This window comes from Rhodococcus sp. Z6_132 (genome assembly GCF_058133635.1).
The window spans coordinates 678,450-905,503 of record NZ_JBYUNP010000002.1; the positions used below are offsets into that span (position 1 = coordinate 678,450).

217 protein-coding genes and 3 pseudogenes (2 of these 220 cut by a window edge) are annotated in these 227,054 nt (G+C 72.7%); 124 read left to right on the top strand and 96 right to left on the bottom strand.

Annotation, left to right across the window (positions count from 1 at the left end):
- The 10 genes and pseudogenes from AC3YO9_RS09860 to AC3YO9_RS09905 form a co-directional block, all read left to right on the top strand.
- Positions 1-565 carry the final stretch of an acyl-CoA dehydrogenase family protein gene (locus tag AC3YO9_RS09860; RefSeq protein WP_489983010.1) on the top strand. 581 nt of this gene lie to the left of the window's left edge, so the window shows 565 of its 1,146 coding nt (coding positions 582-1,146); its start codon lies beyond the left edge, outside the window; it ends in the stop codon at positions 563-565.
- A complete protein-coding gene (locus AC3YO9_RS09865) occupies positions 555-1,796 on the top strand; it encodes a CaiB/BaiF CoA transferase family protein (protein ID WP_489983011.1) in 1,242 nt (413 codons plus the stop codon). Before AC3YO9_RS09860 ends, AC3YO9_RS09865 begins: the two co-directional genes overlap by 11 nt.
- Positions 1,793-3,064 (top strand): CaiB/BaiF CoA transferase family protein, encoded by a 1,272-nt coding sequence (locus AC3YO9_RS09870; RefSeq protein WP_489983012.1) that lies wholly within the window; start codon positions 1,793-1,795, stop codon positions 3,062-3,064. The genes AC3YO9_RS09865 and AC3YO9_RS09870 overlap by 4 nt, the downstream gene beginning before the upstream one ends.
- A gap of 10 nt (positions 3,065-3,074) precedes the next feature.
- Positions 3,075-3,578 (top strand): MaoC family dehydratase, encoded by a 504-nt coding sequence (locus AC3YO9_RS09875; protein WP_489983013.1) that lies wholly within the window; start codon positions 3,075-3,077, stop codon positions 3,576-3,578.
- 20 nt (positions 3,579-3,598) lie between these two features.
- Positions 3,599-4,054 (top strand): MaoC/PaaZ C-terminal domain-containing protein, encoded by a 456-nt coding sequence (locus AC3YO9_RS09880; protein WP_489983014.1) that lies wholly within the window; start codon positions 3,599-3,601, stop codon positions 4,052-4,054.
- A complete protein-coding gene (locus tag AC3YO9_RS09885) occupies positions 4,054-5,256 on the top strand; it encodes a thiolase family protein (RefSeq protein ID WP_127783173.1) in 1,203 nt (400 codons plus the stop codon). The genes AC3YO9_RS09880 and AC3YO9_RS09885 overlap by 1 nt, the downstream gene beginning before the upstream one ends.
- A gap of 3 nt (positions 5,257-5,259) precedes the next feature.
- Complete coding sequence (locus AC3YO9_RS09890; protein ID WP_489983015.1) at positions 5,260-5,727, top strand: Zn-ribbon domain-containing OB-fold protein; 468 nt, start codon at positions 5,260-5,262, stop codon at positions 5,725-5,727.
- A gap of 245 nt (positions 5,728-5,972) precedes the next feature.
- Positions 5,973-6,947: pseudogene (locus tag AC3YO9_RS09895) on the top strand (DUF222 domain-containing protein); the annotation flags it as partial.
- A gap of 1 nt (position 6,948) precedes the next feature.
- Positions 6,949-7,245 carry an HNH endonuclease signature motif containing protein gene (locus tag AC3YO9_RS09900; RefSeq protein WP_489983456.1) on the top strand — a complete coding sequence of 99 codons (297 nt, stop codon included), beginning with the start codon at positions 6,949-6,951 and terminating at the stop codon, positions 7,243-7,245.
- On the top strand, positions 7,242-7,775 hold the full coding sequence (locus AC3YO9_RS09905; RefSeq protein ID WP_489983016.1) for a hypothetical protein: 534 nt from the start codon (positions 7,242-7,244) through the stop codon (positions 7,773-7,775). Before AC3YO9_RS09900 ends, AC3YO9_RS09905 begins: the two co-directional genes overlap by 4 nt.
- On the opposite strand, the gene AC3YO9_RS09910 is transcribed toward AC3YO9_RS09905, so the two are convergent.
- The 3 genes from AC3YO9_RS09910 to AC3YO9_RS09920 all read right to left on the bottom strand — a co-directional run bounded on the left by AC3YO9_RS09910 (position 7,772) and on the right by AC3YO9_RS09920 (position 11,199).
- Positions 7,772-8,338 carry a hypothetical protein gene (locus AC3YO9_RS09910; RefSeq protein ID WP_489983017.1) on the bottom strand — a complete coding sequence of 189 codons (567 nt, stop codon included), beginning with the start codon at positions 8,336-8,338 and terminating at the stop codon, positions 7,772-7,774. The two genes, AC3YO9_RS09905 and AC3YO9_RS09910, sit on opposite strands and share 4 nt — an antisense overlap.
- Positions 8,339-8,544: 206 nt before the next feature.
- A complete protein-coding gene (locus tag AC3YO9_RS09915) occupies positions 8,545-10,230 on the bottom strand; it encodes an FAD-dependent oxidoreductase (protein ID WP_489983018.1) in 1,686 nt (561 codons plus the stop codon).
- A gap of 57 nt (positions 10,231-10,287) precedes the next feature.
- The gene (locus tag AC3YO9_RS09920) at positions 10,288-11,199 is read right to left on the bottom strand and encodes an AurF N-oxygenase family protein (RefSeq protein WP_127783168.1); all 912 of its coding nucleotides are present in this window, start codon (positions 11,197-11,199) and stop codon (positions 10,288-10,290) included.
- 256 nt (positions 11,200-11,455) lie between these two features.
- Between AC3YO9_RS09920 and AC3YO9_RS09925 the strand changes: the two genes are divergently transcribed.
- Positions 11,456-12,949, top strand: coding sequence for a UDP-N-acetylmuramoyl-L-alanyl-D-glutamate--2,6-diaminopimelate ligase (locus tag AC3YO9_RS09925; RefSeq protein WP_489983457.1), 1,494 nt, complete (start codon positions 11,456-11,458; stop codon positions 12,947-12,949).
- On the opposite strand, the gene AC3YO9_RS09930 is transcribed toward AC3YO9_RS09925, so the two are convergent.
- The 4 genes from AC3YO9_RS09930 to AC3YO9_RS09945 form a co-directional block, all read right to left on the bottom strand.
- Positions 12,946-14,727, bottom strand: a complete 1,782-nt coding sequence (locus AC3YO9_RS09930) for a choline/carnitine O-acyltransferase (protein WP_489983019.1) — start codon at positions 14,725-14,727, stop codon at positions 12,946-12,948. The genes AC3YO9_RS09925 and AC3YO9_RS09930 overlap by 4 nt on opposite strands.
- 3 nt (positions 14,728-14,730) lie before the next feature.
- Entirely contained in the window at positions 14,731-15,600 is an 870-nt protein-coding gene (locus AC3YO9_RS09935) for a HalD/BesD family halogenase (RefSeq protein ID WP_127783166.1), read from the bottom strand.
- 97 nt (positions 15,601-15,697) lie between these two features.
- Positions 15,698-17,299, bottom strand: a complete 1,602-nt coding sequence (locus AC3YO9_RS09940; RefSeq protein ID WP_489983020.1) for a flavin-containing monooxygenase — start codon at positions 17,297-17,299, stop codon at positions 15,698-15,700.
- Positions 17,299-18,273, bottom strand: coding sequence for an alpha/beta hydrolase (locus AC3YO9_RS09945; protein ID WP_489983021.1), 975 nt, complete (start codon positions 18,271-18,273; stop codon positions 17,299-17,301). The genes AC3YO9_RS09940 and AC3YO9_RS09945 overlap by 1 nt, the downstream gene beginning before the upstream one ends.
- Before the next feature lie 212 nt (positions 18,274-18,485).
- Between AC3YO9_RS09945 and AC3YO9_RS09950 the strand changes: the two genes are divergently transcribed.
- Both AC3YO9_RS09950 and AC3YO9_RS09955 read left to right on the top strand, forming a co-directional pair.
- Positions 18,486-20,225 carry an N-acyl-D-amino-acid deacylase family protein gene (locus AC3YO9_RS09950; RefSeq protein WP_489983022.1) on the top strand — a complete coding sequence of 580 codons (1,740 nt, stop codon included), beginning with the start codon at positions 18,486-18,488 and terminating at the stop codon, positions 20,223-20,225.
- A complete protein-coding gene (locus AC3YO9_RS09955; protein ID WP_489983023.1) occupies positions 20,222-20,956 on the top strand; it encodes an SDR family NAD(P)-dependent oxidoreductase in 735 nt (244 codons plus the stop codon). Before AC3YO9_RS09950 ends, AC3YO9_RS09955 begins: the two co-directional genes overlap by 4 nt.
- Positions 20,957-21,029: 73 nt before the next feature.
- On the opposite strand, the gene AC3YO9_RS09960 is transcribed toward AC3YO9_RS09955, so the two are convergent.
- Together AC3YO9_RS09960 and AC3YO9_RS09965 are read right to left on the bottom strand one after the other, a co-directional pair.
- Positions 21,030-21,584, bottom strand: coding sequence for a TetR/AcrR family transcriptional regulator (locus AC3YO9_RS09960; protein WP_489983024.1), 555 nt, complete (start codon positions 21,582-21,584; stop codon positions 21,030-21,032).
- Positions 21,581-23,080 carry an MFS transporter gene (locus AC3YO9_RS09965; protein ID WP_489983025.1) on the bottom strand — a complete coding sequence of 500 codons (1,500 nt, stop codon included), beginning with the start codon at positions 23,078-23,080 and terminating at the stop codon, positions 21,581-21,583. The genes AC3YO9_RS09960 and AC3YO9_RS09965 overlap by 4 nt, the downstream gene beginning before the upstream one ends.
- A gap of 182 nt (positions 23,081-23,262) precedes the next feature.
- Here AC3YO9_RS09965 and AC3YO9_RS09970 point away from each other — a divergent pair, with 182 nt between their 5' ends.
- The 13 genes from AC3YO9_RS09970 to aroQ all read left to right on the top strand — a co-directional run bounded on the left by AC3YO9_RS09970 (position 23,263) and on the right by aroQ (position 38,600).
- Positions 23,263-24,750, top strand: a complete 1,488-nt coding sequence (locus AC3YO9_RS09970) for a long-chain-fatty-acid--CoA ligase (protein WP_489983026.1) — start codon at positions 23,263-23,265, stop codon at positions 24,748-24,750.
- 301 nt (positions 24,751-25,051) lie between these two features.
- Entirely contained in the window at positions 25,052-26,830 is a 1,779-nt protein-coding gene (gene aspS, locus AC3YO9_RS09975) for an aspartate--tRNA ligase (protein WP_489983027.1), read from the top strand.
- 112 nt (positions 26,831-26,942) lie between these two features.
- Positions 26,943-28,091 (top strand): protein kinase family protein, encoded by a 1,149-nt coding sequence (locus tag AC3YO9_RS09980; RefSeq protein ID WP_489983028.1) that lies wholly within the window; start codon positions 26,943-26,945, stop codon positions 28,089-28,091.
- Position 28,092: 1 nt separating this feature from the next.
- Complete coding sequence (locus AC3YO9_RS09985; protein ID WP_489983029.1) at positions 28,093-29,460, top strand: replication-associated recombination protein A; 1,368 nt, start codon at positions 28,093-28,095, stop codon at positions 29,458-29,460.
- Between the two features lie 139 nt (positions 29,461-29,599).
- On the top strand, positions 29,600-29,758 hold the full coding sequence (locus AC3YO9_RS09990; RefSeq protein ID WP_164860626.1) for a hypothetical protein: 159 nt from the start codon (positions 29,600-29,602) through the stop codon (positions 29,756-29,758).
- A 62-nt stretch (positions 29,759-29,820) separates the two neighbouring features.
- The gene (gene alaS / locus AC3YO9_RS09995) at positions 29,821-32,481 is read left to right on the top strand and encodes an alanine--tRNA ligase (RefSeq protein WP_489983030.1); all 2,661 of its coding nucleotides are present in this window, start codon (positions 29,821-29,823) and stop codon (positions 32,479-32,481) included.
- A complete protein-coding gene (ruvX, locus tag AC3YO9_RS10000; RefSeq protein ID WP_489983031.1) occupies positions 32,478-32,999 on the top strand; it encodes a Holliday junction resolvase RuvX in 522 nt (173 codons plus the stop codon). The genes alaS and ruvX overlap by 4 nt, the downstream gene beginning before the upstream one ends.
- Positions 32,996-34,420, top strand: coding sequence for an endolytic transglycosylase MltG (locus tag AC3YO9_RS10005; RefSeq protein ID WP_489983032.1), 1,425 nt, complete (start codon positions 32,996-32,998; stop codon positions 34,418-34,420). The genes ruvX and AC3YO9_RS10005 overlap by 4 nt, the downstream gene beginning before the upstream one ends.
- Positions 34,417-35,232: a shikimate dehydrogenase gene (locus AC3YO9_RS10010; protein ID WP_489983033.1), complete on the top strand. Its 816-nt coding sequence runs from the start codon at positions 34,417-34,419 to the stop codon at positions 35,230-35,232. Before AC3YO9_RS10005 ends, AC3YO9_RS10010 begins: the two co-directional genes overlap by 4 nt.
- A gap of 35 nt (positions 35,233-35,267) precedes the next feature.
- The gene (aroC, locus tag AC3YO9_RS10015) at positions 35,268-36,452 is read left to right on the top strand and encodes a chorismate synthase (RefSeq protein ID WP_206517984.1); all 1,185 of its coding nucleotides are present in this window, start codon (positions 35,268-35,270) and stop codon (positions 36,450-36,452) included.
- The gene (locus AC3YO9_RS10020; RefSeq protein ID WP_489983034.1) at positions 36,449-37,003 is read left to right on the top strand and encodes a shikimate kinase; all 555 of its coding nucleotides are present in this window, start codon (positions 36,449-36,451) and stop codon (positions 37,001-37,003) included. Before aroC ends, AC3YO9_RS10020 begins: the two co-directional genes overlap by 4 nt.
- Positions 37,000-38,109 carry a 3-dehydroquinate synthase gene (gene aroB / locus AC3YO9_RS10025; RefSeq protein ID WP_127783152.1) on the top strand — a complete coding sequence of 370 codons (1,110 nt, stop codon included), beginning with the start codon at positions 37,000-37,002 and terminating at the stop codon, positions 38,107-38,109. The genes AC3YO9_RS10020 and aroB overlap by 4 nt, the downstream gene beginning before the upstream one ends.
- Entirely contained in the window at positions 38,106-38,600 is a 495-nt protein-coding gene (aroQ, locus tag AC3YO9_RS10030; protein WP_127783151.1) for a type II 3-dehydroquinate dehydratase, read from the top strand. The genes aroB and aroQ overlap by 4 nt, the downstream gene beginning before the upstream one ends.
- Before the next feature lie 35 nt (positions 38,601-38,635).
- On the opposite strand, the gene AC3YO9_RS10035 is transcribed toward aroQ, so the two are convergent.
- The 5 genes from AC3YO9_RS10035 to AC3YO9_RS10055 form a co-directional block, all read right to left on the bottom strand.
- Entirely contained in the window at positions 38,636-40,717 is a 2,082-nt protein-coding gene (locus AC3YO9_RS10035; RefSeq protein WP_489983035.1) for a xanthine dehydrogenase family protein molybdopterin-binding subunit, read from the bottom strand.
- Complete coding sequence (locus AC3YO9_RS10040) at positions 40,714-41,706, bottom strand: FAD binding domain-containing protein (protein WP_489983036.1); 993 nt, start codon at positions 41,704-41,706, stop codon at positions 40,714-40,716. Before AC3YO9_RS10040 ends, AC3YO9_RS10035 begins: the two co-directional genes overlap by 4 nt.
- Positions 41,703-42,203, bottom strand: a complete 501-nt coding sequence (locus AC3YO9_RS10045) for a 2Fe-2S iron-sulfur cluster-binding protein (RefSeq protein WP_489983037.1) — start codon at positions 42,201-42,203, stop codon at positions 41,703-41,705. Before AC3YO9_RS10045 ends, AC3YO9_RS10040 begins: the two co-directional genes overlap by 4 nt.
- Before the next feature lie 112 nt (positions 42,204-42,315).
- Positions 42,316-42,459 carry a hypothetical protein gene (locus AC3YO9_RS10050; RefSeq protein ID WP_489983038.1) on the bottom strand — a complete coding sequence of 48 codons (144 nt, stop codon included), beginning with the start codon at positions 42,457-42,459 and terminating at the stop codon, positions 42,316-42,318.
- A 160-nt stretch (positions 42,460-42,619) separates the two neighbouring features.
- The gene (locus AC3YO9_RS10055; RefSeq protein ID WP_489983039.1) at positions 42,620-43,069 is read right to left on the bottom strand and encodes a B-4DMT family transporter; all 450 of its coding nucleotides are present in this window, start codon (positions 43,067-43,069) and stop codon (positions 42,620-42,622) included.
- Positions 43,070-43,148: 79 nt separating this feature from the next.
- Here AC3YO9_RS10055 and AC3YO9_RS10060 point away from each other — a divergent pair, with 79 nt between their 5' ends.
- The 3 genes and pseudogenes from AC3YO9_RS10060 to nusB form a co-directional block, all read left to right on the top strand.
- Positions 43,149-44,240, top strand: coding sequence for a M24 family metallopeptidase (locus AC3YO9_RS10060; protein ID WP_489983040.1), 1,092 nt, complete (start codon positions 43,149-43,151; stop codon positions 44,238-44,240).
- A gap of 100 nt (positions 44,241-44,340) precedes the next feature.
- Complete coding sequence (gene efp, locus AC3YO9_RS10065) at positions 44,341-44,904, top strand: elongation factor P (protein WP_127783145.1); 564 nt, start codon at positions 44,341-44,343, stop codon at positions 44,902-44,904.
- 69 nt (positions 44,905-44,973) lie between these two features.
- Positions 44,974-45,483, top strand: a pseudogene (gene nusB / locus AC3YO9_RS10070) (transcription antitermination factor NusB); the annotation flags it as partial.
- A gap of 195 nt (positions 45,484-45,678) precedes the next feature.
- Here the strand turns inward: nusB and AC3YO9_RS10075 are convergent.
- On the bottom strand, positions 45,679-46,167 hold the full coding sequence (locus AC3YO9_RS10075) for a helix-turn-helix domain-containing protein (protein ID WP_489983041.1): 489 nt from the start codon (positions 46,165-46,167) through the stop codon (positions 45,679-45,681).
- A 142-nt stretch (positions 46,168-46,309) separates the two neighbouring features.
- On the opposite strand from AC3YO9_RS10075, the gene pyrR reads away from it, so the two are divergent.
- The 31 genes and pseudogenes from pyrR to secG all read left to right on the top strand — a co-directional run bounded on the left by pyrR (position 46,310) and on the right by secG (position 78,202).
- A complete protein-coding gene (pyrR, locus tag AC3YO9_RS10080; protein ID WP_127783143.1) occupies positions 46,310-46,924 on the top strand; it encodes a bifunctional pyr operon transcriptional regulator/uracil phosphoribosyltransferase PyrR in 615 nt (204 codons plus the stop codon).
- Positions 46,921-47,907: an aspartate carbamoyltransferase catalytic subunit gene (locus AC3YO9_RS10085; protein ID WP_127783142.1), complete on the top strand. Its 987-nt coding sequence runs from the start codon at positions 46,921-46,923 to the stop codon at positions 47,905-47,907. The genes pyrR and AC3YO9_RS10085 overlap by 4 nt, the downstream gene beginning before the upstream one ends.
- Positions 47,904-49,220 carry a dihydroorotase gene (locus tag AC3YO9_RS10090; RefSeq protein ID WP_489983042.1) on the top strand — a complete coding sequence of 439 codons (1,317 nt, stop codon included), beginning with the start codon at positions 47,904-47,906 and terminating at the stop codon, positions 49,218-49,220. Before AC3YO9_RS10085 ends, AC3YO9_RS10090 begins: the two co-directional genes overlap by 4 nt.
- The gene (locus tag AC3YO9_RS10095; protein WP_346773844.1) at positions 49,217-49,741 is read left to right on the top strand and encodes a PH-like domain-containing protein; all 525 of its coding nucleotides are present in this window, start codon (positions 49,217-49,219) and stop codon (positions 49,739-49,741) included. The genes AC3YO9_RS10090 and AC3YO9_RS10095 overlap by 4 nt, the downstream gene beginning before the upstream one ends.
- Entirely contained in the window at positions 49,738-50,850 is a 1,113-nt protein-coding gene (gene carA, locus AC3YO9_RS10100) for a glutamine-hydrolyzing carbamoyl-phosphate synthase small subunit (RefSeq protein ID WP_127783140.1), read from the top strand. The genes AC3YO9_RS10095 and carA overlap by 4 nt, the downstream gene beginning before the upstream one ends.
- The gene (gene carB, locus AC3YO9_RS10105; protein ID WP_127783139.1) at positions 50,850-54,182 is read left to right on the top strand and encodes a carbamoyl-phosphate synthase large subunit; all 3,333 of its coding nucleotides are present in this window, start codon (positions 50,850-50,852) and stop codon (positions 54,180-54,182) included. Before carA ends, carB begins: the two co-directional genes overlap by 1 nt.
- Positions 54,179-55,018 carry an orotidine-5'-phosphate decarboxylase gene (gene pyrF / locus AC3YO9_RS10110; protein WP_127783138.1) on the top strand — a complete coding sequence of 280 codons (840 nt, stop codon included), beginning with the start codon at positions 54,179-54,181 and terminating at the stop codon, positions 55,016-55,018. The genes carB and pyrF overlap by 4 nt, the downstream gene beginning before the upstream one ends.
- 180 nt (positions 55,019-55,198) lie before the next feature.
- Positions 55,199-55,516 carry an integration host factor, actinobacterial type gene (gene mihF / locus AC3YO9_RS10115; RefSeq protein ID WP_127783137.1) on the top strand — a complete coding sequence of 106 codons (318 nt, stop codon included), beginning with the start codon at positions 55,199-55,201 and terminating at the stop codon, positions 55,514-55,516.
- Positions 55,517-55,524: 8 nt separating this feature from the next.
- Positions 55,525-56,088: pseudogene (gene gmk, locus AC3YO9_RS10120) on the top strand (guanylate kinase); the annotation flags it as partial.
- Positions 56,089-56,198: 110 nt separating this feature from the next.
- Complete coding sequence (gene rpoZ, locus AC3YO9_RS10125) at positions 56,199-56,486, top strand: DNA-directed RNA polymerase subunit omega (RefSeq protein ID WP_127783135.1); 288 nt, start codon at positions 56,199-56,201, stop codon at positions 56,484-56,486.
- The gene (gene coaBC / locus AC3YO9_RS10130; protein ID WP_489983043.1) at positions 56,483-57,739 is read left to right on the top strand and encodes a bifunctional phosphopantothenoylcysteine decarboxylase/phosphopantothenate--cysteine ligase CoaBC; all 1,257 of its coding nucleotides are present in this window, start codon (positions 56,483-56,485) and stop codon (positions 57,737-57,739) included. Before rpoZ ends, coaBC begins: the two co-directional genes overlap by 4 nt.
- A gap of 57 nt (positions 57,740-57,796) precedes the next feature.
- Positions 57,797-59,011: a methionine adenosyltransferase gene (gene metK, locus AC3YO9_RS10135; RefSeq protein ID WP_127783133.1), complete on the top strand. Its 1,215-nt coding sequence runs from the start codon at positions 57,797-57,799 to the stop codon at positions 59,009-59,011.
- A gap of 165 nt (positions 59,012-59,176) precedes the next feature.
- Positions 59,177-61,153 carry a primosomal protein N' gene (locus AC3YO9_RS10140; RefSeq protein ID WP_489983044.1) on the top strand — a complete coding sequence of 659 codons (1,977 nt, stop codon included), beginning with the start codon at positions 59,177-59,179 and terminating at the stop codon, positions 61,151-61,153.
- Positions 61,154-61,213: 60 nt separating this feature from the next.
- Positions 61,214-61,762, top strand: coding sequence for a peptide deformylase (def, locus tag AC3YO9_RS10145; RefSeq protein ID WP_127783131.1), 549 nt, complete (start codon positions 61,214-61,216; stop codon positions 61,760-61,762).
- 1 nt (position 61,763) lies between these two features.
- Positions 61,764-62,759 carry a methionyl-tRNA formyltransferase gene (gene fmt / locus AC3YO9_RS10150; RefSeq protein WP_489983045.1) on the top strand — a complete coding sequence of 332 codons (996 nt, stop codon included), beginning with the start codon at positions 61,764-61,766 and terminating at the stop codon, positions 62,757-62,759.
- Positions 62,756-64,168 carry an RsmB/NOP family class I SAM-dependent RNA methyltransferase gene (locus AC3YO9_RS10155; protein ID WP_127783129.1) on the top strand — a complete coding sequence of 471 codons (1,413 nt, stop codon included), beginning with the start codon at positions 62,756-62,758 and terminating at the stop codon, positions 64,166-64,168. The genes fmt and AC3YO9_RS10155 overlap by 4 nt, the downstream gene beginning before the upstream one ends.
- A 172-nt stretch (positions 64,169-64,340) precedes the next feature.
- Positions 64,341-65,018, top strand: a complete 678-nt coding sequence (rpe, locus tag AC3YO9_RS10160) for a ribulose-phosphate 3-epimerase (RefSeq protein ID WP_489983046.1) — start codon at positions 64,341-64,343, stop codon at positions 65,016-65,018.
- A gap of 81 nt (positions 65,019-65,099) precedes the next feature.
- Complete coding sequence (gene ribD, locus AC3YO9_RS10165; RefSeq protein WP_489983458.1) at positions 65,100-66,119, top strand: bifunctional diaminohydroxyphosphoribosylaminopyrimidine deaminase/5-amino-6-(5-phosphoribosylamino)uracil reductase RibD; 1,020 nt, start codon at positions 65,100-65,102, stop codon at positions 66,117-66,119.
- A gap of 1 nt (position 66,120) precedes the next feature.
- Positions 66,121-66,768, top strand: coding sequence for a riboflavin synthase (locus tag AC3YO9_RS10170; RefSeq protein WP_489983047.1), 648 nt, complete (start codon positions 66,121-66,123; stop codon positions 66,766-66,768).
- Entirely contained in the window at positions 66,765-68,060 is a 1,296-nt protein-coding gene (locus AC3YO9_RS10175) for a bifunctional 3,4-dihydroxy-2-butanone-4-phosphate synthase/GTP cyclohydrolase II (RefSeq protein ID WP_127783126.1), read from the top strand. The genes AC3YO9_RS10170 and AC3YO9_RS10175 overlap by 4 nt, the downstream gene beginning before the upstream one ends.
- A complete protein-coding gene (gene ribH, locus AC3YO9_RS10180) occupies positions 68,057-68,560 on the top strand; it encodes a 6,7-dimethyl-8-ribityllumazine synthase (RefSeq protein WP_489983048.1) in 504 nt (167 codons plus the stop codon). Before AC3YO9_RS10175 ends, ribH begins: the two co-directional genes overlap by 4 nt.
- Before the next feature lie 5 nt (positions 68,561-68,565).
- Positions 68,566-69,072 carry a PH domain-containing protein gene (locus AC3YO9_RS10185; protein ID WP_489983049.1) on the top strand — a complete coding sequence of 169 codons (507 nt, stop codon included), beginning with the start codon at positions 68,566-68,568 and terminating at the stop codon, positions 69,070-69,072.
- Positions 69,069-69,533, top strand: a complete 465-nt coding sequence (locus tag AC3YO9_RS10190; protein WP_127783123.1) for a Rieske (2Fe-2S) protein — start codon at positions 69,069-69,071, stop codon at positions 69,531-69,533. The genes AC3YO9_RS10185 and AC3YO9_RS10190 overlap by 4 nt, the downstream gene beginning before the upstream one ends.
- A 9-nt stretch (positions 69,534-69,542) precedes the next feature.
- A complete protein-coding gene (gene uvrC, locus AC3YO9_RS10195; protein ID WP_489983050.1) occupies positions 69,543-71,645 on the top strand; it encodes an excinuclease ABC subunit UvrC in 2,103 nt (700 codons plus the stop codon).
- The gene (gene rapZ / locus AC3YO9_RS10200; RefSeq protein WP_127783121.1) at positions 71,642-72,568 is read left to right on the top strand and encodes an RNase adapter RapZ; all 927 of its coding nucleotides are present in this window, start codon (positions 71,642-71,644) and stop codon (positions 72,566-72,568) included. Before uvrC ends, rapZ begins: the two co-directional genes overlap by 4 nt.
- Positions 72,565-73,638, top strand: a complete 1,074-nt coding sequence (locus AC3YO9_RS10205; protein ID WP_127783120.1) for a gluconeogenesis factor YvcK family protein — start codon at positions 72,565-72,567, stop codon at positions 73,636-73,638. The genes rapZ and AC3YO9_RS10205 overlap by 4 nt, the downstream gene beginning before the upstream one ends.
- Positions 73,629-74,612 (top strand): DNA-binding protein WhiA, encoded by a 984-nt coding sequence (whiA, locus tag AC3YO9_RS10210; RefSeq protein WP_127783119.1) that lies wholly within the window; start codon positions 73,629-73,631, stop codon positions 74,610-74,612. The genes AC3YO9_RS10205 and whiA overlap by 10 nt, the downstream gene beginning before the upstream one ends.
- Positions 74,613-74,822: 210 nt before the next feature.
- Positions 74,823-75,839 (top strand): type I glyceraldehyde-3-phosphate dehydrogenase, encoded by a 1,017-nt coding sequence (gap, locus tag AC3YO9_RS10215; protein ID WP_127783118.1) that lies wholly within the window; start codon positions 74,823-74,825, stop codon positions 75,837-75,839.
- Positions 75,840-75,847: 8 nt separating this feature from the next.
- Positions 75,848-77,053, top strand: coding sequence for a phosphoglycerate kinase (locus AC3YO9_RS10220; protein ID WP_277601694.1), 1,206 nt, complete (start codon positions 75,848-75,850; stop codon positions 77,051-77,053).
- Positions 77,053-77,853 carry a triose-phosphate isomerase gene (gene tpiA, locus AC3YO9_RS10225; protein WP_489983051.1) on the top strand — a complete coding sequence of 267 codons (801 nt, stop codon included), beginning with the start codon at positions 77,053-77,055 and terminating at the stop codon, positions 77,851-77,853. Before AC3YO9_RS10220 ends, tpiA begins: the two co-directional genes overlap by 1 nt.
- A 112-nt stretch (positions 77,854-77,965) precedes the next feature.
- Positions 77,966-78,202 carry a preprotein translocase subunit SecG gene (secG, locus tag AC3YO9_RS10230; protein WP_127783115.1) on the top strand — a complete coding sequence of 79 codons (237 nt, stop codon included), beginning with the start codon at positions 77,966-77,968 and terminating at the stop codon, positions 78,200-78,202.
- A gap of 93 nt (positions 78,203-78,295) precedes the next feature.
- On the opposite strand, the gene pgl is transcribed toward secG, so the two are convergent.
- The 5 genes from pgl to tkt are packed head-to-tail and all read right to left on the bottom strand — an operon-like array spanning position 78,296 to position 84,917.
- Positions 78,296-79,075, bottom strand: coding sequence for a 6-phosphogluconolactonase (pgl, locus tag AC3YO9_RS10235; protein ID WP_489983052.1), 780 nt, complete (start codon positions 79,073-79,075; stop codon positions 78,296-78,298).
- Complete coding sequence (gene opcA / locus AC3YO9_RS10240; RefSeq protein ID WP_489983053.1) at positions 79,072-80,046, bottom strand: glucose-6-phosphate dehydrogenase assembly protein OpcA; 975 nt, start codon at positions 80,044-80,046, stop codon at positions 79,072-79,074. Before opcA ends, pgl begins: the two co-directional genes overlap by 4 nt.
- On the bottom strand, positions 80,043-81,602 hold the full coding sequence (zwf, locus tag AC3YO9_RS10245; protein WP_241248874.1) for a glucose-6-phosphate dehydrogenase: 1,560 nt from the start codon (positions 81,600-81,602) through the stop codon (positions 80,043-80,045). The genes opcA and zwf overlap by 4 nt, the downstream gene beginning before the upstream one ends.
- Positions 81,603-81,660: 58 nt before the next feature.
- Positions 81,661-82,827, bottom strand: a complete 1,167-nt coding sequence (gene tal / locus AC3YO9_RS10250; RefSeq protein ID WP_241248873.1) for a transaldolase — start codon at positions 82,825-82,827, stop codon at positions 81,661-81,663.
- Positions 82,824-84,917 (bottom strand): transketolase, encoded by a 2,094-nt coding sequence (gene tkt / locus AC3YO9_RS10255; protein ID WP_489983054.1) that lies wholly within the window; start codon positions 84,915-84,917, stop codon positions 82,824-82,826. The genes tal and tkt overlap by 4 nt, the downstream gene beginning before the upstream one ends.
- Before the next feature lie 323 nt (positions 84,918-85,240).
- Here tkt and AC3YO9_RS10260 point away from each other — a divergent pair, with 323 nt between their 5' ends.
- The gene (locus AC3YO9_RS10260; RefSeq protein WP_127783111.1) at positions 85,241-86,206 is read left to right on the top strand and encodes a heme o synthase; all 966 of its coding nucleotides are present in this window, start codon (positions 85,241-85,243) and stop codon (positions 86,204-86,206) included.
- On the opposite strand, the gene AC3YO9_RS10265 is transcribed toward AC3YO9_RS10260, so the two are convergent.
- Positions 86,203-87,189 carry a quinone oxidoreductase family protein gene (locus AC3YO9_RS10265; RefSeq protein ID WP_489983055.1) on the bottom strand — a complete coding sequence of 329 codons (987 nt, stop codon included), beginning with the start codon at positions 87,187-87,189 and terminating at the stop codon, positions 86,203-86,205. The genes AC3YO9_RS10260 and AC3YO9_RS10265 overlap by 4 nt on opposite strands.
- A 51-nt stretch (positions 87,190-87,240) precedes the next feature.
- On the opposite strand from AC3YO9_RS10265, the gene AC3YO9_RS10270 reads away from it, so the two are divergent.
- The 3 genes from AC3YO9_RS10270 to AC3YO9_RS10280 all read left to right on the top strand — a co-directional run bounded on the left by AC3YO9_RS10270 (position 87,241) and on the right by AC3YO9_RS10280 (position 88,787).
- Entirely contained in the window at positions 87,241-87,570 is a 330-nt protein-coding gene (locus AC3YO9_RS10270; protein WP_127783109.1) for a hypothetical protein, read from the top strand.
- Positions 87,571-87,585: 15 nt separating this feature from the next.
- A complete protein-coding gene (locus AC3YO9_RS10275; RefSeq protein ID WP_127783108.1) occupies positions 87,586-88,356 on the top strand; it encodes a VOC family protein in 771 nt (256 codons plus the stop codon).
- 62 nt (positions 88,357-88,418) lie between these two features.
- Positions 88,419-88,787: a hypothetical protein gene (locus tag AC3YO9_RS10280; RefSeq protein WP_127783107.1), complete on the top strand. Its 369-nt coding sequence runs from the start codon at positions 88,419-88,421 to the stop codon at positions 88,785-88,787.
- Between the two features lie 30 nt (positions 88,788-88,817).
- Here the strand turns inward: AC3YO9_RS10280 and AC3YO9_RS10285 are convergent, their stop codons facing one another.
- The 4 genes from AC3YO9_RS10285 to mptB are packed head-to-tail and all read right to left on the bottom strand — an operon-like array spanning position 88,818 to position 93,146.
- Entirely contained in the window at positions 88,818-89,792 is a 975-nt protein-coding gene (locus tag AC3YO9_RS10285) for a COX15/CtaA family protein (RefSeq protein ID WP_489983459.1), read from the bottom strand.
- 11 nt (positions 89,793-89,803) lie between these two features.
- Positions 89,804-90,610 (bottom strand): ABC transporter permease, encoded by an 807-nt coding sequence (locus AC3YO9_RS10290; RefSeq protein ID WP_127783106.1) that lies wholly within the window; start codon positions 90,608-90,610, stop codon positions 89,804-89,806.
- Positions 90,607-91,551: an ABC transporter ATP-binding protein gene (locus AC3YO9_RS10295; protein WP_489983056.1), complete on the bottom strand. Its 945-nt coding sequence runs from the start codon at positions 91,549-91,551 to the stop codon at positions 90,607-90,609. The genes AC3YO9_RS10290 and AC3YO9_RS10295 overlap by 4 nt, the downstream gene beginning before the upstream one ends.
- A complete protein-coding gene (gene mptB, locus AC3YO9_RS10300) occupies positions 91,548-93,146 on the bottom strand; it encodes a polyprenol phosphomannose-dependent alpha 1,6 mannosyltransferase MptB (RefSeq protein ID WP_489983460.1) in 1,599 nt (532 codons plus the stop codon). The genes AC3YO9_RS10295 and mptB overlap by 4 nt, the downstream gene beginning before the upstream one ends.
- Before the next feature lie 237 nt (positions 93,147-93,383).
- On the opposite strand from mptB, the gene AC3YO9_RS10305 reads away from it, so the two are divergent.
- The 7 genes from AC3YO9_RS10305 to AC3YO9_RS10335 all read left to right on the top strand — a co-directional run bounded on the left by AC3YO9_RS10305 (position 93,384) and on the right by AC3YO9_RS10335 (position 99,932).
- On the top strand, positions 93,384-94,130 hold the full coding sequence (locus AC3YO9_RS10305) for a helix-turn-helix transcriptional regulator (protein WP_489983057.1): 747 nt from the start codon (positions 93,384-93,386) through the stop codon (positions 94,128-94,130).
- A gap of 56 nt (positions 94,131-94,186) precedes the next feature.
- Positions 94,187-95,593: a Fe-S cluster assembly protein SufB gene (sufB, locus tag AC3YO9_RS10310; RefSeq protein WP_489983461.1), complete on the top strand. Its 1,407-nt coding sequence runs from the start codon at positions 94,187-94,189 to the stop codon at positions 95,591-95,593.
- Positions 95,594-95,595: 2 nt separating this feature from the next.
- The gene (gene sufD / locus AC3YO9_RS10315) at positions 95,596-96,783 is read left to right on the top strand and encodes a Fe-S cluster assembly protein SufD (protein WP_127783104.1); all 1,188 of its coding nucleotides are present in this window, start codon (positions 95,596-95,598) and stop codon (positions 96,781-96,783) included.
- A 77-nt stretch (positions 96,784-96,860) separates the two neighbouring features.
- Positions 96,861-97,676, top strand: a complete 816-nt coding sequence (sufC, locus tag AC3YO9_RS10320; protein WP_127783103.1) for a Fe-S cluster assembly ATPase SufC — start codon at positions 96,861-96,863, stop codon at positions 97,674-97,676.
- Positions 97,677-97,678: 2 nt separating this feature from the next.
- Positions 97,679-98,959: a cysteine desulfurase gene (locus tag AC3YO9_RS10325; protein ID WP_489983058.1), complete on the top strand. Its 1,281-nt coding sequence runs from the start codon at positions 97,679-97,681 to the stop codon at positions 98,957-98,959.
- A 5-nt stretch (positions 98,960-98,964) separates the two neighbouring features.
- Positions 98,965-99,453: a Fe-S cluster assembly sulfur transfer protein SufU gene (sufU, locus tag AC3YO9_RS10330; protein ID WP_127783101.1), complete on the top strand. Its 489-nt coding sequence runs from the start codon at positions 98,965-98,967 to the stop codon at positions 99,451-99,453.
- On the top strand, positions 99,450-99,932 hold the full coding sequence (locus AC3YO9_RS10335; RefSeq protein ID WP_489983059.1) for a metal-sulfur cluster assembly factor: 483 nt from the start codon (positions 99,450-99,452) through the stop codon (positions 99,930-99,932). Before sufU ends, AC3YO9_RS10335 begins: the two co-directional genes overlap by 4 nt.
- Before the next feature lie 49 nt (positions 99,933-99,981).
- Here AC3YO9_RS10335 and AC3YO9_RS10340 read toward each other — a convergent pair whose 3' ends face one another.
- Together AC3YO9_RS10340 and AC3YO9_RS10345 are read right to left on the bottom strand one after the other, a co-directional pair.
- A complete protein-coding gene (locus AC3YO9_RS10340; RefSeq protein ID WP_489983060.1) occupies positions 99,982-101,133 on the bottom strand; it encodes a lycopene cyclase family protein in 1,152 nt (383 codons plus the stop codon).
- 2 nt (positions 101,134-101,135) lie between these two features.
- On the bottom strand, positions 101,136-101,927 hold the full coding sequence (locus AC3YO9_RS10345; protein ID WP_489983061.1) for an SDR family oxidoreductase: 792 nt from the start codon (positions 101,925-101,927) through the stop codon (positions 101,136-101,138).
- 115 nt (positions 101,928-102,042) lie between these two features.
- Here AC3YO9_RS10345 and AC3YO9_RS10350 point away from each other — a divergent pair, with 115 nt between their 5' ends.
- The gene (locus tag AC3YO9_RS10350; RefSeq protein ID WP_127783097.1) at positions 102,043-103,674 is read left to right on the top strand and encodes an ABC-F family ATP-binding cassette domain-containing protein; all 1,632 of its coding nucleotides are present in this window, start codon (positions 102,043-102,045) and stop codon (positions 103,672-103,674) included.
- 36 nt (positions 103,675-103,710) lie between these two features.
- On the opposite strand, the gene AC3YO9_RS10355 is transcribed toward AC3YO9_RS10350, so the two are convergent.
- Positions 103,711-105,063, bottom strand: a complete 1,353-nt coding sequence (locus AC3YO9_RS10355) for a DUF2254 domain-containing protein (RefSeq protein WP_489983062.1) — start codon at positions 105,061-105,063, stop codon at positions 103,711-103,713.
- Between the two features lie 190 nt (positions 105,064-105,253).
- Here AC3YO9_RS10355 and AC3YO9_RS10360 point away from each other — a divergent pair, with 190 nt between their 5' ends.
- On the top strand, positions 105,254-105,460 hold the full coding sequence (locus AC3YO9_RS10360) for a helix-turn-helix domain-containing protein (protein ID WP_206517981.1): 207 nt from the start codon (positions 105,254-105,256) through the stop codon (positions 105,458-105,460).
- Between the two features lie 88 nt (positions 105,461-105,548).
- A complete protein-coding gene (locus AC3YO9_RS10365; RefSeq protein ID WP_489983063.1) occupies positions 105,549-107,402 on the top strand; it encodes an ABC transporter ATP-binding protein in 1,854 nt (617 codons plus the stop codon).
- Between the two features lies 1 nt (position 107,403).
- Here the strand turns inward: AC3YO9_RS10365 and AC3YO9_RS10370 are convergent, their stop codons facing one another.
- Positions 107,404-107,970, bottom strand: a complete 567-nt coding sequence (locus AC3YO9_RS10370; RefSeq protein ID WP_127783094.1) for a TetR/AcrR family transcriptional regulator — start codon at positions 107,968-107,970, stop codon at positions 107,404-107,406.
- A gap of 126 nt (positions 107,971-108,096) precedes the next feature.
- Between AC3YO9_RS10370 and egtA the strand changes: the two genes are divergently transcribed.
- Genes egtA through egtD form a run of 4 tightly spaced genes read left to right on the top strand, consistent with a single transcriptional unit; the run spans position 108,097 to position 112,406 of the window.
- The gene (gene egtA, locus AC3YO9_RS10375; RefSeq protein WP_489983064.1) at positions 108,097-109,329 is read left to right on the top strand and encodes an ergothioneine biosynthesis glutamate--cysteine ligase EgtA; all 1,233 of its coding nucleotides are present in this window, start codon (positions 108,097-108,099) and stop codon (positions 109,327-109,329) included.
- A complete protein-coding gene (gene egtB, locus AC3YO9_RS10380; protein ID WP_489983065.1) occupies positions 109,326-110,666 on the top strand; it encodes an ergothioneine biosynthesis protein EgtB in 1,341 nt (446 codons plus the stop codon). Before egtA ends, egtB begins: the two co-directional genes overlap by 4 nt.
- Before the next feature lie 8 nt (positions 110,667-110,674).
- A complete protein-coding gene (gene egtC / locus AC3YO9_RS10385; RefSeq protein WP_489983066.1) occupies positions 110,675-111,418 on the top strand; it encodes an ergothioneine biosynthesis protein EgtC in 744 nt (247 codons plus the stop codon).
- Between the two features lie 16 nt (positions 111,419-111,434).
- Positions 111,435-112,406, top strand: coding sequence for an L-histidine N(alpha)-methyltransferase (gene egtD / locus AC3YO9_RS10390; RefSeq protein ID WP_489983067.1), 972 nt, complete (start codon positions 111,435-111,437; stop codon positions 112,404-112,406).
- A 94-nt stretch (positions 112,407-112,500) separates the two neighbouring features.
- Here the strand turns inward: egtD and AC3YO9_RS10395 are convergent, their stop codons facing one another.
- The 3 genes from AC3YO9_RS10395 to acnA all read right to left on the bottom strand — a co-directional run bounded on the left by AC3YO9_RS10395 (position 112,501) and on the right by acnA (position 116,635).
- A complete protein-coding gene (locus AC3YO9_RS10395; protein ID WP_489983068.1) occupies positions 112,501-113,001 on the bottom strand; it encodes an Rv0361 family membrane protein in 501 nt (166 codons plus the stop codon).
- 95 nt (positions 113,002-113,096) lie between these two features.
- Positions 113,097-113,642, bottom strand: a complete 546-nt coding sequence (locus AC3YO9_RS10400; protein WP_489983069.1) for an Rv0361 family membrane protein — start codon at positions 113,640-113,642, stop codon at positions 113,097-113,099.
- Positions 113,643-113,839: 197 nt separating this feature from the next.
- The gene (acnA, locus tag AC3YO9_RS10405; protein ID WP_489983070.1) at positions 113,840-116,635 is read right to left on the bottom strand and encodes an aconitate hydratase AcnA; all 2,796 of its coding nucleotides are present in this window, start codon (positions 116,633-116,635) and stop codon (positions 113,840-113,842) included.
- Between the two features lie 166 nt (positions 116,636-116,801).
- On the opposite strand from acnA, the gene AC3YO9_RS10410 reads away from it, so the two are divergent.
- The gene (locus AC3YO9_RS10410; protein WP_489983071.1) at positions 116,802-117,737 is read left to right on the top strand and encodes an alpha/beta hydrolase; all 936 of its coding nucleotides are present in this window, start codon (positions 116,802-116,804) and stop codon (positions 117,735-117,737) included.
- Here the strand turns inward: AC3YO9_RS10410 and AC3YO9_RS10415 are convergent.
- Positions 117,725-119,200, bottom strand: a complete 1,476-nt coding sequence (locus AC3YO9_RS10415) for a bifunctional phosphatase PAP2/diacylglycerol kinase family protein (protein ID WP_489983072.1) — start codon at positions 119,198-119,200, stop codon at positions 117,725-117,727. The genes AC3YO9_RS10410 and AC3YO9_RS10415 overlap by 13 nt on opposite strands.
- Positions 119,201-119,346: 146 nt before the next feature.
- Between AC3YO9_RS10415 and AC3YO9_RS10420 the strand changes: the two genes are divergently transcribed.
- From AC3YO9_RS10420 to AC3YO9_RS10465, 10 genes are all read left to right on the top strand, one after another.
- Complete coding sequence (locus AC3YO9_RS10420) at positions 119,347-120,888, top strand: class I adenylate-forming enzyme family protein (RefSeq protein ID WP_489983073.1); 1,542 nt, start codon at positions 119,347-119,349, stop codon at positions 120,886-120,888.
- Positions 120,889-121,218: 330 nt separating this feature from the next.
- The gene (locus AC3YO9_RS10425; protein ID WP_489983074.1) at positions 121,219-122,808 is read left to right on the top strand and encodes an NlpC/P60 family protein; all 1,590 of its coding nucleotides are present in this window, start codon (positions 121,219-121,221) and stop codon (positions 122,806-122,808) included.
- 271 nt (positions 122,809-123,079) lie between these two features.
- Positions 123,080-124,141, top strand: a complete 1,062-nt coding sequence (locus tag AC3YO9_RS10430) for an AAA family ATPase (protein WP_489983462.1) — start codon at positions 123,080-123,082, stop codon at positions 124,139-124,141.
- 50 nt (positions 124,142-124,191) lie between these two features.
- Positions 124,192-125,148, top strand: a complete 957-nt coding sequence (locus AC3YO9_RS10435) for a DUF58 domain-containing protein (RefSeq protein ID WP_489983463.1) — start codon at positions 124,192-124,194, stop codon at positions 125,146-125,148.
- A complete protein-coding gene (locus AC3YO9_RS10440; protein WP_489983075.1) occupies positions 125,145-126,122 on the top strand; it encodes a VWA domain-containing protein in 978 nt (325 codons plus the stop codon). Before AC3YO9_RS10435 ends, AC3YO9_RS10440 begins: the two co-directional genes overlap by 4 nt.
- A 24-nt stretch (positions 126,123-126,146) precedes the next feature.
- Positions 126,147-126,941, top strand: coding sequence for a metal-dependent transcriptional regulator (locus tag AC3YO9_RS10445; RefSeq protein ID WP_127783082.1), 795 nt, complete (start codon positions 126,147-126,149; stop codon positions 126,939-126,941).
- Positions 126,942-127,088: 147 nt separating this feature from the next.
- Positions 127,089-128,147, top strand: a complete 1,059-nt coding sequence (locus tag AC3YO9_RS10450; protein ID WP_489983076.1) for a sodium:calcium antiporter — start codon at positions 127,089-127,091, stop codon at positions 128,145-128,147.
- A gap of 66 nt (positions 128,148-128,213) precedes the next feature.
- Complete coding sequence (gene fabG, locus AC3YO9_RS10455; RefSeq protein ID WP_489983077.1) at positions 128,214-128,942, top strand: 3-oxoacyl-ACP reductase FabG; 729 nt, start codon at positions 128,214-128,216, stop codon at positions 128,940-128,942.
- A gap of 49 nt (positions 128,943-128,991) precedes the next feature.
- A complete protein-coding gene (fabI, locus tag AC3YO9_RS10460; RefSeq protein WP_489983078.1) occupies positions 128,992-129,759 on the top strand; it encodes an enoyl-ACP reductase FabI in 768 nt (255 codons plus the stop codon).
- A gap of 33 nt (positions 129,760-129,792) precedes the next feature.
- Positions 129,793-130,854 carry a ferrochelatase gene (locus AC3YO9_RS10465; protein WP_489983079.1) on the top strand — a complete coding sequence of 354 codons (1,062 nt, stop codon included), beginning with the start codon at positions 129,793-129,795 and terminating at the stop codon, positions 130,852-130,854.
- 31 nt (positions 130,855-130,885) lie between these two features.
- Here the strand turns inward: AC3YO9_RS10465 and AC3YO9_RS10470 are convergent, their stop codons facing one another.
- Positions 130,886-131,704 (bottom strand): Rv1486c family protein, encoded by an 819-nt coding sequence (locus AC3YO9_RS10470; RefSeq protein WP_489983080.1) that lies wholly within the window; start codon positions 131,702-131,704, stop codon positions 130,886-130,888.
- A gap of 67 nt (positions 131,705-131,771) precedes the next feature.
- Here AC3YO9_RS10470 and AC3YO9_RS10475 point away from each other — a divergent pair, with 67 nt between their 5' ends.
- The 4 genes from AC3YO9_RS10475 (at position 131,772) to AC3YO9_RS10490 (ending at position 134,995) form a co-directional block, all read left to right on the top strand.
- A complete protein-coding gene (locus tag AC3YO9_RS10475; protein ID WP_489983081.1) occupies positions 131,772-132,638 on the top strand; it encodes a DUF3097 domain-containing protein in 867 nt (288 codons plus the stop codon).
- Between the two features lie 65 nt (positions 132,639-132,703).
- Entirely contained in the window at positions 132,704-133,135 is a 432-nt protein-coding gene (locus tag AC3YO9_RS10480) for an NfeD family protein (RefSeq protein WP_127783075.1), read from the top strand.
- Positions 133,135-133,701: an SPFH domain-containing protein gene (locus AC3YO9_RS10485; RefSeq protein WP_489983082.1), complete on the top strand. Its 567-nt coding sequence runs from the start codon at positions 133,135-133,137 to the stop codon at positions 133,699-133,701. Before AC3YO9_RS10480 ends, AC3YO9_RS10485 begins: the two co-directional genes overlap by 1 nt.
- Positions 133,702-133,738: 37 nt before the next feature.
- Positions 133,739-134,995 (top strand): SPFH domain-containing protein, encoded by a 1,257-nt coding sequence (locus tag AC3YO9_RS10490; protein WP_489983083.1) that lies wholly within the window; start codon positions 133,739-133,741, stop codon positions 134,993-134,995.
- Between the two features lie 18 nt (positions 134,996-135,013).
- Here AC3YO9_RS10490 and AC3YO9_RS10495 read toward each other — a convergent pair whose 3' ends face one another.
- The 5 genes from AC3YO9_RS10495 to AC3YO9_RS10515 form a co-directional block, all read right to left on the bottom strand.
- Complete coding sequence (locus tag AC3YO9_RS10495; protein WP_489983084.1) at positions 135,014-136,420, bottom strand: NAD(P)/FAD-dependent oxidoreductase; 1,407 nt, start codon at positions 136,418-136,420, stop codon at positions 135,014-135,016.
- Between the two features lie 73 nt (positions 136,421-136,493).
- Entirely contained in the window at positions 136,494-137,063 is a 570-nt protein-coding gene (locus tag AC3YO9_RS10500) for a hypothetical protein (RefSeq protein WP_489983085.1), read from the bottom strand.
- Complete coding sequence (locus AC3YO9_RS10505) at positions 137,060-137,641, bottom strand: hypothetical protein (protein ID WP_489983086.1); 582 nt, start codon at positions 137,639-137,641, stop codon at positions 137,060-137,062. Before AC3YO9_RS10505 ends, AC3YO9_RS10500 begins: the two co-directional genes overlap by 4 nt.
- Before the next feature lie 119 nt (positions 137,642-137,760).
- A complete protein-coding gene (locus AC3YO9_RS10510) occupies positions 137,761-138,474 on the bottom strand; it encodes a TVP38/TMEM64 family protein (RefSeq protein ID WP_489983087.1) in 714 nt (237 codons plus the stop codon).
- A gap of 54 nt (positions 138,475-138,528) precedes the next feature.
- Positions 138,529-140,655 carry an MMPL family transporter gene (locus AC3YO9_RS10515; RefSeq protein ID WP_489983088.1) on the bottom strand — a complete coding sequence of 709 codons (2,127 nt, stop codon included), beginning with the start codon at positions 140,653-140,655 and terminating at the stop codon, positions 138,529-138,531.
- A gap of 104 nt (positions 140,656-140,759) precedes the next feature.
- Between AC3YO9_RS10515 and AC3YO9_RS10520 the strand changes: the two genes are divergently transcribed.
- Positions 140,760-141,218 (top strand): MarR family winged helix-turn-helix transcriptional regulator, encoded by a 459-nt coding sequence (locus AC3YO9_RS10520; protein ID WP_489983089.1) that lies wholly within the window; start codon positions 140,760-140,762, stop codon positions 141,216-141,218.
- A gap of 93 nt (positions 141,219-141,311) precedes the next feature.
- Here the strand turns inward: AC3YO9_RS10520 and AC3YO9_RS10525 are convergent, their stop codons facing one another.
- Positions 141,312-141,875, bottom strand: coding sequence for a 2'-5' RNA ligase family protein (locus AC3YO9_RS10525; RefSeq protein ID WP_489983090.1), 564 nt, complete (start codon positions 141,873-141,875; stop codon positions 141,312-141,314).
- A 102-nt stretch (positions 141,876-141,977) separates the two neighbouring features.
- Between AC3YO9_RS10525 and AC3YO9_RS10530 the strand changes: the two genes are divergently transcribed.
- The 5 genes from AC3YO9_RS10530 to AC3YO9_RS10550 all read left to right on the top strand — a co-directional run bounded on the left by AC3YO9_RS10530 (position 141,978) and on the right by AC3YO9_RS10550 (position 149,213).
- Positions 141,978-144,182 carry a WS/DGAT/MGAT family O-acyltransferase gene (locus tag AC3YO9_RS10530; protein WP_489983091.1) on the top strand — a complete coding sequence of 735 codons (2,205 nt, stop codon included), beginning with the start codon at positions 141,978-141,980 and terminating at the stop codon, positions 144,180-144,182.
- 120 nt (positions 144,183-144,302) lie between these two features.
- Positions 144,303-145,304 (top strand): PfkB family carbohydrate kinase, encoded by a 1,002-nt coding sequence (locus AC3YO9_RS10535; RefSeq protein WP_489983092.1) that lies wholly within the window; start codon positions 144,303-144,305, stop codon positions 145,302-145,304.
- Between the two features lie 106 nt (positions 145,305-145,410).
- Positions 145,411-146,712: an EAL domain-containing protein gene (locus AC3YO9_RS10540; protein ID WP_489983093.1), complete on the top strand. Its 1,302-nt coding sequence runs from the start codon at positions 145,411-145,413 to the stop codon at positions 146,710-146,712.
- A 150-nt stretch (positions 146,713-146,862) separates the two neighbouring features.
- On the top strand, positions 146,863-148,608 hold the full coding sequence (locus AC3YO9_RS10545) for a PHP domain-containing protein (RefSeq protein WP_489983094.1): 1,746 nt from the start codon (positions 146,863-146,865) through the stop codon (positions 148,606-148,608).
- Positions 148,605-149,213 (top strand): hypothetical protein, encoded by a 609-nt coding sequence (locus AC3YO9_RS10550; protein WP_127783062.1) that lies wholly within the window; start codon positions 148,605-148,607, stop codon positions 149,211-149,213. Before AC3YO9_RS10545 ends, AC3YO9_RS10550 begins: the two co-directional genes overlap by 4 nt.
- 45 nt (positions 149,214-149,258) lie before the next feature.
- On the opposite strand, the gene AC3YO9_RS10555 is transcribed toward AC3YO9_RS10550, so the two are convergent.
- On the bottom strand, positions 149,259-151,109 hold the full coding sequence (locus AC3YO9_RS10555; protein ID WP_489983095.1) for an acyltransferase family protein: 1,851 nt from the start codon (positions 151,107-151,109) through the stop codon (positions 149,259-149,261).
- A gap of 150 nt (positions 151,110-151,259) precedes the next feature.
- Between AC3YO9_RS10555 and AC3YO9_RS10560 the strand changes: the two genes are divergently transcribed.
- The gene (locus AC3YO9_RS10560) at positions 151,260-151,814 is read left to right on the top strand and encodes a DJ-1/PfpI family protein (protein ID WP_489983096.1); all 555 of its coding nucleotides are present in this window, start codon (positions 151,260-151,262) and stop codon (positions 151,812-151,814) included.
- Here AC3YO9_RS10560 and AC3YO9_RS10565 read toward each other — a convergent pair.
- Complete coding sequence (locus AC3YO9_RS10565; protein ID WP_489983097.1) at positions 151,811-152,725, bottom strand: matrixin family metalloprotease; 915 nt, start codon at positions 152,723-152,725, stop codon at positions 151,811-151,813. The genes AC3YO9_RS10560 and AC3YO9_RS10565 overlap by 4 nt on opposite strands.
- Positions 152,726-153,028: 303 nt before the next feature.
- Here AC3YO9_RS10565 and AC3YO9_RS10570 point away from each other — a divergent pair, with 303 nt between their 5' ends.
- The 4 genes from AC3YO9_RS10570 to cydC all read left to right on the top strand — a co-directional run bounded on the left by AC3YO9_RS10570 (position 153,029) and on the right by cydC (position 159,709).
- On the top strand, positions 153,029-153,478 hold the full coding sequence (locus AC3YO9_RS10570; RefSeq protein ID WP_489983098.1) for a hypothetical protein: 450 nt from the start codon (positions 153,029-153,031) through the stop codon (positions 153,476-153,478).
- 99 nt (positions 153,479-153,577) lie between these two features.
- A complete protein-coding gene (locus AC3YO9_RS10575; RefSeq protein WP_489983099.1) occupies positions 153,578-155,176 on the top strand; it encodes a cytochrome ubiquinol oxidase subunit I in 1,599 nt (532 codons plus the stop codon).
- Positions 155,177-155,255: 79 nt separating this feature from the next.
- Positions 155,256-156,266, top strand: coding sequence for a cytochrome d ubiquinol oxidase subunit II (gene cydB / locus AC3YO9_RS10580; RefSeq protein WP_489983100.1), 1,011 nt, complete (start codon positions 155,256-155,258; stop codon positions 156,264-156,266).
- On the top strand, positions 156,263-159,709 hold the full coding sequence (gene cydC / locus AC3YO9_RS10585; protein WP_489983101.1) for a thiol reductant ABC exporter subunit CydC: 3,447 nt from the start codon (positions 156,263-156,265) through the stop codon (positions 159,707-159,709). The genes cydB and cydC overlap by 4 nt, the downstream gene beginning before the upstream one ends.
- Here cydC and AC3YO9_RS10590 read toward each other — a convergent pair.
- The 10 genes from AC3YO9_RS10590 to AC3YO9_RS10635 all read right to left on the bottom strand — a co-directional run bounded on the left by AC3YO9_RS10590 (position 159,610) and on the right by AC3YO9_RS10635 (position 169,884).
- Positions 159,610-161,484 carry a putative bifunctional diguanylate cyclase/phosphodiesterase gene (locus tag AC3YO9_RS10590; protein WP_127783054.1) on the bottom strand — a complete coding sequence of 625 codons (1,875 nt, stop codon included), beginning with the start codon at positions 161,482-161,484 and terminating at the stop codon, positions 159,610-159,612. The genes cydC and AC3YO9_RS10590 overlap by 100 nt on opposite strands.
- A gap of 79 nt (positions 161,485-161,563) precedes the next feature.
- The gene (locus AC3YO9_RS10595; protein ID WP_489983102.1) at positions 161,564-162,043 is read right to left on the bottom strand and encodes a hypothetical protein; all 480 of its coding nucleotides are present in this window, start codon (positions 162,041-162,043) and stop codon (positions 161,564-161,566) included.
- Positions 162,043-162,399 carry a response regulator gene (locus AC3YO9_RS10600; RefSeq protein WP_489983103.1) on the bottom strand — a complete coding sequence of 119 codons (357 nt, stop codon included), beginning with the start codon at positions 162,397-162,399 and terminating at the stop codon, positions 162,043-162,045. The genes AC3YO9_RS10595 and AC3YO9_RS10600 overlap by 1 nt, the downstream gene beginning before the upstream one ends.
- The gene (locus AC3YO9_RS10605) at positions 162,396-163,001 is read right to left on the bottom strand and encodes a chemotaxis protein CheX (RefSeq protein WP_489983104.1); all 606 of its coding nucleotides are present in this window, start codon (positions 162,999-163,001) and stop codon (positions 162,396-162,398) included. The genes AC3YO9_RS10600 and AC3YO9_RS10605 overlap by 4 nt, the downstream gene beginning before the upstream one ends.
- 1 nt (position 163,002) lies before the next feature.
- Positions 163,003-163,389, bottom strand: coding sequence for a response regulator (locus AC3YO9_RS10610; RefSeq protein ID WP_127783050.1), 387 nt, complete (start codon positions 163,387-163,389; stop codon positions 163,003-163,005).
- A complete protein-coding gene (locus AC3YO9_RS10615) occupies positions 163,386-164,246 on the bottom strand; it encodes a CheR family methyltransferase (protein WP_489983105.1) in 861 nt (286 codons plus the stop codon). The genes AC3YO9_RS10610 and AC3YO9_RS10615 overlap by 4 nt, the downstream gene beginning before the upstream one ends.
- Positions 164,243-165,415, bottom strand: a complete 1,173-nt coding sequence (locus tag AC3YO9_RS10620; RefSeq protein WP_489983106.1) for a protein-glutamate methylesterase/protein-glutamine glutaminase — start codon at positions 165,413-165,415, stop codon at positions 164,243-164,245. The genes AC3YO9_RS10615 and AC3YO9_RS10620 overlap by 4 nt, the downstream gene beginning before the upstream one ends.
- 11 nt (positions 165,416-165,426) lie before the next feature.
- Positions 165,427-167,082, bottom strand: a complete 1,656-nt coding sequence (locus AC3YO9_RS10625; protein ID WP_489983107.1) for a methyl-accepting chemotaxis protein — start codon at positions 167,080-167,082, stop codon at positions 165,427-165,429.
- 88 nt (positions 167,083-167,170) lie between these two features.
- Positions 167,171-167,593, bottom strand: a complete 423-nt coding sequence (locus AC3YO9_RS10630; protein ID WP_127783046.1) for a chemotaxis protein CheW — start codon at positions 167,591-167,593, stop codon at positions 167,171-167,173.
- On the bottom strand, positions 167,590-169,884 hold the full coding sequence (locus AC3YO9_RS10635) for a chemotaxis protein CheW (RefSeq protein WP_489983108.1): 2,295 nt from the start codon (positions 169,882-169,884) through the stop codon (positions 167,590-167,592). Before AC3YO9_RS10635 ends, AC3YO9_RS10630 begins: the two co-directional genes overlap by 4 nt.
- Before the next feature lie 201 nt (positions 169,885-170,085).
- Here AC3YO9_RS10635 and AC3YO9_RS10640 point away from each other — a divergent pair, with 201 nt between their 5' ends.
- Genes AC3YO9_RS10640 through csrA form a run of 5 tightly spaced genes read left to right on the top strand, consistent with a single transcriptional unit; the run spans position 170,086 to position 173,604 of the window.
- Positions 170,086-170,589: a flagellar protein FlgN gene (locus AC3YO9_RS10640; RefSeq protein ID WP_127783044.1), complete on the top strand. Its 504-nt coding sequence runs from the start codon at positions 170,086-170,088 to the stop codon at positions 170,587-170,589.
- The gene (flgK, locus tag AC3YO9_RS10645) at positions 170,586-171,941 is read left to right on the top strand and encodes a flagellar hook-associated protein FlgK (RefSeq protein WP_489983109.1); all 1,356 of its coding nucleotides are present in this window, start codon (positions 170,586-170,588) and stop codon (positions 171,939-171,941) included. Before AC3YO9_RS10640 ends, flgK begins: the two co-directional genes overlap by 4 nt.
- A 2-nt stretch (positions 171,942-171,943) precedes the next feature.
- Positions 171,944-172,822, top strand: coding sequence for a flagellar hook-associated protein FlgL (flgL, locus tag AC3YO9_RS10650; RefSeq protein WP_489983110.1), 879 nt, complete (start codon positions 171,944-171,946; stop codon positions 172,820-172,822).
- A gap of 14 nt (positions 172,823-172,836) precedes the next feature.
- Entirely contained in the window at positions 172,837-173,298 is a 462-nt protein-coding gene (fliW, locus tag AC3YO9_RS10655) for a flagellar assembly protein FliW (protein ID WP_489983464.1), read from the top strand.
- Positions 173,299-173,346: 48 nt separating this feature from the next.
- The gene (gene csrA / locus AC3YO9_RS10660) at positions 173,347-173,604 is read left to right on the top strand and encodes a carbon storage regulator CsrA (RefSeq protein ID WP_127783040.1); all 258 of its coding nucleotides are present in this window, start codon (positions 173,347-173,349) and stop codon (positions 173,602-173,604) included.
- A 175-nt stretch (positions 173,605-173,779) separates the two neighbouring features.
- Here the strand turns inward: csrA and AC3YO9_RS10665 are convergent, their stop codons facing one another.
- From AC3YO9_RS10665 to AC3YO9_RS10855, 39 genes are all read right to left on the bottom strand, one after another.
- Positions 173,780-173,998, bottom strand: coding sequence for a hypothetical protein (locus tag AC3YO9_RS10665; protein ID WP_489983111.1), 219 nt, complete (start codon positions 173,996-173,998; stop codon positions 173,780-173,782).
- A gap of 57 nt (positions 173,999-174,055) precedes the next feature.
- Positions 174,056-175,369 carry a hypothetical protein gene (locus tag AC3YO9_RS10670; RefSeq protein WP_489983112.1) on the bottom strand — a complete coding sequence of 438 codons (1,314 nt, stop codon included), beginning with the start codon at positions 175,367-175,369 and terminating at the stop codon, positions 174,056-174,058.
- A gap of 1 nt (position 175,370) precedes the next feature.
- Entirely contained in the window at positions 175,371-177,425 is a 2,055-nt protein-coding gene (gene flhA, locus AC3YO9_RS10675; RefSeq protein WP_127783037.1) for a flagellar biosynthesis protein FlhA, read from the bottom strand.
- Between the two features lie 173 nt (positions 177,426-177,598).
- Entirely contained in the window at positions 177,599-178,693 is a 1,095-nt protein-coding gene (locus AC3YO9_RS10680) for an EscU/YscU/HrcU family type III secretion system export apparatus switch protein (RefSeq protein ID WP_489983113.1), read from the bottom strand.
- Positions 178,693-179,454, bottom strand: coding sequence for a flagellar biosynthetic protein FliR (locus tag AC3YO9_RS10685; protein ID WP_489983114.1), 762 nt, complete (start codon positions 179,452-179,454; stop codon positions 178,693-178,695). Before AC3YO9_RS10685 ends, AC3YO9_RS10680 begins: the two co-directional genes overlap by 1 nt.
- A 29-nt stretch (positions 179,455-179,483) precedes the next feature.
- Positions 179,484-179,753 (bottom strand): flagellar biosynthetic protein FliQ, encoded by a 270-nt coding sequence (locus AC3YO9_RS10690; protein WP_127783034.1) that lies wholly within the window; start codon positions 179,751-179,753, stop codon positions 179,484-179,486.
- A 59-nt stretch (positions 179,754-179,812) separates the two neighbouring features.
- Positions 179,813-180,709 carry a flagellar type III secretion system pore protein FliP gene (fliP, locus tag AC3YO9_RS10695; protein WP_489983115.1) on the bottom strand — a complete coding sequence of 299 codons (897 nt, stop codon included), beginning with the start codon at positions 180,707-180,709 and terminating at the stop codon, positions 179,813-179,815.
- Complete coding sequence (locus AC3YO9_RS10700; RefSeq protein WP_489983116.1) at positions 180,706-181,182, bottom strand: FliO/MopB family protein; 477 nt, start codon at positions 181,180-181,182, stop codon at positions 180,706-180,708. The genes fliP and AC3YO9_RS10700 overlap by 4 nt, the downstream gene beginning before the upstream one ends.
- On the bottom strand, positions 181,179-181,976 hold the full coding sequence (gene fliN / locus AC3YO9_RS10705; RefSeq protein ID WP_489983117.1) for a flagellar motor switch protein FliN: 798 nt from the start codon (positions 181,974-181,976) through the stop codon (positions 181,179-181,181). Before fliN ends, AC3YO9_RS10700 begins: the two co-directional genes overlap by 4 nt.
- Positions 181,973-182,887, bottom strand: coding sequence for a flagellar motor switch protein FliM (locus AC3YO9_RS10710; protein ID WP_127783031.1), 915 nt, complete (start codon positions 182,885-182,887; stop codon positions 181,973-181,975). The genes fliN and AC3YO9_RS10710 overlap by 4 nt, the downstream gene beginning before the upstream one ends.
- 159 nt (positions 182,888-183,046) lie before the next feature.
- The gene (locus tag AC3YO9_RS10715; protein WP_127783030.1) at positions 183,047-183,547 is read right to left on the bottom strand and encodes a flagellar basal body-associated FliL family protein; all 501 of its coding nucleotides are present in this window, start codon (positions 183,545-183,547) and stop codon (positions 183,047-183,049) included.
- A gap of 67 nt (positions 183,548-183,614) precedes the next feature.
- On the bottom strand, positions 183,615-184,553 hold the full coding sequence (locus AC3YO9_RS10720) for an OmpA/MotB family protein (RefSeq protein WP_127783029.1): 939 nt from the start codon (positions 184,551-184,553) through the stop codon (positions 183,615-183,617).
- The gene (locus AC3YO9_RS10725; protein WP_127783028.1) at positions 184,553-185,347 is read right to left on the bottom strand and encodes a motility protein A; all 795 of its coding nucleotides are present in this window, start codon (positions 185,345-185,347) and stop codon (positions 184,553-184,555) included. The genes AC3YO9_RS10720 and AC3YO9_RS10725 overlap by 1 nt, the downstream gene beginning before the upstream one ends.
- Positions 185,347-185,661, bottom strand: a complete 315-nt coding sequence (locus AC3YO9_RS10730; RefSeq protein ID WP_127783027.1) for a flagellar FlbD family protein — start codon at positions 185,659-185,661, stop codon at positions 185,347-185,349. Before AC3YO9_RS10730 ends, AC3YO9_RS10725 begins: the two co-directional genes overlap by 1 nt.
- A gap of 135 nt (positions 185,662-185,796) precedes the next feature.
- On the bottom strand, positions 185,797-186,585 hold the full coding sequence (locus AC3YO9_RS10735; protein WP_489983118.1) for a flagellar hook-basal body complex protein: 789 nt from the start codon (positions 186,583-186,585) through the stop codon (positions 185,797-185,799).
- Between the two features lie 44 nt (positions 186,586-186,629).
- Positions 186,630-187,094, bottom strand: coding sequence for a flagellar hook assembly protein FlgD (locus tag AC3YO9_RS10740; RefSeq protein ID WP_206518153.1), 465 nt, complete (start codon positions 187,092-187,094; stop codon positions 186,630-186,632).
- Positions 187,095-187,134: 40 nt separating this feature from the next.
- Entirely contained in the window at positions 187,135-188,334 is a 1,200-nt protein-coding gene (locus AC3YO9_RS10745; RefSeq protein WP_489983119.1) for a flagellar hook-length control protein FliK, read from the bottom strand.
- A complete protein-coding gene (locus AC3YO9_RS10750; RefSeq protein WP_489983120.1) occupies positions 188,334-189,413 on the bottom strand; it encodes an NlpC/P60 family protein in 1,080 nt (359 codons plus the stop codon). The genes AC3YO9_RS10745 and AC3YO9_RS10750 overlap by 1 nt, the downstream gene beginning before the upstream one ends.
- Positions 189,410-189,844, bottom strand: coding sequence for a flagellar FliJ family protein (locus tag AC3YO9_RS10755; protein ID WP_489983121.1), 435 nt, complete (start codon positions 189,842-189,844; stop codon positions 189,410-189,412). The genes AC3YO9_RS10750 and AC3YO9_RS10755 overlap by 4 nt, the downstream gene beginning before the upstream one ends.
- Positions 189,841-191,202, bottom strand: a complete 1,362-nt coding sequence (locus AC3YO9_RS10760) for a FliI/YscN family ATPase (RefSeq protein WP_489983122.1) — start codon at positions 191,200-191,202, stop codon at positions 189,841-189,843. The genes AC3YO9_RS10755 and AC3YO9_RS10760 overlap by 4 nt, the downstream gene beginning before the upstream one ends.
- Positions 191,199-191,840 carry a FliH/SctL family protein gene (locus tag AC3YO9_RS10765; RefSeq protein WP_489983123.1) on the bottom strand — a complete coding sequence of 214 codons (642 nt, stop codon included), beginning with the start codon at positions 191,838-191,840 and terminating at the stop codon, positions 191,199-191,201. The genes AC3YO9_RS10760 and AC3YO9_RS10765 overlap by 4 nt, the downstream gene beginning before the upstream one ends.
- Positions 191,833-192,942, bottom strand: coding sequence for a flagellar motor switch protein FliG (gene fliG, locus AC3YO9_RS10770; RefSeq protein ID WP_489983124.1), 1,110 nt, complete (start codon positions 192,940-192,942; stop codon positions 191,833-191,835). Before fliG ends, AC3YO9_RS10765 begins: the two co-directional genes overlap by 8 nt.
- A 2-nt stretch (positions 192,943-192,944) precedes the next feature.
- Positions 192,945-194,540, bottom strand: a complete 1,596-nt coding sequence (fliF, locus tag AC3YO9_RS10775) for a flagellar basal-body MS-ring/collar protein FliF (RefSeq protein ID WP_489983125.1) — start codon at positions 194,538-194,540, stop codon at positions 192,945-192,947.
- Positions 194,541-194,544: 4 nt separating this feature from the next.
- Positions 194,545-194,865: a flagellar hook-basal body complex protein FliE gene (gene fliE / locus AC3YO9_RS10780; protein WP_127783020.1), complete on the bottom strand. Its 321-nt coding sequence runs from the start codon at positions 194,863-194,865 to the stop codon at positions 194,545-194,547.
- Between the two features lie 2 nt (positions 194,866-194,867).
- Positions 194,868-195,281: a flagellar basal body rod protein FlgC gene (locus tag AC3YO9_RS10785; protein ID WP_127783019.1), complete on the bottom strand. Its 414-nt coding sequence runs from the start codon at positions 195,279-195,281 to the stop codon at positions 194,868-194,870.
- Between the two features lie 4 nt (positions 195,282-195,285).
- On the bottom strand, positions 195,286-195,600 hold the full coding sequence (locus AC3YO9_RS10790; RefSeq protein ID WP_489983465.1) for a flagellar basal body rod protein FlgB: 315 nt from the start codon (positions 195,598-195,600) through the stop codon (positions 195,286-195,288).
- A 162-nt stretch (positions 195,601-195,762) separates the two neighbouring features.
- On the bottom strand, positions 195,763-196,071 hold the full coding sequence (locus tag AC3YO9_RS10795) for a hypothetical protein (RefSeq protein WP_489983126.1): 309 nt from the start codon (positions 196,069-196,071) through the stop codon (positions 195,763-195,765).
- Positions 196,064-196,495, bottom strand: coding sequence for a flagellar export chaperone FliS (locus AC3YO9_RS10800; protein WP_489983127.1), 432 nt, complete (start codon positions 196,493-196,495; stop codon positions 196,064-196,066). The genes AC3YO9_RS10795 and AC3YO9_RS10800 overlap by 8 nt, the downstream gene beginning before the upstream one ends.
- Before the next feature lie 47 nt (positions 196,496-196,542).
- A complete protein-coding gene (gene fliD / locus AC3YO9_RS10805) occupies positions 196,543-197,868 on the bottom strand; it encodes a flagellar filament capping protein FliD (RefSeq protein WP_489983128.1) in 1,326 nt (441 codons plus the stop codon).
- 96 nt (positions 197,869-197,964) lie between these two features.
- Positions 197,965-198,834, bottom strand: coding sequence for a flagellin N-terminal helical domain-containing protein (locus tag AC3YO9_RS10810; protein ID WP_489983129.1), 870 nt, complete (start codon positions 198,832-198,834; stop codon positions 197,965-197,967).
- Between the two features lie 183 nt (positions 198,835-199,017).
- The gene (locus AC3YO9_RS10815; RefSeq protein WP_489983130.1) at positions 199,018-199,971 is read right to left on the bottom strand and encodes a hypothetical protein; all 954 of its coding nucleotides are present in this window, start codon (positions 199,969-199,971) and stop codon (positions 199,018-199,020) included.
- Between the two features lie 40 nt (positions 199,972-200,011).
- Entirely contained in the window at positions 200,012-200,944 is a 933-nt protein-coding gene (locus tag AC3YO9_RS10820) for a sigma-70 family RNA polymerase sigma factor (RefSeq protein ID WP_489983131.1), read from the bottom strand.
- 629 nt (positions 200,945-201,573) lie between these two features.
- Positions 201,574-202,977, bottom strand: a complete 1,404-nt coding sequence (locus tag AC3YO9_RS10825) for a GGDEF domain-containing protein (RefSeq protein ID WP_489983132.1) — start codon at positions 202,975-202,977, stop codon at positions 201,574-201,576.
- Positions 202,978-203,098: 121 nt separating this feature from the next.
- Positions 203,099-203,428, bottom strand: a complete 330-nt coding sequence (locus AC3YO9_RS10830; RefSeq protein WP_489983133.1) for a universal stress protein — start codon at positions 203,426-203,428, stop codon at positions 203,099-203,101.
- On the bottom strand, positions 203,353-203,538 hold the full coding sequence (locus AC3YO9_RS10835; protein WP_489983134.1) for a universal stress protein: 186 nt from the start codon (positions 203,536-203,538) through the stop codon (positions 203,353-203,355). Before AC3YO9_RS10835 ends, AC3YO9_RS10830 begins: the two co-directional genes overlap by 76 nt.
- A gap of 25 nt (positions 203,539-203,563) precedes the next feature.
- On the bottom strand, positions 203,564-203,956 hold the full coding sequence (locus AC3YO9_RS10840) for an SRPBCC family protein (RefSeq protein ID WP_489983135.1): 393 nt from the start codon (positions 203,954-203,956) through the stop codon (positions 203,564-203,566).
- 4 nt (positions 203,957-203,960) lie between these two features.
- Positions 203,961-205,301: a Na+/H+ antiporter NhaA gene (gene nhaA, locus AC3YO9_RS10845; protein ID WP_489983466.1), complete on the bottom strand. Its 1,341-nt coding sequence runs from the start codon at positions 205,299-205,301 to the stop codon at positions 203,961-203,963.
- Positions 205,302-205,336: 35 nt separating this feature from the next.
- Positions 205,337-206,800, bottom strand: coding sequence for a SulP family inorganic anion transporter (locus tag AC3YO9_RS10850; RefSeq protein WP_489983467.1), 1,464 nt, complete (start codon positions 206,798-206,800; stop codon positions 205,337-205,339).
- Positions 206,801-206,956: 156 nt separating this feature from the next.
- A complete protein-coding gene (locus tag AC3YO9_RS10855) occupies positions 206,957-207,958 on the bottom strand; it encodes a LacI family DNA-binding transcriptional regulator (protein WP_489983136.1) in 1,002 nt (333 codons plus the stop codon).
- A 200-nt stretch (positions 207,959-208,158) separates the two neighbouring features.
- On the opposite strand from AC3YO9_RS10855, the gene AC3YO9_RS10860 reads away from it, so the two are divergent.
- The 10 genes from AC3YO9_RS10860 (at position 208,159) to AC3YO9_RS10905 (ending at position 219,260) form a co-directional block, all read left to right on the top strand.
- Positions 208,159-209,205, top strand: a complete 1,047-nt coding sequence (locus AC3YO9_RS10860; protein ID WP_489983137.1) for a formamidase — start codon at positions 208,159-208,161, stop codon at positions 209,203-209,205.
- Positions 209,206-209,376: 171 nt separating this feature from the next.
- Positions 209,377-210,030 carry a flavin reductase family protein gene (locus AC3YO9_RS10865; protein ID WP_489983138.1) on the top strand — a complete coding sequence of 218 codons (654 nt, stop codon included), beginning with the start codon at positions 209,377-209,379 and terminating at the stop codon, positions 210,028-210,030.
- Positions 210,027-210,830: a carbon-nitrogen hydrolase family protein gene (locus tag AC3YO9_RS10870; protein WP_489983139.1), complete on the top strand. Its 804-nt coding sequence runs from the start codon at positions 210,027-210,029 to the stop codon at positions 210,828-210,830. The genes AC3YO9_RS10865 and AC3YO9_RS10870 overlap by 4 nt, the downstream gene beginning before the upstream one ends.
- A 167-nt stretch (positions 210,831-210,997) precedes the next feature.
- A complete protein-coding gene (locus AC3YO9_RS10875; protein WP_127783005.1) occupies positions 210,998-212,029 on the top strand; it encodes a 2,5-dihydroxypyridine 5,6-dioxygenase NicX family protein in 1,032 nt (343 codons plus the stop codon).
- 25 nt (positions 212,030-212,054) lie between these two features.
- Entirely contained in the window at positions 212,055-213,323 is a 1,269-nt protein-coding gene (locus tag AC3YO9_RS10880) for an FAD-dependent monooxygenase (protein ID WP_489983140.1), read from the top strand.
- A gap of 83 nt (positions 213,324-213,406) precedes the next feature.
- Positions 213,407-214,795, top strand: coding sequence for an MFS transporter (locus AC3YO9_RS10885; RefSeq protein ID WP_489983141.1), 1,389 nt, complete (start codon positions 213,407-213,409; stop codon positions 214,793-214,795).
- Between the two features lie 10 nt (positions 214,796-214,805).
- Positions 214,806-215,693, top strand: a complete 888-nt coding sequence (locus tag AC3YO9_RS10890) for an FAD binding domain-containing protein (protein WP_489983142.1) — start codon at positions 214,806-214,808, stop codon at positions 215,691-215,693.
- Positions 215,690-218,092, top strand: a complete 2,403-nt coding sequence (locus AC3YO9_RS10895; RefSeq protein WP_489983143.1) for a xanthine dehydrogenase family protein molybdopterin-binding subunit — start codon at positions 215,690-215,692, stop codon at positions 218,090-218,092. Before AC3YO9_RS10890 ends, AC3YO9_RS10895 begins: the two co-directional genes overlap by 4 nt.
- Positions 218,089-218,592: a (2Fe-2S)-binding protein gene (locus tag AC3YO9_RS10900; protein WP_489983144.1), complete on the top strand. Its 504-nt coding sequence runs from the start codon at positions 218,089-218,091 to the stop codon at positions 218,590-218,592. The genes AC3YO9_RS10895 and AC3YO9_RS10900 overlap by 4 nt, the downstream gene beginning before the upstream one ends.
- Positions 218,589-219,260: an SRPBCC family protein gene (locus AC3YO9_RS10905; RefSeq protein WP_489983145.1), complete on the top strand. Its 672-nt coding sequence runs from the start codon at positions 218,589-218,591 to the stop codon at positions 219,258-219,260. The genes AC3YO9_RS10900 and AC3YO9_RS10905 overlap by 4 nt, the downstream gene beginning before the upstream one ends.
- Before the next feature lie 4 nt (positions 219,261-219,264).
- Here the strand turns inward: AC3YO9_RS10905 and AC3YO9_RS10910 are convergent, their stop codons facing one another.
- Entirely contained in the window at positions 219,265-220,599 is a 1,335-nt protein-coding gene (locus AC3YO9_RS10910) for an HNH endonuclease signature motif containing protein (protein WP_489983146.1), read from the bottom strand.
- 165 nt (positions 220,600-220,764) lie between these two features.
- Here AC3YO9_RS10910 and AC3YO9_RS10915 point away from each other — a divergent pair, with 165 nt between their 5' ends.
- Positions 220,765-221,559 (top strand): nuclease-related domain-containing protein, encoded by a 795-nt coding sequence (locus AC3YO9_RS10915; RefSeq protein WP_489983147.1) that lies wholly within the window; start codon positions 220,765-220,767, stop codon positions 221,557-221,559.
- 49 nt (positions 221,560-221,608) lie between these two features.
- Here the strand turns inward: AC3YO9_RS10915 and AC3YO9_RS10920 are convergent, their stop codons facing one another.
- The gene (locus AC3YO9_RS10920) at positions 221,609-222,148 is read right to left on the bottom strand and encodes a hypothetical protein (protein WP_489983148.1); all 540 of its coding nucleotides are present in this window, start codon (positions 222,146-222,148) and stop codon (positions 221,609-221,611) included.
- Positions 222,149-222,473: 325 nt separating this feature from the next.
- On the opposite strand from AC3YO9_RS10920, the gene AC3YO9_RS10925 reads away from it, so the two are divergent.
- Positions 222,474-222,959, top strand: coding sequence for a VOC family protein (locus AC3YO9_RS10925; protein ID WP_127782995.1), 486 nt, complete (start codon positions 222,474-222,476; stop codon positions 222,957-222,959).
- Positions 222,960-222,980: 21 nt separating this feature from the next.
- Here the strand turns inward: AC3YO9_RS10925 and AC3YO9_RS10930 are convergent, their stop codons facing one another.
- A complete protein-coding gene (locus AC3YO9_RS10930; RefSeq protein WP_489983149.1) occupies positions 222,981-223,406 on the bottom strand; it encodes a nuclear transport factor 2 family protein in 426 nt (141 codons plus the stop codon).
- A 280-nt stretch (positions 223,407-223,686) separates the two neighbouring features.
- Between AC3YO9_RS10930 and AC3YO9_RS10935 the strand changes: the two genes are divergently transcribed.
- On the top strand, positions 223,687-224,373 hold the full coding sequence (locus AC3YO9_RS10935) for a hypothetical protein (RefSeq protein WP_127782993.1): 687 nt from the start codon (positions 223,687-223,689) through the stop codon (positions 224,371-224,373).
- Here AC3YO9_RS10935 and AC3YO9_RS10940 read toward each other — a convergent pair whose 3' ends face one another.
- Positions 224,374-225,000, bottom strand: coding sequence for a uracil-DNA glycosylase (locus AC3YO9_RS10940; protein WP_489983150.1), 627 nt, complete (start codon positions 224,998-225,000; stop codon positions 224,374-224,376). It lies immediately after the preceding gene.
- A gap of 22 nt (positions 225,001-225,022) precedes the next feature.
- Complete coding sequence (locus tag AC3YO9_RS10945) at positions 225,023-225,481, bottom strand: pyridoxamine 5'-phosphate oxidase family protein (protein ID WP_489983151.1); 459 nt, start codon at positions 225,479-225,481, stop codon at positions 225,023-225,025.
- Positions 225,482-225,619: 138 nt separating this feature from the next.
- On the opposite strand from AC3YO9_RS10945, the gene AC3YO9_RS10950 reads away from it, so the two are divergent.
- Both AC3YO9_RS10950 and AC3YO9_RS10955 read left to right on the top strand, forming a co-directional pair.
- Positions 225,620-226,912 (top strand): acetamidase/formamidase family protein, encoded by a 1,293-nt coding sequence (locus tag AC3YO9_RS10950; RefSeq protein WP_127782990.1) that lies wholly within the window; start codon positions 225,620-225,622, stop codon positions 226,910-226,912.
- Between the two features lie 68 nt (positions 226,913-226,980).
- Positions 226,981-227,054: the start of an amidase gene (locus AC3YO9_RS10955; protein WP_489983152.1), read on the top strand. The gene runs 1,465 nt beyond the window's last position; the window shows 74 of its 1,539 coding nt (coding positions 1-74); the start codon lies at positions 226,981-226,983; its stop codon lies off the right edge, out of view.

Below are 227,054 nucleotides of genomic sequence, written 5' to 3' on the forward strand. Positions count from 1 at the left end.
GGCGCAGGCGCTGGAGACCATGTCGGGGGAGCGGGTGAGCCGGGTGGTGCTCATCGACGTGCTGGTGCCCGCCACCGCCGTGCTGGCGGGCCAGGACGGTCGCGGCCTCAGCACCGACGACCTTCGCTGGGTGGCCAACGCCGCGGTCGCGCTGCAGTGCATGGAGATGGTGGGCGGCACCGCAGCGGTGCTGGACCAGACCGTCGCCCACATCAGCACCCGTGAGCAGTTCGGCCGCCCCATCGGCAGCTTCCAGGCAGCCCAGCACCTGGTGGCCGACATCCACATCGCCCTGGACGCCGCGCGCCTGGCCGCGCACAGCGCCGTGTGGTGGCTGGGTCGCGGCGAGTGCGCCACCCGGCCGGTGGCCATCGCCACCATGCGGTGCAACGAGGCCTACAAGTGGGCCACCCTCAACGCCCACCAGCTGCACGGCGGCATGGGGTACGTGCGGGAGACCGACCTGCACCTGTGGTCCGAGCGCGCCAAGACCACCGAGGTCTGGGGCGGCACCGCCGACGTCGCGGCCCGGTGGCTGCAGGAGGAGCTGGGTCTTGTCCACTGACGAAGCTCTCACTGACGATCAGTCCACCCAGGACCGAACCCGTCCGCGCCAGGCCCTGCAGGACCTGCGGGTGCTCGACCTGTCCCGCTGGGTGGCGGGGGAGTACGCCACCAAGCTGTTCGCCGACTTCGGCGCCGACGTGGTCAAGGTGGAGAAGCCCGGCCAGGGCAGCCTCACCCGGCACTGGGGACCCTTCCCCGACGACGTGCCCGACCCGGAGCGCAGCGCGCTGTTCCTGCACCTGAACACCAACAAGCGCTCCGTGGCGCTCGACCTCACCGACGCCGGCGACCGGGAGCTGCTGCTGGAGCTGGTGGCCAGCTCCGACGCGGTGGTGGAGTCCTTCCGCCCCGGCCACCTGGAGCGCCTCGGGCTGGGTCCGGACGTGCTGCGGGCGCGCAACCCCAAGCTGGTGCTCACCCGGATCAGCGCCTTCGGCCAGACCGGTCCCCACCGCGACCGCGAGGCCACCGGCCTGGTGCTGCAGGCCGCGGGTGGTCCGATGAACGCCACCGGCGCTGCCGACCGCGCCCCGCTGCGCAAGCCCGGCCTGCTGGAGCACTACACCGTGGGCCGCACCGCCGGGGAGGCCACCATGGCGGGCATCTTCCAGGCCCGCCGCACCGGCACCGGCTCGGTGATCGACGTCTCCGGCCAGGAGGTGCTGCTCTCCGGCGCCGACCGCCGCGCGTCCTACCTGGTCTCTGCGGCCTACTCCGGGATGGTCGCCCCGCGGGGGGTGCGCAGCCCGCACCGCCACGGCGCCACCTTCACCGGGCCGTTCCGCACCAGCGACGGCTTCGTGATGGTCTACGTCACCAACCAGGCCTTCTGGAACCGTCTGGTCGACCTGATCGGCGCCGACGCCCCGGAGTTCCACGCCCGCTTCCACGGCCGCCAGACCGTGATGGGTGCCGATCGGGAGGACTTCCTGGCCCACGTGGCCGCGTGGTGCGCGGTGCGGACCAAGCTGGACGTGATGGAGCGGGCCGAGGCCGCCCGCATCCCGGTGACCGCCTACCTGCAGGTCTCCGAGCTGTTGCAGCACGAGCACTTCCGCGGGCGGGACGCCTTCGTCCGCGCCGAGCACCCGGTGGCCGGGAGCCTGGAGTACACCGGGGCGCCGTGGCGGATGCGCCACGGGTTCCGGCTGCGCACCACCGCGCCGCTGCTGGACCAGCACGGTGCTGACATCAGGAGCGCCGACATCAGGAAGCAGGTGCAGGCATGAGCGGCCCGTTGGACGGCATCCGGGTGATCGACCTGACGGTGGTGTGGTCCGGACCCGGCGCCACCGCGCTGCTGGGCGACCTGGGCGCGGAGGTGATCCGGCTGGAGGGCAACAACCGCACCAGCCGACAGGTCTCCGCGCGCACCACCAAGGAGCTCATCGCCCAGACCGGCTACCACGGCGGCACCTACCCGGAGAAGGACCCCGGCGAGCGTCCCTACGACCGCACGGCGCTGTTCACCTGGCACTCCCGCAACAAGCTCTCCGCGTGCATGAACCTGGAGACGCCCGAGGGGCACGCGGCGGCGCTGGAGCTGCTGAAGATCAGCGACGTGCTGGTGGAGAACAACACCAACGGCACGCTGGAGAAGCTGGGGCTGGGCCACGAGCAGCTGCTGGAGCTCAACCCGCGGCTGGTGGTCGCCCGGATGCCCCCGCTGGGGATGACCGGTCCGATGAGCGGCTACCTCGGCTACGGGCCCAACTTCAACTCCCTGGTGGGCATCGCCGCGATGGACGGCTACGAGGGCGAGGAGCCGGACTCCGCCGGGGAGAACTACCACATGGACGAGGCCGCGCCGGCGGGGCTGGCGTTCGCGGTGATGGCCGCGCTGTGGGACCGGGAGAGCACCGGCGAGGGCGGCCTCATCGAGTTCGCCCAGGCGGAGAACGTGATGGCCGAGATCGGCGAGCACGTGCTGGACCAGCAGGTGAACGGCCGTGACCCGCAGGTGCTGGGCAACACCGACCCGCACGTGCTGCAGGACGTGTTCCTCAGCGCCGACCACGACCGGTGGGTAGCCATCAGCGTCCGCGACGACGCCGACTGGGCCGCCCTGGTGGGGGTGCTCGAGCTGGACGATCTCGCCGAGCTGGGGTCCACCGCGGCGCTGCGCACGGAGCACTCCCGAGCCATCCGCGACCGGATCGCGGAGTGGGCCCGGGCGCGCTCGGCGGTGTCCATCGTGGACGAGCTGCAGGCGGCGGGGGTGCCGGCCGGTGAGGTGATGGCCGAGGACCGGCTGCTCGTCGACGAGCACCTGGCGGCCCGCGGCTTCTTCCAGGAGCGCAGCCACCCCTCGGTGGGCACCTACCGCTACCCCGGACACCCGTGGCGCGCCGAGGGCCTCGACCTGGCCTTCGGCCGGGTGGTGCCCGGCTTCGGCGAGGACAACGCCTACGTCTACCAGACCTTGCTGGGCTACTCCGACGACGACTACGCCGACCTGGTGCGGCGCGGACTCGTCACCGACCACCAGATCGCTTGAAGGGCAGCACATGTCAGAGCACGATTCGTTGATCCCCGACGAGGTGGCCGCCCGCGTGGGCACCGTCGCCTCCACCGCCACCGGAGCCGTGGTGCGCCGCGACTGGCAGCGCTGGGCCGTGGCGGTCAAGGACCAGAACCCGCTGTACTTCGACGCTGAGCACGCCCGCGCCAACGGGTACGCCGACGTCATCTGCCCGCCGCTGTACGTGCAGTACGCCATCCTCGGCGTCACGCCCATCGAGACCCTGCGCGTGGACGGCTCCTCCGGAGCGGCCTCGGGCAACCTGGCCTTCCCGAGGTGCCCCAAGCGGATGGCCGGCGGGGAGAACACCACCTTCCTGCGGCCCTGCTACGACGGCGACGTCATCACCAGCGTCCGCACCATCGACTCCATCGTGGAGAAGGCCGGGCGCTCGGGTCGCTTCGTCCTGGTCACCTGGAAGACCACCTACACCAACCAGCGCGCCGAGCTGGTGGCCGAGGCCACCACGTCCATGATCGCGCGCCCGTGAGCACAGCAGAGGTGAACCCCATGGCAGACGCCCCGTCCCAGCTCTTCTTCGAGGACGTCGAGGTGGGCACCGTGGTGCCACCGCTGTCCGTGACCGTCGACCCGCTGCAGATGTTCCTGTTCAGCGCCGCCACCTACAACGGCCACCGCATCCACTACGACCGCAGCTGGGCGGTGGACAAGGAGGGCTACTCCGACATCGTGGTGCAGGGTCCGCTGCAGGCGGCGCTGCTGGCCCGTGCGGTCACCGACTGGATCGGTGGCGCCGGGACGCTGGTCACCTACGCGGTGCAGAACCGGGCGTCGGCGTTCCCGGGGGAGGAGCTGGTGTTCACCGGCACCGTCACTGGACTGGGCGAGTCCTCCGGCGGGCGGGGCGTGGTGGAGCTGAGCATCCAGGGGCTGCGCGGCGACGAGGTGCTCATGCCGGGAACTGCCACCGTGTCGCTGCCGCTGCGCGCCGGGACGGGCTCCTGATGGCGGGGCTGCGCGGCGAGGCGGCCATCGTCGGCATCTGCGAGCTGCCGGCGCAGAAGAAGCAGACCCGGCCGGCGATGTTCACCCTGGAGCAGTACGCACTGCTGGCCAAGATGGCGGTGGACGACGCGGGCATCGACGCCTCGCTGGTCAACGGCATCGTGGCGCACGGGCTGGCGGAGTCGGACATGTTCGTGCCGGCCACGCTGTCGGAGTACCTGGGTCTGCCGCTGAACTTCGGTGAGCGCGTCGACCTGGGTGGGGCCACCTCGGCCGGCATGGTGTGGCGCGCGGCGGCGGCGGTGGAGCTGGGCCTGTGCGAGGCGGTGCTGGTGATCGTGCCGGGCTCGCTGATGCTGCCGCGCTCGAGCACCCGGCCGGGCAAGGACCCCGGCTACTTCGGCGCCTCCAGCAACAACTTCGGCTCGCCCCAGGCGGAGTTCGAGATCCCCTACGGCAACCTCGGGCAGAACGCGCCCTACGCCCAGATCGCGCAGCGCTACGCCGCGGAGTTCGGCTACGACGCCGAGGCCACCGCCAAGATCGCGGTGGACCAGCGCACCAACGCCTGCGCGCACCCGGACGCGGTGTTCCACGGCAAGCCCATCACCGTGGCCGACGTGCTGGCCAGCCCGATGATCGCCGACCCCATCCACATGCTCGAGGTGGTGATGCGGGTGCAGGGCGGGTGCGGGGTGATCGTGGCCAACGCCGACGTCGCCGCCCGCAGCAAGAACCGTCCGGTGTGGATCAAGGGCTTCGGCGAGCACCTGTCGTTCAAGACGCCCACCTACGCCGAGGACATGGTCCGCACGCCCATCGCCAAGGCCGCCGACATGGCGTTCACCATGGCCGGGCTGGACCGCTCTGCCGTGGACGTGGCATCGATCTACGACTGCTACACCATCACCGTGCTGATGAGCCTGGAGGACGCCGGCTTCTGCCCCAAGGGCACCGGCATGGAGTGGGTGCGCAACCACGACCTCACCTTCCGGGGCGACTTCCCGGTGAACACCGCCGGTGGGCAGCTGTCCTTCGGCCAGGCCGGCATGGCCGGCGGGATGCACCACGTGGTGGACGGCGCCCGCCAGGTGATGGGCCGGGCCGCGGCCGCGCAGGTGAACGACTGCAACACCGCGTTCGTCACCGGCAACGGCGGAATCATGAGCGAGCAGGTCGCTCTCGTGCTGCAGGGAGACTGAGTCATGACAAGCACTGCCGTTCCCGACGCCCAGGGCGACCGCGTTCCCGACGGGCCGGTGAAGCCGCTGCCGGAGCCCACCCCGGTGTCGGCGCCGTTCTGGGACAGCCTGCGCCAGGGCACCATTCGCATCCAGTACTCGCCGTCGGCGCAGCGCTACGTGTTCTACCCGCGGCTGCTGGCGCCAGGCACGCTCGCCGACGACCTGGAGTGGCGGGAGATCAGCGGGCTGGGCACGCTCTACACCTTCACGGTGGCCGACCGTCCGACGGCGCCTCCGTGGGCCGGAGACCTGCCACAGCTGCTGGCCGTGGTGGAGTGGGACGAGGGCCCGCGGCTGAGCACCGAGCTGGTGGACGTCGATCCGGCGGACATCCACGTGGGCATGCGGGTGAAGCCGGTGTTCTGCGACGTGCCGCCGAGCCCGGGTGCGCCGGAGGGCATCACGCTGCTCAGGTACACCAAGGCCTGAGGCTGGGCCAGGTCGCGAGCAGGTAGGGGCGAGCCCGGTGGGCCGCCCGGCAGGACGTGCACGGCCGGATCCAGCTCGGCGGGCGCCACTGTCGCTGGTCAACCTAGTCGGGCGAGATCGCACGAGCTCCGGAAGTTGTCGGGGGTCGCTCGTACTATTCGAACATGAGTTCGAGTGGTGCAGCGGTGGCAGTGGAGGACCTCCCCGACGAGGTCGCCCTCCTGCTGGCCGAGCACGCCGCGGTGATGGGGCGACTGCAGCAGGTTCCGCTGGCCGGGCTGTCGGATGCTGGGGTGCTCACGGTGGTGCGCGAGGTGGAGCGGGTGCACCGGATGAAGCCGACGGTGGATCATCGGTTGATCGTGGAGATGGAGTGCCGTTCCTTAGCCACGGTGTTCCTGGCGCGGGGCACGGCGGGGTTGTTGTCGGAGCTGCTGCACCTGGACGTGCAGGAGGCCCGCGCTCGTGTCCGCGCAGCGGAGGTTCGTGGTCCGCGGACGTCCTTTACCGGGGAGGATCTCGGTCCGCTGCAGCCCGCTACGGCCGCAGCCGAAGCCGCTGGTGAGATCTCGCCGCGCCACGCCGAGATCGTCGCCAAGACGATGCACGACCTACCCGCCTCGCTGGACGCCGAGACTGTTGGTCTGGCCGAGCAGACTCTGGCCGCGCAGGCTTGTGCGTTGCGCCCGTCGGAGCTGGCGAAGGCGGCGGAGCGGCTGGTGGCCTACCTCGATCCCGACGGCCGTGAGACCTCTGACGTGGACCGGGCGCGGCGGCGGGGTTTCACCATCGGCCGGCAGCGCCCGGACGGGATGAGCCGCATCAGTGGTGAGCTGGATCCGATGACGCGAGCGCTGGTGGACGCGGCGTTCTCCGCCGCTGCGCGGCCGGTCACCGAGGACGGGGTGGCGGACCCGCGCAGTGCCGCCCAGCGCAACCACGACGCGCTGGCCACGCTGTGCCGCAACGCGCTGGCGGGCGGTGAGCTGCCCAGCAACCGCGGATTACCGGCGACGGTGGTGGTCACCATGGGGCTGGCCGACCTGGAGCGCCGGGCGGGTACCGCCTCCACCGCCTCAGGTGGCACCGTGCCGGTGCGTGACCTGCTCCGCATGGCCGCCGACGCGAAGTGGCTGCCCTGCGTGCTCGACTCCGCCGGACAAGTCCTCCACCTCGGCACCGGGCAACGCCTGGCCTCCCCGGCGCAACGGTTGGCCCTGTATGCCCGCGACCGTGGCTGCACGCGACCCGGCTGTGAGATGCCCCGCCCAGTGGACCCAAGTCCACCACCTCACCGAGTGGCAACACGGCGGACCGACAGACCTGCAGAACCTGGCCCTGGTGTGCCCGTTCGACCACCGGCTCATCACCCACGAAGGCTTCACCGTCCGTATGGGCACTCACGGCCGCATCGAGTGGATCGCGCCCAGACACCTCGACCCCGACCAGCAACCCAGGCTGAACCCGATCCACCACCCACCCGACCTGACTCACCCACCCGAAGGACGTGACCCATGACCCCCACCCACGAGCCAGCCCCGGCCGACCAGACGATGGCCGCCATCACCGATGCTGTCCAGCTGGGGTTCGCCGGCGATCCGGATGCTGCCCGCGCCGCTCTCGCCGCAATCTGGGCGGAAGTGGGCCCGGGCGGTGACCCGCTGCACCGGTGCACGCTGGCCCACTACCTGGCCGACCTGCACGACGACCTTGCCGAGGCGCTCGTGTGGGACGTCCGCGCCCTCGACGCCGCCGACAGCCTCACCAACGCCCGTGCCCAGCAGCACCACGCCTCCCTCGACGTTCGCGGCTTCTACCCCTCGCTGCACCTCAACCTCGCCGACAACTTCCGCCGGCTCGGCTCGTTCGGCGCGGCCCAGCGTGAGCTGATGGCAGCTCGCGAACGACTGGACGCACTGCCCGACGACGGCTACGGCGCGACGATCCGATCTGCCCTCGACGGCGTGGAGGTTGCGGTGCAGGCGCGGTCCACGGGGCGCAGAGTGTCAGCGCCAGACGGAGCGGGGGAGAAGCAGGGACGGGGCTAGCTCCGGCTTTCTGCCTGGGCTGTCCAGTCACGGTCGGTGCACCCGAGAACCTCGAACACCTGACGGTAGCGTCGCGGCTGCAGCCAGGCGGCGCGGGCGAAGACCACCGCGCCGAGCAGCCACACAGTCGCCGACAGCACGTGCAGGCCGGTGGGCTCAGCCACGAGCAGCGCCGCGTAGGCCACACCCAGTACCGTCCATACGACGGCGAGGAGGCGCTGCGCCCGCAGGAGGCGTTGCTGGTAGCTGGTGTAGCGACGAGCCAGCTCCCGCTGGGTGTAGGTGTCGGTGGGGGCTCGGCCGGCCTCTACCTGGCGACGCACGACGTCGAGCTGGTCGAGGTCGCCGACGAAGCCGATGGCGTCGGCCAGCTTGGCCCGTCTGCGGTGTGCCGTGAGCTGCCCGGCACCCCCGATCACTGCACCTACCGCCATCCACAGCACAGCCCGGTCCGCGGGACCCGTGGCGAGGCCGCAACCCGCACCCAGCGCCGCGCCCCCGACCACCGAGCACAACACCCGCACCCACAGCGGCAGCCCGGCATACCGCTCAGTGACGCTCACCCACCCAGTGAACACGACAAATGCCTTGTACCGCAGCATTTCTGGAACATCGGACCATCGCGGAGGGGGCCTTGCCACCCGCATCTACCCACCGTCGTCGGGGCACCCCAGCGGGCGTCGCCGTGCCGGTGGACGACGCCACGCCCCAGCTGATCCTGCCTGCGCTGGTGCCAGCTGATCCAGCACCACCTGGAGAGCCGGCCGAACTAGCGGCGCAGCGGCTTCTTGACCGCAGCCAACAGCTCCTCGGTGCTGGCCAGCTTGACCCGCGGCCGACCCACCTTGGCACCGAGCTCGCGCTCAGCCTGGTCGATGGCCAGCGCCTGTTGGCGGGTGATCACCTGCGGCTGCCGCTGGCGCACCAGCCGGGCGAACGCCCTGGCGGAGCTGCGCGGGGACGGCAGCGCACCGGCAGCAGCGTCGTCGATGATGGAGTCCACCGTCTCCTCCGCGCAGGTGCGGTTGGCGCCGATGCCACCGGAGGGTCCGCGCTTGATCCAGCCCACCACGTAGGTGCCGTCCAGTCGAGCACCCCCGGGGGAGTCCAGCACCCGCCCGGCCTCGTGCGGCACGGTGGCGGTCGTGGAGTCGAACGGCAGCCCCGGCAGCGGGCGGCCGCGGTAGCCGGTGGAGCGCAGCACCAGCCCGGTGGGCAGCTCGTCCCGGTCGCCGGTCGCCGTCACCGCCACCTGGCCGTCCCGCTCCTCCAGGATGTTGCGGCTCAGCGCGATTCCCTCGACGCGGTCGTCCCCGGTGAGCTCCAGCGGCGACGACAGGAAGCGGAACACGATGCGCTTGCCTGCCGGCGGCGGTGACTGCCAGTCGACCTCCTCGGCGTCGACGTCGCTGAACAGCGCCGTCTTGCTGCCCGGCGCGGCCGCAGCCACGTCGTCGGCGGTGACCGTGGTGGAGTCGAGCACCAGCCGCACGCCGGGCAGGTGCTTGAGCGCGAGCAGCTCGGGGCGGGTGAACGCCGCCTGCTCGGGACCGCGGCGCGCGATGAGCACCACCTCGCGGATGTTGCTGGCGCGCAGCGCCTCCAGCGCGTGGTCGGCGATGTCGGTGCGGGCCAGATCCTCGGGGTCCGACGCCAGGATCCGCGCCACGTCCAGCGCCACGTTGCCGTTGCCGACGATCACGGCCCGCTCGGCGGAGAGGTCGATCGGGGTGTTCGACACGGTGGGGTGCGCATCGGGGTATGCGTTGTACCAGGCCACGAACGCGGTGGCGGAGATGCTGCCCGCCAGGTCCTCGCCGGGCACGCCCAGCGGGTTGTCGGCCGCGGCGCCCACCCCGTAGACCACGGCGTGGTGGTGCGCCGCCAGCTCCTCGTGGCTGACGTGCGTACCCACCTCCACGTTGAGGTGCATCTGCAGGCGCGGGTGCTGGAACAGGCTGGCGAAGCTGTCGCCGATCTTCTTGGTGGACGGGTGGTCGGGTGCGACGCCGAAGCGGACGAGCCCGCCGGGCACCGGCTGACGGTCGATCATGGTGACGTTGGCGCCGATGCGCAGCAGCGACTCGGCGGCGTAGCAGGCGGCCGGTCCGGTGCCCACCACGGCGACCCGAGCGGGGCCCTCCGGGGTGCGCGGCAGCGATCGGGGGAACCGCGGCGCCGACCACTCGTTGTCGGTCGGCCGGTCGGCGTAGTACTGCTGGTTCAGCTCGGCGAACACCGTGTCGCGGCCCATGAGCCGGTCGACCGGGAAGATCGCGTCCACCGGGCAGGCGTCGGCGCAGGCCCCGCAGTCGATGCAGGTCTGCGGGTCGACGTAGAGCATCTCCGTGGTCCCGAAGTCAGGCTCTTCGGGAGTGGGGTGGATGCAGTTGACCGGGCACACCGACACGCAGGTGGCGTCGTTGCAGCAGGTCTGGGTGATCGCGTAGGCCATGGCCGGTGGAGGTCCCTGTGTGTGAGGTCCGGAGAGACGGAAGGTGGGTGGCTCGGCTCAGAGCATGTTGGCGCGCTGGTAGATGCGCATGGCCGGGCGGCTGAGCAGCCCGCACTGGGCGAGGAAGTCCATCAGGTGGGCGCAGCTGGACCGCATCATCGCCTTGTGGTGCTCGTTGTTCTTGGCCTCGCGCACCGCGCGGTCGGTGTCCAGCCCCGCCGCGGCGTAGACGCCCTTGTTCACCATGTTGGAGACGATGACGTAGGCGGCGATGGCGATGACCAGGCTGCTGGTGCGGCGGCGCGTGGCGCTCGCACCCTCCATCTGCTCGCGGATCTCCTGGCGGGCGAACTTCATGTGCCGGGACTCCTCGACGACGTGGATCTTGCTCGTCGTCCGGACCATCGGCAGCACGTTCTCCCCGCGCATCCAGTCACGCTGCATGACGTCGAGGACCTCCTCGGCCACCAGGATCCCGCCGTAGGCGACCTCGGCGTTGGCCACGCTCTTGAAGGCGCGGCCCAGCTCCACGCTCAGGCGGGTGGGGAAGTAGGACGAGGCGCCCATCTTCTCGCAGGCCCGGGCGAACATGATGGAGTGCCGGCACTCGTCGGCGATCTCGGTGAGGGCGAACTGGAAGTCCGAGCGCGCGGTGTCGGTGACGTACATGTCCCGCAGCACCATCTGCTGCAGGATCATCTCGAACCAGATGCCGGTGCTCATGATCGAGCACACCTCGTGGCGAGTGAGCGTGATGCGCTGCTCCTCGGTCATCTCGTCCCACAGCGCCGTCCCGTAGAGGGTGCTCCACTCCGGGTTGAGGCCGTGCAGCGTGGGGTCCAGCGGGGACTCCCAGTCGACCTCCTCGGCGGGGTCGTAGGACAGGGCCGCGGCCGACTCCAGGAGCCTGCGGGACACGTCCTCGTCGGCAGTGGTGCGCTGGTCGGTGATGGCCGGTGCGGTGGTCATGTCTTCCCCCTGGGGAGTCTGGTTGGTCGCGTCGTAGATTGTGTCAATGACCGTTGGTGAGATTGACGGTAACAGTAACTCACGCCACGTTCCACCCCCCTGGCGGAAATTCTCACCTGGCGGTGTGCGCTCGCTCGTGCTCGTCCCACCGACCGGGACCAGCTCAGCCGACGATGCGCGTTGTGCCCGTGGGAGTGTCACGATGAACCGTGACTTCTGGCTGGCAGTGGACTTCTGGCTGGCAGCGTCGGTGCCGATGACTCGCCCCCCTGCGGCCCCCGCTGCGCTGGGCCGCACCGTGTGCGACGTCGCAGCCCACCTGGGCCTCGCCGCCACGGGGACGACCAGGGAGCTCGCTCGGTCGGTCACCGGCGTCAGCGACGACTCCCGGACGGTCACCGCCGGAGACCTCTACGTGGCACTGCCGGGCGAGCGGGAGCACGGGCTCACCTTCGAGGCCGAGGCGGCGGCCCGCGGTGCGGTGGCCGTGCTCAGCGACCGGCCCGCCACGGCCCTGCCCTCCCTCGTCGTGGCCGATCCCCGTCGTCACGTCGGCCCGCTGGCCGCCTGGATCCACGACCACCCCTCCGCCCGGCTGGACGTCTACGGCGTCACCGGGACCAACGGCAAGACCAGTGCCACCTACCTGGTTGACGCGGGCCTGTCCGGTGCGGGTGTGCGCAGCGCGATGATCACCGGCATCGCGATCCGCAGCCCCGCCGGCTCCTGGCCGGCCCAGCGCACCACCCCGGAGGCGGCGGTGCTCCAGCGGCTGCTTGCCGGGTTCCGGGACGAGGGCGCGCTGGCGGCGGCCATGGAGGTCTCCTCGCACGCGGTGAGCCAGCGGCGGGTGGACGGCACCCGCTTCCGGGTGGTGGCCTTCACCAACCTGGGCCGCGACCACCTGGACTACCACCGGACCATGGAGGAGTACTACGCCGCCAAGGCCGCCCTGTTCACCCCCGAGCGGGCCGGCGCGGCCGTGGTGAACGTGGACGACCCGTACGGCCGCCGGCTCTGCGCCAGCACCGACCTGCCGGTGTGGACCCACTCGACCCGCGACCCCACGGCCGACGTGTACGCCGACGGCATCGCCTGCGACGCCGAGGGCACCCGGTTCACCGTGCACACCCCGCTCGGGCGGCTGCCCGTGTCGCTGGCGCTGCTGGGTCCGCACCAGGTGGCCAACGCGCTCACGGCGCTCACCTCGCTGGCGCTGGCGGGGGTGGACCTGCGGGGCGCGGTCCACGGGATGGAACAGCTGGCCCGCGTCCCGGGGCGGCTGGAGCGCGTCGACGTCGGGCAGCCGTTCCTGGCCCTGGTGGACTACATGCACAACAGTGCCGGGCAGCGCTCGCTGCTGCCGTTCCTGCGCTCGCTGACCACCGGCCGGCTGCTGGTCGTGCTGGGGGCCACCGGTGACCGCGACCCGGGCAAGCGCTTCCGCCTCGGTGCCACCGCCGCCGAGCTGGCCGACGTGGTGGTGGTCACCGACGAGAGCCCGCGCTCCGAGCCTGCCGACCGCGTCCGGGAGGCGGTGGCCGCCGGGGCCCGCTCGGTGCGTGGCGGCGAGCTCGTGGTGGAGCCCGACCGTCGCCGGGCCCTCGAGCAGGCCGCGGCTCGCGCCAGGCCGGGCGACGTGCTGGTGGTGGCCGGCCGCGGCGCCGACGGCCACCAGGTCTACGGCGAGCAGGTGCGTCCGTTCGACGACCGCGAGCAGCTGGCCCAGGTGCTGGACCGGCGGCGCTAGCCCCCCGCGAGCAGGGACTGCAGCTCGGGCACCACGGTGCGCAGCTGTGCGGCGAAGGCCTGCATCTGCTGGTCCACCGCCCGAGGGGTGCTCAGGTGCAGGTGGAAGCGCTCGGGCAGCAGCACGTAGCCCACGCCGATGCACCGGTCGCTGGTGGAGCCGAAGCCGAAGTACTGGGTGAACTGCGACGGCGCCGAGCTGGTGCTGAGGTAGTCCTGGCGCAGCACCACCCAGCCGGGGCTGTGGTACAGCGCCAGCGGCTCGGTGGCGCCCAGCTCCGCACCGCGACGCTGCTGGGTCAGCTGCAGCTCCCACAGGTGCTGCTCCGGGGCGAGGCCCTGCTTGCACTCCCGGGCCCGCGCGGTGTGCGCCGCCAGCGCTGCCCGCAGTGCCGCCACCCGGTCGGCCGGATCGACCGCGGGGTCGTCCATCGCCGCCACGAAGGTGAGCACCTCCGGCGTGACCACCCGCATGGCCTCGGTGCGGCCGTGCCAGAACTGCCGGGTGGCCACCGACTCGTAGGTCGATCCCACCAGCCCACGAGCGCGCTGGTGGGCCAGCTGGAAGGCCATCTGCACGAACGCGTCGGGGGAGACCCCCAGCGACTTCAGCTGCGCCGAGCCGAGGTGGTCGAAGCTCACCAGCTCGGTGGCGCAGCCGGCGGTGAAGTCGGCGAAGGACTCCGCCGCGGCCACCACCCGCTCGGCCAGCGCTGCGGTCAGCCGGACGTCCAGCGCGGCGACACCGGGCTCGCCCTCGGCCGCCGGAGCTGTCTCCGTGCCGCCCGGCGCGAGCAGCGCGTCGATGAGGCCGACCACGGTGGTGCCATCGAGGTGGGTGTGCTCGCCGTTGAGTCCCGCGGTCCCGTCGGCCGCCACGATCAGCGAGAACGACTTGTCGTACCAGCGGTTGGCGCCGCTGCCGGCCAGCAGCTGCCAGCACGCCGCGTGGGCGTCGGCCGGCGCCACGTCGTCCAGGCACAGGCAGAACAGTGCCGTCTCCACCTGGTCGAGGAACGCGGCGTTCTCCGGTGCACCCGCCAGCAGCTCGGCGCGGTCGGTGGCCCACTGGGCCCGGTCCTGGGTGGTGAGGTGGCCCAGCGCCCGGCTCGGAGGCGCCCAGTCCTGCGACTGCGCGAGCACGCGCTGCAGCCCCGCCGCCAGCTGCTCCACGGGGTAGGGCCGGTCGTGGTGGTCGAGCACCTCCAACCGGAACGCGTGGCCGCGGCTGAGCACCAGCACGTGGCGGTGCCGGGACGGGCCGGGCTCGGTGGCGCTGTAGGCGGTGCGGTCGGTGTCGTGCTCCGTGCCGGGGATGCGGGTGGCGGAGAACAGGTACTTGTTCTGCTCCATCGACTGCACCTGGTCGCGCTCGCGCACCGGGGCCACCGCCTCGGCGTCCAGGCGCTGCTTGTGGTCGACCGCGGCGCGCGTGAGCGCCGCCGCCCGCTCCACCTGGCCCAGCGGGGAGTCCCCCAGCAGGAAGAAGTAGTTGGCGTTGACGGCGATGCGGTCCCGACGACCCAGGTAGCGACTCGCCCAGAACCCCTCCAGCCAGCCAGCCCCCTCGTCCTGCTCGCGCTGCAGCGCCGCCTGCAGCCGGTGCGCGGGGGAGCCCGGCCGCAGGAACGCCACCACCGCGGCCTGGGTCTCCGCCAGCTGCTCGGCGTCCAGCAGCGGGGCGCTCCACTGCAGCAGGCGGTCGCAGCTGTCCTGCAGGCTGGGCAGCGGGGCCCGGGGCAGGCCCTCCTCGGCGGCGTAGGTCGTGGTGGCGGCCACCGGTCAGTCCATCAGCTGGTCGAGCCGCACCGCGCGGCCCTCGGCGGCGAGGTGCTCGGGCAGCACCCGGCCGAACAGCTGGCGGGTGCGCGCCACCGAGCCCACCACGCCCGGTCGGGCCGAGTACGCGAAGATCGCGGAGTGCCGCTCGGTGCCGCCCCGCACCGCGGTGACCCGGTGCAGGGAGTAGCGGCCGCGGAACAGCTGCAGGTCGCCCACCCGTGGCTGCAGCCGCGACACCCGGTGCTCGCCCTCGCCGGCGAGCACGGCGGCGACGTCGGCGAGGTGCTCGTCCTCGGCGGTGCGGATGTCGGGGCAGTACTCGAAGGTGCCGCCGGCCTCGGGCGCCTGGGTGAGCATGCTGATGGCCAGCTCGTTGGTGTCGAAGTGCCACGGGTGCGAGTGGCCCTCGCTGAGCACGTTGAGCACCAGCCCGGCCAGCGGATCGGCCAGCTCGTGGATCTCCGGCAGCTCGAAGCACGCGGCGAGGAACCGTTGCAGCAGGGGGCTGGCGTAGAGGCCCTGGACGAGCAACCCCGGGTCCAGCTGGTCGCGGGCGACGAAGGCGTTGCCGCGCGGCAGGAGCACCTGCGCCGGGTGCTCCGGGGGCAGGTGGGGATCAGGCGGGGTGTTGTAGACGTTGGCCAGCTCCACGTCGTGGTGGGCCAGCGGCGCCGCCAGCGCGGACTCCGCCTGCAGCCGAGCAGTCAGCTCCGGGCGGACGAAGCCGGTGAGCACGCAGCAGCCGTCGGCGTGCAGCCGCTCGCGGGCGGCGAGCACGGCCCGGTCCCAGGCGGGGGAGTCCGGGGCGGACAACGGGTACCGATCGGTGTCCACCACCTCGTCGATCACGTCGGCATCCGCAGTGGTCATCAGCACCTCCCGCACCCGCACGGCGCGTGCTCCACGTGGAGCAGGGCCGTCCCCTGGAGGGTAGTCAGGCTGGGCCGAGGCGCCACTCCGAGCGCGGTCAGGCGGTGAGCACGAACCCCGGGTAGCCGTCGTCGGCGACCTGCTGGCACTTGTCCCGGTACAGCCCGACGCCGCCGAGGTAGGGCATGAAGACCCGCGGCTTGCCCGGCACGTTGGACCCGGTGTACCAGGAGTCGGTCTCCGGGTACAGCGTGTAGGAGGCGACCTCCTGCACGTGCTGGGTCCACTCCTGCTGGGCCTGCGGGTCGGCCTCGATGGCCGCCACGCCGTGGTCGCGCAGGTAGGCCACCGCGTCGGCGACCCACTCCACGTGCTGCTCGATGGAGACCGCCATGTTGGTGATCACCGAGGGGCTGCCCGGGCCGGTGAGGTGGAACATGTTGGGGAAGCCGGCGGTGGCCAGGCCCAGGTAGGTGATCGGGCCCGACGCCCACTCCTCCCGCAGCGTGGCACCGTCGCGGCCGGTGATGTCGATGGCCAGCAGCGGGCCGGTCATCGCGTCGAAGCCGGTGGCGAAGACCAGCGAGTCCAGCTCGTGCTCGCCGTCGGTGGTGGCGATGCCGCGCTCGGTGATCGCCACCAGCGGTGTCTCGCGCAGGTTCACCAGGGTGACGTTGTCCCGGTTGTAGGTCTCGTAGTAGCGGGTGCCCAGGCACGGCCGCTTGGTGCCGATGGCGTAGCCCTGCGGGCACAGCGCCTCCGCGACCTCCGGGTCGGTGACCGCCTCGCGGATCCGCTCGCGGACGTACTCCGCCGCGGTCTCGTTGGCGGCCCGGTCCACCATGATGTCGTGGAAGGCCTGCAGCGGGCCGCTCAGCAGGCCCAGGCGCCACCGCTCGCCGTAGCGACGCTGCCGCTCCTCGGGGGTGACCTCCAGCGCCGACGTCGGCGGGTTGGTCGGCGGGATGCCGCCGTAGGAGGAGCGGATGTTCGCCACCACGCTGGGGTAGTCGGACTTGATGGTGCTGACCTTGTCCTGGTCCGCGGGGCCGTTGAAGGCCGCGAAGGCGAAGTTGGCCGTGCGCTGGAAGACGGTGAGCTGCTCAGCCTGCTCGGCCACCAGCGGGATCACCTGGATGCCGGAGGAGCCGGTGCCGATGACGCCCACCCGCTGCCCGGTGAAGTCCACCCCCTCGTGCGGCCAGTGGGCAGTGTGGAAGGTGCGCCCGCGGAACTGCTCCAGGCCGGGGATCTCCGGCAGCTTGGCCGAGGACAGGCAGCCCACCGCGAGGATGCAGTAGCGGGCGCTGACCTGGTCGCCGTCGGAGGTGGTCACCGTCCACCGCGACGACGCCTCGTCGTAGGCGGCGGCGGTGACCTGGGTGTTGAAGGTGAAGTCGCGCCGCAGGTCGTGGCGGTCGGCCACGTGCTGCAGGTAGCGCAGGATCTCCGGCTGGGCCGAGTACTTCTCCGACCACTCCCACTCCTGCACCAGCTCGCGGTCGAAGGAGTACGCGTAGTACATGCTCTCCACGTCGCAGCGAGCGCCCGGGTAGCGGTTCCAGTACCAGGTGCCGCCCACGTCGGCCCCGGCCTCGAAGCCACGCACCGACAGCCCGAGCCCGCGCAGCTTGTGCACCATGTAGAGCCCGGAGAACCCTGCTCCCACCACGACGGCGTCGACCTCTGCTGGTGCCATCAGTGCTGCGCTCCTGTGCTCTCGGGGGTGGGGGCGGTGCCGGCCTGGTCCAGGTGCGCGCCGACCTGCTCGGCCACGAAGTCGATGGCCGCGGCGCTGCCGGGCAGCAGGTTCACCATGGTGAAGAAGCCGTGCATCTGGCCGTCGAAGCGGCGGTGGGTCACGTCCACGCCGGCCTCGGCCAGCGCGGACGCGTAGGCCTCGCCCTCGGTGCGCAGCACGTCGTGCTCGGCGGTGACCACCACCGCCGGCGCGAGCCCGGCGAGGTCGGCGGCGCGCAGCGGGGAGACGTCGGGGTGGGTGCGCTGCTCGTCGGTGACGTAGTGGTTCCAGAACCAGGCCATGGTGTGGCGGTTGAGCATCCCCTGGTTGGCCGGGTCCACGTAGGACTCGCTCTCCAGGTCGCAGTCGGTCACCGGGTACACCAGCACCTGCAGCGCCACGTCCGGTCCGCCGGCGTCGCGGGCGTGCCGGCTGACGATGGCGGCGAGGTTGCCCCCGGCGCTGTCGCCGGCCACCACCAGCGGCAGGCCGGCCGGGCCCGACCCCGCGCTGGCCAGCGTGGCGGAAGCCCACTGCAGCGCAGCCCAGGCGTCACCGACCGCGGCCGGGTAGGGGTGCTCGGGGGCCAGGCGGTAGTCCACCACCGCCACGGTGCACCCGGTGCGGGCGGCGAGCTGACGCCCGAGAACCTCGTACTCGGGCAGGCTGCCCAGCACCCAGCCACCGCCGTGGAAGTAGACGAGGACGCCGCGTGGGCGTCCGTGCGGGACCAGCACCCGGACCGCGAGGTCGCCGCCGGGGCCGGGCACCTGCTCGGTGCGAGCCTCGGCGACGTCCGGGCCGGTGCCGAACATCGGGACGAGGCCGGCCAGCTTGGTGCGGGCCTCGGCGGGGGAGAGCTCGTGCAGCGGGGGGCCGCCGGCCTGGGCCATCAGGCCGATGAAGTCGGTGGTCGCGGCGTCCAGCGCCATGGGTGGGTCCTCTCGGGTGGGGTCCCGTCGCCACGAGCCGGTCACAGGTACGGGGCGAACTATGCAATTTCGGCATAGTCGCACCAGTTCCACCAGTGGTCAAGCACTGCCGCGCCGCCGTCCGGCACCCTTGACGCGCACCAGGCGGTCTGTTCCACTGCTGCCTATGTCTAACCGGCATAGTCGAGCTAGTTGATCAGAGGAGCAGGCCAGTGTCCGAGCACGATCTCGTCATCCGAGGTGGCAGCGTCGTCGACGGCACCGGGGCGCCTGCCTTCACCGCCGACGTTGCGGTGCGCGACGGCATCGTGGTGGAGGTCGGCGCCGTCTCGGGGACCGGCCGGCAGGAGATCGACGCCGACGGCGCCGTGGTGGCGCCCGGCTTCGTGGACGTGCACACCCACTACGACGGCCAGTCCACCTGGGACGACCGGATGCAGCCCTCCTCCTGGCACGGCGTCACCACCGCCGTGATGGGCAACTGCGGTGTCGGCTTCGCCCCCGTGGTGCCCGCCGACCACGACCGGCTGATCGAGCTGATGGAGGGCGTGGAGGACATCCCCGGTGTCGCGCTGGCCGAGGGTCTGGCCTGGGACTGGCAGTCGTTCCCGGAGTACCTCGACGCGGTGGAGCGCCGCCCGCACGACATCGACCTCGCCGCGCAGGTTCCGCACGCCGCAGTGCGGGTGCGGGCCATGGGTGCCCGTGCCGCTGCGCACGAGATGGCCACCGGCGAGGAGATCGCCCTGATGGCCAAGCTGGCCGCGGAGGGCATCGAGGCCGGCGCCCTGGGCTTCAGCACCTCGCGCACGCTCAACCACAAGAGCATCTCCGGCGAGCTGACCCCCACCTACGACGCAGGCCTGGAGGAGCTCACCGCGATCGCCGCCGCCATCGGGCGCACCGGCAAGGGGGTGCTGCAGCTGGTCACCGACTGGGACGACGACCTGGGCCCGAACGCACGCCTGGTGCGCGCCATGATGGAGGCCTCCGGACGCCCCATGTCGCTGTCCCTGGCGCAGAGCACCACCAACCCGCAGAAGTTCCGGGAGATCCTCCGGCTGATCGAGCAGGTCAACGAGGACGGCTACCGGTTGCGCGCGCAGGTCGCTGCCCGCGGCATCGGGATCATCCTCGGCCTGGACTGCACCCTCAACCCCTTCATGTACAACCCGGTGTGGCAGAGCGTGTCCCACCTGCCGCTGGCGGAGCAGGCGGCCCAGATGGCGAGCTCGGACTTCCGGGCCCGGGTGCTCGCCGCGCAGTCCGGCGAGGAGAACCTCACCCGCATCGGCGGTCGCATCATCGGCAAGTTCGACCTGATGTTCGAGCTGGCCGACCCGCCGAGCTACGAGCCCGACCCGGAGGACACCGTCGCCCGCCGGGCCGCCCGCATCGGCTGCACGCCGGAGGAGCTGGCCTACGACCTCCTGGTGGCCGACCACGGCCGCGGGCTGCTCTACAGCCCGTTCGCCAACTACAACGCAGGCTCGCTGGACGCCGTCCAGGAGATGATGGCGCACCCCTACACCGTGCCCGGGCTCTCCGACGGCGGCGCCCACGTGGGCACCATCTGCGACGGCAGCTTCCCCACCACGCTGCTGCAGCACTGGGTGCGCGACCGCGACCACGGCACCTTCGAGCTGCCCTACATCGTCGCTCGGCAGTCCCGCGCCACCGCCGAGCTGGTGGGGCTGCTCGACCGCGGCCTGCTCAAGCCCGGCTACAAGGCCGACGTCAACGTCATCGACATGGCCGGCCTCCGGCTGCACAAGCCGGAGATCCGCCACGACCTGCCTGCGGGCGGGCGCCGGATGGTGCAGCGCGTGGACGGCTACCGGCACACCGTGGTCAGCGGTCAGGAGACCTACCGCGACGGTGAGGCGGTGGGGCCGCTGCCCGGGCGGCTGATCCGGGGGGCCCAGCCCGGCCCGGCTGCTCGCGCCCAGTGACCGCGGCAGCGCCACTGGTCCGACTCGAGCACAAGGTCGCCGTCATCACCGGCGCGGCCCAGGGGCAGGGGGCAGCGGAGGCCGAGCTGTTCGTCGAGCTCGGGGCCACCGTGGTGCTCACCGACGTCAACGAGTCCGCCGGCCGCGAGGTGGCGCAGCGCCTCGGGCCGTCGGCCACCTTCCTCGCCCACGACGTGACCGACAGCGCCGCCTGGCAGCGGGTGGTGCGGGAGACGGTGCAGCAGCACGGGCGGGTGGACGTGCTGGTGAACAACGCGGGGATCTACCGCAAGCAGCCGCTGGCCAGCTGGTCTGACGCCGATCTGCGGAGGCTGCTGGAGGTGAACCTGCTCGGTCCCGTGCTGGGTATGCGCGAGGTGGTGGACGCCATGCCCGACAGCGGTGGCGCCATCGTCAACGTCGCCTCCATCTCGGGGATGCGCGGGCACGGCGGAGCGCTGGCCTACGCCTCGTCCAAGTGGGGGTTGCGCGGAGCCAGTCGCTCGGCTGCACAGGAGCTGGCACCGCGGCACGTCCGGGTGAACTGCGTGTGCCCCGGCTCGGTGGACACCCCGATGGTGGACCTGGCCGTGCTGAACCTCTCGCACCTGCCGATACCGCGGGCGGGCACCACCGGGGAGGTCGCCGCGATGGTGGCGTTCCTGGCCAGCGACGCCAGCAGCTACTGCACCGGCGCCGACTTCGTGGTCGACGGCGGAGCCACCGCCTAGCCGGCCCCGCGGCCGGTCTCGGAGGTGATGGACCTGGCCGAGCAGCTCGCGGCCGAGGGCGGGACCGGGCTGCTCAGCCGTCGCGGAGGGCGGCGAGCACGGCCGTGGTCACCGCGGCCAGCTCGTCGTCCGAGGCGGCGCTGAGCGCTGGGAAGGCGCCGGAGCCCAGGCCCAGCGCGATGCCCGCGAGCGCCGCGATGGCCACCTCGGCGCGCAGGGCGGCGTCGGTGTGGCCGGCCTCGGCCAGGCGCTCGGTCAGCGGGGTGGTCAGGCGCAGCGCCAGCGTCTCCCGCGCCGCCTCCTGCACGTCCGGGTCGTCGTGCGGGCGCAGCGCCGCCTGCAGCAACGGCGCCGAGCCGGACCGGCGGATGCCGCGCAGCACCTCCGCCACCCGCCCCGGCTGCAGCAGGTCGGGCACCCCGTCCTGGGCCGAGGCCTTCAGGGTGGCGACGTACAGCGCCACCTTCCCGCCGAAGTAGCGCGCCACCAGCGCCGGGTCCACCCCGGCGCGCTCGCCGACCTCGCGCAGCGTCGTCCGGTCGTAGCCGCGCTCGCTGAACAGCTCGGCCGCCGCCCGCAGCAGCTCCTGCCTGCTCCGGGCGGAGTCGCGCTTGCGTGCCTCGCTCATGGTGTCCCCAGCCTCGCCGCGGGTGCCTCCGCGTCGGTGGGGGCTTGGGCGTCGGCGGGAGCCTGCGCGTCGGTGGGTGCCGGCGTGCGCAGCGACCGCCCGAGCAGGACGTAGCCGAGCACCCCGACCAGCACCCAAATGCCGATGCACAGCACCGCGCCCACCGAGTAGCCGCTGTTCTCCGGGTAGCGGGCGCCGGCCAGGGTGTGCGAGGCCAGCACCCCCGAGGCCAGCGCGCTGCCCATCGAGCCACCCACCGTCTTGAGCACCTGGTTGACGCCGAGCGCGCTGCCGGTCTCGTGCACCGGCACCGAGCGCACGATGAGCGCGGGCATGGCCGCGAAGGTGCAGCCGACGCCCAGGCCGGCCAGCCCCATCACCACGCACACCTGCCACACGCTGTGCCGCAGGAACAGGAACATCAGCATGGCCAGCAGGAAGAACCCCGCCCCGACGGGGATGACCAGGCGCTCGCCGACGCGGCGGCCGATCAGCACCGCCAGCCGGCTCGCCGCCACGCTGCACAGCGAGAACGGCACCAGCACCAGCGCACCCACCACCACCGACTGGCCCAGCCCGTAGCCGGTGGAGGTGGGGGACTGCACGAACAGGATGATCGTGGCCATCAGGAAGTACATGCCGACCCCGGAGATGACCGCGCTGACGTCGGCCGTGAGCACCGCGCGGTTGCGCAGCAGGCGCAGGTCGACCAACGGGTGGGCCACCCGCAGCTCCCACCATGCCCACGCTGCGCCGAGGAACACCGCCACCACGAGCAGGCCGAGCACGCGGCCGGAGAACCAGCCCCACTGCCCGCCGGTGCTCACGGCGACCAGCACCGCGGCCAGGCTCAGGCTCATCAGCGTGGCGCCGAGGACGTCCAGGCGGTGGCGGGTGCGGGTGGTGCTGGGCGGCACCACGGCGATCACGGCGACGAGCACCAGCGAGGTGGCGGCGGCGGCGCACCAGAAGGCGGCGTGGAAGCCCAGGTGCTGCGCGGCGAGCGCGGTGAGGGGGTACCCCAGTCCCACGCCGGCCGCGGTGGTCACCGACAGCGTCGCCACCGCCGACCGGGCCCGCGCCCCGGTGAGGTGGTCGCGGGCCACCGCCATGGCCAGCGGGGTGAGGCCCAGGCCCACGCCCTGCAGGGCCCGCCCCACCAGCAGCAGGGGGTAGCTGCCGGGGACGGCGGCCAGCACGCAGCCGAGCACGATCAGCGCGAGCGCACCGATGATCACGGCGCGGCGGTGCGGGCCGTCCCCGAGCCGGCCCAGGACGGGGGTGGACACCGCGCCGGCCAGCAGGGTGATGGTGAGCGACCACTGGGCACTGGGCAGTGACACCGCGTAGTCCACCGCCACCGTCGGTACCAGGGGAGCGCCCAGGCTGCTGACCACCGCCACCAGCGCCCCCAGAAAGACAAGGGCGGGAACGAGACCGGGGTGTCGCGCGGCCTCGGTCGCCTGCGGAGCGGCGGCGGTGGGGCGGGCAGGCATGGCGCTCCTCAGCAGAAGTCAACGCGTGATGTCTCCGAAGGATGACATACCTGGCCTCGGCGTCGCCGGACTGGCCCTGACCTCGCGTTGCTACCGTGCGCGGAAACACGTGCCAGCGGGGCAGGTGTGCGCGGATCGCCCGTCTGCGGCGATCGCGCCCGAGGCAGACGCGAGGAGAAGCCTTGACGAACATCGCGGAGAACCTGGCCAGGAGCGTGCAGCGCGACCCGTCGCACCCGGCCGTGAAGCTGGACGACCTGGTGCTCGACTACGCCGCGCTCGACGGTGCGACCGCCCACCTGGCCGGGTTGCTCAAGGCCAAGGGACTCAAGCCCGGTGACGCCGTGGGTGTCTCGCTGCCCAACGTGCCGCACTTCCCGATCGTCTACTACGGCGTGCTGCGCGCCGGCGGTGTCGTCGTCCCGCTCAACCCGCTGCTCAAGCAGCGCGAGGTCGCTTACCACCTGGCCGACTCCGGGGCCAAGTGGCTGTTCGCCTGGCAGGACTTCGCCGAGGCCGGCGAGAAGGGTGCGGCGGACGCGAACGCCGAGTGCATCGTGGTCACCGTGGAGGGCTTCACCGCCCTGGTCGGGGCGGCCGAGCCGGCCCCCGAGGTGGTGGAGCGGGCCGACGAGGACACGGCCGTCATCCTCTACACCTCCGGCACCACCGGAAAGCCCAAGGGCGCCGAGCTGACCCACCACAACCTGAACAGCAACAGCGAGCTGAGCGCGTCCACGCTGCTCAACCTCGGTCCCGACGACGTGATGCTCGGCGCCCTGCCGCTGTTCCACGCGTTCGGCCAGACCTGTGCGCTGAACACCGTCATCCGGGCCGGCGCCACCCTCACCCTCATCCCGCGCTTCGACGCCACCAAGGCGCTGGAGGTGCTGCAGCGCGACAAGGTGACCGCCTTCGCCGGCGTGCCCACGATGTACGCGGCGATGCTGCACCACCCCGAGGGCGACTCCTACGACCTGTCGAACCTGCGGGTGTGCGTCTCCGGCGGGTCGGCCATGCCGGTGGAGGTCATGCGCGGGTTCGAGGAGAAGTTCGGCTGCACGGTGCTGGAGGGCTACGGCCTGTCCGAGACCAGCCCGGTGGCCACGTTCAACCTGCCCGACCGGGAGCGCAAGGCCGGCTCCATCGGCGTGGCCGTCAAGGGTGTCGAGGTCACGCTGCTCGACGAGGACGGCAACGAGGTCGGCAAGGACGAGGTCGGCGAGATCTGCATCCGCGGCGAGAACATCATGAAGGGCTACTGGAACAACCCCGAGGCGACCGCCGCCGCGATCGTCGACGGCTGGTTCCACAGCGGCGACCTCGCCCGCGTGGACGACGAGGGCTACTACTACATCGTCGACCGCAAGAAGGACCTCATCATCCGGGGCGGGTTCAACGTCTACCCCCGCGAGATCGAGGAGGTGCTCTACGAGCACCCGGCGGTGGCCGAGGCTGCGGTCATCGGCATGCCGCACGACGACCTGGGCGAGGAGATCTGCGCGGTGGTGGCGCTCAAGGCGGGGGCCGAGGCCACGCCCGAGGAGCTCATCGCCCACGTCAAGCCCCTGGTGGCGGCCTACAAGTACCCGCGCAAGGTGCTCATCGTGGACGAGCTGCCCAAGGGAGCCACCGGCAAGATCCTCAAGCGGGAGATCAGCGCGGGCTGAGCCCAGCTCCCCCCGAGATGAGTGTTGGCCGTCCGGCTGGATCACAGCCGGACGGCCAACGGGGCGGTGCCCGCCAGTGCGCCTCTCGGCACGGGGTCGCTCGTAGCGACTATTTTTGGGGCCCGGGGCATGGATCGAGCACCGCCAGTCGTACAAACTACCGACCGGCGCCCAGTGTTCCCGCACGCTCGAGCTGAGATCACTGTCACGACGCGGCACCGGGGCGCGACGCGGCTCGGGCGCCGCCGGGCCGCTCCGTAGGATCAGCAGCGAATCCCAAGATCACTACGAGAGGACCATCGTGCTGCGCACCCACTCCGCCGGCTCGCTTCGTGCCGAGCACGCCGGACAGACCGTCACGCTCTCCGGCTGGGTGGCCCGCCGGCGCGACCACGGCGGAGTGATCTTCATCGACCTGCGCGACGACAGCGGGGTCGCCCAGGTGGTGTTCCGCGAGGGCGAGATGGCCGAGCGCGCCCACCGGCTGCGCGCGGAGTTCGTCGTCCAGGTCACCGGCACGGTGGAGCGCCGCCCGGAGGGCAACGCCAACCCGGAGATCGCCTCCGGCGACATCGAGGTGACGGTCACCGAGCTGACCGTGCTCAACGAGAGCGCCCCGCTGCCGTTCCAGCTCGACTCCACCCCGGGCGAGGAGGCGCGGCTGCGCTACCGCTACCTGGACCTGCGGCGCGAGGCCCCGGCCGCCGCGCTGCGGCTGCGCAGCCGGGTCAGCCGGGCCGCGCGCGGCGTGCTGGACGAGCAGGGCTTCGTGGAGGTGGAGACCCCCACGCTCACCCGCTCCACGCCGGAGGGCGCCCGCGACTTCCTGGTCCCGGCCCGCCTGCAGCCGGGCAGCTTCTACGCCCTGCCGCAGAGCCCGCAGCTGTTCAAGCAGCTGCTCATGGTCGCCGGGGTGGAGAAGTACTACCAGATCGCCCGCTGCTACCGCGACGAGGACTTCCGCGCCGACCGCCAGCCCGAGTTCACCCAGCTGGACGTGGAGATGGCCTTCGTCGAGCAGGACGACGTGATCGCCGTGGCCGAGCAGGTGCTGCGCGCGCTGTGGTCGCTCATCGGCGTGGACCTCAGCCTGCCCCTGCCGCGGATGACCTACGCCGACGCCATGCGCCGCTTCGGCACCGACAAGCCGGACCTGCGCTTCGGCCTGGAGCTGGTGGAGTGCACCGAGTACTTCGCCGACACCACCTTCCGGGTCTTCCAGGCGCCCTACGTGGGCGCGGTGGTGATGCCCGGCGGGGCGAGCCAGCCGCGCAAGCAGCTCGACGCCTGGCAGGAGTGGGCCAAGCAGCGCGGTGCGAAGGGCCTGGCCTACGTGCTGGTGGGCGCGGACGGCACCTTGGGCGGTCCGGTGGCCAAGAACCTCACCGACGCCGAGCGGGAGGGCCTCGCGGCGCACGTGGGTGCGCAGCCGGGTGACTGCATCTTTTTCGGCGCCGGTGCGGTCAAGTCCACCCGCGCCCTGCTGGGTGCCGCCCGGGTGGAGATCGCCAACCGCGGTGGGCTGATCGACCCCGACGAGTGGGCGTTCACCTGGGTGGTGGACGCACCAATGTTCGAGCCCGCGTCGGAGGCCGTGGCCAGCGGCGACGTGGCCGTGGGCTCGGGTGCCTGGACGGCGGTGCACCACGCGTTCACCTCGCCCAAGCCCGAGCACCTGGACACCTTCGACACCGACCCCGGCTCCGCGCTGGCCTACGCCTACGACATCGTCTGCAACGGCAACGAGATCGGCGGCGGCAGCATCCGCATCCACCGCCGCGACGTGCAGGAGCGGGTCTTCGCGGTGATGGGGATCAGCCAGGAGGAGGCGCAGGAGAAGTTCGGCTTCCTGCTCGACGCGTTCGCCTTCGGCGCGCCCCCGCACGGTGGCATCGCCTTCGGCTGGGACCGCATCGTGGCGCTGCTGAGCCACTCCGACTCCATCCGCGAGGTCATCGCCTTCCCCAAGTCCGGGGGCGGCATCGACCCGCTCACCGACGCGCCGGCGCCCATCACGCCCCAGCAGCGCAAGGAGTCCGGCATCGACGCCAAGCCGGAGCGCAAGCCGGAGGCGTCCTAACCGACACTCGTGTCGGCTCCCGGACCCCGGTGCGGGGGCCGACACGAGGCATCGGTGCAGGTCAGCGGCTCGGCGCGGTGCTGGACCGCTGACCCAGGTACCCTTTGGAACAATGCGAGCTGTGGCGACGGACCCGGTGACCGAGGTGGTGCAGGCGGCGCAACGCCTGCTCACTCGGCGTACCGGCGCTCCCGTGACGTTGGTGGATCCGGTCGACCTGGGAGGTAGCGACCGGACCCTGGTGCTCCGTGTCCGAGCGGAGGAGAACCCGTTCTCCCTCCCCAAGACCATGGTCGTCAAGCGGATGCTCGAGGGTCCGCTCGGTGACTCGGCGCAGAGCGCGGACGCCCGCGGCGCCTTCCTGCGCGAGGCCGTGTCCTACCAGTTCGGCAACTCCCTGCGCCCGGAGCACCGCCCCGGCGCGGAGATGTTCGCCCACGACGTGGACGACGGCCTGCTGGTGCTCTCCGACCTGGGCAACGGGCCCACCCTGGCCGACGTGCTGCTGCGCGGGGACGGCTCCGGCGTGCAGCACGGGCTGATGGCCTGGGCGCAGGCGCTGGGCCGGATGCACGCCGCCACCGCCAACGGCGAGGACGACTTCCGCACCCTGCTGCGCCGGGCGAACCGCCAGGCCTGGCCCGACCCGATGGCCAAGGTGGCCACCACGGCGCTGAACACCCTGCCCGACCTGCTCGCCGCGCAGCTGGGCGTCAGCACGCCGCCCGCCGTCGCCGCCCGCGCGACCGGGGCGCAGCGACTGCTGGGCCAGGACGCGCTGCGCGCGTTCAGCCCGTCGGACCTGTGCCCGGACAACGCCATGATCACCGACGGCGGGGTCCGGTTCCTGGACTTCGAGTGGGGCGGCTTCCGCGACGTCACCCTGGACGCGGCGTACGCGCTGGTGCCGTTCCCGTCCTGCTGGTGCATCCACGAGGTGGGGGAGTCCCAGGCCGAGAAGCTGGTGCAGGCGTGGCGCTCGGAGGTGGTCGGCGTGTGGCCCGAGCTGGCCGACGACGCCGTGCTCTGGCCGCGGATGCTGGACGCGCAGCTGCTCTGGGTGTGGCTGAGCACCTACTGGTTCCTGCCGGCCAGCCCGCACCGGGCCAACCCGGGCGGGCACCACCCGCTGACCTACACCCGCCAGGGCGCCCTGCGGGTGCGCTGGCAGCAGCTGGCGCGCGCCGCCGAGCGGGGCGGGGACGCCGACGTGGCCGAGCACGCCCTGGCCGTCGCCGCAGCGCTGCAGGTCACCGGCTGAAGTGTCCCACCCAGAACCGGGGCTGTTCGGCGACGAGGCCGAGCAGCCGTCCGCGGCGTCCGGCCCCGCTCGCCCCGTCGCGTCCCGTCCCCACGCCCCCCTGCCCGTGCGGATGCGGCCCAGCTCGCTGGAGGAGGTGCTCGGCCAGGAGCACCTGCTGGGCCCGGGCGCGCCCCTGCGCCGCCTGATCGAGGGCGCCGCACCCGCGTCGCTGCTGCTCTACGGCCCGCCCGGCACCGGCAAGACCACCCTGGCCACCCTGGTGTCGCAGGCCACCGGTCGCCGCTTCGAGGCGCTGTCGGCGCTGTCCGCCGGGGTGAAGGAGGTGCGCGCGGTCATCGACGTGGCCCGCCGCCGGCTGGCGCACGGTGAGCAGACGGTGCTGTTCATCGACGAGGTGCACCGCTTCTCCAAGACCCAGCAGGACGCGCTGCTCGGGGCGGTGGAGGACCGCATCGTGCTGCTGGTGGGCGCCACCACCGAGAACCCGTCGTTCTCCGTGGTCGCACCGCTGCTGTCGCGCTCGCTGGTGCTGCAGCTGCGGCCGCTGGGCGCCGAGGACGTCCGCTCCCTGCTGCGCCGGGCCGTCACCGACCCGCGCGGGCTCGCCGGCGTGGTGACCCTCAGCGCCGACGCCGAGGACCACCTGGTGCGGCTGGCCTCCGGCGACGCCCGCCGCGCGCTCACCGCCCTGGAGGCCGCCGCCGACGCGGTGTCCAGCGAGGGCCGCGGCGAGATCGACCTGCCGGCCGTGGAGGCGACGGTGGACGAGGCGGCGGTGCGCTACGACCGCAGCGGTGACCAGCACTACGACGTCACCAGCGCGTTCATCAAGTCCATCCGCGGCTCCGACGTGGACGCCGCCCTGCACTACCTGGCCAGGATGATCGCCGCCGGGGAGGACCCGCGCTTCATCGCTCGCCGGCTGGTGGTGCACGCCAGCGAGGACGTCGGCATGGCCGACCCGACGGCGCTGCTCACCGCGACCGCCGCCGCGCAGGCGGTGCAGCTGATCGGGATGCCCGAGGCCCGCCTGGCGCTGGCCCAGGCCACCATCCACCTGGCCACCGCGCCCAAGTCCAACGCGGTGCTCGCCGGGCTCTCCGCCGCGCTGGCCGACGTGTCCGCGGGCAAGGCCGGGTCCGTGCCGCCGCACCTGCGCGACGGGCACTACGCGGGGGCGGCCAAGCTGGGCAACGCCCAGGGCTACCGCTACCCGCACGACCACCCCGACGGCGTGCTCACCCAGCAGTACCCGCCCGAGGAGCTGGTGGGCCGGGAGTACTACCGGCCCACCAACCACGGGGTGGAGCGCACGCTGCGCGAGCGGCTGGCCAAGCTGCGCTCCATCGTGCGCGGGCGAGGCTGATCGACAGCCCCGACCGGCAGGCCCTGATCGGCGGGTCCCGGAGCTTGTGGGCGGCCCGGTAACCTGACCGCCGTGCCAGCAGAGCCTGGGAGGAACGAGGATGGACGTGCGGCGAGACCGGGCAGCGCGACCAGGGCGCGTGACGGCGCCCCGGCTGCTGCTGACGGCCGGGACCGGCGTCGCCGTCGGGGTGCTGCTCGCCCGGTGGCTGCGGCGGCCCACCTCGCCCTCGGCCACCAGCCCGCCCCGGGTGCCGGCCGAGCTGCTGCCTGACGACGAGCCCGCCGCCACCGGCTGAGACCGGCACCTCCCACAGACCCGGGCCGACAGGCCGCTTCCCCGCGTATTGAGGACACCCCCGTGCAGACCCACGAGATCCGCCAGCGATTCATCGACCACTTCGTGCGCAACGGCCACACCCTGGTCCCCAGCGCGTCGCTGATCCTGGACGACCCGAACCTGTTGTTCATCAACGCCGGCATGGTGCAGTTCGTGCCGTACTTCCTGGGTCAGGCCCCCGCGCCGTGGCCGCGGGCGGTCAGCGTGCAGAAGTGCGTGCGCACCGGTGACATCGAGAACGTGGGCATCACCACCCGGCACAACACCTTCTTCCAGATGGCCGGGAACTTCTCCTTCGGCGACTACTTCAAGCGCGAGGCGATCACCTTCGCCTGGACCCTGATCACCGCGCCGGTGGCTGACGGCGGCTACGGCCTGGACCCCGAGCGGGTCTGGGTGACGGTGTACCTCGACGACGACGAGGCGTTCGGGCTGTGGCAGGAGATCGCGGGTCTGCCGGCCGAGCGCATCCAGCGCCGCGGGATGGCCGACAACTACTGGTCCATGGGCATCCCCGGCCCGTGCGGGCCCTGCTCGGAGATCTACTACGACCGCGGCCCGGAGTACGGCGTCGAGGGCGGCCCCATCGCCGACGAGGACCGCTACATCGAGATCTGGAACCTCGTGTTCATGCAGAACGAGCGGGGCGCGGGCACGTCCAAGGACGACTTCGAGATCCTCGGCCCGCTGCCGCGGCGCAACATCGACACCGGTCTCGGCGTGGAGCGGGTCGCCTTCCTGCTGCAGGGCGTGGACAACGTCTACGAGACCGACCTGGTGCGCCCGGTGATCACCAAGGCCGAGGAGCTCTCCGGGCGTCGCTACGCGGTGGGCAACGAGGCCGACGACGTGCGCTTCCGGGTGGTCGCCGACCACGCCCGCACCGCGGTGATGCTCATCGCCGACGGCGTCACCCCGGGCAACGACGGCCGCGGCTACGTGCTGCGCCGCCTGCTGCGCCGCATCGTGCGCTCCGCCCGGCTGCTGGGCGTGGACAAGCCCAGCATGGCCGAGCTGGTGGCCGTGGTGCTGGACACCATGGGGCAGAGCTACCCGGAGCTGGTCACCGAGGGCGCACGCATCGAGCGCATCGCGGTGGGGGAGGAGACCACCTTCCTGCAGACGCTGAGCTCGGGCTCCAAGCTGTTCGACAACGCCGTGGCGGAGATCCGCGCCGGGGGTGGCTCGGTGATCGGCGGTGACAAGGCCTTCGCCCTGCACGACACCTACGGCTTCCCCATCGACCTCACCCTGGAGATGGCCTCCGAGGCTGGGCTCACCGTGGACGAGCCGGGCTTCCGCGCGCTGATGACCGAGCAGCGCCAGCGCGCCAAGTCCGACGCCGCCAGCCGCAAGCACGCCCACGGAGACCTGTCGGTGTACCGCGAGCTGCTCGACGCCGGCCCCACCCAGTTCACCGGCTACGACGAGCTCGCCACCGAGGCTCGGGTCATCGGCATCGTCGCCGACCACGGGCGGGTGGGCTCCGCCGGCGAGGGCGAGGTGGTGGAGGTGGTGCTGGACCGCAGCCCGCTCTACGCGGAGTCCGGCGGCCAGGAGAGCGACGCCGGCGTCATCACCGGCACCGACCTCGACCTGGAGGTCCTCGACGTCCAGAAGGTGGCCAAGCGGCTGTGGGTGCACCGGGTGCGGGTGCGCGGTGGCGAGGTCACCGAGGGTGCCCAGGTGCTCGCCCAGGTCGACCCGGTGTGGCGAGCCGGTGCCCGGCAGGGCCACTCCGGCACGCACCTGGTGCACGCCGCGCTGCGCGAGGTGCTCGGCCCGACGGCGCTGCAGAGCGGCTCCTACAACAAGCCCGGCTACCTGCGCCTGGACTTCGCCTGGCAGGGCGGGCTGTCCGCCGCCACGCGCAGCGAGGTGGAGGAGGTCACCAACCGCGCGGTGCTCGAGGACCTGCCGGTGCGCGTGCTGCACACCAGCATGGCGGGCGCCCGTGAGATGGGGGCGCTGGCGCTGTTCGGCGAGACCTACGACGAGGAGGTCCGCGTGGTGGAGATCGGCGGCCCCTGGTCGCGCGAGCTCTGCGGCGGCACGCACGTGCTGCACTCCTCGCAGGTCGGTCCGGTCACCCTGCTCGGGGAGTCCTCGGTGGGCTCGGGCGTGCGCCGCATCGAGGCCTACGTCGGCATGGACGCCTACCGCTACCTGGCCAAGGAGCGCGCGCTGGTACAGGGCCTGGCCGCCACGCTGAAGACGCCCGACGCCGACGTGCCCGCCCGGGTGGCGGACCTGGTCGAGCGCCTGCGGGTGGCGGAGAAGGAGCTGGAGCAGACCCGCGCGGCGGCCGTGCTGTCCTCGGCCGGCACCCTGGCGGAGTCCGCCGAGCGGGTCGGCGACACCCTGCTCGTCGCCACCCAGGCTCCGGCGGGCACCAGCGGCAACGACCTGCGGGCACTGGCCGGCGACGTGCGCGGCAAGCTCGGCCAGCAGCCCGGCGTGGTGGCGCTGTTCAGCACCAACGGTGACAAGGTCAGCTTCCTGGTGGCGACCACCGCGGCGGCCCGCGACGCCGGTCTGTCGGCCGGTGCGCTGGTGCCCAGCTTCGCTGCCGCCATCGGCGGCCGTGGCGGCGGCAAGCCGGACATGGCGCAGGGCGGGGGCACCGACCCGGCCGGGATCCCGGCCGCCATCGCGGCCCTGCGCGGGGCGCTCGCGCCGTGACCGAGCGCGCCCGGCCCGACCGGCCGGACGACACCGACCCCGGCCGGGGGCGGCGGATCGGCATCGACGTGGGCAGCGTTCGCATCGGAGTGGCCTCCTGCGATCCGGACGGGATCATGGCCACTCCGGTGGAGACGGTGGCCAGGGCCGGGGGACGCGCCGGTCTCGACAGCCCCGACGTGCGCCGCATTCGTGAGATCGTGACGGAGTACGAAGCGGTCGAGGTCGTGGTGGGGCTGCCGCAGACCATGCGCGGCGAGCACGGCAAGGCCGCCGCACTGGCCACTGAGTACGCTGATCGACTGCGTCAGGTGCTCGCCCCGGTTCCGGTGCGGCTCAGCGACGAGCGGTTGACCACGGTGACGGCCAGCCGGGTGCTGGCCGAGCAGGGGGTGAGAGGCAAGCGCCAGCGCTCGCTGGTGGACCAGCTTGCGGCCGTGGCGATCTTGCAGGGCTGGCTCGATGAACGGGCCAGCAGGACCAGGGGAGACAACGCGACCACGGAGGAAAACCGGTGAGTGACAGCTTCGACGGTGGCCCCACCAGGCCAGGAGCACCCCGCACGCCTGGCCACGACGATGGTGGCGACGGGTGGGGTCGCCGCTCGGTCGGGCCGCGGTTCGTGGCCCCACCACCGGGTGCCGCCACCGGCGACTCCGTGCTGGAGCCGGACTCCCTGCTGGACGACCCGCTGCTCGACCCCGACGGCTACTACGACTCCGACCACGCGGGCGAGCCCGACTGGGCCGACGAGCACGACTACGACGCCGGCCCGGCGCGCTCGCGGCGCACCGGCCCGTCGCGGGTGCACGCCACCCGACGCCGGGTGGGCGTCGCCGTGGCACTCGTGGTGCTGCTGGTGCTCGGCGGCGTGGTGTACCTCGGCGGCAAGGCGCTCTTCGGGCAGTTCTCCAGCTCCGAGACCGAGGACTACGCCGGTGGGGGCGAGTCCGACGTGGTGTTCCGCGTGATGGAGGGCGACACCGCCGGCGCCATCGGTGCCGCGCTGGTCAGGGACGACGTGGTCAGCAGCGCGTCGCTGTTCACCAAGGCGGCTGCCAACGACACCCGCATGGCGTCGGTGCAGCCGGGCTTCTACAAGCTGCGCACCAAGATTCCCGCCGCCACGGCCGTGTCCCGCCTGGTCGACCCCAAGTCCCGCGTCGGCGGCCTCGTCATCCCCGAGGGCCGCCAGCTCGACGACGTCCGCGGCAAGGACGGCTCGGTCACTCCCGGCATCCTGTCCACCCTGGCCAAGGCCTCCTGCGTGGAGCTCGACGGGGAGCGGCGCTGCACCAGCGAGGCCGACCTGCGCACAGCCGCGGCCACCGCCGACCTGGACGACCTCGGCGTGCCCGACTGGGCCAAGACCGAGGTGCAGGCCGCCAGCTCGGAGAAGGAGAAGCGCATCGAGGGCCTCATCCGGCCCGGCAGCTACGACGTGGAGCCGGGGGCACCGGCCACCACGCTGCTGCAGCGGATGATCAGCAGCTCGGCCACGGCGCTGCAGCTGGCGGGCCTGCCGGAGGCGAACGTGGACGGCCTGACGCCCTACCAGGTGCTCGTGGTCGCCTCGCTCAACGAGCGCGAGGTCAAGCCCGGGGAGTACGACAAGGTCACCCGGGTGATCCTGAACCGGCTCAAGATCAGCCAGAAGCTCGAGTTCGACTCCACCGTGAACTACCCCCTGGACCTGCAGTACATCGCCACCACGCCCAAGGACCGGGCCACGGTCACGCCGTGGAACACCTACGCCAGCCCGGGCCTGCCGCTGACCCCCATCGCCTCCCCGGGCGAGGAGGCCATCACCGGGGCGATGAACCCGGCGGAGGGCACCTGGCACTACTTCGTCACCTGTGGCACCCAGGGCGCCACCTGCTTCTCCGACACCTACGACCAGCACCTGGCGATTATCGCCGGCGGGGGCGGGCCGCCGTGACCGCTCGCCGGGCCGCGGTGGTCGGCACGCCGATCGCGCACTCGCGCTCCCCGCAGCTGCACCTGGCCGCCTACGCGGCGCTCGGGCTGCCGGAGTGGACCTACGAGCGCATCGAGTGCGACGCGGACGGCGTGGCGCCGCTGGTGGCCTCGCTCGGCCCCGAGTGGGTGGGGCTGTCGGTGACCATGCCGGCCAAGCTCGCCGCGCTGGCGGTGGCGGACGTGCGCACCGCGCGCGCCGAGGCGGTGGGCGCGGCCAACACCCTGGTGCGCACCGGGGACGGCTGGCTGGCCGACTGCACCGACGTGGACGGCGTGCTCGGTGCGCTGGGGGTGACCCCGGGCGACGAGCAGCTGGCCGGCACCCGCGCGGTGGTGGTGGGCGCCGGGGGCACCGCCCGCGCCGTGGTGGTGGCCCTCGCCGCCGCCGGGGTGCGCGAGCTCGACCTGGTGGTGCGGGAGCCGTCCCGGGCCGTGGGCACCGTGGAGTGCGCGGAGGCTGCCGGCCTGCACACCGCGATCGTCCCGTTCGACCCGGCTGCGGTCGCCGCCGCCTGCGCCCAGGCCGCCGTGGCGGTGAGCACGGTGCCTGCCGCCGCTGCCGCCGGGTTGGCCGAGGCGCTGGCCACGGTGCCCAGCGTGCTCGACGTCATCTACGACCCGTGGCCCACCCCGCTGGCCGAGGCCGTGCAGCGCGCTGACGGCCAGCTGGCCAGCGGGCTGGACATGTTGCTGCACCAGGCCTTCGGGCAGGTGCAGCTGTTCACCGGCCGCGCGGCCCCGCGCACGGCCATGGCTGCCGCCCTGGACTGAGCGCGGTGCGCGGGCGCCGGTAGCCGCATGGGAAGATGGCTGCCGTGCTGCGCTGGATCACTGCCGGAGAGTCCCACGGACCTGCCCTGGTCGCCGTCCTCGAGGGGATGGTCGCCGGGGTCGAGGTCACCACCAACGACATCGCCGGGGAGCTGGCTCGTCGCCGCCTCGGCCACGGGCGGGGCGCCCGGATGAAGTTCGAGGCCGACGCCGTGGACATCCTCGGCGGGGTGCGCCACGGCGTCAGCATGGGCGGGCCCATCGCCATCCGGGTGAACAACACCGAGTGGCCCAAGTGGGAGACCGTCATGTCGGCGGACCCGGTGGACCCCGACGTGCTGGCCAGCCAGGCCCGCAACGCCCCGCTCACCCGTCCGCGGCCCGGACACGCCGACTACGCCGGCATGCTCAAGTACGGCTTCGACGACGCCCGTCCGGTCCTGGAGCGCGCCAGCGCCCGGGAGACCGCGGCGCGGGTGGCGCTGGGCACCGTGGCCAAGGCACTGCTGCAGCAGGTGCTCGGCGTGCACGTGCTCTCCCACGTCACCGCCCTGGGCTCGGTGGACGCCCCCGAGGGGCTGGTTCCGGGTCCGGACGACCTCGCCGCCATCGACGCCAGCCCGGTGCGGGTGTTCGACCCCGCCGCCTCCGAGGCCATGGTGGCCGAGGTCGACCTGGCCAAGAAGGAGGGCGACACCCTCGGCGGCATCGTCGAGGTGGTCGTGCACGGCCTGCCCATCGGCCTCGGCTCCTACGTGGCCGGCGACCGTCGCCTGGACGCTCGGCTCGCCGAGGCGCTGATGGGCATCCAGGCCATCAAGGGAGTGGAGGTCGGTGACGGCTTCGCCACCGCCCGCCGCCGCGGCAGCCTGGCCCACGACGAGATGCGGCCCGGCCCCGACGGCGTGCTGCGCTCCACCAACCGCGCCGGCGGCATCGAGGGCGGCATGACCAACGGTGAGCCGCTGCGGGTCAAGGCCGCCATGAAGCCCATCTCCACCGTGCCCCGCGCGCTGGCCACGGTGGACATGTCCACCGGCGAGGAGGCCGTCGCCATCAACCAGCGCTCCGACGTCTGCGCGGTGCCCGCGGCCGGCGTGGTGGCCGAGGCCATGGTGGCGCTGGTGCTGGCCCAGGCCACCCTGGAGAAGTTCGGTGGCGACACCGTGCGTGAGACCACCCGCAACGTCACCAGCTACCTGCAGGACATCGCCAGGTGAGTCCGGTCGTCGTCCTGGTCGGGCCGCCAGGAGCCGGCAAGACCACCGTCGCCCGCCGGGTGGCGCAGGCGCTGGCGGTGCCGGTGCACGACACCGACCACGCGGTCGAGGAAGCCGCCGGGCGGTCGATCTCCGACATCTTCACCGACAGCGGCGAGGAGGCCTTCCGCGCGCTGGAGGAGGCGGCCGTCGCCGCGGCGCTGCAGGAGCAGACCGGGGTGGTGGCCCTCGGCGGGGGAGCGGTGCTGTCCGCGGCCACCCGCGCCCGGCTCACCGGGCACCCCGTGGTGTTCCTCAACGTCGGCCTGGCCGAGGGTGTGCGCCGCGCCGGCCTGGCCAGCAACCGGCCGCTGCTGGCCGGCATCAACCCGCGCGCCACCTTCAAGGCCCTGCTCGACGCTCGGCTGCCGCTGTACCGGGAGGTGGCCACCGTGGAGGTGTCCACCGACAGCCGCGACGTCGCCGACGTCGTGGCCGAGGTGCTCGACACCGTGGGCACGCCGTCCGGCCCGAGCCCCAGCACCACCGACACGGGAGACCAGCAGGCATGAGCGAACCCACCCGCATCCGGGTCAACGCCGAGAACCCCTACGACGTGATCGTGGGCCGCGGCCTGCTCGGGGAGCTGACCCAGGAGCTGCGCGGCACCACCACCGCGGCGATCATCCACCAGCCGTCGCTGATCGCCACCGCAGAGGCGATCCGCGAGGCCCTCGCCGAGGTGGGGGTGGACGCCCACCGGGTGGAGATCCCCGACGCCGAGGACGGCAAGGACCTGGCCGTGGCCGGGTTCTGCTGGGACGTGCTCGGCCGCATCGGGCTGACCCGCCGGGACGCGGTGATCTCCCTGGGCGGGGGCGCGGCCACCGACCTGGCCGGCTTCGTCGCCGCCACCTGGATGCGCGGGGTGCGGGTGTTCCACGTGCCCACCACGCTGCTGGCCATGGTGGACGCCGCGGTGGGCGGCAAGACCGGGATCAACACCGAGGCCGGCAAGAACCTGGTGGGTGCCTTCCACGAGCCTGCCGCCGTGCTGGTGGACCTGACCACCCTGGAGACGTTGCCGCGCAACGAGATCATCTCCGGCATGGCCGAGATCATCAAGGGCGGCTTCATCGCCGACCCGACCATCCTGGACCTCATCGAGGCCGACCCCGAGGCCGCGCTGGACCCCGCCCAGGACGTGCTGGGCGAGCTGGTGCGTCGCAAGATCCAGGTGAAGGCCGACATCGTCTCCGCAGACCTGCGCGAGTCCGACCTGCGGGAGGTGCTCAACTACGGCCACACCCTGGGTCACGCCATCGAGCGGCGCGAGCGCTACCGCTGGCGCCACGGTGCCGCGGTGGCGGTGGGCCTGGTGTTCGCCGCCGAGCTGGCCCGCCTGGCCGGACGCCTGGACGACGCCACCGCCGACCGGCACGCCTCGGTGCTCGCCTCGGTGGGGCTGCCCACCACCTACGACCCGGACGCGCTGGGCCAGCTGATGGAGGGCATGCGCACCGACAAGAAGAACCGTTCCGGGCTGCTGCGCTTCGTGGTGCTCGACGGGCTCGCCCGACCCGGCCGGCTCGAGGGTCCCGACCCCGCGCTGCTGGCGGCGGCATACTCCGTGGTGGCGCGCGAGGAGCGCCCCAAGAGCGGAGGTGTGCTGCTGTGAAGGTGCAGGTGCTCAACGGGCCCAACCTCGGACGACTGGGCAAGCGCCAGCCCGAGGTGTACGGCGCCACCACGCACGACGAGCTGGCCGCGCTGTGCGTGCGCACCGGCGACTCGCTGGGGCTGCAGGTGCAGGTGCGCCAGACCGACCACGAGGGCGAGATGCTCGGCTGGGTGCACGCCGCCGCCGACGCCGGTGACGCCGTGGTGCTCAACGCAGGGGCATGGACGCACACCTCGGTGGCGCTGCGCGACGCCTGCGCCGAGCTCCGTGGTCCGCTGGTGGAGGTGCACATCAGCAACGTGCACACCCGCGAGGACTTCCGCCACCACTCCTACCTGAGCGCGGTGGCCACCGGCAGCATCGTGGGCCTCGGCATCACCGGCTACGTGCTGGCGCTGCAGTACGTGGCCACCGTCACCGGGGCGCCCGGGGTGGCTCCGGTGGAACCACCCGCGGACGCCTCCGGCGAGGAGACCGCGCCGACCTGAGTGGGCCCACCTGAGCGGGCCCGCCTGGGCGTGCGCTACTCCAGCAGCTTGTCCGCGGTGACGGGCAGGTCGCGCACCCGGGTGCCGGTGGCGTGGTGGACCGCGCTGACGATGGCCGACGCGGTGCCCACGATGCCGATCTCGCCCACCCCACGGGTGCCCATCGGGTTGGCGTGCGGGTCGTGCTCGTCCAACCAGCTCACGTCGATGTCCGCGACGTCGCCGTGGGCGGCGATGTGGTACTCGGCGAAGTCGTGGTTGACCACGTGGCCGAACCGCGGGTCGGTGATGCTCTGCTCGTGCAGGGCCATCGACAGGCCCATGGTCATGCCGCCGATCAGCTGGGACCGCACGGTGCGGGGGTTGACCACCCGGCCCACGGAGAACACCCCCACCATCCGCGGCACCCGCACCTCGCCGGTGTCGGCGTGCACGCGCACCTCCACCAGCTGGGCGCCGAAGCTGTGGATCGCCGTCTCCAGCGGCCCGGGCAGCTCGGGCATCACGGCCTCGCTGTGCACCCCGTCCTCCGGGTGCTCGCCGTGGTCGTGGCGGAACAGCTCAGCCGCGGCGGTGATGGCGGTGCCCCAGGAGGTGGTGCCGGAGGAGCCACCCGCGACGGTGGCCATCGGCAGCGCGCTGTCCCCGATCTGCAGGTCCACCGCGTCCAGCGGGCAGCGCAGCGCGTCAGCGGCGATCTGGGCGAGCGCCGTCCACGCGCCGGTGCCGATGTCCACGGCGCCGATCTGCACCGAGTAGCGGCCGGCGGCGTAGGAGATCTTGGCGTGGGAGCCGGGCATCACGTTGTGCGGGTACGTCGACGCCGAGACGCCCAGCCCCACCCACCAGCCGTCCTCCAGCCGCGCCCGGGGCTGCGGGGCGCGATCGGACCAGCCGATGCGCCGGGCGCCCTCGTAGAGGCACTCGAGCAGGCGTCGCTGCGACCACGGCTTTCCGGTCTCCGGATCGACCTCGGGCTCGTTGCGCACCCGCAGCTCGATGGGGTCCAGCCCGCACGCGGCCGCCAGCTCGTCCATCGCGGCCTCGGTGGCGTACATGCCCGGGCACTCGCCGGGAGCACGCATCCAGGACGGCACCGCCACGTCCAGCGCCGCCACCCGGTGGCTGGTGCGCCGGTTGGCGCAGGCGTACATCATCCGGGCGGGCACCGCGGTCTGCTCGGCGAACTCCTTGACCGTGGAGGACTGCTCGAGGACCTCGTGCACGATGGCGGTGAGGTGTCCGTCGGCGTCGGCGCCGTAGCGCACCCGCTGGATGGTGGGGGTGCGGTAGCCGACCACGGTGAACATCTCCTGGCGGGTCAGCGCCATCTTCACGGCCCGCCCGGGCGTGACCTGGGCACCCATGGCCGCCAGCACGTTGTGCGGGTGCGGCATGCCCTTGGAGCCGAAGCCTCCGCCCACGTTGGGCGCGACCACCCGCAGCTGCTCCGGGTCGAGGCCCAGGACGGGGGCGAGCGTGGTGCGGACGGTGTGCACGCCCTGGGTGGAGTCGAACAGGGTGAGCACCTGCCCGTCCCAGAGCGCCACCGTGGTGTGCGGCTCCATCGGGTTGTTGTGCTCGGTGGGGGTGGAGTAGGTGGCGTCCACGGTGACCGCAGCCTCGCGCAGCGCAGACTCCACGTCTCCGCTGTCGGTGTCGGTCTCGAAGCCGCCGTTGACCGACTCCGGGGTGTAGAAGTCGTCGCGGTCGGCGTGCAGCACGGTGTCGTGCGGCTGCTGGTGGTACGTCAGGTGCACCAGGCTCGCCGCGTGCCGGGCGACCTCGGGGGTCTCGGCGATCACCGCACCCACCAGCTGCCCCCGGTAGGCGATGTCGGCGGTCTGCAGCACCGCCAGCTCGGCGTCGCTGGTGTCGGCCAGCCGGGGGGCGTTGAGGTGGGTGAGCACGGTGAGCACGCCCGGCAGCGCCTCGGCCTGCGAGGTGTCCACGGCGGTGATGCGGCCGCGGGCGATGGTGGAGTGCAGCGGGTGCAGGTGCACGGGGTGCTCGACGGGGTGCTCGTAGGCGTAGGTGGCGCTGCCGGTGACCTTGGCGACGCCGTCCACCCGCGGCTGGTCGGTGCCGATGGCGTGGGGCTGCACGGGCGCGGTCATCGCTGCTCCTCGGTGGGGGTGAGCTCGCGCAGCACGGACACGAGGGTGTTGCGGACCATGGGGATCTTGAAGGCGTTCTCGCCCTGCGGAACGGCGTCGGCCAGCTCGGCCTCCGCGGCGCGTCGGTAGGTGTCCTCGGTGGCCGGTGCGCCCCGCAGGAGCTCCTCGGCGCGGCTGGCCCGCCACGGCTTGTGGGCCACTCCGCCCAGCGCGATGCGGGCGCGGGTGACGGTGCCGTCGGTGACCTCCAGGGTGGCCGCGACGGAGACCAGCGCGAACGCGAACGAGGCGCGGTCACGGACCTTGCGGTAGGCCGAGCGCGAGGCGCCGGTGGGGGAGAGGTGCACCGCGGTGATCAGCTCGCCGTGGGCGAGGACGGTGTCGCGCTCGGGGTGCGCACCGGGCAGGCGGTGCAGCTCGGTCACCGGGACGTGGCGCTCTCCGTCGGGCCCGACCACCACGACGGTGGCATCCAGGGCCGCCAGCGCCACCGCCATGTCCGAGGGGTGCACGGCGATGCACTCCGGCGAGGAGCCGAGGATGGCGTGGTAGCGGGTGTAGCCACCGATGGCCGAGCAGCCGGAGCCGGGCTCGCGCTTGTTGCACGGGGTGGTGACGTCCTGGAAGTACACGCACCGGGTGCGCTGCAGCAGGTTGCCGCCGGTGGTGGCCAGGTTGCGCAGCTGCCCGGAGGCGCCGGCGAGCAGGGCCTGGGACAGCGCCGGGTAGTGCGCGCGGATCACCGGGTGGGCGGCCAGGTCGCTGTTGCGGACGTTGGTGCCGACGTGGACGCTGCCGTCGGGCTGCACGTCCACGGCGTTCAGCGGCAGGCGGCTGATGTCGACGAGCAGCGTCGGGTTGTCCACGCCGAGCTTCATCCGGTCGACGAGGTTGGTGCCGCCACCGAGGAAGGCGGCGTCCGCACGGGCTGCGACGGTGGCCACCGCGCTGGCGGCGTCGTCGGCGCGCTGGTAGTCGAAGGGGATCACGAGGCGGCCTGCCGGATGGCGGCGACGATGTTGACGTAGGCGCCGCAGCGACAGAGGTTCCCGCTCATGCGCTCCCGAATCTCCGCGTCGGTCAGCTCGACGGGCCCGTCGTCCTCGGTGACGTGCGAGGGGTGGCCGGCCTTGGCCTCGTCCAGCATCCCCACCGCGGAGCAGATCTGACCGGGAGTGCAGTAGCCACACTGAAAGCCGTCCTGGTCCTGGAAGGCCTGCTGCATGGTGTGCAGCTCGCCGTCGGCGGCCAGGCCCTCGGCGGTGGTGATCTCCGCGCCGTCGTTGGCGACGGCGAAGGTGAGGCAGGTGGTGGCCCGGCGGCCGTCGAGCAGCACGGTGCAGGAGCCGCACTGGCCGTGGTCGCAGCCCTTCTTGGGGGAGGTGACACCCAGTTGGTCACGGAGCGCGTCGAGGACCGTGGTCCGGTTGTCGACGGTGAGCGTGCGCTCGTGCCCGTCGACGTGCAGGGTGATATCCGATTCCATGGGTCTGACGCTAGCGACACCACTACCCTCCGTGCCCAGCGAAGCGTGGGCGAGCGAGGTGGCCAGGGCGAATGAGTCCACCCTCGTTCGAGCCAGCGGCGCTCAGTGCTGCCTATCGCCGCCGGATCCCCACGAGCACCAGCACGACACCGGTCAGGGCAACGAGATAGGCGACCAGCTGGATCAGCCCGGCCAGAAAGTTTGGGCCACCCCACTGGGCCGGAAACGCCTGTCCTGCCACGACGTTCAGGGTCACCGCAAGCACGGCAACAGCCACGAGGACAGCGCCCCAGCGTGTCTCTGCAGGCACTGTCGACTTCCCCTCGACGGACGGCGTGGCGCGTGCTGCGCGACCGTAGCAACGCTTGGCGCGCAACGGGGACCAACGCGCACGGTGCAGCTCGCCGGTGCGGCCGCTACTGGTCGGCGGTGGCGGTCCTGCCCAGCGACCTGCCGCGGGCGAGGCGCCCGAGCACCAGGCCGACGGTGGCGGGCAGGTAGATGAGCAGCGCGGTGAACGCACCGCCACCGATGATGGAGCCCAGCAGCTCCGAGGCGCCCATCTTGTCGATGAAGACCGCCTGCACGGTCCAGCTGAGCAGGCCCGCGACCGGTCCGGCCGCCAGGGCGGCCTTGAGCCAGCCCAGGTTCAGCGTCGAGCGCTCGTCGGGGTCGTCGTCAAGGGCGTCGTCGCGCAGCGAGTCGAGCCCCGCCCACACCAGCGGCGGGACCACCAGCACCACGAAGGCCGCCGCTCGCTGCAGGGCTCCGGACGTCGGCCACTCCACCGCGGCCAGACCGAGCGCGGCAGCGACAGCCACGTGCAGCACCACCATCACCGCTGCTCGCGTCAGCCACTGCCTCACAGGTGCAGGGTAACGGGCACCTCACCGGCTCGCGCGGTACGTGCGGGCCCGCCGGGGGCGGGTCGCTACCGTGGTGAGCATGACGAGCAACCACAGCCAGCGGCGCGCGGCGCTGCGCACGCTGCTCCGCGCCGACGGTTGTGACGCCCTGCTGGTCACTGACCTGCTGAACGTCCGGTACCTCACCGGCTTCACCGGCTCGGCGGGTGCGCTGCTGGTGAGCGCGACCGACGAGGAGCACACCGTCTTCTGCACCGACGGCCGCTACCGAAGCCAGTCCGCCCAGCAGGTGCCCGACCTTCGTCGCGACATCGACCCGCCGTGCGCCCAGCACCTCGGCCGGCTGGCGGCGACGACCGGAGTGGGCACGCTCGGCTTCGAGAGCCACGTGCTGACGGTGGACCTGCACGCCGAGGTGGCGGCCGCCGCCGAGGGTGTGCAGCTGGTCCGCGCGCCGGGGCTGGTGGAGCAGCTGCGGCTGGTCAAGGACGAGGGCGAGCTCGAGCTGCTGCGCGCGGCCTGCCGAGCTGGTGACCGCGCGCTGGCCGAGCTGTTGGCGGACGGGGGAGTGCGGGTGGGTCGCACCGAGGTGGAGGTGGCGAGGGACCTCGAGCAGCGGATGCGCGACGCGGGCGCGGACGGTCCCTCCTTCGAGACGATCGTCGCTGCTGGCGCCAGCTCCGCCGTGCCCCACCACCGACCCACCGCCAACGTGCTGGCGCCCGGAGACTTCGTCAAGATCGACTTCGGTGCCCTGGTGGGCGGCTACCACTCGGACATGACCCGCACCATGGTGCTGGGCGAGCCGGCTGCCTGGCAGCGGGAGATCTACGACCTGGTGCACACCGCCCAGGCCGCGGGGTGCGAGGCCGTGCGCGTCGGTGCTGAGGCCGCCGTCGTGGACGCCGCGGCCCGCAGCATCATCGTCGACGCCGGCTACGGCGAGTACTTCTCCCACGGGCTCGGGCACGGCGTCGGGCTGGAGATCCACGAAGCGCCGGGAATCGGTCCCCGCAGCACCGGTATGCTTCCCGCTGGCGCGGCAGTCACGGTCGAACCCGGCGTGTACCTGCAAGGACGCGGCGGCGTCCGCATCGAGGACACTCTCGTGGTCACCGGCGCCATGCCGGAGCTGCTGACGCTGACGACCAAGGAGCTCCTCGTGGTCTGAGCCGCCCCGTGGTCGGTGTCGGCCCAGCGGGGGCGAGACCGACAGCGCAGCCACCAGGCGGCGCAGTGCGAGCAGCGAGAAGACAGAGAGGCAAGGGCACGTGGCATCCACGAGCGACTTCAAGAACGGGCTGGTCCTGAAGATCGATGGCCAGCTGTGGACCATCACCGACTTCCAGCACGTGAAGCCGGGCAAGGGGCCGGCCTTCGTCCGTTCCACCCTGAAGAACGTGCTGACCGGCAAGGTCAACGACAAGACGTTCAACGCCGGCGTGAAGGTCGAGACCGCCACGGTCGACCGGCGCGACATGACGTACCTCTACCGCGACGGTGAGGACTACGTGTTCATGGACTCCCAGGACTACGAGCAGCACTACCTGCCCGCAGCCATCGTCGGCGACAACGCCAACTTCATGCTGGAGAACATGACCGTGCAGATCGCCTTCAACGAGGGCGTCCCGCTGTACGTGGAACTGCCCGTCGCGGTCGAGCTCGTGGTGCAGCACACCGACCCGGGTCTGCAGGGTGACCGCTCCACTGGTGGCACCAAGCCGGCCACGCTGGAGACCGGCTACGAGATCGCGGTGCCGCTGTTCATCAACACCGGCGACAAGCTCAAGGTCGACACCCGCGACAGCCGCTACCTGGGACGAGTGAACTCCTGAGTGGTTTACGCGCACGAGAACGACCCGCGGCACGACGAGCACGTCGAGCCGCCTGCTGAGCACGAGCTGCTGGAGCACGCCGCACCCGCACCGGGTGCGGCGCCCCAGCGGGAGCGCAAGCCCGGCGGTGCCCGCCGCAAGGCGCGCAAGCGGGCCGTGGACTTCCTGTTCGAGGCCGAGGCCCGTGACGTGGACCCGGTCGGCATCGCCATCGAGCGACGCCGGATGGCCAAGGACGACCAGAGCGTCCCGGCCGTGAACGACTACACGCTGACCCTGGTCAGCGGCGTGGCCCGCAACCTCGACCGCATCGACGAGGTGGTGTCCTCCCACCTGCAGGGGTGGACGCTGAACCGGCTGCCCGCGGTGGACCGGGCAGTGCTCCGGGTGGCGGTGTGGGAGCTGTTCCACGCCAGCGACGTCCCGCCCGTGGTGGCGGTGGACGAGGCGGTGGAGTTGGCCAAGCAGCTCTCCACCGACGACTCGCCGACGTTCATCAACGGGGTGCTCGGGCAGGTGGTGCTGGTGGCGCCGCAGGTGCGGGCTGCCGCGGCGGCGGTCTCCAGCCGGGCCACCGAGCCGGCGGCGACAGAAGCCACCGAGCCGGCGGCGACAGAAGCCACCGAGCCGGCGGCGACAGAAGGTACCGAGCCGGCGAGCGCAGAGCTCAGCTCGGAGCGGGACGACTCACCGCGGGACTGACCTGCTGCGGTGTGCTCCGAGGGCCGGGCTCCCAGCAGCGCTGGGAGCCCGGCCCTCGGACCGATCAGCAGGTCAGGCGACGCCTGGTGCCAGCACGCCCCACGAGACGAGCCGGCCGACCAGCTCGTCGGTGGGGATCGTGTACAGCTCGGCGAGCGCGTCGAGGTCGGCCGAACGGATCTGCAACAACGTCTCGTGCGCCCCCCGACGCTGGGCGATGTCGGCGATGTAGCGGGAGAGCACCTCGGTGTCGCTCTCCGGAACCTCGTGCAGGCGCTCGAGGTTGAGCACGATGGGCGCCGCGACGCCGTCAGCGGCACCGAAGTCGTCCGGCGGGAGCAGCTCGCTCATCGGCACGCCGTAGAAGCGGGCCAGCTCGGCCAGCTTGTTCACGGTGACCGCACGGTCACCGCGCTCGTAGGAGCCGACGACGACCGCCTTCCAGCGGCCCCGCGACTTCTCCTCCACCCGCTGGAGGGACAAGCCCTCCCGCTGGCGAACATCACGAAGACGCGCCCCCAGGGCTTTCGCGTACTCGGCCATCTCTCCCCCTCCTAGCATGAGTCCCCGCACGGGCCGTCAGCGCGACGTCACTCGATGCGGCTGGCATCAATCTAACTGATTGGAGGCGACTGGTAACCTACGGAGAAATGTTCGACATCCTTTAACAACCTGTCCAGTGAGGCAGGCAAGGAGGTCCTGGATGCCACAGGCACCCGGGGCGAACGGATCGCAGGGGCGTACCGACGTCATCGAGCGTGAGCTGCTCAGCTCCGCCGACGTCGCGCGCACCGTGGCCCGCATCGCCCACCAGCTGATCGAGAAGACTGCTCTGGATGCACCGGACGCACCTCGCGTCGTGCTCCTCGGCATCCCCACCCGTGGCGGCACCCTCGCCGCGCGCCTCGCCGACCGGGTGGCTGAGTTCTCCGGGATCCGCCCCGACCTGGGGACCCTGGACACCACCCTCTACCGCGACGACCTGCGTCGCCAGCCCTCCCGTGCACTGGGGGAGACCTCCGTCCCGCCCGGCGGCGTGGACGACGCGCTGGTGGTCCTGGTGGACGACGTGCTGTTCTCCGGCCGCACCGTGCGCGCCGCCCTGGACGCGCTGCGTGACCTGGGTCGTCCCCGGGCCGTCCAGCTGGCGGTCCTGGTGGACCGCGGCCACCGGGAGCTGCCCGTGCGGGCGGACTACGTGGGCAAGAACGTGCCCACCTCCCGCAGCGAGGGAGTGGCGGTGCTGCTCACCGAGCACGACGGCCGGGACGCCGTGCTGCTGCGCACGCCAGGCGGAGGCGCGGTGGCCGGCGCATGAGGCACCTGCTCTCCGCAGCCGACCTCTCCGCCGATGCCGCCACCGCCCTCCTCGACGACGCCGAGGCCTTCGAGCAGGCGCTGCTGGGGCGGGAGGTCCGCAAGCTGCCCACCCTGCGCGGGCGCACCGTGATGACGGTCTTCTTCGAGGACTCCACCCGCACCCGGGTGTCCTTCGAGGTGGCCGGCAAGTGGATGAGCGCGGACGTGGTCAACGTCAGCGCCAAGGGCTCCTCGGCCTCCAAGGGTGAGTCGCTGCGCGACACCGCGCTCACCCTGCGCGCGGCCGGTGCCGACTGCCTGGTGGTGCGCCACTCCGCCTCCGGCGCCGCGCACCGCATCGCGGCCTGGACCGCCGACGGTGCCGGGCCCGACGCCGCGGGCCCCGCCGTGGTCAACGCCGGCGACGGCACCCACGAGCACCCCACCCAGGCGCTGCTGGACGCCCTCACCCTGCGCCAGCGCCTCGGCGGGCTGGCCGGGCGGCGCGTCGCCATCGTCGGCGACGTGCTGCACAGCCGGGTGGCTCGCAGCAACGTCAGCCTGCTCAGCACGCTGGGCGCGGAGGTGGTGGTGGTCGCTCCGCCGACGCTGCTGCCCCCCGGGGTGGCGCACTGGGGCGGGCCCGACGCCGCGGTGACGGTGTCGCACCACCTCGATGCCGAGCTGCCCGCGGCCGACGCGGTCCTGATGCTGCGGGTGCAGGCCGAGCGCATGCAGGGCGGGTACCTGCCCTCCACCCGGGAGTACGCGGTGCGCTACGGCCTCTCCGAGCGCCGGGCGGCGCTGCTGGCCGAGCACGCCGTGGTGCTGCACCCCGGCCCGATGAACCGCGGCATGGAGATCGCCTCGTCGGTGGCCGACTCACCGCGTGCCGCCGTGCTGAACCAGGTGCGCAACGGCGTCCACGTGCGCATGGCGGTGCTCTACCAGCTGCTCGCCGGCGACAGCCGCACCGGATCAGACCAGGGAGTCAACGAATGAGCGTGCTCATCACGGGAGCGCGGCCCTACGCGGAGGGTGCGCCCACCGACCTGCTGCTGCGCGACGGCGTCATCGCCGAGATGGGCAGCGGCCTGGCCGCGACGCTCACCGAGGCCGACGACGTCGAGGTGATCGACGGCGCCGGCCTGGTGGTGCTGCCCGGGCTGGTGGACCTGCACACGCACCTGCGCGAGCCCGGCCGGGAGGACACCGAGACCATCGCCACCGGTTCCGCGGCGGCCGCCCTCGGGGGGTTCACCGCAGTGTTCGCGATGGCCAACACCGACCCGGTCGCCGACTCGGTGGTGGTCACCGAGCACGTCCGCACCCTCGGCCGCCGCGCCGGGCTGGTGGACGTGCACCCGGTGGGTGCGGTCACCGCGGGCCTGCGCGGGGAGCAGCTCGCCGAGCTGGGCACCATGGCCGCCGCCGGGGTGCTGGTGTTCTCCGACGACGGCCACTGCGTGTCCGACCCGCTGGTGATGCGTCGCGCCCTGGAGTACTCCAGCTCGCTGGACGTGCTCGTGGCCCAGCACGCCGAGGAGCCGCGGCTGACCGGCTTCGGCACGCCAGGCGGCGCGCAGGCCCACGAGGGCCCCACCGCCGCTCGGCTGGGCCTGGCCGGCTGGCCCCGCGCCGCGGAGGAGTCCATCGTGGCCCGGGACTGCCTGCTGGCCCGCGACGCCGGTGCCCGGCTGCACGTGTGCCACGTCTCCACCGAGGGCACGGCCAGCATCCTGCGCTGGGCCAAGGACGCCGGCATCCGGGTCAGCGCCGAGGTCACCCCGCACCACCTGCTGCTGGACGACTCCCGGCTGGCGACCTACGACCCGGTGAACAAGGTGAACCCGCCGCTGCGCGAGCCGGCCGACCTCGCGGCGCTGCGGCAGGCGCTGGCCGACGGCACCATCGACTGCGTGGCCACCGACCACGCCCCGCACGCCCCGCAGGACAAGGACTGCGAGTTCTCCGCCGCCCGCCCGGGCATGCTGGGTCTGCAGACCGCGCTGTCGGTGGTGGTGCTCACCATGGTGCACACCGGCCTGTTGGACTGGCGCGGTGTCGCCCGGGTGATGAGCGAGCGTCCCGCCGAGATCGCCGGGCTGGGCGACCAGGGCCGGCCGCTGGAGGTGGGTGAGCCCGCCACCCTGGTGCTGGTCGATCCCGAGGCGGAGTGGACGGTGCGCGGCGCTGAGCTGGCCAGCATCGCGGGGAACACCCCGTACGAGGGAATGACCCTGCCTGGGAAGATCGTTACCACAGTGCTGCGCGGACGGGTCACCGCGCACGAGGGAAAGGTCCGTGCCGCGTGAGAATTCTGCTGACCCTGCTGACCATCGCCGTGCTGGTGCTGGCGGTGTGGGCCATGTACCGGGGCTGGACCAGGCGTGCCCAGCGCCAGGCCGAGGGGCTGCGTGGCTGGCCGGCGCCGCCGGCGGAGGTGGGTCCGGCCCTGCTGGGCCCCACCACCGGCTTCTACATCGGCACCACCATGGCGGGAAACTGGCAGGACCGGGTGACGGTGGGCGACATCGGCCACCGCGCCACCGCCGAGCTGAGCCTGCACGAGGCCGGCGTGCTGCTCGCCCGCCAAGGCTGCAGCGACCTGTGGGTGCCCCGCAACGCCCTGGTCGAGGTGCGCACGGACAACAAGCTCGCCGGCAAGGTGATGACCAGGGACGGCCTGCTGGTGCTGCGCTGGCGGGTGGCGTCAGAAGAGGTCGACAGCGGGTTTCGCGCCGACGACAAGACGACTTACCCCGAGTGGCTGCACGCCCTGGCCCACGAGGCCAGCTCGGGTTCGGATCAGGACAAGAATGGAGACATCGCGTGAGCGAGGCAGTGCTGGTGCTCGAGGACGGCCGGACCTTCCGGGGCGAGGCGTTCGGCGCCACGGGCGCCACCTTTGGTGAAGCGGTCTTCTCCACCGGGATGACCGGCTACCAGGAGACCCTCACCGACCCCAGCTACCACCGCCAGATCGTGGTGGCCACGGCGCCGCAGATCGGCAACACCGGCTGGAACGACGAGGACGACGAGGCCACGCGCATCTGGGTGGCCGGCTACGCGGTGCGTGACCCCTCCCGCACCTCGTCCAGCTGGCGCGCCAACCGCACCCTGCCCGAGGAGCTGGTCAAGCAGGGCGTGGTGGGCATCGCCGGCATCGACACCCGCGCGGTGGTGCGCCACCTGCGCGAGCGCGGTGCCATGCGGGCCGGGATCTTCTCCGGCGACGCGCTGGCCGACCACGACGCGCTGGTCGACCAGGTGCGCGAGCAGCCCAGCATGGTGGGCGCTGACCTCGCCGGGGAGGTGACCACCGCCGAGCCCTACGTGGTCTCCGCGCAGGGCGACAAGCGCTTCACCGTCGCCGCGCTCGACCTGGGCATCAAGTCCAACACCCCGCGGATGCTCGCTGCGCGCGGCGTGGAGGTGCACGTGCTGCCCAGCACCGCGACGCTGGAGGACATCCTCGCCGTCAGCCCGGACGGGGTGTTCCTCTCCAACGGGCCCGGTGACCCGGCCACCGCCGACGACGTGGTGGCCCTGACGCAGAAGGTGCTGGAGCGCGAGGTGCCGCTGTTCGGCATCTGCTTCGGCAACCAGATCCTCGGCCGCGCCCTGGGCCGGGACACCTACAAGATGCGCTACGGCCACCGCGGGATGAACATCCCGGTCGTGGAGCACGCCACCGGCCGGGTGGCCATCACCGCGCAGAACCACGGCTTCGCCCTGGCGGGGGAGGCGGGGGAGGAGTTCGACACTCCCTACGGCCGCGCTGTGATCAGCCACACCTGCCCCAACGACGACACCGTGGAGGGCGTCGCCCTGCTCGACGGCCCCGCCTTCTCGGTGCAGTACCACCCCGAGGCGGCGGCCGGCCCGCACGACGCCGCCTACCTCTTCGACCGCTTCACCGACCTCATGGAAGGCGCGCACTGATGCCGCGGCGCACAGATCTCGACCACGTTCTCGTCATCGGCTCCGGCCCCATCGTCATCGGGCAGGCCTGCGAGTTCGACTACTCCGGCACCCAGGCGTGCCGCGTGCTGCGCGAGGAGGGCATCCGGGTCAGCCTGGTCAACTCCAACCCCGCGACGATCATGACCGACCCGGAGTACGCCGACGCCACCTACGTCGAGCCGATCACCGCGGAGTTCGTGGAGAAGGTGATCGCGGCGGAGCAGGCCAAGGGCACGCCGATCGACGCCGTGCTGGCCACCCTGGGTGGGCAGACCGCGCTGAACTGCGCGATGGACCTGCACTTCGCCGGCGTGCTGGAGAAGTACGACGTGGAGCTCATCGGCGCCGACATCGAGGCCATCCAGCGGGGTGAGGACCGGCAGAAGTTCAAGGACATCGTGGCCAAGGTGGGCGGCGAGTCGGCCCGCTCCGCGGTGTGCCACACCATGGCGGAGGTCCACGAGACCGTCGCCGAGCTCGGCCTGCCGGTGGTCGTGCGCCCCAGCTTCACCATGGGTGGGCTCGGCTCCGGCATGGCCTACACCACCGAGGACCTCGAGCGCATCGCCGGCGGCGGGCTCGCCGCCTCGCCCACGGCCAACGTCCTCATCGAGGAGTCCATCCTCGGGTGGAAGGAGTTCGAGCTGGAGCTGATGCGCGACAGCCGCGACAACGTGGTGATCGTCTGCTCCATCGAGAACGTCGACCCGATGGGCGTGCACACCGGTGACTCCGTCACCGTGGCGCCGGCGATGACTCTCACCGACCGCGAGTACCAGAAGATGCGCGACCTGGGCATCGCCATCCTGCGCGAGGTCGGCGTGGACACCGGCGGCTGCAACATCCAGTTCGCCGTCGACCCCGCCGACGGCCGCCTCGTGGTCATCGAGATGAACCCACGGGTCTCTCGCTCCAGCGCCCTGGCGTCCAAGGCCACCGGCTTCCCCATCGCCAAGATCGCCGCCAAGCTGGCCATCGGCTACACCCTGGACGAGATCGTCAACGACATCACCGGCGAGACCCCGGCGAGCTTCGAGCCCACCCTGGACTACGTGGTGGTCAAGGCGCCGCGGTTCGCGTTCGAGAAGTTCCCCGGCGCCGACCCCACGCTGACCACGACCATGAAGTCCGTGGGCGAGGCCATGAGCATCGGCCGCAACTTCTCCGAGGCGCTGGGCAAGGTGCTGCGCTCGCTGGAGACCAAGCGGCACAGCTTCTGGACCGGGCCGGACCCGGCCGAGGCCGACCTGGAGAGCACCCTCACCCGGCTGCGCACCCCCACCGAGGGGCGCATCTACGACGTGGAGCTGGCGCTGCGCCAGGGCGGCACGGTGGCCGAGGTCGCCGCGGCCTCCGGCATCGACCCGTGGTTCGTGGACGAGGTGCTGGGCCTGGTCGAGCTGCGCGCGGAGCTGCTGGAGGCGGAGGTGCTGGACGCCACCCTGCTGCGCAAGGCCAAGCGGTCCGGGCTCTCCGACCGGCAGCTCGCCGCCCTGCGTCCGGAGCTGGCCGGCGAGGACGGCGTGCGCACCCTGCGCCACCGGATGGGCATCCGGCCGGTGTACAAGACGGTGGACACCTGCGCCGCCGAGTTCCGCGCCTCCACGCCGTACCACTACAGCGCCTACGAGTCCGACCCCTTCGCGGAGAGCGAGGTGGAGCCGCAGACCGAGCGGGAGAAGGTGCTCATCCTGGGCTCCGGGCCCAACCGCATCGGCCAGGGCATCGAGTTCGACTACTCCTGCGTGCACGCCGCACAGGCGCTGTCGGCCGCCGGGTACGAGACGGTGATGGTCAACTGCAACCCGGAGACCGTCTCCACCGACTACGACACCGCCGACCGGCTGTACTTCGAGCCGCTCACCTTCGAGGACGTCATGGAGGTGTTCCACGCCGAGCAGCTCTCCGGCACGGTCGCCGGCGTCATCGTCCAGCTCGGTGGCCAGACGCCGCTGAGCCTGGCCGAGCGGCTCACCCAGGCCGGCGTCCCGGTGGTGGGCACCAGCGCCGCCGCCATCGACCTGGCCGAGGACCGCGGTGAGTTCGGCGAGGTGCTGACCCGGGCCGGGCTGCCCGCGCCCAAGTACGGCACCGCCACCAGCTTCGTGCAGGCCAAGAAGATCGCCGACGAGATCGGCTACCCGGTGCTGGTGCGCCCCTCCTACGTGCTCGGTGGGCGCGGCATGGAGATCGTCTACGACGAGGCGGCGCTGTCGGACTACATCTCCCGCGCCACCGAGATCACCCCGGAGCACCCGGTGCTGGTCGACCGCTTCCTGGACGACGCCATCGAGATCGACGTGGACGCGCTGTGCGACGGCACCGAGGTGTACCTCGCCGGCGTGATGGAGCACATCGAGGAGGCCGGCATCCACTCCGGTGACTCCGCATGTGCGCTGCCGCCGATCACCCTGGGCCGCACCGACGTGGATGCCGTGCGGCGCTCCACCGAGGCGCTGGCCCACGGCATCGGGGTGCGCGGGCTGATGAACGTGCAGTACGCGCTCAAGGACGACACGCTCTACGTGCTGGAGGCCAACCCGCGGGCCAGCCGCACCGTGCCCTTCGTCTCCAAGGCGACTGCGGTGCAGCTGGCCAAGGCCGCGGCGCGGATCATGATGGGCGCCACCATCGCCGAGCTTCGCGACGAGGGCATGCTGCCGCAGACCGGCGACGGCGGCTCGGTGCCGATGGACGCCCCGGTGTCGGTGAAGGAGGCGGTGCTGCCGTTCAACCGGTTCCGCAACCCCGACGGCAGCGGCATCGACAACCTGCTCAGCCCGGAGATGAAGTCCACCGGCGAGGTGATGGGCATCGACGTCGACTTCGGTCGCGCGTTCGCCAAGAGCCAGGCCGCCGCCTACGGCTCGCTGCCGGTCGCGGGCACCGTGTTCGTCTCGGTGGCCAACCGGGACAAGCGGTCCATGGTGTTCCCGGTCAAGCGCCTGGCCGACCTGGGCTTCGAGGTGCTGGCCACCGAGGGCACCGCCGAGATGCTGCGTCGCAACGGCATCCTCTGCACCGAGGTGCGCAAGCACACCGAGAACGGCAAGCAGCTGGACGGGCCGACCATCGTCACCCGGATCCTGGCCGGCGAGGTGGACATGGTGGTCAACACTCCCTACGGCAACTCCGGGCCCCGGGTGGACGGCTACGAGATTCGCAGCGCCGCGGTGAAGATGGGCATCCCGTGCATCACCACCGTGCAGGGCGCTGCGGCCGCCGTGCAGGGCGTGGAGGCCGTCATCCGCGGCGACATCGGGGTGCGACCCCTGCAGGACCTGCACAAGGCGCTGCGGGCCGGCCGGTGAGCGCAGTCCGGCTCCCGTTCGGCCACCGGCTGGCTGAGGCCGTGGCCGAGCGGGGCCGGCTCTGCGTGGGCATCGACCCGCACCCGGCCCTGCTGCAGGCATGGGGGCTGGACGACAACGCCCTGGGCCTGGCCCGCTTCGCCGACACCTGCGTGCGGGCGCTGGCGGGCGAGGTGGCCGTGCTCAAGCCACAGGTGGCCTTCTTCGAGGCGCACGGCTCCGCGGGGGTGCGGGTGCTGGAGGACACCATCGCGGCCGCCCACGCCGCCGGGGCACTGGTGCTCCTCGACGTCAAGCGGGGTGACATCGGCTCCACCATGGCCGCCTACGCCCGGGCCTACCTGGGGGAGGGCTCGTCGCTGGCGGCCGATGCGGTGACGCTCTCGCCCTACCTGGGCACCGGCTCGCTGGAGCCGGCCCTGCAGCTGGCCGAGGCCACCGGGCGGGGCGTGTTCGTGCTCGCGCGGACCTCCAACCCGGAGGGTGCGCCGGTGCAGCTGGCCACCGCACCCGACGGCGGCACCGTGGCGCAGCACGTGGTGGACGCCGCGGCGGCACGCAACGCCGGGAGCGCACCGGGCTCGGTGGGGGTGGTCGTGGGGGCCACCCGGGACCACGGGCTGGCGCTGGGCGGGCTGAACGGGCCGGTGCTGGCGCCGGGCCTGGGTGCCCAGGGGGCCACCGCGGCAGACCTGGCGGCGATCTTCGCCGGCGTCGCAGAGCTGGTGCTGCCCAGCACTTCTCGGGACGTCCTGGGGCGCGGGCCGGACGTCGCAGCCCTGCGCGGCGCCGCCGCCAGGACCCGCGACGAGGTGGCCGCCGCGCTGCCTTCCTGACGCGGCTGCCACTACCGAGAGTGGTGGCAGAAAGACACGCTGCGTAACCGCCTCTACAGCGTGACCGGGGAGTCCTTGTCGCGGGGGCGGGTAAGAACAAGTGTGGCGACGTCGGTACGGTCGTCGCTGCTGCTGGCACACCAGCAGCTTCCCGAGAACAAACACAAGACGGAGGAACCCGTGGCCCTTCCCCAGCTGACGGATGAGCAGCGAGCGGCTGCTTTGGAGAAGGCAGCTGTGGCCCGCCGCGTCCGGGCTGAGCTCAAGGAGCGCCTCAAGCGAGGTGGCACCGACCTCAAGCAGGTCCTCCAGGACGCCGACGAGAACGAGATCCTGGGCAAGATGAAGGTCTCCGCACTGCTGGAGGCCCTGCCCAAGGTGGGCAAGGTCAAGGCGGCGGAGCTCATGACCGAGCTGGACATCGCCCCCACCCGCCGCCTGCGCGGACTGGGTGACCGGCAGCGCAAGGCGCTGCTCGCGAAGTTCGACCAGGCCTGAGCGCGATCGTGGCTGACTCGGCGAGGGGCCGGCTGGTGGTACTGGCCGGCCCCTCTGCCGTGGGCAAGACCAGCGTCGTCCGACTGCTGCGTGCCGACGTCCCTGACCTCTTCTTCAGCGTCTCGGCGACCACCCGGGCTCCCCGCCCTGGCGAGGTTGACGGGCGCGACTACCGCTTCGTGTCGCCGACGGAGTTCGACCGCATGGTGGCCGACGGCGACCTGCTCGAGTGGGCGGAGATCCACCGCGGCCTGCACCGCTCCGGCACCCCGGCAGCACCGGTTCGCGAGGCCCTGGAGCACGGCAGGCCCGCGCTGGTGGAGGTGGACCTCGCCGGCGCCCGCGCCATCCGGGAGTCCATGCCCGAGGCCGTCCTGGTCTTCCTGGCGCCCCCCAGCTGGGAGGTGCTGGTGGGCCGGCTCACCGGCCGCGGCACCGAGCCCGAGGACGTGATCGCCCGCCGCCTGGAGACCGCCCGCGAGGAGCTGGCCGCCCAGGGCGAGTTCGATCACGTCGTCGTCAACGACAACGTCCAGCACGCTGCGGCGGAGTTGGTATCCTTGTTGGTCGGCCCTTCCGGTCAGGATGACGCGCGAGCCGAGAACGACCTCGACCAGCACCCGGACCGGCCCGAACAGGTCCGACCAGCTCCACCCCACGACACAAGCCCAGGAGCCATTGAGTGAGCAACCCCCAGACCGAGTCCAGCCCCGCACCGGCGTACGACACGCCCCTGGGAATCACCAACCCGCCCATCGACGAGCTGCTCGCCCGCACCTCGTCGAAGTACGCCCTGGTGATCTACGCGGCCAAGCGGGCTCGCCAGATCAACGACTACTACTCCCAGCTCGGTGACGGGATGCTGGAGTACGTGGGCCCGCTGGTGGAGCCCGGCGCGCAGGAGAAGCCGCTCTCCATCGCCATGCGCGAGATCCACGCCGACCTGCTCGAGCACACCGAAGGCGAGTGAGCGACAGCCGCACGCCCGCCGACCGCCCAGCAGTGGTGCTCGGCGTCGGCGGGGGTATTGCGGCCTACAAGGCCTGCGAGCTGCTGCGTCGGCTCACCGAGAGCGGCAACCGGGTCCGGGTGATCCCGACCGAGGCCGCGCTGCAGTTCGTCGGTGCGGCCACCTTCGAGGCGCTGTCCGGCCAGCCGGTTCGCACCGGGGTCTTCACCGACATCCCGGAGGTGCCGCACGTGCGGCTGGGCCAGGAGGCCGAGCTGGTGGTGGTCGCGCCCGCCACCGCCGACCTGATGGCGCGGCTGGCCCACGGCCGGGCGGACGACCTGCTGACCGCGACCCTGCTCACCGCGCGCTGTCCGGTCCTGCTGGCCCCGGCCATGCACACCGAGATGTGGGAGCACCCCGCCACCGTGCACAACGTGGCGCTGCTGCGCTCCCGTGGCGTGGTGGTGCTGGAGCCCGCCTCCGGTCGCCTGACCGGTGCCGACACCGGTGCCGGCCGGATGCCCGAGGCCGCCGAGATCGCCGCGGTGGCCGCGCTGCTGCTGGAGCGCGGCGACGCCCTGCCCCGTGACCTCACCGGCCGCCACGTGGTGGTCTCCGCCGGGGGCACCCGCGAGCCGCTGGACCCTGTGCGCTTTCTCGGCAACCGCAGCTCGGGCAAGCAGGGCTACGCCCTCGCCCGGCTCGCCGTGCAGCGCGGGGCCCGCGTCACCCTGGTGGCCGGCAACACCGCCGGGCTGGTCGCTCCCGCCGCGGTGCAGGTGGTGGACGTAGTGACCGCCGAGCAGATGCGCGCGGCGATGCACGCCAGCTCCGCCGACGCCGACGTGGTGGTGATGGCTGCGGCCGTCGCCGACTTCCGGCCCACCACCGTGGCCACCAGCAAGATCAAGAAGGGCGCCGACGAGCCCGACACCATCGCGCTGACCCGCAACGCCGACATCCTGCGCGAGCTGGTGCAGGCCCGTGAGGAGGGCCGGGTGCCGCGCGAGCAGGTCATCGTCGGCTTCGCCGCGGAGACCGGTGACGCGCACGGCGACGTGCTGCACCACGCCAGGGCCAAGCTCGGGCGCAAGGGCTGCGACCTGCTCGTGGTCAACGCCGTCGGCGACGGCAAGGCGTTCGAGGTGGACAGCAACGACGGGTGGCTGCTGGCCTCCGACGGCACCGAGCGGGTGCTGGAGCCGGGGTCGAAGGCGTTGCTGGCCAGCCGAGTCCTCGACGTCGTGGCCGACTTGCTCAAGCCGGCCTGACCCACCCCGGCTAGGCTCGCCCCCCGAGTTGCTGACCAACCCCCGAGAGGACACCTCGTGACCCAGTCCGGCCGCCGTCTGTTCACCAGCGAGTCAGTCACCGAGGGGCACCCAGACAAGATCTGTGACGCCATCAGTGACTCGATCCTGGACGCGATGCTGGCTGAGGACCCCCGCAGCCGGGTGGCCGTGGAGACGATGGTGACCACCGGTCAGGTGCACGTCGCCGGCGAGGTGACCACCAACTCCTACGTGCCGATCGCCGACATCGTGCGCAACCGCATCCTGGACATCGGCTACGACTCCTCCACCAAGGGCTTCGACGGCGAGTCCTGCGGGGTGAGCATCTCCATCGGCCAGCAGAGCCCGGAGATCGCCCAGGGCGTGGACACCGCCTACGAGGCGCGGGTGGAGGGCGACGCCGAGGACGAGATCGACCGCCAGGGCGCCGGCGACCAGGGCCTGATGTTCGGCTACGCCTGCCAGGACACCCCCGAGCTGATGCCGCTGCCGATCGCCATGGCGCACCGGCTGGCACGTCGGCTCACCGAGGTGCGCAAGGAGGGCCTGCTGCCCTACCTGCGCCCGGACGGCAAGACCCAGGTGACCATCGAGTACGCCGGCGACCAGCCCGTCCGCCTGGACACCGTGGTGCTGTCCACCCAGCACGCCGCGGACGTGAGCATCGAGGGACTGCTCACCCCGGACGTGCAGGAGAAGGTGGTCGAGGCCGTGGTGGCCGAGATGGACCTGCCCGGCCTGGACACCTCCTCCTACCGGCTGCTGGTCAACCCCACCGGTCGCTTCGTGCTCGGTGGCCCCATGGGTGACGCCGGCCTGACCGGCCGCAAGATCATCGTGGACACCTACGGCGGCATGGCCCGCCACGGTGGTGGTGCCTTCTCCGGCAAGGACCCGTCCAAGGTGGACCGCTCGGCGGCCTACGCCATGCGCTGGGTGGCCAAGAACGCCATCGCCGCCGGGCTGGCCCAGCGCATCGAGGTGCAGGTGGCCTACGCCATCGGCAAGGCGAAGCCGGTGGGCCTGTTCGTGGAGACCTTCGGCACCGAGAACGGCGACCCGGCCAAGATCCAGCAGGCCATCTCCGAGGTGTTCGACCTGCGCCCGGGCGCGATCATCCGTGACCTGGACCTGATGCGTCCCATCTACGCGCCCACCGCGGCCTACGGGCACTTCGGCCGCACCGACGTGGACCTGCCCTGGGAGCGCACCGACCGCGCCGACGCCCTGCGCGCACTGGCGGGATTCTGACCGACACGCTCCTACCGACGCTCCCGTGGCGGCTCTTGGGTGGTCTGCAAGTACCACCCAGAGCCGCCACCGGCGTCTGCAACCGCTACCGAGCAGGCCGCCCCGGCCCTGACGTGAGCTGCCCCGCCGGGTGCACTGTCGGACATGGTGGGTAGACCTGTACGGGTGAAGAGCGAGCACACGGCCGCCCCCGAGCTGCCCGTCGCCCGCGTGGCGCTGATGGTGCCGCTGGCTCACCTCGACCGTGACTTCGACTACCTCGTCGACGCAGCCCAGTCCGACGACGCCCAGCCCGGGGTGCGCGTGCGCGTCCGCTTCGCCGGCCGCCTGGTGGACGGCTTCGTCCTGGAGCGCGCCGCTTCGTCGGCGCACACCGGCAAGCTGGGCTGGCTGGAGAAGGTGGTCTCCCCGGAGCAGGTGCTCACCCCCGAGATCGCCGCGCTGGCACGCACCGTGGCCGGCCGCTACGCCGGCACCCGCTCCGACGTGCTGCGCCTGGCCGTCCCGGCCCGCCACGCCCGGGTGGAGACCGACGCCGCCCCGCCCGTGCAGGGCTGCCCTCCGGCACCGCCGGAGGCGCCCGCCTGGGCCGCCTACACCCACGGCGAGCGCTACCTGGTGGCGCTGGGCCAGGAGCGCTCCCCGCGTGCGGTGTGGCAGGCGCTGCCCGGCGAGGACTGGCCCGCCCGCATCGCCGAGGCGGTGGCCTGGACGGTGAGCGCCGGCCGCACGGCGCTGGTGATCGTGCCCGACCAGGGCGACGTGGACCGGGTGCACGCCGCGTGCGTGGGCGCCCTGGACGCCGACACCGTGGTGGAGCTGACCGCCGCGCTAGGGCCGTCGGCGCGCTACCGGCGCTGGCTCGCCGCCCTGCGGGGCACCGCACGGGTGGTGGTGGGCACCCGCGCGGCGGTGTTCGCCCCGCTGCGCAACCTCGGTCTGGTGGTGGTGTGGGACGACGGCGACGACACCCACGCCGAGCTGCGCGCGCCGTACCCGCACGCCCGCGAGGTGGCGCTGCTGCGGGCCCACGCCGACCACGCCGGGGTGCTGCTGGGTGGCTTCTCCCGCACCGCCGAGGGGCAGCTGCTGGTGGAGACCGGCTGGGCGCACGACCTGCTCGCCCCCCGCGAGGTGCTCCGCGAGCGCAGCCCCCGCATCACCGCCGTGGCCGACACCGACGTCCAGCTCGAGCGCGACCCCGGCGCCCGCGCCTCCCGGCTGCCCGCGGTGGCCTTCGCCGCCGCCCGCGCCGCCCTGGCCGCCGACGCCCCGGTGCTGGTGCAGGTGCCCCGCCGCGGCTACGTGCCTTCGCTGGGCTGTGCCCGCTGCCGCGAGCCCGCCCGGTGCCGGCGCTGCGCAGGACCGCTGTCGCTGCCGGCCGCCGCCGGCCCGGACGGCGCGGCCACCCCGGTGTGCCGCTGGTGCGGGGTGGCTGACGCCGCGTTCCGCTGCGCGGCCTGCGGGTCGCGGGCGCTGCGGGCGCGGGTGGTGGGCGCCGGGCGCACCGCCGAGGAGCTCGGTCGGGCGTTCCCCGGGGTGCCGGTGCGCACCTCCGGCGGGTCGTCGGTGCTCACCGAGGTGCCCCGTGGCCCCGCGGTCGTGGTGGCCACGCCGGGCGCGGAGCCGGTGGTGCCGGGTGGCTACGGCGCCGCCCTGCTGCTGGACGGCTGGGCGCTGCTGGGCCGGGCCGACCTGCGCGCCGCGGAGGAGACCCTGCGCCGCTGGATGGCCGCCGCCGCCCTGGTGCGCCCGATCGGCCAGGGCGGGCAGGTGGTGGTGGGCGCGGAGTCGGAGCTGCCCACCGTGCAGGCCCTGGTCCGCTGGGACCCGGTCGGCCACGCCGCCACCGAGCTGCACTCCCGCGCGGAGGTGGGCTTCCCGCCGGCGGTGCACCTGGCCGCGGTGGAGGGGCCCCCGAAGGCGGTGGCCGCCCTGGTGGAGGCGGTGGAGCAGCCCGAGGGAACCCAGCTGCTCGGCCCGGTGGACATCGACGACGGCGGGGAGCGGATGCTGCTGCGGGTGCCCCGCGAGCAGGGCAAGGCGCTGTCCGCGGCGCTGTCGGCGGCGCAGGCCGCACGCAGCGCCCGCAAGGACGCCGAGTCGGTGCGGGTGCAGGTGGACCCGCACCGCATCGGCTGAGCCGGGCCGCCACCGCCCCCTAGAATTGACCTACCAACCCCGTCGCTGAGGAGCTCCTGCGTGTCCGTCGTGCCTGTCCGACTCTTCGGTGACCCGGTGCTGCGCACCCGCGCGGACGAGGTGGTGGACTTCGACGCCGAGCTGCGCGCCCTGGTGCAGGACCTCACCGACACCATGACCGAGCACGGCGGCGCGGGCATCGCCGCTCCGCAGCTGGGCGTGGGGCTGCGCGTGTTCACCTACGACTGTGACGGCTTCGCCGGCCACCTGGTCAACCCCACCTTCGACGTGGTGGGGGAGGAGGAGCAGGACGGCCCCGAAGGTTGCCTGTCCATCCCCGGCCTGCGCTACGACTGCCGCCGCGCCCTGCAGGTGGTGGCCCGCGGGTGGAACATGCACGGCGACCCGGTGGAGATCGAGGGCAGCGGCCTGCTCGCCCGGGCCATCCAGCACGAGGTGGACCACCTCGACGGCGTGCTCTTCCTGGACCGGCTGGACGCCGAGGCCCGCAAGGCCGCCATGCGGGAGATCCGCAGCGCCCCGTGGTTCGGCGAGCAGCAGCCCACCGTCAAGCTCAACCCGCTCGGCCTGCACGGCGGGGTGCGCTGACGTGCGGCTGGTCTTCGCCGGCACCCCCGAGCCCGCCGTGCCCACCCTGCAGCGCCTGCTCGGCTCCGCCCGCCACGAGGTGGTCGCGGTGATCACCCGGCCCGACGCCGCCGCCGGCCGCGGCCGCAAGGTGGTGCGCTCGCCGATCGGCCAGCTCGCCGACGCCCACGGTGTCCCGGTGCTCACCCCGACGTCGCCCTCGGACCCAGACTTCCTGGACCAGCTGCGGGCGTTGGAGCCGGACTGCTGCCCGGTGGTCGCCTACGGCGCCCTGCTGCGCCCGGCGGCCCTGGCCATCCCGCGGCACGGCTGGGTGAACCTGCACTTCTCGCTGCTGCCCGCCTGGCGCGGGGCCGCGCCCGTGCAGTCGGCGATCCGTGCGGGTGACGCGGTCACCGGCGCCAGCACCTTCCGCATCGAGGAGGGCCTGGACACCGGCCCGGTGTTCGGCATCGTCACCGAGACCATCCGCCCCAACGACACCGCGGGAGCGCTGCTGGCGCGGCTGGCCGACTCCGGCGCGGCCCTGATGAGCTCCACCATGGACGGGATCGAGGACGGCATCCTGACGGCGGTGGAGCAGCCCACCGACGGGGTGTCCCTGGCGCCCAAGGTGACTGCGGCCGACGCGCGGGTGGACTGGACGCTGCCCGCGCTGGCGGTGGACCGCGTGGTGCGCTCGGTGACCCCGGCGCCCGGCGCGTGGACCACCATGGGCGAGGTCCGGCTGAAGCTCGGTCCGGTGCTCCCGGTGGACGAGCCGGCCCTGCCGCCCGGGCAGCTGCAGGTGGGCAAGGACGGTGTGCTCGTGGGAACCGCCACGCAGCCGGTCCGGCTCAGCCAGGTGCAGCCGCCGGGCAAGAAGATGATGAACGCCGGCGACTGGGCCCGCGGCGCCCGCCTGGACGACACCGCCCGCCTCGACAGCCCGCACCACGAGACCACCCAGCCCGAGACCACCCAGCACACCCCCACGGACAGGACCACCGCACGATGACTGAGTCACGCCGCCCGGCCAAGCGCACCGGCGGCAGCCGCCGGCCCAGGCCCGCCGCGGGACCGGTGGACGTCGATCCCGTGCGCGGCGCCGTGCGCGAGGTGCTCACCGCGGTGCGCGAGCGCGACGCCTACGCCAACCTGGTGCTGCCGAAGATGCTGCGCGACCGCAAGATCAGCGGCCGCGACGCCGCGCTGGCCACCGAGCTGGCCTACGGCACCTGCCGCGCGCAGGGGCTGCTGGACGCGGTCCTCGGCGAGTGCGTGGACCGCCCGTTGGAGGAGGTGGACGGCGTGCTGCTGGACATCCTCCGGCTGGGCGCCTACCAGCTGCTGCGCACCCGGGTGCCCATGCACGCCGCGGTGTCCACCGCCGTGGACCTGGCCCGCGCCGAGAAGGGCACTGCCCGGGCCGGCTTCGTCAACGCGGTGCTGCGCAAGGTGAGCAAGCAGGACGAGGCGGGCTGGGTGGCGCAGCTGGCGCCGGACGCCGCCGAGGACCCGGTGGGCCGGCTGGCGTTCACCCACGCCCACCCGCGCTGGATCGCCCAGGCCTTCGCCGACTCCCTGGGCGCCGAGGCCGCCGAGCTGCCCGAGGCGCTGGCCGCCGACGACACCCGTCCCACGGTGCACCTGGTGGCGCGGCCGGGGGAGATGAGCGCCGAGGAGCTGGCCGCGGTCACCGGCGGCGAGCCGGGCCGCTACTCGCCCTACGCGGTGTACCTCGACGCCGGTGGCGACCCCGGCGACCTCGAGGCGGTTCGCGAGGGCCTGGCCGGGGTGCAGGACGAGGGCAGCCAGCTGGTGGCCCGTGCGCTCACCCTGGCCCCGCTGGACGGCCCGGACGGCGGGCGCTGGCTGGACCTGTGCGCCGGCCCCGGCGGCAAGGCCGCGCTGCTGGCGTCCATCGCGGCCATCGACGGCGCCCGGGTGGACGCGGTGGAGCCCACCCCGCACCGCGCCGAGCTGGTGCGCAAGACCACCCGCGACCTGCCGGTGGACGTGCACGTGGTGGACGGCCGCGACCCCGGCCTGACGCCCGGCTACGACCGCGTCCTGGTGGACGCCCCCTGCACCGGCCTGGGTGCCCTGCGCCGCCGTCCCGAGGCGCGCTGGCGCCGCCAGTCCAGCGACGTGCCCGAGCTGGCCGCGCTGCAGCGCCAGCTGCTGGCCTCAGCGCTGCGCCTGGTCCGCCCGGGCGGCGTGGTGCTCTACGCCACCTGCTCGCCGCACCTGTCCGAGACCACCTCGGTGGTGGCCGACGCGGTGCGCCGCAGCGGTGCCACCCAGCTGGACGTCCGCGAGCTGCTGCCCGGCGTGGACCGCCTCGGCGACGGCCCGCACGCGCAGCTGTGGCCGCACCGCCAGGGCACCGACGCCATGTTCCTGGCCGCACTCACCCGCAGCTGAGCGGGCGGGCCGCCGCGGCCCGAGACACAGGGGCACGGGACACAGGGGCACAGGGGCACAGGGGCACAGGGGCACAGGGGCACAGGCGGCACGGGACAGAGGCGCAGGGGCGCACGGGGACAGGCGCACGGGGACACGGGTGACCCGGGCGCGGCGCCTAGACTGCTGCACCGTGGCTGCGCCGATGATCGCCCCGTCCATCCTGTCCGCCGACTTCGCCCGTCTCGCCGAGGAGGCCGCGGCCGTGCACGGGGCCGACTGGCTGCACGTGGACGTGATGGACGCGCACTTCGTGCCCAACCTCACCCTGGGTCTGCCGGTGGTGGAGAGCCTGCTCAAGGCCACCGACATCCCGCTGGACTGTCACCTGATGATCGACGACCCCGGTCGCTGGGCACCCGGGTACGCCGAGGCCGGTGCGCACAACGTCACCATCCACGCCGAGGCCACCGACGACCCGGTGGCGGTGGCCCGGGACATTCGCGCCGCCGGTGCCAAGGCCGGGCTCAGCGTCAAGCCCGGCACGCCCATCGAGGACTACCTCGAGGTGCTGCGCGAGTTCGACACCCTGCTGGTGATGAGCGTGGAGCCCGGCTTCGGCGGCCAGTCGTTCATGCCCGAGGTGCTCGGCAAGGCCCGCACGGTGCGCAACCTGGTGGACACCGGGCACCTCACCCTGCTGGTGGAGATCGACGGCGGCATCAACGCCGACACCGTGCACGCTGCCGCCGAGGCCGGCGTGGACTGCTTCGTGGCCGGCTCCGCGGTCTACGGCGCCGAGGACCCCGCCGCGGCCGTGGCGGCGCTGCGCACGAGCGCGGCCGGGTCCTCCGCCCACCTGCTGGGCTGAGCGCCGCCGGTGAGCAAGCACGAGGACCAGCGCGAGGAGCAGGACCCGCGCGGCACCCACCCGGTGTCGGTGGACGCCGCCATGGAGCTGGCCGCCGCGCAGGGGGAGCGCGTCCGCGGCACCACCGCCCCCAACCCGCCGGTGGGCTGCGTCATCCTCAACGCCGGCGGCATCGTGGTGGGCGCGGGTGGCACCGCCCCGGCCGGCGGTCCGCACGCGGAGGTGCAGGCGCTGCGCCAGGCCGGCGCGGCGGCCAGGGGCGGCACCGCCGTGGTCACCCTGGAGCCGTGCAACCACCACGGCCGCACCCCGCCGTGCACCGCCGCGCTGGTCGAGGCCGGCATCGCCGCCGTGCACTACGCCGTCGCCGACCCCAACCCCGCGGCCGCCGGGGGAGCTGCGCACCTGGCCGAGCACGGCGTCACCGCGGTGCACGCGCCGCACCAGGTGGTCACCCGCGGTGCTCTGCGGGCCTGGCTGCACCGGCAGCGCACCGGACGTCCGCACGTCACCTACAAGCTGGCCGCCACCCTGGACGGGCGCACCGCCGCCGCCGACGGCACCAGCCGCTGGGTGACCGGCGAGCAGGCCCGCGCCCAGGTGCACGCCGAGCGGGCCCACCTGGACGCCATCGTGGTGGGCACCGGCACCGTGCTGGCCGACGACCCGTGGCTCACCGCTCGGCTCCCGGACGGCAGCCTGGCTGCGCACCAGCCGCTGCGGGTGGTGGTCGGCACCCGGGAGCTGCCCCGCGACGCCAAGGTGCTCGACGACAGCGCGGAGACCCTGCTGGTGCGCACCCACGACCCCCGCGAGGTGCTGGCCGCGCTGGACGGGCTGGACGACGTGCTGCTCGAGGGCGGCGCCACCCTGGCCGGGGCGTTCGTCGCCGCGGGGCTGGTCGACCGTGTCGTTGCTTACATCGCGCCCACCCTGCTGGGGTCGGGGGTGGCGGCCCTGGGGGATGCTGGAGTACGCACCATGACCGATGCGTTGCAGATGGTGACCGAAGACGTCCAGCTGCTGGGCAACGACGTGCGAGTGAGTGCGGTCCCACGAGTGAGTGCGGGGCCGATGGGTGGCCGAGGAGAGGCGGACTGACGTGTTCACCGGAATTGTCGAGGAGCTCGGCCACGTGGTGGCCAAGGAGGACCTCGCGGACGCCGCGCGGTTCACCGTGCAGGGACCGGTGGTCACCTCCGACGCCAAGCACGGCGACTCCATCGCGGTCAACGGCGTGTGCCTGACCGTGGTGGACGTGCTCGGCGAGGGCGCCTTCACCGCGGACGTGATGCACGAGACCCTGCGGCGCAGCAGCCTGGGCGGGCTGACCGCCGACAGCGTGGTCAACCTGGAGCGGGCCGCCTCGCTGAGCAGCCGCCTGGGCGGGCACCTGGTGCAGGGCCACGTGGACGGCACCGGCGAGGTGCTGCAGCGCACCCCCTCCGAGCACTGGGAGCTGGTGCGGATCTCCCTGCCGCAGAGCATCGCCCGCTACGTGGTGGAGAAGGGCTCGATCACCGTCGACGGAGTCTCGCTCACCGTGGCCGCGCTGGACGACAGCTCGTTCACCGTCTCGCTCATCCCCACCACGCTGGAGCTGACCACGCTGGGCCGGGCTCAGCCCGGCACCGTGGTCAACCTGGAGGTTGACGTCATCGCCAAGTACGTCGAGCGACTGCACCTGGCCGGCGGTGCCGGTGGCCAGGCGTGGGATCATGCGGTGACACAGACGGAGGCAGGCACGTGAGCAGGTTCGACAGCATCGAGCGCGCCGTCGCGGACATCGCGGCGGGCAAGGCGGTCGTCGTCGTGGACGACGAGGACCGCGAGAACGAGGGCGACCTGATCTTCGCCGCGGAGAAGTCCACCCCCGAGCTGGTGGCCTTCATGGTCGAGCACACCTCGGGCTACGTGTGCGTGCCGCTGCTCGGTGAGGACTGCGACCGCCTCGGGCTGCCGCCGATGTACTCCACCAACCAGGACAAGCACGGCACCGCCTACACGGTCACCGTGGACGCCCGCGAGGGCATCGGCACGGGCATCTCCGCCACCGACCGCTCCACCACCATCCGCACGCTGGCCGACCCGGCGGCGGGAGCCCACTCGCTCACCCGGCCCGGGCACGTGGTGCCGCTGCGGGCCAAGGAGGGCGGCGTGCTGCGCCGTCCCGGGCACACCGAGGCCGCGGTCGACCTGGCCCGGCTAGCGGGGCTGCAGCCCGCGGGCGTCATCTGCGAGGTGGTCAGCAAGCGGGAGCCCGGCGAGATGGCGCGCACCGACGAGCTGCGCGAGTTCGCCGACGCCCACGACCTGGCCCTGATCTCCATCGCCGACCTGATCACCTGGCGCCGCCGCAACGAGCAGCAGGTGGAGCGGGTGGCCGAGGCCCGCATCCCCACCGTCTACGGCGACTTCGTGGCGGTGGGCTTTCGCAGCCTCTACGACGGCGTGGAGCACGTGGCCCTGGTCCGGGGCTCCATCGGCGACGGCGAGGACCTGCTGGTGCGGGTGCACTCGGAGTGCCTCACCGGCGACGTGTTCGGCTCGCTGCGCTGCGACTGCGGCACCCAGTTGGACGCCGCCCTCGCCGCGGTGGCCGCGGAGAACCGCGGTGTGGTGCTCTACATGCGTGGCCACGAGGGCCGCGGCATCGGTCTGATGCACAAGCTGCAGGCCTACGAGCTGCAGGACGCCGGGTCCGACACAGTGGACGCGAACCTGCTGCTGGGTCTGCCCGCCGACGCCCGGGACTACGGCATCGGCGCCCAGATCCTGGTGAACCTGGGCGTGCAGTCCATGCGGCTGCTCACCAACAACCCCGCCAAGCGCGTGGGGCTGGACGGCTACGGGCTGCGCATCACCGAGCGGGTGGCCATGCCGGTGCGGGCCAACCCGGAGAACCTGCGCTACCTGCGCACCAAGCGCGACCGGATGGGCCACGACCTGGAGGGCCTGGACGACGTGCCCGACGGCGAGCTCGGCGACACCGTGCCCGCCGGTCTCGACCTGCCGCACGTCCCGGCGAGCGGGCGCTCGTGAGCGGCGAGGGAAACCCGGAGCTGGTCCCGGCCGACGCGGCTGGGCTCACCCTGGCCGTGGTGGCCACCCGCTGGCACGCCGAGATCACCGACCAGCTGGTCGGCTGCGCGCTGCGGGTGGCCGAGCAGGCCGGCGTTCGCAGCCCCACCACCGTCCGCGTGGCCGGTGCGGTGGAGCTGCCCGTCGTCGCCCAGCAGCTGGCCCGCACCCACGACGCGGTGGTGGCGCTCGGGCTGGTGGTGCGGGGCGGCACCCCGCACTTCGAGTACGTCTGCGACGCGGTGACCTCCGGGCTCACCCGGGTGGCCCTGGACGAGGGCACGCCGGTCGGCAACGGCGTCCTCACCACCGAGACCATGGACCAGGCGACCGACCGGGCCGGCTTCCCCGACTCCGCCGAGGACAAGGGCGGACAGGCCACCGCGGCGGCCCTGGACGCCGCGCTCACCCTGCGCCAGCTGCGCACGCAAGCAGAAGCACGCACCCAGACAGAAGCATGAGTGCCATGACCGACACCCCCTCCGCCGACCGCAGCGCCGCCCCTGCCCCCGACGAGCTCGTCGTGCTGGTGGCCCGCCCCCGACGCACCAGCCGGGTGGCCGTGGTGGCCGCCGCGGCCATCGCCATCTTCTGGGTGACCATCGCCCTGCTGCTGCACGGCGACCGGACCGGCGTGTACTTCCGTCCCGCCGACCAGGTGGCCATGGCGGTGTTCGGCCTGCTGATGGCCGGCGCCGTGCTGCTGCTGGCCCGACCCCGGCTGCGCGCGGGCGCCGCGGGCATCGCCGTGCGCAACGTGCTCGGCGAGAAGCTGTACCCGTGGGAGGTGGTGGAGGACGTCAGCTTCCCGCCGGGCTCGTCCTTCGCCCGCATCGAGCTGCCCGACGACGAGTACGCCACCATCCTGGCGCTGCAGTCCACCGACGGGGACCGTGCGGTGACGGCGATGGACCGGCTGCGCGAGATGTACCGCACCTACGGCGACACCACCCGGAGCCAGCGAGACCGATGAGCGTGCACCACCAGGACACCGACCACCAGAACACCCGCTCGACCCCGCGCACCACCCGCCGCACCGTGCTGTGCGGCCTGGGCCTGGGCCTGCTCGCCCCCGGCGCGCTGGCTGCCTGCTCCGCCGGCAAGGTGGGCGGCGGCACCCCGCCGGTCAGCGCGGAGCCAGGGACGGCGCTGGCCGCCCTGGCCGAGGTCCCCGTGGGCGGCGGCGCGGTGGTCAACGGCCCGGACGGCAAGGTGCTGCTCACCCAGCCCACCGCCGGCACCGTCAAGGCCTACCAGGCCGCGTGCCCGCACGCCGGCAGCATCGTCAGCCCGCCATCGGACGGGGTGGTGGTGTGCCCGGCGCACGGCAGCCGCTTCAGCGCCGCCGACGGCGCGGTGCGGCAGGGCCCGGCCCGCACGCCGCTGGTGCCGGTCGCGGTGACCGTCAGCGGACCTGACGTGGTGCTGGCCTAGCCTTGAGCCGTGCCTGACCCGTCCACCTACCGTCCAGCTCCGGGCACCATCCCGGACCAGCCGGGGGTCTACAAGTTCCGCGACCCACACGGCCGCGTCATCTACGTCGGCAAGGCCAAGAGCCTGCGCAGCCGGCTCAGCTCCTACTTCGCCGACCTGTCCGGCCTGCACCCGCGCACCCGGCAGATGGTCACCACCGCCGCCAGCGTGGAGTGGACCGTGGTCGGCACCGAGGTCGAGGCGCTGCAGCTGGAGTACAACTGGATCAAGGAGTTCGACCCGCGGTTCAACGTCCGCTACCGCGACGACAAGACCTACCCGGTGCTCGCGGTGACGCTGAACGAGAAGTACCCGCGGCTGTTCGTCTACCGCGGCCCCAAGAAGAAGGGGGTGCGCTACTTCGGTCCGTACGCCCACGCCTGGGCCATCCGCGAGACCCTGGACCTGCTGCTGCGGGTGTTCCCGGCTCGCACCTGCTCCACCGGGGTGTTCAACCGCCACAAGCAGATCGACCGGCCCTGTCTGCTGGGCTACATCGACAAGTGCTCCGCCCCGTGCACCGGCGCGGTCAGCGCCGAGGAGCACCGGGAGATCGTGGAGGACTTCTGCGACTTCCTCGCCGGGCGCACGGACAAGCTGGTGCGCCAGCTGGAGAAGCAGATGCAGGCGGCGTCGGACGAGCTCGACTTCGAGCGCGCGGCCCGGCTGCGCGACGACGTGGGGGCGCTGCGGCGGGCCATGGAGAAGCAGGCGGTGGTGCTGGGCGACGGCACGGACGCCGACGTGGTGGCCTTCGCCGGGGACGACCTCGAGGCTGCGGTGCAGGTGTTCCACGTGCGCGGCGGCCGGGTGCGCGGCCAGCGCGGCTGGGTGGTGGAGCTCACCGGCGACCTGGCGGGCGACGACGACTCCGCCGACCACAACCCGGCGGGCGACGGGCTGAGCGCCGCCGCCACCGCGTACCTGGTGGAGCAGTTCCTCACCCAGTTCTACGGCGAGCAGGCCGCGCTGGCCGACGGCACCGCGAGCCCGGCCGAGCAGGTGCCCCGCGAGGTGCTGCTGCCCCAGCTGCCCGAGGACTCCGAGGCGCTGGAGCAGTGGCTCAGCGGGCTGCGCGGCTCCAAGGTGCGCCTGCGGGTGCCGCAGCGCGGGGACAAGCGCGACCTGGCCGCCACGGTGGCGCGCAACGCCCAGGAGGCGTTCGCCCAGCACAAGCTGCGCCGCGCCGGTGACCTCACCTCCCGCTCGGCGGCGCTGCAGGGGCTGCAGCGCTCCCTCGGGCTGGACTCCGCGCCGCTGCGCATCGAGTGCGTGGACGTCAGCCACGTGCAGGGCACCGACGTGGTGGCGTCGCTGGTGGTGTTCGAGGATGGCCTGCCCCGCAAGTCCGACTACCGGCACTACGCCATCAAGGAGGCCGCCGGCGGCGGGCACTCCGACGACGTGGCCAGCATCGCCGAGGTCACCCGGCGCCGGTTCCTGCGCCACCACACCAGCACCACCCCACCGGAGTCGGGGGCCTCGCCCGAGCCGGCGCTGCCCACCGACGCCGCCGTCCCGGCCAGCACCGAGCCCGCCGCTGCCCCGGTGGAGGCGGCGCCGCTGGACTCCAGCACCGGCCGTCCGCGGCGCTTCGCCTACCCGCCCAACCTCTACGTGGTGGACGGCGGTGCGCCCCAGGTGGCGGCCGCGGCCGCGGTGCTCGACGAGCTCGGGGTGCGCGACGTGGCGGTGGTCGGGCTGGCCAAGCGCCTGGAGGAGGTGTGGGTGCCGGGGGAGGAGGACCCGGTGATCCTGCCGCGCAGCAGCGAGGAGCTGTACCTGCTGCAGCGCATCCGCGACGAGGCGCACCGCTTCGCCATCACCTTCCACCGCAGCAAGCGCAGCAAGCGGATGACGGCCTCGGCACTGGACTCGGTGCCGGGTCTGGGGGAAAGTCGTCGCAACGCCCTGGTCTCGCACTTCGGATCCGTTGCGCGCCTGCGCAAGGCCAGCCTCGAGCAGATCGTCGAGGTCCCCGGTGTGGGGGCGACCACGGCGCGTGCGGTTCTCACCGCGCTGCGCGGAGAGGATGATGCACCAGTGACTGCAGAGCAGGGGGACCGCGCGTGAGCACCGAGCCGGAGGTCGCGACCGAGACGGCCAGCCCAGACCCGGGGGGTGCAGAACCCACCGGTGTCGAGGTGGCCATCGTCACCGGCCTGTCCGGGGCGGGGCGCAGCACCGCGGCCAAGGTGCTGGAGGACCTGGGCTGGTTCGTGGTGGACAACCTGCCACCCGAGCTCATCTCCACCGTCGTCGACCTCGGGGCCCAGTCCCGGGCGGGGCTCACCAAGATCGCCGTGGTGATGGACGTGCGCAGCCGTGGGTTCACCACCGACCTGGCCGACGTGATCCGCCAGCTCGACGCCAAGACGCTGCGCCCACGGGTGCTGTTCCTGGAGGCCTCCGACGCGCTGCTCATCCGGCGCTTCGAGCAGGTCCGCCGCAGCCACCCGCTGCAGGGCGACGGCCGCCTGGCCGACGGCATCGCCAAGGAGCGCGAGCTGCTCGCGCCGCTGCGCGCCGAGGCCGACCTGGTCATCGACACCACCTCGCTGTCGGTGCACGACCTGCGCCAGAAGATCGACGACGCCTTCGGCACCGAGGCGACCACGCAGACCAAGGTGATGGTGCTGTCCTTCGGCTACAAGTACGGGCTGCCGATGGACGCCGACCTGGTGGTCGACGTGCGGTTCCTGCCCAACCCGCACTGGCTGCCGGAGCTGCGCAACAACACCGGGCAGGACCCGTCGGTGCGCGACTACGTGCTCGGCCAGGAGGGTGCGGCGGAGTTCCTGGACCGCTACCACGATCTGCTGCGGCTGATGAGCGCCGGCTACCGGCGCGAGGGCAAGCGCTACCTCACCCTCGCCGTGGGCTGCACCGGCGGCAAGCACCGCAGCGTGGCCATCAGCGAGCAGCTGGCCCAGCGGCTCAGCGAGATCGACAACCTGACCGTGCAGGTCGTGCACCGAGACCTGGGACGGGAGTGAGCACCCCCGCGCCGACGGTGGTGGCGCTGGGCGGAGGACACGGTCTGCACGCCACCCTCCGCGCCGCGCGCCACCTGGGCGAGAACGTCACCGCGGTGGTCACCGTGGCCGACGACGGCGGCTCCTCGGGGCGGCTGCGCCGCGAGCTCGGTGCCCTGCCGCCCGGCGACCTGCGGATGGCGCTGGCCGCCCTGGCGGCGGACAGCGAGCACGGCCGGCTGTGGTCGACCGCGGTGCAGCACCGCTTTGGCGGGCACGGCGCGCTCGCCGGGCACCCGGTGGGCAACCTGCTCATCACCGGCCTGGCCGAGGTGCTGGGCGACCCGGTGGCCGCGCTGGACACGGTGGGCTCGCTGCTCGGCCTGCAGGGCCGGGTGCTGCCGATGAGCCGGGTCCCGCTGGAGATCGAGGCCGACGTGGCCGGGCTGCAGGACGACCCCCGCGTCTCCACCGCCATCCGCGGCCAGGTCGCGGTGGCCACCACCGCCGGGCAGGTCCGCCGGGTGCGACTGCTGCCGCCCAAGCCGACGGCGTGCTCGGAGGCGGTGGCCGCGGTGCTCGCCGCCGATCTGGTGGTGCTCGGCCCCGGTTCCTGGTTCTCCAGCGTGATCCCGCACGTGCTGGTGCCCGAGCTGCTGGCCGCGATGCTGAACACCAGGGCGCTGCGGGTGGCGGTGCTGAACCTCGCCCCCCAGCCCGGGGAGACGGCGGGGTTCAGCACCGAGCGACACCTGCACGTACTCTCGCAGCACGCTCCCGGGCTTCGCCTCGACGCGGTGGTCGTCGACCGCCGCTCGGTGCACCCGGGCAAGGAGACCGAGCAGGTCAGCCGGGTTGCCCAGCGGCTGGGTGCACGGCTGGTGGTCGCGGACGTGGCCAAGGAGGACACCGAGACGCACGACCCGGCGCTGCTCGGCCAGGTGCTGGCCGACATCCTCGCCCAGGGCGGCTCCGCCGAGGCGGAGGCGGCGGGAACCGTCGCCGCAGACCGGGTCACCCCAGGGCCGAGCAGCCCACACCCGGTCACCCCAGACCCCATCGATGGAGAGGATGCGCCAGCGTGGCGATGACCGCAGCGGTAAAGGACGAGCTGAGCAGGTTGGAGACGACCAAGACCTGCTGTCGCCGAGCCGAGGTGGCTTCGCTCCTGCGCTTCTCGGGCGGTCTGCACATCGTGGCCGGGCGGGTCGTGGTGGAGGCCGAGGTGGACGCGGGCTCGGTGGCCCGGCGGCTGCGCAAGGCCATCCACGAGGTGTACGGCTACCCCTCCGACGTACACGTGCTCAGCCCGGGCGGGCTGCGCAAGGGCACCCGGTACATGGTGCGGGTGGTCAAGGACGGTGAGGCACTGGCCCGCCAGACCGGGCTGCTCGACCCCCGCGGCCGTCCGGTGCGCGGCCTGCCCGCGCCCGTGGTGGCCGGCGGGCTCTGCGACGCCGAGGCCGCGTGGCGGGGCGCGTTCCTCGCCCACGGCTCGCTCACCGAGCCCGGCCGCTCCTCCGCCATGGAGGTGGGCTGCCCGGGACCTGAGGCGGCCATGGCGCTGGTGGGGGCCGCCCGCCGGCTGGGCATCACCGCCAAGGCACGTGAGGTCCGCGGTGCCGACCGGGTGGTGGTGCGCGACGGGGAGGCCATCGGTGCGCTGCTCACCAAGATGGGTGCCCAGGACGTGCGGCTGACCTGGGAGGAGCGCCGGATGCGGCGCGAGGTCCGGGCCACCGCCAACCGGCTGGCCAACTTCGACGACGCGAACCTGCGCCGCTCCGCCCGCGCGGCGGTGGCGGCGGCGGCCCGGGTGGACCGCGCGCTGCAGATCCTGGGTGACGACGTGCCCGAGCACCTCGCGGCGGCGGGCACGCTGCGGGTGCAGCACCGGCAGGCCTCGCTGGAGGAGCTGGGGCAGCTGGCCGACCCGCCGATGACCAAGGACGCGGTGGCCGGACGTATTCGCCGGCTGCTGTCCATGGCCGACCGCCGAGCCAGGGAGACCGGTGTTCCTGACACCGAGTCCGTGGTCACCGCAGACATGCTGGACGAGGGTTAGAACCCACGCGCACAGGCCGGTAAGGTAGGCCGCAAGCAGGTCCGCACGGGTGATCGACGCCGTCAGACGGCCATTCTCCACCGCTCGTGGGAATGGACTTGCGACCAGCAACGATTCACCGCCGCTGCTCTTGGTGGCACCGAGTTTCTCGCGGTACTGAGCTTTGGCAACACCGAGTTTCCAGCGACATCCGATGATGAGGAGTGCACTGTGACGGTCCGGGTAGGCGTGAACGGCTTCGGTCGTATTGGTCGGAACTTCTTCCGGGCGGTGGAGGCGCAGCGCGCGGCCGGCTCCACCGACATCGAGATCGTGGCGGTGAACGACCTGACTCCGCCGGAGAGCCTCGCGCACCTGCTCAAGTACGACTCCATCCTGGGCCGCCTGCCGCAGGAGGTCTCCGTCGACGGTGACTACATCGTCGTGGGCGAGCAGCGCATCAAGGCCCTCGCCATCAAGGAGGGCCCCTCGGCCCTGCCCTGGGGCGAGCTGAACGTCGACGTGGTCATCGAGTCCACCGGCATCTTCACCGACGCCGACAAGGCCCGCGGCCACCTCGACGCCGGTGCCAAGAAGGTCATCGTCTCCGCGCCCGCCAAGGGTGAGGACCTGACCGTGGTCATGGGCGTCAACGACGGCGACTACGACGGCAGCCAGGACATCATCTCCAACGCCTCCTGCACCACCAACTGCCTCGGCCCGATGGCCAAGGTCCTGGACGAGGCGTTCGGCATCGAGCGTGGCCTGATGACCACCATCCACGCCTACACCGCCGACCAGAACCTGCAGGACGGCCCGCACAAGGACCCGCGCCGCGCCCGCGCCGCCGCCCTCAACGTGGTGCCCACCTCCACCGGTGCCGCCAAGGCGATCAGCCTGGTGCTGCCCCAGCTGAAGGGCAAGCTCGACGGCTACGCGCTGCGCGTGCCCGTGCCGACCGGCTCCGCCACCGACCTCACCGTCACCGTCTCCAAGCCGGTCACGGTGGAGCAGGTCAACGAGGCGTTCCGCGCGGCCGCCGACGGCGAGCTCAAGGGCATCCTGGTCTACACCGAGGCGCCCATCGTGTCCTCCGACATCGTCACCGACCCGGCGTCGTGCATCTTCGACTCTGGCCTCACCAAGGTGATCGACAACCAGGTCAAGATCGTCGGCTGGTACGACAACGAGTGGGGCTACTCCAACCGCCTGGTTGACCTCACCGGTCTCGTCGGCTCCAAGCTCTGAGCCGGGCTGTGCAGACTCTGCAGGACCTCCTGGACGCGGGCGTCGCAGGACGCACCGTCCTGGTGCGCTCGGACCTCAACGTCCCGCTCGAGGACGGCACCATCACCGATGCCGGCCGCATCGAGGCCTCGGCCCCGACGCTGACCACGCTGGCTGAGGCCGGCGCCCGGGTGATCGTCACCGCGCACCTGGGTCGCCCCAAGGGCGAGCCCGACCCCGCGCTGTCGCTGGGCCCGGTCGCGGCTCGGCTCGGCGACGCGCTCGGCCGCCCGGTGGCCCTGGCCGACGACGTGGTGGGCCCCTCGGCCCGGCGCCTCGCGGCCGACCTGGCCGACGGCGACGTGCTGCTGCTGGAGAACATCCGGTTCGACCCGCGCGAGACGTCGAAGTCCGACGAGGAGCGCGGCGAGCTGGCGGACGCGCTGGTGTCGCTCACCGGCACCAACGGCGCGTTCGTCTCCGACGGGTTCGGTGTGGTGCACCGCAAGCAGGCGTCGGTATACGACGTGGCCCAGCGCCTGCCGCACCACGCCGGGCTGTTGGTCGAGGCGGAGGTGAAGGTGCTCGCCACCCTCACCGGCGACTCGCCCAAGCCGTACGCGGTGGTGCTGGGTGGGTCCAAGGTGAGCGACAAGCTGTCGGTCATCGAGGCCCTCGCACCGAAGGTCGACGCGCTGTTCATCGGCGGCGGGATGTGCTTCACCTTCCTGGCCGCCCAGGGACACATGGTCGGCGACTCGCTGCTGCAGCCGGAGATGATCGAGACCTGCCGCGACCTGCTCGAGCGGTTCGGCGAGAAGATTCACCTGCCTGTCGACCTGGTCGTCGCGGAGGCCTTCTCCGGCACCGTGCCGGTGCAGACCGTGCCCGCCACCGAGATCCCGGTGGGCCACATGGGTCTGGACATCGGCCCGGCCACGGTGGAGCGCTTCACCGGTGGTCTGCTGCAGGCGAGGACGATCTTCTGGAACGGCCCGATGGGCGTGTTCGAGATGTCCAACTTCGCCGGTGGTACCCGAGGCGTGGCCGAGGCCATCATCTCCGCCACCCGCGACGGTGCGTTCAGCGTGGTGGGTGGCGGTGACTCCGCCGCGGCGGTGCGCCTGCTGGACCTGCCCGAGGACGGCTTCTCGCACATCTCCACCGGTGGTGGGGCGTCGCTGGAGTACCTCGAGGGCAAAGAGCTCCCCGGCCTCGCAGTGCTGGAGGCGTGATGACGACGGCAAAGAGCTCCCGCACCCCGCTGATCGCGGGCAACTGGAAGATGAACCTCAACCACCTCGAGGCCATCGCCCTGGTGCAGAAGATCGCGTTCGCCCTGCCGGACAAGTACTTCGACAAGGTGGACGTGGCGGTCGTGCCGCCCTTCACCGACATCCGCAGCGTGCAGACCCTGATCGACGGGGACAAGCTGCGGCTGACCTACGGGGCCCAGGACGTCTCGGCGCACGACTCGGGTGCCTACACCGGTGAGATCAGCGGCTCCATGCTGGCCAAGCTGGGCTGCACCTACGTGGTGGTCGGACACTCCGAGCGCCGCAGCATGCACGCGGAGACCGACGCCGTGGTCTCGGCCAAGGTCGCTGCGGCCTTCCGGCACGGCCTCACGCCCATCGTGTGCGTGGGGGAGGGCCTGGAGGTCCGCGAGGCTGGTGACCAGGTGAGCTACTCGGTCAACCAGCTGCGTGGTTCGCTCGCGGGCTGCACCCCGGAGCAGGTGGCGTCCGTGGTGGTCGCCTACGAGCCGGTGTGGGCCATCGGCACCGGGCGGGTGGCCACTCCGGCCGACGCCCAGGAGGTGTGCGGTGCGCTGCGCAAGGAGCTCGTGGAGCTCGGCGGCGCCGCCGCCGGGGCTGCGGTCCGCGTGCTCTACGGCGGCTCGGTGACCTCCAAGAACGTCGGCGAGATCGTCGCCGAGAACGACGTCGACGGTGCCCTCGTCGGCGGCGCGAGCCTCAAGGGCGAGGAGTTCGCCACCCTGTGCGCGATCGCCGCCGGGGGACCGTTGCCCTGAGCCGGACACGTCCTGGTCGCCGCCACCCGAGAGGGGGCGGCGACCAGGGCGTTAGGCTGGGCGCGCGCACGACCGAGACCGACCACCGAGCGACCAAAGAGCTAGGACTTACATGAAGCTGTTCCTGCAGATTGTGCTCATCATCGCCAGCATGGCGCTGATCCTGCTCATCCTGCTGCACCGCGGCAAGGGCGGCGGACTGTCCACCCTCTTCGGTGGTGGCGTGCAGTCGAACCTGTCCGGCTCGAACGTGGTGGAGAAGAACCTCGACCGGATCACCATCTTCATCGGCCTGATCTGGGTGGTCTGCATCGTCGGCATCGGCCTGGCGATCAAGCTCGACGTCTGAGCGCCGCCCACTGATCGACCAGCACAGCTGATCTCACGACGCCGCCCGGCCGTCCCGCGAGGGACCGCCGGGCGGCGTCGTGTCGGTCCGCGGCTAGCTCAGCGGCGGCAGCAGCTCCCGGGGCAGGCGCGCCGCGGCGGAGCGGTCCAGCGCCCACAGGGTGCGTCGCTGGCCGGTGGCCCCCGCGGCGGGCAGAGCCACCTCGCCCGCGCCCTCCAGCGCCAGCTGCACCGCGGCTGCCTTGGCCTCCCCGGCCACGCACAGCCACACCTGGGCGGCCTGCCGGATGGCGGGCAGGGTCAGGGAGATGCGGGTGGGCGGCGGCTTGGGGCAGCCGCGCACCCCCACCACGCTGCGCTCGGTCTCGTGCACCGCGGGTGACTCGGGGAAGATCGACGCCACGTGGCCCTCGCCGCCCATGCCCAGCATCAGCACGTCGAAGCGAGGTACCGCGCCGTGGTCCTCCGGCTGGGCCTGCCCGGCGAGCACCGCTGCGTACCGCCGGGCGGCCGCCTCCGGGTCGTCGCCGTCGGGTCCGTCGGAGGCCGGCATGGCGAACACCCGCTCGGGATCGACCCCGACGTGGTCCAGCAGGGCGAGCCGCGCCTGCGTCTCGTTGCGCTCCGGGTCGCCGGTGGGCAGGAAGCGCTCGTCGCCGAAGTACACGTCCACCCTGGACCAGTCCACCGCGTAGCAGGCGGGGGAGCTGCGCAGCTGCTCCAGCAGGGCAATGCCCACCCCGCCGCCGGTGAGCACCACCGAGGCGCTGCCCTTGGCCGTCTGCGCGTCCACCAGCGTGGTCACCAGCCGAGCCGCCAGGGCCGCAGCCAGCACGTCCGCGTTGCTGTGCACCACCACCTGCGGCGTGCTCACACCATCTCCTCGTGGCTGGCCGAGCCGTCGTCCGCCGCGAACCGGGAGGTTGCCGACCGGGATCGCTTCACCATGGTCAGCCCCTGCAGCGCGCGGGCGTAGATCTCGTCGGAGTCCAGCCGCCGCATCTCCTCGGACAGGCACTCCTTGATCTGGCGGCGCCCCAGCGCCACCGCCCGGTCGGGCTGACCGGGCTGGGTGAGCACCCCCGCGGTGCCGGCCGGGCGCACCAGCGCCACCGGGCCGGACACCCGGTCCAGCACCACCGAGCCCAGACCCTCGCCCTTGCGCACCCGCTTGACCGGCACGTCCAGGAACGCCGCGAGCCACCCGGCCAGCAAGTCCGAGGAGGGGGAGTCGGGTCCACCGGTGACCGTCGCCGAGCGCACCGGGTCGTAGGGCGGCTGGTCCAGCGCGCTGGCCAGCAGGGCCCGCCAGGTGGTCAGCCGGCTCCACGACAGGTCGGTGTCGCCGGGGGCGTAGCTCGCCGCGCGCTGCAGCAGGGCGCGACCGGGGTTCTTGGACGAGGACGCGTCGGTGATCCGCCGGGTGGCGAGCTGGCCCACCGGGTCGGCGGCGGGGTTGGCCGGCGGCTCGCCGGGCCACCAGGCCATCACCGGGGTGTCCGGCAGGAGGAAGGGCACCGCGGCGCTGGCGGCGTGGTCAGCGAGCGGGCCGTAGAGCCGCAGCACCACCACCTCCGAGGCGCCGGCGTCACCGCCCACCCGGATCTGTGCGTCCAGGCGGGTGGCGGCCTTGCGAGCACCGCGAGCCAGCACGATCACCCGGCAGGGGTGCTCCCGGCTGGCGTCGTTGGCCGCGTCGATGATGGCCTCGGTCTGCACGTTGTCGTCGGTGGAGATCACCAGGGTGAGCACCCGCCCGAGGGTGACCGCGCCGCCGCTCTTGCGGAGGTCGACGATCTGCCGGTTCACCTTGCCGGTGGTGGTGGCCGGGAGGTCGATGATCATGGTCGTCTCCAGCTGCGGCCGCTGCGGGCCATCATCTCGTGCGCCGACTCCGGTCCCCAGGTGCCCGAGACGTAGGGCTCGGGGCGCCCCTCCGCGGCCCAGTGCCGGATGACCGGGTCGAGGATCTTCCAGGACAGCTCCACCTCGGCGTTCACCGGGAACAGCGACGGCTCGCCCAGCAGCACGTCCAGGATGAGCCGCTCGTAGGCCTCGGGGGAGGACTCGGTGAAGGCCTGGCCGTAGCTGAAGTCCATGCTCACGTCGCGCACCTCCATCCCGCTGCCGGGGACCTTGGAGCCGAAGCGCATGGTGATGCCCTCGTCGGGCTGCACCCGGATGACCAGTGCGTTCTGGCCCAGCTCCTCGGTCATGGTGCTGTCGAAGGGCAGGTGTGGCGCCCGCTTGAACACCACCGCGATCTCGGTGACCCGCCGGCCCAGCCGCTTGCCGGTGCGCAGGTAGAACGGCACCCCCGCCCAGCGGCGGGTGTCCACGTCCACGGTGATCGCCGCGAACGTCTCGGTGGTGGAGTCCTTGGCGAAGCCCTCCTCCTCCAGCAGCCCCACCACCTGCTGGCCGCCCTGCCAGCCGCCGGTGTACTGCCCGCGGGCGGTGGTGTCGTCCAGCGGCTGCACCAGCCGGGTGGCGGAGAGCACCTTGATCTTCTCGGCCTGCAGCTCGTGCGGGTCGAAGCTGATCGGCTCCTCCATGGCGATGAACGCCAGCAGCTGCAGCAGGTGGTTCTGGATGACGTCGCGGGCGGCGCCGATGCCGTCGTAGTAGCCGGCCCGGCCACCGAGCCCGATGTCCTCGGCCATGGTGATCTGCACGTGGTCGACGTAGTGGGCGTTCCAGATCGGGTCGAACAGCTGGTTGGCGAAGCGCAGCGCCAGGATGTTTTGCACCGTCTCCTTGCCGAGGTAGTGGTCGATGCGGAACACCGAGTCCTCGGGGAACACCTCGTTGACCACCGCGTTGAGCTCGCGGGCGCTCTGCAGGTCGTGGCCGAAGGGCTTCTCGATCACCACCCGCCGCCACTCCCCGTCGGTCTGCTTGGCCAGGCCCGAGCGGGACAGCTGCTCGCAGACGGTGGGGAACGCCGCCGGCGGCACCGACAGGTAGAACGCGTGGTTGCCGCCGGTGCCCCGCACCCGGTCGAGCTCGGCGAGGGTGGCGGCCAGGCTGTCGAACGCCGCGTCGTCGTCGAAGCTGCCCTGCACGAAGCGGAACCCCTCGGCGAGGGCGTTCCAGACGTCCTCGCGGAACGGCGTGCGGGCGTACTCGCGCACCGCGTCGTGCACCACCTTGCCGAAGTCCTCGTCGGCCCACTCCCGCCGGGCGAACCCGACGAGCGCGAAGCCGGGCGGCAGCAGGCCTCGGTTGGCCAGGTCGTACACGGCCGGCATCAGCTTCTTGCGGGCCAGGTCACCGGTGACGCCGAAGATCACCAGGCCACAAGGCCCGGCGATCCTCGGCAGCCGCTTGTCCCTGCTGTCACGCAGCGGGTTGACCCAGCCCTCGGCCAGCGGGTTGGTCCACCCGGCGGAAGGGGCCACTAGGTACTCCTCGGTGTCGCTCGACGTTCGTTGCTCGGGGCGGGTGGACCAGCCGTGCTCAGGCCTTCGCGGCGCTGTCCAGCTGGCCCTGCACGGTCTCGGACAGCTCGGACCAGGAGCCCATGAACTTCTCCACGCCCTCGTTCTCCAGCGCGAGGAAGACCTCGGTGATGTCGATGCCCACGCGCTCCAGGCTGTCGAACACCTCCTGGGCGGCCACCGAGGTGTCGCTGACGGTGTCGCCGGTGACCACGCCGTGGTCGGCGAAGGCCTCCAGGGTCTTCTCCGGCATGGTGTTCACCGTGTTCGGCGCCACGAGCTCGCTGACGTACATGGTGTCGGAGTAGTCGGGGTTCTTCACTCCGGTGGAGGCCCACAGCGGGCGCTGCGGGTGTGCGCCCTCCTTGGCCAGCTCGGCCCAGCGGGAGCCGACCTGGAAGACCTCCTCGAAGGCGCCGTAGGCCAGGCGGGCGTTGGCCAGGGCAGCCTTGCCGCGCAGCTCCATCGCCTCCGGCGTGCCGATGGCCTCCAGGCGCTTGTCCACCTCGCTGTCCACGCGGGAGACGAAGAACGACGCCACGCTCTCGATGGTGGCGAGGTCGTGCCCGGCCGTCCTGGCCTGCTCCAGCCCGTCGAGGAAGGCGTCGATCACCGCACGGTGCCGCTCGACGGAGAAGATCAGGGTCACGTTGACGCTGATTCCCTGGGCCAGGGTCTGGGTGATGGCCGACAGCCCCTCCTCGGTGGCGGGGATCTTGATCATCGCGTTCGGCCGGTCGACGATCTTCCACAGCTCGACCGCCTGCTCGACGGTCTTGTCGGTCTCGTGCGCCAGGCGGGGGTCGACCTCGATGGAGACCCGGCCGTCGCGGCCGCTGCTGGCCTCCCACGCCGGGCGCAGGACGTCGCAGGCCTCCCGGACGTCGTCGGTGGTCAGCACCCGCACGGTGGTGTCGAGGTCAGCGCCCTGGGCGGCCAGCTCACGCAGCTGGGCGTCGTAGGCGTCGCCCTTGGACAGCGCCCCGGCGAAGATCGTCGGGTTGGTGGTGACGCCCACGATGCTGCGGGTCTGCACCAGCTGCGCCAGGTTCCCGGTGCGCAGCCGCTCCCGGGAGAGGTCGTCCAGCCACACGCTCACCCCGGCCGCCGACAGCGCGGCCAGGTTCGGGTTCTGCTCGGTCGCAGGGCTGGTGCCTGCGGTGTTCACGTCTGTCATGGTTGTCATGCCTCCACTCGGGCGAGGGACCGCTGCGCGGCAGCCGTCACCGCCTCATCGGTGATGCCGAACTCTCGGTAGAGCGTCTCGTAGTCGGCGGACGCACCGAAGTGGTCGAGGCCGACGATCTCGCCGGCGTCCCCGACGTAGCGGTACCAGGTCAGCGGCGAGGCCGCCTCCACCGCCACGCGGGCCTTGACCGCGGCGGGGAGCACGGACTCCCGGTAGTCGGCGTCCTGCTCCTCGAACCACTCCACGCAGGGCATGGAGACCACGCGCGCACCGATGCCCTGTGCCTCCAGCGTCTCCCGGGTGGCCACCGCGATCTGCAGCTCGGAGCCGGTGCCGATGAGGATCACCTGCAGCGGGCCCGCCTCGGCGTCCTGCAGCACGTAGCCGCCGCGGGCGACGCCCTCGGTGCTGGTGCCCGCCAGGATCGGGATGTTCTGCCTGGTGAGCGCCAGACCGGCGGGGCCCTCGGGGCGCTCCAGCACGGCCTTCCAGGCGGCGGCGGTCTCGTTGGCGTCGCCAGGGCGCACCACGCTGAAACCGGGAATGGCCCGCAGCGTGGCCAGGTGCTCGATCGGCTGGTGGGTGGGGCCGTCCTCGCCGAGGCCGATGGAGTCGTGCGTCCAGACGTGGATGACGGCCGACTTCATCAGCGCGGCCAGCCGCAGCGCGGGACGCTCGTAGTCGCTGAACACCAGGAAGGTGCCGCCGTAGGGGCGAGTGGGCCCGTGCAGCGCGATGCCGTTGAGCGCCGCCGCCATGGCGTGCTCGCGGACCCCGAAGTGCAGGGTGCGCCCGTAGGGCTGGGCGGTCCAGGTGTCGGTGGAGATCGACGTGGGGCCGAAGGAGTCCGAGCCCTTGATGGTGGTGTTGTTGCTGCCGGCCAGGTCGGCCGAGCCGCCCCACAGCTCGGGCAGCACCGGGCCGAGGGCGTTGAGCACGGCCTCCGACGCCTTGCGGGTGGCGACGGCCTTGTCGTCGGTGGACCAGGTGGGGAGGTTGTCGGCGTAGCCGTCGGGCAGCGTGCGGCCCAGGAGCCGGTCCAGCAGCTGCTTGCGCTCGGGCTCGCGCTCGGCCCAGGCCTGGAAGGTGGGCTCCCAGTCCTCGTGCGCCGCGGTGCCGCGGTCCTTGGCCTGCCGGGTGTGCTTGATGACCTCGTCGCTCACCTCGAAGGACTTCTCCGGGTCGAAGCCCAGCTCCTTCTTGACGGCGGCGACCTCCTCGTCGCCGAGAGCGGCACCGTGCGCGGCACCGGTGTTCATCTTCTTCGGGGCGGGGTAGCCGATGATGGTGCGCAGCACGATGATCGAGGGACGGCTCGTCTCGTCCCGGGCTGCCAGCAGCGCCCGCTCGATGGCCACGACGTCCTCGCCGCCCTCCACCACCTGCACGTGCCAGCCGTAGGCCTCGTAGCGCTTGGCGGTGTCCTCGCTCAGCGCGATGTCGGTGTTGTCCTCGATGGAGATCTTGTTGTCGTCGTAGATCACCACGAGGTTGCCGAGCTGCTGGGTGCCGGCGAGCGAGGACGCCTCGGAGGTGATGCCCTCCTCGATGTCACCGTCGGAGGCGATCACGTAGACGTGGTGGTCGAACGGGCTCTCGCCCAGCTCCGGCTCCGGGTCGAACAGGCCGCGCTCGCGGCGGGCCGCCATCGCCATGCCCACGGCCGAGGCCAGCCCCTGGCCCAGCGGGCCGGTGGTGATCTCGATGCCCGGGGTGTGCCGGTGCTCGGGGTGGCCGGGGGTGGCCGAGCCCCAGGTGCGCAGCTCCTTGAGGTCCTGCAGCTCCAGCCCGTAGCCGGCCAGGTACAGCTGGATGTACAGCGTCAGGCTGGAGTGCCCGGCGGAGAGCACGAAGCGGTCGCGACCGATCCAGTCCGCGTCCGTGGGGTCGTGGCGCATCACCCGCTGGAAGAGGGTGTAGGCCAGCGGCGCCAGGCTCATCGCGGTGCCGGGGTGGCCGTTGCCCTTGTGCTGCACGGCGTCGGCGGCCAGCACCCGCGCGGTGTCCACGGCGCGGGTGTCCAGCTCCGACCAGCCGTCGGGGTAGTTGGGTCGAGTGAGGGCACTGATCTCGGCGGTCACCGGCACGTCGTGGGGCTCCTGACACTGTTGCTGGGTGGGACCAGCGGTGAGACCCGACGTCAACGCCGTGCGGCGCACAGGGTGGCGTCGGGGTCCTGCCTCCGGTTGCCCGTTGTCTGCGGCCAAGCCTAGTGCGGCTGCACCACAATGACGATGTCGGCGATGATCTTGGGCGCCACCGGCTGCCGATGCCCCCGTCACCCCGGGGCTGACGTTCTCGCCACACTCCTCGGTGCGGGGCGGGTGGTGGCCCGCAGGCCGTCTACCATTGCTCGCGGTAGAGGGTCACAGTTCTGTACTGACGGCCGAATCTTATTTGAGGAGAAGCGGTGCGGACAGCGGAACGGACCAGCCGAGCGCAGGCGACGCCGGGGCCGGGCCACGGTGCTGGTCAGCGCCTTCGCGCCAAGGTGGGCGCCTACGTCGGGCTGACCAAGCCCCGCGTGATCGAGCTGCTGCTGGTCACCACCATCCCGGCGATGCTGCTGGCGCAGCGCGGTGTCGACCCCCTGCCGCTGCCCCTGCCGCTGCTGGTGCTCACCACCCTGTTCGGTGGGATGCTCGCCGCGGCCAGCGCCAACACGCTCAACTGCGTGGCTGACGCCGACATCGACAAGGTGATGAAGCGCACAGCGCGACGCGCCCTCGCCCGAGAGACCGTGCCCACCCGGCACGCGCTGGTCTTCGGGCTCGCGCTGGGCGTGCTGTCCTTCTTCTGGCTGTGGGCCACCACCAACTTGTTCGCCGGTGTCCTCGCCGTGGCGACCATCCTCTTCTACGTCCTCGTCTACACCCTGGTGCTCAAGCGCCGCACCACCCAGAACGTGGTGTGGGGCGGCGCCGCCGGGTGCATGCCGGTGGTCATCGGGTGGGCCGCGGTGACCGGCACGGTGGAGTGGCCGGCAGCGGTCATGTTCGGGATCATCTTCTTCTGGACGCCGCCGCACACCTGGGCGCTGGCGATGCGCTACAAGGAGGACTACCGCGCGGCCGGCGTGCCGATGCTGCCGGTGGTGGCCACCGCGCAGGAGGTCACGCGCAAGATCGTGCTCTTCAGCTGGGTGATGGTGGCGGTCAGCCTGTTGCTGCTGCCGGCCACCGGATGGCTCTACGCCGCCGTGGCCGTGCTCACCGGCGCCTGGTTCCTGGTGATGGCTCACCGGTTGTACGCGGCCACCAAGGCCGGTCGGCAGACCAACCCGATGAAGCTCTTCCACCTGTCCAACACGTACCTGTCGCTGCTGTTCATCGGCATCGCGGTCGACTCCGTGCTGAACCTGCCCACCCTGCTCTAGCTGTTCCTTCCGCTTGGCTCCGGCAGCAGCACGAGCGAACCCGTGGTGGACCGCGCCTGCAGGTCGCGGTGCGCCTGGGCCGCCTCGGACAGCGGGTAGGTGGCACCCACGCGCACCCGCAGGGTGCCGTCAACGACGGCCCCGAACACGGCGTCGGCTCGCCAGGTGAGCTCCGGGCGGTTGCGCGTGTAGTGCGCCAGCGTGGGGCGGGTGAGGTAGAGCGACCCCGCCGCGTTGAGCCGCTGGGGGTCCACCGGTGGCACCGGCCCGCTGGCGGCCCCGAACAGCGCCAAGGTCCCGCGCACCCGCAGCGCGGCCAGGCTGGCGTCGAAGGTGGCCGCGCCCACGCCGTCGTAGACCGCCGCCACCCCCTCGCCCGCCGTCAGCTCGCGCACCTGCGCAGCCAGGTCGTCGCCGTAGCGCAGCACGTGCGCGGCGCCGGCCGTGCGGGAGAGCTCGGCCTTGGCGTCGGTGGACACCGTGGTGATGACGGTGACGCCCGCGGCCACCGCCAGCTGGGTCAGCATCAGCCCCACCCCGCCCGCGCCGGCGTGCAGCAGGACCGTGTCGCCGGGCTGGGCCGGGTAGGTGGAGGTGAGCAGGTAGTGCGCCGTCATGCCCTGCAGCAGCGCCGAGGCCGCCTGGTCGTCCGGCACGCCGGCCGGTACCGCCACGGCGGCGCTGGCGGGCACCACCACCTGCTCGGCGTAGCTGCCCGGTGCGGAGCACCAGGCCACCCGGTCACCCACCGCGAAGTCGGTGACGTCCGCGCCGAGGGCCTGCACCACGCCGGCGCCCTCCAGGCCGGGCACGGACGGCAGCTCCACCGGATACTGGCCGGTCCGGTAGTAGGTGTCGATGTAGTTGACCCCCGCCGCGGCCACGCTGACCAGCAGCTCGCCCGGCCCCGGCACGGGCTCGGCGACGGTGGTGGGGACGAGGACCTCGGGTCCGCCGGTGGCGGTGATCTGGACGGCGCGCACGGGGTAAGTCCTACCCGATGGGCTCCCCGGCTGACCCGTTAAGGTGCTCGCATGAGCGACAGCGAGCCGAACGAGCTGAAACCAGTCGACCCCGACGCCCCCAAGGGCGCGGTGAGCACGGTGGACAAGTTCGCCGCCGAGCACGGCGACGGTGCCACCGCGGTGGTGCAGTACGTCGGCCGCAGCGCCGTGCGGGTGACGCTGGTCGGTGCCGACGGCACGCTGGGCGACGTGGTGGTTCCGGACATGGAGACCGCCGAGCAGCTGGTGGCCCGCTCCACCGCCACGCAGGCCGAGTGGGACCGTGAGCTCGCCGGCGCGGTGAAGACCCCCAAGGGCCTGGCCAAGAGGATGGCCGGGTACCTGGCCCGCGACAAGTAGCTCCGCCTCGACGCGATGAACGTGCCGGTGCGGTGGATCAACGCCTTCCTGGACACCCCAGCGTCCCAGGGCGAGCAGCTCGCGCGGTTCTGGAGCTCGGTGAGCGGGCACGCGGTGTCCGCCACGCCCCGGGGAGAGCACGGCGAGCTGGTGCCGCTGGAGCCGGTGGACGCAGATCCACACCTGTGGCTGCAGGAGGTCGACGACGCGCCCCGGGTGCACCTCGACCTCTACGTCGCCGGCCTCGACCAGGCGGTGGCCGAGGCCACCGCGCTGGGGGCGACGGTCACCAGCCGACCCAGGGACGGGCTGGTGGTGCTCACCTCGCCCGGCGGCCTGCCGTTCTGCTTGGTGGCGCACGCCGGGGAGTCGCGCCGCGCGGCACCGGCACCCTGGCCGGAGGGCGCGTCCGCGGTCGACCAGATCTGCATCGACGTCGCCCGGGACCGCTACGACGCCGAGGCGGCGTTCTGGCGCGAGCTGACCGGCTGGCCGGTGCAACCGAGGATCACCTCGATGGTGTTCGAGCGGCTCGTCTCGCCCGACGAGCTGCCGATGCACCTGCTCCTGCAGCGGCTGGACGAGGAGAGCGGTCCCACCCGGGCGCACCTAGACGTCGCTGCGGCCGACCGGGACGCCGAGGTGCGCAGGCACGAGGGTCTGGGCGCCGAGGTGGTGCGGCGCACCGAGGACTGGACGGTGCTGCGCGACCCGGCCGGTCGGGAGTACTGCGTGGTCGACCGGGATCCGGCGGACTGGGTGCGGCGCTCGGCCCGCCTGGCCTAGCCCACCCGGCGCGCGTGCGTGAAAGGCGCACGCGCGCACCTTCTCCGCACTAGGGTCCTGCTGTGCCCCCCGTGCCTGCGCGTCGTCGTCGTCCCGGCCCCGGCCTGCAGCTGGCCGTGCTGCTGAGCATCCCTGCGCTCGTGGTGATCGACGAGCACGTGCGCTTCGCCTTCGTCCCCGACGGTGTGCGCAGGGCGATCCACCTGCCGCTGAACAACCCGTTCGTCTTCATGGGCCTCATGCTCGTCGTGGTTGCCATCGCCACCCTGGTCGCGCGACGGCACCGCCCGGGCCCGCAGGGCCGGACCACCAGCGAGTCCCCCACGTCCGGCTTCGACGGTGGCGGTTCCTTCTCCCACGGCGGTTCCTCCTTCGACGGCGGAGGCGGTGACGGCGGTGGCGGTGGCGACGGGGGTGGCGGTGGCTGCTAGCGAGCAGGCCGCCCCGGCCGCCGCTGCGGCCTAGTGGGCAGCGGCCGGGCTCAGCTGGGGCGAGCGGTCGGTCAGGTCCTCGGTGAGTGACGCCCGCACGCGGGTCCTGGCCCAGAGCGCGGCCATGGCCCAGGTGGTGGCACACGCACCAGCGACGTGGGCGGCCACCAGCGCCTCGGGGACGCCGGTGAAGTACTGCACCACCCCGATCCCGCCCTGAGCGAGCACCACCGCGGCGAGGATCCACCACTGCCGCAGGACAGCGCGGGGTGCGGCCACCGCCTTGAAGGCGAAGTAGGCACCGACGAGCAGGCCCAGGTAGCCGACCAGCAGCTCGGCGTGCAGCTGGGCCAGTGCCGGGATGTCGAGGTCCAGGCGGGGGGTCTCGGAGTTGCCGGCGTGCGGTCCTGCGCCGGTGACCATGGTCCCGGCGACCATCAGGGCGGCGAGCACGGCGGTGGCCACTGCGAGCAGCGTCCGCAGCGGCGGCGGCACCGTCAGGTGCGGCTGCCCGGTGTCCGGCTGGCCCACCCCGACGTGCAGCTGCACCGCCAGCCAGACCAGTACGGTGGACACCAGCAGGTGCAGGGCGACGGTCCACCACTCCAGCCCGGTGAGCACGGTGATGCCGCCGAGCACGGCCTGCACCACGGTGCCCAGGGGCAGCGACCACGCGTAGCGCTTGAGCGACGTGCGCCGTCCTGCGCGCAGCACCACCAGCAGCGCCGCCACCGCCGCCGCGGTCACCACATAGGTGAGCAGGCGGTTGCCGAACTCGATGGCCTGCTCGTAGGCGGGGACGTCGTGAGCGCCGGTCGGCACCATGCTGCCGGGGAAGCACTGCGGCCAGGTGGGGCAGCCCAGGCCCGACCCGGTGACCCGCACGACCGCCCCGGTGACCGCGATCCCGGCCTGGGTCAGCGCGGCCACGAAGGTGAACCTGCGCTGGGCGGGAACGGACAGCTGGGGGAGTGCCGAGAGGCCGGGGAGGTGCACGTGAACGATGGTAGGGGGAGTCAGGTGAAGCGGAAGGTGCGGGTCGCGGCGAGCGCTCCCACCACACCCCACACGAGCAGCGCCAGCAGCCCGGTCAGGTTCACCGACGTGTGCATGGTCGCCTCGCGCAGCACCTCGGTGAGCGCCCCGGAGGGCAGCAGCCGGGCGATCTCGGCGAGGGCGTCGGGCAGCCGGTCCAGCGGAACCACGATGCCGCCGAGGCCCAGCAGCACGAACCAGATGATGTTGGCCAGCGCCAGCACGATCTCGGCCTTGAGCCAGCCGCCGATCAGCAGGCCCAGCGCGCCAAAGGCGAAGGTGCCCACTGCCAGGGCGATCACGCCGAGGGCAAGTCCAGCGACGCTGGGCCGCCAGCCGATGGCCAGGCCGATCACCCCGAGGAGCAGCGCCTGCAGCGCCACCACCACGAGCACCGCGGCCACCTTGCCGCCGAGGATCCCCCAGCGCGGCAGCGGGGTGGCGCCCAGCCGCTTGAGGGCGCCGTAGCGGCGGTCGAAGCCGACCGCGATGGCCTGCCCGGTGAACGCGGTGGACATCACGGCGAGAGCCATCACACCCGGCACCACCGAGTCCACCCGGGGCTCGGGCAGGTCCACGATCGGCAGCAGGCTCAGACCCACCAGCAGCGTGATCGGGATGAGCATCGTGAGCAGGAGCTGCTCGCCGTTGCGCAGCAGCAGCAGCAGCTCCAGCCGGCCCTGGGCCAGCAGCATCCGCCCCGGGGTGGCCGGCCGCGGGTCCGGTGCGAAGGTGCCGGCGGGGAAGCGCGGCTCGGCCTGCCCGCGGGCATCGGCTTGCGCTGTCATCGTCTGAGCTCCCGTCCGGTCAGCTCGAGGAACACGTCCTCTAGGCTGCGTCGTGCCACCTGCAGGTCAGTGGCGAGCACGTCCATCCGCGCGCACCAGGAGGTGACCGTGGCCAGCACCTGCGGGGTGATCTCGCCCTCCACCAGGTAGCGCCCCGGCTGTGGCTCCGAGGTGATGTAGCCCTCCGGCAGAGCCAGCGCCAACAGCTCGACGTCCAGGCGGCTGGGCGCGGAGAAGCGCAGCTGCTGCTCGGCCCCGACGGTGGTCAGCTCGGCGGGCGTGCCCTCGGCGACCATCCGACCGGCGTCCACGATCGCCACGTGGTCGGCCAGCTCCTCGGCCTCGTCGATGAGGTGGGTGGTGAGCACCACGCTCACCCCGTCGCGGCGCAGCCCGTCCACCAGGTCCCAGACCAGCAGCCGGGCCTGGGCGTCCAGACCGGCCGTCGGCTCGTCCAGGAACACCAGCTCCGGGCGGTTGACCAGCGCGCAGGCCAGCGCCAGGCGCTGCTGCTGCCCACCGGAGAGCCGCCGGTAGGGCGTGCGCACCGCGTCGGTGAGCCCCAGCGTGCGCAGCAGCCAGTCCGGGTCGTGCGGGCGGTCGGAGTAGGCCGCGATGAGGCGGAGCATCTCCCCGGCCTTCGCACCCGGGTAGGCGCCACCACCCTGCAGCATCACCCCGATCCGCGGACGCAGCTCGTCGCTCTGGCCCACCGGGTCGAGGCCGAGCACGCGCACGGTGCCGGAGTCGGGGGCGGAGAAGCCCTCGCACATCTCGACGGTGGTGGTCTTGCCGGCGCCGTTGGGGCCGAGCAGCGCCAGCACCTGGGCGGGCTGCACCTCGAGGGTGAGCCCGGCTACCGCGGTGGTGGGACCGAAGGACTTGACCACGTCGCGCAGCTGCACGGCGGCAGCGGGTGGCGCGGAGGAAGCAGAGGTCACGGGGTGCCAGCGTATGCGGCCGGTCGACCGGGCAGAGCGGCAGGCCGAAGGAACTCCCGCCACGGCAGCACCCTGCGGGTGAGGAACATCGCGACCAGGGCGACGACCACGGCAGCCGCCGCGGCCTCCACGATGACGAACGGCGGGTACTCCGCGCCGTTGGGCATCAGCAGCACCGCCACGGCCGCGGACACCGCCACCGCCACCCGGCGGTAGGCCGGCGCCGACGCCCACGCCGCGAGCGGGATCGCCGCCCAGAGCAGGTACCAGGGGTGCACCACCGGGAACAGCAGCACCACTGCTCCCAGGGTGATGCCCAGCCCGCCCACGGCGTGCAGGCGCCCGCGCAGCACCGCGAAGAGCATCCGGGCCCCCACGTAGGCCGCCAGCGCCGAGCCGATGAGCCGGGTGAAGGTGAGGATCGCCGACGTGTGGTCGCCCAGGCCCAGCAGCTTGCCCACCAGGCCGGTGAGCATGCCCGACAGCGTGGACATCGACATCCAGGAGCGCACGGCGTTGGCGGTACCCAGCGTCTTGGTCCAGCCGAAGCCCAGCCCGCTGAGCCCGCCGACGAGCAGGAACACCGCCGCGGTCACCCCGAGCAGCAGGGCCCCGGCCGCCACCACCGCACGCAGGCTCGCCCCCCACCGCCGGGCCAGCGCCATCCCCACGAAGCCCAGCGCCAGCAACGAGGGCACCTTGACCGCGGCGGAGAGCCCCACCAGGGCGGAGCCGGCGAGCAGGAGCAGCAGGGCCCGCCCGCGCAGCGGCCCGGCCGTCTCCACCCCGCGCAGCGCCAGCTCGACCCCGGCCAGCATCAGGCCGATCATCAGAGCCTCGTTGTGGATCCCGGAGACCAGGTGGAACAGCACCAGCGGGTTGAGCGCACCCAGCCACAGCGCGGACACCGGGGCCACCCCGCAGCGCCGGGCCAGCCGGGGCAGGGCCCACACGATCAGCGCGACCCCGACCAGGGCCAGCAACCGGTGCAGGAAGATGCCGGTGAGGATGGAGTCCCGGGAGATCGAGGAGATGCCGCGCCCGATCCACAGGAAGAACGGCCCGTAGGGGGCGGGGGTGTCCCGCCAGATGGTGGGGACCGTGCGGGTGAGGACGTTGCTCACCCCCAGGGCCTGCGCCGGCCCGAGCACGTACGGGTCCAGCCCCCGGGCGGCGATCTCGCTCTGCGCCAGGTAGGAGTAGACGTCCTTGCTGAACATCGGCGGGGCCACGGTGAGCGGCAGCGCCCACAGCAGCAGCGTGCGGTCGAGCTGGGAGCGGGACATCCGCCGCGGGGCGCCGCCCCTGGCGAAGCGGCCGATCACCAGCCACGCCAGCACCACCAGGATCATCCCGGTGATGGTGATGGCCAGCGCGGTGGCGGGCATCCGGGCGGGCAGGCCCAGCAGGCGCACCCCCTGCAGCGGGTTCTGCAGCACCGGGTTGGCGCCGGCGCCCAGCGAGCCCAGGGCCATCAGGACGGTGCCGGTGGCACCGAGGCGGCGGGCCGCGCGCAGCTGGGCCAGCTCGGCTCGGGAGAGCGCGGCGGCCGGTGGCTCCACGTCGTGCAGGCGGGCGATGCGGGTGCTCAGCACCGAGCGCCGGTGCTCCGGTGGACGTCCCGCCTCCGCGGGCGGTGCCGCTGCGGAGGCGGACGACGCCACCCTGGGACCGTCACCACGCCGTGTTCGTCCCGCCGGTGTCACAGCGACACCCTAGTCGGGTCACGCGTGGTGACACGGCACACCGCCACGGCCCACGAGTGGACAGCGCCACGGCAATTGCGTCACACTAGTGTTGTGAAAAAGGTCTTATCTGCGCAGGAGAGTCCGGTGACCCGTCCGCGGGCCGCCGCGGCGCTGCCTGGACGGACCGAGCAGGCCAAGTCCCTGGGTGCGCCCCACCGTGCCCAGGAGCAGCAGACCCGGGAGTGCGTGGCCCGCGAGCTGCTGGAGAAGGGTCCGGTCACGGCGTCCGACGTGGCGCAGACCCTCGGGGTGAGCCCCGCGGGGATCCGGCGACACCTGGACGCGCTGGTGGCCAGCGACGAGGCCACCAGCATCAGTGCGCCCGCCCTGGTGCGCCGGGGTCGGGGCAGGCCCGCCCGGCAGTACCTGCTCACCGCGACCGGCCGGGCGCGCTTCGGCCGCTCGGAGGGCTTGTCGGAGCTGGCGGCGTCCGCGCTGCGCCAGCTGCGCGAGCTCGGGGGAGACTCAGCGGTCCGGGAGTTCGCCCGCCGCCGCGTCGCCGCCATCACCAGTCGGGTCCAGCCGAACCAGAGTGCCGCAGCCACGGCCGATAGCCTGGCCCAGGCACTGACTGACGCGGGCTACGCCGCATCGACCCGCGAGGTCGGCAACGGCGTCCAGCTGTGCCAGCACCACTGCCCGGTGGCAGAGGTCGCTGCAGAGTTCCCAGAGCTGTGCGAGGCCGAGCGTTCCGTGTTCGCGGACCTGCTCGGCACCCACGTGCAGCGCCTGGCCACCATCGCCAACGGCGACCCGGTGTGCACCACCCACGTACCAACCGGCGCGCAGCCCGCGCCGAACCGCACCGCTCTCCGAAAGGAGCACGCATGACAGTCACCCAGAACGAGGTCGACCCGACGGCCGCCACGCCCGTCGCCGCGCCGACCATGACCCAGGACGAGACGATCGCCTCCCTGGGCCACTACGCGTTCGGCTGGGCGGACTCCGACGAAGCGGGCTCCGTCGCCAAGCGCGGCCTGTCCGAGGCCGTCGTGCGCGACATCTCGGAGAAGAAGAGCGAGACCAGCTGGATGCTCGAGAAGCGCCTCAAGGCCCTCGACATCTTCAACCGCAAGCCCATGCCCAGCTGGGGTGCGGACCTGTCGGGCATCGACTTCGACAACATCAAGTACTTCGTGCGCTCCAGCGAGAAGCAGGCGGCCACCTGGGACGACCTGCCCGCCGACATCAAGGCGACCTACGACAAGCTCGGCATCCCCGAGGCGGAGAAGCAGCGCCTGGTCTCCGGCGTGGCGGCGCAGTACGAGTCCGAGGTCGTCTACCACTCCATCCGCGAGGACCTGGAGGAGCAGGGCGTCATCTTCATGGACACCGACACCGGGCTGCGCGAGCACCCGGAGCTGTTCGAGGAGTACTTCGGCTCGGTGATCCCGGCCGGGGACAACAAGTTCTCCGCGCTGAACGCCGCGGTGTGGTCCGGCGGGTCGTTCATCTACGTGCCCAAGGGCGTGCACGTGGAGATCCCGCTGCAGGCCTACTTCCGGATCAACACCGAGAACATGGGCCAGTTCGAGCGGACGCTGATCATCGTCGACGAGGACGCCTACGTGCACTACGTCGAGGGCTGCACCGCGCCGATCTACAGCTCGGACTCCCTGCACTCCGCGGTCGTGGAGATCATCGTGAAGAAGGGCGGCCGCTGCCGCTACACGACCATCCAGAACTGGTCGAACAACGTCTACAACCTGGTGACCAAGCGGGCCAAGGCCGAGGCCGGCGCCACCATGGAGTGGATCGACGGCAACATCGGCTCCAAGGTCACCATGAAGTACCCGGCCGTGTGGATGATGGGCGAGCACGCCCACGGTGAGGTGCTCTCCGTGGCGTTCGCCGGCGAGGGCCAGCACACCGACGCCGGGGCCAAGATGCTGCACCTGGCGCCCAACACCACCTCCACCATCGTCAGCAAGTCGGTGGCCCGGGGCGGTGGCCGCAGCTCCTACCGCGGGCTGGTGCAGATCAACAAGGGAGCGCACGGCTCCAAGTCCACGGTGAAGTGTGACGCGCTGCTGGTCGACCAGATCAGCCGCAGCGACACCTACCCGTACGTGGACATCCGCGAGGACGACGTGTCCATGGGCCACGAGGCCACCGTCTCCAAGGTCAGCGACGACCAGCTCTTCTACCTGATGAGCCGTGGGCTCACCGAGGACGAGGCGATGGCGATGATCGTGCGCGGCTTCGTCGAGCCGATCGCCCGGGAGCTGCCCATGGAGTACGCCCTCGAGCTGAACCGACTGATCGAGCTACAGATGGAAGGGGCCGTGGGCTGAGCATGAGCGCGCCCAACACAGCACCAGAGCGTCCCACCCAGACCCCGGTCGTCCCGGCGGTCAGCCGTGGCGCCGCCTTCACGTCCTACGACGTCGAGGCCTTCGAGGTCCCCACCCACCGCGACGAGGCGTGGCGGTTCACCCCGCTCAAGCGCCTGCGCGGACTGCACGACGGGTCGGCCCCGGCCACCGGTCGCACCACCGTGGAGATCACCGCCCCGGACGGCGTGACCGTGGAGAAGGCCGACCGCAGCGACCCGCGCATCGGTGCGGCCGGCACTCCCGCCGACCGCGTCGCGGCTCAGGCGTGGAGCTCCTTCACCGAGGCCACCGTCGTCACCGTGGCCAAGGAGACCGAGGTCGCCGAGCCCGTCATGGTCACCGTGACCGGCCCCGGCGTCGACCAGGTGGCCTACGAGCACACCCAGATCCGGCTTGAGCCCTTCGCCCGCGCCGTGGTGGTCGTCGACCAGCGCGGCTCCGGCACCCTGGCGGAGAACCTCGAGCTGGTGGTCGGCGACTCCGCCCACCTGACCGTGGTCACCGTCCAGGACTGGGCCGACGACGCCGTGCACGTGGCGTCGCACCACGCCAAGCTCGGTCGCGACTCGGTGCTGCGGCACACCGCCATCAGCCTGGGCGGCTCCGTGGTCCGGCTCACCCCCACGGTGCTGTACTCCGCGCCCGGCGGTGACGCGCAGATGCTCGGCGTGTACTTCGCCGACGCCGGCCAGCACCTGGAGCAGCGGCTCTTCGTGGACCACTCGCAGCCGCACTGCCGCTCCGACGTGATGTACAAGGGCGCCCTGCAGGGCGTGGACAGCGGCGGTGCCGGCGACGCGCACACCGTCTGGATCGGCGACGTGCTCATCCGCGCGGCTGCCGAGGGCACCGAGACCTTCGAGCTCAACCGCAACCTGCTGCTCACCGACGGCGCGCGCGCCGACTCGGTGCCCAACCTGGAGATCGAGACCGGCGAGATCGTCAGCGCCGGGCACGCCAGCGCCACCGGCCGCTTCGACGACGAGCAGCTGTTCTACCTGCGCTCGCGGGGCATCACCGAGGAGCAGGCGCGTCGGCTCGTGGTTCGTGGGTTCTTCCACGAGGTGCTGGCCAAGATCACCGTCGCCGAGGTGCGCGAGCGCCTCGAGGCCGCCATCGAGACGGAGCTCTCCGCCGTGGGCATCTGAGCCTCCCGCTCAGCCCCCGGCGGCGCGTCCGTCCCTCCCACTCGCACCGACCTTCCTGAACTGGAGACCACAACCTGATGTCCACCCTGGAGATCCGCGACCTGCACGTCAGCGTGAACACCGGTGACGCCGCAGAGCCGACCAAGCAGATCCTGCGCGGGGTCAACCTCACCGTCCGCTCCGGCGAGACGCACGCCATCATGGGGCCCAACGGCTCCGGCAAGTCGACCCTGTCCTACGCCATCGCCGGCCACCCCAAGTACGAGGTGACCTCCGGCTCCATCACCCTCGACGGTGAGGACGTGCTGGCGATGAGCGTGGACGAGCGCGCCCGCGCCGGGCTGTTCCTGGCCATGCAGTACCCCGTCGAGGTGCCCGGCGTGTCCATGTCCAACTTCCTGCGCACCTCGGTCACCTCCACCCGCGGCGAGGCCCCCAAGCTGCGCCACTGGGTCAAGGAGGTCAAGAGCGCGATGGCCGACCTGGACATCCAGCCCGAGTTCGCCGAGCGCTCCGTCAACGAGGGCTTCTCCGGTGGTGAGAAGAAGCGCCACGAGATCCTGCAGCTGGCGCTGCTCAAGCCGAAGATCGCCATCCTGGACGAGACCGACTCCGGCCTCGACGTGGACGCGCTGCGCATCGTCAGCGACGGCGTCAACCGCTACAAGGCCGACAACGACGGCGGCGTGCTGCTCATCACGCACTACACCCGCATCCTGAAGCACATCACGCCCGACTACGTGCACGTGTTCTCCGGTGGCCGCGTGGTGGAGTCCGGCGGTCCCGAGCTGGCCGACGAGCTGGAGACCAACGGCTACGTGCGGTTCACCAACGCCGACAAGGCCGAGGCGGCTGCGGTGCTGACGGCGAACCAGCAGGATGTGACGGTCTGAGCATGACGGCGGTCGCGGCGCACGGCAACGACGCCGCGCCCGCGCTCGACGTGGCCCGGATCCGGGCGGACTTCCCGATCCTGGCCCGCACCGTCCGGGACGGTAAGCCGCTGGTGTACCTGGACTCCGGGGCCACCGCGCACCGCCCGCTGCAGGTGCTCGACGCCGAGCGGGAGTTCCTGCTCACCTGCAACTCGGCGGTGCACCGCGGTGCGCACCAGCTGGCCGAGGAGGCCACTGACGCCTACGAGTCCGCCCGGGCCCGCCTCGCCGACTTCGTCGGGGCGCGCCCGGGCGAGCTGGTGTTCACCAAGAACGCCACCGAGTCGCTCAACCTGGTCGCCCACACCCTCGGCGACGACCGGTTCACCGGTCGCACCGTGGGTCCGGGCGACGAGGTGGTCGTCACCCGGATGGAGCACCACGCCAACCTGGTGCCCTGGCAGGAGCTGTGCCGACGCACCGGCGCCACCCTCCGCTGGTACGAGGTGACGCCGGAGGGCCGCCTGGACCTGGACTCGCTGCAGCTCACCGAGCGCACCAAGGTCGTCGCCTTCACCCACCAGTCCAACGTGCTGGGCACGGTGCCGCCGGTGGCCGATCTGGTCGCCCGCGCCCGCGCGGTGGGTGCGCTCACCGTGCTCGACGCCTGCCAGTCGGTGCCGCACGGCCCGGTGGACCTGCACGCCCTGGACGTGGACTATGCCGCGTTCTCCGGCCACAAGATGCTCGGCCCCTCCGGCGTCGGCGTGCTCTACGGCCGGGAGTCGCTGCTGGAGCAGATGCCCCCGTTCATCACCGGGGGCTCGATGATCGAGACCGTGGAGATGACCGGCTCCACCTACGCGCCTGCCCCGCAGCGGTTCGAGGCCGGGGTGCCGATGACCTCGCAGGCCATCGGGCTGGGTGCCGCGGTGGACTACCTCAGCGCCCTGGGCATGGACGCCGTGGCCGCCCACGAGCGCCGGCTCACCGAGGCGGCGCTGGCCGGGCTGGGTGAGCTGGCGGGAGTCCGCGTCGTCGGGCCCACCACCACCGACCAGCGGGGCGGGGCGGTGTCGTTCGTGGTGGACGGCGTGCACGCCCACGACGTCGGCCAGATCCTGGACGACGAGGGCGTCGCCGTGCGGGTGGGACACCACTGCGCGTGGCCGCTGCACAAGCAGCTCGGCGTCACCGCCACCGTGCGAGCGTCGTTCGCGCTGTACAACACCGAGGCCGAGGTGGACGCGCTGGTGGCCGCCGTGCGCCGCGCGCAGTCGTTCTTCGGCGTGGGGAGCTGAGCCCGGTGCAGATGGAGCAGATGTACCAGCAGGTCATCCTGGACCACTACAAGCACCCGCACGGCCGCGGTCTGCGGGAGCCCTACGGCGCCGAGGTTCACCACGTGAACCCCACCTGCGGGGACGAGATCACCCTGCGGGTGGCGTTGTCGGAGGACGGGCAGGTGGTGGCGGACATCTCCTACGACGGCGAGGGCTGCTCCATCAGCCAGGCCTCCACCTCCGTGCTCACCGACCTGGTGACCGGCACCCGGGTGGACGAGGCCATGTCCACCCTCCGCGCGTTCAGCGAGATGGTGGGCAGCCGTGGCACCGTGGCGGGTGACGAGGACGTGCTGGGCGACGGCGTGGCCTTCGCCGGAGTGTCGAAGTACCCGGCGCGGGTGAAGTGCGCGCTGCTGGGCTGGATGGCTTTCAAGGACGCCGTGTCCCAGGTGGTGGACGCCAAGTCCGCGCCCGAGGACGCGAGCTCGAACGAAGGAGTGACCCGATGAGCGAGACCGACACCGCGGTGGAGACCAACACCGTTTCTGAGGCCAGCACCGTGGCCGAGACGGCCAGCGCGACCGACCCCCGGGCCGGCCGCACCGCGGCCGACCTGGATGCTGCGTCCGCTCCGGCCGCAGCAGAGTCCAGTGCGGCCGAGTCCAGTGCCGACCTGCCCTCCCTGGAGGACCTGGAGGAGGCCATGCGCGACGTGGTCGACCCCGAGCTCGGCATCAACGTGGTGGACCTCGGGCTGGTGTACGACATTCGTGTCGACGCCGACCGGGTGGCCACCGTGGACATGACGCTGACCTCGGCGGCCTGCCCGCTGACCGACGTGATCGAGGCGCAGGCCCGCACCGCGCTCACCGAGGGCGGCATGTGCTCCGACCTGAAGATCAACTGGGTCTGGATGCCGCCATGGGGCCCGGACAAGATCAACGAGGACGGCCGCGAGCAGCTGCGCGCCCTGGGCTTCACCGTCTAGCAGCCTCGGCACCGTCTCACCGGCAAGGCCCTGTTGCTGCGGGGCGCCCTCATCCGAGGAGCGCCCCGCGCAGCAGGGCCTTGCGCATGGGCGGGGACAGGGCAGCAAGGGTGGCCCGCATGGCGGCGGCGGTGCCCGCCAGGTCCGCTCGCCCCGACAGGTAGGCCTGCTGGTGGTGGACCGGCAGGTCCAGGAAGGCCGCGAAGAACTCCGGCACCTGCGGCGGTGCCAGCGACAGCAGCGTGCGCAGGCCCCGCAGCCGCAGCGCGTGCACGGCCCGAGCCCGCGCCGGCCACACCAGCTGCTGCAGGTGGGGTGCGTCGGCCCCCGCAGCCAGGGCCTGGGCCAGCACCGGGGCCAGCCGCAGCGTGGCCGCCACGCTGTAGCCGCTGGCCGGGTGCACCAGGGGAGCGGCGGCACCCAGGCGCACCACGCCCGCCGGACGCCCGGCCCACTCGCGGGCGGGCAGCGGGGTGTCCAGCGCGAACCGCACCCGCTCCACCGGCTCGGCGCCGGTGAGCCGCACCCCGCGGGCGGCCAGCCGCGCCTGCAGGCGCCGGGCCAGCTCGTCCATGCCCAGGCCGGGCCGCGCCGCCAGCGAGGTCTCCTCCAGCAGCACCCGCCCGCCGCCGACTGGCACCGCGTACAGGAAGGTGGGGTGCGTGCCGGGGTCCGCGCCGTGGTCGGTGCGCCAGTCCATGAACAGCGCGTCCAGCCCTCCGGTGGCGGCCTCGGCAAGGGCGGAGTCCACCACCACCCCGTAGGCGGTCTGCTGCGTGCGTCCGGCTGCCGGAGCGCCACGGGCGTCCAGCACCACCCGGGCGTGCAGGGCGGTGCCGTCGGTGAGTGCCCGCGCGTCCGGGCACGCGGCACCCTGGTGCACCCGGACGCCGGCCACGCTCAGCGACTGCTGCAGGCCGGGGCTGTCGAGCACCGTGTACGCCCGGTGCAGGTGGTGGGTCCGGGTGCTCCACGCGGTGGGCCGGGCGATGGTCGCCACCCGGGGAACCGGCGAGACCAGCTCGTCGGCCCACGCGCCGTAGGTGCTCGACCAGGGTGCGTCCGGGTGCGGGTCCACCGCGGCGACGTCCAGGCCGGCCGCGGCACACGCGCTGGCCACCGCCCGCCCCGCCGGACCGAGGCCGAGCACCAGCACGTCAGCAGTGATCGCCGCGGTGCCGGCCTCGGTGGGGCGCGTCACGATCAGCCGGTGGCCAGCGAGCCGCCGTCCACGCGGATGGTGTCGCCGGTGATCCAGGACGCAGCGTCGGAGACCAGGAAGCCGACCAGCTTGGCCACGTCCTCGGGCTCACCCAGTCGCTTCATCGGGTAGCCGGACGCTGCCTCCTCCTCGCCGGCGGCGTAGAGCGCCTCGGCGAACTTGGTCTTGACCACGGCCGGGGCGACGGCGTTGACGCGGATCGACGGGCCCAGCTGCCAGGCCAGCTCCTCGGTGAGGCGGATCAGGGCCGCCTTGGAGGCGCCGTAGGCGGAGATCACCCCGGAGGAGCGAATACCGGCGACGCTGGCGATGTTGACCACGTTGCCGCCGTGCTCACCCATCCACGCCTTGTACGCCTCCTGCACGAAGCCGAGCGCGGCCACCACGTTGACGTCGAAGATCTTGCGGACGCCGTCGAGGTCGGCGTCCATCAGCGCGCCGAACACGGGGTTGATGCCAGTGTTGTTCACCAGGATGTCCAGCGACCCGAAGGTCTCCACGGTGCGGGCCACCGCCTCCGCACGGGAGTCGGCGCTGCCGGCGTTGCCGGCCACGGTGAGCACGCGCGGGCCCAGGTCCACCGCGGGGCTGCCGCCCTCCACCAGCTGCTTGCCGGCCACCTCGAGCTGGTCGGCCTTGCGCGCGGTGATGGTGACGTTGGCGCCACGGGAGAGCAGCTCGGCGGCGATGCCGAGGCCGATGCCGCGGCTGGCCCCGGTGATGAGCGCGGTGCGCCCGGCGAGGTCCTGGGGCGGGCGAGAGGCAGTGGTCATGCTGCCTGACGCTACCGATTGCAGTGGGAACCACCACAACGACGCTGCGTAGGCGGGGGAGGAGCCGTCGCGCCCGTAGACTTGAAGGCTGTCGTCTGTTCACTGGGAGCCTTAGTTGATCACCGCAACCGATCTTGAGATTCGCGCTGGTGCGCGGACACTGCTGTCCGTGCCTGGTTCGGGGTTGCGCATCCAGCCCGGCGACCGCATCGGCCTGGTCGGCCGCAACGGTGCGGGCAAGACCACCACCATGCGGGTGCTGGCCGGCGAGGGCGAGCCCTACGCGGGCACCGTTGTCCGGTCCGGGGAGATGGGCTACCTGCCCCAGGACCCCCGCGAGGGTGACCTGTCGATCACCGCCAAGGACCGGGTGCTCTCCGCCCGCGGGCTGGACCAGCTGCTGCGCGACCTGGAGAAGCAGCAGGCCACCATGGCCGAGCTGGTGGACGGCAAGCAGCTCGACGCTGCCGTGCGTCGCTACGGCGTGCTGGAGGACAGCTTCTCCTCCCGCGGGGGCTATGCCGCGGAGAGCGAGGCCGCGCGGATCTGCGCCAACCTCGGCCTGGCCGACCGCATCCTCGTCCAGCCGCTGAGCACCCTCTCCGGTGGTCAGCGCCGCCGGGTCGAGCTGGCCCGCATCCTCTTCGCCGCCTCCGACGGCAGCGGGGGGCGCTCAGGCACCACGCTGCTGCTGGACGAGCCCACCAACCACCTCGACGCCGACTCCATCACCTGGCTGCGCGGCTTCCTGCAGCAGCACGAGGGTGGGCTCGTGGTGATCAGCCACGACGTGGAGCTGCTCGCCGACGTCGTCAACCGGGTCTGGTTCCTGGACGCGGTGCGCAGCGAGGTCGACATCTACAACATGACGTGGAAGCGCTACCTCGACGCGCGCGCCACCGACGAGCAGCGCCGCCGCCGCGAGCGCGCCAACGCCGAGAAGAAGGCCGGCGCGCTGCGCGTGCAGGCCGCCAAGATGGGGGCCAAGGCCACCAAGGCCGTCGCCGCGCAGAACATGGCCAAGCGGGCCGACAAGCTCCTCGCGGGCCTGGACGACGTGCGGGTGAGCGACAAGGTGGCCAAGATCCGCTTCCCCGAGCCCGCCCCGTGCGGCAAGACGCCGCTGATGGCCAAGAACCTGACCAAGGTCTACGGCTCGCTGGAGATCTTCACCGGCGTGGACCTGGCCATCGACAAGGGCAGCCGAGTGGTGGTGCTGGGCTTCAACGGTGCCGGCAAGACCACCCTGCTGCGCATGCTGGCCGGCACGGAGACTCCCGACGCTGGCGAGATCGAGCCGGGCCACGGCCTCAAGCTGGGCTACTTCGCCCAGGAGCACGAGACGCTCGACCACGACGCCACGGTGTGGGAGAACATCCGCCACGCCGCGCCGGACACCGACGCGACCTCGCTGCGCAGCCTGCTCGGCGCCTTCCTGTTCAGCGGCGACCAGCTGGAGCAGCCGGCCGGCACGCTCTCCGGTGGTGAGAAGACCCGCCTGGCGCTGGCCGGGCTGGTGTCCTCGGCGGCCAACGTGCTGCTGCTGGACGAGCCCACCAACAACCTCGACCCGGTCTCCCGCGAGCAGGTGCTCGACGCCCTGCGCAGCTACACCGGTGCCGTGGTCCTGGTCACCCACGACCCGGGTGCCGTGGAGGCGCTGGAGCCGGAGCGGGTCATCCTGCTGCCGGACGGCTCCGAGGACCACTGGTCACAGGAGTACCTGGAGCTCGTGCAGCTCGCCTGACCCGCGTCTCGGCCTGCACGGCCCGTCCGGCACGGCTCAGGCCTGCTTGCGCGGCCGCGGCTGGTAGCCGGGCTCGTGGTCGGCGGGGTCGGTGGTGTCGCCGGCGATGCGCAGCAGCCGCGCCCGGTCGTCGGGGTGCAGCCGCTGGTCGGCGGCCACGATGTCGCGCAGCATCTGGACCTGGTGGCGCAGCGCCGGGAGGTGCTCGTCGCGGCCGTGTTCCTGCACGTGCAGGACCAGCATCCGCAGCACCCGCAGCAGGGCTGCGGCAACCTCAGGATCGGCAGTCGCAGCGCGGCGCAGCTGGTCGAAGGCGTGGGCCACGTACTCGGCGTGGCGCAGGTTCCACGGGCGCACCAGCGTGCGTCCCTGGGGACCGGCGACGGCCTCCGGCGGCAGGTCGCTCAGCAGCAGCCGTCGCAGCAGGCTGCCCAGGCGCAGGATCACCTCCACGGCGGTGGTCGGGTCGTTGACCGCGGGGCTCAGGGCCCGCAGCCCGACGTCAACCAGCTGGCGCAGCGCAAAGTCCGTGTCCTCCTGCATGGTGCGCACCGGGGCCACGGCCACCGTGGCGGCGAGCCCACGCGCGATCTTCTCGGGTGCCTCGGGCACCGGCCACAGCGTCGCGAGCGCCTCGCCCTCGTGGATGTAGGCGCCGGTCCGGGTCTCCAGCCGCACCGTCGTCCCCGGCGGCACCAGGGTGAGCATCTGGCGGCTCAGCGCCTGGGTGACCCACCCGTCGTGCGGGGCGTCGACCACGAACCCCGGTGAGTCGTCCTCCGCCCGGGTGGGCACGACCGCCTCCTCCTGCCTGGCGGCCCTGGCCATGGCCATCGTCGTGGCGGTGCCCTCGCGGGCGATCTCCTGGATCACCTGACCCACCTGCAGCCGCCGCGCCAACCGGTCGAGGTGGGCGATGATGAGCAGGACGGCGCCCACCGTGAGCAGGACGGCCACCGTCAGGCTGACCTGGGGTGCCGGTGCGGCAGGCTCGGCATCGATCCGGGGCAGGGTGAGCACGCAGAACACGAAGGTGGCCACCAGCAGGCCGATGACCAGCTGGCTCAGCCGGTCGCGGATGAAGGTGCGCATCACCCGGGGAGAGAACTGGCTGCTGGCCAGCTGCAGGCTCACCACCGTCAGGGAGAACACCACGCCGGCGGTGGTGATGGTCGCGCCGGCCACCGTGGCGAGCAACCAGGTGGCGGCGTTGCTGTTCATCGACAGGGTCAGCGGCACGTCCCGCTGTGGGCCCACCGCCTGGTCCACGGCCCAGGTGAGCCCGGCCAGCCCGATGCTGGCCAGCACGCTCAGCGCCGGCAGTGCGAAGAGGCTCTCCCGGAACCGGTACAGCGTGGCGGAGGCGCGCAGCCGTGTCGCCGCAGCCATCCACCGGAGACCCTCCACACCACTCACTCCCTCTCCCACACCCGGCGCCGCTGAGGTGCGCGGACACCGACCTCGAACCTATCCCGCCGGGAAGAAGATCGAACCGGTGCCGGGATGTGGTGCGAACAACCTCCAGAGCCGCCGACAGCGGCCACACAGAGGCGACACAGGCACCAGACGGAGGCACGTGATGGAGATGGCCAAGGGTGTGCGGATCGCGGGCGAGCACCGGGCTCAGCTGGCGAGCGACTTCAAGAGCCGCTACGAGGAGGGCGCCAGCATCCGGACCATCGCGGAGAGCTCGGGCCGCTCCTACGGCTTTGTGCACCAGGTGCTGAACGAGGCTGAGGTCGCGCTGCGCGGGCGAGGGCGCGCCGCGCGCCGCGTGACCACCTGAGACCGGCGGGCACGGCCCGCGCAGGCGCGAGGAGACCTGTCGGCCCGAGCGGGCACACTGGCTGGTTGTGGAGAACAGCTGGAGCTTGATGCGCGGCGCGATGCAGGCCGCCGAACCCCGCAAGAAGGTGGAGCGGGCCACGGTCCGGCGGGTGTGGGACTTCGCCAAGCCGCACCGGCGGGCGATGTCCTGGCTGCTGGTGGTGACGGTGGCCTCGGCGATCATCGCCGTGCTCACGCCGCTGCTGGCCGGGCGGGTGGTCAACGTCATCGTCGGGCGCGAGGGCCTGACCACCATCGTGGTGATCGCCATCGTGATCGCGGTGCTGGCAGTGGTCGACGCGGGGCTGAGCCTGGCCGAGCGCTGGCAGGCCTCCCGCATCGGTGAGGGCCTCATCCTGGACCTGCGCCGAGCGGTGTTCACCCACGTGCAGCGGATGCCGGTGGCGTTCTTCACCCGCACGCGCACCGGGGCACTGGTCTCCCGGCTGAACAACGACGTGATCGGCGCGCAGCGTGCCTTCACCTCCACCCTGTCCGGCCTGGTCACCAACGTGGTGCAGCTGGTGCTCACGGTGGCCGTCATGCTCACCCTGTCCTGGCAGGTGACGCTGCTGGCCCTGCTGCTGCTGCCGGTGTTCGTCGTCCCCGCCCGGCGGATGGGGTCGAAGATGGCTGGGCTGCAGCGGGAGGCGGCCGACCTCAACGCCGGCATGACCAACCAGATGACGGAGCGCTTCTCCGCTCCCGGCGCCACGTTGGTCAAGCTCTTCGGCCGCCCGGACCGCGAGGCCGCCGAGTTCGGCGACCGGGCCGCGCGCGTGCGCGACATCGGGGTGCGCACGGCCATGGTCAGCCGGGTCTTCCTCACCTCGCTCACGCTGGTCTCCGCGCTGGCGCAGGCGCTGGTCTACGGCCTCGGCGGGTACCTGGCCTACACCGGTGCGATCAACGCCGGTGCGGTGGTCAGCCTGGCCCTGCTGCTCACCCGGCTCTACGGGCCGCTGACCGCGCTGGCCAACGCCCAGGTGGACGTGATGTCGGCGCTGGTCAGCTTCGAGCGGGTCTTCGAGGTGCTGGACCTGCCGCTGACCATCACCGAGACGCCGAACGCCCGCGCGCTGCCCAGCGGACCGCTGTCGGTGGAGCTGCGCGACGTGCGCTTCTCCTACCCCCCGGCCAGCGCGGTGTCGCTGGCGTCGCTGGAGGACGTGGCGGTGCTCGACGCCCGCGGGGGCCAGGAGGTGCTGCACGGCATCTCCCTCCGCGCCGAGGCCGGGCAGCTGGTGGCCCTGGTGGGTTCCTCCGGTGCCGGCAAGTCCACCATCGCCTCGCTCATCGCCCGGCTCTACGACGTGGACTCCGGCGCGGTGCTCATCGGCGACCAGGACGTCCGCGACACCACCTTCGCCTCGCTGCGCGGCGCCATCGGCGTGGTCACGCAGGACGGGCACCTGTTCCACGACACGCTGGCGGCCAACCTGCGCTACGCCAACCCCGAGGCCACCGACGAGCAGCTGTGGCACGCCGTGCGCCGGGCCCGGCTGGAGCCGCTGGTGCGCGCGCTGCCCGACGGGCTGGGCACCGTGGTGGGTGAGCGCGGGTACCGGTTCTCCGGCGGCGAGCGCCAGCGGCTGACCATCGCCCGGCTGCTGCTGGCCCAGCCGCGGGTGGTGGTGCTGGACGAGGCCACCGCGCACCTGGACTCCGAGTCCGAGCACGCCGTGCAGGCGGCTCTCACCGAGGCGCTGCACGGGCGCACCGCCATCGTCATCGCCCACCGGCTGAGCACCATCCGCAACGCCGACACCATCGCGGTGGTGGAGGACGGGCGGATCGTGGAGCACGGCAGCCACGAGGTGCTGCTGGCCCGGGGCGGGCGCTACGCCGCGCTGTACGAGGGAAAGTTCTCCACCACCAGCGGCACCGAGATCGGCGGGTAGCTCACTGCGCCCGGCGCACCGACTCCTCGACCAGGTCCAGCACCGGCTCCAGGTTCTCCGCGGGCAGGCCCATGGCCAGGTGCGCCACCAACCCGTCCAGCACCAGCTCGAGGTAGGCCACCAGCACCGTGGAGTCCACGTCGCCGCGCACCTTTCCGGTGGCCCGCTGGCGGTCCAGGCGGGCCCGGGTGGCGGCGGTGATCTCCGCCGAGCGCTCGGCCCACCCCGCGCGGAACTCCGCGTCGGTGCGCATCCGGCGGGCCACCTCCAGCCGGGTGCCCAGCCAGTCCCGCTGCTCGGGGTGGGCCAGCAGGTCCCGCATCACCTGCACCAGGCCCTGCTCGGCCACCACGTCGGCCATCCGCTCGGCCTCCTCCAGCGCCAGGGCCAGGAAGAGCGCGTCCTTGTCGCGGAAGTGGTGGAAGATCGCGCCGCGGGACAGCCCCGTCGCGTCCTCCATCCGCCGCACGGTCGCTCCCTCGTAGCCGTAGCGGGCGAAGCACAGCCGCGCGCCGTCCAGGATCTGGCGCCGGCGGGCCTGGAGGTGATCGGAGCTGACCTTGGGCACGACACTGAGCATAGGCACCCAAGCCGTACGTACTGCTCGTTGCACGGACCCGCCAGGGGCACACAGCCTCGCGACTGTCGGACGGGCTGTGTAGCGTCGGTGTGCGTCGGTACCGACGCAGGAGGTGTGCTCGTGACTGAGGTGGCGACCGAGTCCGCGCCCGTGCTGCGCGGACGCACCGACGCTGAGGCGCACGTCGGCGTGGTCTGCTTCAAGCAGGGCCCGCCCACGTTGCTCGGCGCCGAGCTCGAGTGGCTGCTCGCCCACGCCGACCATCCGGAGGCGACCCCCGCGGTCGCCACCGTCGCCACTGCGCTCGGTGACCACGCGCCGAGCAGCCTCCGCCCCGGTTCACCCGCCCGGCCACTGCCCGGCGGCAGCATCGTCACCGTCGAGCCCGGGGGACAGGTCGAGCTCTCCTCAGCTCCCTACCCCGACGCTCAGTCCCTCTGCTCAGCCCTCCGCTCCGACGCCGAGCACCTCCGCGGCCTGCTCGCCTCGGCAGCGATCGTGCTGCAGCCCGGCGCAGCGCAGGAGCACCGCCTCCCGGAGCGCCAGCTGTTCTCCCCGCGCTACTGCGCCATGGAGGAGCTCTTCGACCGCGTCGGGCCGTTCGGGCGGCTGATGATGTGCAGCACCGCGGCGGTGCAGGTCAGCGTGGACGCCGGCGAGGGCGCGGAGATGGCCGCCCGCTGGGCCATGCTGCACCAGGTGGGCCCAGCCCTGGTGGCCGCGTTCGCCTGCTCGCCGCGGCTGTGCGGGGCCCCGGACGGCGACTGGGCCTCTCAGCGGATGCGCACCTGGCTGGAGCTGGACCCCCAGCGCACGGTGGGCCCGCCCACCGACACCACCGACCCGGTGACGGCCTACGCCCGGTGGGCCCTGGACGTGCCGCTGCTGTGCGTGCAGGACGCGACCCAGCAGAGCTGGACAGCGCCGCCGGGGGTCACCTTCGCCGACTGGGTGGACGGTCGGACCAGCATCGGGCGGACGCCCACCACCGCCGACCTCGACCTGCACCTGAGCACGCTGTTTCCCCCGGTGCGGGCCAAGGGCCACTTCGAGGTGCGCTACCTCGACGCGCAGCCGGGTGACGCCTGGCAGGTTCCGGTGGCGCTGATCGACGGTCTGCTCCGCGACGCCGCCACCGTGGACACCGCGCGCGACCTGGCCGCGGCCACCGCCGGTCGCTGGCGCGACGCGGCCCAGCACGGCCGGTCCGACACCGAGCTGCGCCGGGCGGCGACCGCGCTGCTGGAGCTGGGCGCGCAGCACGTCTCCGACCCGTCCCTGGCCCGCCAGGTCGCCGCGGCGGCCGAGCGAGCACCCGCCGACTGTCTGGAGCAGGTCCGACGATGACCACCGCACACCCCACGAGCGCCTTGTCCGACGAGGCGCTGCGTGCCCACGTGGCCAGCACCCTGCAGCGCAGCCGTGACCGCACAACCGGCCTCACGGCGGGGGACGAGGGCGACCTCACCGCCCAGCACTCCCCGCTGATGAGCCCGCTGGTGTGGGACCTGGCGCACATCGGCAACCAGGAGGAGCTCTGGCTGGTGCGCGACGTCGGTGGGCGCGAGCCGGTGCGCCAGGACATCGACGAGCTCTACGACGCGTTCAAGCACTCCCGGGCCAGCCGCCCGTCGCTGCCGCTGCTCACCCCGGCCGAGGCCCGCGGCTACGTGGGCACGGTGCGCGCCAAGGTGCTCGACGTGCTCGACCGCACCACGTTCGGCGGGCACCCGCTGCGCGAGGGCGGCTTCGCCTTCGGGATGGTCGCCCAGCACGAGCAGCAGCACGCCGAGACCATGCTGGCCACCCACCAGCTGCGCCTGGGTGCCCCGGTGCTCAGCGCCCCACCTCCGCCTGCTGCCGCCGCTGCCCTGCCCCCCGGGGAGGCGGTGGTGCCCGCCGGCACCTTCACCATGGGCACTGCCACCGAGCCGTGGGCGCTGGACAACGAGCGCACCCCGCACCCGGTGCACCTGCCCGCCTTCGCCATCGACACCACCCCGGTCACCAACGGCCAGTACCAGCAGTTCCTCGCCGACGGCGGCTACGACCGCCCCGAGCTGTGGAGCGCACGCGGCTGGGAGCACCGGGTGCAGGCCGGGCTCACCGCCCCGCAGTTCTGGGAGCGCGGTGCCGACGGCAGCTGGTGGCGCCGGCGCTTCGGCGTGCACGAGCCGGTCCCGGCCCAGGAGCCGGTGGTGCACGTGTGCTTCTTCGAGGCACAGGCCTACGCCACCTGGGCGGGCAAGCGGCTGCCCACGGAGGCGGAGTGGGAGAAGGCGGCCCGCTTCGACCCGGCCACCGGGCGCACCCGCCGCTACCCCTGGGGCGACGCCGCGCCCACCGCCGAGCACGCCAACCTCGGTCAGCGGCACCTGCAGCCGGCCCCGGTCGGCGCCTACCCGGCGGGCGCCTCCCCGCTGGGCGTGCAGCAGCTCATCGGCGACGTGTGGGAGTGGTGCAGCTCCGGCTTCGACCCCTACCCGGGCTTCGCCGTGTTCCCCTACGCCGAGTACTCGCAGGTGTTCTTCGGCGGTGACTACCGCATCCTGCGCGGTGGCTCCTTCGGGACCGACGAGGTGGTGGCCCGCAGCACGTTCCGCAACTGGGACCACCCGATCCGCCGGCAGATCTTCGCCGGCTTCCGCTGCGCGCGCGACCTCACCGCCGACGAGCTCGGCTGACCCCGGCGATGTGCCGACACCTCGGCTACCTGGGACCGGCCTGCGCGGTGGGAGAGCTGCTCACCCACGGACCGCACTCCCTGCAGACGCAGTCCTACGCCCCGCGGGACATGCGCGGCGGCGGCACCCTCAACGCCGACGGCTACGGCGCCGCCTGGTGGGCAGAGGCAGGTGCGGCCCGCTACCGCAGCGCCGCCCCGATGTGGACCGACAGTGCCGGCGTGCAGACGCTGTCCGCCGTGCGCTCCACGGCGGTGCTCGCCGCCGTCCGCTCCGCCACCGTGGGCATGCCGGTGGTGGCCACCGCGGCCGCCCCGTTCACCGACGGGCACTGGGCGTTCAGCCACAACGGCGTGGTGCGGGGCTGGCCGCACAGCGTGGCCCCGCTGGCGCAGACGCTGCCGGTCACCGACCTGCTCACCCTGGACGCCCCCACCGACTCGGCGCTGCTGTGGGCGGCGCTGCGCCACCGGCTGGCGCACGCCGACGCCGCCGACGCGGTGGCCGGGCTGGTGCTGGAGGTGGCCGCGGCAGCGCCGGGCTCCCGGCTGAACCTGCTGCTGGGTGACGGCGAGCAGCTGGTGGCGACCACCTGGGAGCACGCGCTGTCCTACCGGGTGGCCGACGACGCCGTGGTGCTGGCCTCCGAGCCCTGGGACGACGACCCGGCGTGGCAGTCGGTTCCGGACCGCTCCCTGGTGCGTGCCAAGGCCGGCTCGGTCACCGTGACACCCCTGATGCCCGCAACGTGACCACCCTGGAGGACCCATGACGGCTCCGCACCTGGACGTGCACCTCTCACCCGACGCCGCGGAGCAGGCCCTGCGCCGCGACGCCCTCGTGGGGCTCACCGCGGAGCCCAAGTGGCTGCCGCCGAAGTGGTTCTACGACGACCGCGGCAGCGAGCTGTTCGAGGAGATCACCGCGCTGCCGGAGTACTACCCCACTCGCACCGAGCGCGCCCTGCTCGCCGAGCACGCCGGGGCGGTCGCCGCCGCCACCGGGGCCGACACGCTGGTGGAGCTGGGATCGGGCTCGTCGGAGAAGACCCGGCTGCTGCTGGACGCCATGCAGGAGCAGGGCACGCTGCGCCGCTACGTGCCCCAGGACGTCTCCCGCTCGGCGCTGGCGGCCGCGACGGCCGAGGTGGCCGCGGAGTACCCCGGCGTGCAGGTGCAGGGGGTGGTGGGGGACTTCACCGCCGACCTGGAGGCGCTGCCGCGCGGCAACCGGCGGATGATCGCCTTCCTCGGCGGGACGCTGGGCAACCTGGTGCCGGCCGAGCGCACCGCCTTCCTGGCCGCGGTGCGTGCCGCCCTGGTCGACGGGGAGCACCTGCTGCTCGGGGTGGGGCTGGTGACCGACCCCCAGGTGCTGGTGCCGGCCTACGACGACGCGGCGGGGGTGACTGCAGAGTTCAACCGCAACGTGCTGCACGTGCTCAACCGCGAGCTCGGTGCGGACTTCGACGTGGACGCCTTCGAGCACGTGGCGGTGTGGGACGCCGAGCAGGAGTGGATCGAGATGCGGCTGCAGGCAACCCGTGCCATGCGGGTGCACGTGGCGGAGCTGGACCTGGACGTGAGCTTCGCCGCGGGGGAGCAGCTGCGCACCGAGGTCTCGGCCAAGTTCCGCCTGGAGGGCGTCCAGGCCGAGCTGGCGGCGGTGGGTCTGGAGGCGGCGGGCACGTGGACCGACCCCGACCAGCGCTTCGCCCTGCTGCTGGCCCGCGCGACCTGAGAACCGGCGCGACCTGGCAACCGGCGCGACCAGGAGGCCGACACGGCCGGTGCACCCGTGGCGGGTGCACCGGCCGCTGCCAGGAAACAGGGGGTCAGGACTGCAGGCCGCAGACCTTCCAGGCGTCGCCCTGCTTGACCACGGTGAGCGAGAAGGTCATGGTGTCCGACCGCTGCTCGCCCTGGTGGCTCATCGACACGTCAGCGGAGTAGCCGATCTCGCGCTCGGTGTCGCTCTTCTCCACGTCGTCGACGAACTTCGCGTCGAACTTGTCCAGCGTGTAGTCCTCGGGCAGCTTGGCGCCGTCCTCACCGGCGAGGGTGTCGGCGTTCTCCGCGCAGGACATGTCCCGAACCAGGTCGAGGTTCTGCGTCTGCACGCCCCGCATGAAGGTGTCGGCCACCTCCCGCGGTGAGGCCTCGGCTCCGTCGGAGCTGGTGAGGGTGACGAACAGCAGCGCGGCCACCGCGATGAGCACCACGACGCCGCCGAGGATCCCGGCCACCACCCCCTTGCGCGGACCGGCGGGCCCCGGCGGGGCCTGGTGGGGAACTGCTCCGGGGCCGCTGTCTCCGCGGTCCTGTGGGTGGCTCATGGAGTCCTCTCCTGGTGGGCGAACGGACGGCCGGGGGCGGCACGTCCGCAGCCAGGCTAGGGCAGGTGCCTGGGCGCGTCCTGTGAGCCCCGGGGTCAGGACTTCAGGGCGCACACCTTCCAGGCGTCGGCCTCCTTGACCACGGAGAGCGTGAAGGGCACGGTGCTGGAGCGCTGCTCACCCTGGTAGGTCAGCGCGATCTCCGCCGTGTAGCTCAGCTCGTGCTCGGTCGAGCTGGTCTCCTTCTCGCTGACGAAGCTGGTCGCGAACTTGTCGATCTTGTAGTCGTCGGGCAGCTTGGCGCCCTGCTCGCCGGCCAGCTCGTCGCGGTTCTTCTCGCACGCCACGCTGCGGACCTTGGGGATGTCCTGGTTGGCCACCCCGTCCATGAAGGCGTCGCCGACGGCACGGGGGCTCGCGGAGGGGCTCGCCGTGGCGCTCGCTGCGGCAGCCGCGCTGGCGGAGCTCTCGTCGTCGCCACCGAGGGTGACCACCAGCACGACCACCAGCGCGATCACCACCACCACTGCCGCCGCGATGCCCGCGAGCAGGCCGGTGCGCCGACGGGGCGCCTGGGGCGTGCCGGGGGCGGGGTAGGGCGTGCCACCGGGCTGGGGTGCGGGCTGCTGGGGGTAGGTCACGGGCGCTCCTTCGAGTACGGAAGACAGACGGGTGCCCGCACGCAACTGCTTGGCGGACAACGGAAAGCGTAGGCCAGGGTGCGGAGTCCGCCGGGGCGGCAGCCCCCCACGCACAGCACCGCCCGCCGGGCGTGGGCCCGGCGGGCGGTGCTGGTGGTGCGGGGGTCGGGCTCAGCTGGTGGCAGCGCGGGTGGTGCTCAGCTGCGGGCCATGGACCGCAGCACGTACTGCAGGATGCCGCCGTTGCGGTAGTACTCGGCCTCGCCCGGGGTGTCGATGCGCACGACCGCGTCGAACTCCACGGTGCCGCCGTCGGTCTTGGTGGCGGTCACCTTGACGGTGCGCGGGGTGCGACCCTCGTTCAGCTCGGTGATGCCGCTGATGTCGAAGGTCTCCGTGCCGTCCAGGCCCAGCGACTCGGCGTTCTCGCCCTCGGGGAACTGCAGCGGGACGACGCCCATGCCGATCAGGTTGGAGCGGTGGATGCGCTCGAAGCTCTCCACGATGACGGCCTTGACGCCCAGCAGCGCGGTGCCCTTGGCCGCCCAGTCGCGGGAGGAGCCGGAGCCGTACTCCTTGCCCGCCAGCACCACCAGGGGAGTGCCCTGCTCGGCGTAGTGCTGCGCGGCGTCGTAGATGAACGCCTGCTCGCCGTCGGCAGTGAAGTCGCGGGTGTAGCCGCCGCTGACGTCGTCCAGCAGCTGGTTGCGCAGCCGGATGTTGGCGAAGGTGCCGCGAATCATCACCTCGTGGTTGCCGCGGCGGGAGCCGAAGGAGTTGTAGTCCTTGCGCTCGATGCCGTGCTCGTCCAGGTACTGCGCCGCCGGGGTGCCCGGCTTGATGGCACCGGCGGGGGAGATGTGGTCGGTGGTGACCGAGTCGCCCAGCAGGGCCAGCACGCGCGCGCCGGTGATGTCGCTGACCGGCTCCGGGTCCATCTGCATTCCGTCGAAGTATGGGGGCTTGCGGACGTAGGTGGACTCGGCGTCCCACTCGAAGGTCTGGCCCTCCGGGGTGGGCAGCGACGTCCAGCGGTGGTCACCGGCGAAGACGTCGGCGTAGTCCTTGGTGAACATCTCCTCGGTGATGGAGGCGTCCATGACCTCCTGGATCTCCTGCGAGGAGGGCCAGATGTCCTTGAGGAAGACGTCGTTGCCCTGGCTGTCCTGGCCCAGCGGCTCGGCGTCGAAGTCGAAGTCCATGGTGCCGGCCAGGGCGTAGGCGATGACCAGCGGCGGGGAGGCCAGGTAGTTCATCTTCACGTCGGGGTTGATGCGACCCTCGAAGTTGCGGTTGCCCGACAGCACGCTCACCACGGAGAGGTCGTGGTCGTTGACCGCCTTGGAGACCTCCTCGGGCAGCGGGCCCGAGTTGCCGATGCAGGTGGTGCAGCCGTAGCCGACCAGGTTGTAGCCCAGCTCGTTGAGGTAGGGCCAGAGCTCGGCCTTCTCGTAGTAGTCGGTGACGACCTTGGAACCGGGGGCCATGGAGGTCTTGACCCACGGCTTGGTGCGCAGGCCCTTGTCCACCGCGTTGCGGGCCAGCAGCGCCGCGCCCAGCATCACCGAGGGGTTGGAGGTGTTGGTGCAGGAGGTGATCGAGGCGATCACCACGGCGCCGTGGTCCAGCTCGGTCTCGGTGCCGTTGGACATGGTGACCGGCACCCGCTTGTGCGGACGCTCGTCAGACTCCGGGGCGTCGACCGGCTCCTGGCCGTTGGGCTGGGCGTCGCCGACGCGCGAGCCAGGGGCGTCGCTGCCCGGGAAGGACTCCAGCTCGTCCTCGCAGTTGTCCGGGATGACGTAGTCGGTGATGGTGCCGCGGAAGCTCTCCTTGCTCTCCGACAGCGCGATGCGGTCCTGCGGACGCTTCGGGCCGGCGATGGAGGGCACCACGGTGGACAGGTCCAGCTCGAGGTACTCGGAGAAGGTCGGCTCGCGGGAGGGGTCGTGCCAGAGGCCCTGCTCCTTGGCGTAGGCCTCCACCAGGGCCAGCTGCTTGGCGCTGCGGCCGGTGAGCTTGAGGTAGCGGATGGTCTCGTCGTCGATCGGGAAGATCGCGGCCGTGGAGCCGAACTCCGGGCTCATGTTGCCGATGGTGGCGCGGTTGGCCAGCGGCACCGCGCCGACACCCTCGCCGTAGAACTCCACGAACTTGCCGACCACGCCGTGCTTGCGCAGCTGCTGGGTGATGGTGAGCACCACGTCGGTGGCGGTGGCGCCGGCCGGGATCTCGCCGGTGAGCTTGAAGCCGACGACGCGGGGGATGAGCATGGAGACGGGCTGGCCGAGCATGGCCGCCTCGGCCTCGATGCCGCCGACGCCCCAGCCGAGCACGCCGAGGCCGTTGACCATGGTGGTGTGGGAGTCGGTGCCCACGCAGGTGTCGGGGTAGGCGACGCCGTCACGGTCGAACACCACGCGGGCGAGGTGCTCGATGTTGACCTGGTGCACGATGCCGGTGCCCGGGGGGACCACCTTGAAGTCGTTGAACGCACCCTGGCCCCAGCGCAGGAACTGGTAGCGCTCGCCGTTGCGCTGGTACTCGAAGTCCACGTTGCGCTCGAAGGCGTCGGGGGTGCCGAAGATGTCGGTGATGACGGAGTGGTCGATGACCAGCTCGGCCGGCGCCAGCGGGTTCACCTTGTCCGGGTCGCCGCCCAGCTCGGTGAAGGCCTCGCGCATGGTGGCCAGGTCGACGATGCACGGCACGCCGGTGAAGTCCTGCATGATCACGCGGGCCGGGGTGAACTGGATCTCGGTGTTCGGCTCCGCCGACGGGTCCCACTCGGCGAGCGCCGTGACGTGGTCCTCGGTGATGTTGCTGCCGTCCTCCGTGCGCAGGAGGTTCTCGGCCAGGATCTTCAGGCTGTAGGGCAGCTTCTCCGTGCCGGGCACCGCGGAGAGCCGGTAGATCTCGTAGGAGTCGTCACCGACCTCCAGTGTTCCTCGCGCCCCAAAGGAGTCCTTGCTGCTGCTCACGTTCTGCTCCACTCGTCGATGAGTTCTTCCTCGCTGCCGCTGGGCGCGTCGATCTGCGCCGCGACAGTCCTGCCCTGATTGTTGCCCACCCGGATTCTGGCCTACTTGGCGCCCTTCCGCCCGGCGTCAACCTTCACAGTACGCGCGTCCTGTTTGTTGCGGGGTAACGTCGCCCGGCATGTCGATGGACCCCCAGCTGGCCGAGATCTTCGCCGCCCTGACCCTGCCCGAGATCGGTGGCGACGGCGCCGACCCGAGGCGCCTGCGGGAGATGATGGAGCAGGTCAGCGCCATGGTGCCGGTGAGCATCGAGGTGGACCACGTCGAGGACACCGACGCCGACGGCGTGCCGGTGCGGGTCTACCGGCCAGCGTCGGAGCATCCGCTGCCGGTGGTGCTGTTCCTGCACGGCGGGGGCTTCGTGCTGGGCAGCGTGCGCACCCACGACGCGCTGGCCCGCCGGATCGTGCGCGACTGCGGGGCCGTGGTGGTGTCGGTGGACTACCGCCTGGCCCCTGAGCACCCCTTCCCCGCCGCGGTGGAGGACTGCTGGACGGCCCTGCAGTGGGTGGCCGCGCACGCCGCCGAGCTCGGCGGGGACCGCGAGCGGCTGGCCGTGGCCGGGGACAGCGCCGGCGGCAACCTGGCGGCGGTGCTCACCCACCTGGCCCGTGACAGCGGCGGGCCCGCGCTGGCGTTCCAGCTGCTGCTCTACCCGGTCACCAGCGGGCACCAGGACTGGCCCAGCATGATCGAGAACGCCGAGGCGCCGCTGCTCAACCGCAAGGCCATCGCGTACTTCGCCGCCCAGTACGCCGGGGCAGCGGGCGAGGTCTCGGTGCGCTCGGCGCCGGCCACCGCGGAGAGCTTCGCCGGGCTGCCGCCGGCCTTCGTGGCCACCGCCGGGCACGACCCGTTGCGCGACGACGGCGAGGCCTACGGAGAGCTGCTGCGCCGCGACGGGGTGCCGGTGACGGTGCGGCGCTTCGAGCCGCTGGTGCACGGCTTCGCGTCGCTGGACGGTGTCACCCCGTCCATCACCGCCGCCGTGGACGAGTGCCTGGCCGCGCTGCGCGCCGGGCTGCACCCGGGCGAGCCCGCTCAGGCGCGGTAGAGCACCAACGACTGCGGCCGGCTGCGGAAGGTGAACGTGCGTCCGTGCCCGGCCACCTCGCCGTCGGTGGCCAGCGACGTCGGCGGGCCCAGCACCTGGACGCGGAGCTGCTCGACGTTGCTGTGGACGTAGGTGGGGCTGCCCGCCAGCGTCCCGGTGGCCGCCGCCAGCAGCAGCCGGGTCCGGGAGGCGTAGGTGTCGGCCCGCAGGTAGCGCACGTCCAGGGTGGCGGAGCTGAGGGTGGGCCGCGACATGGGCACCTGGTCGGTGGGGGCGTAGCGGCCGTTGCCCACGAAGAGCATCCACAGCGCGGCACGCCGACCGTCCAGCTCCACCTCCAGCGGCGCGGCCCGCTGCAGCACCCGCACCATGGCCACCGCCGCGGCGGGCCACTTGCCGATCCGGTGCTCGAGCTGCTCGCGCAGCTGCACCGCGTCCGGGTAGCCGCCGATGCTGGCGGTGTTCACGAAGAGCCGACCGGGGCCGTCGTCCACGCACACCTCGGCGCTGTCCACCCGCTCCGCACGGCCCGCAGCGATCGCCGAGGCCGTCGCCGCCACGTCCACCGCGTCGACGTCGCGGGCGAAGTGGTTGAGGGTGCCACCGGGCAGCACAGCCATGGGCAGGCCGTTGGCCACCGCCACGCCGGCCACCGCCTGCACGGTGCCGTCCCCGCCGGAGACCGCCAGCGCGCGCACCCCGCCGGCGTCCACCGCCTCCTGCAGCTGCTCACCGGCGTCGCGGTCGGGGTCGGTCTCCAGCAGCCGCACCCGGGGCAGCAGCTCGACCAGCTCGGTGGCCGGGTCGTGGCCGTTGCCGGAGGCGGGGTTGGTCAGCACCAGCAGCCCCTCGCCGTCGGCCAGGGCGGGGGCCTGCACCCGGGCGCCCAGCACCGCCGGCTCCTCCGGCCGCACCGCCCACCAGCGTCGGGTCGCCAGCGCCACCGCTGCACCGACGCCAGCACCCACCAGCACGTCCGAGGGCCAGTGCACACCGACGTGCACCCGGGAGTAGGCGACCGCACCGGCCAGCGGCGCCAGCAGCGCACCGGACGCCGGCGACTCCAGGGCCACCGCGGTGACGAAGGCTGCGGCGGAGGCGGAGTGGCCGGAGGGGAACGACGAGGACGTCGGGGGGTGCACCAACCGGCGCAGCGCGGGCACGGTCTGGGCGGGCGGTCGCCGGCGGGGGAACACCGGCTTGAGCATCCCGTTGGCCACGGCGCTGGCACCGGCCACCGCCAGCAGCCCCCGCACCGCCCCGCGGCGGGGGCGACCGCCGGCGACGAGCATGCCCGCGGCAAGGCCGCACCACAGCACGCTGTGGTTGGCCGAGCGGCTCAGCCCGAGCAGGGTGCGGTCCATCGGCGAGGGACGCAGCCGGGCGCTGCGACCGATCAGGGCGTGGTCCGCGGTGGCCAGCTGGCTGGCGGTGCCCAGCACCCGACGTCGCAATCTGCTCATGGGAGGTGATCGTGCCTGGTCGGCCCGGGTTACCGGCAACGGCCTCGCCGGCGTGCCGCCCGCGCGGTGGGGACCGAGCGGTCCCCGGTGGTGCAGGTCACTACGATGAGGCCGGTTCCCCATTCCCCGACCTGGAGGTCGCCCCCATGCGCGTTCCCTTGACCACACAGGACTTTCTCGAGCGCGCCGAGGTGGTCTGGGCCAACCGCACGGCCGTCATCGACGAGCCCAACCAGCCGGCCGACCCGGTGCCCACCACCACCTACGGCGAGCTGGCTCGGCGGGTCCGCGCCTGGCAGGCCGGTCTGGACGCCCTCGGCGTGGCCGAGGGCGACCGGGTGGCGGTGGTGAGCCACAACTCCGCCCGCCTGCTCGAGCTGCTGTACGCCGTCACCGCCAGCGGCCGCGTCTGCGTGCCCATCAACTTCCGGCTCAGCCGCGACGAGATCGCCTACATCGTGGACAACAGCGGGGCGGACGTGCTGCTGCTGGACCCGGAGATCGCCGAGCCGCTGATGGACCTGCCGGTGCGCCACACCTTCGTCCTGGGCGCGCAGACCGAGGACGAGCTGATGCGCTTCGACGTGCAGCCGCGGCCGTGGTCGGCGCCCGACGAGGACGCCACCGCCACCATCAACTACACCTCCGGCACCACGGCGCGCCCCAAGGGCGTGCAGATCACCCACCGCAACATCTGGGTGAACTCCACGACGTTCGGCCTGCACACCCGCACCTGGGAGCGCGACACCTTCCTGCACACGCTGCCGATGTTCCACTGCAACGGCTGGGGGATGCCCTTCACCATGGCCGGCATGGGAGTGCCGCAGGTGGTGATCCGCAAGATCGACGGCGGGGAGATCCTGCGCCGCGTGCAGGAGCACGGCGTCACCCTGATGTGCGCCGCCCCCGCCGTCTACAGCGCGGTGCTCGACGCCGCGGCCGACTGGGACGGCGAGATCCCCGGTCGCGACCGCGTCCGCGTGGTCTGTGCCGGCGCCCCGCCGCCCAGCCGCACCATCGAGCGGATCATCGACGAGCTGGGCTGGGAGTTCCTGCAGATCTACGGCCTCACCGAGACCTCGCCGCTGACCACCTTCAACCGCACCCGGCCGGAGGACCTGCACCTGCCGGTGGCCGACCGGGCCAAGCGGCTCAGCCGAGCCGGCTCGCCGACGCTGGGCACCCGGTTCAGCATCTCCGACTCCGGCGAGGTGCTGGTGCGCTCCAACACCGTGCTGGCCGGGTACTGGGAGAACCCGGAGGAGTCGGCCAAGGCACTGGCCGACGGGTGGTTCCACACCGGAGACGGCGGGACGATCGACCCGGACGGCGGCGAGGTGATCATCTCCGACCGCAAGAAGGACGTGATCATCACCGGCGGGGAGAACGTGTCCTCCATCGAGGTGGAGGACACGCTGTTCAGCCACCCGTCGGTGGCCGAGGCCGCGGTCATCGGGGTGCCCAGCGAGAAGTGGGGCGAGACCATCAAGGCCCTGGTGGTGCTCGTCGACGGAGCGCAGGTCACCGAGGCCGACCTCATCGCGCACTGCAAGTCCAAGCTGGCCGGCTACAAGGCGCCCACCTCGATCGAGTTCCGCGAGGAGATCCCGCGCACCGCCACCGGCAAGATCCAGAAGTTCAAGCTGCGCAAGCAGTTCTGGGCCGACGGTGATCGCCAGGTGAACTAGCCCGCGCTGGCCCGCCCGACGCACGCACAGCTGCGCCGCCCCTCTCCGGGGGCGGCGCAGCCGTGCGTGTGGGCCTGAGTGGCTCAGGTCTGTGGTTGGTGTGACGATTGTTGAGGATGTGAACTGAGTAACCCCTGGCGCTGCTGGGGAAAAAGTGTCACAGTGTGACGACTTGTCACATGTTCACTGAATTCTGTGACGCGCAGTGATTTTGATCGGCGACGGCAGCGTTCGGGCGTCCAGGGTGCTCAGCAGTGCGCATGTGTGGCATGAGGGAGAAGTTTGGTGTCTGGCCTAGACAGTCACGCGCGGGGACCCGCGCCGAGACGCATGATCCGGGTGGTGCTCGGCGCCGCCGTGGTCACCGTGCTGACGGCCTCGCTCCCGCCGGCCGCGCTGGCCGTGCCACCGCCCCCACCCAACCCCAGCGACACCCAGCTCACCGAGGCCACCAGTGCCGCCGACGGCCAGGCCGCCCAGGTCGGCCAGCTCATCAAGAACCTCACCACCGCACAGGCCGAGCTGGACCAGCTCGCCGTCAACGTCGGGGTCCAGCGCGAGCTGGCGAACAAGGCGAGGGTGGACCTCGAGGAGGCCCGCGCCGGCGCCGACGCCGCCGACCAGGCCGTGGTCAACGCCCAGCACCAGGTGCTGCTCTCCCAGGACTCCATCGAGAGCGCACGCCGCCAGGTCGACCAGCTCGCCGCTGGCAGCTACCAGCAGGGCAGCACGGTCGGCTCCTTCAGCGCCTACCTGGGCTCGGAGAGCCCGGAGGACGTGTTGGCCAGGGCCCAGCTGCTCAACGCCGTGACCACCAGCCAGCTCGGCGTCATGGAAAACCTGCAGCGCGCTCGAGCGCAGAGCGCCAACGCCGAGTCGGCGGCCCGCGCCGCCAAGACCCAGGCGGACAGCGCCCGGGCCCAGGCCGACGCGGCCAAGGGTGCGGCCGACCAGGCCACCCAGAACGCGGTGAGCGCGCAGCAGGCCCAGGCCGCGCAGACCGCTCAGCTGCAGGCCAACCGCGACCAGGCCCAGTACGCGCTGGACCAGGCCCGCACCGCGGTGTCCGGCCTGCAGGGCCAGCGCCAGGCCTTCGAGCAGTGGGACACCCAGCGCCGCGCCGAGGAGGCCGCCGCCGCCCAGCGCGCGGCCGAGGAGGCCGCGCGCCAGCGGGCCGCCGCCGAGGCCGCCGCGCAGGCCCAGGCCGCCGCCGACGCCGTGAACGCGCAGCAGGCGGCGGACGCCTCTGCGGCCCGGCAGCGGGCAGCAGCCCAGGCAGCCGCAGCCCAGACGGCCACCGTCCAGGCCGCCGCCCCCCGTCCCAGCGCCCCCCGCCCCAGCACCCCGCAGGCCGTGCCCGCTCCAGCGCCGGTCGCCGCCCCGGTCGCCGCTCCGGTGTACGTCGCGCCGGCTCCGGTGGCCGCACCCGTCTACGTGGCGCCGCCCAAGCCGGCGCCGGCGCCCGTGCGCACGCCGCCGCGCGGCAACGGTGGCTCCAGCACCGGATCGGTGCAGACGGTGATCAACCGGGCGATGTCGCAGCTGGGCGTGCCCTACTCCTGGGGCGGTGGCAACGCCTACGGCGCCACGGTCGGCATCCGTGACGGCGGCGTCGCCGACAGCTTCGGCGACTACGCCAAGGTGGGCTTCGACTGCTCCGGCCTGATGGTCTACGCCTTCGCCGGGGTGGGCATCTCGCTGCGGCACTACACCGGCTACCAGTACGAGTCAGGCACCAAGGTCCCGATCTCGCAGATGCGGCCGGGCGACATGATCTTCTGGGGCCCCTACGACATCCACCACGTCGCGCTGTACCTGGGCGACGGCAAGATGATCGAGGCCCCGCAGTCCGGGTCGTACGTGAAGATCTCCCCGGTGCGCTACGGCGGCATCATGCCCTACGCGGTTCGGATGCTCTGAGCGGTTCGGATGCTCTGAGCGGTTCGGATGCTCTGAGCCGTTCGGATGCACGGGCGGCCCGGATGCACGGGCCGTCTGGACGCCCGGGCGGGTCGGGTGCTCACAGTCTCCACACGGTGCAGACTGTTTGCTGTGCACCACACAGGTGTGCGCCGAAGACGGAGGAGCAGCGGTGAGCTCAGGGGCTCAGGATCACGGACAGCAAGCCCCGGCAGGCAACGCCGGGCCCCGCGGTGCGGTGCCGCAGGGCGGCGTGCCGACGGCGAGCAGCATGCAGCGTGACGCCCAGCTGCTGGAGCGCACCGTCTTCGAGGTCAAGCGAGTCATCGTCGGCCAGGACCGGATGGTCGAGCGAATGCTGGTGGGCCTGCTCGCCAAGGGGCACCTGCTGCTGGAGGGTGTGCCCGGGGTGGCCAAGACCCTCGCGGTGGAGACCCTCTGCACGGTGGTGGGCGGCCACTTCTCCCGCATCCAGTTCACCCCCGACCTGGTGCCCGCCGACCTCATCGGCACGCGCATCTACCGCCAGGGCCGCGAGGAGTTTGACGTGGAGCCCGGGCCGGTGGTGGCCAACTTCGTGCTGGCCGACGAGATCAACCGGGCCCCCGCCAAGGTGCAGTCGGCACTGCTGGAGGTGATGGCCGAGCGCCAGGTCACCATCGGCGGCAAGACCTTCCCCATGCCCAAGCCCTTCCTGGTGCTGGCCACCCAGAACCCGATCGAGAACGAGGGTGTCTACCCGCTCCCGGAGGCCCAGCGCGACCGGTTCCTGTTCAAGATCCTGGTGGAGTACCCCTCCATCGAGGAGGAGCGCGAGGTCGTCTACCGGATGGGCGTGCGCGCCCCCGAGCCGCAGCAGGTGCTCACCCCGGACGAGCTGGTGCGGCTGCAGGACGTCGCTGCCCAGGTGTTCGTGCACCACGCCCTGGTCGACTACGTGGTCCGCGTCGTGGCCGCCACGCGCACCCCGGCCGACCTCGGGCTGACCGACGTCGCGGGCTGGATCGGCTACGGCGCATCACCCCGTGCCACGCTGGGCGCCATCGCGGCTGCTCGTGCGCTGGCCCTGGTGCGCGGCCGCGACTACGTGCTGCCCCAGGACGTGGTGGACGTGCTGCCCGACGTGCTCCGCCACCGCCTGGTGCTGTCCTACGACGCGCTGGCTGACGAGATCCCGGTGGAGCACGTCATCAACCGGGTGCTGCAGTCGGTGAGCCTGCCGCAGGTGAGCTCGCAGCCGGTGCCGCTGGTCACGCCGGGCGGCCCGCCCCCTGGTGGCCCGCAGGGACCGGTGCCGCAGCCCTTCCAGCCGATCGGCCCCCAGCAGCGGTGAGCGTCCTGCGCCGCGCAGCGTCCCTGTCCGGCGACGGCGCTGCTGCCCCGGTGGCCCCCTGCCCCGCCGACCGGCCTGCCTGGGCACCACCCTCGCTGGAGTCCGGCCACCTGGAGGACCCCAAGCTGGCGGCGGCGCTGCGCACCCTGGAGCTGACGGTGCGCCACCGGCTGGACGGGCTGCTGCAGGGCAACCACCTGGGGCTGGTGCCCGGTCCCGGCAGCGAGCCCGGCGAGGCCCGCACCTACCAGCCTGGCGACGACGTGCGGCGGATGGACTGGTCGGTGACCGCCCGCACCACCGAGCCGCACATCCGCCAGACCGTGGCCGACCGCGAGCTGGAGACCTGGGTGGTGTGCGACCTGTCGCCCAGCCTGGACTTCGGCACCGCCGCCTGCGAGAAGCGCGACCTGGCGGTGGCGGCGGTGTCCGCGATCGCCCACCTCACCAGCGGCGGCGGCAACCGCATCGGGGCGATCGTGGCCACCGGTGCACACACCACCCGCATCCCGCCCCGTGGTGGCTCGGCCGCGGCGCAGAGCATGCTGCGCTCCCTCGCCACCACCCCGCGTGCCCCGGACGGCACCCGCGGCGACCTGGGTGCGGCGCTGGAGCTGCTGCGCCGCCCACCCAAGCGCCGCGGCCTGGCGGTGGTGGTCAGCGACTTCCTCGGTGAGGTCACCTGGGAGCGCTCGCTGCGCGGGCTGGCCGCCCGGCACGACCTGCTGGCCGTGCAGGTGCTCGATCCCCGCGACCTGGAGCTGCCCGACGTGGGCCGGGTGGTGCTCAGCGACCCGGAGTCCGGCCGCGTCCGCGAGGTGAGCACCACGCCCCGGCTGCGCAAGGACTTCGCCGCCGCCGCCGAGGCCCACCGCCAGGAGGTGGCACGCACGCTGCGTCGGTGTGGCGCACCGCGGCTGACGCTGCGCACCGACTCCGACTGGATCGCCGACATCGTGCGCTTCGTCATCGGCCGCAAGCGCGGCTGGTCGGGTGGGCTGCGATGAGCCTCACCGGATTCACCTCCCCGCTGTGGTTCCTGCTGCTGCTCGCGGTGGTGGTGCTGCTCGCCGGCTACCTGGCGGTGCAGCGGATGCGGCGGCGCAACACCATGCGCTTCACCAACCTGGCCCTGCTGGAGAAGGTGGCGCCCCGTCGGCAGGGCCTGGCCAGGCACGTCCCCACGGCCCTGTTCCTGGTGGCGCTGACCTGCCTCACCATCGCCCTGGCCGGGCCCACCTCCGAGCAGAAGGTGCCCCGCAACCGGGCCACCGTCATCCTGGCCGTGGACGTGTCGCTGTCCATGGAGTCCACCGACGTCGAGCCCTCCCGGCTGAAGGCGGCGCAGACTGCGGCCAAGCAGTTCGTGGACGGCCTCACCCCCGGGGTGAACCTGGGTGTGGTCGCGTTCGCCGGCACCGCCACCGTGCTGGTCTCGCCCACCGTCGACCGGTCGGCGCCCAAGGCGGCCATCGACAACCTGAAGCTGGCCGAGCGGACCGCCACCGGCGAGGCGATCTTCACCTCGCTGCAGGCAATCGACACCATGGCTGCGGTGGTTCCGGGTGCCGAGCCGCCCCCGGCCCGCATCGTGCTGCTCTCCGACGGCGCGCAGACCGTCCCGGAGTTCACCGACGATCCCCGTGGCTCGTTCACCGCGGCGGGGGAGGCGGCGAAGAAGAAGATCCCGGTGTCCACCATCTCCTTCGGCACCCGCTACGGCACCGTGGACATCGAGGGTCGCCGCCAGCCGGTGCCGGTGGACGACGCCTCGATGCGCCAGATCGCCCGGCTGGCTGGCGGGGACTTCTACACCGCCTCCAGCCTGGCCGACCTCAACGCCGTCTACGACACCCTGGAGAAGCAGATCGGCTACGAGACGCTGCTGGGTGACGCCAGCCGGCCGTGGCTGATCCTGGGCACGGTGCTGGCGCTGCTCTCGGCGGGCACGGGCCTGGTGCTCACCCAGCGGCTGCCCTAGCCGCGGCCCGGTATCCTCGGACGCGTGGTGGACTCCCGGAGCCGAACGGTGATCGAGGACTACCTCAAGGTTCTGTTCAACCTGGGGGAGTGGGACCCCGACGAGCGCTCCAACGCCAACCTTGCGGCCCGGCTGGGCGTCTCCACGTCGTCGGTGTCGGAGATGATCCGCAAGCTCACCGCGCAGGGCCTGGTCAGCCACGAGCCCTACGGCGGCATCGAGCTCACCGCGGCCGGACGCACCCGTGCGGTGGAGATGGTGCGCAGGCACCGGCTGGTGGAGACCTACCTGGTGGAGCGACTGGGCTACTCCTGGGACGAGGTGCACGACGAGGCCGAGGTGCTCGAGCACGCGGTGTCGCCCCGGATGGTGGAGCGGATGGACCACGCGCTGGGCCGACCGTGGCGGGACCCGCACGGCGATCCCATCCCCACCCCCGACGGCGTGCTGCACCAGCCGCCCACCAGCCCGGTGGCGACGCTGTCCCCGGGCTCCCGCGGCTTCGTGGCGCGGTTCATCGACCACGACCCGGAGCTGCTGCGGTGGTTCGCCGGGCTGGGCGTCGGCCTGGACACCGAGGTCGAGGTGGTCGAGCAGAAGCCCTTCGGCGGACCGCTGGTGGTGGCGGTGCACACCGGCGGTGAGCCGCGGCGGGTGGAGCTGGGGATCCAGGCGGTGCTGGCGCTGTGCGTGGCCCAGCACCGGCCGCACCCCACCGGTGCGGAGGAGCCCGGCGCCGGGTGCCCCTACGTCGGCTGCCAGCACCTGGACACCATTCGTGCCGAGCACTCCGTCTCCGGCTCCGGCCAGCAGAGTTAGGCGCGCCTTACTCCGGACTTGGCCGCGCCCCACTCGGTTGTTCTCGTGGTCGCGTTTTTCCTGGGCCCGAACACGGCTAACTTCGCTGCGGTAACCGGGACGACGGCCGCTGACGGCCGCGCTCCCACCGGCGGCGAAGGGACAGCGATGACGCACGTGCTGTCGCTGGTGGGCTGCATCCTGGTGATCTACCTCGCCTCCGAGTGGTTCGTGAACGCAGTGGAGTGGCTCGGCGCGCGCCTGCGGATGGGTGGGCTCGCCGTCGGCACCGTGCTGGCGGCCGTGGGCACCGCCCTTCCGGAGAGCGTGGTCACGCTGGTGGCGGTGCTGCTGGGCAGCGACGAGCACGGCGCCGACATCGGGATGGGGGCGGCCATCGGCGGGCCCCTGGTGGTGGGCACCGTGGCCTACGCAGTCGCCGGGGTGGTGCTGCTGGCCCGGGCCCGCGGTGCCCAGCTGCCGGTGCTGGTGGGCGCCGGACCCGGGCCGGCCCGGCTGGCGGCGCGTGACAACCGGGCTCCCGCTACCGACCTGGCCGCCACCACTCCGCGCCTGGCCCGCGACCAGGGCTGGTTCCTGGCCATCTACGCGGTCAAGCTGGGGCTGGGGCTGGTGGTCTTCGCCTACAAGCCCTGGCTGGGCCTGCTGTTCTTCGCCGCCTACGCGCTGTACGTCTCCCGCGAGGTGCGCAGCAGCCGGGGCGCCGCGGCCAGCACCGCCGACCTCGCCCCGCTCAAGCTGCAGCCGCGCCGGGCCAGCCCGAGCACGGCCGCCGTGCTCACCCAGACGGTGGTGACGCTGGCCCTGGTCTTCGGCGCCTCCCAGCTCTTCGTGCACGAGCTGGAGTGGGCCGGGCCCGCCCTGGGTGTGCCGGCCACCGTCAGCGCCCTGCTCCTGGCGCCCCTGGCCACCGAGCTGCCCGAGATCATGAACGCGGTCGTCTGGTGCCGCCAGGGCAAGCCCCAGCTGGCGCTGGCCAACCTGTCCGGCTCGATGATGATCCAGGTGACCGTCCCGTCCGGGCTGGGTCTGTTGTTCACCTCCTGGCAGCTCGACGCCCCACTCGTCCTGGCCGGGGTGTGCACCATGGCGTCGGTGGGCTACCTGCTGGTGCTCACCCGCACCGGTCGGCTCACCGCCGGGCGGCTGGCCGGTGCCGCGGCCTTCTACGGGGCGTTCGCGGTGGGCCTGCTCGCGCTGGCCTGACCGGTCGGGAGCCGCCACACCCTGCGGAATGCCGGTCTACCCGTGAGTAGCCGATAGATTCCCGGCATGCCCGCACCGGACTCCCCGATCCCGTCCCGCTCCGTGCTCGTCACCGGCGGCAACCGGGGCATCGGCCTCGCCATCGCCCGCACCCTGGCCGCCGAGGGCCACCGCGTGGCCGTCACCCACCGCGGCTCCGGCGCTCCCGAGGGGCTGCTGGGCGTGCGCTGCGACGTCACCGACGCCGAGGCGGTGGACGCAGCCTTCGCCGAGGTGGAGGCCGCCCAGGGTCCGGTCGAGGTGCTGGTCTCCAACGCCGGCATCACCGAGGACACGCTGCTGTTGCGGATGACCGAGGACCAGTTCACCTCCGTGGTGGACGCCAACCTCACCGCTGCCTACCGGGTGGCCAAGCGGGCCGCGCGGGGCATGCTCAAGGCGCGCTGGGGCCGGATGATCTTCATCTCCTCGGTGGTGGGGCTGTCTGGTGCCCCCGGCCAGGTGAACTACGCCGCCTCCAAGTCCGGCCTGGTGGGCCTGTCCCGGTCCATCGCCCGCGAGCTGGGCTCCCGGTCGATCACCGCCAACGTGGTGGCACCGGGCTACGTGGACACCGACATGACCGCTGACCTCACCGAGGCACGCCGCAAGGCCATCACCGACGCCATCCCGCTGGGCCGGCAGGCCCGCCCCGAGGAGGTGGCCAGCGCCGTGCGGTGGCTCGCCTCCGACGAGGCCGGCTACGTCACCGGCGCGGTCATCCCGGTTGACGGCGGCATCGGCATGGGCCACTAGAGCACTTCCCCAGACACCCCAAGTTCACCAAGCACAGGAGGAAACCGACGTGAGCGGACTGCTCGAGGGCAAGCGGCTGCTGATCACCGGAGTGATCACCGATGCCTCCATCGCGTTCCACACCGCCCGGGTGGCGCAGGAGCAGGGCGCGACCGTGGTGCTCACCGGGTTCGGCCGGATGAGCCTGGTGGAGCGCATCGCCAAGCGCCTGCCCGAGCCGGCGCCGGTGGTGGAGCTGGACGTGGCCAACACCGAGCAGCTGGGCTCCCTGGCTGCCCGCGTCGGGGAGCACGTGGACGGCCTGGACGGCGTGGTGCACTCGGTGGGCTTCGCACCGCCGTCCTGCCTGGGCGGGGGGTTCCTGGACGCGCCGTGGGAGGACGTGGCCACCGCCGTGCAGATCTCCGCCTACTCGCTGAAGTCCCTGGCGGTGGCCTGCCTGCCGCTGATGGGCCCGGGTGGCTCCGTGGTGGGCATGGACTTCGACGCCCGGCAGGCCTGGCCCGGCTACGACTGGATGGGTGTGGCCAAGGCCGCGCTGGAGTCCACCAGCCGCTACCTGGCCCGCGAGCTCGGCCCCAAGGGCATCCGGGTGAACCTGGTGGCGGCCGGTCCGCTGGCCACGATGGCGGCTCGCTCCATCCCCGGTTTCGAGCAGTTCCAGCAGCCGTGGGAGGAGCGCGCCCCGCTGGGATGGGACAAGAACGACGTGCTCCCGGTGGCCAAGACCGTGTGCGGCGTGCTCTCGGACTGGTTCCCCACCACCACCGGCTCGATGATCATGGCCGACGGCGGCTTCCACGCGATGGGTGTCTGAGCGCGCTCCGCACCGGGCAGCCACAATGGCAGCGTGAGCGAATCCCAGAGCTACGACGCGCTGTTGGTGCTGTCCTTCGGCGGTCCGGAGGGCCCCGAGGACGTCATCCCGTTCCTGGAGAACGTCACTCGAGGCAGGGGGATCCCGCCGGAGCGGCTGGCGGAGGTGGCCGAGCACTACCGGCACTTCGGCGGGGTCTCGCCCATCAACGCGCTCAACCGCAAGCTGATCGGTGAGGTGGAGGCCGAGCTGGCCGAGCAGGGCCTGAACCTGCCGGTGTACTTCGGCAACCGCAACTGGCACCCCATGGCCGAGGACACCGTCGCGGAGATGGCAGCCGCCGGGGTGCGCAACGCGCTGGTGCTCGCCACCTCGGCCTGGGGCGGGTACTCCGGGTGCCGCCAGTACCAGGAGGACATCGCCCGCGCCCGCGACGCGGTGGGCGCCGGCGCCCCCCAGCTCACCCGGCTCCGGCAGTTCTTCGACCACCCGCTGTTCGTCGCCGCCGAGGCTGACGCGGTGCGCGCGGCCGTGCAGCGACTGCCCGCCGAGCACCGCGCGCAGGCTCGCGTGGTGTTCACCGCACACTCGGTGCCCGACTCGGCCGACCTGGCCTCGGGCCCGCCCGAGGAGGGTGGCCGCCGCTACTCCCGCCAGGTGGTCGAGGCGGCTCGGCTGGCTGCCGCCGAGGCCGGGGTGGCCGAGCACGACGTGGTGTGGCAGTCCCGGTCCGGCCCGCCCCAGGTGCCGTGGCTGGAGCCCGACATCCTCGACCACCTGCGTGACCTGCACGCCCGTGGGGTGCCCGCGGTGGTGGTCAGCCCCATCGGCTTCGTCGCCGACCACCTGGAGGTGGTCTGGGACCTGGACACCGAGGCGGTGGACCTGGCTGCCGAGCTGGGCATGGTGCTGGAGCGGGCGGCCACCGTGGGCGAGGACCCCCGCTTCGCGCGGATGGTGGTGGAGCTGGTGCGCGAGCACACCGACGGGGTGTCCCCGCAGCGGCTCAGCGACGTGGGTGCGGCCGGCTGCACCCGCAACGGCGCACCGTGCGCGGTGCGGTGCTGTGAACCGGCCAAGCGGGTGGCCAGCTAGCGCGCCAGGAGAGCCAGCGCCCCCAGGACGGCTAGCGCTGGGAGGGGTGGGCGGCCAGCACCCGCACCGACTCGGCCACGGCAGCCAGCTGGGCGGTGCGCACGTCGGTCAACAGTGGACGCAACAGCTGCTCGCGGGCGTCGGCGGCCGAGGCCGACCACGCGCCGCCGGGCGTGTCCTGCGCAGCCGCCTCGAGGATCGCGGCCACGTGCTGAGCCTGGTCGAGCACCCGCAGCGCTCGGGGCGGGACGCCACGGGGCCACTCCGGCTGGGGGGTCGCGCGCAGCGCTGCGGCGATGCGCTGGCGCACGGTGGCGTCCTCCCGGGCGACCTGCAGCTCGTCCAGGGCCCGCGCGCTGTCGCGGACCGCGCTGCGCAGCGCGTGCTCGGCCTCGGCCAGCCCGACGTGCTCGGCCGGGGGGACGTCCACGGGCAGGGAGTGCACCACCCAGCGCAGCGCCTCCTCGCCCTCCGCGGCCGGCACCAGGCCGAGCCCGGCGTCGGGCACCAGCACCCCCTCCCCAGCGGCCAGCGCAGCGCGGGCAAAGCTGGTCCCGGCAGGCAGGCCGCGCACGTCCCCGGCCACCGGCAGCACCAGCCGCACCTCGGCGCCGGACCCCGCCCGGTCGCCTGCGGTGCTGCGCCGCAGGGTGGTGAACAGCGCTGCAGCGCCCACGGTTCCGGCGCCCGGCCCGGGCAGCCCGGTCTGCGCGGCGGTCTCCGGATCGGCGGCGTGCACGCGCTGCACGGGGGCCCACGCGGTCAGCGCGTCGAGGGCGTCGTCCGGGGCGGCAGCGCCCGCCAGCCAGGCAGAGGCCCAGACGGTGAGGGTGGCACTTGCGTTCGACACAGTCGCCCAGCATAGGTCGGCGTGGCGCCGGGCGCCGCCGGCCCACGACCACCTAGCCTGATGGCCCGTGACCCGATCCTCTCGTGCCGCCGGCCCGCGCGAACCCCACGCTCGCGACCCCTACGCCGGGGACATCTACGCCGGCCACCAGCGCCGCCACAAGCCCGCCGTGCCCCAGCTCGCCGCCGACCGGGGACTGGTGGTGGAGGACGCCGGCACCGGCTTCTGTGGCGCCGTGGTGGGCATCGAGAAGACCTACGACGGCGACTTCGTCCGGCTGGAGGACGCCAAGGGCCGTACCCGGCTGTTCGGCCTGCGGCCGGCGGCCTTCCTCGTCGACGGCAGCCCGGTCACGCTGGTGCGCCCGGTGGCCGCCGCTGCCAAGCCCCGGCGCAGCGCGTCCGGCTCCACCGAGGTGACCGGCCTGCGCGCCAGGACGGCGCTGCCCAGCCGCATCTGGGTGGAGGGTGTGCACGACGCAGCCCTGGTGGAGCGGGTGTGGGGCCACGACCTGCGGGTGGAAGGGGTGGTCGTGGAGCACCTCGAGGGGCTCGACAACCTGGCCGACCGGCTGCAGGAGTTCCAGCCCGGGCCTGGCCGCCGAGTCGGCGTGCTGGTGGACCACCTCGTCACCGGGTCCAAGGAGTCGCGGCTGACCAGCTCGCTGGGCCCGCACGTGCTGGTCACCGGTCACCCCTACATCGACGTGTGGGAGGCGGTGAAGCCCGCATCGGTGGGGATCGCCGCCTGGCCCACCGTCCCGCGCGGCGAGGACTGGAAGACGGGCATCTGCGAGCGGCTGGGGTGGGGGACGCCACGGGAGGGGTGGCAGCGGGTGTACGCCGCCGTCTCCACCTTCCGGGACCTGGAGGCCCCGATGATCGGCGCGGTGGAGCGCCTGGTCGACTTCGTCACCGAGGCCCCCCAGGGCTGAGCGGCCCGACCGCGAGCGCGGCCCGCCTCACACCGAGCGAAACCGATGTCTGAGACGATGGTTCTGTGGCAGCAGTGATCTGGTTGATCGCCGGGATCGCGCTCGCCGCCGCGGAGGTGGCGACGGGCGACTTCTTCCTGCTCATGCTCGCCGGCGGCGCCTTGGCCGCGGCGGGTGTCACGGCCGTCACCGACGCCCCGCTGTGGGTGGACGGCATCGTCTTCGCCGTGGTGTCGGTCGGCCTGGTGGCCGGGGTGCGACCCTCCCTGCTGCGCCGGGTGCGCCGCGGGCCCGCGCTGACCACCAACGTGGATGCGCTGGTGGGCAGTCGCGCTACGGTGCTCGAGCGCGTGGACCCCCACGGCGGGTTGGTCAAGCTGGCGGGTGACACCTGGACGGCGCGCACCTCCGACGGCTCCCAGGTGCTGGAGCCTGGCCAGACGGTGCTGGTGCTGGAGATTGACGGAGCGACGGCTGTGGTGGCGGAGGAACCCTGATGAGCATGGTTGTGGTGGTGTCGGTGCTGGTGGCACTCGTGGCGGTGCTGGCGGTCCGGTCGCTGGTGCACGTGGGGCCCCGCCAGGCCGCGGTGGTGCAGCGGCTCGGTCAGCACCACCGCACGGTGCGCGACCGGTGGACGCTGCTGGTGCCGGGCGTGGACCGCCTGCGCGGGGTGGTGGGGCTGGACGAGGAGGTGGTCACCACCGCACCCCAGCCGGTGACCACCCGGGACCACGCGGTGGTCGAGGTGGTCGTGGTGGTGCACCTGCAGGTCGCCAACCCCCAGGCCGCCGTCTACGAGACCCCGGACTACCGGGCCTCCGTGCAGCACGTCCTCATCACCGCCCTGCGCAGCGTGATTGGTCGGCTCACCCTGGAGGAGGCGCTGACGTCCCGCGACTCCATCAACGGGCAGCTGCGCGTGGTGCTCGGCCAGACCGCCTGCCGGTGGGGCCTGCACGTCAACCAGGCGGAGGCGACCAGCGTCGAGCCCGTCGGCTCCGCGGACGCGCGCGGCGTCGTCCCGGCGCAGCACTGCCAGAGCCGTCTCGCAAGCAGCTAGGAGTGGCCGGCCCTCGGTCGCACAGGAGGAGCACAGGATGAACGCAGTACTGATCGTCCTCGCCGTGATCGTGGTGCTGGTGGTGGTCGTGGTCGCCAAGGCGATCGCGCTGATTCCGCAGGCCGAGGCGGCGGTGGTCGAACGGCTGGGCCGCTACCACAAGACCATCAGCGGGGAGCTGGCCTTCCTGGTGCCCTTCGTCGACCGGGTGCGCGCCAAGGTCGACCTGCGCGAGCGGGTGGTCAGCTTCCCGCCGCAGCCGGTGATCACCCAGGACAACCTCACGGTCTCCATCGACACGGTCGTGTACTTCCAGGTCACCAACCCGCAGGCCGCGGTGTACGAGATCAACAACTACATCGTCGGCGTGGAGCAGCTGACCACCACCACCCTGCGCAACGTGGTCGGCGGCATGACGCTGGAGGAGACGCTGACCTCCCGGGACTCCATCAACGGTCAGCTGCGGGGCGTGCTGGACGACGCCACCGGCCGCTGGGGCCTGCGGGTGGCCCGGGTCGAGCTCAAGAGCATCGACCCGCCGCCGTCCATCCAGGAGTCGATGGAGAAGCAGATGAAGGCCGACCGGGAGAAGCGGGCGACCATCCTCACCGCGGAGGGCCAGCGGGAGTCGGCCATCAAGACTGCCGAGGGCCAGAAGCAGAGCCAGATCCTCATGGCCGAGGGTGCCAAGCAGTCCGCCATCCTCTCCGCCGAGGCGGAGCGACAGTCCAGCATCCTGCGCGCCCAGGGTGAGCGGGCGGCGCAGTACCTGCGCGCCCAGGGCAAGGCGAAGGCCATCGAGAAGGAGTTCGCCGCCATCAAGGCCGGGCGTCCCACCCCCGAGCTGTTGGCCTACCAGTACCTGCAGACGCTGCCGGAGATGGCCCAGGGCGACGCCAACAAGGTGTGGTTGGTGCCCAGCGAGTTCGGTTCCTCCCTGCAGGGCTTCGCCAAGATGCTGGGTGCTCCCGACGCCGAGGGGGTGCTGCGCTACGAGCCCGCCCCAGCCGACGAGGTGAGCACCCGCCCGGAGGATGACTCCGAGGAGGTCAAGGACTGGTTCGACACCTCCACCGACCCCAAGATCGCGGCTGCCGTGGCTGCGGCCGAGGCAGTGGCGCGCACCGACGTGGAGCCGCCGCACGAGGTGGCCCGACGCACCGGCGCCGCAGCGGCGGAGAAGGCCGCCGAGGGGCTGCACCGCGCCACCCGGCAGGAGCAGGCCTCGCTGGGCGCTGTCGGCGAGGACGACCCTGACGAGCCACGCCCGCTGCCTGGCGGCCCGGTGCAGTAGCGCACCAGGCCGCGGCCGCTAGGCCTGGGCGCTGCGGCTGTCCCCGCCGCTGGCCGCGGCCTTGCTGGGGGTGTCCCCGGACGGGGCGTCGCTGGTGGCGGCGTCGCCGCCGCCGGGACCGCGCGGCGCAGGGCGCTGCACGGTCTCGTTCCAGCCACTGGCGTAAGCGTCCGGGCGGTAGACGACGATCTGCGGGCGGCTGTGGGTGAAGTAGTCCCAGCCCCAGGAGAGGAAGGCGCCGAGCCGCTCGCGGGCGCCGGAGAGCAGCACCGCGTGCACCCCGAGCCAGGCGGCGAAGGCGATGGGGCCCTGCAGCTGGCGCCGCTTGACCCCGACCTCGGCCACGGCCGCGCCCCGGCCGACCATCGCCATGATGCCCTTGTCCAGGTAGTGGAACGGCTCGCGCGGACGGCCGGCGAGGTCGGCGAGGATGTTCTTGGCGGCCCACTTGCCGGCCTGCTGTGCCACCGACCCGAGCTGGGGGAGGTGGTTGCCCTTGGCGTCGGTGATGTTCGCGGCGTCGCCGAGCACGTAGACACCGTCGAACCCAGGCGCGGTGAGGTCGGGGTTGACGTCGATGCGTCCGCCCTTGCCCTGCGGCAGCCCGGAGCTGGTCAGCAGCTCGCCGGCCTTGAGCCCGCCGGCCCACACCACCACTCGGCAGGGGATGACGGTGCCGTCGGCGAGGGTGACGCGGTCGGGGGCCACCTCGGCCACCCCCACGCCCAGCCGGAGCTTCACGCCGATCTCGGCCAGCTTCTTCTTGGTGTACTTCTGCGACTTGTCGGTGAACGGGGCGAGCACCGTGGGGATCATGTCCACCAGGTAGACGGAGCAGATGTCGGCGAACTCCGGGGTGAAGTACTCCGACACCACGTACTTGATGCTCTCGGCGATGGCTCCGGCGGTCTCCACCCCGGTGGGTCCGCCGCCGACGACCACCACGTTGAGGCCGCCCTCGTCGACCATGTGGGGCAGGCTGTCGGCGCTGTCGAGGGCACCGAGCATCCGGGACGCCAGCCGAGCGGCGTCGTCCACGGAGTACAGCGGGAAGGTGTGCTCCTTGGCGCCAGGAGTGTTGAAGAAGTTGGCCTCCGCACCGGCGGCGAGCACGAGGATGGTGCCGCGGTAGGTCATCCCGTCGACGGTGGTGACGCTGCGGTCGGTGGGGTTGACGCTGGCGACCTCGGCGGTCTTGACGTCGACCAGCTTGTTGCCCCGGAAGATCCCGCGCAGCGGTCGGGCCACGTCGGCGACGGAGATCTGGGCCGTCGCCACCTGGTACAGCAGCGGCTGGAACTGGTGGTAGTTGTTCTTGTCGAGCAGCAGCACCCGCACCCCGGCGCGGGAGAGGCGCTCGGCGGCCGCGATCCCAGCGAAGCCCGCTCCGACAATCACTACATCGTGCTTCGTGTCTTCAGCCATGGCTCAAATGCTAGAGGTTGTCCGGAGGGCGGGGGAACCGGTTGCCCCGGGACCTCGTTCGCCGGAGTAGCGGTCAGGTGACCAAGAGGTGCGTCACGCCGCTGCACGCCAGTGCCCACAGCACGCTGGTGAACGTCCCGATGATGAACAGCTCGGAGGCGCGGGGGTCGCGCAGCTCGGGGTAGCGGGCCAGTCCCTTGACCGCCAGCACGATGGGGATGCCTGCGGGCCAGCCGGTGAGCACCGCGGCGGCCACGCTGGTGCGCTCCAGGACGCCGATCATGCCGCCACCGCGGAGCACGTGGGTGGGCGCCGGCTCCGGGTCGGGCTGCGGCACCGGTGCCGGGTTGGGATCGGGTGCCGGGTTGGGGTCAGGTGCGGGGACCTCGTTCGTCCGACCGGCGACGCGGAAGGCGGCGCGCACCACCGGGCTCGCGCCGCCCGCGGCGGCAGCGACTCCCAGCACCAGCGCGCAGGCACGGGGCGCACCGGTGAGGGTGCTGCCCAGGGGGGCCAGCACGCCCGCGGCGGTCAGCGCGGCCAGCTGCAGCGCCGGTGGGAGCCAGCTCTGGTCGGACATCCGTGTCACGGCGGTGGGCAGCAGCGCCAGCACGCCGAGCAGGACGAGCACCGCCACGCTCATCGGTCGGCCTCGGCCAGCAGCGACGCCGCCAGGGTGCGACCGGCCTCCTCCTGCTGCCAGGCAGTGGCCCGCAGGCGCTGCGACACGGCCTGCTTGCTCACGCCGAGCACCGCCGCGGCGCTGCTCTGGGTGTGGCCGGTGCTGATCAGCTCCACGGCGGCCCAGCCCTCGGGGGAGCGGCGCTGCACCAGCAGGGCCACCAGGTCGAGGACGGTGGCGGCGGCCTCCGCGGCGGACGCGTCCGGTCCGTCCACGGCAAGGTGGGTGACGGCGGACTTCGCCCGCTCCACCGCGGTGCGCGCGTGCTCGAAGGCGGACCCACGGCCAGCGCGGGTGGCGGCCGGCAGGGGCAGCTCGACAGGTCCGGTGCCGATGCCCACGCTCCAGTGCTCGCGGCGCACCAGGTCCAGCGCCAGGGTCACCACCTGCTCCGGGTCGTCCAGCACGGCCTGCACCTCGTCGCCGGCGGTGCGGTCGAAGGGGCGCACCACGCGCGCGGCGGAGAGATCGCGCAACAGCTCCGGCACACGGTCGACGTCGCGGCGGCTGCGCCGCTGGTCGACGGTCAGCACGAACATGGATGCCCCTCTCGCAGGGGGCAAGCGTACAGCCTTGATTATGAGAGTTCCAGTCCCCAGGCTTGTCGCCCAGGACGAGTACGCCGGCGGGTCAAGCCGTCAACCTGGAACGAGCTAGATCAACGATGCGGGCTTGTCGAATCCGGTGAGGCGGCCGCGAGGGGCGTCCGCCGGTCCAGCAGCAGCCCCAGCACCCCGATCGCGCCGCAGGCCACGGAGATCCCCAGCAGCGCCGGGGAGGTGCGCCCGGTCATGGCGTCGCCGAGCAGCACCGCCGCCACGGTCCCGGGCACCACGCCCACCAAGGTGGCCAGCAGGAACGGGCGCATCCGCACCGAGGAGACCCCGCAGCAGTAGTTCAGCACCGAGAACGGCACCACCGGAATCAGCCGCAACGACGCCACCGCCAGCCATCCCCGCTGCTCCAGCCGCTGGTCCACCGCGTGCAGCCGGCCGTGGCGCAGCCGCTCGGCCACTGCTTCCCGGCCGAGGTGGCGCACCAGCACCAGGGCCAGCGCCGCGCTGACGGTGGTGGCCAGCACGGCTACCACCACCCCGGAGAACGGCCCGAACAGCACACCTGCGGCCAGGGTGAACACCGTGCGCGGAACCGGGGTGACGGTGACGAGCGCGTGGACCACCACGAACAGCAGCGGGAACGACGGGCCCAGGTCGTGCGCCCACTGGCGGGCCTGGTCGGTGGTGGGCAGGGAGATGGTCAGCGCCACCACCACCGCGACCAGCAGCAGCACCGCCAGCAGCGCGAGCCTCAGCAGTGCGCCGCGGGACCACCCGGCGGGGGAGCCGGGACCTGGGGAACCGCTGCTGCGCACGCCGCAGACCGTACCTGCGGCCACCTCGGCGACCTGGGCCGCTCCCGGGTTCGCTCAGCCGCGGGACCGCTCGGCCAGCGCCGGCTCCGGCTCGGCCGGCGGCTGGGAGCTGGCCAGCTTGGACGGCCACCACACCTTGGGGCCGATGATCTCCGCCAGCGCGGGAACCAGCAGCGAGCGGACGATCAGGGTGTCCAGCAGCACGCCGAAGGCCACGATGAAGGCGAGCTGGGCCAGGAACAGGATGGGCAGCACCGCCAGCGAGCCGAAGGTGGCCGCCAGCACGATCCCGGCGGAGGTGATCACGCCGCCGGTGACCGCCAGCCCCCGGCGGATGCCGTCCCGGGTGCCCACCCGCAGCGACTCCTCCCGCACCCGCGTCATCAGGAAGATGTTGTAGTCCACCCCCAGCGCCACCAGGAAGACGAATCCGAACAGCGGCACCACCGGGTCGGAGCCGGGGAAGTCGAAGACGTGGTTGAACAGCAGGGCGGAGACACCCAGGGTGGCGGCGAAGGACAGCACCACCGTGCCGATGAGCAGCAGCGGCGCCACGATGGCCCGAAGCAGCACGGCCAGCACCAGGAACACCACCAGCAGCACGATCGGGATGATCACCGTGCGGTCGCGCTCGGAGGTGGTCTGGGTGTCCAGCTGGGTGGCGGTGGTGCCCCCGACCAGCGCGTCGGCGCCCGGGATCGGGTGCACGGCCGCCCGGATGCGCTCCACCGTCGCGGTGGCCGCCTCGGAGTCGGGCGCGTCGGCCAGGGTCACCTGGATCTGCACGGTGCCGTCCACCACCTTGGCCGGACCACCGGGCTGGCCGGACTCGCCGACCTCGGCGACCTGCTGGCTCACCCCCGGCACGGTGCGCACCGCGTCGATCACGGCGGCGGCCCGGTCGGCCTTGGCGATGATGATGGTGGGTGAGCCCGACCCGGCCGGGAAGTGGGCGCTGAGCACGTCCTCGCCCTCCACCGACTCCGCCTGGTTCAGGAAGACGTCGGACTGCGCCACCCCGCTGGACTTCAGCTGGGGCAGGAACGCGGCGAAGACCAGCAGGAGCAGCCCGGTGGCCACCGAGACGGTGACGCGGTGGGCGCTGACGTAGTCGGCCAGGCGCCACCAGGCGCCGGACTCCTGGCGCGGCCCCCGCTTGGGTCGGGCCGGCCAGAAGACGCTGCGCCCGACGAGCACCAGGGCGGCGGGCAGGAAGGTCAGCGAGGCCAGCAGCGAGGTGGCGATGCCGATGGCGGCCACCGGGCCCAGCCCGCGGTTGGAGTTGAGCTCGGAGAACAGCAGGCACAGCACACCGAGGATCACGGTGCCGCCGGAGGCCAGGATCGGCTCGATCACCCCGCGCATGGCGCGGCCCATCGCCTCGAACCGGTTGCCCTCGCCCTGCAGCTCCTCGCGGTAGCGCGCGACCAGGAGCAGGGCGTAGTCGGTGGCGGCGCCGAAGACCAGGATGAACAAGATGCCCTGGCTCTGGCCGTTGAGGGTGATGACGTCGTTCTTGGCGAGCAGGTACACCAGCGCGCTGGCCAGGGCGAGGGCGAGCACCGCGGAGACCACCACGATCAGCGGCAGCAGCGGGCTGCGGTAGACCACCAGCAGGATCACGATGACCACCGCCCCGGCGACCATCAGCAGGGTGCCGTCGATGCCGCTGAAGGCCTCGGTGAGGTCGGCGGCCTGGCCGGCGGGACCGGTGACGTACACCGACAGCCCGGGTGGGGTGTCCACGGCCAGGGCGTCCCGGATGGAGGTGACCGTCTCGGCCGGGTCCTTGGTGGAGTCGACGCCGACGATCACCTCGACGGCCTTGCCGTCGGGGGAGAGGATCGGCGGGGACGGCGGCTGCACGATGCCCTCGGTGCCACTCAGGGAGGCGGTGACCCGGGTGAGGTATGCGGTGTCCTCGGGGGTGATGCCCGCGTTGTTCTCCGCGATGACCACGGCGGGAATCAGCTGGTTGTCGCTGAAGGCCCGCTGGGCCTCCGCCACCTGGGTGGACTCGGCCTCGGCGGGCAGGAACGACGTGTTGTCGTTCTGCTGCACCTCGCCCAGCTTGCCGGCGAAGGGACCGCCGATGCCGCCGATCACGATCCACACCAGCAGGAGCAGTGCGGGGATCAGCCATCGTAGGGTCCGCCTCGAGCGGGCCGGCTTGCTGTGCATGTGTGCTCCCAGGGTCGGTCGCGGGCGGCGCCTCGTGCGGGTGTCGTCGTGCTCGGGATTATTGTTCAGCCTGCTGAACATCGCAATCGGAAGGGGGAGCGGCGATGCCGGACGACGTGCCTGCGGAGGTGGCTGAGGACGTACGGGGCTGGCCCACCGGACGGCTGCTCTCCACCGCGGCCCGGCTGGTGGAGCACTCGTGGGAGGCCCAGCTGGCCCGGCACGGGCTCACCCACGCCGGCATGATCGCGCTGCACAGCCTGCGCTCCGGCCCGTTGTCCCAGCGCGAGCTGGCGCGGGCCTGCCGGGTGACCGACCAGACCATCAGCCGCACGGTGGAGCGCCTCGAGCGCGCCCAGCTGCTCACCCGCACCCTCGATCCCGCCGACGAGCGGCGTCAGCTGGTGCGTCTCACCGACGCTGGTCGTGCCGTGCACGAGCAGGTGGTGGCCGCGCAGCACGCCGACGCCGTGCTGGCCGGCGCGGTCTCCGACCACGAGGCCCTGCGAGCACTGCTGGTCGAGCTGGTCACCGCACTGGGAGGACCCGCCGCACGTCCGTGACCTCGCGGTCCGACCCGCCGGCGCGCCGGGGCGTCGCCCGCGACAGCTCATGCGGCCCCAGTGTGCCTGGCGTGCGCCTTGATCGCTCGTGCCTCAGGCGGGCGGGCGGCACGGCTCCTGCAGCAGCCACTCGCGGCGCGCGGTGCCGTCCCAGCGGCGGGCCGCCGCGGCGGTACCCCCCAGCTCGGCCCGGCCGAGCACCTCCACCGCTGGCCCCAGCTGCTCGGGGCGCACCCGCCGAGCCAGCGTGACGTGCGGGGACCACGCGCCGGGAGCGGTGTGCGGCAGGTGCACCCCCACCACCGCGCTCACCGCGGCGTGCAGGGCCAGCAGCGCCGCCGAGGGCACCACCGCACACGCCAGGGTCGTCGCCCGCCCCGCCGGAAACACCAGCAGCCCGCCCAGCGTCAGCGGCAGCGGCAGCGCGGCGGCCACTGCCGCGGTGATCGCCGGCTCCAGCCCGGAGTCGAGGTGGCGGGCGACGGCCAGGGTGACGTGCGGGCGGTTGGAGCTGTCCGTGCGCACCCCCTGGCTGTGCTGCCCGGCGGCGATCAGCCGGTCCCAGAGCTGGCGCACCCCGTCGTCCAGGCCCGCGTCGAGGAGCAGCTCCACGGTCTGCACCCCCGACCGGGGCGGGCGCTCCTCCGGTGCGGCCATGCCGGCTCCCTCCACTGGTCTCGTCGCTGTCTGCGCGCCCCTCTAACCTGCCCGAAATATCAGGGTGACGCAGGGGCAACCTCTGCCGCCGACACTGGCCGCATGGAATGGGATGAGCTGCACGCGGCCGGTCAGACGTGGCGCCTGCGGGCCCAGCTGGTGGACCGGCCGGGCACCCTGGCCGCGCTGGTGACCTCGCTCTCGGCGCGGGGGTGCAACCTGCTGGGGGTCTCGGTGCTGCCGGTGGCCGGCGAGCCCACCGAGCTCGACCAGGCCGGGCGGGTGGTCGACGAGCTGGTGCTGCGCACGCCCCAGGGTCTCGAGCAGGCCGAGCTGGTGGCGCTGGTGCAGGCACAGGGCGCGCGGTTCATCGGGATGAGCCCGGCGTCGGTGGAGGAGCTGGTGGACACCGAGACCACGGTGCTGCGCGCCGCCACCGACCTCCTCGCCGGGCGCTGCAGCGAGCAGGTGGCGATGCGCCGGGTGCTGGCCGCCGACACGGTCACCTACCTGCCCGCCGGCGCCACCCCCGACACCGCCGTCCCCGCCGGCGGTCACTCCGTGGTGGTGCGGCTGGCGGATGGCCGTCGCCTGCTGGTCCGGAGGCGCTGGGCGCCCTTCACCGAGGGTGAGCTGGCCCGCATTCCCGCGCTGCTGGAGCTGCTGGCCGCGGTGACCGCCCCGACCCGGCCGGTGCCTGCGCGCGCCCCCGGCGCCGCGACCACCGCGGCACCGCCGGGCACGCCCAGCCGGGGCCGGCTGGTCCGCCAGCTCAGCCCGCTGGACGTGCAGTTCCTCAACGCCGAGAACGCCACCACCACCACCCACATCGGCAACCTCCTCATCGTCGACCCCAGCGAGGTCTCCGGCGGGGTGCTCACCGTGGCGGGGCTGCGCGAGCTGTTCCGGTCCCGGCTGCACCTGGCCCCGCCGCTGCGCTGGCGGCTGCGGGAGGTCCCGCTGGGCCTGGACCTGCCCTACTGGGAGGAGGTGAGCACGCTCGACCTGGACCACCACGTCCGGGAGGTGGCGCTGCCTGCCCCCGGCCGCGACGCGCAGCTGGGAGAGGCGGTGGCCTCGCTCGCCGAGTCCCCGCTGGACCGGGACCGCCCGCTCTGGGAGAGCTACCTGGTGTCCGGGCTGGCCGGTGGCCTGCAGGCGATCTACACCAAGATCCACCACTCGGTGATCGACGGCGTCTCCGGCGCCGAGATCATGGCCGCGATCCTGGACCTCACGCCGTGCCCCGGCCCGGTCGCACCCCCTGGCCCGGCCGCACCCCCTGGCCCGGCCGCACCGCACGTCAGCGGCTCAGCTCCCGGACCGGCCGAGCTGGCCGGGCGCGGCGCCTGGCGGGCCGCGACCCTGCCCGTGTCGCTGCTGCGCAGCGCGCCACACCTAGTACCGCACGTGCTGGACGTGCCCGGGGCGGCCAGCGTGCCCGGGGCGCGGGCGCTGGAGTCAGCGGTGTCCCGGTTGGCCCGGGCCACCGGCCTGCGCAGCACCCCGCCTCGGCCCCCGCGGGCCCCCGCCCCGCCGTCCACCCCGCTGAACCGGCGCATCACCGCTGAGCGCACGTTCGCGTTCCTCTCCGTGCCCCTGGACGAGGTGAAGGCGGTCAAGAACGCCCTCGGTCTCACCGTCAACGACGTGGTGATGGCCATGTGCACCACCGCCCTGCGCCGCTGGTTGGTGGACCACGACGCGCTGCCGGAGTCGCCGCTGGTGGCGGGGATGCCGGTGTCGGTGCGCACGCCCGAGCAACGTGGCACCGCGGGCAACCGGATCTCCTTCATGCTGGCGGCGCTGCCCACCCACGAGCCCGACCCGGCCGAGCGCGTGCGCCTGCTGCACACCTCGCTGGCCGCGGCCAAGGAGCGCTTCAGCGGCTCCACCACCTCGCTGATGGAGGACGCGAGCGCGCTGCTTCCGCAGGTGCTGCACGGAGTGGCCTCGCGCGCGCTGTTCCGGGCCGCCGCCGAGGTGGCGCTGCCGTTCAACCTGCTCATCTCCAACGTGCCCGGCCCGCAGCTGGCGCTGTACGCCGGCGGCGCCAGGGTGACCGGCACCTTCCCGCTCACGCCGATCAGCGACGTCAGCGGTGGACTGAACATCACGGTGATGTCCTACGACGGCCACGTCGACTTCGGCTTCACCGCCTGCCCGCAGGCGGTGCCGGACGTGTGGTCGCTGGCGGACGCGGTGCGTGCAGCCCTCGTCGAGCTGGCCGAGCTGGCGGTGCCAGCTCTCACTGGCGGCCCCGTGCCCGCCTGGGGTGTCGGGGGACTGGTCGACGCCCCCCGCTGACCGGGCGGAGACTGGCACAGCGCACAACCCCACCCCTGCGGCCCTGGACGCGGTGGCGCGGTGGGGCATGACCGGGTGCGCCCCGCTGACGGGCGGGCGTGGCGACAGGAACGGACAGCGATGACGAGGCTCGACGAGCAGGCTCGGCCTGTGGTGGTGGTGGTCGGCGCCATCAACGTGGACATGGTGGTGAGGGCTGATCGGCTGCCCGGGCCGGGGGAGACCGTGGTGGGTCCGCGCATGCACCGCCACGGTGGCGGCAAGGGCGCCAACGCGGCCGTGGCGGCGGCCCGCGCGGGTGCAGTGGTGCGGCTGGTGGGTGCGGTGGGCGACGACGACAGTGGCACCGCGGCCACCGCCGACCTGGCGGCCGAGGGCGTCGACGTGAGCGGCGTGGTGGTGATCCCGGAGCAGTCCACCGGGGTCGCGCTGATCGTGGTGGACGCGGCGGGGGAGAACCAGATCGCGGTGGGCGCCGGGGCCAACGTGTTCATGACCGCCCGAGACGTGGACGGCGCGCTGCGCCGGGCGCTGACCGGGGCCGACTGCGTGCTGGTGTCCACCGAGATCAGCCCCGCCGTGCTCACCCACGCTGTCGAGCTGGCCGCCGCGGCGGGGGTGCGCTGCGTGCTCAACCCCGCACCGGTGACGGCGGAGGTGGTGGAGCTGCTCGCGCTGGGCCCGGTGCTCACGCCCAACACCACCGAGGGTGCGCAGCTGGCGGCGATGCTGGGCAGCCCGGCACCGGCGCGCACCGCCGCGGAGGCGGAGCCGCCACCACGCGTGCACGCCGCCGAGCTCGCGGCCGGGGCCATCGTGGGCCGCTCGGGGGCTGCCTGCGTGGTCACCCTGGGTGGGGAGGGCGTGTTCGTGCTCGAGCCCGGTGTGGCCGGCACGCACCTGCCGGCCCGGCCAGCCGACGTCCGTGACACCACCGGCGCGGGGGACACCTTCAACGGCGTGCTCGCCACCCGCCTGGCCGCCGGCGACCCGCTGGCCACTGCGGTGCACACCGCCGTCACCGCGGCCGCGCTCGCGGTGACGGCGGTGGGCGCCCGCGCCGGGATGCCCGACGCGGTGGCGCTGGCGACGGCCCTCCAGCAGCACCCGGTCCACCGCTGAGCGCAGCAAGTGCACTGCCACACAACGCTTTCCGGGTTGCACGCGCGGCTTTGCTAGCGTCGAGGAGAGGCCGGCACAGCTCGACCGAGAGGTCAGGTGGTGCGCGATGGGCGGTGGCCCGGACCGGAGCCGCACCAGGGCGTCGCTGCGCTACCTGGAGACGGCGCCACACGATCCCGACCTGCACCAGCTGGTCACCCTGGTCGCGGCGCGGTTCGCCTTCCCGGTGGCGCTGCTGACCGTCCTGGACGCCCGCCGCGGGCCCACCATCGCCGTGGCCTCGGTGGACGTGGTGCACGTCGACTCCGAGACCCGCCACACCATCGCCTCCGTGGGTGCACAGCTGGGCAGCGCGCCGGGGTGGACGGCGCTCACCGACGAGGTGGCCAGGACGGCCCGCCCGCTGGTCGCCGGGCACCTGGTGGACACCGGCAACGGGGTGCCCGGGATGCGGGCCTACGTCGCGGCTCCGCTGTGGGACAGCACCGGCACGGTGGTGGGCACGCTCTGCCTTGTGGACACCCGCCCGCGCACTGTCACCGGCCAGCAGCTCGACGAGCTGGTGAGCATGGCGGCGGTGGTCCAGCGGCAGCTGGAGCGGCTGCGAACCAGCACCCGGCTGGGCCCGTCCGGCGTGCTCACCGACGCCCACGAGCTCGCCAACGCCGTGGTCCGGGGTCAGGTGGTGCCCTACTACCAGCCGGTGGTGGAGCTGAGCACGGGCGAGGCGCAGGCGGTGGAGACCCTGGCCCGGTGGGTGCACCCCACCCGCGGGGTGCTCGTGCCCGGCCACTTCCTGGGGCTGGCCGAGGACACCGAGCTCGTCATCGACCTCGACCTCGCCGTCCTCGGGCGTGCCGCGGTGGAGCTGGCGCAGTGGCGGGGTGGTTACCCCGGTCTGAGGCTGAGCGCGAACATCTCCGCCAAGCACTTCAACCACCCGGACTGCGTCTCCCGGCTCACCGCCGCGGTCGCCTCGGTCGGGGTACCGCCCTCGGCCGTCACGCTGGAGATGACCGAGCCGGCCCTGATGGCAGCGCACGTGGGCGGCACCAGCTACTTCGCCGCCCTGCACGAGCAGGGGTTCCGGGTGCTGCTCGACGCCTTCGGCGGCGGAGTCGGCGAGAGGTCGCAGCTGCGCAGCGAGGACGTGCTGCGACTGCCCGTGGACGGCATCAAGATCGACCGGGCGGTGTGCTCCCAGCTGGGCACCCGGGTGGGCGACGCCGTGGTGCGCGGGCTCGTCGACCTCGCTCGCGGCCAGGACCTGCACGTGGTGATCAGCGGGCTGGAGACCACCGAGCAGGCCGAGCTGGCCCAGCAGCTCGGCTGCACCCACGGCCAGGGCTACCTGTGGGCACCACCGGTGCCGGCCGCCGACTTCGCCGGTCTGCTCGTCGCCCCGTAGCAGCCACCCCGACCAGGGACACGACGCGCGTGATCGTCACTCGGCGTTGGCCTTGCGGACACCGGACGGAGGCCTGCTGGTCGCAGCTGTTTCCTATGTTGCCTGTGGGGCCGACGGGGCCTGGTAGCCACCACTGCGCGAAGGATCGGCATGGGACACGAGCACGGCTCAGCACACGGCCACAGCCACACTCACGGGCACAGCCAGACTCACGGGCACGGCCACCCGCACGGCCACAGCCACGACAACCCCGACAGCGAGCCGCTGCCGCCGGCGCTGGACCCCGCCGTCCCCACCAGCGAGCTGCCGCCGGCCGCCGTGGACCGCCGACGCTTCCTGCGCTCGGCCGGGCTGCTCGGCGCCGGCGCAGCAGTGCTCGGGGTGACGGCCTCCACGGGCATCGGCTCGGCTGCCGCATCCCCGCTGGGCGGGCGTGGCAGCGGCCGCGTCCCGCGCGGTGGCTACACCTGGCTGGCCGGCGACCACCACATCCACACCCAGTTCTCCTCCGACGGCCAGTACCGGGTGATCGACCAGGTGCGCCACGCCAACGCCTACGGCCTCGACTGGGTGGTGATCACCGATCACGGCAGCGAGGTGCACGCCCGCATCGGCGTGGAGAAGGTCAACCCCGACATCGTCGCCGCACGCAGAGACACCCCGGACACCCTGGTGTTCCAGGGCCTGGAGTGGAACATCCCCGCCGCCGAGCACGGCACCGTCTTCGTGCACCCCGGCCGCAACGAGGTGGCGGTGCTCAAGCAGTTCGAGGTCGACTACGACGGCTCCCCGCTGGCCACCGCGGCGCTGAACGAGCAGCGGGCCCTCCAGGGCCTGCACTTCCTGGCCGGCTCGGTGAGCCGGCGCCGGGTGCAGGACGCGCTGATGCTGGCCAACCACCCGGCCCGCAAGGGCATCGACTCCCCGCACGAGATCCGCGGGTGGCGCGACGCCGAGCCGAGGATCGCCATCGGCATGGAAGGCGCCCCCGGGCACCAGGCTGCTGGCATGCCCAAGGCCTACGGACCCGGCGGCGGCCGCGGCTACTACGACGGCAGCCCCGGCCCCGGCAGCTTCCCCGGCTACCCGCTGGAGAGCTACCGCACCTTCGGTGGGTTCGACTGGATGACCTCCACCGTGGGCGGGCTGTGGGACAGCCTGCTCGCCGAGGGCAAGCCGTGGTGGATCAGCGCCAACTCCGACTCGCACAGCGTCTACGCCGACACCTCGGTGCGCGGGGAGAACACCTTCGCCACGGCGGGCCGCTACGGCGAGCCCACCTACCGCACCGCGGGACCCAACCTGGGCAACGGCGACTTCTGGCCCGGCTACTACAGCCGCACCCACGTGGGGGCCACCGACTTCTCCTACGCAGCGGTGATGGACGGCCTGCGCGCCGGACGGGTGTGGGTGGACCACGGGCGGCTGCTGGAGTCCCTGGACGTGCGGCTGCGGGCCGGCAACCGGGAAGCACCCCTGGGCGGGATGCTCACCGCTCGCCGCGGCAGCCAGGTCGAGCTGGTCATCACCGTGGTTCCCGCCGACACCCCGAACTGGTCGGAGCTGCTGCCGCGACTGGCCAAGATCGACGTCATCCGCGGGGCGGTCACCGGCCCGGTGGGCGACCGGGACGTGTTCACCGCGCCGCGCACCCGGGTGGACCAGACCTTCGACGTGCGCGGCCGCACCGGCGAGATCCGGATCTCCTACCCGCTGGGCCGGCTGGACGAGGCGTTCTACGTCCGCCTGCGCGGCTCGGACGGCAACCGGCTCGCACCCGGGCTCCTGGGTGCGGCCGTGGATCCCGCCGGCCCGGCCCAGGACGTGGTGGGCGACGCCGACCCGTGGCAGGACCTGTGGTTCTACACCAACCCGATGTGGGCGATCCCGGCGTGAGCGCGCCCGCCCTGGTGGTGGGCGTGGACGTGCTCAGCGAGACGCTGCGCGAGGTCGACGAGGTCGCCGACCACGTGCGGCGGCTGCTCGAGCACGCCCCGGGGACCGCGGTGGTGGCCACCCACCTCAGCCGGTGCGGACCGGTGCCGCACCTGACCGTGTCGGTGGCGCTGCCGGGGGCCGACCCGGAGGCGGTGTGGCGCGGCGGCGTGGCGGCGGTGCGGCAGCGCTGGCCGCGGGCTGCGGTGTGCTGCGGCCCCCGCTCCACCGGCCCCAGCTCCACCAGCGGCGGTGGGTCGGTCCTGGCGGCGGCGCAGGGGGTGGCCGCGCACGTCGGGCGGACCAGCGGCCGGCTGGTGCAGTTCCCCGGCTCGCTGGGTCTGACCGGGACGGTCCCGCTGGCCCGGGTGGTGGCGCAGACAGCGGTGGATCGGGTGGAGGTGCTGGGCGCGCCCTGCCCCGACGACGTGCTGCTGCGCACGCGGGAGCACGTGCGTCCCACCTGGCGCGGCGGGGAGCTGGTGCTGGTGGTGGAGCACGCCGCCGGGGGCGTGCTGGTGCCGTTCGAGTCGCCCACCCCCACGCCGTGCTGTGCCGACCACTGACCTGGACGGGGTGCGGCGCGGCGGTGGCTCGGGCGTCCTCGGGCGTCACCGGGTGGACAGGCGGTGAAAGGCGTCCTTGACCACGTCGGCGTAGAGCCGGCTGCCGACGATGCCCGGGTGCACCCCGTCGGCCTGCAGCAGGTCCGGCCGGGCTGAGATCGCCGCGTGCCAGTCAGCCACCACCACGTTGGGGAAGCCCGCGGCCACCTCGGCGAGGATCGGGTTGTGCTCCTCCCACGAGCCGAAGAGGTTGACCAGCACGATCATCCGGGACGGTCCCAGCGAGGCCAGCACCCGGCGCACCAGCTCGGGGTCCTGCACGCCGGCGTTGGTGCCGAAGTCGATCAGCACCGCCCGGCGCACCGTGCCCTCCGCCAGCCGCGCCTGCACCGCCTCCTCGCCCGCCGGCCACTGCCGGTTGGACTTGGCGTCGATCATGATGCCGGGGAAGCGGTCGATGAGCCCGCGGGCGGTGGTGACCACCAGCGAGTCGCCGAAGGCGGTGATCTCAGGGCCGGTGGGCATGGCGAACGCGGGACCGACGGCGGTGTGCGCGTCGGCGACCAGCCCCGGCGGGCCGGGCGCGGCGGGTGCGGCGGCGGGTGGCCCAGGCTCGGCCAGCGAGCCCTCGACGAGCGCGGTGTTGGCCTCGATGTCGCGCTGCACCTGCGACTTGTCCGGCGCGGTGACCACCGCGAAGGCGCTCACCGCGACCAGCCCCACGGCCACCGCCGCGCTGGTGCGGGGCAGGGGGTCGGCGGGACGGCGCAGCGCCGCGGCGAAGCTCCGGCCGGCGCCGCGGAAGCCACGCTGGCGCACCGGCAGCTCCAGCCACCGGTAGGACAGTGCCGCCAGCACCAGGGTGAGCACCAGGGCCACCACCCGGCCGAGCCAGCTCAGCGGGGAGTCCTCCAGCGTCGGCGGCAGCGCGGTGGTGACCACCAGGATCATCGGCCAGTGCCACAGGTAGATGCCGTAGGAGCGCTGCCCCACCCACTCCAGCACCGGCAGGCGCAGGCCTTGGCGGAGCACGCCCTCACCACCGAGCACCCCGGCGATCACCAGTGCGGTCAGCACCGACGCGGCCACGATGCCGCCACGGAAGGTGACGGCGCTGTCCTGGGCGAGCACCAGAGCCAGCGCCACCAGCCCCAGCAGGGCCGCCGCCCCGACCGGCACGCACACTCGTCGCCAGGCCCGGGAGTGCAGCACGCTGCCCTGCTGGGTGTGGGCCAGCGCGAGGGCGGCGCCGATCATCAGCCCGAAGAGATGGGTGTCGGTCCCGTAGTAGACGCGGGTGGTGGCGGCGCCACGGGCGACGAGCGCGGCCATGGCCAGCGCTGAGGCGGCCGCCGCCCCCAGCACCAGCCACACCCGCCACCGCGGGTTGCGCACCGCCGTCACCAGGGCCAGGAACGCCAGCGGCCACAGCAGGTAGAACTGCTCCTCCACGGCCAGCGACCAGAAGTTCATGAACAGCAGGGGAGAGGTGTGGGCGAAGTAGCTGCTGCCGGCGGAGATCTCCACCCAGTTGTTGCTGAACGTGAGCACGCCCAGCGTCTGCCGATCGATGTTCACCAGCAGGTCGTCACCGACGAGCCAACCCAGACCGGTGCTGACCACCACCACGAGCACCAGGGCGGGCAGCAGCCGACGCGCCCGACGCACCCAGAAGCGCCGCAGGTCGAGGTGGCCACGGGCCAGCCACTCTCGGTGCAGCAGCGTGGTGATGAGGAATCCGCTCACCACGAAGAACACGTCGACTCCGAGGTACCCCCCGGGCAGTGAGTCGGGTCGAAGGTGAAACACCAGAACGGCGATGATGGCGAGCGCGCGAATGCCGTCAAGGCCAGCGATTCGGTCAATCCGCTGGTCAGTCTTGTTTTCTGCTGTCATGGCTCCCCCAAGCGCGGACAGCGCGAGCCTAGGAGAGTTGCGGGGGAAACCGCGATCGACACGGCCGGGGAATGGCGGAAATCGGCCCTTCCGACGACAAGACAGTCAGCTGTGTGCGGTTCCGCGACTCGGCGGAAGGGAGCACCGAACATGCCGCGAACAATCGCTTTCCTGGTGGCACCGGAAGGTGCGGAGCAGGAGGACGTGCTCGCCTGCACCCAGGCGGTGCTCGACGCCGGCGGGGTGCCGAGGCTGCTGTCCACGCTGGAGCCCGGAGCCGGCGTGCGCGCCCTGGACGACCTCGAGCGCGGGCTGGAGCTGGAGGTGGACGTCAGCGTCGAGCAGGCCGTGCTGGGGGACTACGACGGGCTGGTGCTGCCGGGTGGGCTGGTCGGCGCCGATGCTCTGCGGCTGCAGTCCTCCGCCGTGGAGCTGGTCCGGGACTGGGTCGGCGAGGGCAGGCCCGTCGCGGCGGTCGGACACGCGCCGTGGCTGCTGGTGGAGGCGCACGTGGCGGGGGGCAAGACCATGACCTCCACGCCCAGCATCGCCACGGACCTGGTCAACGCCGGCGCGCAGTGGGTGGACGGCGAGGTGCAGGTGTGCCCGGCCGACGGCTGGGTGCTGGTCACCAGCCGGGGCTCGGCCGACCTCCCCGCCTTCGCCACCGCGATGCTGCGCGCCTTCGGCCTGGAGCGGAGCTAGATTCCCAGCCAGGTCCGCAGCAGGCTGAGCAGCCAGTCCCAGAACAGCTGCCACGGATCGACGGGGACGGTGGCGGCGGGAGGCTGCTGGCCGATGCAGCCGGCGGACGTGCCCACCCGGGCCAGCCCAGCCAGGTCGCCGGGCCCCCACACCGCGGCCTGTCCGGCGGTCACCGGGTACATCACCTGGTGGCGGTCGCTGACGTGGCTGAGTCCCACCGCGTGAGCCACCTCGTGCATGAGCACCCGCACCCGGGAGGCGGACAGGCCCGCCCCTGAGCCGGGGCGCAGCTCGCTGGCTGCGTTGATCACCACGTACGCGGAGGTGATCTGCCAGTGCTGGGCGTCCTCGTCCGCGCCGGTGCGAGCGGCACCCCACCCGGCGATGCCCAGGGTGTGCGGGGAGGCCTCGGCCAGCAGCTCGGAGGCGAACGGGCCCTCCGCGGTGGCCATCGCGATGAGCAGCGGCGACTCGGCCTGCGCGCCGTGCGCCTGCGGGATCTCGGTGCTGGGGCCGTCGTGGACGAAGGTCAGGCCGCTGGCCGCGGTGATCTCCTGGAGTGCCCTCTGCACGTCGCCCAGTGCGTCCGGCTGGGCCGCCAGGTTCAGCCGGTAGTGGATGGGGCGGCAGGCGTCCCAGCGCACCACCGTGCCGTCCGGGTTGAGGTTGAGCCGGTAGGCGGTGGAGCCGGAGACCGCCAGCTCCGGCCCGGAGCCCTGCGAGGCAGCGACGGGGGTCTCGGCGACGTCGGGCCCGTCGGTGTGCCAGGTCAGCCCGTCCGGCGGGGCCGGAGCAGCCGCCGGCACCGGGGTGGCCGCCAGGGCCGGGTGCAGCGCCACCGTGGTCGGGGCCAGGACCAGGCAGCAGGTGAGACTCGCGGCGGCGGAGAGCCGGCGGAGGGAAAGGGGCATCGGTCACCGTTCTGTGGGGCAAGGGTCGCGGGGGCAAGGGTCGCGGGGGAAAGGTCGCGGGGGGAAGGTCGCCGGGAGACGGCGCACGGTCGGGTGCCGATGACCAATGCAGTGCGTGCTGTGTCCACTGCAGGCAGTGAGCTCAGGGCGAAATCATGGCACACCACCAGGAAAACGGGAATCGCTTGGCCCACTGCGTATTCGGCGTGTCAGTCGGGTTGCGGAAAGGGGTGTCGAAACGGCGCTGCACCGGCCGCGTCCGGCCAACAGGACCCGCGCCGCTCGGTGCGGCATGATCGCCTCGTGGGACCAGTCGCGGAGGGATCGCAGCAGGACCTGGCAGGACGCCGCCCGAGCCTCGCGGGCCGGTTGCTGGTGTGCCTGGAGTGGTTCACCGGGCTGCTGGGGGTGATCGGTGGGCTGGCTCTGGTCGCCCGGCCGGACGGGTCGATGCTCGGGGCCGGACTGCCTGACCTGGCCGGCAGCCCCTTCACCAGCTGGCGCCTTCCGGGGATGCTGCTGGCGGTGCTGGTGGGAGTCGGGTTCCTCGCCATCGGGACCTGGCAGTGGATCGGGGGACGCTGGGCTCGCGAGCTGTCCATCGCTGCTGGCGTCGCACTGGTGATCTTTGAGGTCTTCGTGCTCGCGTGGCTCGGGTTCCAGCCGCTGGAAGTGGTTTTCGGGATCGTGGGGGTCGCGGTGGTGGTGCTGGGGTGGCGGCTGCCCCACGCGCCCACGGTGGAGCCGCCCTGACCGCGCGTGCTGGTGTGCCTGCTCGGAGTGTCGTAACCCCGCCGTTCGGGGCGTAGAACTGGAACGAGACGCAATCACCGACCGGGTGGAGGTCCGGCTGTGGACGTTCTCGACATCGCCCGGTGGCAGTTCGGCATCACCACCGTCTACCACTTCATCATGGTTCCGCTGACCCTCGGTCTCGGCATCCTGGTGGTCGCCATGAACACCCTCTGGGTGCGCACCGGCAGTGCGACCTGGCTGCGGATGACCCGGTTCTGGGGCCGCATCTACCTGATCAACTTCGCCCTCGGCGTGGCCACCGGGCTGGTGCAGGAGTTCCAGTTCGGCCTGGCGTGGAGCGAGTACAGCAAGTTCGTGGGCGACATGTTCGGGTCGCTGCTGGCGCTGGAGGCGCTGGTGGCGTTCTTCCTGGAGTCGGTGTTCCTCGGCGTGTGGATCTTCGGCTGGGGGCGCATCCCCAAGAAGGTGCACCTGGCGTCCATCTGGCTGGCGGTGGGCGGCTCGATCGCCTCGGCGTACTTCATCCTGGGCGCCAACTCCTGGATGCAGCACCCGGTGGGCGTCACCCGTGACGCCGACGGCACCCCGGTGCTCAACGACGTGTGGGCGGTGCTGACCAACAACACCCTGCTGGCCGCCTTCAGCCACGTCATCTCCGGCGCGCTCGCGGTGGCCGGGGCGCTGCTCGTCGGGGTGGCCTGGTACCACCTGAACCGCCGGCGCAAGGAGAAGCTGCCCACCAACGACGTCGAGCACGGCGTGTGGATGAAGTCGCTGCGCCTGGGCGGCTGGGTGTCGGTGGTGGCGTTCGTGCTGGTCACGCTCACCGGCGACTGGCAGGGCAAGCTGATGTACCAGCAGCAGCCGATGAAGATGTCCTCGGCGGAGGCGCTGTGCAACACCGAGCAGCCGGCGGCGTTCTCCGTGTTCGCGGTGGGCAAGGCCAACAGCAACCAGTGCGACGACGTGCACTCGGTGACCATTCCCGGAGTGCTCAGCCTGCTGGCGCACGGCAACTTCAGCGACCCGGTGCCCGGGGTGAACCAGCTCAAGCAGGAGTACCAGGCTGCCTACGGCACCAGCTATCCCGACGATCCGGCCGTGCTGGGCGAGCGGGCGGGTCAGCCGATCGACTACCAGCCGCTGCTGGCGGTGACCTACTGGGGCTTCCGCCTGATGATCGGGCTCGGCTTCGTCTCCGCGATCGTCTCCGCGCTCGCGCTGTGGGTGACCAGGAAGGGTCGCCTGCCCGACAACCGGTTGGTGAGCAGCGGGGGAACGTGGTTGGCGGTGGCCACGATCTTCGCGCCGTTCGTGGCCAACTCCGCCGGCTGGGTCTTCACCGAGATGGGCCGCCAGCCGTTCGTGGTGGCGCCCAACCCAGACGTGCCGCTGGACCAGCGGGTGTGGTTCTTCACCGCCCAGGCTGTCTCGCCCGGGGTCGGCGGCGCCGAGGTGCTGACCTCGCTGATCTCCCTCACCCTGCTCTACGGGGCGCTCGCGGTGGTCGAGCTCTGGCTCGTCGTGAAGTTCGTCCGCAAGGGGGTGCCCACCGATGCCGGCGGCACCTCCTCCAGCGAGCCACCGTCCAGCGACGGCGGTGGGCCGCAGGGGCCGGACCGCCCGCAGGGCCCCGACGGGCGGCGCCGCGACGACGCCCGCGAGGAGGACGGGGTCCTGTCGTTCGCCTACTGACCCCGGACGCCTACTGACCCCGGACGCCTACTGACCTGGTGCGGCTGAGCAGCACCCCTGACCCGGCAGGAGAGCCATCGTGGACCTGGAGACGTTGTGGTTCATCGCCATCGTGGTGCTGTGGATGGGGTTCCTGCTGCTGGAGGGCTTCGACTTCGGGGTGGCCATGCTGGTGCCCGTGCTCGCCCGCGGGGACGCCGAGCGCACGCTGATGCTGCGCACCATCGGCCCGGTGTGGGACGGCAACGAGGTGTGGCTGATCACGGCGGCCGGGGCGATCTTCGCCGCGTTCCCCGGCTGGTACGCCAGCTGGCTGCCGGCGATGTACCTGCCGTTCGTGGTGGTGCTGCTGGCCCTGATCGCACGCGCCGTGGGCTTCGAGTGGCGTCACTCCCACGACACCGAGGCCTGGAACCAGGGGTGGACGCGCACCGTCACCGTGTCCTCCACCGTCGCCTGCCTGGGCATCGGCGCGGCGCTGGCGGTGACCACGCTGGGCCTGCCCATCGCCGAGGACGGCACCCGCACCGGCGGGGCGTTCTCCGGGCTGGGCTGGACGGCACTGCTGGGTGCAGTGGCCGTGCTCGCCTTCTCCGTGGTGCACGGCGCCATCTTCCTGGCGCTGAAGACCGATGGGCCGGTGCGGGCGCGGGCCTGGCGGCTGACCAAGACGTGGCTGCCGGTGGGCGCGCTGCCGCTGCTGGTGTGGGTGGGGCTGGCGCAGGCGCGGTTCGGCAACGCCGCCACCGCCACCGCCGCCGTGGTGGCGGTGCTGGCCGCTGTGCTCGCCTGGTGGCTGGTGCGGGCCGACCGGGAGGGCTGGGCCTTCACCGTGTGGTCGCTGTTCATGCTGCTGTGCGTGGGCACGATCTTTGGCGCGCAGTACCCGGTGGTGGTGCCCTCCACCCTCACCGAGGCGTTTGACCTCACCATCTACGACACCTCGGTGAGCCACTACACGCTGGTGTTCATCACCTGGGTCGCGGCCTTCGTGCTGCCGTTCGTGCTGGTGTACGAGGCGTGGAGCTACTGGGTGTTCCGCCGTCGGCTGACCGCGGACGACCAGGGCCCGCACTCGGTTCCCGCGTGAGCGTCCCCGCCAGGGGACCGCTGGCACCGCTGGCCGGTGTCCCCGGTGTGCGGGCGGCGCTGCTGCGGGCCGGCCTGGCCGCCCTGGGACAGGTGGTGGGCATGGTGCTGCTCGCCGCCGGCCTGGCGGCCGCGCTGGCCGACGTGGCCCGCGGCAGCCAGGCCGGCGGCGACGGTCCCGCGGCGATGCTCGCGGTTGCCGCGGCCGGTGTGGGGGTGCGCGCGCTCAGCGGGTTCCTCGGCGACGTGGCGGTGGAGCGCGACGCCCGCCGGGGCGAGGACACCCTGCGCCGACGGGTGCTGGACCGGCTGCTGGCCGGGGAGGGCGAGGCGGTGCAGGCGGCCGGCGGCACCGGGCCGGCGGCGCTGCTCGCGGGCACCCGGCTGCACGAGCTGGCACCGGCCCTGGTGACGGTGCTGCCCGCCCTGGCCCAGACGGTGGTGGTGCCCCCGGTGGTGCTGGTGGCGCTGCTGGCCACCGACTGGCTGTCCGGGGTGATCGTGGCGTGCACGCTGCCGCTGGTGCCGCTGTTCATGGTGCTGGTGGGGTGGCACACCCGCGAGCGCACCACGGCGGCCGCGCTGGCGCTGGACCGCATCGCCGAGCACGTGGCCGAGCTGGTGCGGGGGCTGCCGGTGCTGGTGGGCCTGGGCCGCGCCGCCGACCAGCTGGCCGCGCTGAGCCGGCTGGGGCAGGCGCACCGCGTCCGGACGATGGCCACGCTGCGGGTGGCGTTCCTGTCCGCCCTGGTGCTCGAGGTGATCGCCACGCTGTCCATGGCGCTGGTGGCGGTGTCCATCGGCCTGCGCCTGGTGCACGGGGAGATGCCGCTGCAGGCCGGGCTGTTCGCCCTGCTGCTGGCCCCCGAGGCGTTCGCGCCGCTGCGCGCACTGGGGTCTGCGCACCACGCCAGCGAGGACGCCGCGGCAGCGGTGGCCGCGGCCGAGGAGGTGCTCACCGGCGAGCGGGCGCGGCCGGTGGTGCAGCCCGGCCCCCACCTGGCCGTGCGCGACCTACGGGTGCAGCGACACGGCCGCGCGGCACCGGCGGTGGACGGGCTGAGCCTCACGGTGGCACCCGGGGAGGTGCTGGCGCTGCGTGGACCGAGCGGGGCGGGCAAGTCCACCGTGCTCGCGGTGCTGGCCGGCACGCTCCGCGACGGCCCCCGTGCCCGGGTGACCGGATCGGTGACGGTGCCCGGCGAGGTGGCGGTGGTGCCGCAGTTCCCGCGGACCACCGCACCGACCGTGGCCGCCGAGCTGGTCCGCCACGGCGCCCACGAGCAGGACGTGCCGGCGCTGCTGGCCGAGGTCGGGGCCCCCGGGCTGGCGCAGCGGCGCTGCCGCACCCTCTCGCCCGGTGAGCTGGCCAGGGTGGCGCTGGCCCGAGCCCTGGTGCGGGTGCACCGCGGGGCGTCGGTGCTGCTGCTCGACGAACCCACCGCGTCGCTGGACCCGGCCGCCACCGCCGTGGTGCAGCAGGCGCTGGCCCGGGTGCGGCACCAGGTGCGGACGGTGCTGGTGACCCACGAGCCCACGCTGGCCGCGCTCGCCGACCACGTCGTGGACCTGCCCGGGCTCCCCGCCGCAGTCCCGGTCCCCGCCGCGCCGGCCGGCAGTCCCGGCCCCCGGCCCAGCGCCGCCCCGCCCGCCCACCAGGAGCCGCAGGCAGCGGTGGCGGCGACCAGTGCCACCTCCACCGGGCAGACCCGGTGGCCGCGCCGGGCGCTGGTGCGGGCGGTGGCCGCGGGCGTGGGCTCGGCGGCAGCCGCGAGCACGCTCACCGCGGTGTCGGGCTGGCTCATCGTGCGCGCCGCCGAGCAGCCCCCGGTGTTCGTGCTGCTGGTGGCGATCGTCGGGGTGCGCTTCTTCGCCCTCGTGCGGGCCGTCCTGCGCTGGGCCGAGCGGCTGGCCGCCCACGACGCCGCGCTTCGCCTGGCCGCCCGCACCAGGGTGCAGCTCTGGCGGGCGCTGGTGGCGCAGGGCCCGGCCGCCGACCGCACCCCGGGACGCGCGCTGGCCCGCGTCGTGGGCGACGTCGACCTGCTGCAGGAGCTGTCGGTGCGGGTGCTGACCCCACCGTGGGTGGCCGGCCTGGTGCTCACCGGCACCGCGGGGGTGCTGGCGGTGCTGGACCCGGCGGCGGGCCTGGCGGTGGCGGTGGTGGTGGCCGCCGCGGTGGCGCTGGTGGTGGCGGTGCACCGGGTGGCCGACCGGGGCCCGGCCCGCCGCGCCGACGAGCTGCGCACCGTCACCCTGCAGGAGACGGCCACCGCGCTGGAGGGCGCGGCCGACCTGCGGGCGCACGGGTTGGTGGCGGCGACGGTGGCCGAGCTCGACCGCGGTGGTCGCCACCAGGGTGTGGCCGCGCGGCGGGCGGCGCTGGCACGGGCGGCGAGCACCGCGGTGGCGGTGCTGGCCAGCGGCGGGGCCGCCGTGCTCGCCCTGGGGGTGGGTCGCTCGGCGGTGGCCACGGGAGCGATCTCGGTGCCCGCGCTGGCGGTGCTGGCCCTGGCGCCGCTGGGGCTGCTCGATCCACTGGTGAACCTCGGTGCGGCGCTGCGCCAGCGGCGGGCGTGGCAGGACGCCCGCACGCGGGTGGCGGCAGTGCTGGCCGAGCCGGTGGCGGCCGAGCCCCCCGCGCCGGTGGCGCTGCCGCGGCCGGTGGAGTCGCTGCGCACCGCCGACCTGTGGGCGGCGTGGCCGGGTGGGCCGGACGTGCTGCGCGGGCTGAGCCTGTCGGCGTCGGCCGGCGACGGCTGGGTGGTGGTGGCCGGGCCGTCGGGCTCAGGCAAGTCCACCCTGCTCAGCGTGCTCATGGCGGCGCTGCGCCCGCGGGCCGGGAGCTACCAGCTGGAGCAGGTGGACACCGCCGCCGTGCACAGCGCCGACGTCCGCTCAGCCATCGCCTGGTGCCCGCAGGACGCGCACGTCTTCGCCGCCTCGGTGCGGGCCAACCTGGCGTTGGCGGCCCCGCGCGGGCAGCTGCGCGAGCCGGCCATGCGCGCCGCGCTCACCCAGGTGGGGCTGGACCGCCTGGTCGACTCCCTGCCCGCGGGCCTGGACACCCCGGTGGGCTCGGGCGGCACCGCGCTCTCCGGCGGGGAGCGGCGCCGGCTGGCGGTGGCCCGGGCGCTGCTGGCCGACCGGGAGGTGGTGCTGCTGGACGAGCCCACCGCGCACCTGGACCCACCCACCGCCGCGGCGCTGGTGCAGGACCTGCGCCTGGCCCTGCGCGGGCGGACCGTGGTGTGCGTGACCCACCAACCGACGGTGGCCCGGCCCGGAGACCTGCTGGTGCAGCTGCCCGCCCGTACGCCGCCGCAGCCGGTGGTCCCGCAGCCTCAGCAGGCTTCCCGCCCGGCAGCGCCCAGCCCGGCAGCGAAGGTGGTGTCGAGCAGCCGCTCCAGCTCCTCCGGTGGCACCGGCCGGCTGAACAGGTAGCCCTGGGCGGTGGGGCACCCCAGTGCTCGCAGCACCTCCGCCGCCGGCTCGTTCTCCACCCCCTCCGCCACGACGTCCAGCCCGAACGCCTGGGCCAGCCCGATGATGGACTTCACGATGGCCAGGTCGTTGGGGTCGGCGTCCACGTTGTGCACGAAGCCGCGGTCGATCTTGAGGGTGTCCACCGGCAGCTGCTTGAGCTGGTCCAGCGAGCTGCGCCCGGTTCCGAAGTCGTCGATGGCCACCTGCACGCCCAGCCGCTTGAGCCCGCGCAGCGTCTGCAGCACGGTCGCCAGGTCGTGGATCACGGCGTGCTCGGTGATCTCCAGGCACAGCAGCGGCCCGGCCAGGTCGTGCTCGTCGAGCACCGCGGCCACGGTCTCCACGAAGTCGGCGGTGATCAGCTGGACGGGGGAGACGTTCACCCGCAGCTGCAGCGCCAGTCCCGGCCGTGCGCGGCGCCAGGCGGCCAGCTGGCGGCAGGCCTCCTGCAGCACCCAGCGCCCCAGCTCGCCGGCGAGGTTGGTGGACTCGGCGATGCCGATGAACGAGTCCGGCTGCAGCAGACCGCGCACCGGGTGCTGCCAGCGCACCAGCGCCTCCACCCCCACCACCTCGCGGGTGCGCAGGTCGATCTCCGGCTGGTAGTGCAGCAGCAGGCCGTGCCCCTGCACGGCCGTGCGCAGCCGCATCTCGATGTCGGTGCGCACCGCGTCCTCGGTGTGCATCTGCTCGGTGTAGCAGGTGATGGTGTTGCCGCCCCGCTCCTTCGACGTCGTGGACGCCTGGGCGACGCGGTTCAGCAGCTCGGTGGCGCCGCAGCGGCCGGGCACCGCGACGGCCACCCCGATGCTCGCCGTCCGGCCCACGTTCTCCATCTTCAGCGCCACCGGTGCCGCGATCGACCGCTGGGCCCGCACCGCGGCCTGCTCCGCCTCGCCGAGCCGGGCCGGCTCGCCCAGCAGCAGGACGAACTCGTCGCCGCCCAGCCGCACCACCAGGTCGCCGGCGAAGGCCTCGGTCAGCCGCCGGGCCACCACCCGGAGAAACTCGTCCCCCGCGGCGTGGCCGAGGGAGTGGTTGACCACCTTCAGCCGGTCCACCGCCACGTGCACCAGCCCGACGGGGTGCTGCTCGGGCGCGGCGAGGCGGCGGCGCAGCTCGGTCAGCAGGACGTGCTGGGCCGGCAAGCCGGTGAGCTCGTCGTGGTCGGCCAGGAAGCGCAGCCGCTCCTCGGCACTCACCCGGGCGTGCAGGTGGGTGAGGAACGCCGCCACCGCCTGCAGCGCGTGAATCTCCCGGGGGCTCCAGCTCCGCTCGCCGCGGACCACCACGCCGAGCACGCCCACGGTGGCGCTGCCGGTGCGCAGCGGCACCGCCACCGTGGTGTGGCCGTTGCTCGAGACCGCCTGCCCGAGCACCCGGTAGGTCTCCGCCCGCACCGGCGCGAACACCACCTCCCGCGGGTGCGCCCGGATCCCCAGCACGGTGGCGCCGTCGCGGAAGGGCACGACCTGCATCGGGTCCGGGCCCGCCCGGGCGGCGCGCGGTGGCCACTCGGCCACCAGCACCGACGCGTCCAGCACCGTGTCGTTGCGCCGCAGGTAGCAGGCGTCCACGTCGAAGTGCTCCACCAGCTCGCGCAGCACCGCCGTGCAGGCCTGGGGCGCGGTCATCGACGTCACCGCCAGCAGCTGGCCGGCCAGGTCCGTGACGAGCACCTCCAGGTCGCGCTTGACGTCGCCCGGGCCCGACGGTGCGAGGGTGAGGTGCATGGTGTGTCCATTCGGTCGTGCCGGCCGTGTGGGCCGCGGGGTGAGCCAGAGCGGGTGGAGCTGGGGAACAGGTCGGTGGCTACGCAGCGGCAGCCACCGACAGCCGGCCGGGGCCGTAGCCGGGCACGTCGAGGTCCAGGTCGAGCCGTTGCAGGCCGGAGTAGAGCAGCGACGTCGCGAGGGGCGGTGCCGCGGCCACCGGCCGGTAGGTGCGCTCCAGCCGCAGGTGTGGGTTGCCCGGCAGCTGGAACGCCGAGGCGAGCACGTTGCTCACCTCGCTGAGGGCGTCGAACAGGTCCTGGGGCAGGTGCTGCTGGTGCACCGCCTCGCGGACGGTGCCTGCCGGGTACAGCCCCAGCGCGGCTCCCACGCCGGCGGCGGCGCGCAGGTCCCAGCCGGCCACCGCGCACACCTCGTCGGTGTCGTTGACGTAGGTGGCCAGCACGCCGCCGATGGCGCCGACCCCGTCCAGCGGGGTGCCGGGCCGGGTGGTGACGTCGCGGCCGAGCAGTCCGTCGAGGATGTCCTTGACGCGCTTCACCGGGGGCAGGGTGGTCATCAGGCGGGCTCCAACGCGTCGCGGAAGGTCTCCGGGGTGAACGGCTTGACGATGAGGAAGGCGGCGCCGGCGGCGGTGGCGGCGGCACGCATCTCGTCGGAGGACTCTGAGGTGACGAACCCGAAGCGCACCCGCGAGCCGGCCGCCCGCAGCGCCCGCAGCGCGTCCAGCCCGCTCATCCCGGGCATGTTCCAGTCCGACAGCACCAGGTCCGGCTCCTCGGCGAGGGCCACCTCGTAGGCCTCAGCCCCGTTGGCGGCCTCCAGGACCTCGGTGCACTCGATGCCCGCCTGGCGCAGGGTGCGGACCACGATGCGCCGCATCACGGTGGAGTCGTCGGCCACCAGCACCCTCATGCCTGGCCTCCCCGCGCCCGGGGGGTGCTGCGGCGCTGCCACAGCGACACCTCGATGACCTCGTCGGTGGGTCGGCCGGGGTCCTGGCGGCGCCAGCGGGCCGCCACCTGCACGCGGGGCTCGGCGTCCACGCTGATCAGCGTGGCGGCGTCGAGCACCACCTGGGGCAGCGACAGCACCAGGTCCGTGCCCAGCGTGCTTTTCACCGCACCGCCCACCATGTTGGCGACCTCGCCCAGTGCGTCGGCGAGCACCGTGGTGCTCGGGTCGACGAGGTCACCGCCCCACAGCCCGGCAGCCAGCCGGTGGGCGCAACCCGGGCTCATCGAGACCTGCACGTGGCCCGCCCAGGCCCCGCTGATCGACACCGCAGCGAGCATCCGGGCCCTCGCGGCTGGACCGCTCGGCGGGTCGAGCAGGGTGAGCTCGCCGTCGAGGTAGGCCGCCCACACCCGAGCCAGCACCTCGCCCAGCTGCGCGGGCGTGGGCAGCGGCACGGGGGTGGGCAGCCGCACGGGGGTGGGCAGCCGCACGGGGGTGGGCAGCCGCGCGGGGGTGGGCAGCCGCGCGGGGGTGGCGGGGACCGCCAGGGGAGCGTGCACCTCAGGCCCGCGCCGGCACCAGGCCGAGCAGCTGCAGCTTCTCGGCGAGGGCGTCGGGGGTGAACGGCTTGACCAGGTACTCGTGGGCGCCGGCGGCCAGCGCCCGCACCACCTGGCTCTGCTCGCTCTCGGTGGTCACCATGAGCAGGGTCATCGCGGCGTAGCGCGGGTCCGCCCGCAACGCCTGGATCAGCTCCAGGCCGTTCATCTCGGGCATGTTCCAGTCCACCAGGGCCACGTCGGGCACGGGGTCGGCCGCGGCGAGGCGCTCCAGGGCGTCGCGGCCGTCGACCGCCTCGCTCACCTCGAATCCGAACTTGGTCACGATGCGTCGCAGGATCATTCGCATCGCCGAGGAGTCATCGATCACGATGGCACGCACGGTCATCCCTTCCTGGTCAGGTGCACAGCAGCGGAGGTGCGGGACCGGTAGGCGGACAGGCCCGCGAACCGTTCCTGCTCGAGGTCGTCGGTGAGGCCGCGGGTGCTCTCCGCGGTGCCCAGCACGATCCAGCCGTTCGGCGCGAGCACCCGGGTCGCCCGGCGCAGGATCGACGTCTTGTGCGCCGGGTCGAGGTAGATGAGCACGTTGCGCAGGAAGATGACGTCGAAGGTGGGCAGGGTGGTGAAGGCGTCCACCAGGTTGCGCTGGCGGAAGCTCACCTGCCGGCGCAGCACGTCGCGCACCTGCCAGGTGGGTCCGTCCTGGGTGAAGTAGCGGTCGCGGTAGGTCGGCGGCAGCCCGCGGCTCATCTCCAGCTGCGAGTACCGACCGGCCCGGGCCTGCGTCAGCACCGCGTGCGAGAGGTCGGTGCCGAGCACCTCGAAGCGCTGCTGCGGGGCCATCTCGTCGCTGCGGTGCATGTCGTCCAGCACCATCGCCAGGCTGTAGGCCTCCTGCCCGGTGGACGCCGCCGCCGACCACAGCCGCAGCACCGAGCTGCGCTCCCGCTCCAGCAGCAGCCGCGGCAACAGCTCGGTGCGCAGCCCGGCGAACACGCCGGGGTCGCGCAACCACGACGTCTCGTTGGTGGTGAGCGCCTCCACGATCGCCCAGCGCTGCTGCCGGGCGTCGGGGTGCTGGGCGGCACGCACCAGCTCGGACACCCCGGTGAGGCCCTCGCCGCGCACCAACGGGCTGAGCCGGGCCTCCACCAGGTACTCCTTGCCGGGCAGCAGCACGATGGCCGCCTCGCGCAGCAGCAGCGCGGCGACGAACTGGAACTCGGGTGCTCCGATGCTCATCGGCTGGTCCCGAACGTCGCCGCGGCGGGCACCCGTCGCGCCGCGGGGCGGGACAGCCGGCCGAGCAGGTACGGGGCGATCTGGTCCAGGCCCAGCACCTCTCGCGCCAGGCCGGCCTCCACCACGGCCCGGGGCATGCCCCACACCACCGACGACGCCGCGTCCTGCGCCACCACCTGCGAGCCGCTCTCCACCAGCAGCCGGGCGCCACGCCGGCCGTCCTGCCCCATGCCGGTGAGCACCACGGCCAGTGCTGAGCCGGGGTAGGCCGCGGCCACCGAGCCGAACAGCACGTCCACCGACGGCCGGGAGTAGCTCTCCGGGGCGCGGTCGTGCAGCACGGTGCGCACCGCGCCTGCCCGCCGCTGCACCTCCAGGTGCCGCCCACCCGGGGCCAGGTAGACCACCCCGGGCTGCAGCAGCTGGCCGTGCTGCGCCTCCACCACGGTGGCCGGGCCCAGGCGGTCGAGGCGGCCGGCGAGCATCTGGGTGAACACCGGGGGCATGTGCTGCACCACCACCACCGGGACCGGGAGGGCCGCGGTCAGCGCGCCGAACAGGCGGGTCAGGGCCTCTGGCCCGCCGGTGGAGCTGCCCACCGCCAGCACCTGCGGCACCGGGCCGACCTCGGCGGCCGGCCGGAGCAGGGCCGGCGCGCCCGGGCCACCTGCGGCGGTGCTGCTGGTCCGGCGGGCACGCGTCCCCACCGGTACTGCCCGCGCGGTCAGCGCCCGCACCCGCGGCACGAGCTGGTCGCGCACGTCGGCCAGCGACGCGGCCAGGCTGGCGCCGCTGCTGGGCTTGCACACGTAGTCGCTGGCGCCCTGCGCCAGGGCCTCCACGGTGGCCGCGGCGCCGTGGCCGGTCAGCGTGGACACCATGACCACCGGCAGCCGGGGGTGGCGGCGACGGATCTCCCGCAGCGTGGCGAGCCCGTCCATCACGGGCATCTCCACGTCCAGGGTGACCAGGTCCGGGCGCAGCTCGGCGATCTTGCGCAGCGCCAGCTCCCCGTTGGCGGCGGTGCCCACCACGCTGATGCCCTCGGCCTCCTCCAGCACCCGCGACACCAGCCGCCGCACCAGCGCAGAGTCGTCCACCACCAGGACGGTGACAGCCCTGGTGGTGGGCGTGTCCCGGTGCGTGTCGCCGGGCTGACGGGTGCTCATCCGGGGCGGCCCTAGTAGACGAACGAGGAGACCTGGCTGCGGAGGTCCGCTGCCATCCGGGCCAGCTCGTCGACGTCGGTGCGCGTCTGGGAGACCGCGGCGGTGGTGGACGAGGCGGCCGAGGCAACCCCGGTGATGTTCGCGGCGATCTCGCCGGTGCCGGCGGCCGCGTCGGTCACGTTGCGGCTCATCTCGTTGGTGGTCGCGCTCTGCTGCTCCACCGCTGAGGCGATGGTCAGCTGGAAGTCGTTGATGGAGGCGATGATCGCGGCGATGTCACCGATGGCGTGCACGGCGCCGGCGGTGTCGGACTGGATGGCCTCCACCCGGCGCACGATGTCCTCGGTCGCGCGGGAGGTCTCCTGCGCCAGCTCCTTGACCTCGTTGGCCACCACCGCGAACCCCTTGCCCGCCTCACCGGCCCGGGCGGCCTCGATGGTGGCGTTCAGCGCCAGCAGGTTGGTCTGCGCCGCGATCGAGGTGATCACCTTGACCACGTTGCCGATCTCCTGCGAGGAGACCCCAAGCTTGGCCACCGTGGCGTTGGTGGTCTCCGCGGCGGCGACGGCCTGGGAGGCGACCCGGGCGGCCTCGTTGGCGTTCTGGGCGATCTCGCGGATGGAGGCCTCCATCTCCTCCGAGCCGGCCGCGACCGTCTGCACGTTGCGCGACACCTGCTCCGAGGCCGCGGCGACGACGCCAGCCTGCACGGCGGTCTCCTCCGCTGCGGCGGCGATCTGGCTGGAGGTGGCGGAGAGCCGCTCGGCGGAGGTGGACACCGAGTCGGCCGAGCCCACCACGCTGCCGATGACCTCGCGGAAGTTGACCTGTGCCTGCTCCAGAGCCTTGGCCATCCGGCCGATCTCGTCGTCGGCCTCCACGTTCGAGCCCACGGTGAGGTCGCGGCGAGACATCGCCTCCAGGGCCCGCTGCACCCGGCGCAGCGGACGCCGGACCATCCCGGCGATGAGGTAGTTCAGCCAGAGCGCCAGCAGCAGGCCGACGCTCAGCACGCTGGTGAAGACCACGATGGCGCGGTCGGTGCGGTCCTGGGAGTCCTCGGCGAAGTCCAGGAAGTACTGGTTGGCCAGGGCCTGCATCGGCTTGCGGGCGGCGACGAGCTGGTCCAGCGCCGGCTGGCCCTGCGCGGTGAACGCGCTCTGGTAGCCGGCGAGGTCACCGGCCAGCGCGGCCGGCAGCAGCGTGGTGTCGCGCACGCTCTTGTACTGCTGCCAGGCGCTCACGTAGGCGTCCCAGGTGGGGTAGGCGCTGACCACGGGGGTGAGGCGGGCGATCGTGCCGTCCACGGCCGCGTCGCTGGCAGCGATCTTGCGGAGCCACTCCTGCTTGGCCGCACCCGTGGGTGCGGCGGCGAGCGAGGGCACCAGCGGCTCCGCCGCCAGCTCCGTCTCGTAGAGCTCGTTCAGCGGGGCGACGACGTCCCGCTGCACCTGCGCCAGGCCGGTGACGTCCTTGCCCGCGTCGTGCAGCGCGGTGCTGGCCACGACGCAGGAGATCACCGCGACCACGGTGATGAAGCCGACCGCGATGAGCAGCTTGACGGTGACCGACCGGTTGGCGAACCAGCGGTACAGCGGGTTGCGCGTGCGCCGGCCACCTCCCACGGCAGCCGCCGCGATCGGCGCGCCCATCGTCAGCGTAGACATGAAGTCCTCTCGGAAACCTGGTGGAGCAGCGTCAGTGAGTTGATCGACCCCGTGCGGGGCCGCATGAGCGAAGGCGCGGAAATGCCCGTCACCCGGTGACCGCGGCCGCCACGTCGAGGCTGAGCACCAGGTGGTCGTCGAGCTTGTGGGCACCGAGCACCAGGTCGCGTCCCACGCCCCGCACGGTGTCCGGCAGCGGCTCGAAGCTGCTCTCGTCCACCTCGACGACCGCGCCGACACGGTCCACCAGCAGGGCCACGCACTCCCCAGCCACCAGCACCACCACCAGCATCGGTGCCAGCTCGGCCGGACGCGGGGACAGCTGCAGCCGGGTGCGCAGGTCCACGGCGGTGACCACCTGCCCCCGCAGGTTGAGCAGCCCCGCGATGGCTGCCGGCGCTCCGGGCACCCGGGTGAGGGCTTGGTGGCGCAGCACCTCCCGCACGCGGTCCACGCCCACCCCGTAGAGGCTCTCGCCCAGCCAGAAGGTGGCCAGCTGGGTGCTGCTCATGCCCCGGCCCCGGCCAGCTCGGGGGAAGTGGGCTCGGGGGCGGGGGCCTCGGGGGCGGGGGCCTCGGGGATGGCGGGCTCAGGGAGAGCGGCCTCGGGGACGGCGGCGTCGAAGTCCAGGGCCACCGAGCGGATGGCGCGCTCCACGTCCACCAGGCCCACGATCTGGCCCTTCACCACCACGGTGCCCAGGTAGCGGCGGTCGTCGGTGCCGCGGTAGGGGGAGCCGTCGTGCTCGGCGATGTCCAGGATCTCCTCCACCACCACGGCCACGCTGCGCCCGCCCCGGGAGCACACCGCCACCGGCAGCTCGGTGCGGTGCGGTGCGCACGGCACGTCCAGGTACCGGCTGAGCCGGACCAGCGGGAGGATGGCGCCCCGGTGCTGGACCAGCTCGCCGGTGCCCACCTGCTCCACGCGTGCGGCGGCGATCATCTCCAGCCGGGTGACCACGGCCATGGCGATGGCCACCTGGTGCCCCTCGCCCACGGTCGCGACGAGCAGCCGCTGGGGCTCGCGCTCAGCCACGCTGCCCGTCCGCTCAGGGGCCCGGAGGGCGCGCTCGGCCAGGTCGGGGTGGAGCCCGCGGCGGGCGAGGTTCTGCACGTCCAGGATCAGCGCGACCCGGCCGTCGCCGAGGATCGTCGCCCCGGAGTAGAGGCTGGTGCCGTCCGTCGCCGGGCCGCCCGGCGCCAGGCCGCGCAGCACCGGGCTCAGGGCCTTGACCACGATCTCCTCGGTGTTGACCACCCCGTCGACCAGCAGGCCGAAGCGGCGGCTGCCGGCCTGCACCACCACGACCACCTGCGCGCCGCGGGCGTGGTCGTGGCGCAGGCCGAGCTCGCGAGCGAGGTCGACCAGCGGGAGCAGCGCACCACGGAGGCGGTAGACCGGGGCGCCGGCCACGTCCTCGATGGCTGCGGCCTCCACCGCCACCAGCTCCAGCAGGCTGCTCTGGGGGATGGCGAAGCGCTCGGTGGCGCACGCCACGGTGAGCGCGGGCACGATGGCCAGGGTCAGCGGGACGCGCAGCCGGCACACCGTCCCGGTGCCGGGCGTCGACTCGAGCTCGATGGTGCCGCCGATGGACTCGATGTTGGTCTTGACCACGTCCATGCCGACCCCGCGGCCGGAGACGGTGGTGATCGTGGTGGCGGTGGAGAACCCGGGGTGGAAGACCAGGTGCAGCACGTCGCGGTCGGACATCTCGGCGAGCTGCGCGGCGCTGCGCAGTCCCCGCTCGAGGGCACGCTGGGCCACCCGGGCGGGATCGATGCCGGCGCCGTCGTCGGCGACCTCCACCACCACCTGGCCGCTGTGGTGGTAGGCGCGCAGGTGCACGGTGCCCTCCGCGGGCTTGCCGGCCGCCACCCGGGCCTTGGGTGGTTCGATCCCGTGGTCGACGGCGTTGCGCACCAGGTGGGTGAGCGGGTCCTTGATGGCCTCGAGCAGCGCGCGGTCGAGCTCGGTGTCCTGGCCGGTCATCAGCAGCCGCACCTGCCGACCGCACTGGGCGCCGAGGTCGCGCACCACGCGGGGCAGCCTCGACCACAGGTGGTCGATGGGCTGCATCCGGGTCTGCATGATGCTCTCCTGCAGCTCGGTGGTGATGGCGCTGAGCCGCTGGGCGGTGCGGGTGAGGGCGGGGTCGTGCAGCGCCCCGACGCCGCGCAGCAGCTGGTTGCGGGCCAGCACCAGCTCGCCGGCCAGCTGCATCAGGGTGTCCAGCACCTCCACGTCCACCCGCAGCGACCCCTCCGCCGCCGAGCGGCGCGCCGGGGCAGCCAGCTCACCGACCGGCGCCGGCACGGCAGGGAGAGCAGGTGGTGGGGGAGCGGGGGCCGGGGCAGGAGCAGGAGCTGCGGCCACCACGGCGGGTGCCGGGATCACCTCCCGAACTGTCGGCGGGCTGGTCGGGTCGGCCAGCAGGGCCCGCAGCCGCGCGGACACGGCCTCGGTCTCCACCTCGCCCTCGCTGCCGTCGGCCTCGATGGTGGCCAGCAGGGCGCGAACGGTGTCCACCATCTCCAGCAGCACGTCCGCCGTGGCGGTGCTCATGCGCTGCTGACCGTCCCGCAGCCGCGACAGCAGCGACTCACCGGTGTGGGTGAGCTGCTCCAGCCGGTTGAAGGCCAGGAAGCCGCTGGTCCCCTTGATGGTGTGGATGGTGCGGAACGCGCTCGCCAGGGCCTCGCGCGAGGTCGGCTCGACCTCGAGGGCGAGGAGGTCGCGGTCGAGCTGGTCGAGGTTCTCCCCGCTCTCCACCAGGAACTCCTGGACGATCTCGTCCATCTCATCCACGCTGCCTGCCTCCATCGTCCGCGACAGCAGCCCAATCGGCCGCTGCCCCAACAACATGAGGTCACCCCGGCGCCGCGGCACGCCTGGGCGGGGACGTCGGCGGTGTGATGGGGTGAGGGCAGAGACGTCCACGGGCTCAGGTCCCGCTGCCGACGGCCGATCAGACAGGCAAGTCGGAGGATTGGGTTGATCATGGTTCAGACGAAGGAAGCAGCGGGCTACTCCGCCGTGTCGACGGTGCTGTGGCGCGAGCGGGAGGCCCTGCAGCACGTGCAGTTCAAGCTGGTCCAGCAGCAGCTGATCCTGCAGTCGGGCCAGACCCGGATGCTGGACTCGGCCACCGAGGAGCTGGAGTCCGCGCTGGACCAGCTGCGCTGCACCGAGGTGCTGCGGGCCATCGAGAGCGAGGTGATCGCCGCCGACCTGGAGGTCGACGAGCTGCCCACCCTGGCCGAGCTCGCCGCCGAGGCGCCGGAGCCGTGGGCCACCGTGCTCACCGAGCACCGCAGCGCGCTGCGGGCGCTGACCGACGAGGTGGACACCACCACCCGGACCAACCGTGAGCTGCTCACCGCCGGCGCGAGCACTGTGCGGGAGTCGCTGCAGCAGCTCACCGGCAGCCTGGACACCTACGACCACCGCGGCGGTGCCGAAGCCACCGGTCGCGCACCGGTGCTGATGGACCAGCAGGCATGAGCAGCACCTTCGCCGGCATCAGCACAGCGATGTCGGGCCTCGCGGCGCAGCGCTACGCCCTGGACGTGACGGGGCAGAACATCAACAACGCCGGCGTCGCGGGGTACACCCGCCAGCGGGCGGACCTGGCGTCGGTGGGCCCGGTGGCGGGCGTGCCCAGCATGTACTCGACTCCGCACGCCGCGACCGGAGTGACCATCGCCGGCACCAGCCGGCTCAACGACCCCGTGGTGGACGCCAGGGCCCGGGTGGAGCACGGCCAGAACGGCTACCTGCAGACCAGTGCCGGCACGCTGTCCAGCGTGGAGGGCCTGTTCCTCGAGCCCAGCGACACCGGGCTGTCGGAGGAGCTCAACGGGTTCTGGAAGTCCTGGACCGAGGTGGCCAACCACCCGGGCAACTTGGACGCCCGCAACGTGGTGCTGGTCAAGGCGGCCGGGCTCGCCGCATCGATCACCGCCACCGCCGGTGCGCTGCAGCGGCTGACCGAGGGTGTCGGTACCCAGCTGGCCGAGGCGGCCGGCAAGGTCGACACCGCGGCCACCGCGCTGGCCGAGGTGAACCGAGCCCTCACCCTGGCCACGGCGACCGGCTCCAGCACCAACGCGCTGGCTGACCAGCGCGACTCCCTGCTGATGACGCTGGCCGACCTGACCGGGGCGCAGTCCACCATCACGCGCGACGGCAGCGCCACCGTGGTGCTCGGCGGGCGCACGCTGGTCTCCGGTGGCACCGCGGCCACCGTGGCGGCCGGCCCCGGCGGTGGGCTCACCGTGGGCGGCGAGGCCCCCGCCGGCCGGGTCGGCGGCGTGCTCGGCAGCCTGTCGGACGCCCTCGCCACGGTGCTGCCCGGCTACGCCGCCCGACTGGACACCGTGGCCGCCGGGCTGGCGGAGAGCGTCAACGCGGTGCAGACCAGCGGATACACCCTGGCCGGCGCGGCCGGCACCGCCCTGTTCACCGGCACCACCGCCGCCACGCTGCGGGTGGCGGTGACCGACCCGGCCGACCTGGCTGCCTCGGCCAGCCCCGGCGGCAACCTCGACGGCTCCCTCGCCGGGCGGATGGCGGCGCTGGGCACCGCCCCCTCCGGCGCCGACGCCCGCTACCGGCAGCTGGTGAGCACCCTCGGCTCCGAGGTGCAGGCCACCAGCCGCCAGGCCGCGGTGCAGCAGGCGCTGACCACCAGCGTCGACGACCTCGCCCAGGCGGCCTCCGGGGTCAGCCTGGACGAGGAGACCGCCAACCTGCTCACCTACCAGCGGGCCTACCAGGCCGCCTCCCGCGTGCTCAGCACGGTGGACGAGATGCTGGACACGCTCATCAGCCGCACCGGAAGGGTGGGCCTGTAACCATGCGAGTCACCGAGCAGTCCTCGGCCCGGGCCACCCTGGCCGGGCTGCAGTCCACCGCCTCGCGGCTGCAGGACGTGCAGGCGCGGCTGTCGTCAGGCCGCCAGATCACCAAGCCGTCGGACTCCCCGTCGGGCACCGCCACCGCCCTGCAGCTGCGCTCGGAGCTGCGCCGCACCGAGCAGCACCAGAGCAGCGCCACCGACGCGCTCGGGTGGCTGACCACGGTCGACTCCACCCTGAGCGCGGTGGGCAACCAGGTGCAGCAGGTGCGCACCCTGGTGCTGCAGGGCCTCAACACCGGCAGCGCCGACGCCACGTCCAACGAGGCGCTCGCCCAGCAGGTCGACCAGGCCCGGACGGCGCTGCTGTCGCTGGCCAACGCCACCCACCAGGGCCGCCCCGTCTTCGGTGGCAGCACCGCCGGGCCGGTGGCCTTCGACCGCAGCGGGGCCTACGTCGGCGACGCCGGCACGGTGCAGCGCACGGTGGGCCCCAACAACGAAGTCACCGTCAGCGGCTCCGGGACCGCGGCGTTCGGCAGCCCGGGCAACACCGTCTTCGACGTGCTCACCGACATCGCGGCCAAGCTGCGCAGCAACCCCGCCGCGCTGGGCCCGGAGCTGTCCAGGTTGGACAGCGCCCGGCAGGCCGTCACCGGCCAGCAGGCGCTGGCCGGGTCGCGCTACCAGAGCGTCCAGTCGGTGCAGACGGCGACGCTGGTGCAGACCACCCAGCTGAAGACCCAGCTGTCCGAGCTGCAGGACATCGACCTGGCGGAGACCGTGATCGCGCTGACCACTGCGGACACCGCCTACCAGGCAGCCCTGGCCACCACGGCCAAGATCCGTCAGATCTCCCTGCTGGACTACTTGAGGTGACTGTGTTGACTGAGGTGACTGTGCTGGACGGCCCGACTGTGCTGGACGGGCCGGCGGTGACGGCCAGCGGCGCCCCCGCCGCCGCACTGCCCCGCACGGTGCGGCTGGCCGAGCCCATCCCGGGCTTTCCCGACCACCACGAGTTCACCCTGGACCCGGTGGACGAGGGCGGCGTGCTGTACGCGCTGCGCTCGGCGCGCACCCCGTCGCTGCGGTTCATCCTCGCCGACCCGGCCACGTTCTTCCCGGACTACTCCCCGGCGATCAGCGCCGCTGACCTCGGCTGCCTCGGCGTGGCCGACGACGAGGAGGTGTCGGTGCTGGTGATCGTCACCCTCACCGACCGGCTGGACGACGCCACCGCCAACCTGCTCGCACCGGTGGTCATCGCCCCCCGCCTGGGCACCGGGGTGCAGCTGGTGCTGCGCGACACGTCGCTGTCGCTGCGCGTCCCGCTGCTGGCGTCCGCACGATAGCGTGGGCGTCGCCGAGACCGGCTCACCCACAACGCCTGGAGCAACACCGTGCTGATCCTCACTCGCCGTGCCGGCGAGAGCATCATGATCGGGGACGACATCGTCATCACGGTGTCGGAGGTCCGTGGCGACGCGGTGCGGGTGGGCATCGAGGCTCCTCGGGCGGTGCAGGTGCACCGCGAGGAGGTCTACCGGGAGCTGCAGCAGGCCAACGCCCAGGCCGTGACCACCAGCGACGACGCCCTGGCTGCGCTGCGCACGGCGCTCGATCCAGCAGGCAGCAAGCCGGACCCCGCGACCGACTAGACGAGTCGCCCAAGGCAGCGCCGGCTTCGACCCCTACGGTGCGCCGAGCGCCATCCACTGCTCGGGCTTCTCGAGGGAGCCATTCCTTCGGCTGGTGCGAGCGACGTCGACGTCGCACAGCCACGCAAGGGTGGCCTGGTCCGTGACCACCCGGGCGGCATCGCGCTGAACGTGCTCAGCGGACCACCGGTCCGCGCCCCGCGGCGCCGGCCGGTGCCGGCCGTGGGGGTGCGGTGACAGCGCGCAGCGCGGCCACCATCAGCGCCGCCACCGGCACGGCGACCAGGAAGCGGACGCCGGCGGTGGTCGGGCTCATCGACTCCACCACGAACGCCGACCACAGCGCGGGCACGCTCATCACCAGGGCGAGCAGCAGGACGGACCAGCGAAACATCGGGTACCTCTCGGTCGATCAGGAACGGGCGGCGGCGGAGCCGGGGCAGGGGCCAGCTCAGGTGCTTGCCCGACGAGCACCGGTGCGCAACAGGGCGAACAGCAGCCCCGCCCAGGCGGTCGCGTCGGCAGGGCGCCCGTCCAGCAGCGCCACGGGCAGGTCCAGGTCCCACACGGTGGCGGGGCTGGTGCTGCGCCGCGAGGAGTGCACGCAGAGCGCGTCGGCGCCGAGCGGGCGCAGCCGGGCGCGGGTGTCCTCGGTCTTGCTGGTGGCGTCCACCACCGCCCACACCACGGTCGGGTGCAGCGCCTGCAGCATCGCCGGGCCCCAGGGGTCCTCGCCGTGCTCAGGCCCACCGTCGGTGCCCAGCACCAGCACGGCGGGGGTGGTGGCGGTGGTCAGCTCCGCGCGCAGGGCGGTCGCCTCGGCCGGGGTGCTCATCACCGGGGTGCCGGGGTGGGCCAGCACCGGGTCGCCGGGGTGCCCGGCCACCCGGATGCCGGCGGGGTCCAGCCGCAGCGTGGCCGCCACGGCGTGCGCGGTGCGCAGGCTGGGGGCGAGATCGCCCACCAGCACCAGCAGCTCGCCGGCACCGCGGGGCGGCAGCGGGGGTGGAGGCAGCTCGTCCAGGATGTCGGCCAGCGCCTGGAAGACGTTGTCGGTGCCGGCGGCGGGGCCGGTGAGCACGGGGACGCCGAGGTCGCGCAGCTGCACCAGCATCTCCATCCGCCGCCGGGTGGCCGCGCCGCCACCGACGCTGGGCGCCGCCGGTGAGCGGGGGAGGTCCAGCAGCCCAGCGTCCGGCACATCGTCGGGACCGTCGCTGGTGTGGCCGGTGTCGTTGAACGAGCCGGTGTCGTTGAAGGAGCCGCGGTCGTTGACGGAGCCGGTGCCGTTGGGGGAGCTGCTGCCGCCGACGAGGTTCTGCAGCACCTGGGCGAAGTCGAGCTCGTGCGGGGTGCCGTTGAGCGTGCTCTCCCGGTGGTCGGTGGAGCCCAGCAGGTCCAGCAGGGCGTCGTCGACGTGCCAGCCGTCCTCCGAGGCGGACAGCGTCCGGCCGTCGCTCGAGGTGTCCACGTGGTCCAGCCGGTCAGCGTCCGCCACCAGCGCCGCGACCGGGTCCAGCTCGGCCGGCTCCAGCGCTGCGGCCGGGTCCACCTCGGCCGGGGCGGGTGGCGCGGCCTGCACCCGGTAGGTGAGGCGGAAGGACTCGCGGGCGAAGAAGCCGGCCACGCCGCCACGGCGCACCCGCTCGTGGCTGAGCACGCTGATGTCGCCGTGGCGCTCCCGCAGCTGCTCCACCAGGCGGCGCACGTCGCTGCCCTCGGCAGTCAGCACCCCGGTGGTGTCTGCCGTCTCGGCGTCGCTCATGTCAGACACCGACCGTGCGGCCGTCAGCCACCACGCCCACGGTGTCCACGGCCACCGCGTTGTGGGAAATCTCCGAGTACGACATCACCGGCAGGTCGGGCACCGTGCTGGCGATCAACCGGCGCAGCGGCAGCCGGATCTGCGGTGCGCAGGCCAGCACCGGGCGGTAGCCGTGCTCCAGGGCCTGCTGGTGCATCCGGGCCACGCCCTCCAGCACGCCCTCGAGCAGGTCCGGGGTGGGCAGCAGCTGCACCCCGGTCTCGCTGGGCCGCAGCGACTCCAGCAGGCCCTGCTGCATGGACGGCTCGAGGGTCAGCACGCTGAGGCGCCCATCGGTCAGGTGGGCCGCGGTGATGGCTGGGGCCAGGGCCAGGCGCGCAGCCTCCACCAGCCGGTCGGGGTCGGTGCCGGTCTTCGCGGCCAGGGAGAGCGCCTCGAAGATGCGCACCAGGTCGCGGATGGGCACCCCCTCGTCGAGCAGCGCCCGCAGCACCCGCTGCACCTCGCCCAGGCTCAGCAGGGCGGGGGTGAGGTCCTCCACCACCACTGGGTGGCTGCGCTTGAGGGCCTGGGTGAGCGCGGCGGTGTCCTCGCGGCCCAGCAGCTGGCTGGCGTGGGTGCGCACGATCTCGGACAGGTGCGTGATGATCACCGACGACTGGTCCACCACGGTGGCTCCGAGCATCTCCGCCTGGCCACGCAGGCTGGTGTGGATCCACTTGCCGGTCAGCCCGAACACCGGCTCCTGGCCCACCACCCCGGGCAGGTTGTCCAGGTTGTCGCCGATGGCCAGGGCGGTGCCGGCCGGCGCGGCGCCGCGGGCGACCTCCACGCCGTTGACGCTGATGGCGTAGGTGGAGGCGGGCAGGTCCAGGTTGTCGCGGGTGCGCACCGGCGGCATCACCAGGCCCAGCTCCAGCGCGAGCTTGCGGCGCAGGGCGCGCACCCGGTCGAGCAGGTCGGCGCCGGCGCCGTCCACCAGGGAGATCATGTCCGGGGCCAGCGCCAGCTCCAGCGGGTCGACCGCCAGGTCGTCCAGCAGCGCGTTGGTGCTGTCCGGGGCGGGGCCGGTGGCGGTGGCGGCCTCGAGCATCGCCGCCTCGGCCGCCTCCTGCTTGGTGGTCGCGCCCAGGCGCTGGGCCAGGAACAGCAGCAGCCCGCCCACGGCGATGAACGGCAGCTTGGGCAGGCCCGGCACCAGGCACAGCGCGATCGCGGCGCCACCGGCGATCTGCAGCGCGCGCTGGTGCCGGCCCAGCTGGGCGGCGACCACCGTGCCCAGGTCGTCGGAGTCGCTGGAGCGGGTGACGATGAGGCCGGTGGCCACCGACAGCAGCAGCGCCGGGATCTGGGAGACCAGGCCGTCGCCCACGGAGAGCAGGCTGTACTTGCTGACCGCCTCGCCCACGGGCATCCCGTGCGAGACCACCCCGATGGCGATGCCGCCGATGAGGTTGATCAGGGTGATCAGGATGGCCGCGATGGCGTCGCCCTTGACGAACTTGGAGGCGCCGTCCATCGAGCCGTAGAAGTCGGCCTCGGAGGAGACCTCGGCGCGCCGCTCACGGGCCTGCTTCTCGTCGATCAGGCCCGAGTTGAGGTCGGCGTCGATGGCCATCTGCTTGCCGGGCATGGCGTCCAGGGTGAAGCGCGCGCCCACCTCGGCCACCCGGCCGGCGCCGTTGGTGATGACCACGAACTGCACCACAAGCAGGATGGTGAAGATCATCAGCCCGATGATCAGCGAGCCGCCGATGACGAAGTGGCCGAAGGCGCCGATGACCTCACCGGCGTAGCCGTCGGTGAGCACCAGGCGGGTGGCGGAGATGTTCAGCGCGAGCCGGAAGAGCGTGGCGATGAGCAGCAGGGAGGGAAAGCTGGAGAAGTCCAGCGGCCGCTTGACGTACATGCTGACCAGCACGATGAGCACGGCCAGGGTGATGTTGAAGGCGATCAGCAGGTCCAGCACCATGGCGGGCACCGGCACCACCATCATCATGATGACGGAGACGATGCCGATGGGCACCGCCAGCTTGCTCAGCGACTTGGGATTCACGACACCTACTGCTCAGACGCGACGAGGAAGCGGCGAGGTGTCGCTGCTCCGGGGGCATGGCTCGGGGAACACTGCTGGTGCATCCCGGTCCCTGGGCTGCATCGACTCACCGTCCTGGCACTGGTTCTGTTCGGCAGCTGTCACCAGAACCTGAGTGCGGCAACGAAGTTGGATCAGTGTGCGACGGCGGGCAGCTGGTGGGTGCCGGCCACCGAGCCGCGCCGACGCAGCCGCATCACGAAGGCCAGCACGGTCGCCACGCCCTGGTAGAGGTCGGCGGGGATCTCGTGGCCGATCTCGCAGGTGGCGTGCAGGCTGCGGGCCAGCGCCACGTCGCGCACCATCGGGATGCGGTGCTCGGCGGCCACCTCGCGGATGCGCGCGGCGGTGAAGTCCGCGCCCTTGGCGATCACCCGGGGCGCGCCGCGGGCGGGGTCGTAGCGCAGCGCCACGGCGAGGTGGGTGGGGTTGAGCACAATGACGTCGGCGGTGGGCAGGTCGGCCATCATCCGGTTGCGGCTCATGGCCAGCGCGCGCGAGCGGCGAGCGCCCTTCTGCACCGGGTCGCCCTCGGAGGTCTTGTGCTCCTGCTTCACCTCCTGCTTGGTCATCTTCAGCTGCTTGCTGGTGCGCCGGCGCACCACGATCACGTCCGCGATCGCCATCACCACCCCGGCCACCGCGCCGTAGCGCACCAGCCGCATGGCGGAGTCCACGGTGGTGTCCAGCACGCTGGTCAGCGGCAGCGTGCCGGCGCTCATCAGCGCCGGCACCAGGTCGCGCACCGACAGGTAGGTGATGCCGCACAGCACCCCGAGCTTGAGCATCGACTTGACCAGCTGCCACAGCCCCTGGGGGCCGAACATCCGCTTGACCCCGCTGAAGGGGTTGAGCCGCGACACCTTGGGCTTCCACAGCTTGGGCGCCAGGTAGATCCCGGCCTGCGAGCCCGAGGCCAGCACCGAGGTCAGCATCACCACCGCCGCCAGCGGCACGGTGGCCATCGCCGCCTCCAGCATGGTGTCGCGCGCCAGCTGCAGCGCCCGGCTGGTGTCCGGGGTGGTGATGAGCGCCCCGATCTGGACCATGGTGGCCCGGCACAGGCTCATCAGCGAGCTGCACACCATCGGGATGACGAAGCTGGCGGCGGCCAGGCTGAGCCAGGAGCCCAGCTCCGGGCTGTGCGCGATCTGGCCGTCCTTGCGGGCCTTCTTCTTCTTCTGCGGGGTGGCCTGCTCGGTCTTCTCACCCGCCGGCTTGCCCGCCATCAGCCGATCACCGCCGAGATCATCCGGCTGGCGGTGTCGGCCATGGTGGTGATCACCCCGGGCAGCGTGGTGAGCACCAGTCCCACCAGCCCGAGGGTGAGGCCGATCTTCAGCGGGAAGCTCACCGAGAAGATGTTCAGGTGCGGGGAGATCCGGCTGAGCAGGCCCAGCGCCACGTCGGCGATGAACAGCACCGCGATCATCGGGGCGGCGATCTGCAGCGCGGCGATGAACATGTCGGTCATGGCGGTGACCAGGGTGGCGCCGAGGTCGGACAGCGACAGGGTGGCGTCCAGCGGCAGCGCGGTGAAGGTGCGCAGGAAGCCGGTGATGATCACCAGGTGCGCGTTGCTGGCGAAGATCAGCACCGTGGTGAGCAGCGCGAACAGCCGCCCGAACACGGCGTTGGTGTTGGCCATCAGCGGGTCGTAGGCCGCGGCCAGGGAGAACCCCCCGAACAGGTCGATCATCGACCCCGCCGCCTCGACGGCGGTGAACAGCAGCCGGGTGAGGAACCCCAGCGCGGCGCCGATCAGCAGCTGCTGCACGGCACTGCCCACCAGCGGCCCGATCTCCGCGGCGGGCACGTTCTGCCGGGCGGTGCCCACCACCACCAGCGACAGCACCCCGGCCAGCATCATCCGCACGGTGCGCGGCACGCCCGCGGTGGCCAGCGGTGGGGCGATCATCAGCCACGCGCCGATGCGGATCGAGGCCAGCAGCACCGCGAGCAGGCTCGCGGTGTCCAGCTGCACGCTCATCGCACGTCCACGGGTGGGCTCGCCCTCGCTCAGCTGGTCAGGGAGGGGATCTGGGTGAACAGCTGCTCGGTGAAGGTGATCATCGTGTGCATCATCCAGCTGCCGGAGACCAGCAGCGCCACCCCGACGCCGATCACCTTGGGCACGAAGGACAGCGTGAACTCCTGGATCTGCGTCGCCGACTGGAACATCGAGATGGCGAAGCCGATGACCAGGGCGGTGAGCAGCACCGGCGCAGCCAGCTGGAAGCCGATCAGCATGGCCTGCAGTCCGAGGTGGACGATCGCGGTGTCGGTCATGGCGGGTACCTCGAGTCAGGGGTGGTTCGGCTGGGCACGGACGGGCGTGTGCTGGGGGATCAGCCGGTGTTGTAGCTGGTGACCAGGGAGTTGATGATCAGCCCCCAGCCGTCGGCGAGCACGAACAGCAGGATCTTGAACGGCAGGGACACCGTGACCGGCGGGAGCATCATCATTCCCAGCGACATGAGCGAGGACGACACGACCATGTCGATGATGAGGAACGGGATGAAGATGACGAAGCCGATGATCATCGCCGCCCGCAGCTCGGAGAGCACGAACGCCGGGATGAGCGTGGTCAGCTCCACGGCCTCCGGGCTGGGCGGGTTGGGCAGCTTGGCCGCCCGCAGCATCATCGCGATCTCCTCGGTGCGGGTGTGGGCGAGCATGAACTCCCGCAGCGGCTTGATGCCGTCGTCGAACGCGTCGGACTGCGTCTTGGTGCCGTCGAGGTAGGGCTGCAGCCCCTCGGAGTTCACCAGCTTCAGCACCGGCGTCATGATGAACAGGCTGAGGAACAACGAGAGCCCGGCGAGCACCTGGTTGGGCGGAACAGTGTTGAGCCCCAACGCATTTCGGGTGAGGCCGAGGACGACGAAGATCTTGGTGAAGCTGGTCATCAGCAGCAGGATCGACGGCGCGACCGACAGCACCGTGAGCAGCAGCAGGATGCTCACCGAGGTGCTGGGGGAGGGGTTGACGTCCACGGTCACCGAACCGGTGGGCGCATCGGGCGCCGTGGGCGGAGCCGGCGGGGTGGGCTCGGTCTGCTGGGGCAGCGGCTGGGCCACCGCGGCGGCCACCACCAGCGTCGCTCCTGGCGGGCTCGCTCCTGGCTGGGCCGAGGCGGCAGCGGCGTGCGGGGCGGCGGGGGCGGCCAGCAGCAGGAACAGCCCGGCGAGCAGGGCCAGCACCGTGGTGCGCACCACCGGCCGGCCGGCCGGGCGGGTGCTCACCGGCGCGCCGTGAGGTCGCGGACGGCGTCCACCGCCTGGTGCCAGGTGCGGGGGGAGAGCACGGAGCCGTCCAGGCGACCCGGCGCGGTGGCGCTCTTCGTCAGCGTCACCGGCGCCGGCGCGGGCTCGGCGAGCGGGTCGGCGGTGGAGCCGGGGTCAGTGCTGGAGGTGCGGCGCAGCCGCCGCTCGCGCGGTGCTGGCGGCGTGGACAGCACCGTCTGCACCTGGTCCAGGTCGACCTCGGTGAGCAGGCGGATGCCCTGCTCGGTCACGCCGAGCACCAGGGCCTGGTCGAGCACCTTCACCACGGCCACCGAGGAGGTGCGGCTGAGCTGCTGGCGGGCCAGCACGGTCAGCACCTGGCCCGCACCGGCGCCGAGCGGCTTGCGGGCCCACTTGGCCAGGCCCCACATCACGAAGATCACGACGACCAGGGCGAGGATCATCCGGCCGACGAGCTCGACGGTGCTCACGCGGGTGCGGAGACCATCTCGTCACCGACCACGATCTCGGTGATCCGCAGACCGAAGTTCTCGTCCACCACCACCACCTCGCCGCGGGCGATGAGGTGCCCGTTGACCAGCAGGTCGGCCGGGGCGCCCGCCGCCCGGTCCAGCTCCACCACGGCGCCGTCGGTGAGGGTGAGCAGCTCGTTCACCGTCATGCGGGTGGCACCGATCTGGGCGGTGACCTCCATGTGCACGTCGCGCAGCAGGTCCAGGCCCCGCCGGATCTGCTGGGCGCCCATGCCACCGGGGGCCACGGCGGTGGCACGGGCCTCCTCCAGCGTCGGGTAGAGCGGCGCGGTGGGGGCCACCGCGGGCGCCGCCGACGCGGCGACCGCCAGGCCGACCACGGCGCGCACCACGCCCTGGTGCAGCAGCGGCACCACCGCGGCACCGGGCTTGCTGAGCAGGGCGTCCAGCGCGGGGCGCACGTCGAGCACCTGGCCGGGCCCGGTCTGCACGGTGCCCACGGTGCCGGCGGCGGCAGCCAGGGCGGGAGCCAGCGCCGAGCCCAGGTCGAGCGAGCCCAGCGCGGAGCCCTGCAGCGCCTCGCTCACCGCACGCTCCACGGCCACCACCACCTCGCCGCCGGTGCCGCCGGTGCCGCCGGTGAAGCGGGCGGTGACCGCCACCCCGTCGAAGTCCAGCGCAGCGGTGTGGGTGACCGGCTCGCCCAGGGTGAGGGGTTCGGCGATGGGCAGCGCGGCGATGGCGGCGAGCGCGGCCTGGCGGACGGCGTCGGCCGGGGACGGGGTGGTCATGGTGTCTGCTCCAGGGGGGTGCCGATGACGAGGCCGGCGAGGCGGGTGCCCTGCCGTCCGGCGAGGGCGTGGGCGAAGGTGACGCCGCCGGCGTCGACCGTCAGCGGGGTGCTCACCGGGTGGTTGAGGCTGATGACCGAGCCGGGCACCAGGGCGATGACCTCCTGCGGGGTCAGCTGCAGGGGGCGGAAGGCCACCGAGACGTCCACCGGCACGTTGCCCATGGCTGAGCGCACCTGCCGCGCGGCCCGCTCCCGCGAGCTGCGCTCGGCGGCCGACTGGGGTGCGCCCTCCGCACCGACCTGCAGCCGCGGCTGCAGCGAGGCGAAGGGCACGCAGAGGGTGGCGACGCAGACCTGGTTGCCCACCCGCATCTCGAAGGAGGCCACCACCACGGTGTCGGCGGCAGGCACCGGCTGGATGAACTGCGGGTGGTACTCGAGGGTGCGCAGCGTCGGCGTCATGCCCACCGTGGGCTCGGTGGCGTAGGCGAGCACGGCGAGGATCTGGTCCAGCAGCGTGCGCAGCACCGTCACCTCGATGTCGGTGAGCTGGCGGGTGGGCTGCTCACCGCCCGCGCCGCCGAGCATGTAGTCCAGGCACCCCAGCGCCGTGGGCACCGACATCTCGAAGATCGCCGTGCCCTGCAGCGGGGCGATGTCCAGCACCGCCATCAGGGTGGTCGGCTCCAGCCCGGCCGCGTACTCCTCGTAGGTCTGGTGCTCGATGGCCACCAGGTTGACCGTGCTCAGCTGGCGCAGGCCGCTGGTGAGCAGCGTGCCCAGCCGGCGACCGAAGGTCTCGTAGCTCAGCTGCAGGCCACGCATGTACTCCCGGGGCAGCTTGGCCGGCCTGCGGAAGTCGTACGGGACCGCGCCGGCGGGGGCCGTGCGGCGCAGCAGCCGCGCCACGGGCGCGGCTGTACCGGTCGAAGTGGGTGCCACATGGTTACTCTTCGACCGCGCTCGGCCGAACCTGAGGCGGCCTCCGACGGCGGGTGTCGAGCGAGGTCCGCTCGGGGCCAAGGGTTTTCACGGATGGGGTTTGCACGGATGCGCCCGGTGCGGGCATCACTGCATGACGAACTCCGTGTAGTACAGGTCCATGATCTGGTCGGGGTAGGCCTGCTGGAGCTTGCCCAGCAGCGCCGTCTTGGCCTCGGTGCGCGCGGCCTCGGTGCTCAGGCTGGCCATCGGCCGGTTGCTGAGCTCGCTGATCACCAGCTGCGCGGCCTTGCTGGTGTCCAGCGCCTCGTCCGCGCCCAGCACGGTCTGCAGGGCGATCTTCACCCGCAGGAAGTGCCCGTCGGCCAGGTTCAGGGTGGTGGTCTCCATGGCCACCACCGGCCCGGGCTCCGGGGGCCCTTCCTCGCCGGAGGGGGCGAGGAAGAAGTAGCCGGCGGCGGCGAGCAGGAGCACCACCACCGCGATCACGATGATCTTCTTGCGGCCGGCGCCGGCCTTGGCCGGAGCGTCGGTGGCGTCACCGGAGCGGCGCTTGGCCCCGGCGGCGGCAGCCCCGGACGGGGCGCTGCTCGCCGCTCGGGTGGTGGGGGCGGTGTCGACGGGCATGGGGCTCACTCCTGGTTCCGGCGTCGGGTGGCGGGGCGGGCGAGGGGCGGGGACGGCGGTGGGCGCCTCATCCGCCGGGTCCCGACGGGCTGGCGAGGGCACCGCGCTCGGCCAGCGGCAGCTGGGAGACCACCACGATGTCCACCCGGCGGTTGCGGGTGACCGAGGCCGGGTCGCTGGCCGGCACCAGGGGGCGCTGGTCGGAGAACCCGGCGGCGCTGAGCCGGCCGGAGCTGATGCGGCCGACGCTGGTCAGGTAGCGGACCACCGCGGAGGCGCGGGCCGAGGAGAGCTCCCAGCCGCTGGGGTAGGGGTCGGTGCCCACGTTCTGCTGGTTGGTGTGCCCGTCCACCTGGATCAGGTTGGTGGCCCGCTGCAGCGGCGGGATGACGGCGTCCAGGATGCGCGGCCCGTCCACCCCCAGCACGGCGCTGTTGCCGGGGAACACCAAGGAGTCGGTGACGATGGTGACGGCCAGCCCGCGCTCGTTGATCGTGTACTCGGCGCTGCCGGCCAGGCCCCGCTCGGCCAGCGACCGGTTGATCTCCTCCTCGATGCGCAGGAACTCCTCCAGCTCGCGGCGGGCGGCGTCGCTGGTGCCGGCCGGCGCCGGTTGCGCGCGCTGGGCGGTGGCTTGGGCAGCAGCGCGGGCCGCGTCCTGGGCCGCCTGGTCGATGGGGGCCAGCGTGGGTGCGGCAGGGGCGATGTTCTGCGGTGCGGGCGGCAGCGGAGGACTCAGCTGTCCCCCGCTGACCAGTCCGGAGCCGCTGTCGGTCAGCCCTGGGGTGGGCCCGGAGCTGAACGCGCCGGCCAGGCTGGTCTTGAGCTCCTCGTACTTGGAGGTGTTCACCGACCCCATGGCGTAGAGCACGATGAACAGCACCAGCAGCAGGGTGACCATGTCGGCGTAGGTCACCATCCAGCGTTCGCTGCCGTCCTCGGCGTGCTCCTCGTGCGAGCGCCCGCGGTGGCTGCGGGCGCTGTGTCCGCCACGTCCCGCGGCCATCAGGCGGCCTTGTCCTGGGTCTTCCCGCCGGCGTCCTTGGTGCCGTCAGCAGCCAGCGGCACCAGGCTGGCCAGCCGCTGCTCCACCAGTCGCGGCGAGGCCCCGGCCTGGATGGCGAGGATGCCCTCGATGACCACCTCCATGTGGTCGCACTCCACCTGGCTCAGCCGCTTGAGCCGGTTGCCGATGGGCAACCAGAACACGTTGGCGGACATGACGCCCCACAGGGTGGCGACGAAGGCGCCGGCGATGGCGGTGCCCAGCTTGTCGGGGGAGGCGAGCTGGCCCAGCACGTGCAGCAGGCCCAGCACGGTGCCGATGATGCCGATGGTGGGGGCGTAGCCGCCCATGTCGTTGAAGAGCTTGGCCGCAGCGGCGTCGGCCGCCCGCTTGGTGTCCACCTCGGCGGAGAGGATCACCGCAACGTCGTCGGCGTCGGTGCCGTCGATGGCCATCTGCAGCCCGCGACGCAGGAAGTCGTCCTCGATGCTGCGGGCCTCGTCCTCCAGCGCCAGCATGCCCTCGCGGCGGGCCCGGCCGGCCAGGTGGACCAGCGTCTCCACCGCCTCGGACGGGTCGGGGGCGGTGGCCGTCGCGGCGCGCTTGAGCTGGCTGGGCAGGGCCTTGACGTCCCGCTTGATGCCGCCGGCCATCGCCACCCCGAACGTGCCGACGAACACCAGGATCATCGGCGGCAGCAGGAACATGTCGGTGATGTGGCCGCCCTCGAGGATGACCGAGGCGACCACGGCCACCAGCGCGAGACCCATGCCGATGAGCAGGGAGGGGTCCATCAGGTGTCCTGGGGGCGGATCGGCACCACCTGGCTGCGCGCACCGGGGCTGCTGGCGATCCCCCGCACGGGCGGGACCGGCTGCTCGGCCGGTTGGCTGGCCTGCATGGCCAGCAGCTCGGCGTCGGCGAGGATGCGGGTGCGGTGCTCCTGGATGAGCAGGGTGAGCTCGTCGAGGGACTCCAGGATGACGTACTTGTTGCCGCCGACCAGCGTCACGACCGTGTCGGGCGTGGCCTCGGCACGTTCGATGAGGTCGGGGTTCAGGGCGAAGACGGCGCCACCCAACCGACGTAGCTGTATCAACGGATCCATCCAGGTGCTCGTCGGGACCCATCCGTGGATCCCTGTCGGGTGTTTGATCGGCCGGTCGGGGGACTTCCTGAGCCCCTGCGCCCGCGCTGGTGGACGGATCACCAGCGCGGGCGCCCAGGGTGCGGAGGCGGGGCGCTACTTGATGTTGATGAGGCTCTGCAGCACCTCGTCGGAGGTGGTGATGACGCGGGAGTTCGCCTGGAACCCACGCTGGGAGATGATCAGGTTGGTCAGCTCGCTGGCCAGGTCCACGTTGGACATCTCCAGGTACCCCGAGGTCATGCTGCCGCGCCCGCCCTCGCCGGGGTTGCCGATCTGCGGCGCGCCGGAGTTGATGCTGGTCTGGAACTGGGTCTCGCCCACCTTGACCAGGCCCGCCGGGTTGGCGAACGTGGCCAGCGCGATGGTGGCGATCGGCACGGTGGCGCCGGTGGCGTCCACCGCGTTGACCACACCGGCGGGGGAGATGCTCCAGGAGGTGTAGCCGCCGTTGATGTTGATCGGCCCGCCCGTGGCGCTCTGCAGCACCGCACCGTCCGGGCTGACCAGGTTGCCCTCGGCGTCGGGGGAGAACGACCCGGCGCGGCTGTAGGTCTCCTGGCCGCCCTTGGTGAGCACGAAGAAGCCGTCACCGTTGATGCGCAGGTCGCTGGTGCGGCCGGTGAACTGGTTGGACCCCTCGGTGAAGCTGGTCTGGGTGGCGGCGAGCTGCACGCCCAGGCCCACCTGCTTGGCGTTGGTGCCGCCGGTGGCGGCACCGGGTGCACCGGCCCCGGCGACGGTCTGGCTCAGGGTGTCCTCGAACACCGTGGACGAGCTCTTGAAGCCGGTGGTGTTGACGTTGGCGATGTTGTTCGACGTGACGTCGAGCATCTGCTGGTGGGCACGGAGCCCGGAGATGCCGGTGAACAGTGAGCGGATCATGGGGGCTCCTGAGGGTGGGGTTCGAGCTGGGTGGTGGTGCCGAGCTACGGCGTGGGGGCTGCGGTGTCGAGAACCTGCTGGACGCTGGCCAGCTCGACGTCGCTGCCGCCGATGCGCAGGGTGGGGGTAGGGGTGGAGATGGTGGCCGCGGAGACGTAGCCGGTGGCCACCGAGCCGTCGAGGGCGGTGTAGGACACGGTGCGGCCCACCAGCGTGCTGGCGGTCTGGGCCCGCTGGGCGGCCAGCATGTCGGTGTTGGCCTGCGTGCTCTTCTCCATGGCCTGTACCTGGGTGAGGGTGGCCGTCTGGTTCATGAACGCGGCGGTGTCCATCGGCTTGCTGGGGTCCTGGTACTTCAGCTGAGCCACCAGCAGCTGCATGAACGCCTGGTTGCTCAGCTGCGTCTTGTCCGTGGCGGTGGCAGCGGAGGTGGAGGTGGCGCCGGTGGTGGACGGCGGGGCCGTCATCGGCGTGGTGGCCGGCGGGGTGGCGGAGAGGGGAGCGGTCATCGGGTCTCCTGCTCGGGGGTGGTCGCTCGGGGTGTGAAGGTCACAGCAGTCGGTCCAGCGCGGTGGTGGAGCTGCGGAGCACTGGCGTGTCCGGCTCGGGGGCGGCTGCGGCGGCTGCCGGCCCGGGCCGCCGGTCAGCCGGGCGGGAGGCGTGCTGCTCCGCCCGCTCCTGGTGGTGGGCGGTGCCGGGGTCGGTGAGGTCGAGGCTCAGCGTCACCTGTGCCAGCCCGGCGGCCCGCAGCTCCTGGCGCAGCTCGGGCAGCGCGGCGCGCAGGGCGTCCAGCGTGGCGTCGCTACCGCTGGCCAGCGCGACGGTGAGGGCGCCGTCCACCATCCGGACGTGCACGTTCACCTGACCCAGCTCGGCGGGGTGCAGGGCGAGCTCCAGCTGGTGGCTGCCCTCCCCGCGGCTGTGAACCCCGAGCAGGGCGGTGGCCACCTGGTGGTGCACCGGCTCCGGGGGAACGGCAGGCGGCGCGCTCACCACGGGCGTGGTCGGCGGGGTCGGCACCGGTGCGGGCAGGAGAGCAGCCACCTGCGGCGCACCGGCGACGGGCAGGGCGGCGTCGGGTGCGGGGACCGTGCTGGCCTGGGCGGGCGACACCGGCACTGCCGGGTCGGTCGGCAGGAGGGAACCGGCCGGCGACAGGGCAGCGGTGAGCAGCGCAGACTCGGCCTCGGTCACGGGGGTGAACCCGGTCGGAAGCGCGACGCCAGTGGTCGGGGCAGCAATCGCGGGGCTGGCCGGGTGCTGCGGCGCCGCGGCGGGTGCGTGACCGTCCGGCTGGGCGGGGGCGACCGCGACTGCGGTGGCCGGCACAGGGGTGCCCGCCGCGGCGGTGGCCGGAGCCTGCGCGACGAACGGAACCAGCGCCGGCAGGGGCAGGAGCAGGGGCAGCACGGCGCTGGCGGTGAGCGCACCCGCCAGGCCAGCACCCCCCGCCAGGGCCGCATCCGGTATCAGCGCGGGGAGCGCCGCCCCACCGTCCACTGTGGTCGTGGCGTCCTGGTCACCCAGCTCGGCCAGGAGGCTGCCGAGCACCGAGAGAGCCTCGTGGCCCGTCGATGCCGGAACACCGCCGGACACCGCAACGGTGATGGTGCCGGGCGGAGGTCCGCCCAGCGGCACGGCGCCGAGCAGCGCGGCGAAGGCGTCGCCCGAGGTCGGGTCAGGGGTGGGCGCGGCGGGCGTCGCTGCCCCGGACCGGGTGGAGGGTGCGCCGGCGAGGGTGATGGCCATCAGACGGACCTGCCCATCAGCCCGGTGATCTTGGCGACGTAGTTCTGCGTCTCCCGGTAGGGCGGCACCCCGCCGTACTGCTTCACCGCGCCGGGGCCGGCGTTGTACGCGGCCAGCGACAGCGGGATGGAGCCCTGGTAGTCCCGCAGGTAGCCCGACAGCAGCCGGGCCGCGCCATCCACCGCTTGGGCGGGAACCAGCGGATCCACACCCAGGCCGCGGGCGGTGGCCGGCATGATCTGCATCAGCCCGGAGGCCCCCGCGGGGCTCAGCGCGGCGGCGTTGCCCCCCGACTCGGTCTGGGCCACCGCGGCCAGCAGTCCGCTGGGCAGGCCGTGCCGGGCCTCGGCCTGGCTGAACAGCGTGGCGTACCGGGCCACCCCGGACGTCGCTGCGGCGGTGGTGGTCACCGCTGCGGCGGCCACGCTCTGCACCGCCGGTGCGTCGGTGACGACTCGGCGGATGGCCACCGGGGTGGTGTAGACCGACTGGATCTTCACGTTCTCCCCGGGCTGGGGGGCGGCGATCATCTGGTTGTTGCCCACGTAGATGGCGATGTGGTCCACCGGCTGGCCGAAGGCGAGCAGGTCGCCCGGCTTGGCCTGGGCCAGGCTCGCCACCGCGGTGCCGGACTTGGCCTGGTCGGCCGCCACCCGCGGCAGGGTGACCCCCAGGTCGCCGTAGGCGCGCTGCACCAGCCCGGAGCAGTCCAGCCCGGTGGCGCTGGTGCCGCCCCACACGTAGGGCACGCCCAGGTACTTCTTGGCCGCAGCCACCACGGCGTCGCCGGTGACGCCACCGCCGCTGCGGCTGGTGTCCGACGCGGCGCTGGCCAGCTGCACGGAGAACGACTCCGCGGTCCTGGTGCCCTGGGCCGCGCTGGGAACCTGAGCAGCGAGGAACTGGGCCCGGGGCCCGCTGGCGGTCGCGGCTGCGGAGGTGCCCAGCGCGGCGGCGGTGCCCAGCGTGGTGGTGGCTGACCGCGCGCTCGCGGATCGGGTGCCGCTGAGCGAGCTCAGGGTGGACTCGAGCTGGGAGATGCGGGCCAGCACCGTGGACACGCCGCTGATGGCGGTCATCGGGCCGCCTCCTGGCGCGCGGTGTGCCGGCTGATGCCGATCTCGTCCAGCTCCTGCTGCGCCGCGGTGAGCGCGGCCCGGGTGCTGGCAGCCGCGTCCCGCTCGTGCATCTTCTCCACGGTGCGCCGGGCGCGGGCAGCGGCGGTCAGCTCGGTCTCGGCGCAGCCCACCCGGTCCTGGGCGGTGAGCAACCGGTGCCGGGCAGCCGACAGCGTCGCCGCCGCAGCCTGTCGGGCGGCGGCAGAGGCGTGGAACGCTCGCACCGACTCGCTGTCCGGCTGGGCCAGCGCGTCCACCCGGCCGGCCTCACGAGCCAGGCGCTGGGCGGCGAGGGTGGCGGTGCGCCGGGCGTCGGCGAGGTTCTGCACGGCCACGTCCTCCTCGGCCTGGCGGGCGCGGATCATGGTGCCCAGCCAGCGGCGCCCGCTCATGCCGCGTCTCCGGTCGCTGCGGCCCCGGTGCTGGCCAGCACGCCGGCCAGCTGCGACCACGCGGCGTCGTAGCCGGCGGGTTCGTCGATGCGCTGCTGCAGGAAGGACTCCAGCTGCGGCCACACCTGCAGGGCGCGGTCGGCGCGGGGGTTGGTGCCGCCCACGTAGGCGCCGATCTCCACCAGCTCCTTCACGTCGCGCTGGGCCGCCATCAGCTGGCGAGCGGTGCGGGCGAGGTCCTGCTGCTCCCGGCTGGTGACCGCCGTGGTCACCCGCGACACCGACTCGAGCACGTCGATGCTGGGGAAGTGCCCGGCGGTGGCCAGCCGGCGGTCGAGCACGATGTGTCCGTCCAGGATGGACCGGGCGGTGTCGGCGATCGGCTCGTTGTGGTCGTCGCCGTCCACCAGCACGGTGTACAGACCGGTGATCGTGCCGTGCTCGCCGCCGCCGGCGCGCTCCAGCAGCTGCGGCATCAGGGCGAACACCGACGGCGGGTAGCCGCGGGAGGCCGGGGGCTCGCCGACGGACAGGCCGATCTCTCGCTGGGCGGTGGCCAGCCGGGTGATGGAGTCCATCATCAGCAGCACGTCGGCGCCGGTGTCGCGGTACCACTCCGCGATGCGGGTGGCCACGAACGCCGCGCGCAGCCGCACCATCGGGGGCTGGTCGGAGGTGGCGACGACGACGATCGCGTTGCGCAGGCCCTCGGCGCCGAGGACGTCGTCGAGGAACTCCCGCACCTCCCGGCCGCGCTCGCCGATCAGCGCCACCACGGTGATCTCGGCGGTGGTGCCGCGGGTGATCATGGACAGCAGGCTGGACTTGCCCACCCCGGAGCCGGCGAAGATGCCCACCCGCTGGCCACGGCCGACGGTGATGAGGCTGTCGATGGCGCGCACCCCCACGGGCAGCGCCTGGTCCACCCGCCGGCGCGACATGGCCGCCGGCGGCGCCATCTCCACCGACACCCGCTCCATGCCGCCGGGCAGCGCGGAGCCGTCCAGCGGTCGCCCCAGACCGTCGAGCACCCGGCCGCGCAGCTCCTCGCCCACCGCCACCTGCAGGGGGCCACCGGTGTGCGAGACCTGGTCGCCGTTGCCGATGCCGGCCATCGGGCCCAGCGGCAGGCAGGTGCACTCCGCGCCGCTCACCGACACCACCTCGGCCAGCACGGCGGACTCGCCGGTGCCGATGCGCAGCAGGTCGCCGATGCGGCCGGGCAGCCCGGCCACGGTGACGGACAGCCCGACCACCCGGCAGACGTAGCCGTAGCGGCGGGAGCCGGCCAGGGCCAGCAGCTCGTCCAGGCCGCGGCGGGTGCGCTCGGGCAGCAGCGTGGGTACCGGGGTGCTCATCGGGCCAGGTGCTCCTGCAGCCGGGCCACCCCGGCGGACAGCCGGGCGTCGAGAGAGGTCGCGCCGCAGCGGGCGAGGGCGTCACCGGGCGCCACGGCGGCGTCGGCGGTGAGGGTGATCTCCCGGCCCGCCGCACCCGCCACCGCGGCGAGCACCTCGGCGCCGCCGGCTCCGCTGAGCTGGGCGTGGTCGCGGGGGTGCAGCCGCACGCTCACCGGCTCACCCTCCGGCGCCAGGGCCAGCACCCGGGCCAGCGCGGCCGGGCCGGACACGGCGGGCTGCGCCAGCGCACGGCCGAGCAGCGCCTGGGCCAGCTCGAGCGCCACGGCCAGCACGGTGTCCTCGATCTGCGTCAACGCGGGGGCGGCGACGGCCTCCAGCTGGTCGGCGGCCGCGGCGAGCGCGGCCACCGCCGAGGCGAGGGAGTCGCTGCGCTCGGCGGCGTGGCGGAGCTCCGCGGCCCGGGCGGCGGCCAGCGCGTCGGCGCTGGCCCGGCGGGCCTCGGCCAGTCCCTGGGCCCAGCCCCGGGCGTAGCCCACCGCCTCGGCGGCGCTGCGGGCGTCGGCGACGAGGCGCTCCGGGATGGCCGAGGGACCGGCCAGCGCGAACGCCGGCCGGGCGGCCAGGGTGTCAGGCAACGTACTCGTCCTCGCCGCCGCGCCGGACGACGATCTGGCCGGACTCCTCCAGCTGGCGGATCACCCGAACCACGTCGGCCTGGGCCTCCTCCACGCTGGCCACCCGCACCGGGCCGAGCAGCTCGATCTCCTCGGCCAGGGTCTCCGCGGCGCGCTCGGACATGTTGGTCATCACCTTGGTGTGCACCGGGATCGGCATGCCCTTGAGCGCCACGGCGAGGGTGCTGGCCTCCACCTGGCGCAGCACCAGCTGCACCGCCCGGTCCTCCAGGGTGAGCAGGTCCTCAAACATGAACATCCGGCTGCGGATCTCCTCGGCGAGCTCGGGGTCGCGTGCCTCCAGGCCCTCCATGATCAGCTTCTCGGTACCCGGGTCGGCCCGGTTGATGATGTCCACCAGCGGCTGCAGCCCGCCCACCGAGGACTGGTCGGCGGAGGGGGCACCCAGCTGGGTCACCATCCGTCGCTCCAGGCTCGCCTCGATCTGCCGGATCACGTCGGGAGAGGTGCGGTCCATGGTGGCGATGCGGTGGGCGACGTCGGCCTGCAGGTCGGCGCCGAGGCCGGCCAGCACGCGCGAGGCCAGCGGCGCGGGCAGGTGGGCCAGCACCAGGGCGGTGGTCTGCGGGTGCTCGTCGGTGATGAAGTTCAGCACCTGGCGGGCGTCGGTGTCGTGCAGGAACTTGAACGGCTGCTCGACCATGGTGGCCGACAGCCGGTCCATGATGGCCGACGCGCGCTGCTCGCCGACCGCAGCCACCAGCATCTCCCGGGCCTGGTCGGCCCCGCCCTGCACCACGGCGCGGCCCGACTCCATCATCAGGCCGAACTCGTCGAGCACCGCGCGGGAGATGTCCGGGGAGACGTCCCCGGCGCGGGTGAGCTCGGCGGAGAGCTCCTCCAGCTCGGTGTCGCGCAGCTGCGCCATCACCTTCGCCGAGGTCTCCCGGTCGAGCTGGAGCATGAGGATGGCGGCCTTGCGGCGGCCCGGCATGCCCAGCAGCGGGTCGGGGGCGGTGTCGGTGGCGCGCTTGCCCATCGGCACGCCCGGCGCGATCGGGGTGACCGTGGCCAGCTGCGGGTCGGCGAGGGCGGTAGTCATCGTCACTTGTCCTTCTCGTTGAGCCAGCTGCGGAGCAGGCGGGCGACCTCGTGCGGCTCGTTGCCGGCCAGGGCGGCCACCCCCTGCTCACGGGCCCGCGCAGCGGCCTGCGTCGAGGGCGGCACGATGTCCTGCGGTGCCGGCGGGAGCAGGTCGGGGGAGTCGTTGAGCGCGGACAGGAACTCGTCCGGGTCGTAGGCCGGCTCGGTGCGCAGCGCGGCCTTGCGACGACGGCGGTTGGCGATGAGGGTGGCGACCACCAGCACCGCGACGAGCACCACCACCGCAAGGGTCTTGGCCATGGACATCAGCTGTTCTCTCTTCTCGCTGGCCGCGGTGGCGGCAGCCGCGGCAGCGGCGGTGTCGGCTGCGGCGTCGGCCGCGGTGGTGTCGAACGGGGCGCTGGCCACGGCCAGGGTGTCCCCGCGCTCGGTGTCCAGGCCCACCGCCGAGCTCACCAGCTGCTGCAGCGCAGCCTGGTCCACGGCGGGGGCGTTGCGGTCGAGCAGGACGGCGACGTTGAGGTTGCGGACCTGCCCGGGGGCGGAGTTGCGGGTGTCGGTGACCTGACCCACGGCGTTGTTCTTGGTGCCGGTGGTCTTGGTGTAGCCACCGTTGCCGTCGGTGGCGGCCTCGGCTCCGGCCACCGGCGGGGTGGCGGCCGCGCCCAGCACCCCGTTGTCGCCGGCCCCACCGTTGTAGGTCTCGGTGGTGGAGGACTCCGCCAGCGGGGGAACCTCGGCGTCGTAGACGTAGGTCTGCGAGACGGTGTTGGTCTTGTCGAAGTCCAGGTCGGCGTTCACCGTGACCACCGAGTGCCCGGCGCCCACCATCTGGTCCAGCATCTGCTGCACCGCGGTGTTCAGCCGGCCCTCGTACTGCCGGGTGGCCTCGCTGCGGGTGTCGGAGCCGGCGGCGGTGTCGTCGTCACCGAGGGCGCTGAGCACCTTGCCGGTGGAGTCGGAGACGCTGACCTGGTCGGCGGTGAGGCCGGGGACGCTGGAGGAGACGAGGTTGACCACCGACTGCACCTGCCCGGAGGTGAGCTTGGTGCCGGGAGCGGTGGTCAGCAGGACGGCGCCGGTGGGCTTCTTGGTGCCGTCGTCGTAGACGGTGTCCTTGGGGATCGCCAGGTGCACGGTGGCGTCGACGACGCCGTCGATGGAGCGGACGGTGTTGCCGATCTCGCCCTCCAGCGCCCGCTGGTAGTCCACCTGCTGCTTGAACTCCGAGGTGGTGATGCCCTCGTTGTCCAGCAGGCTGTAGCCGGACTTGCCCGAGGTGGGCAGGCCGGCCGAGCTCATGGTCAGCCGCAGGGCGTAGACGTCCTTCTCCGGCACCATGATCGAGGTGCCGTTGGCCGCCAGCTCGTAGGGGGTGCCGGTGGCGTTGAGCTTGTCGATCATCGCGCTGGCGTCGGTGGGGGCGAGGTTGGTGAACAGCGGGGCGTAGGTGGGCGCCGAGGCCCAGGTGGTGAAGAAGAAGCCACCGAGGGTGAGCGCCAGCACGGCGGCCACGGAGACCACCTTCTGGCCGGGGGTGAAGGCCAGGAAGCCCTGCCAGAACCGCTGCGCGCGGTCGACGACGATGTTCTTCACGATGTCAGGCCTGCATTCCCATGATCTGGTTGAACGCGTCGATGCCCTTGGTGCGGATCGCCGAGGCCAGCTCGGTGACCAGGCCCGCCTCGGTGGAGGCGATCGTGTAGTCGTGGATATCGGTCAGGTCGCCGGTGGCGGCCTGCACGGCCAGCCCGCTGGCCTTGTCCTGCGCGGTCTGCACCGTCTCCAGGCCCTTGCTGAGCATGGCGGCGAAGTCGCTGCCACCGGTGGCTGCGGGGGCGGTGGTCTCGGGGCTCACCGGCGCGAAGGGTGCGAAGGCGGGCAGGGCGGCACTGAGGGCGCCGATGGCGGGGATCGTCATGGTCAGCGGTTCTTTCCGATGTTGATGGCCTGCAGGTAGGTGTCCTTGGCGCGGTCGATCACCGCGGCGTTGGCCTGGAAGCCCCGCTGCGCCATGATCAGGTTGCCCATCTGCTCGGCCATGTCGATGTCCGGCAGCCGGACGTAGCCGTTCTCGTCGGCCAGCGGGTTGTCGGGCTGGTAGGTGAGGATTCCCTCGGCGCTGCCCTGCGGCAGCGAGGTGATCTCCACGCCCTGGCCGATGCCGTCGGGTCCGCCGGCGATCTCCTGGGCCTCCACGTAGGACGCCTGGAAGGCCGGGCCCGAGGTGGGCCGCGCGGTGTTGACGTTGGCGACGTTGTTGGCCAGCACGTCGATCCAGGTGCGGTAGGTGGTGAGCCCGGTCCCGGAGGCGTTGATGGCGGAGAAGAGGGTCATCGGCTCAGCCCTTGATCACGGTGCTTAGGAGGCTGTACTTGCCGGAGAGCGCGCTGGCCAGCAGCTGGTACTGCAGCTGGGTCTTCTGGTCGATGATCGTCTCGGCGTCGAGGTTGACGTTGTTGCCGTTCACCCCCGGGGTGTCGCCGGTGTCCTCCACCGACGCGGTGGCCCGGGCTGGGTCACCGGAGGCGACCGCGTCACGCAGGCTGGACTCGAACGAGACTCGGGACGCGCGGTAGTTGGGCGTCTCGATGTTCGCGATGTTGTCGGCGCTCACGCGCTGGCGGGCGGACAGGCTCGACAGAGCCGTGCGCATCGTCACCGAAGCAATGTCATCCAGCACGAGATGGACCTCACCTGTCGAGTCTCGCCAGTCCTTGGCAAGCGGGGTGAGCGATCCGTGCTCGAGGTTGTCATCGGCCGAGATCACGCTGAGTTGAGCAGTTGTTACTACGAGTTTTGCCTGAGCAGCAAGGGTTTACGCGCGCAGGTCCACCAGGGTCGGCTGCGGGGCGGCGGTGGCCACGCTGCGGCGGCGGGTGGCCGGGGAGAGCCGGGCGAGGTCGAGGGCGAGGCGGGCCTGCAGGGCGACCTGGCGGGCGAGCACCTCACGCGCGGCCGGGGCCAGCTCCGGGGGCAGCGGCGGCAGCTGCGGGGGGTGCCAGGGCTGGGTGGCCGAGGCCGGCAGCTCGGCTCCGGAGTGCAGCGCAGCCTCCAGGGCGTCGTTGTCCGCCGTCAGCGCGGCCAGGACCTCTTCCCAGGTGGGCTGCGCCGCAGGCTCAGCCAACCCACGCCGCCTGTCGGGCGGCCGGGGCCGCCGCGGCGCGGGCGATACCGGTCTGCAGCTGGACCTCGGCCTGCTTCCAGGTGTCCCGCAGGCCGGTGATGATGCCGGCGGCGGTGTCCAGGGCTCCGGGGGTGGGGGAGACGATGGCGTTCATCAGCTCGCGGAGCAGGTAGGTGTACAGCGAGGCGAGCTCGCCGGCGCCCTCCCACGCCGTGGTGTCCAGGCTGCCGAGCAGCTCGGCGACGATCTGCTGGGCGTGCTGGACGTGGTCACCGGCCGTGGCGGGATCGGCGCTGGCCAGACCCTCGACGCCGCGCTGGACGTCCAGCCAGAGGCGGTCGTAGAGGAGGACGATGCGGCGGGCCGGGGTGGCCGTGGCGACGGCGTCGGCGAGGTAGCGGGCACGAGCCAAGTCGCTGGACACAGGGTTCTCCTCGATGTCGGGGGAGCGTTCTGGGGGAGAGCAGTGAGCTAGTCGGACTTCTTGGAGGCATCGAGCGAGGAGAGCGCGGAGCTCAGCCAGGCCTGCGTCGAGTTCAGCTTGTTCACCGCCGCCTCCATGGCCGCGTACTTCTTCTGCATCGCGGTCTGGGTGTCGGCCAGGCGGGTGTCCCAGCTCTGGATCTGCTTGTTCAGGTTGGTCATCCGCTCGTTGCCCGAGGTGATCAGCAGGCTCAGCGAGCCCACCGCCGGTGCGCTGGCCCGCTCGGCCACGGTCGACAGTGCTGAGCCCAGCGCCTGCCCGGCGACGGTCTGCGTCTTCGTGGGATCGGCGGCGTGGGCGGCGGCGAAGGCGGCGGCGTCAAAGGTCAGGCCTCCGGTGTTGGTGAGCTGCACGCCGATGCTGTGGAAGCTGCCGCCGGTGCCGGTGCCCCGGCTGATGCTGGAGAGGATGTCCTGGCTGAGGGCCACGACCTGGGTGTTGCCCTGCAGGCTGCCGCCCTTGGCCGTGTACATGCCCACCTGTCCGAGCGCGGCGTTGGCGGCGTCCACCATGGTCTGCATCGCCTTGGTGATGGCGCTGGTGTCGCTGGCCACGGACACCGTCACTCCCGACGCCAGTGCCCCCACCGTGAAGGTGACCCCCGGCAGCGCCTCGGTGAAGGTGTTGGTGGACGAGGACACCGAGTAGCCGCCCGCGGCCGGGTCGCCGACCGTCAGCTGCGCGTTCTGCGCCGCCACGATCTGGGTGGGTGCGGTGCTGAGCCCGCTGATGCTGAAGGCGCCAGCGGTACCGGAGGAGGTGGCGCTGAGCTGCAGGCGCTGGGTGGTGCCGGTACCGGTGGCGTCGTCCACGTTCACCACCGAGGCCCGCACCCCGAGCCCGGCCTTGCTCAGCGCGGCCACCACGTCGCTGGCGCTGCCGCCGGTGAGGGCCACGTGGGTGGTGGTGGCGGTGCTGCCGGAGCCGATGGTCACGTCGATGCCGGCGGCGAAGTCGGCCACCACGTCACCGGCGACAGCGACGGTGCTGACCTGGGCGGCCGCCAGTCGGGTGACGCTGAAGGTCATGGCCGAGCCGGCCTGGGCGGCGCTGGTGCTGGTGGCGATCACCGAGGGCGAGGAGGAGCTGGCCGTGGCGGCGGTCCAGGTGCCCGCCAGCTTCACCGCGTCGGCGGCGGACTGCAGGGCGGTGATGCGAGTGTTGATCGACTGGTAGGCCGAGACCAGCGTCTGCGTGCTGCTCAGCTGCGTCTTCAGCTGCGCCTGGGGCTGGGCCGCCACCTGCATCAGCTGGGTGACCAGCGTCTTGGTGTCGATGCCCGAGGCCAGGCCGTCGAACGAGAAGGTAGCCACGCATGCTCCTTGTGGTGCCGATGCAGCACGGGCGGAGCCCTGCGGACAGGGCCCCGCCCGTGCTACCTGGGGTCAAGCGGTTCGAGCTGGTACGACTTACTGCAGGAGCTTCAGGATGGCCTGCGGGGCCGAGTTCGCCTGGGCCAGCACCGAGGTGGCGGCCTGGGTGAGGATCTGGGCCTGGCTCATGTTGGAGACCTCGGTGGCCAGGTCGGCGTCGGTGATGTTCGACCGCGAGGCAGACACGTTCTGGATGGTGGTCTGCAGGTTGGTCATGGTGTAGCTGAGCTGGTTCTGCGTGGCACCGATGTCGGACCGGGCCGCCGACACCGTCTTGATCGCGGCGTCGATGATCTCGATCGACTCACGGGCTGCGTCGGTGGTGCTCACGTCGATACCACCGGCAGCGGGTGTGCCCGCGGCCCCGGTCTTGAGGGTCGCGGCGTCGAAGGCCCCCAGCGTCAGGGTGATCTGCTCGCTGTTGGTGCCGTTGGCGCCGACCTGGAACTTGCCCTCGTAGCCAGCGCCTGCGGCGGTCCCGTTGTCGTCGAACAGGCGGGTGCCACCGAAGGCGGTGGTCTGGTTGATGTTGTTGATCTGCTCGTTCAGCTTGCCGATCTCGGCGGTGATGGCGTCACGGGCGTTGGTGTCCATGGAGCCACCGTTGGAAGCCTGGACGGTCAGGTCGCGCTGGCGCTGCAGGATCGTCTGCACGGTGGCCAGGGCGCCGTCAGCGATCTGGGCGACGTTGATGCCGTCCTGGGCGTTGCGGGTGGCCTGGGTGAGGCCGTTGATCTGGCTGGTCAGGCCCTGGCTGATGGACAGGCCGGCCGCGTCGTCCGCCGCCCGGTTGATCCGCAGGCCGCTGGAGAGCTTCTCGAAGGCGTTCTGCTGCTTGGCCTGGTTGGCCTGCAGGTTGCCGTAGGCGTTGAGCGCGGCGGTGTTGGTGTTGATGCGAAGACTCATGGGGTGTCCTCCTGGACAGAGTCAAGACGTGACCCGACGAGCGGGCCTGCCGGTCCATCCGTGGACCAACATGCCTTACCTATCGGCGCTGCTCCGAGGATGTTGAGCAGTCCTGACCAGGAATTTTCGCTGTGCCGCTGCAGGACTCGCGCAGGGGACACATCGCCCGGTCAGCGCGACCAGCTAGGTGGCGAGCGTGGTGACAACGGTGAGCCGCGGCTGCTCGCGAGCGGACAGGCTCCGCGCCAGCTGGGCCGAGCCGTGCCCGCGCTCGGCCGCCTCACCCGCGACAGCGGCGACGTCGGACACCTGCCCGAGGTCGATGGTCTGCACTCCCTGGCGCAGCGCCTGCTCCACCAGCTCAGCGGCGAGCAGCACCAGCGGGGAGTGCGCCAATCGGTGGTCGCTCTCGCCCCACGCGGCCACCAGCTCCACCGCCGGGCGCACCCGGTAGACCAGCGCCGCGGCGATCGGGGCACCCCGACGGAACACGCACACCATCCGCACGTGCGGGGCCAGCGGTGCACGAGCCCCGGCCAGGTCGTCCCAGGACAGCACCAGGTCCGCACCGCCGTGCAGCAGCCGGCGAGCGGCCTCCCACTCCGCGCGGCCCCGCGCCTCGCGGACCTGCAGGTCCTTGGCGCGCAGCCGGTCCAGCGCGGAGCGGGCCGGACGGCGGAGCTCGTCCACCCACTGCCGCGGCGACCGCAGGTGGCTCAGGTCCAGGTGCTGGTTGAGCTCGCAGCTGCGGACGGTGAATCCCTCGTTGAGCACGGTGAACTGCACCAGTGGCTCGTTGTCGCTGTGGCAGGCCGGCGGCAGGTGCAGCTCCACCTCGCGCACGCCCTGCGCGCCCAGCTTCTCCAGCGAGCGGCGCAGCACCGTGGCCACCACCGCCGGCGTGGCCCGGGCCGACACCAGGTCCAGCCCGGCCTCGACGCCCGTGCCGTCGCGGACGCCGCTGATGCCGCCGAAGAGCCGGCCGTCGGCACCGTGGATGCGCGTGGACAGGCACTGCTGACCGGTCCGGAGGCTGATCGACTGGATGGCGGTGCGGTGGAACAGCCCACGCCACGACTCGTCGGCGACACCCACCGCCACGCTCTCCGGACCCCGAACGTCACTCAGCAGGGTCATCGAGCGACCGTCCCCGCCACGCTGTCCCGCACCACGGCGCTCAGGCGGTGCAGCCGCGCGGCGCCGCGGCGGTGGTGCGGTAGGTCTCGGCGATGATGTCGCCGAGCACCGTGGACTTCTGCAGCCGGGTGGCCAGCGTGCCGCGCGAGGCGACGGCAGCGGCGTAGGCGGCCTCCTTGGCCTTGGTGCGGGTGGACTGCTTGGCCGTGGCGCTGCTGCGCTCGTTGGCGGCCAGACCAGCACGCAGCATGGTGAGCGCCTCGGCGCGGATCTGCGACACCCGCGAGGCCGTCACGCCCAGCTCGGCGGCGATCTCGGCCATCGGGCGCTGGTCGAAGAAGTAGGAGCGCACCACGTGCGCCAGCCGCTCGGGCAGCACGTCGATGGCGTCGTGCAGCAGGCCGAGCTGCTCGCGGTTGAGCAGCGTCTGCTCGGGGCCGGTGCCCCGGTCCTGCACCAGCAGCGCGCCGGTCTCCGGAGCGAAGCCCTGCAGGCTGAGCACGCTGGCCCGCTGCACGTCGGCCTCGTTGCTGCCCATCTCGGCCAGGGTGACGCCCATGGCGTTGGCGAGCTCTTCCGGCCGGGGCGCTCGGCCCAGCGCTGCGGTGAGCTCGCCGCGAACGGTCTCCAGCCGGCGGGCCTTGCCGCGCACCGACCGGCTCGCCCAGTCCATCCCGCGCAGCTCGTCCAGCACCGCACCGCGGATGCGGAAGGTGGCGAACCCGGTGAAGGGAATGCCACGGCCGGTGTCGAAGCTGCGGGCGCTGGCCACCAGCGCAGCCATCCCGGCGGAGATCAGGTCCTCGCGGGCCACGTGGTCGGGCAGCCGCACCGCGATCTGGCGGACGATGTGTCCCACCAGCGGCAGGTTCTCCTCGACCAGCAGGTCCACGGCACTGCGGATGGAACGGGGACGCCCCGCCCGGCGAGGGGCGTCGGCCACCACCGAGGTGGCGTGCGCGTTGTCTGACATCGGTACCCACTTCTGCTCAGGGAACTCAGTACCGACACAGCTGCGCTCCACCGGAGAAACAAGCTTCCCCGGAGCAGCGAATCCGCCCTCCGCACTGAACGATCGACTACATATCTACGGAGCGTGCGTAAGCGTTACACGCTGCGTGTGCATAAGTTGAACTATTCATCACCCACTGTCAATACGCCTGCCCTGACCTTGGGGTCTGCTTCTGCAGCGAGCGCGCCACGCCGAGCGGTGCTCGGTGGTGGAAACCTGGGCGAACCGCAGGTGCGCGGCGGCGTGAACCCCGGGTGAGGTCCGCGGCTCCCAGGCGGGATCGGTTGTGCCCGAGCACCTCTGCTGTCCCACTCAGTGGGACCGCGAGGCTTCCGGCCAGCGGGGCGGCCCGAAGTGTGATTAGTGAGCCGACAGTCAGCACGGGGGGGTTCGGCGGGCCGGGCGGTTACTTTGAGTAACCACACCGGCGGCAGAGTCCGGCGCGGAAGGGTGTGCAAGGTCGGGTTAGGAGCCGTCGTCAAGAATGGTGACCAGCTGCGCGTAATTAGGTGTTATCCCGGGTTCGGGACAACTCTGTCAGCAGTGCACACTTGTGTGCTCGGCTCCATTTTCGTGACCTTTCCAGCCCGTCAGGACGCCGACCAGCTGCGCGCACGGCGGGCCCGCTTGGCCGCGTACATCGCGGTGTCGGCCTCGCGCACCGCGTCGGCCACGCTGGTGCCCGGGGCCGCCGTGGCCATCCCCACGCTGCCCGACACCCGACCGCTCCCGGCGTCCCCGCCGCCCAGCAGCCCGGAGAGCGTGGCCAGCCGGTGCTGGGCCATGTCCCCGGCGTGGGGCATCAGCACCGCGAACTCGTCGCCTCCGAGCCGCACACACACGTCCTCGGCCCGGGAGTGCTGGCGCAGCACGTCCGCGCACCGGCGCAGCAGCTGGTCCCCGGCGGCGTGGCCGTAGGTGTCGTTCACCAGCTTCAGCCCGTCCAGGTCCACCGTGAGCACCGTGACGTGGCGACCGTCGTCCACCTGCTGCTGCGCGGCGACCAGCGCCTCGTCGAACGCCAGGCGGTTGCCCAGCCGGGTCAGCGGGTCGCGCCGTGCCGCCGAGGCGTGCTCGGCGGCACTGGCCCGCAGCTCCTCGCGCAGCGCGGCGGTGTGCAGCACGACCCCGGCCGCGTCGGCCACCTGCCGGGCCAGCTCCTGGCGCAGCGCGGTGAACCCCCGGGGGTCGGCGTCGGTGTGCGCAGCCACCAGCACGCCACCGGCCTCGTCCGGGATCGGCACCACCAGCAGGGAGCGCACCCCGGCCGCCAGCGACAGCGCACCGGGCAGGTCGCGGCCGGTGGTGTCCTGCACGCACAGCATCGTGGCGCCCACCCCCTGGCGCAGCAGCAGCACCGCTCGGGCCACCGCCGGGTCGGCTGGGTCCACCCCTGGCCAGCTGCTCAGCACCGTGGGCCCGGAGCTGGCGTAGCAGAGCGCCCCGACGTCGCAGCCCAGCGCGTCCAGGGCGACCGTGAGCACGTGGCGCAAGGTTCCCGCGAGGTCCTGCGGCGCGCCCGTGGTGACCGCACGGACAGCGTGCAGCACCTCCAGCTCGTCCGCCAGCCGCTTGGCGGGGGTGATGTCGTCGACCACCGAGCTGACCGTCATGGCGAGCGCGCAGAGAGCCTGGTCGTCAGCCTCGGGCGCCAGCACGCCGGTGGGGCTGGCCAGGATCACCACCACGTCCGGGCTGGTGCGCACCACCGCGCCGGAGCGGGCCGCGTAGGAGCCCAGCACCTGGCTGCGGTGGGCGTGGTCGAAGCGGTGGACGCCGTGCACGCGGGAGGGCAGGTGGGCGATGCTGAGCTCGCCGTGGGTGTCGGCGTCCACCACGCCCACCCAGTCCCGGCCGCCGCCGAGTCCGCCCAGGTGCGCCCAGGCCGCGCCGGAGAGCCGCCGGAACACCAGCGCGTCCAGCACCCCGAGGTGCTGGGCCCGCTCGCGGACCGACCACACGTGGATGCTGCTGGGCGACGAAGCTGGGTGCACGCGTGTTCCCCCCGGAATGACGGTGCGCCGCCACGACTCCGCCACAGCTCGTGACGGCCCCCCGTGGTGACACTGACGTCACATCCTCGCACCTGCAGGGTTCCGCGACCCGAGAATCGCGCTAGCGGGGCAGCCGCGGTTCCGGCACCACGACCACGGGGCAGGGCGCGTGCTGCACGCACTGCTGGCTCACCGACCCCAGCAGCGCCGCCGCCAGCCCACGGTGACCGCGGGTGCCCACCACCAGCAGCTCGGCGCCGTCGGCGGCGTCCACCAGGACCTGCGCGGCGTGGCCCTCGCTGGCGGTCTGCTGCACCCGTGCGGCGTCGTGCTCACCGAGCGCGGCCCGCACCGTGCGGTCCAGCATCGCCGCGGTCAGCACGGGCACGGGATCGTTCGGTGGGTACACCGGCGCCCACCCGTAGGCCGCGGGGTGCTCCCAGGCAGCCACTGCCGCACCTGTGCGCCGGTCAGCTCGGCGTGGCGCACCGCCCACCGCAGCGCGTGCCCAGAGCCCGCCGATCCGTCCACGCCCACCACGATCGTGCCGTTGTCGGTCACCGCCGCCCCCGTCCCGCCTCGGGCGTCAGGGCCGCACCAGCTGGGTGAGCGACCACTGCGCGATCGGAGCGTAGGACAGTGCGACGGGAACCAGCCCGTCGATGCGCAGCGTGCTGCTCGTGCCCCCCTCGGGGGCCTCCTGCACGTCGTGCAGCAGGTCCAGCTGCATCTTCAGGTGCCGGATGCGCACGCGCCACGACCACGTGCGCTCGGCCGGCTCCACGACGAGCACCCGGAAGTCGCCGACCAGACCCGTGGGCCCGTGCACCTGCCCGATGGTGCCGGCCTGCAGCACCTCGTCGGCGCAGTCCACCCGGCGGATGTAGGGCGACCACGTCGGCCACCGGGCCGGGCGCACGTAGCGGTCCCACACCACGTCGGGGGTGGCCGCACCGGTCGCCGAGACGGTGACCCGCACGGGGTCAGTCGCTCTGCTGGTAGATGTCCGGGATGCCGTCGCGGTCGAGGTCGAGCTCCTCGGTCTTGGCCACCCGCCGGTAGTGCGCGTTGCGCAGCCGCAGGATCACCGCAGCCAGCAGCGCGGCGATCACCGATCCGGTGAGCACCCCCACCTTGACGTGCTCGTCCCGCAGGCTGCCCAGCCCGAACGCCAGCTCGCCGATGAGCAGCGACACGGTGAACCCGATGCCGGCCAGCACCGAGACGCCGAAGACGTCCACCCAGCGCAGCGACGGGTCCAGGCCGGCCCTGGTGAACCGCGACACCAGCCAGGTGGCGCCGAACACGCCCACCGCCTTGCCCACCACCAGGCCCAGCACGATGCCGATGGCCACCTTGTCGGTGAGCGCGTCGCCGAAGCCGCTGAGCCCGCCCACGGTGACCCCGGCGGCGAAGAAGGCGAACACCGGCACCGCGAACCCGGAGGACAGGGGGCGCAGCCGGTGCTCGAAGTGCTCGGCCAGCCCGGGACCGGCGTCCGGTCCGCCGGCGGCCTGGCTGCGCACCACCGGCACGGTGAAGGCGAGCAGCACCCCGGCCACCGTGGCGTGCACCCCGGAGGCGTGCACCAGCGCCCAGGTGGCCAGCGCCAGCGGGATCAGCAGCCACCAGGTGCGCACCCGGCGCTGCACCAGCCACCCGAACGCGGCCAGCGGCAGCAGGGCCAGCAGCAGGGGAGTGATGGCCAGCCCGCTGGTGAAGAACACGGCGATGATGGCGATGGCGAAGAGGTCGTCCACCACCGCCAGGGTGAGCAGGAAGGTGCGCAGCGCGATGGGCAGGTGGGTGCTGATCACGGCGAGCACCGCCAGCGCGAACGCGATGTCGGTGGCGGTGGGGATGGCCCAGCCCTGCAGGGCTCCGTCGCCGGTGTTCAGGTTCACCAGCACGTAGACCAGCGCCGGGACGGCCATCCCGCCCAGCGCCGCCATCACCGGCAGGGCCGCCCGGCGCGGGTCACGCAGGTCACCGGCGACGAACTCGCGCTTGACCTCCAGCCCGGCCACGAAGAAGAAGATGGCGAGCAGCCCGTCGGCGGCCCACTGGCCCACGGTGAGGTCCAGGTGCAGCGCGTGCGGGCCGAAGGTGAAGTCACGGAGGGCCTCGTAGGCCCCGGACGCCGGGGTGTTCGCCCAGACCAGCGCCGCCACGGTGGCCACCAGCAGCAGCGCCCCGCCCAGCGTCTCGCCCCGCAACAGGTGCGCGACTCGGCTGGCCTCCGGCCAGGAGCCGCGGCTGAAGAGGGTGTTGTTGGGGGGTGCAGTGGTCACGTTCGTGCCTCCGTCAGGGGTCGCCAGCAGAATCGCCGACCAGACTTCCCGGCACACCGATCACTACCTTACTGGTTCAGTGTCCCCGCCAGGCGCAGGTGGCGCCGCTCGCTGTCGTCGTTCATGCCGATGATGCTCACGCTCGCCCCCCGGGCGCGGTACTTCTCGGTCACGGCGTCCAGCGAGGCGACGGTCGAGGCGTCCCAGACGTGCGCCTGGGCCAGGTCGATCACCACCTGCGCCGGGTCGTCGGCGTAGCGGAAGGCGAACACCAGGTCGTTGCTGGAGGCGAAGAACAGGTTGCCGTGCACCCGGTAGTGCACGGTGGCGCCGTCGGGGGAGAGCTCGCGGTCGACCTCCACCAGGTGGGCCACCCGCCGGGCGAAGGCCACCATCGCCACGAGCACGCCGACCCCCACCCCGTAGGCCAGGTTGTGGGTCGTCACGGTGACCACCACGGTGGAGAGCATCACCAGCGTCTCGCTGCGGGGCATCCGCACCAGGGTGCGCGGGTGGATGCTGTGCCAGTCGAAGGTGCCGACGGACACCATCACCATCACGCCGACCAGCGCGGCCATCGGGATGCGGGCCACCACGTCGCCGAGGACCACCACCAGCACCAGCAGCAGCACCCCGGCCAGGAAGGTGGACAGCCGGGTGCGCGCCCCGTTGCGCACGTTGATCATCGTCTGCCCGATCATGGCGCAGCCGCCCATGCCGCCGAAGAAGCCGGTGACGATGTTGGCCACGCCCTGGCCCCACGACTCGCGGGTCTTGTTCGAGTGGGTGTCGGTGATGCCGTCCACCAGCTTGGCGGTCATCAGCGACTCCAGCAGCCCCACCATGGCGATGGCCAGGGCGTACGGGGCGATCACCTGCAGCGTCTCCAGGCTGAGCGGCACGCCGGGCACCCCGAGCACGGGCAGGCTGTCCGGCAGCTCGCCCTGGTCGCCCACGGTGGGCACCGCCACGTGCGCGGCCACGGTGAACGCGGTGAGCGCCACGATGGCCACCAGCGGCGCGGGCACCGCCTGGGTGAGCCGGGGCAGGCCCACCATCACCACCAGGCCCACCGCGAGCAGCGCGTACACCGTCCACGGCACGTTGCGCAGGTAGGGCAGCTGGGCGGTGAAGATGAGGATGGCCAGCGCGTTGACGAAGCCCACCATCACGCTGCGCGGCAGGAAGCGCATCAGCCGGGCCACGCCCAGACCGGCGAGCACCACCTGCAGCACCCCGCCGAGGATCACCGCGGCGAAGAGGTGCTCCACCCCGTGCTCGCGGGCCAGCGGAGCCACCACCAGGGCCACCGCCCCGGTGGCGGCGGAGATCATCGCCGGCCGACCGCCCACGATGGCGATGGTCACCGCCATGGTGAAGGAGGCGAACAGGCCGACGCGCGGATCCACTCCGGCGATGATGGAGAAGGAGATGGCCTCAGGGATCAGCGCCAGGGCCACCACCAGCCCGGCCAGCACCTCGGTGCGCAGCACCCGCGGGGTGAACCAGGCCGGGCGGGTGAGCGCGGGCAGGGGAGGGAGAGAGGGCGCGGGTGGGAGAGAGGGCGCGGGTGGGAGAGAGGGCGCGGGTGGGAGAGAGGGCACTGCAGCGGCTGCTTTCCGACGACGTCGTGGGGACGGGCTGGCCCGCGACGCTGCGGCTCCGGCGCGGGAGACCTTAGTCCGCGCTCAGACCGCCAGTGGTGCAGTGGTGGCCCGCGCGACCAGCTGGGGCTTGAGCGCCACCGACGACGCAGGCAGGCGGTGGGTCAGCGCCAGCAGCGTCTCGGCCGCCCGCACCCCCATCTCCTGCAGCGGGGCGCGCACCGTGCTCAGCGGCACTGCCAGCTCGGCGGCGATGGGAATGTCGTTGTAGCCGATCACCGACACGTCGTGGCCGGGGCGAAGCCCGCGGTCCCGCAGCACCCCCAGCGCACCGATGGCGGCGTCGTCGTTGGTGGCGAAGATCGCCGTGGGCGGACAGGGCCCGTCCAGCAGCGCCTCGGTGCCGCGCCGTCCGGCAGCGACGTCGAAACCCTCCTCGCGGACGTGCTCGGCGGGCAGCGCCACCCGGGCCCGCTCCAGCGTGGCCCGGAAGCCGGTGACCCGCTCCGCCGCGGTGCTGGCCCACAGCGGTCCGGCGACCACGCCGATGCTGCGGTGGCCCAGCTCGAGCAGGTGGGTGGCCGCCAGCTCGCCGCCGGCCACGTCGTCGGTGGTCACCGACGGCGCGCCGGCACAGCGGCGGCTGACCAGCACCAGGTCGATGCCGCGCTCCACCAGCCGGGCGATGTTGTCGTTGTCCAGCCGGGAGTCGCCGATGATCAGCCCGTCCACCGCTCGACCGAGCAGCAGCTCCACCAGGCGCTGCTGCTCGGCGGGGTCGTCACGGGTGTTGGAGACGAACGTGGCGTAGCCCGCGCGGTTGGCGGTCTCCTCCACGGCGTCGTACACCGCAGCCAGCACGGTGTCGGTGAGCCGGGGCACCAGCACACCGAAGGCCATCGACCGGCGGGTGGTGAGGCTGGCAGCGTTGGGGTTGGGCACGTAGCCCATCTCGCGGGCCAGCTCGAGCAGCTCGCGGTCGCGGGGGCTCGCCGAGTCGCCGTCCACCGCCGCTCGGCGCAGGGCGCGCGACACCGTGGAGACGTGCACGCCGGCGGCCACCGCCACCGTCTTCAGCGTCACCATCGAGCGGCTGGTGCTGGCCGCTGGAGCTCGTTCTCGCACTGGGACCCCCTGGAGTCGCACGGCCGTGCCGTGCCCGTCGGGACAGGCTGCGGCCGGCCCCGGGCAGCGGCGCCCGCACCGGGGCACCGACAATTTCACTGTAGCGTTGGGAGCAATCGATTGCGCAAAATTGCGTCCGACCAGCCGAGAGGAAGCCGCCGATGACTGGCCTCAGTGGACTCAACCCGCCCGAGGGAGCCCTCACCCTGGGGCTGGTGCAGCAGCAGGTCCCGCTGGTGAACACCACGAAGGATGTGGCCGCGGTGGTGGACAGCGTGTGCGCCACGGTCACCGAGATCGCCACCGCGTTTCCCACCGTGCAGCTGCTGGTCTTTCCTGAGTACGGCCTGCACGGGCTCCGCAAGGGTGCCTGGGCGCGGGACGAGCTGATGCTCGTCCTGGGCGGCCCGGAGGTGGAGCGGCTGCGTGCGGTGTGCGCGCAGACCGGGACGTGGGGCTGCTTCAGCATCATGGAGCGCAACCCACAGGGCGCCCCGTTCAACTCGGGAATCATCGTGGACGCCTCCGGCGAGATCGTGCTGTACCAGCGCAAGCTGCACCCGTGGGTGCCCAAGGAGCCGTGGGAGCCCGGCGACGGGGGGATTGCGGTGTGCGACGGGCCGGGCGGTTCCCGGCTGGCCCTGCTGATCTGCCACGACGGGATGTTCCCCGAGGTGGCGCGAGAGGCCGCCTACCGCGGCGCCAACGTGCTGCTGCGCACCGCCGGCTACAAGTTTCCGCTGCAGCAGTCCTGGCGCATCACCAACGAGGCCAACGCCTTCCACAACCTCGCCTTCACCGCCTCGGTGGCGCTGGCCGGCGACGACGGCAACAGCATCGGCTCGATGGGGGAGTCGATGGTCTGCGACTTCGAGGGCACCGTGCTGGCCAAGGGCGACGCCACCCCCGGACGGGTGCTCACCGTGTCCATCGAGCCGTCCCGGGCTGACGCCGCCCGCCGCACCTGGGGCGTGGAGAACAACATCTACCAGCTGGGCCACCGCGGCTTCACCGCGGTGCGCGGGGGTGCCCGCGACTGCCCCTACACCTTCATGACCGACCTGGTGAAGGGCGAGTACCGGGTGCCCTGGGAGGCCGAGGTCCAGGTCACCGACGGCACCGCCGACGGGTACGGACCAGGGCGCGAGCCCGGCAGCGCCGAGGACACCGCGCGCGCCGGGCTGCGGCGCTCCCTGGGGCAGCCCTAGCACCTGAACCCCCCGTCGGCCGGGGCTGGGTAACAGCTGGGTAAAACCTCCGCTCACCACCCGCCAAGGGGTGTTGCTCGTGCAGTGCGCAGGTTACTGTGCAACCGATTGCACGAGCAGTTGCACACGAGTAGGCGACCCCGCAGCGTGGCCGCCCGGGAGGCAGGACCAGTGGACAACGTGACCGCGGGGACGGCGTCGAGCCGCACCTTCGACCTGACCGAGCTCGGCGACGCCGACGTCTACAAGCTGCTCTCCTGCGCGGTCCAGCCGCGCCCCATCGCCTGGGTCTCCACCGTGGACGGTGCCGGCGTGCGCAACCTCGCGCCGTTCAGCTTCTTCACGGTCGCCTCGCGCAACCCGGCGACCCTGGCGGTGTCCATCGGCGAGCGCATCGGCTTCCCCGGCCAGGACAAGGACACCCTGGTGAACATCCGCGAGACTGGCGAGTTCGTGGTGAACATCCCGTCGGTGGACAACGCCGCGGCGGTCACCGCCAGCTTCGCCACGGTGGAGCCGCACGTGGACGAGTTCGACCTGGCCGGCGTCACCGCCATCGACTCCCTGCAGGTGGCCGTGCCCTCGGTGCAGGAGTCGCTGATCTCGCTGGAGTGCCGCTTGGCCCAGGCAGTGCCGCTGGGCACCGACACCCTGGTCCTGGGCACCGTGCTGGCCGTGACGGCCCGCCACGACGCCATCGACGAGCACGGCTACACCGACGTCTCCACCGGCAAGTGGCTGGCGCGACTGGCGGGGCCCTACTACTCCAACCTCACCCACAGCGTCCACCAGGGCGGCGGACCCGACGCAGGGTCCTTCCGGTGAGCAGCATCGGCGTGGCGGTGGTGCAGACCCCGGCCGTCAGCAGCTCCCCGGAGGTGGCGCTGGACCACCTGGACACGGTGGTGACCCAGCTCGGCGAGCAGGGCGCCGACGTGGTGGTGCTGCCCGAGCTCGCCGTCACCGGCTACGACCTGACCCTGGACTACCCCGCCATCGCCGAGGCCACCACCGAGCTGACCACCGCCCGGCTCACCGCGCTGGCGGTGCGCACCCAGACCACGGTGGTGACCGCGGTTCCGCGCCTGGACACCTCCGGCCGGCTGCACAACTGCTCGCTGGTCCTGACCGCCGACGGCCGCGAGCACCGGGGCGCCAAGCGCTACCTGTGGGGCGGCGAGCGCGCGGTCTTCCAGGCGGGCGACGCCAGCGGGCTGCTGGTGCCCACCGCGGTCGGGACGGTCGGCGTGGTGATCTGCTACGAGGCCGGCTTCCCGGAGACCGTCCGCGAGCTGGCCGTGGCCGGCGCTGACGTCATCGCGGTGCCCGCTGCCTTCGGCCGGGCTCGCCGGCACATCTGGCGGCTGCTCACCGTGTCGCGGGCGGTGGAGAACGGCTGCATCGTCGCCGCCGCCGGGCTGTGCGGGGAGAACGCCCAGGGGGTCGCCTTCGCCGGGCACTCCACCGTGGTGGACCCGCGCGGCACCCGGCTGGTGGAGCTGGGCGATACCCCGGACGCCGCGGTGGTCCACGTGCCGGCCGGCGCGATCGAGCAGGCCCGCGCGGAGCTGCCGTACCTGGCCGATCTGCAGCGGATGAGCCGGTCTCGTGTTACGGCTTCATGAAATCCCACAAATCGGCCCGCAGGGGATCGACACTCGAATATCCACGGGTTAGCGTCCTGAGCAACCGATTGCACAACCAGTTTCCGACACCGCCCTCCCGGCGGTGGAGCACCAGCTCCGTCGGACAGGCCCCCCGCCGTCCCTCGGCGACAAGGAAAGGGAGACCGATGTTTGACCTGAGGTCCGCAGACCTGCTCCGCGCGTTCACCCGTCAGCTGGAGCTGTGCAAGGTGCAGCGTGGCGAGCACGTCGTCGTCCTGACCGAACCCAGCAGCCGGGGCGACTACGTGGCTGCCGCGTTCGGCGCCGCCCAGACCCTGGGTGCGCACGCGCTGGTCGTCACCGCCTCCGGGGGCAGCCCCGCACCCATGCCCAGCACGCACACCGGCGCCGGCCCCGGCCTGGTGTCGGTCCTCGCCGACCAGGTCGCCCAGGGCGTGCTCAAGGCGGCCGACCTGGTGGTGGACCTGACCAGCGAGGGCTTCATCCACGCCCCCGTGCAGCAGGAGATCCTCGCCGCGGGCACCCGCATCATCTTCGTCTGCGACGCCCCTGAGGTGCTCATCCGCAACATGCCTCAGGAGGGTGACAAGGCGCGGGTGCAGGCCGGCGTCGACCTGGTCAACCGGTCGCAGGTGATGCACGTCAGCTCCGCCGCGGGCACCGACCTCACCGTCGAGCTGCGCAATGCCCAGCCGGAGTTCCAGGTGGGTTTCGCCGACGACCCGGGCCGCTGGGACCACTGGCCGTCCACGATGGTGCTCTGCTGGCCGGAGATCTCCAACGGCGTCATCGTGCTGGACGAGGGCGACATCCTGCTGCCGTTCAAGGAGTACGTGCGCTCGCGCACCACCCTGCACGTCAACAACGGCCAGATCGTGGAGGTCACCGGTGGCGCCGAGGCGACCATGCTGAACACCTTCTTCGAGGACTCCGAGGACAAGTGGGCGCGGTACCTCTCGCACATGGGCTGGGGCCTGATGAAGACCGGCGACTGGTTCGCCACGGCGATGTACGGCAAGAACGAGATCATGGGCATGGACGCCCGCGCCTTCGCCGGGAACTTCCTCTGGTCCACCGGGCCGCACCCGGTGCTCGACCGCGACTCCTACGCCCACCTGGACATTGCGCAGCGCAACAACACCGTCCGCATCGACGGGACCACCGTGGTCGATGCCGGCCACCTCGTCGAGCACTAGACCCCTCCAGCGACAGGAGCACACCATGGCCCCGAGCCAGTCCTACGAGGTCCTGATCGTCGGTGGCGGTCTGGGCGGACTCACCGCCGCCCTGGCGCTGCGCCGGTTCGGCCTCCGCGTCACCGTCCTGGAGGCGGCCCCGCAGCTCGGCGAGGTCGGTGCCGGCATCCAGACCGCGCCCAACGCCAGCAAGGTCCTCATGGGCATGGGGCTGCGCCGCCAGCTCGAGGCCATCCGCACCGAGCCACTGGACCAGGTGCGCCGCCGCTGGGAGGACGGCTCGATCATCGGCCTCACGTCGCTGGGGGAGTTCGTCAAGGACAACTACCTGGCGCCGTACTGGCACTACCACCGCGCCGACCTGCACAACGTCATCCTGGACGCCTGCCGCGACCCGCTGCAGCCGGGCCCGGTGGTGCAGCTGCACACCAACAGCCGGGTGGTGGACCTGGACCGGTTCACACCGGAGCGACCGGTGGTGCTCACTGCCGACGGCTCCCGCCACGAGGCCGACGTGGTGATCGGTGCCGATGGTGTGCGCTCGCGGGTCCGCGAGGCCGCCGGCTTCGACGACAACCTGGTGTTCTCCGGCGAGATGGCCTACCGGGCGCTGATCCCCGGTGAGCGGATCTTCAAGGACCCGGCCACCCGCTTCCTCTTCGATCGCTTCCAGTCGACCATCTGGTACGGCCCCGGTCGCCACCTGGTGCACTACCTGCTGCGCGGCGGGGAGTACCTCAACGTGGTGGCCCTGGTGCCCTGCACCGACGAGGTGCGCGACGGCGGACCGGTGACCGCGACCGCCCAGCAGCTCACCAACGAGTACCTCGACTGGGACGACCGGGTGCAGGCGATGCTGTCCAAGGCCAACGACGACGTGCTGCTGCAGGCGCTGCACTACCGCCGCCGCGACCCGGTGTGGATCGACGGCCGGGTGGCACTGCTCGGCGACGCGGCACACGCGATGCTGCCGTACCAGGCCCAGGGAGCCTCGCAGGCCATGGAGGACGCCGCGGTGCTGGCCGAGGAGCTGGGCCGGGTCACCCGCTCGGGGATCGACGACGCCCTGGTGCGCTACGTGGCCCGCCGGGCCAAGCACGCCGGCATGGTGCAGGACGCCTCGCTGGCCAACATGGACCTCTACCACCTCGAGGACGGCCCGGAGCAGCGTGAGCGCGACGCCAAGCTCAAGAACTTCAACGGCGAGTCCATCGTCTCCTACGAGTGGCTGTGGAGCGGCACCCCGCTCAACGACCCCGACAACGAGAGCTTCATCTACCAGTTCGCCAAGTAGGCCAACCCTTTCGGCGACCAAGCACCACCCCCTCCAGTGCAACGCCGCACTGTCGACCCTCTGACTCGACAGGAAGTAGAACCATGAAGACCGGCGAACAGATCGTCCAGGGGCTGCCCTGGAGATGGAACGTGCAGGGTCGCATCTTCATCATCGGTGGCCTCGGGTACATGTTCGACGCCTGGGACGTCGTGCTCAACGGCTTCCTCACCCCCCTGGTGGGCGACTTCTGGAACCTGTCCACCCCGGAGCGCAGCCTGGTGGCCACGGCGAACCTCATCGGCATGGCCGTCGGTGCCGTGGTGTGGGGCACGGTGGCCGACAAGATGGGCCGCAAGAAGGCCTTCAGCATCACCATGCTGATCTTCGCGCTGTTCTCGGTGCTCGGGGCGTTCTCGCCCAGCTACGAGGTGTTCATCGCGCTGCGGTTCCTCGCCGGGTTCGGCCTGGGTGGCTGCATCCCGGTGGACTACGCCATCGTCAGCGAGTTCTCCCCGAGCAAGCTGCGCGGACGGGTGCTGGCCGCCATGGACGTGTGGTGGCCGATCGGCGGCACGGTGTGTGGCCTGGTAGCCACGGCACTGGTGCCCATCGACGGCGACGAGCGCTGGCGCTGGATGCTGATGTTCATGGTGCTGCCGGCGCTGCTGCTGTTCTGGGTGCGTCGCGGTGTCCCGGAGTCACCGATGTTCCTGGCCAAGGCCGGCCGCGAGGCTGAGGCCCGTCAGGTCATCGACACCCTGGTCACCAACACCGGCGTCACCCCCGAGCCCTACGAGTTCGCCCCGCAGCCGCCGGCCGAGAAGATGAGCGTGAAGGCTGCGTTCACCCAGCTGCGCGACATCTGGCGCTTCAGCCCGCGCATCACGGCCACCGCCTGGCTGCTGTTCGTCACCATCATGCTGCTGTACTACGCCGCGCTGACCTGGATGCCGACCATCCTGCGCGAGCAGGGATACGGCGACCAGGCGGCCTTCGCCGGCACCACGCTGATGACCGGTGTGGGCATCATCGGCGTGCTCACCTCGGCCTGGCTCTGCGAGGCCTACGGGCGCAAGTGGGTGATCGGCCTGTCCGGTCCCATCGCGGCGGTCGCGCTGGTGCTGTTCGCGATGATGCTCGACGTCGGCAACGTGGCGCTGATCTGGCTGGCGGTGTTCGGCTTCCTGATCCAGCTGACCATCCCGGTGCTCTACGCCTACGTGTCCGAGCTGTACCCCACCGAGATCCGGGCCTCGGGGTTCGGCTGGGCCTCCTCGGTGAGCCGGGTGGCCACCGGGTTCGCCCCGCTGCTGTTCGGCTCGCTGCTGTGGCCGGTGTTCGGGCTCCCGCTGACCTTCGCCATCTCCGGCATCGCGGTGCTCGTCGCGGTGCTGTGGATGATCGTCGGCGCCCCGGAGACCAAGGGCCGCGAGCTCGACGGCATGGACGAGATCGAGACGCCGCTCATCGTCGTCAAGAGCAACGGGTAAGGAGCCCCTGATGAAGCCCGCCCGGTTCCACTACCACCGCGCTCACTCGGTTGCCTCCGCCGTCGCCACGCTCGCCGAGCTGGGCGAGGACGCCAAGCTGATCGCCGGGGGCCAGAGCCTGGTCGCCATGATGAGCTTCCGCCTCGCCCGGCCGGCGCACCTCGTCGACGTGACCGGCCTGCACGAGCTGAGCTACCTCACCCGGGACGCCGCAGGGCTGCACGTCGGAGCGCTGACCACGCACCGGCAGGTGGAGATGGACCGGGCGGGCCTCACCGCGGACTACGCGGTGATCGCCGACGCCATGCGCTGGATCGGGCACCTGCCCATCCGTACCCGCGGCACGGTCGGCGGCAGCATCGCGCACGCCGACGCCACCGCCGAGTGGTGCCTGCTGGCGGTGCTGCTGGACGCCGACATCGTGGTGGAGTCGGTGCGCGGACGGCGCACCGTGGCCGCGTCGGAGTTCTTCTTCGGCTTCTACGCCACGGCGCTGGAGCCGGACGAGATGATCGTGGAGATCTGCTTTCCTCGACCCGCGCCGCACGCCGCGCTGGCCGAGCACGCCCAGCGGCAGGGTGACTTCGCCGTGGTCGCGGTGGCGGTGGATCTCGACCTCGACGGCGAGCAGGTGCGCGGCGGCCGCGTGGCACTGAGCGGGGTGGGGCCGGTGCCCGTGCGGGTGCCTGCCGCCGAGGCCGTGCTCACCGACGCCGGCCGCTTCGACAGCGCGCTGGTCACTGCGTGCGCCGAGGCCGCCGCCGCGTCGGTAGAGCTCGACGACGACGTCGCCGCGGGGGGCGCGGAGTACGTCCGCGGCCTGGTGCGCACCCTGCTGGCCAGCGCGCTGCCCGAGGCGGCGCTGCGCCAGACCGCACGACAGGAGGTTCTGCAGTGACCGCCACCGCGAGTGAGCGCACGCTGCGCGGAGGGTCCTGGGTCGGCAGGTCGGTGCAGCGCCGCGAGGACCCGCGCCTGCTCACCGGCTCCGGCCGTTTTCTGGACGACATCACCCTGCCGGGCATGCTGCACGCCCAGTTCGTCCGCTCCACGGTGGCCGCGGGCAGCGTCACCGCGCTGTCCCTGGACGCCGCCCGGGCCATGCGGGGCGTGCGGGGCGTGTTTGCCGCCCGCGACCTCGGTCTCACCGGGATCATCGCCGGGCTGGACCGCCCGCTGACTGAGTTCCGGCCCACCGAGATGCCGGTGCTGGCCCAGGACCGGGTGCGCTACGTCGGCGAGCCGCTGGCCATCGCGGTCGCCGACGACGCCTACCTGGTGGAGGACGCGCTGGAGCTGGTGGAGGTGGAGTACGAGGTGGGCGCGGCCATCACCTCCATCCCGGGCGCGCTCGCCGAGGGCGCCCCGTTGGTGCACGACGAGGTGCCCGCCAACACCTTCCTGGACGTGTCGATGTTCGACACCGAGGGCGTGGACCAGGCCTTCGCCGAGGGCGCGGTGGTGGTGGACGTGCAGTGCTCGACCGGGCGGCAGAACGCGCTGCCCATCGAGACCCGCGGCGCGCTGGCGTACTGGGACGCCCGCGACGAGCAGCTGATCATCTACACCTGCAGCCAGGTGCCGCACCAGGTGCGCACCGTGGCCGCTCGCAGCCTGGGCCTGGACGAGCGCAAGATCCGGGTGGTCGTGCCGGACATGGGCGGCGGGTTCGGCATCAAGTGCGTGGTGGGCCGCGAGGAGATCGCGGTGGCCGCGGCTGCGCTGCGGCTGAAGCGACCGGTGAAGTGGATCGAGGACCGCCGCGACGCGCTCACCGCGTCGTTCCTGGCCCGGGAGCAGCACTACGACGCCAAGGCCGCCTTCGACGCCGACGGCACCCTGCTGGCGCTGCAGGCTGACGTGCTCTGCGACATGGGCGCCTACTCCTGCTACCCGTTCACCGCCGGCATCGAGCCGCTGATGGCGTCGGCGGAGATGCCCGGGGTGTACCAGCTTCCCGCCTACCGGGTGCGCGGACGGGCCATCACCTCGAACAAAGCGCCCACCGCGCCCTACCGCGGGGTGAGCCGGCCGCAGTACGTGATGGTGATCGAGCGGCTGATGGAGCGCGCCGCTCGCGAGCTGGGCATGGACGCGGTGGAGCTGCGCCGGCGCAACCTCATCACGGTCTTCCCCTACACGGGGATCAACAACATCACCTACGACCCGGGCTCCTACTTGGAGTCGCTGAACCTGTGCGAGCAGGTGCTGCAGGACGAGGGCTGGTACGAGTACCAGGCGGAGGCGGCGCAGCAGGGTCGCCACGTCGGGATCGGCTACTCCTGCTTCAGCGAGCGCACCGGCTACGGCTCGGCCGCGTTCGCCGCCCGCAAGATGGACGTGGTGCCCGGCTTCGACATCTCCGAGATCAAGATGGACACCTCGGGCACGGTGGTGGTGACCACCGGCACGTTGAGCCACGGGCAGAGCCACGAGACCACCATGGCGCAGATCGTGGCGGACAAGCTGGGCCTGGACATCAACCAGGTGAAGATCGTCCAGGGTGACACCGACCGGATCACCTACGGCTTCGGCAGCTTCGCCAGCCGCTCCATCACCATCGGCGGTAGCGCGGTGTCGCTGGCCGCGGTGAAGCTGGGCGACAAGCTGCTGGAGATCGCCGCGCACCTGCTGGACACCCACATCGACAACGTGCGCCTGGGCGAGGGCCGGGTGGAGCTGGTCGACGAGCCGGGCACGGGCCTGGACTACCGCGCCATCGCCGAGGTCGCCCACCTGCGGGCCCAGCTGCTGCCCAAGGGGGTGGAGCCGGGGCTGGCGGCGACGGCCAGCTTCGACGTCAACGGCGACGGCACGTTCTCCAACGCCACCCACGGTGCGGTGGTCGAGCTGCACCCGGGCACGGGCAAGGTGGAGATCCTGCGCTACTACTGCGTGGAGGACTGCGGGGTGGCCATCAACCCGAAGGTGGTGGACGGCCAGGCTCGCGGCGGCATCGCGCAGGGCATTGCCGGTGCGCTGTTCGAGGAGGTCACCTACGACGCCAACGGGCAGCCGCTGGTGGCCAGCTTCATCGACTACCGGGTGCCCACCGCGTGCGAGATCCCCGACGTGGGAATCTCGCACCTGGAGACGCCGTGCCTGTTCACCGAGTCGGGCGCGAAGGGCGCGGGGGAGGGCGGCACCATCGGTGCGCCCGCCGCGGTGCTCAACGCGGTCAACGACGGGTTGCGCCACACCGGCGTCGAGCTGAACGACACGCCCATTCATCCGCACGTCGTGGCGGCTGCGCTGGCCACCGCGACCGCGACTGCACGAGAGGACAGCCCGGCATGAGCGAGAAGGTGCTCATCGAGCTCACCGTCAACGGTGTCGAGCACGAGCTGGTGGTGGAGCCGCGGCGGACGCTGGTGGACGCGCTGCGCCACGACCTGCGGCTCACCGGCACCCACGTCGGGTGCGAGCACGGGGTGTGCGGGGCGTGCACGGTGCTGGTGGACGGCCAGCCGGCTCGCGCCTGCCTGATGTTCGCCGTGCAGGCCGAGGGGCGCGAGGTGCGCACGGTGGAGTCGCTGGCCGAGCCGGACGGGACGCTCAGCGACCTGCAGCAGTGCTTCGCCGACAACCACGGGCTGCAGTGCGGGTTCTGCACACCCGGCTTCCTCATGCTGGCCGAGGGGTTTCTCGCCGAGGAGCCCAGCCCGACCCGGGAGCAGGTGCGCGAGGTGGTGTCCTCCAACTACTGCCGGTGCACTGGATACCAGACCATCATCGACAGCATTTCCGCGTGCGCCGCCCAGCGGTGTGGTGGCGCGGCCAAGGAGAGTGCACAGTGAAGCTCGAGAACGTCATCACCGTCCCGGCCCCGCCCGAGCAGGTGTTCGCGCTGATCAACGACGTGGAGCGGGTCGCCTCGTGCGTGCCGGGTGCGACGCTCACCGGCAAGGACGGCGATGCCTACGTCGGTGGGGTGAAGGTGAAGGTCGGGCCGGTGAGCGCGGCCTACAACGGCAAGATCAAGTTCCTCTCGGTGGACGACGCGACGCGGCGGCTGACCATGGAGGGCAAGGGTGCGGACTCACACGGCAACGGTGATGCGCAGGCGCACATCGCGCTGGCGGTGGACCCGGTGGAGGGTGGGTCACAGCTGCGGGTGGACACCGACCTGGTGATCAGCGGAAAGATCGTGGCGTTCGGCAAGGGCGCGATCGTGGCGGTGTCCAACAAGATCATGGCGCAGTTCGCGACCAACCTGGCCGCGATGCTGCAGGGGGACGCAGCCGGCTCGGACGCCAGCGCTGTCGCCCCTGTCGCTGGCGCGCCGGTGGCCGCTGCGGCCCAGGGCGCCCCCGTTGCTGCGGCGGCACCGGTGTCTGGTGGCGAGCTCAACGCGTTGTCGATGCTCCCTCCCGAGGCGCTCAAGGTTGCCCGCATCGCGGGGATCTTTGTCGCAGGGATGTTCGAGGGGTGGTTGGTGTCCCGGGCTTTCGGCAAGCGCCGGTAGTGCGTCACGGGGGGCTCGCATCGCTGAGGTCGGGTGGGTGGTGGATCGGGTTGGTGCGTGGAACTTGATGTGGGTCAACATGTCTGGGTGCGATCCACTCGATGCGGCCGCTGGTGCCCATGCGGACGGTGAAGCCTTCGTGGGTGATGAGGCGGTGGTCGAACGGGCAGACCAGCGCCAAGTTGTGCAGGTCGGTGGGTCCGCCGTGTTGCCACTCGTGCAGGTGGTGGACCTGGGTCCACTGGGCGGGCATCTCACAGCCGGGTCGGGTGCAGCCGCGGTCACGGGCGTACAGCGCCAACCGTTGGGCCGGTGAGGCCAGGCGCTGGCCCTGACCGAGGTGGAGCACTTGTCCGGTGGAGTCGAGCACGCAGGGCAGCCACTTCGCGTCCGCCGCCCTGCGCAGCACATCGCGCACCGGCACCGTGCCGCCCGAGGCGGTCGACGCTGTCCCGGCGCGGCGCTCCAGGTCCGCCAGCCCCATGGTGACCACCACCGTCGCCGGTAATCCGCGGTTGCCGGGCAGCTCACCGCCCGCCAGCGCGTTGCGACACAACGTGCCCAGCGCGTCGTGGTTGCGCTGGGCGGCACTGCGCGGGTCTGCCACCCCGTCCTCGGTGACCGGTCGCGCAGCGGCGGAGAACGCCGCGTCCACCAGCGCTCGGGCCATCGGATCCAGCTCACCACTGATGCGGCTCATCCCGTCGGGGCGCTGGCGGCCGATGGTGAACCCGCGCCGCCGCGCCCGATCGGCGTCGGAGGTCTCCCGCCCGTCCGGGTCCAGGTAGGCAGCCAGTCGTTCCGCGGCCTTGGCCAGCTCGGAAGGCCGCAGCGCGCAGGCTTGCGCGGCGAGGGTCTGCTCGGCCAGGCCGATGGTTTCGGTGTCCAGGGATGCGGGTAGGTCGTGCATCGTCTTGGCGACGATGTCAGCGTGGCGCGGCGAGATCGCCCCAGCCGCTTCGGCTGCTGCCGTGGCGGGCTGCAGCGGACCGAGATCCGCACCAGTGAAGGACGTCCGAGGACCCCGCACCAAGGCGGCTCGCACCCGAGCACGGGCCTCCTGGATGTCCAGGTGCAGCACTTCTGACAACAACCCCGCCGTGCCCCGCGCCAGGAACACCGTGGACAAGGAACGGCACTCCATCTCCACGATCAACCGATGGCCGACCGTCGGCTTCATCCGGTGCACCCGCTCCACCTCACGGCACACCGCCAACACCCCAGCATCGGACAGCCCGGCCAGCGGCACCTGCTGCAACCGCGCCACCACCGCGGCATGCTCAGCCAGCAGCGAGGCGACCTCGTCGGGGAGGTCCTCCGCTGAACCATTCGAACTCATGTTCGAATCATAGAACCGTGTGCCGACAATTCTGGGACAACGCCAAATGCCACCGATAGTCACGCTAGACAACGAGAAGTAGCCACGGGCATCATCGCCCCTTGGCGCATCAAGACGTTGTGCGCCAAAGAATTCGGCTGAATCAGCGGGGGCCGAATGGCAGGGATGTTCGCGCGTCGACGGATCACGCGCCAAGCAGGAAAGTCGGCGGCGAATCTCTACAGCGAGCACGCCCGCGCGTGGCGAGCCCGCAACCGCACGATGTTCATCGTCGCGGGACTCGTGGTCGCCACCATCTGCCTCGGCACGGCAACAGCAACGCACGAGCACAGGTGGCACGACTACGCGGGCATGCTCAGTGGTGGCGCGCTGTTCGCCTTCCTCATGATGTGGAACTCGCCGCCCGCCTGGATCGAGCAGTACCGGATGGGCAGCTGGGGCGAGGAGCGCACCGCCAAGGTCGTCGCCCAGCTGATGGGGGAGGGGTGGCGCGTGGTTCACGACCTCGACCGCGGCGGATCGAACATCGACCACGCACTCATCGGTCCCGGTGGCGTCTTCGCGCTGGACACCAAGAACCTGCAGGGCACCATTAGCGCCTCCGGCGACGTGCTCACCCTCACCCGCCCCGGCACCGATCGACCCGCCTACTCCAGTGCGGCTCCGGCGGCGCAGTCCCGCGGACAAGGCCTCTACCTGAGCCAGCTGCTCCGCGAGCGCTGCGGCCTTCGCACCTGGGTCACCGGCGTGGTCGTGCTGTGGGGCGAGTTCCCGCAGGAGGTCGCTGGCGGCGACCGGATGACCTACGTCCACGGCGACCACCTCGTCGAGTGGCTGCGCGGCCAACGGGCGCAGCTCAACGCCAAGCAGATCGCCGAGATCGCCGCCGTGCTCGGCCCGCAGCAGCCACCGGCCACGGCCGGTCGTCACCGCGCCGGAGCAGTGTCCGAACAGCGCTGAGCGCCCGCCCCAGAGCCCTGGTGCGGGCGCTCAGCGCAACCGTCGGTGCCTACTGGCAGGTGTCGCCGTAGTAGGTGCGCAGCTTCTGCGCGCTGGGCTCCGCCTTCTTCTGCGCGGTGTTCAGCGTCTCGAAGGCCGCAGAGCTGGCGGCGGTGGACGTCTCAGTCTGCGCGATGACGAAGTCGAGGTAGCCCGTCCAGGTGGTCCAGTCCTGCGCGATCTCTGCGGGCGGAGTCGCGCTGCCCATCTGCTTGCGCGCGTCCTGCGCCTCCTTGCGTGCCGTGGCCGGGGCGTAGAGCTGCAGGGAGCCGAACGTCCGGAAGCTCGCGTCCTGCTTCTCCAGGGTGTCGCAGAAGGCATTGTCGCCGTGGGCAGAGGCCGCAGCGCTCGACGTGGGCGCGGTCGAGGTGGCAGCGCTGGAGGTCGGGGCGCTGGAGGAGGCGGGCGCCGACGAGCTGCTGGCCGGCGCGGACACCGTGGTGGGGGGCGTCGTGCCCGTCTCCGTGGACGCCTCCTCGGAGTTGGCGCAGGCAGTGGTGAGCGCGGCGGCGACGGCCACCACGCCAGCGAGGCGGAGGTACGAGGGCATGGATGGTGCTCCTTCAGTCAAGGCGGCCAACGGGACGAGCCCGACGAGAAGGAGAGTCGGGCATTACTCCGACGTTACGTTCTGTGACGCCTCGCATTGATCACGCCACTGCGCGTTTGTGGTGCGCACCACAGGTGCGCTGACCGGCCACAGCACCTACGTGCGCCGGACGGGGACTGGCAGATCGCCGTCCACCAGCAGTCGACGGCCGAGCCGCTCTGAGCCGGCCGCGCCTGCCCACTCCGCGATGACTTCCGTCCGCTCGACCCGTCTACCGGAGCACCGGAGCGACGACCCGTCGTTCCACCGTGGAGGAGGGTCCGCCATGGAGCACTCGATCATCCCCAACCTCTGGTTCGACACCCAGGCCGAGGAGGCGGCCGAGTTCTACACCTCGGTGTTTCCCGACTCGCGCATCGTCAGCGTCAGCCGGTACCCGGAGAACTCACCCGGTCCTGCCGGCGAGGTGATGACGGTGGAGTTCGAGATCAACGGCCAGCGGTTCGTCGGCATCAACGGCGGACCGCAGTTCCCGTTCAGCGAGGCGGTCTCGTTCCAGATCACCTGCGCCGACCAGGCCGAGGTCGACCACTACTGGGACACGCTCGTCGCCGGCGGCGAGGAGAGCCAGTGCGGGTGGCTCAAGGACCGCTACGGCCTGTCCTGGCAGGTGGTTCCGGAGGGCATGGAGGAGGTGCTTGGCGATCCCGACGCAGAACGGGGCCAGCGGGCGATGCAGGCGATGCTCGGCATGACCAAGCTGGACGTGGCCGCAATGCGGGCCGCCGCCGACGGGGTGACGGCCGGATAGCGGACGCACCTGCCCGCCGGCTCAGCCGACGGTGATCTCCCGCGAGGCCAGCAGCCAGCGGCCGCCCTCGCGCCGGAAGCGGTCGTCGTAGCGGCCCATGGACACCAGCGTGGGCCGGGTGGCGGTCTGGGCGTAGAACTGCCAGATCGCCACTGCGCGTGCGTTGTCCGCGTCCTCGACCTGGACGTCCACACAGCCGGTGACGTGCCGGGTGGCGGTGCCCGGCCCGACGGTGCCCGCGGCCCGCCGCGTGCGGGCGGCCTCAGCGATCTCCGCGCGGCCCTGCCTGCGGCCCGCGGGCGCCCGGCTCAGCGAGTGCGCCGGCATGTCCCAGACGGCGTCGTCGGTGAACAGTGCGAGGTAGTCGTCGAGGTCCCCGCCGTCAGCCAGGTGCGCCAGGCGCGCAACGAGCGACCGGATCTCTTCTGCCGCAACAGCATCGGTCATCTCTGGCTCCAGGAGTGGCAGGGGTGGTGCGCGCGGCCGAGCCTAGGTCTCCCGGCCCCCACCGCGGCGCGCTCTTCCCACCAGGTGGGTGCTGTCGACTTTGCGAACAACGCACTCCCTTGGCCGCACGGAAAGGGAATTCGCCATTCTGGGGGCTTTGTCCGAAGGAATTGTCCGAACCCGCCGCAATGGTGGTGCGCGGCGACTTGGGGGCGCAGACTGGGTTAGCCGCCACTCAGGGGTGGGTCGTTGCCGATGACGATTTCGGGGAGCTGGTCGCATGCCCAACAGCCCTTTGCCGGACTACGTACCCGTCCTGTCGCGGGGCAGGCATCGCAAGCCCAGCAAGGGCGCGTGCTTCATGGAGCTGGCGTCGTTCCTGGCCGGCGAGCGCTGGTCCGACCACCCGGGATGCACCCACCCCCTGCTCGCGGCGCTGGCCCGCGACGTGAACGACCAGGTGCGCGACGAGGCCCGGCAACAGCTGTCCACGATGATTCCCGACGTCATCGGCCTCAACGACACGGATCCGCGGATCGACGCCTGGCTGGCCCGGGAGGTCTCGCTCACCGCGCTGCCGCTGGTCTCCGCGGAGCGCCAGTGCGTGGCCGTGGTCGGCCTGCTGCACTGCGAGCGGGTGCTGGACACCATCGAGGGGCGCCCCCTGGACTACCTCTCGCCGGAGGTGACCGCCGCCATGGCCGCCTACCCGGACGCCCAGGACTGGGCGCTGCGCTTCTGCAGCCTGGGCTGGGGACGCCAGGACCGCTTCGACCGGCGCAGTGCACCAGCCATCATCCACTCCTGCGTGGTGGGGATCGCCGGCGCCAAGAAGATCGACGCCGACGCAGTGCTGGTGGACCTGCTGCGTCGCTCGATCGCCGACTGCCGCCGCTGGATGCACCACGAGCCGCAGCCGGTCACGGATGCGCAGTGGCGCCAGGTGGCCGAGCGCACCAGCCGCTGATCAGGTGAGCAGCTCGGCCACCCGCTGGTAGGCCTGCACCCGGTCCTGCTCGCGCAACGCCCGGACGGCGCGGTCGGCGTGGAACAACGCCTGCCTGCTCGGGTGGTAGGTGGCAACCACGGTCAAGCCCCGCTCCTCCACCAGCTGCGGGCACTGGTGCTCCACTCGCGCCCAGCACGCCTGGGCGTCCCTGCCCTGCAGCAGCACCGCCCGCAGGCCGGGCAGCAGCTGGACCAGCCGCAGCACGGGGTCGACGCCGGCCTGCAGCTGGCGCGGGGTGGGGGCCTTGTTGATGTACCAGGGGCAGGCGTTCCAGGGCAGCAGCTCGCGCGGGCAGACACCGACCTGGTCGAACAGCCGGGCCTGCCGCTCCGCGCTGGCGTCGTCGTTCTCGGTGCACAGGAACCCGGAGCCGCCCTCGACCTGCGTCTTGGGGCCCGGATCGCGCAGCACGCTCAGCACCCGGGCGTGCACGCCACCGTGCCAGGGCGCCACGTGCGGCAACCAGCCCCGCCCGTCGGCGCCGTGCAGGGCGTCCACCAGCTCGTTCACCGCCCGGACGTGCGGTGCGTAGCGGTCGCGCTGCTGCTGCGCCCGGAACTGCGGGTCGGCCATGCGTCGCACCATCGTCGTCTCCCCGCGGACGGTGTCAGCCCCGCCGGTGCTGCTGCACACCGCGAACCGGGTGCCAGGTGGTCACCACCAGGTGCCGGCCGGCCGGGTCGACGCAGGTGTGCACCACTTCCTCCGGATCGATCACGAACCAGTCCACCGGGTCAGCACTGCTGCTCTCGGTGACGTCCCTGGCCCGACCGGACACCTTGGCCTCGCCCAGCCACGACCCCGGGTTGTCCTCGTCGGTGTCGTGCGTGGGGGAGTGGATCGCCACGCGGGGGTCGCGCCGCAGGTCCGCCGCCCGTCGGGTGCCCGGCATCATGCCCACCCTGAGGCCGGCGTCGTCCCACACCAGCTCGGTGCCGCTGATTCGGGGGGCACCGTCGCGGCGCAGCGTGGCCATGGTGGCGTGCTTGCGCACCCCGAAGCACCGCCGCACGGTGGCGGCCAGCTCGGTGTTCGCCACGGCAAAGTCCGTCCACGTCGTCGTCATGGGTCCAGGGTGCCTCAGCTGATCGTTACCAGCACGAAGCGACGACGTCACTGGCGCGAAACGCGGGGGCACTGTGCTCAAGGGACCGGCGCTCGGCACACCTCGTGCGCAGGCACCCGACGACGAGAGCAGGTACGCATGACCGACGACGGTGAGCTGAAGGCGGAGACCCTGGCCAGCGGGATCGGGCGCCGGTCCCTGTTCCGGGCCGCGACCGCGCTGGCCGCAGCCGGGGTGGTGGCCCCGGCGGCGCTCGCGGGTACTGCGAGCGCCACGCCGGGCCGGCCCGTCCCCGCCGGACGCGACTTCCCCGTGCTGCAGCCCGGGGTCGGCAAGGTCCGCGGCACCTACCTGCGCTCCACCCCGCGCACCGTGCTGTGGGGTGAGCTGCCCAACCGCACCAGCACCCCGGCCGCGGTGATCTCCTCCGGCGACGTGCTCACCCTCGACGGCGTCTCCCACGAGGGGGTGCTGGAGGACCAGGGGAAGGACCCGGTGGCGTACTTCGGCAGCAAGGGAGTGCCGCGCAACCGGGTGCTCGACGACGCGGTGGACATCGCCCGCAACAAGGCGCACACCGGGCCGGGCCCGCACGTGGTCACCGGCCCCGTCGCCGTCCGTGGCGCGGAGCGCGGCGACGTGCTCAAGATCGAGACGCTCGACCTGGCGCTGCGAGTGCCCTATGGCGTGATCTCCAACCGCCACGCCAAGGGGGTGCTGCCCGGGGAGTACCCGGAGGGCTTCCGGGACAACCCCGCGAACGCGCCGTACTTCAACGCCGGCGGCAACATCTCGGTGTTCGCCACCGTGGAGCAACGGCGTGGCCAGCAGCGGGGCACCCTGCCCGGCGCGGTCCCGGTGAGCTACCCGCTGAACCCGTTCATGGGCATCATGGGCATCGCCCGCGACACCGCCACGATGGTGGACTCGGTGCCCCCCACCGACGTCGGCGGCAACCTGGACATCGCCGCCCTGGGCGTGGGCAGCACGCTCTACCTGCCCGTGCGCGTGCCGGGTGCGATGTTCTACTCCGGCGACCCGCACATGGCTCAGGGCGACGGCGAGGTCGCCCTCACCGCGATGGAGGGGTCGCTGCGGGCGACGTTCCGGCTCAGCGTGATCAAGCGCGGCGGCCGGGCTCCGTCGGTGGCCTTCGACTACCCGTTCGCCGAGACCAGCGAGCACTGGATCCCCATCGGCCTCAGCGACCCGGACGGCTCCGAGGGCGGTGCGCAGGTGACCACCCTGGACGCGGCGATGCAGACCGCGGTCCGCAAGGCGCTGGCGTTCCTCACCCAGGACCTGGGCATGGCCGGCCCGGTGGCCTACGCCTACCTCAGCGCGGCGTCGGACTTCGTGGTCTCCCAGGCCGTGGACCGCACCACCGGCATCCACGGGCTCATTCGCAAGGCCGACTTCGACCGTTCCTGACAGAGTCCCTGCCACGGGTCGTGCCTGTCCCAGGCCGGCCCTGCCAGCTCGAGCCCGCGGAGGTTGCCGTGCCTGTTCAGCCCCCGTCCCGTGCCGACGTCCTGCGCCTGGCCGCCGTGCACGGACTGCCGGTCAGCGAGGA

What these genes read in the sequence shown, in the direction of transcription:
- AC3YO9_RS10425 (WP_489983074.1), top strand. Translation starts at nt 121,219, where the DNA reads ATGATCCGGGTGGTGCTCGGCGCCGCCGTGGTCACCGTGCTGACGGCC.
- AC3YO9_RS10875 (WP_127783005.1), top strand. Translation starts at nt 210,998, where the DNA reads ATGTTTGACCTGAGGTCCGCAGACCTGCTCCGCGCGTTCACCCGTCAG.
- AC3YO9_RS10685 (WP_489983114.1), bottom strand. Translation starts at nt 179,454, where the DNA reads ATGAGCGTGCAGCTGGACACCGCGAGCCTGCTCGCGGTGCTGCTGGCC.
- AC3YO9_RS10395 (WP_489983068.1), bottom strand. Translation starts at nt 113,001, where the DNA reads ATGAGCCACCCACAGGACCGCGGAGACAGCGGCCCCGGAGCAGTTCCC.
- AC3YO9_RS10345 (WP_489983061.1), bottom strand. Translation starts at nt 101,927, where the DNA reads ATGACCACTGCCTCTCGCCCGCCCCAGGACCTCGCCGGGCGCACCGCG.
- AC3YO9_RS10060 (WP_489983040.1), top strand. Translation starts at nt 43,149, where the DNA reads ATGACGAGCAACCACAGCCAGCGGCGCGCGGCGCTGCGCACGCTGCTC.
- AC3YO9_RS10670 (WP_489983112.1), bottom strand. Translation starts at nt 175,369, where the DNA reads ATGAGCGACGCCGAGACGGCAGACACCACCGGGGTGCTGACTGCCGAG.
- AC3YO9_RS10935 (WP_127782993.1), top strand. Translation starts at nt 223,687, where the DNA reads ATGCCCAACAGCCCTTTGCCGGACTACGTACCCGTCCTGTCGCGGGGC.
- AC3YO9_RS09875 (WP_489983013.1), top strand. Translation starts at nt 3,075, where the DNA reads ATGTCAGAGCACGATTCGTTGATCCCCGACGAGGTGGCCGCCCGCGTG.
- AC3YO9_RS09940 (WP_489983020.1), bottom strand. Translation starts at nt 17,299, where the DNA reads ATGGCACCAGCAGAGGTCGACGCCGTCGTGGTGGGAGCAGGGTTCTCC.
- sufD (WP_127783104.1), top strand. Translation starts at nt 95,596, where the DNA reads ATGAGCGCGCCCAACACAGCACCAGAGCGTCCCACCCAGACCCCGGTC.
- AC3YO9_RS10620 (WP_489983106.1), bottom strand. Translation starts at nt 165,415, where the DNA reads ATGAGCACCCGTCAGCCCGGCGACACGCACCGGGACACGCCCACCACC.
- AC3YO9_RS09935 (WP_127783166.1), bottom strand. Translation starts at nt 15,600, where the DNA reads ATGACCACTGCGGATGCCGACGTGATCGACGAGGTGGTGGACACCGAT.
- AC3YO9_RS10540 (WP_489983093.1), top strand. Translation starts at nt 145,411, where the DNA reads ATGGGCGGTGGCCCGGACCGGAGCCGCACCAGGGCGTCGCTGCGCTAC.
- sufB (WP_489983461.1), top strand. Translation starts at nt 94,187, where the DNA reads ATGACCCAGGACGAGACGATCGCCTCCCTGGGCCACTACGCGTTCGGC.
- tpiA (WP_489983051.1), top strand. Translation starts at nt 77,053, where the DNA reads ATGACGACGGCAAAGAGCTCCCGCACCCCGCTGATCGCGGGCAACTGG.
- AC3YO9_RS10920 (WP_489983148.1), bottom strand. Translation starts at nt 222,148, where the DNA reads ATGCCCTCGTACCTCCGCCTCGCTGGCGTGGTGGCCGTCGCCGCCGCG.
- AC3YO9_RS10505 (WP_489983086.1), bottom strand. Translation starts at nt 137,641, where the DNA reads ATGTTCGTGCTGACCGTCGACCAGCGGCGCAGCCGCCGCGACGTCGAC.
- AC3YO9_RS10590 (WP_127783054.1), bottom strand. Translation starts at nt 161,484, where the DNA reads ATGCACCTCACCCTCGCACCGTCGGGCCCGGGCGACGTCAAGCGCGAC.
- fliG (WP_489983124.1), bottom strand. Translation starts at nt 192,942, where the DNA reads ATGACTACCGCCCTCGCCGACCCGCAGCTGGCCACGGTCACCCCGATC.
- AC3YO9_RS10635 (WP_489983108.1), bottom strand. Translation starts at nt 169,884, where the DNA reads ATGGACGAGATCGTCCAGGAGTTCCTGGTGGAGAGCGGGGAGAACCTC.
- flgK (WP_489983109.1), top strand. Translation starts at nt 170,586, where the DNA reads ATGAGCAGCACCTTCGCCGGCATCAGCACAGCGATGTCGGGCCTCGCG.
- AC3YO9_RS09945 (WP_489983021.1), bottom strand. Translation starts at nt 18,273, where the DNA reads ATGGCGCTGGACGCCGCGACCACCGACTTCATCGGCCTGATGGCCCAG.
- AC3YO9_RS10820 (WP_489983131.1), bottom strand. Translation starts at nt 200,944, where the DNA reads ATGTCAGACAACGCGCACGCCACCTCGGTGGTGGCCGACGCCCCTCGC.
- AC3YO9_RS09920 (WP_127783168.1), bottom strand. Translation starts at nt 11,199, where the DNA reads ATGACCACCGCACCGGCCATCACCGACCAGCGCACCACTGCCGACGAG.
- AC3YO9_RS10910 (WP_489983146.1), bottom strand. Translation starts at nt 220,599, where the DNA reads ATGAGTTCGAATGGTTCAGCGGAGGACCTCCCCGACGAGGTCGCCTCG.
- AC3YO9_RS10945 (WP_489983151.1), bottom strand. Translation starts at nt 225,481, where the DNA reads ATGACGACGACGTGGACGGACTTTGCCGTGGCGAACACCGAGCTGGCC.
- AC3YO9_RS10325 (WP_489983058.1), top strand. Translation starts at nt 97,679, where the DNA reads ATGACGGCGGTCGCGGCGCACGGCAACGACGCCGCGCCCGCGCTCGAC.
- AC3YO9_RS10730 (WP_127783027.1), bottom strand. Translation starts at nt 185,661, where the DNA reads ATGGATCCGTTGATACAGCTACGTCGGTTGGGTGGCGCCGTCTTCGCC.
- AC3YO9_RS10615 (WP_489983105.1), bottom strand. Translation starts at nt 164,246, where the DNA reads ATGAGCATCGGAGCACCCGAGTTCCAGTTCGTCGCCGCGCTGCTGCTG.
- AC3YO9_RS10365 (WP_489983063.1), top strand. Translation starts at nt 105,549, where the DNA reads ATGCGCGGCGCGATGCAGGCCGCCGAACCCCGCAAGAAGGTGGAGCGG.
- AC3YO9_RS10440 (WP_489983075.1), top strand. Translation starts at nt 125,145, where the DNA reads ATGAGCCTCACCGGATTCACCTCCCCGCTGTGGTTCCTGCTGCTGCTC.
- sufC (WP_127783103.1), top strand. Translation starts at nt 96,861, where the DNA reads ATGTCCACCCTGGAGATCCGCGACCTGCACGTCAGCGTGAACACCGGT.
- AC3YO9_RS09870 (WP_489983012.1), top strand. Translation starts at nt 1,793, where the DNA reads ATGAGCGGCCCGTTGGACGGCATCCGGGTGATCGACCTGACGGTGGTG.
- AC3YO9_RS09960 (WP_489983024.1), bottom strand. Translation starts at nt 21,584, where the DNA reads ATGAGCGAGGCACGCAAGCGCGACTCCGCCCGGAGCAGGCAGGAGCTG.
- AC3YO9_RS10535 (WP_489983092.1), top strand. Translation starts at nt 144,303, where the DNA reads ATGACGAGGCTCGACGAGCAGGCTCGGCCTGTGGTGGTGGTGGTCGGC.
- AC3YO9_RS10720 (WP_127783029.1), bottom strand. Translation starts at nt 184,553, where the DNA reads ATGGCCGCGGGACGTGGCGGACACAGCGCCCGCAGCCACCGCGGGCGC.
- AC3YO9_RS10450 (WP_489983076.1), top strand. Translation starts at nt 127,089, where the DNA reads ATGACGCACGTGCTGTCGCTGGTGGGCTGCATCCTGGTGATCTACCTC.
- AC3YO9_RS10715 (WP_127783030.1), bottom strand. Translation starts at nt 183,547, where the DNA reads ATGCCCGTCGACACCGCCCCCACCACCCGAGCGGCGAGCAGCGCCCCG.
- AC3YO9_RS10885 (WP_489983141.1), top strand. Translation starts at nt 213,407, where the DNA reads ATGAAGACCGGCGAACAGATCGTCCAGGGGCTGCCCTGGAGATGGAAC.
- AC3YO9_RS10610 (WP_127783050.1), bottom strand. Translation starts at nt 163,389, where the DNA reads ATGACCGTGCGTGCCATCGTGATCGATGACTCCTCGGCGATGCGAATG.
- AC3YO9_RS10560 (WP_489983096.1), top strand. Translation starts at nt 151,260, where the DNA reads ATGCCGCGAACAATCGCTTTCCTGGTGGCACCGGAAGGTGCGGAGCAG.
- AC3YO9_RS10725 (WP_127783028.1), bottom strand. Translation starts at nt 185,347, where the DNA reads ATGGACCCCTCCCTGCTCATCGGCATGGGTCTCGCGCTGGTGGCCGTG.
- fliE (WP_127783020.1), bottom strand. Translation starts at nt 194,865, where the DNA reads ATGACGATCCCCGCCATCGGCGCCCTCAGTGCCGCCCTGCCCGCCTTC.
- AC3YO9_RS09965 (WP_489983025.1), bottom strand. Translation starts at nt 23,080, where the DNA reads ATGCCTGCCCGCCCCACCGCCGCCGCTCCGCAGGCGACCGAGGCCGCG.
- AC3YO9_RS10900 (WP_489983144.1), top strand. Translation starts at nt 218,089, where the DNA reads ATGAGCGAGAAGGTGCTCATCGAGCTCACCGTCAACGGTGTCGAGCAC.
- egtD (WP_489983067.1), top strand. Translation starts at nt 111,435, where the DNA reads ATGACGGCTCCGCACCTGGACGTGCACCTCTCACCCGACGCCGCGGAG.
- AC3YO9_RS10925 (WP_127782995.1), top strand. Translation starts at nt 222,474, where the DNA reads ATGGAGCACTCGATCATCCCCAACCTCTGGTTCGACACCCAGGCCGAG.
- AC3YO9_RS10155 (WP_127783129.1), top strand. Translation starts at nt 62,756, where the DNA reads ATGACTGAGTCACGCCGCCCGGCCAAGCGCACCGGCGGCAGCCGCCGG.
- AC3YO9_RS09890 (WP_489983015.1), top strand. Translation starts at nt 5,260, where the DNA reads ATGACAAGCACTGCCGTTCCCGACGCCCAGGGCGACCGCGTTCCCGAC.
- AC3YO9_RS10085 (WP_127783142.1), top strand. Translation starts at nt 46,921, where the DNA reads ATGAGGCACCTGCTCTCCGCAGCCGACCTCTCCGCCGATGCCGCCACC.
- aroC (WP_206517984.1), top strand. Translation starts at nt 35,268, where the DNA reads ATGGCTGCCGTGCTGCGCTGGATCACTGCCGGAGAGTCCCACGGACCT.
- AC3YO9_RS10360 (WP_206517981.1), top strand. Translation starts at nt 105,254, where the DNA reads ATGGAGATGGCCAAGGGTGTGCGGATCGCGGGCGAGCACCGGGCTCAG.
- AC3YO9_RS10600 (WP_489983103.1), bottom strand. Translation starts at nt 162,399, where the DNA reads ATGAGGGTGCTGGTGGCCGACGACTCCACCGTGATGCGGCGCATCGTG.
- AC3YO9_RS10485 (WP_489983082.1), top strand. Translation starts at nt 133,135, where the DNA reads ATGAGCATGGTTGTGGTGGTGTCGGTGCTGGTGGCACTCGTGGCGGTG.
- ribD (WP_489983458.1), top strand. Translation starts at nt 65,100, where the DNA reads ATGGAGCTGGCCGCCGCGCAGGGGGAGCGCGTCCGCGGCACCACCGCC.
- AC3YO9_RS10595 (WP_489983102.1), bottom strand. Translation starts at nt 162,043, where the DNA reads ATGACCACCCTGCCCCCGGTGAAGCGCGTCAAGGACATCCTCGACGGA.
- AC3YO9_RS10090 (WP_489983042.1), top strand. Translation starts at nt 47,904, where the DNA reads ATGAGCGTGCTCATCACGGGAGCGCGGCCCTACGCGGAGGGTGCGCCC.
- egtC (WP_489983066.1), top strand. Translation starts at nt 110,675, where the DNA reads ATGTGCCGACACCTCGGCTACCTGGGACCGGCCTGCGCGGTGGGAGAG.
- secG (WP_127783115.1), top strand. Translation starts at nt 77,966, where the DNA reads ATGAAGCTGTTCCTGCAGATTGTGCTCATCATCGCCAGCATGGCGCTG.
- AC3YO9_RS10940 (WP_489983150.1), bottom strand. Translation starts at nt 225,000, where the DNA reads ATGGTGCGACGCATGGCCGACCCGCAGTTCCGGGCGCAGCAGCAGCGC.
- tal (WP_241248873.1), bottom strand. Translation starts at nt 82,827, where the DNA reads ATGACAACCATGACAGACGTGAACACCGCAGGCACCAGCCCTGCGACC.
- AC3YO9_RS09880 (WP_489983014.1), top strand. Translation starts at nt 3,599, where the DNA reads ATGGCAGACGCCCCGTCCCAGCTCTTCTTCGAGGACGTCGAGGTGGGC.
- AC3YO9_RS10745 (WP_489983119.1), bottom strand. Translation starts at nt 188,334, where the DNA reads ATGGCCATCACCCTCGCCGGCGCACCCTCCACCCGGTCCGGGGCAGCG.
- AC3YO9_RS10290 (WP_127783106.1), bottom strand. Translation starts at nt 90,610, where the DNA reads ATGACAGCGCAAGCCGATGCCCGCGGGCAGGCCGAGCCGCGCTTCCCC.
- opcA (WP_489983053.1), bottom strand. Translation starts at nt 80,046, where the DNA reads ATGATCATCGACCTCCCGGCCACCACCACCGGCAAGGTGAACCGGCAG.
- AC3YO9_RS10760 (WP_489983122.1), bottom strand. Translation starts at nt 191,202, where the DNA reads ATGAGCACCCCGGTACCCACGCTGCTGCCCGAGCGCACCCGCCGCGGC.
- AC3YO9_RS10515 (WP_489983088.1), bottom strand. Translation starts at nt 140,655, where the DNA reads ATGCACAGCAAGCCGGCCCGCTCGAGGCGGACCCTACGATGGCTGATC.
- AC3YO9_RS10740 (WP_206518153.1), bottom strand. Translation starts at nt 187,094, where the DNA reads ATGACCGCTCCCCTCTCCGCCACCCCGCCGGCCACCACGCCGATGACG.
- AC3YO9_RS10490 (WP_489983083.1), top strand. Translation starts at nt 133,739, where the DNA reads ATGAACGCAGTACTGATCGTCCTCGCCGTGATCGTGGTGCTGGTGGTG.
- AC3YO9_RS10815 (WP_489983130.1), bottom strand. Translation starts at nt 199,971, where the DNA reads ATGACCCTGCTGAGTGACGTTCGGGGTCCGGAGAGCGTGGCGGTGGGT.
- AC3YO9_RS10790 (WP_489983465.1), bottom strand. Translation starts at nt 195,600, where the DNA reads ATGCGCACGGCTCTGTCGAGCCTGTCCGCCCGCCAGCGCGTGAGCGCC.
- AC3YO9_RS10075 (WP_489983041.1), bottom strand. Translation starts at nt 46,167, where the DNA reads ATGCTAGGAGGGGGAGAGATGGCCGAGTACGCGAAAGCCCTGGGGGCG.
- pyrR (WP_127783143.1), top strand. Translation starts at nt 46,310, where the DNA reads ATGCCACAGGCACCCGGGGCGAACGGATCGCAGGGGCGTACCGACGTC.
- AC3YO9_RS10625 (WP_489983107.1), bottom strand. Translation starts at nt 167,082, where the DNA reads ATGTCTACGCTGACGATGGGCGCGCCGATCGCGGCGGCTGCCGTGGGA.
- AC3YO9_RS09980 (WP_489983028.1), top strand. Translation starts at nt 26,943, where the DNA reads ATGCGAGCTGTGGCGACGGACCCGGTGACCGAGGTGGTGCAGGCGGCG.
- fabG (WP_489983077.1), top strand. Translation starts at nt 128,214, where the DNA reads ATGCCCGCACCGGACTCCCCGATCCCGTCCCGCTCCGTGCTCGTCACC.
- AC3YO9_RS10270 (WP_127783109.1), top strand. Translation starts at nt 87,241, where the DNA reads ATGAGCGACAGCGAGCCGAACGAGCTGAAACCAGTCGACCCCGACGCC.
- AC3YO9_RS10035 (WP_489983035.1), bottom strand. Translation starts at nt 40,717, where the DNA reads ATGACCGCGCCCGTGCAGCCCCACGCCATCGGCACCGACCAGCCGCGG.
- AC3YO9_RS10750 (WP_489983120.1), bottom strand. Translation starts at nt 189,413, where the DNA reads ATGACCGCCATCAGCGGCGTGTCCACGGTGCTGGCCCGCATCTCCCAG.
- AC3YO9_RS10520 (WP_489983089.1), top strand. Translation starts at nt 140,760, where the DNA reads ATGCCGGACGACGTGCCTGCGGAGGTGGCTGAGGACGTACGGGGCTGG.
- AC3YO9_RS10915 (WP_489983147.1), top strand. Translation starts at nt 220,765, where the DNA reads ATGTTCGCGCGTCGACGGATCACGCGCCAAGCAGGAAAGTCGGCGGCG.
- AC3YO9_RS10190 (WP_127783123.1), top strand. Translation starts at nt 69,069, where the DNA reads ATGAGCGTGCACCACCAGGACACCGACCACCAGAACACCCGCTCGACC.
- AC3YO9_RS10785 (WP_127783019.1), bottom strand. Translation starts at nt 195,281, where the DNA reads ATGACCCTCTTCTCCGCCATCAACGCCTCCGGGACCGGGCTCACCACC.
- AC3YO9_RS10275 (WP_127783108.1), top strand. Translation starts at nt 87,586, where the DNA reads ATGAACGTGCCGGTGCGGTGGATCAACGCCTTCCTGGACACCCCAGCG.
- egtB (WP_489983065.1), top strand. Translation starts at nt 109,326, where the DNA reads ATGACCACCGCACACCCCACGAGCGCCTTGTCCGACGAGGCGCTGCGT.
- AC3YO9_RS10355 (WP_489983062.1), bottom strand. Translation starts at nt 105,063, where the DNA reads ATGGCTGCGGCGACACGGCTGCGCGCCTCCGCCACGCTGTACCGGTTC.
- AC3YO9_RS10530 (WP_489983091.1), top strand. Translation starts at nt 141,978, where the DNA reads ATGGAATGGGATGAGCTGCACGCGGCCGGTCAGACGTGGCGCCTGCGG.
- AC3YO9_RS10880 (WP_489983140.1), top strand. Translation starts at nt 212,055, where the DNA reads ATGGCCCCGAGCCAGTCCTACGAGGTCCTGATCGTCGGTGGCGGTCTG.
- AC3YO9_RS10045 (WP_489983037.1), bottom strand. Translation starts at nt 42,203, where the DNA reads ATGGAATCGGATATCACCCTGCACGTCGACGGGCACGAGCGCACGCTC.
- AC3YO9_RS10755 (WP_489983121.1), bottom strand. Translation starts at nt 189,844, where the DNA reads ATGAGCGGGCGCCGCTGGCTGGGCACCATGATCCGCGCCCGCCAGGCC.
- AC3YO9_RS10500 (WP_489983085.1), bottom strand. Translation starts at nt 137,063, where the DNA reads ATGAGCGTGGCGGTGCTCGTCCTGCTCGGCGTGCTGGCGCTGCTGCCC.
- AC3YO9_RS10950 (WP_127782990.1), top strand. Translation starts at nt 225,620, where the DNA reads ATGACCGACGACGGTGAGCTGAAGGCGGAGACCCTGGCCAGCGGGATC.
- AC3YO9_RS10735 (WP_489983118.1), bottom strand. Translation starts at nt 186,585, where the DNA reads ATGATCCGCTCACTGTTCACCGGCATCTCCGGGCTCCGTGCCCACCAG.
- AC3YO9_RS09925 (WP_489983457.1), top strand. Translation starts at nt 11,456, where the DNA reads ATGACTCGCCCCCCTGCGGCCCCCGCTGCGCTGGGCCGCACCGTGTGC.
- carB (WP_127783139.1), top strand. Translation starts at nt 50,850, where the DNA reads ATGCCGCGGCGCACAGATCTCGACCACGTTCTCGTCATCGGCTCCGGC.
- AC3YO9_RS10810 (WP_489983129.1), bottom strand. Translation starts at nt 198,834, where the DNA reads ATGAGTCTTCGCATCAACACCAACACCGCCGCGCTCAACGCCTACGGC.
- AC3YO9_RS10630 (WP_127783046.1), bottom strand. Translation starts at nt 167,593, where the DNA reads ATGAGCAGCACCCAGCTGGCCACCTTCTGGCTGGGCGAGAGCCTCTAC.
- AC3YO9_RS10430 (WP_489983462.1), top strand. Translation starts at nt 123,080, where the DNA reads ATGCAGCGTGACGCCCAGCTGCTGGAGCGCACCGTCTTCGAGGTCAAG.
- AC3YO9_RS10565 (WP_489983097.1), bottom strand. Translation starts at nt 152,725, where the DNA reads ATGCCCCTTTCCCTCCGCCGGCTCTCCGCCGCCGCGAGTCTCACCTGC.
- AC3YO9_RS10335 (WP_489983059.1), top strand. Translation starts at nt 99,450, where the DNA reads ATGAGCGAGACCGACACCGCGGTGGAGACCAACACCGTTTCTGAGGCC.
- AC3YO9_RS09915 (WP_489983018.1), bottom strand. Translation starts at nt 10,230, where the DNA reads ATGGCCTACGCGATCACCCAGACCTGCTGCAACGACGCCACCTGCGTG.
- AC3YO9_RS10680 (WP_489983113.1), bottom strand. Translation starts at nt 178,693, where the DNA reads ATGGCGGGCAAGCCGGCGGGTGAGAAGACCGAGCAGGCCACCCCGCAG.
- AC3YO9_RS10525 (WP_489983090.1), bottom strand. Translation starts at nt 141,875, where the DNA reads ATGGCCGCACCGGAGGAGCGCCCGCCCCGGTCGGGGGTGCAGACCGTG.
- AC3YO9_RS10415 (WP_489983072.1), bottom strand. Translation starts at nt 119,200, where the DNA reads ATGAGCAGATTGCGACGTCGGGTGCTGGGCACCGCCAGCCAGCTGGCC.
- AC3YO9_RS10185 (WP_489983049.1), top strand. Translation starts at nt 68,566, where the DNA reads ATGACCGACACCCCCTCCGCCGACCGCAGCGCCGCCCCTGCCCCCGAC.
- AC3YO9_RS10860 (WP_489983137.1), top strand. Translation starts at nt 208,159, where the DNA reads ATGACTGGCCTCAGTGGACTCAACCCGCCCGAGGGAGCCCTCACCCTG.
- fliN (WP_489983117.1), bottom strand. Translation starts at nt 181,976, where the DNA reads ATGACCACCCCGTCCCCGGCCGACGCCGTCCGCCAGGCCGCGCTCGCC.
- AC3YO9_RS09905 (WP_489983016.1), top strand. Translation starts at nt 7,242, where the DNA reads ATGACCCCCACCCACGAGCCAGCCCCGGCCGACCAGACGATGGCCGCC.
- AC3YO9_RS09885 (WP_127783173.1), top strand. Translation starts at nt 4,054, where the DNA reads ATGGCGGGGCTGCGCGGCGAGGCGGCCATCGTCGGCATCTGCGAGCTG.
- AC3YO9_RS10640 (WP_127783044.1), top strand. Translation starts at nt 170,086, where the DNA reads ATGGTTCAGACGAAGGAAGCAGCGGGCTACTCCGCCGTGTCGACGGTG.
- AC3YO9_RS10410 (WP_489983071.1), top strand. Translation starts at nt 116,802, where the DNA reads ATGTCGATGGACCCCCAGCTGGCCGAGATCTTCGCCGCCCTGACCCTG.
- AC3YO9_RS10555 (WP_489983095.1), bottom strand. Translation starts at nt 151,109, where the DNA reads ATGACAGCAGAAAACAAGACTGACCAGCGGATTGACCGAATCGCTGGC.
- aroB (WP_127783152.1), top strand. Translation starts at nt 37,000, where the DNA reads ATGAGCGAACCCACCCGCATCCGGGTCAACGCCGAGAACCCCTACGAC.
- flgL (WP_489983110.1), top strand. Translation starts at nt 171,944, where the DNA reads ATGCGAGTCACCGAGCAGTCCTCGGCCCGGGCCACCCTGGCCGGGCTG.
- AC3YO9_RS10665 (WP_489983111.1), bottom strand. Translation starts at nt 173,998, where the DNA reads ATGTTTCGCTGGTCCGTCCTGCTGCTCGCCCTGGTGATGAGCGTGCCC.
- AC3YO9_RS10855 (WP_489983136.1), bottom strand. Translation starts at nt 207,958, where the DNA reads ATGGTGACGCTGAAGACGGTGGCGGTGGCCGCCGGCGTGCACGTCTCC.
- AC3YO9_RS09900 (WP_489983456.1), top strand. Translation starts at nt 6,949, where the DNA reads ATGCCCGCGACCGTGGCTGCACGCGACCCGGCTGTGAGATGCCCCGCC.
- AC3YO9_RS10545 (WP_489983094.1), top strand. Translation starts at nt 146,863, where the DNA reads ATGGGACACGAGCACGGCTCAGCACACGGCCACAGCCACACTCACGGG.
- AC3YO9_RS10495 (WP_489983084.1), bottom strand. Translation starts at nt 136,420, where the DNA reads ATGGCTGAAGACACGAAGCACGATGTAGTGATTGTCGGAGCGGGCTTC.
- AC3YO9_RS10890 (WP_489983142.1), top strand. Translation starts at nt 214,806, where the DNA reads ATGAAGCCCGCCCGGTTCCACTACCACCGCGCTCACTCGGTTGCCTCC.
- AC3YO9_RS10930 (WP_489983149.1), bottom strand. Translation starts at nt 223,406, where the DNA reads ATGACCGATGCTGTTGCGGCAGAAGAGATCCGGTCGCTCGTTGCGCGC.
- AC3YO9_RS10690 (WP_127783034.1), bottom strand. Translation starts at nt 179,753, where the DNA reads ATGACCGACACCGCGATCGTCCACCTCGGACTGCAGGCCATGCTGATC.
- AC3YO9_RS10420 (WP_489983073.1), top strand. Translation starts at nt 119,347, where the DNA reads ATGCGCGTTCCCTTGACCACACAGGACTTTCTCGAGCGCGCCGAGGTG.